This window comes from Chryseobacterium sp. JM1 (assembly GCF_000737715.1).
In the GTDB taxonomy this organism is placed as follows: domain Bacteria; phylum Bacteroidota; class Bacteroidia; order Flavobacteriales; family Weeksellaceae; genus Chryseobacterium.
This window is the reverse complement of the sequence record NZ_JPRN01000002.1, coordinates 288357-519042: the sequence shown is the minus strand read 5'-3', so window position 1 is coordinate 519042 and position 230686 is coordinate 288357. Positions and strand designations below refer to the sequence as shown.

212 protein-coding genes, 2 tRNA genes and 2 pseudogenes (2 of these 216 only partly in view) are annotated in these 230686 nt (G+C 38.2%); 113 read left to right on the top strand and 103 right to left on the bottom strand.

Translation table 11 applies throughout. From position 1 onward, the window contains the following. The 5 genes from mnmG to IW22_RS04555 form a co-directional block, all read right to left on the bottom strand. On the bottom strand, positions 1-8 hold the beginning of the coding sequence (gene mnmG, locus IW22_RS04575; protein WP_034724454.1) for a tRNA uridine-5-carboxymethylaminomethyl(34) synthesis enzyme MnmG. Its footprint begins 1855 nt before the window's first position; only the first 8 of its 1863 coding nucleotides appear in the window; the start codon lies at positions 6-8; its stop codon lies beyond the left edge, outside the window. 147 nt (positions 9-155) lie between these two features. After that, positions 156-578 (bottom strand): rRNA maturation RNase YbeY, encoded by a 423-nt coding sequence (ybeY, locus tag IW22_RS04570; RefSeq protein ID WP_034724453.1) that lies wholly within the window; start codon positions 576-578, stop codon positions 156-158. 4 nt (positions 579-582) lie between these two features. Further along, the gene (locus tag IW22_RS04565) at positions 583-2739 is read right to left on the bottom strand and encodes a patatin-like phospholipase family protein (RefSeq protein WP_034724451.1); all 2157 of its coding nucleotides are present in this window, start codon (positions 2737-2739) and stop codon (positions 583-585) included. A 2-nt stretch (positions 2740-2741) separates the two neighbouring features. Continuing rightward, the gene (locus tag IW22_RS04560) at positions 2742-5189 is read right to left on the bottom strand and encodes a bifunctional UDP-N-acetylmuramoyl-tripeptide:D-alanyl-D-alanine ligase/alanine racemase (protein ID WP_034724450.1); all 2448 of its coding nucleotides are present in this window, start codon (positions 5187-5189) and stop codon (positions 2742-2744) included. A gap of 192 nt (positions 5190-5381) precedes the next feature. Next, positions 5382-5972, bottom strand: coding sequence for a thymidine kinase (locus IW22_RS04555; RefSeq protein ID WP_034724448.1), 591 nt, complete (start codon positions 5970-5972; stop codon positions 5382-5384). Between the two features lie 61 nt (positions 5973-6033). Between IW22_RS04555 and IW22_RS04550 the strand changes: the two genes are divergently transcribed. From IW22_RS04550 to fabG, 4 genes are all read left to right on the top strand, one after another. After that, positions 6034-7536 (top strand): hypothetical protein, encoded by a 1503-nt coding sequence (locus IW22_RS04550; RefSeq protein ID WP_034724447.1) that lies wholly within the window; start codon positions 6034-6036, stop codon positions 7534-7536. Between the two features lie 2 nt (positions 7537-7538). Continuing rightward, positions 7539-8213, top strand: a complete 675-nt coding sequence (gene rsmI, locus IW22_RS04545) for a 16S rRNA (cytidine(1402)-2'-O)-methyltransferase (protein WP_034724446.1) — start codon at positions 7539-7541, stop codon at positions 8211-8213. 5 nt (positions 8214-8218) lie between these two features. Continuing rightward, positions 8219-9727 carry a WG repeat-containing protein gene (locus IW22_RS04540; RefSeq protein WP_131401684.1) on the top strand — a complete coding sequence of 503 codons (1509 nt, stop codon included), beginning with the start codon at positions 8219-8221 and terminating at the stop codon, positions 9725-9727. A 173-nt stretch (positions 9728-9900) separates the two neighbouring features. Further along, complete coding sequence (gene fabG / locus IW22_RS04535) at positions 9901-10644, top strand: 3-oxoacyl-[acyl-carrier-protein] reductase (protein ID WP_034724743.1); 744 nt, start codon at positions 9901-9903, stop codon at positions 10642-10644. A 100-nt stretch (positions 10645-10744) separates the two neighbouring features. Here the strand turns inward: fabG and IW22_RS04530 are convergent, their stop codons facing one another. The 3 genes from IW22_RS04530 to surE all read right to left on the bottom strand — a co-directional run bounded on the left by IW22_RS04530 (position 10745) and on the right by surE (position 13659). Beyond that, a complete protein-coding gene (locus IW22_RS04530; protein WP_034724444.1) occupies positions 10745-11785 on the bottom strand; it encodes a GMP reductase in 1041 nt (346 codons plus the stop codon). 438 nt (positions 11786-12223) lie between these two features. Beyond that, positions 12224-12889, bottom strand: a complete 666-nt coding sequence (locus IW22_RS04525) for a GNAT family N-acetyltransferase (protein ID WP_034724443.1) — start codon at positions 12887-12889, stop codon at positions 12224-12226. Next, positions 12889-13659: a 5'/3'-nucleotidase SurE gene (surE, locus tag IW22_RS04520; RefSeq protein WP_034724441.1), complete on the bottom strand. Its 771-nt coding sequence runs from the start codon at positions 13657-13659 to the stop codon at positions 12889-12891. Before surE ends, IW22_RS04525 begins: the two co-directional genes overlap by 1 nt. 409 nt (positions 13660-14068) lie before the next feature. Between surE and IW22_RS04515 the strand changes: the two genes are divergently transcribed. Together IW22_RS04515 and IW22_RS04510 are read left to right on the top strand one after the other, a co-directional pair. After that, positions 14069-15199 carry an MBL fold metallo-hydrolase gene (locus IW22_RS04515; RefSeq protein ID WP_081873890.1) on the top strand — a complete coding sequence of 377 codons (1131 nt, stop codon included), beginning with the start codon at positions 14069-14071 and terminating at the stop codon, positions 15197-15199. 244 nt (positions 15200-15443) lie between these two features. Then, the gene (locus IW22_RS04510) at positions 15444-17573 is read left to right on the top strand and encodes a carboxy terminal-processing peptidase (protein WP_034724437.1); all 2130 of its coding nucleotides are present in this window, start codon (positions 15444-15446) and stop codon (positions 17571-17573) included. A gap of 54 nt (positions 17574-17627) precedes the next feature. On the opposite strand, the gene IW22_RS04505 is transcribed toward IW22_RS04510, so the two are convergent. Continuing rightward, positions 17628-18131 carry a superoxide dismutase family protein gene (locus IW22_RS04505; RefSeq protein ID WP_034724435.1) on the bottom strand — a complete coding sequence of 168 codons (504 nt, stop codon included), beginning with the start codon at positions 18129-18131 and terminating at the stop codon, positions 17628-17630. A gap of 150 nt (positions 18132-18281) precedes the next feature. On the opposite strand from IW22_RS04505, the gene IW22_RS04500 reads away from it, so the two are divergent. The 9 genes from IW22_RS04500 to IW22_RS04460 all read left to right on the top strand — a co-directional run bounded on the left by IW22_RS04500 (position 18282) and on the right by IW22_RS04460 (position 26753). Next, complete coding sequence (locus IW22_RS04500) at positions 18282-19184, top strand: GyrI-like domain-containing protein (RefSeq protein ID WP_034724433.1); 903 nt, start codon at positions 18282-18284, stop codon at positions 19182-19184. Between the two features lie 92 nt (positions 19185-19276). Then, positions 19277-21520, top strand: coding sequence for a TonB-dependent receptor (locus tag IW22_RS04495; RefSeq protein WP_081873889.1), 2244 nt, complete (start codon positions 19277-19279; stop codon positions 21518-21520). A gap of 83 nt (positions 21521-21603) precedes the next feature. Next, positions 21604-22254, top strand: coding sequence for a hypothetical protein (locus IW22_RS04490; protein ID WP_034724431.1), 651 nt, complete (start codon positions 21604-21606; stop codon positions 22252-22254). Positions 22255-22383: 129 nt separating this feature from the next. Further along, on the top strand, positions 22384-23715 hold the full coding sequence (locus IW22_RS04485) for a 2TM domain-containing protein (RefSeq protein ID WP_034724429.1): 1332 nt from the start codon (positions 22384-22386) through the stop codon (positions 23713-23715). Then, entirely contained in the window at positions 23702-24004 is a 303-nt protein-coding gene (locus IW22_RS04480; protein ID WP_034724428.1) for a 2TM domain-containing protein, read from the top strand. The genes IW22_RS04485 and IW22_RS04480 overlap by 14 nt, the downstream gene beginning before the upstream one ends. Before the next feature lie 481 nt (positions 24005-24485). Next, positions 24486-25055: a methyltransferase family protein gene (locus IW22_RS04475; protein WP_034724426.1), complete on the top strand. Its 570-nt coding sequence runs from the start codon at positions 24486-24488 to the stop codon at positions 25053-25055. Positions 25056-25357: 302 nt separating this feature from the next. Continuing rightward, positions 25358-25654 carry a 2TM domain-containing protein gene (locus tag IW22_RS04470; RefSeq protein WP_034724425.1) on the top strand — a complete coding sequence of 99 codons (297 nt, stop codon included), beginning with the start codon at positions 25358-25360 and terminating at the stop codon, positions 25652-25654. A gap of 24 nt (positions 25655-25678) precedes the next feature. Further along, complete coding sequence (locus tag IW22_RS04465) at positions 25679-25954, top strand: 2TM domain-containing protein (protein ID WP_034724424.1); 276 nt, start codon at positions 25679-25681, stop codon at positions 25952-25954. 55 nt (positions 25955-26009) lie between these two features. Further along, a complete protein-coding gene (locus tag IW22_RS04460; RefSeq protein WP_081873888.1) occupies positions 26010-26753 on the top strand; it encodes a LytR/AlgR family response regulator transcription factor in 744 nt (247 codons plus the stop codon). A gap of 122 nt (positions 26754-26875) precedes the next feature. On the opposite strand, the gene IW22_RS04455 is transcribed toward IW22_RS04460, so the two are convergent. After that, on the bottom strand, positions 26876-27772 hold the full coding sequence (locus IW22_RS04455) for a hypothetical protein (protein ID WP_034724423.1): 897 nt from the start codon (positions 27770-27772) through the stop codon (positions 26876-26878). A 117-nt stretch (positions 27773-27889) separates the two neighbouring features. On the opposite strand from IW22_RS04455, the gene IW22_RS04450 reads away from it, so the two are divergent. Further along, on the top strand, positions 27890-28651 hold the full coding sequence (locus IW22_RS04450; protein ID WP_034724421.1) for a glycine-rich domain-containing protein: 762 nt from the start codon (positions 27890-27892) through the stop codon (positions 28649-28651). Positions 28652-28666: 15 nt separating this feature from the next. Continuing rightward, a complete protein-coding gene (locus tag IW22_RS04445) occupies positions 28667-29020 on the top strand; it encodes a hypothetical protein (RefSeq protein WP_034724419.1) in 354 nt (117 codons plus the stop codon). 322 nt (positions 29021-29342) lie between these two features. Here IW22_RS04445 and IW22_RS04440 read toward each other — a convergent pair whose 3' ends face one another. Beyond that, positions 29343-29549: a hypothetical protein gene (locus IW22_RS04440; protein ID WP_034724418.1), complete on the bottom strand. Its 207-nt coding sequence runs from the start codon at positions 29547-29549 to the stop codon at positions 29343-29345. Positions 29550-29629: 80 nt separating this feature from the next. After that, complete coding sequence (gene mnmA, locus IW22_RS04435) at positions 29630-30817, bottom strand: tRNA 2-thiouridine(34) synthase MnmA (protein ID WP_034724416.1); 1188 nt, start codon at positions 30815-30817, stop codon at positions 29630-29632. Between the two features lie 116 nt (positions 30818-30933). On the opposite strand from mnmA, the gene IW22_RS04430 reads away from it, so the two are divergent. Further along, positions 30934-31461 carry a hypothetical protein gene (locus IW22_RS04430; RefSeq protein WP_034724415.1) on the top strand — a complete coding sequence of 176 codons (528 nt, stop codon included), beginning with the start codon at positions 30934-30936 and terminating at the stop codon, positions 31459-31461. Between the two features lie 334 nt (positions 31462-31795). On the opposite strand, the gene IW22_RS04425 is transcribed toward IW22_RS04430, so the two are convergent. Further along, positions 31796-34330 carry an ATP-dependent Clp protease ATP-binding subunit gene (locus tag IW22_RS04425; protein WP_034724414.1) on the bottom strand — a complete coding sequence of 845 codons (2535 nt, stop codon included), beginning with the start codon at positions 34328-34330 and terminating at the stop codon, positions 31796-31798. A gap of 152 nt (positions 34331-34482) precedes the next feature. On the opposite strand from IW22_RS04425, the gene IW22_RS04420 reads away from it, so the two are divergent. Genes IW22_RS04420 through IW22_RS04405 form a run of 4 tightly spaced genes read left to right on the top strand, consistent with a single transcriptional unit; the run spans position 34483 to position 37243 of the window. Continuing rightward, positions 34483-34707 (top strand): hypothetical protein, encoded by a 225-nt coding sequence (locus tag IW22_RS04420; protein WP_034724413.1) that lies wholly within the window; start codon positions 34483-34485, stop codon positions 34705-34707. Beyond that, on the top strand, positions 34707-35801 hold the full coding sequence (locus IW22_RS04415; RefSeq protein ID WP_034724412.1) for a glycosyltransferase: 1095 nt from the start codon (positions 34707-34709) through the stop codon (positions 35799-35801). The genes IW22_RS04420 and IW22_RS04415 overlap by 1 nt, the downstream gene beginning before the upstream one ends. A gap of 48 nt (positions 35802-35849) precedes the next feature. After that, positions 35850-36269 carry a SufE family protein gene (locus IW22_RS04410; protein ID WP_034724410.1) on the top strand — a complete coding sequence of 140 codons (420 nt, stop codon included), beginning with the start codon at positions 35850-35852 and terminating at the stop codon, positions 36267-36269. A gap of 2 nt (positions 36270-36271) precedes the next feature. Beyond that, complete coding sequence (locus tag IW22_RS04405) at positions 36272-37243, top strand: glycosyltransferase family 9 protein (protein ID WP_034724408.1); 972 nt, start codon at positions 36272-36274, stop codon at positions 37241-37243. Here IW22_RS04405 and IW22_RS04400 read toward each other — a convergent pair. The 4 genes from IW22_RS04400 to IW22_RS04385 all read right to left on the bottom strand — a co-directional run bounded on the left by IW22_RS04400 (position 37233) and on the right by IW22_RS04385 (position 39924). Next, on the bottom strand, positions 37233-38354 hold the full coding sequence (locus IW22_RS04400; protein ID WP_034724407.1) for a hypothetical protein: 1122 nt from the start codon (positions 38352-38354) through the stop codon (positions 37233-37235). The two genes, IW22_RS04405 and IW22_RS04400, sit on opposite strands and share 11 nt — an antisense overlap. 99 nt (positions 38355-38453) lie before the next feature. Next, positions 38454-38528: transfer RNA gene (locus tag IW22_RS04395), tRNA-Val, on the bottom strand. A 35-nt stretch (positions 38529-38563) separates the two neighbouring features. After that, positions 38564-38638, bottom strand: a tRNA-Val gene (locus IW22_RS04390). 41 nt (positions 38639-38679) lie between these two features. Next, the gene (locus IW22_RS04385) at positions 38680-39924 is read right to left on the bottom strand and encodes a bifunctional folylpolyglutamate synthase/dihydrofolate synthase (protein ID WP_034724405.1); all 1245 of its coding nucleotides are present in this window, start codon (positions 39922-39924) and stop codon (positions 38680-38682) included. Positions 39925-40021: 97 nt separating this feature from the next. Here IW22_RS04385 and IW22_RS04380 point away from each other — a divergent pair, with 97 nt between their 5' ends. The 5 genes from IW22_RS04380 to IW22_RS04360 are packed head-to-tail and all read left to right on the top strand — an operon-like array spanning position 40022 to position 44238. Continuing rightward, the gene (locus IW22_RS04380; RefSeq protein WP_034724403.1) at positions 40022-41362 is read left to right on the top strand and encodes a TolC family protein; all 1341 of its coding nucleotides are present in this window, start codon (positions 40022-40024) and stop codon (positions 41360-41362) included. A 1-nt stretch (position 41363) separates the two neighbouring features. After that, positions 41364-41963, top strand: a complete 600-nt coding sequence (locus tag IW22_RS04375) for a SprT-like domain-containing protein (RefSeq protein ID WP_034724401.1) — start codon at positions 41364-41366, stop codon at positions 41961-41963. Next, the gene (locus IW22_RS04370; protein WP_034724400.1) at positions 41957-43039 is read left to right on the top strand and encodes a mannose-1-phosphate guanylyltransferase; all 1083 of its coding nucleotides are present in this window, start codon (positions 41957-41959) and stop codon (positions 43037-43039) included. Before IW22_RS04375 ends, IW22_RS04370 begins: the two co-directional genes overlap by 7 nt. A gap of 34 nt (positions 43040-43073) precedes the next feature. Continuing rightward, positions 43074-43736: a hypothetical protein gene (locus tag IW22_RS04365; RefSeq protein WP_034724398.1), complete on the top strand. Its 663-nt coding sequence runs from the start codon at positions 43074-43076 to the stop codon at positions 43734-43736. Continuing rightward, positions 43705-44238 carry a GNAT family N-acetyltransferase gene (locus IW22_RS04360; RefSeq protein WP_051891043.1) on the top strand — a complete coding sequence of 178 codons (534 nt, stop codon included), beginning with the start codon at positions 43705-43707 and terminating at the stop codon, positions 44236-44238. Before IW22_RS04365 ends, IW22_RS04360 begins: the two co-directional genes overlap by 32 nt. 165 nt (positions 44239-44403) lie before the next feature. Here the strand turns inward: IW22_RS04360 and bcp are convergent, their stop codons facing one another. Then, positions 44404-44853: a thioredoxin-dependent thiol peroxidase gene (gene bcp / locus IW22_RS04355; protein ID WP_034724397.1), complete on the bottom strand. Its 450-nt coding sequence runs from the start codon at positions 44851-44853 to the stop codon at positions 44404-44406. A gap of 33 nt (positions 44854-44886) precedes the next feature. On the opposite strand from bcp, the gene nth reads away from it, so the two are divergent. After that, on the top strand, positions 44887-45507 hold the full coding sequence (gene nth, locus IW22_RS04350) for an endonuclease III (protein ID WP_034724395.1): 621 nt from the start codon (positions 44887-44889) through the stop codon (positions 45505-45507). Between the two features lie 13 nt (positions 45508-45520). On the opposite strand, the gene IW22_RS04345 is transcribed toward nth, so the two are convergent. The 4 genes from IW22_RS04345 to IW22_RS04330 form a co-directional block, all read right to left on the bottom strand. Then, on the bottom strand, positions 45521-45871 hold the full coding sequence (locus tag IW22_RS04345; protein WP_034724393.1) for a hypothetical protein: 351 nt from the start codon (positions 45869-45871) through the stop codon (positions 45521-45523). Positions 45872-45874: 3 nt separating this feature from the next. Beyond that, positions 45875-46321, bottom strand: coding sequence for a DinB family protein (locus IW22_RS04340; protein ID WP_034724392.1), 447 nt, complete (start codon positions 46319-46321; stop codon positions 45875-45877). Positions 46322-46325: 4 nt separating this feature from the next. Continuing rightward, a complete protein-coding gene (locus tag IW22_RS04335; RefSeq protein WP_034724391.1) occupies positions 46326-46889 on the bottom strand; it encodes a hypothetical protein in 564 nt (187 codons plus the stop codon). A gap of 109 nt (positions 46890-46998) precedes the next feature. Next, a complete protein-coding gene (locus IW22_RS04330; RefSeq protein ID WP_034724390.1) occupies positions 46999-48795 on the bottom strand; it encodes a DUF885 domain-containing protein in 1797 nt (598 codons plus the stop codon). Positions 48796-48963: 168 nt separating this feature from the next. On the opposite strand from IW22_RS04330, the gene IW22_RS04325 reads away from it, so the two are divergent. The 4 genes from IW22_RS04325 to IW22_RS04310 all read left to right on the top strand — a co-directional run bounded on the left by IW22_RS04325 (position 48964) and on the right by IW22_RS04310 (position 51702). After that, positions 48964-49425 (top strand): hypothetical protein, encoded by a 462-nt coding sequence (locus tag IW22_RS04325; protein WP_034724389.1) that lies wholly within the window; start codon positions 48964-48966, stop codon positions 49423-49425. 170 nt (positions 49426-49595) lie between these two features. Next, positions 49596-50300, top strand: coding sequence for a MotA/TolQ/ExbB proton channel family protein (locus IW22_RS04320; protein ID WP_034724388.1), 705 nt, complete (start codon positions 49596-49598; stop codon positions 50298-50300). An 82-nt stretch (positions 50301-50382) separates the two neighbouring features. After that, positions 50383-50781, top strand: coding sequence for an ExbD/TolR family protein (locus IW22_RS04315; RefSeq protein ID WP_034724387.1), 399 nt, complete (start codon positions 50383-50385; stop codon positions 50779-50781). Between the two features lie 33 nt (positions 50782-50814). Then, positions 50815-51702 carry a ferric siderophore ABC transporter substrate-binding protein gene (locus IW22_RS04310; protein ID WP_034724386.1) on the top strand — a complete coding sequence of 296 codons (888 nt, stop codon included), beginning with the start codon at positions 50815-50817 and terminating at the stop codon, positions 51700-51702. Positions 51703-51717: 15 nt separating this feature from the next. Here the strand turns inward: IW22_RS04310 and IW22_RS04305 are convergent, their stop codons facing one another. The 11 genes from IW22_RS04305 to IW22_RS04255 all read right to left on the bottom strand — a co-directional run bounded on the left by IW22_RS04305 (position 51718) and on the right by IW22_RS04255 (position 60572). Then, complete coding sequence (locus tag IW22_RS04305; RefSeq protein ID WP_034724385.1) at positions 51718-52110, bottom strand: hypothetical protein; 393 nt, start codon at positions 52108-52110, stop codon at positions 51718-51720. Positions 52111-52154: 44 nt separating this feature from the next. Next, a complete protein-coding gene (locus IW22_RS04300; protein WP_034724384.1) occupies positions 52155-52520 on the bottom strand; it encodes a four helix bundle protein in 366 nt (121 codons plus the stop codon). A gap of 74 nt (positions 52521-52594) precedes the next feature. Next, the gene (locus IW22_RS04295) at positions 52595-53998 is read right to left on the bottom strand and encodes a nucleoside recognition domain-containing protein (protein WP_034724382.1); all 1404 of its coding nucleotides are present in this window, start codon (positions 53996-53998) and stop codon (positions 52595-52597) included. Positions 53999-54129: 131 nt separating this feature from the next. Then, a complete protein-coding gene (locus IW22_RS04290; RefSeq protein ID WP_034724380.1) occupies positions 54130-54954 on the bottom strand; it encodes a DUF4886 domain-containing protein in 825 nt (274 codons plus the stop codon). A gap of 94 nt (positions 54955-55048) precedes the next feature. Next, the gene (locus IW22_RS04285; RefSeq protein WP_034724379.1) at positions 55049-55561 is read right to left on the bottom strand and encodes a DUF6973 domain-containing protein; all 513 of its coding nucleotides are present in this window, start codon (positions 55559-55561) and stop codon (positions 55049-55051) included. A 54-nt stretch (positions 55562-55615) separates the two neighbouring features. Then, a complete protein-coding gene (gene accD / locus IW22_RS04280) occupies positions 55616-56470 on the bottom strand; it encodes an acetyl-CoA carboxylase, carboxyltransferase subunit beta (RefSeq protein WP_034724377.1) in 855 nt (284 codons plus the stop codon). 97 nt (positions 56471-56567) lie between these two features. Further along, positions 56568-57638, bottom strand: a complete 1071-nt coding sequence (gene fbaA, locus IW22_RS04275) for a class II fructose-bisphosphate aldolase (protein ID WP_034724375.1) — start codon at positions 57636-57638, stop codon at positions 56568-56570. Between the two features lie 71 nt (positions 57639-57709). Further along, positions 57710-58576: an NAD kinase gene (locus IW22_RS04270; RefSeq protein WP_034724372.1), complete on the bottom strand. Its 867-nt coding sequence runs from the start codon at positions 58574-58576 to the stop codon at positions 57710-57712. A 1-nt stretch (position 58577) separates the two neighbouring features. Further along, positions 58578-59228 carry a CBS domain-containing protein gene (locus tag IW22_RS04265; RefSeq protein ID WP_034724370.1) on the bottom strand — a complete coding sequence of 217 codons (651 nt, stop codon included), beginning with the start codon at positions 59226-59228 and terminating at the stop codon, positions 58578-58580. Between the two features lie 187 nt (positions 59229-59415). Continuing rightward, the gene (locus tag IW22_RS04260; protein WP_034724368.1) at positions 59416-59946 is read right to left on the bottom strand and encodes an RNA methyltransferase; all 531 of its coding nucleotides are present in this window, start codon (positions 59944-59946) and stop codon (positions 59416-59418) included. Positions 59947-59951: 5 nt separating this feature from the next. Further along, positions 59952-60572 carry a toxin-antitoxin system YwqK family antitoxin gene (locus tag IW22_RS04255; RefSeq protein WP_051891039.1) on the bottom strand — a complete coding sequence of 207 codons (621 nt, stop codon included), beginning with the start codon at positions 60570-60572 and terminating at the stop codon, positions 59952-59954. A gap of 55 nt (positions 60573-60627) precedes the next feature. Here IW22_RS04255 and IW22_RS04250 point away from each other — a divergent pair, with 55 nt between their 5' ends. Next, positions 60628-61227: a hypothetical protein gene (locus tag IW22_RS04250; protein ID WP_034724365.1), complete on the top strand. Its 600-nt coding sequence runs from the start codon at positions 60628-60630 to the stop codon at positions 61225-61227. A 10-nt stretch (positions 61228-61237) separates the two neighbouring features. Here IW22_RS04250 and IW22_RS04245 read toward each other — a convergent pair whose 3' ends face one another. Next, positions 61238-62119, bottom strand: coding sequence for a bestrophin family protein (locus tag IW22_RS04245; RefSeq protein ID WP_034724364.1), 882 nt, complete (start codon positions 62117-62119; stop codon positions 61238-61240). A gap of 698 nt (positions 62120-62817) precedes the next feature. Here IW22_RS04245 and IW22_RS04240 point away from each other — a divergent pair. Further along, complete coding sequence (locus IW22_RS04240; protein ID WP_034724362.1) at positions 62818-63699, top strand: cupin-like domain-containing protein; 882 nt, start codon at positions 62818-62820, stop codon at positions 63697-63699. A 180-nt stretch (positions 63700-63879) separates the two neighbouring features. Here the strand turns inward: IW22_RS04240 and IW22_RS04235 are convergent, their stop codons facing one another. Then, positions 63880-64410, bottom strand: a complete 531-nt coding sequence (locus tag IW22_RS04235) for a GNAT family N-acetyltransferase (protein ID WP_034724360.1) — start codon at positions 64408-64410, stop codon at positions 63880-63882. Between the two features lie 372 nt (positions 64411-64782). Between IW22_RS04235 and mutS the strand changes: the two genes are divergently transcribed. Further along, positions 64783-67371 (top strand): DNA mismatch repair protein MutS, encoded by a 2589-nt coding sequence (gene mutS, locus IW22_RS04230; protein ID WP_034724358.1) that lies wholly within the window; start codon positions 64783-64785, stop codon positions 67369-67371. Between the two features lie 421 nt (positions 67372-67792). On the opposite strand, the gene IW22_RS04225 is transcribed toward mutS, so the two are convergent. The 3 genes from IW22_RS04225 to IW22_RS24130 form a co-directional block, all read right to left on the bottom strand. After that, complete coding sequence (locus tag IW22_RS04225; protein ID WP_034724357.1) at positions 67793-68296, bottom strand: hypothetical protein; 504 nt, start codon at positions 68294-68296, stop codon at positions 67793-67795. A gap of 323 nt (positions 68297-68619) precedes the next feature. After that, on the bottom strand, positions 68620-68778 hold the full coding sequence (locus IW22_RS24135) for a bacteriocin (RefSeq protein ID WP_117616560.1): 159 nt from the start codon (positions 68776-68778) through the stop codon (positions 68620-68622). A 27-nt stretch (positions 68779-68805) separates the two neighbouring features. Next, positions 68806-68970 carry a bacteriocin gene (locus IW22_RS24130; protein WP_117616559.1) on the bottom strand — a complete coding sequence of 55 codons (165 nt, stop codon included), beginning with the start codon at positions 68968-68970 and terminating at the stop codon, positions 68806-68808. A 263-nt stretch (positions 68971-69233) separates the two neighbouring features. Between IW22_RS24130 and IW22_RS04220 the strand changes: the two genes are divergently transcribed. The 3 genes from IW22_RS04220 to IW22_RS04210 all read left to right on the top strand — a co-directional run bounded on the left by IW22_RS04220 (position 69234) and on the right by IW22_RS04210 (position 70949). Then, positions 69234-69722 (top strand): TlpA family protein disulfide reductase, encoded by a 489-nt coding sequence (locus IW22_RS04220; RefSeq protein ID WP_034724356.1) that lies wholly within the window; start codon positions 69234-69236, stop codon positions 69720-69722. Positions 69723-69729: 7 nt separating this feature from the next. Beyond that, on the top strand, positions 69730-70389 hold the full coding sequence (locus IW22_RS04215; protein ID WP_034724354.1) for a thioredoxin family protein: 660 nt from the start codon (positions 69730-69732) through the stop codon (positions 70387-70389). A gap of 164 nt (positions 70390-70553) precedes the next feature. After that, a complete protein-coding gene (locus tag IW22_RS04210; RefSeq protein WP_034724353.1) occupies positions 70554-70949 on the top strand; it encodes a DUF2809 domain-containing protein in 396 nt (131 codons plus the stop codon). Positions 70950-71202: 253 nt separating this feature from the next. On the opposite strand, the gene IW22_RS04205 is transcribed toward IW22_RS04210, so the two are convergent. The 5 genes from IW22_RS04205 to IW22_RS04185 are packed head-to-tail and all read right to left on the bottom strand — an operon-like array spanning position 71203 to position 74793. Then, positions 71203-72120: a YARHG domain-containing protein gene (locus tag IW22_RS04205; RefSeq protein WP_034724352.1), complete on the bottom strand. Its 918-nt coding sequence runs from the start codon at positions 72118-72120 to the stop codon at positions 71203-71205. Continuing rightward, a complete protein-coding gene (locus IW22_RS04200) occupies positions 72117-72755 on the bottom strand; it encodes a DUF2306 domain-containing protein (protein WP_034724351.1) in 639 nt (212 codons plus the stop codon). The genes IW22_RS04205 and IW22_RS04200 overlap by 4 nt, the downstream gene beginning before the upstream one ends. Before the next feature lies 1 nt (position 72756). Next, a complete protein-coding gene (locus IW22_RS04195) occupies positions 72757-73167 on the bottom strand; it encodes an energy transducer TonB (protein ID WP_034724350.1) in 411 nt (136 codons plus the stop codon). 31 nt (positions 73168-73198) lie between these two features. Continuing rightward, entirely contained in the window at positions 73199-73588 is a 390-nt protein-coding gene (locus IW22_RS04190) for an energy transducer TonB (protein WP_034724349.1), read from the bottom strand. Next, entirely contained in the window at positions 73585-74793 is a 1209-nt protein-coding gene (locus IW22_RS04185; RefSeq protein ID WP_034724347.1) for an NAD(P)/FAD-dependent oxidoreductase, read from the bottom strand. Before IW22_RS04185 ends, IW22_RS04190 begins: the two co-directional genes overlap by 4 nt. A gap of 345 nt (positions 74794-75138) precedes the next feature. On the opposite strand from IW22_RS04185, the gene IW22_RS04180 reads away from it, so the two are divergent. The 5 genes from IW22_RS04180 (at position 75139) to IW22_RS04160 (ending at position 80371) form a co-directional block, all read left to right on the top strand. Next, positions 75139-75633 (top strand): acyl-CoA thioesterase, encoded by a 495-nt coding sequence (locus tag IW22_RS04180; protein ID WP_034724345.1) that lies wholly within the window; start codon positions 75139-75141, stop codon positions 75631-75633. 68 nt (positions 75634-75701) lie between these two features. After that, the gene (gene thiL / locus IW22_RS04175; RefSeq protein ID WP_034724344.1) at positions 75702-76766 is read left to right on the top strand and encodes a thiamine-phosphate kinase; all 1065 of its coding nucleotides are present in this window, start codon (positions 75702-75704) and stop codon (positions 76764-76766) included. Between the two features lie 91 nt (positions 76767-76857). Then, on the top strand, positions 76858-77676 hold the full coding sequence (locus IW22_RS23515) for a helix-turn-helix domain-containing protein (protein ID WP_051891036.1): 819 nt from the start codon (positions 76858-76860) through the stop codon (positions 77674-77676). A gap of 421 nt (positions 77677-78097) precedes the next feature. Next, positions 78098-79315, top strand: coding sequence for a multidrug effflux MFS transporter (locus tag IW22_RS04165; protein ID WP_051891033.1), 1218 nt, complete (start codon positions 78098-78100; stop codon positions 79313-79315). Positions 79316-79468: 153 nt separating this feature from the next. After that, positions 79469-80371: a DUF6268 family outer membrane beta-barrel protein gene (locus tag IW22_RS04160; RefSeq protein ID WP_034724342.1), complete on the top strand. Its 903-nt coding sequence runs from the start codon at positions 79469-79471 to the stop codon at positions 80369-80371. 254 nt (positions 80372-80625) lie between these two features. Here IW22_RS04160 and IW22_RS04150 read toward each other — a convergent pair whose 3' ends face one another. From IW22_RS04150 to pepT, 6 genes are all read right to left on the bottom strand, one after another. Further along, complete coding sequence (locus tag IW22_RS04150; RefSeq protein ID WP_034724339.1) at positions 80626-81360, bottom strand: LytR/AlgR family response regulator transcription factor; 735 nt, start codon at positions 81358-81360, stop codon at positions 80626-80628. After that, positions 81350-82411: a sensor histidine kinase gene (locus IW22_RS04145; protein ID WP_034724338.1), complete on the bottom strand. Its 1062-nt coding sequence runs from the start codon at positions 82409-82411 to the stop codon at positions 81350-81352. Before IW22_RS04145 ends, IW22_RS04150 begins: the two co-directional genes overlap by 11 nt. A 78-nt stretch (positions 82412-82489) precedes the next feature. Beyond that, complete coding sequence (locus tag IW22_RS04140) at positions 82490-83086, bottom strand: porin family protein (protein ID WP_034724337.1); 597 nt, start codon at positions 83084-83086, stop codon at positions 82490-82492. Positions 83087-83238: 152 nt separating this feature from the next. Beyond that, positions 83239-83490 (bottom strand): hypothetical protein, encoded by a 252-nt coding sequence (locus IW22_RS04135; protein WP_034724335.1) that lies wholly within the window; start codon positions 83488-83490, stop codon positions 83239-83241. Positions 83491-83639: 149 nt separating this feature from the next. Then, positions 83640-84209, bottom strand: a complete 570-nt coding sequence (locus IW22_RS04130; RefSeq protein WP_034724332.1) for a hypothetical protein — start codon at positions 84207-84209, stop codon at positions 83640-83642. A 5-nt stretch (positions 84210-84214) separates the two neighbouring features. Next, positions 84215-85462, bottom strand: coding sequence for a peptidase T (pepT, locus tag IW22_RS04125; protein ID WP_034724331.1), 1248 nt, complete (start codon positions 85460-85462; stop codon positions 84215-84217). Between the two features lie 146 nt (positions 85463-85608). On the opposite strand from pepT, the gene IW22_RS04120 reads away from it, so the two are divergent. From IW22_RS04120 to IW22_RS04060, 13 genes are all read left to right on the top strand, one after another. Further along, positions 85609-86025 carry an RrF2 family transcriptional regulator gene (locus IW22_RS04120; RefSeq protein ID WP_081873887.1) on the top strand — a complete coding sequence of 139 codons (417 nt, stop codon included), beginning with the start codon at positions 85609-85611 and terminating at the stop codon, positions 86023-86025. Positions 86026-86110: 85 nt separating this feature from the next. Then, positions 86111-86824 carry a phosphoadenylyl-sulfate reductase gene (locus IW22_RS04115; RefSeq protein ID WP_034724330.1) on the top strand — a complete coding sequence of 238 codons (714 nt, stop codon included), beginning with the start codon at positions 86111-86113 and terminating at the stop codon, positions 86822-86824. Positions 86825-86835: 11 nt separating this feature from the next. Further along, complete coding sequence (cysD, locus tag IW22_RS04110; RefSeq protein ID WP_034724329.1) at positions 86836-87744, top strand: sulfate adenylyltransferase subunit CysD; 909 nt, start codon at positions 86836-86838, stop codon at positions 87742-87744. 130 nt (positions 87745-87874) lie between these two features. Next, positions 87875-89113: a sulfate adenylyltransferase subunit 1 gene (locus IW22_RS04105; protein WP_034724328.1), complete on the top strand. Its 1239-nt coding sequence runs from the start codon at positions 87875-87877 to the stop codon at positions 89111-89113. Positions 89114-89116: 3 nt separating this feature from the next. Next, on the top strand, positions 89117-89947 hold the full coding sequence (epsC, locus tag IW22_RS04100) for a serine O-acetyltransferase EpsC (RefSeq protein WP_034724327.1): 831 nt from the start codon (positions 89117-89119) through the stop codon (positions 89945-89947). 233 nt (positions 89948-90180) lie between these two features. Next, entirely contained in the window at positions 90181-91092 is a 912-nt protein-coding gene (cysK, locus tag IW22_RS04095) for a cysteine synthase A (RefSeq protein WP_034724325.1), read from the top strand. A gap of 24 nt (positions 91093-91116) precedes the next feature. Continuing rightward, complete coding sequence (gene cobA / locus IW22_RS04090) at positions 91117-91962, top strand: uroporphyrinogen-III C-methyltransferase (RefSeq protein WP_034724323.1); 846 nt, start codon at positions 91117-91119, stop codon at positions 91960-91962. After that, positions 91952-93655, top strand: coding sequence for a sulfite reductase flavoprotein subunit alpha (locus IW22_RS04085; protein WP_034724322.1), 1704 nt, complete (start codon positions 91952-91954; stop codon positions 93653-93655). Before cobA ends, IW22_RS04085 begins: the two co-directional genes overlap by 11 nt. A gap of 18 nt (positions 93656-93673) precedes the next feature. Further along, complete coding sequence (locus IW22_RS04080) at positions 93674-95347, top strand: NADPH-dependent assimilatory sulfite reductase hemoprotein subunit (protein WP_034724321.1); 1674 nt, start codon at positions 93674-93676, stop codon at positions 95345-95347. 135 nt (positions 95348-95482) lie between these two features. Next, entirely contained in the window at positions 95483-98359 is a 2877-nt protein-coding gene (locus tag IW22_RS04075) for a TonB-dependent receptor (protein ID WP_034724320.1), read from the top strand. 2 nt (positions 98360-98361) lie between these two features. Further along, positions 98362-99891 (top strand): TSUP family transporter, encoded by a 1530-nt coding sequence (locus IW22_RS04070; RefSeq protein WP_228383993.1) that lies wholly within the window; start codon positions 98362-98364, stop codon positions 99889-99891. 191 nt (positions 99892-100082) lie between these two features. Continuing rightward, on the top strand, positions 100083-100931 hold the full coding sequence (locus IW22_RS04065) for a hydroxymethylglutaryl-CoA lyase (RefSeq protein ID WP_034724318.1): 849 nt from the start codon (positions 100083-100085) through the stop codon (positions 100929-100931). 193 nt (positions 100932-101124) lie between these two features. Then, positions 101125-101961 (top strand): sulfurtransferase, encoded by an 837-nt coding sequence (locus IW22_RS04060; RefSeq protein ID WP_034724316.1) that lies wholly within the window; start codon positions 101125-101127, stop codon positions 101959-101961. A gap of 633 nt (positions 101962-102594) precedes the next feature. Here the strand turns inward: IW22_RS04060 and IW22_RS04055 are convergent. From IW22_RS04055 to IW22_RS04040, 4 genes are read right to left on the bottom strand one after another with little or no spacing between them, the layout of a single operon-like run. Next, complete coding sequence (locus IW22_RS04055) at positions 102595-102921, bottom strand: SUF system Fe-S cluster assembly protein (protein ID WP_034724315.1); 327 nt, start codon at positions 102919-102921, stop codon at positions 102595-102597. Positions 102922-102924: 3 nt separating this feature from the next. Next, the gene (locus tag IW22_RS04050) at positions 102925-103626 is read right to left on the bottom strand and encodes a 3'-5' exonuclease (protein ID WP_034724312.1); all 702 of its coding nucleotides are present in this window, start codon (positions 103624-103626) and stop codon (positions 102925-102927) included. Between the two features lie 14 nt (positions 103627-103640). After that, complete coding sequence (locus tag IW22_RS04045) at positions 103641-103988, bottom strand: tRNA-binding protein (RefSeq protein ID WP_034724311.1); 348 nt, start codon at positions 103986-103988, stop codon at positions 103641-103643. Next, positions 103985-104494 (bottom strand): hypothetical protein, encoded by a 510-nt coding sequence (locus IW22_RS04040; RefSeq protein WP_034724310.1) that lies wholly within the window; start codon positions 104492-104494, stop codon positions 103985-103987. Before IW22_RS04040 ends, IW22_RS04045 begins: the two co-directional genes overlap by 4 nt. Positions 104495-105148: 654 nt before the next feature. Between IW22_RS04040 and IW22_RS04030 the strand changes: the two genes are divergently transcribed. After that, the gene (locus IW22_RS04030) at positions 105149-105640 is read left to right on the top strand and encodes a hypothetical protein (RefSeq protein WP_034724308.1); all 492 of its coding nucleotides are present in this window, start codon (positions 105149-105151) and stop codon (positions 105638-105640) included. Between the two features lie 98 nt (positions 105641-105738). Here the strand turns inward: IW22_RS04030 and IW22_RS04025 are convergent, their stop codons facing one another. The 6 genes from IW22_RS04025 to IW22_RS04000 form a co-directional block, all read right to left on the bottom strand. After that, the gene (locus IW22_RS04025; RefSeq protein ID WP_051891030.1) at positions 105739-106749 is read right to left on the bottom strand and encodes a trypsin-like serine peptidase; all 1011 of its coding nucleotides are present in this window, start codon (positions 106747-106749) and stop codon (positions 105739-105741) included. 65 nt (positions 106750-106814) lie between these two features. Next, entirely contained in the window at positions 106815-107660 is an 846-nt protein-coding gene (locus IW22_RS04020) for a caspase domain-containing protein (RefSeq protein WP_034724306.1), read from the bottom strand. A gap of 1199 nt (positions 107661-108859) precedes the next feature. Further along, positions 108860-109504, bottom strand: coding sequence for a response regulator transcription factor (locus tag IW22_RS04015; protein WP_034724305.1), 645 nt, complete (start codon positions 109502-109504; stop codon positions 108860-108862). After that, positions 109501-110271: a sensor histidine kinase gene (locus tag IW22_RS04010; RefSeq protein ID WP_034724302.1), complete on the bottom strand. Its 771-nt coding sequence runs from the start codon at positions 110269-110271 to the stop codon at positions 109501-109503. The genes IW22_RS04015 and IW22_RS04010 overlap by 4 nt, the downstream gene beginning before the upstream one ends. Before the next feature lie 183 nt (positions 110272-110454). Further along, positions 110455-110931 (bottom strand): hypothetical protein, encoded by a 477-nt coding sequence (locus IW22_RS04005; RefSeq protein WP_034724300.1) that lies wholly within the window; start codon positions 110929-110931, stop codon positions 110455-110457. 12 nt (positions 110932-110943) lie between these two features. Continuing rightward, positions 110944-111507, bottom strand: a complete 564-nt coding sequence (locus IW22_RS04000) for a hypothetical protein (RefSeq protein WP_034724299.1) — start codon at positions 111505-111507, stop codon at positions 110944-110946. Positions 111508-112242: 735 nt separating this feature from the next. Between IW22_RS04000 and IW22_RS03995 the strand changes: the two genes are divergently transcribed. From IW22_RS03995 to IW22_RS03930, 13 genes are all read left to right on the top strand, one after another. Then, complete coding sequence (locus tag IW22_RS03995; protein ID WP_034724298.1) at positions 112243-115197, top strand: SusC/RagA family TonB-linked outer membrane protein; 2955 nt, start codon at positions 112243-112245, stop codon at positions 115195-115197. A gap of 7 nt (positions 115198-115204) precedes the next feature. Then, entirely contained in the window at positions 115205-116665 is a 1461-nt protein-coding gene (locus IW22_RS03990; protein ID WP_034724297.1) for a RagB/SusD family nutrient uptake outer membrane protein, read from the top strand. 654 nt (positions 116666-117319) lie between these two features. Next, complete coding sequence (locus IW22_RS03980) at positions 117320-117997, top strand: response regulator transcription factor (protein WP_034724293.1); 678 nt, start codon at positions 117320-117322, stop codon at positions 117995-117997. Positions 117998-118008: 11 nt separating this feature from the next. Continuing rightward, the gene (locus IW22_RS03975; RefSeq protein ID WP_034724291.1) at positions 118009-119295 is read left to right on the top strand and encodes a sensor histidine kinase; all 1287 of its coding nucleotides are present in this window, start codon (positions 118009-118011) and stop codon (positions 119293-119295) included. A gap of 746 nt (positions 119296-120041) precedes the next feature. After that, positions 120042-120794: a membrane protein gene (locus tag IW22_RS03970; RefSeq protein ID WP_034724728.1), complete on the top strand. Its 753-nt coding sequence runs from the start codon at positions 120042-120044 to the stop codon at positions 120792-120794. A 245-nt stretch (positions 120795-121039) separates the two neighbouring features. Then, positions 121040-121465 (top strand): PepSY-like domain-containing protein, encoded by a 426-nt coding sequence (locus IW22_RS03965; RefSeq protein ID WP_081873886.1) that lies wholly within the window; start codon positions 121040-121042, stop codon positions 121463-121465. Between the two features lie 35 nt (positions 121466-121500). Continuing rightward, on the top strand, positions 121501-123891 hold the full coding sequence (locus IW22_RS03960; protein ID WP_228383992.1) for a TonB-dependent receptor domain-containing protein: 2391 nt from the start codon (positions 121501-121503) through the stop codon (positions 123889-123891). Between the two features lie 24 nt (positions 123892-123915). After that, positions 123916-124707 (top strand): phosphatase PAP2 family protein, encoded by a 792-nt coding sequence (locus tag IW22_RS03955; protein ID WP_034724289.1) that lies wholly within the window; start codon positions 123916-123918, stop codon positions 124705-124707. Positions 124708-125116: 409 nt separating this feature from the next. Continuing rightward, a complete protein-coding gene (locus tag IW22_RS03950) occupies positions 125117-126235 on the top strand; it encodes a sensor histidine kinase (RefSeq protein ID WP_034724288.1) in 1119 nt (372 codons plus the stop codon). Continuing rightward, the gene (locus tag IW22_RS03945) at positions 126232-126999 is read left to right on the top strand and encodes a LytR/AlgR family response regulator transcription factor (RefSeq protein WP_034724287.1); all 768 of its coding nucleotides are present in this window, start codon (positions 126232-126234) and stop codon (positions 126997-126999) included. Before IW22_RS03950 ends, IW22_RS03945 begins: the two co-directional genes overlap by 4 nt. 446 nt (positions 127000-127445) lie before the next feature. Beyond that, on the top strand, positions 127446-128555 hold the full coding sequence (locus tag IW22_RS03940) for an efflux RND transporter periplasmic adaptor subunit (RefSeq protein WP_034724285.1): 1110 nt from the start codon (positions 127446-127448) through the stop codon (positions 128553-128555). Between the two features lie 31 nt (positions 128556-128586). Next, positions 128587-131745, top strand: coding sequence for an efflux RND transporter permease subunit (locus tag IW22_RS03935; protein ID WP_034724284.1), 3159 nt, complete (start codon positions 128587-128589; stop codon positions 131743-131745). Beyond that, complete coding sequence (locus tag IW22_RS03930; RefSeq protein WP_051891083.1) at positions 131732-133147, top strand: TolC family protein; 1416 nt, start codon at positions 131732-131734, stop codon at positions 133145-133147. Before IW22_RS03935 ends, IW22_RS03930 begins: the two co-directional genes overlap by 14 nt. A gap of 79 nt (positions 133148-133226) precedes the next feature. Here IW22_RS03930 and IW22_RS03925 read toward each other — a convergent pair whose 3' ends face one another. Together IW22_RS03925 and IW22_RS03920 are read right to left on the bottom strand one after the other, a co-directional pair. Then, entirely contained in the window at positions 133227-133862 is a 636-nt protein-coding gene (locus tag IW22_RS03925; RefSeq protein ID WP_051891024.1) for a DUF417 family protein, read from the bottom strand. A gap of 64 nt (positions 133863-133926) precedes the next feature. Then, positions 133927-134586, bottom strand: coding sequence for a helix-turn-helix domain-containing protein (locus tag IW22_RS03920; protein ID WP_228383991.1), 660 nt, complete (start codon positions 134584-134586; stop codon positions 133927-133929). Between the two features lie 594 nt (positions 134587-135180). On the opposite strand from IW22_RS03920, the gene IW22_RS24125 reads away from it, so the two are divergent. The 17 genes and pseudogenes from IW22_RS24125 to IW22_RS23505 all read left to right on the top strand — a co-directional run bounded on the left by IW22_RS24125 (position 135181) and on the right by IW22_RS23505 (position 154370). Further along, positions 135181-138807 (top strand): hypothetical protein, encoded by a 3627-nt coding sequence (locus IW22_RS24125; RefSeq protein ID WP_117616557.1) that lies wholly within the window; start codon positions 135181-135183, stop codon positions 138805-138807. Between the two features lie 36 nt (positions 138808-138843). Continuing rightward, complete coding sequence (locus IW22_RS03910; protein WP_034724280.1) at positions 138844-140424, top strand: hypothetical protein; 1581 nt, start codon at positions 138844-138846, stop codon at positions 140422-140424. Between the two features lie 10 nt (positions 140425-140434). Next, positions 140435-140914 (top strand): hypothetical protein, encoded by a 480-nt coding sequence (locus tag IW22_RS03905; protein ID WP_034724278.1) that lies wholly within the window; start codon positions 140435-140437, stop codon positions 140912-140914. 61 nt (positions 140915-140975) lie between these two features. Further along, positions 140976-143189, top strand: a complete 2214-nt coding sequence (locus tag IW22_RS03900; RefSeq protein ID WP_034724276.1) for a hypothetical protein — start codon at positions 140976-140978, stop codon at positions 143187-143189. A gap of 11 nt (positions 143190-143200) precedes the next feature. Continuing rightward, positions 143201-143593: a hypothetical protein gene (locus tag IW22_RS03895; protein WP_034724274.1), complete on the top strand. Its 393-nt coding sequence runs from the start codon at positions 143201-143203 to the stop codon at positions 143591-143593. An 88-nt stretch (positions 143594-143681) separates the two neighbouring features. Then, positions 143682-144278, top strand: coding sequence for a zincin-like metallopeptidase toxin domain-containing protein (locus IW22_RS03890; protein ID WP_034724273.1), 597 nt, complete (start codon positions 143682-143684; stop codon positions 144276-144278). A gap of 6 nt (positions 144279-144284) precedes the next feature. Then, positions 144285-144593, top strand: a complete 309-nt coding sequence (locus tag IW22_RS03885) for a hypothetical protein (RefSeq protein WP_034724272.1) — start codon at positions 144285-144287, stop codon at positions 144591-144593. Positions 144594-144904: 311 nt separating this feature from the next. After that, on the top strand, positions 144905-145489 hold the full coding sequence (locus IW22_RS03880) for a DUF4840 domain-containing protein (RefSeq protein ID WP_034724720.1): 585 nt from the start codon (positions 144905-144907) through the stop codon (positions 145487-145489). 97 nt (positions 145490-145586) lie between these two features. Continuing rightward, positions 145587-146153 carry an RNA polymerase sigma factor gene (locus IW22_RS03875; RefSeq protein ID WP_034724271.1) on the top strand — a complete coding sequence of 189 codons (567 nt, stop codon included), beginning with the start codon at positions 145587-145589 and terminating at the stop codon, positions 146151-146153. Then, positions 146146-147540, top strand: coding sequence for an outer membrane beta-barrel protein (locus IW22_RS03870; RefSeq protein WP_034724270.1), 1395 nt, complete (start codon positions 146146-146148; stop codon positions 147538-147540). The genes IW22_RS03875 and IW22_RS03870 overlap by 8 nt, the downstream gene beginning before the upstream one ends. 42 nt (positions 147541-147582) lie before the next feature. After that, entirely contained in the window at positions 147583-148545 is a 963-nt protein-coding gene (locus IW22_RS03865; protein ID WP_034724267.1) for a T9SS type A sorting domain-containing protein, read from the top strand. A 178-nt stretch (positions 148546-148723) separates the two neighbouring features. Beyond that, a pseudogene (locus tag IW22_RS03860) lies at positions 148724-149416 on the top strand (magnesium chelatase domain-containing protein); the annotation flags it as partial. A gap of 125 nt (positions 149417-149541) precedes the next feature. Continuing rightward, a complete protein-coding gene (locus tag IW22_RS23510; RefSeq protein WP_165571863.1) occupies positions 149542-150183 on the top strand; it encodes a plasmid pRiA4b ORF-3 family protein in 642 nt (213 codons plus the stop codon). Between the two features lie 63 nt (positions 150184-150246). Next, entirely contained in the window at positions 150247-150870 is a 624-nt protein-coding gene (locus IW22_RS03850; RefSeq protein WP_034724266.1) for a recombinase family protein, read from the top strand. Between the two features lie 11 nt (positions 150871-150881). After that, positions 150882-152270, top strand: a complete 1389-nt coding sequence (locus IW22_RS03845; protein WP_034724264.1) for an ISKra4 family transposase — start codon at positions 150882-150884, stop codon at positions 152268-152270. 318 nt (positions 152271-152588) lie between these two features. Beyond that, complete coding sequence (locus IW22_RS03840) at positions 152589-153242, top strand: hypothetical protein (RefSeq protein WP_034724262.1); 654 nt, start codon at positions 152589-152591, stop codon at positions 153240-153242. A 57-nt stretch (positions 153243-153299) separates the two neighbouring features. After that, positions 153300-154370: an ImmA/IrrE family metallo-endopeptidase gene (locus IW22_RS23505; RefSeq protein ID WP_051891019.1), complete on the top strand. Its 1071-nt coding sequence runs from the start codon at positions 153300-153302 to the stop codon at positions 154368-154370. Between the two features lie 52 nt (positions 154371-154422). Here IW22_RS23505 and IW22_RS03830 read toward each other — a convergent pair whose 3' ends face one another. Further along, positions 154423-156450, bottom strand: coding sequence for a hypothetical protein (locus IW22_RS03830; protein ID WP_034724261.1), 2028 nt, complete (start codon positions 156448-156450; stop codon positions 154423-154425). A gap of 136 nt (positions 156451-156586) precedes the next feature. After that, positions 156587-157150, bottom strand: coding sequence for a recombinase family protein (locus IW22_RS03825; RefSeq protein ID WP_034724260.1), 564 nt, complete (start codon positions 157148-157150; stop codon positions 156587-156589). A gap of 127 nt (positions 157151-157277) precedes the next feature. Between IW22_RS03825 and IW22_RS03820 the strand changes: the two genes are divergently transcribed. Beyond that, entirely contained in the window at positions 157278-159071 is a 1794-nt protein-coding gene (locus IW22_RS03820) for a hypothetical protein (RefSeq protein ID WP_034724259.1), read from the top strand. Here the strand turns inward: IW22_RS03820 and IW22_RS24800 are convergent. From IW22_RS24800 to IW22_RS03800, 4 genes are read right to left on the bottom strand one after another with little or no spacing between them, the layout of a single operon-like run. Further along, complete coding sequence (locus IW22_RS24800; protein ID WP_034724258.1) at positions 159049-160032, bottom strand: TniQ family protein; 984 nt, start codon at positions 160030-160032, stop codon at positions 159049-159051. The two genes, IW22_RS03820 and IW22_RS24800, sit on opposite strands and share 23 nt — an antisense overlap. Then, a complete protein-coding gene (locus tag IW22_RS03810) occupies positions 160032-160916 on the bottom strand; it encodes a TniB family NTP-binding protein (RefSeq protein ID WP_034724257.1) in 885 nt (294 codons plus the stop codon). Before IW22_RS03810 ends, IW22_RS24800 begins: the two co-directional genes overlap by 1 nt. Continuing rightward, positions 160891-162720 carry a Mu transposase C-terminal domain-containing protein gene (locus IW22_RS03805; protein WP_034724256.1) on the bottom strand — a complete coding sequence of 610 codons (1830 nt, stop codon included), beginning with the start codon at positions 162718-162720 and terminating at the stop codon, positions 160891-160893. Before IW22_RS03805 ends, IW22_RS03810 begins: the two co-directional genes overlap by 26 nt. Continuing rightward, positions 162713-163354: a TnsA endonuclease N-terminal domain-containing protein gene (locus IW22_RS03800; protein ID WP_131401683.1), complete on the bottom strand. Its 642-nt coding sequence runs from the start codon at positions 163352-163354 to the stop codon at positions 162713-162715. The genes IW22_RS03805 and IW22_RS03800 overlap by 8 nt, the downstream gene beginning before the upstream one ends. Before the next feature lie 112 nt (positions 163355-163466). Here IW22_RS03800 and IW22_RS03795 point away from each other — a divergent pair. After that, positions 163467-164144: pseudogene (locus IW22_RS03795) on the top strand (ATP-binding protein); the annotation flags it as partial. A 135-nt stretch (positions 164145-164279) separates the two neighbouring features. Here the strand turns inward: IW22_RS03795 and IW22_RS03790 are convergent. The 3 genes from IW22_RS03790 to IW22_RS03780 form a co-directional block, all read right to left on the bottom strand. Continuing rightward, complete coding sequence (locus IW22_RS03790) at positions 164280-165503, bottom strand: spondin domain-containing protein (protein ID WP_034724252.1); 1224 nt, start codon at positions 165501-165503, stop codon at positions 164280-164282. Positions 165504-165709: 206 nt separating this feature from the next. Further along, positions 165710-166180 (bottom strand): YdeI/OmpD-associated family protein, encoded by a 471-nt coding sequence (locus IW22_RS03785; protein ID WP_034724713.1) that lies wholly within the window; start codon positions 166178-166180, stop codon positions 165710-165712. Between the two features lie 75 nt (positions 166181-166255). Further along, complete coding sequence (locus tag IW22_RS03780) at positions 166256-168466, bottom strand: S46 family peptidase (RefSeq protein WP_051891016.1); 2211 nt, start codon at positions 168464-168466, stop codon at positions 166256-166258. A gap of 86 nt (positions 168467-168552) precedes the next feature. Here IW22_RS03780 and IW22_RS03775 point away from each other — a divergent pair, with 86 nt between their 5' ends. After that, the gene (locus IW22_RS03775; RefSeq protein WP_034724250.1) at positions 168553-168987 is read left to right on the top strand and encodes an META domain-containing protein; all 435 of its coding nucleotides are present in this window, start codon (positions 168553-168555) and stop codon (positions 168985-168987) included. A gap of 83 nt (positions 168988-169070) precedes the next feature. Here the strand turns inward: IW22_RS03775 and IW22_RS03770 are convergent, their stop codons facing one another. The 4 genes from IW22_RS03770 to IW22_RS03755 all read right to left on the bottom strand — a co-directional run bounded on the left by IW22_RS03770 (position 169071) and on the right by IW22_RS03755 (position 173392). Next, positions 169071-169484, bottom strand: coding sequence for a hypothetical protein (locus IW22_RS03770; RefSeq protein ID WP_034724248.1), 414 nt, complete (start codon positions 169482-169484; stop codon positions 169071-169073). Positions 169485-169490: 6 nt separating this feature from the next. Next, positions 169491-172037 carry a beta strand repeat-containing protein gene (locus IW22_RS03765; protein ID WP_034724246.1) on the bottom strand — a complete coding sequence of 849 codons (2547 nt, stop codon included), beginning with the start codon at positions 172035-172037 and terminating at the stop codon, positions 169491-169493. 4 nt (positions 172038-172041) lie between these two features. Continuing rightward, positions 172042-172524 carry a T9SS type A sorting domain-containing protein gene (locus IW22_RS03760; protein ID WP_034724245.1) on the bottom strand — a complete coding sequence of 161 codons (483 nt, stop codon included), beginning with the start codon at positions 172522-172524 and terminating at the stop codon, positions 172042-172044. Positions 172525-172684: 160 nt separating this feature from the next. Further along, on the bottom strand, positions 172685-173392 hold the full coding sequence (locus tag IW22_RS03755; RefSeq protein ID WP_034724243.1) for a LytR/AlgR family response regulator transcription factor: 708 nt from the start codon (positions 173390-173392) through the stop codon (positions 172685-172687). A gap of 204 nt (positions 173393-173596) precedes the next feature. On the opposite strand from IW22_RS03755, the gene hflX reads away from it, so the two are divergent. The 9 genes from hflX to IW22_RS03710 all read left to right on the top strand — a co-directional run bounded on the left by hflX (position 173597) and on the right by IW22_RS03710 (position 183260). Further along, a complete protein-coding gene (gene hflX, locus IW22_RS03750; RefSeq protein WP_034724709.1) occupies positions 173597-174823 on the top strand; it encodes a GTPase HflX in 1227 nt (408 codons plus the stop codon). Further along, positions 174823-175452, top strand: coding sequence for a DUF4919 domain-containing protein (locus IW22_RS03745; protein WP_034724240.1), 630 nt, complete (start codon positions 174823-174825; stop codon positions 175450-175452). Before hflX ends, IW22_RS03745 begins: the two co-directional genes overlap by 1 nt. Positions 175453-175473: 21 nt before the next feature. Then, a complete protein-coding gene (locus IW22_RS03740) occupies positions 175474-176760 on the top strand; it encodes a cation:proton antiporter (protein ID WP_034724238.1) in 1287 nt (428 codons plus the stop codon). Between the two features lie 56 nt (positions 176761-176816). Continuing rightward, the gene (locus IW22_RS03735; RefSeq protein WP_034724236.1) at positions 176817-177536 is read left to right on the top strand and encodes a DNA alkylation repair protein; all 720 of its coding nucleotides are present in this window, start codon (positions 176817-176819) and stop codon (positions 177534-177536) included. A gap of 85 nt (positions 177537-177621) precedes the next feature. Further along, the gene (locus IW22_RS03730; RefSeq protein WP_034724234.1) at positions 177622-178290 is read left to right on the top strand and encodes a hypothetical protein; all 669 of its coding nucleotides are present in this window, start codon (positions 177622-177624) and stop codon (positions 178288-178290) included. A 16-nt stretch (positions 178291-178306) separates the two neighbouring features. Next, entirely contained in the window at positions 178307-180337 is a 2031-nt protein-coding gene (locus tag IW22_RS03725; RefSeq protein ID WP_034724233.1) for a hypothetical protein, read from the top strand. Beyond that, positions 180338-181576, top strand: a complete 1239-nt coding sequence (locus IW22_RS03720) for a hypothetical protein (RefSeq protein WP_034724231.1) — start codon at positions 180338-180340, stop codon at positions 181574-181576. It begins immediately after the preceding gene. Positions 181577-181608: 32 nt separating this feature from the next. Then, positions 181609-181947: a DUF6122 family protein gene (locus IW22_RS03715; RefSeq protein WP_034724230.1), complete on the top strand. Its 339-nt coding sequence runs from the start codon at positions 181609-181611 to the stop codon at positions 181945-181947. Positions 181948-182189: 242 nt separating this feature from the next. Next, on the top strand, positions 182190-183260 hold the full coding sequence (locus tag IW22_RS03710; RefSeq protein WP_034724228.1) for a calcium:proton antiporter: 1071 nt from the start codon (positions 182190-182192) through the stop codon (positions 183258-183260). A gap of 125 nt (positions 183261-183385) precedes the next feature. Here IW22_RS03710 and IW22_RS03705 read toward each other — a convergent pair whose 3' ends face one another. Then, complete coding sequence (locus IW22_RS03705) at positions 183386-183766, bottom strand: group III truncated hemoglobin (protein WP_034724227.1); 381 nt, start codon at positions 183764-183766, stop codon at positions 183386-183388. Between the two features lie 153 nt (positions 183767-183919). Between IW22_RS03705 and IW22_RS03700 the strand changes: the two genes are divergently transcribed. The 5 genes from IW22_RS03700 to IW22_RS03680 all read left to right on the top strand — a co-directional run bounded on the left by IW22_RS03700 (position 183920) and on the right by IW22_RS03680 (position 188347). Next, positions 183920-184891: an ion channel gene (locus IW22_RS03700; protein ID WP_034724225.1), complete on the top strand. Its 972-nt coding sequence runs from the start codon at positions 183920-183922 to the stop codon at positions 184889-184891. Further along, positions 184892-185380, top strand: coding sequence for a YkgJ family cysteine cluster protein (locus IW22_RS03695; RefSeq protein WP_034724223.1), 489 nt, complete (start codon positions 184892-184894; stop codon positions 185378-185380). It abuts the gene before it with no gap. Between the two features lie 115 nt (positions 185381-185495). Beyond that, positions 185496-185831, top strand: coding sequence for a hypothetical protein (locus IW22_RS03690; RefSeq protein WP_034724221.1), 336 nt, complete (start codon positions 185496-185498; stop codon positions 185829-185831). Between the two features lie 151 nt (positions 185832-185982). After that, the gene (locus IW22_RS03685; protein WP_034724220.1) at positions 185983-186723 is read left to right on the top strand and encodes a LytTR family DNA-binding domain-containing protein; all 741 of its coding nucleotides are present in this window, start codon (positions 185983-185985) and stop codon (positions 186721-186723) included. A 103-nt stretch (positions 186724-186826) separates the two neighbouring features. Continuing rightward, positions 186827-188347, top strand: coding sequence for an amidohydrolase family protein (locus IW22_RS03680; protein ID WP_131401682.1), 1521 nt, complete (start codon positions 186827-186829; stop codon positions 188345-188347). 420 nt (positions 188348-188767) lie between these two features. Here the strand turns inward: IW22_RS03680 and gdhA are convergent, their stop codons facing one another. The 3 genes from gdhA to IW22_RS03660 form a co-directional block, all read right to left on the bottom strand. Next, on the bottom strand, positions 188768-190126 hold the full coding sequence (gdhA, locus tag IW22_RS03670; protein WP_034724216.1) for an NADP-specific glutamate dehydrogenase: 1359 nt from the start codon (positions 190124-190126) through the stop codon (positions 188768-188770). Between the two features lie 190 nt (positions 190127-190316). Then, on the bottom strand, positions 190317-191426 hold the full coding sequence (gene dprA / locus IW22_RS03665) for a DNA-processing protein DprA (protein ID WP_034724215.1): 1110 nt from the start codon (positions 191424-191426) through the stop codon (positions 190317-190319). A gap of 131 nt (positions 191427-191557) precedes the next feature. Beyond that, positions 191558-192325 carry a rhomboid family intramembrane serine protease gene (locus IW22_RS03660; RefSeq protein ID WP_034724213.1) on the bottom strand — a complete coding sequence of 256 codons (768 nt, stop codon included), beginning with the start codon at positions 192323-192325 and terminating at the stop codon, positions 191558-191560. A gap of 256 nt (positions 192326-192581) precedes the next feature. Between IW22_RS03660 and IW22_RS03655 the strand changes: the two genes are divergently transcribed. Next, positions 192582-193508, top strand: coding sequence for a DUF3078 domain-containing protein (locus tag IW22_RS03655; protein WP_034724211.1), 927 nt, complete (start codon positions 192582-192584; stop codon positions 193506-193508). A 237-nt stretch (positions 193509-193745) separates the two neighbouring features. Beyond that, the gene (locus tag IW22_RS03650; RefSeq protein WP_034724210.1) at positions 193746-194666 is read left to right on the top strand and encodes a DUF3078 domain-containing protein; all 921 of its coding nucleotides are present in this window, start codon (positions 193746-193748) and stop codon (positions 194664-194666) included. 174 nt (positions 194667-194840) lie between these two features. Here the strand turns inward: IW22_RS03650 and sufD are convergent, their stop codons facing one another. The 5 genes from sufD to IW22_RS03625 form a co-directional block, all read right to left on the bottom strand. Further along, positions 194841-196148 carry a Fe-S cluster assembly protein SufD gene (sufD, locus tag IW22_RS03645; RefSeq protein WP_185113573.1) on the bottom strand — a complete coding sequence of 436 codons (1308 nt, stop codon included), beginning with the start codon at positions 196146-196148 and terminating at the stop codon, positions 194841-194843. A 116-nt stretch (positions 196149-196264) separates the two neighbouring features. Further along, on the bottom strand, positions 196265-197008 hold the full coding sequence (sufC, locus tag IW22_RS03640) for a Fe-S cluster assembly ATPase SufC (RefSeq protein WP_034724209.1): 744 nt from the start codon (positions 197006-197008) through the stop codon (positions 196265-196267). A 229-nt stretch (positions 197009-197237) separates the two neighbouring features. After that, positions 197238-197642 (bottom strand): GxxExxY protein, encoded by a 405-nt coding sequence (locus IW22_RS03635; RefSeq protein ID WP_034724207.1) that lies wholly within the window; start codon positions 197640-197642, stop codon positions 197238-197240. A gap of 97 nt (positions 197643-197739) precedes the next feature. After that, positions 197740-199188: a Fe-S cluster assembly protein SufB gene (gene sufB, locus IW22_RS03630; RefSeq protein WP_034724205.1), complete on the bottom strand. Its 1449-nt coding sequence runs from the start codon at positions 199186-199188 to the stop codon at positions 197740-197742. A gap of 72 nt (positions 199189-199260) precedes the next feature. Beyond that, entirely contained in the window at positions 199261-199590 is a 330-nt protein-coding gene (locus IW22_RS03625) for a HesB/IscA family protein (protein ID WP_034724203.1), read from the bottom strand. A gap of 214 nt (positions 199591-199804) precedes the next feature. Here IW22_RS03625 and IW22_RS23500 point away from each other — a divergent pair, with 214 nt between their 5' ends. Together IW22_RS23500 and IW22_RS03615 are read left to right on the top strand one after the other, a co-directional pair. Next, the gene (locus tag IW22_RS23500; RefSeq protein WP_081873883.1) at positions 199805-200719 is read left to right on the top strand and encodes a GLPGLI family protein; all 915 of its coding nucleotides are present in this window, start codon (positions 199805-199807) and stop codon (positions 200717-200719) included. Positions 200720-200728: 9 nt separating this feature from the next. Further along, positions 200729-201565, top strand: coding sequence for a GLPGLI family protein (locus IW22_RS03615; protein ID WP_034724202.1), 837 nt, complete (start codon positions 200729-200731; stop codon positions 201563-201565). Positions 201566-201617: 52 nt separating this feature from the next. Here IW22_RS03615 and IW22_RS03610 read toward each other — a convergent pair whose 3' ends face one another. Further along, positions 201618-202475, bottom strand: coding sequence for a neutral zinc metallopeptidase (locus IW22_RS03610; RefSeq protein ID WP_034724201.1), 858 nt, complete (start codon positions 202473-202475; stop codon positions 201618-201620). A 76-nt stretch (positions 202476-202551) separates the two neighbouring features. On the opposite strand from IW22_RS03610, the gene IW22_RS03605 reads away from it, so the two are divergent. The 3 genes from IW22_RS03605 to IW22_RS03595 are packed head-to-tail and all read left to right on the top strand — an operon-like array spanning position 202552 to position 204329. Further along, complete coding sequence (locus IW22_RS03605; RefSeq protein WP_131401681.1) at positions 202552-202872, top strand: hypothetical protein; 321 nt, start codon at positions 202552-202554, stop codon at positions 202870-202872. After that, a complete protein-coding gene (locus tag IW22_RS03600; RefSeq protein WP_034724199.1) occupies positions 202872-203198 on the top strand; it encodes a hypothetical protein in 327 nt (108 codons plus the stop codon). The genes IW22_RS03605 and IW22_RS03600 overlap by 1 nt, the downstream gene beginning before the upstream one ends. 3 nt (positions 203199-203201) lie before the next feature. After that, positions 203202-204329 (top strand): glutathionylspermidine synthase family protein, encoded by a 1128-nt coding sequence (locus IW22_RS03595; RefSeq protein WP_185113572.1) that lies wholly within the window; start codon positions 203202-203204, stop codon positions 204327-204329. On the opposite strand, the gene IW22_RS03590 is transcribed toward IW22_RS03595, so the two are convergent. The 12 genes from IW22_RS03590 to IW22_RS03535 all read right to left on the bottom strand — a co-directional run bounded on the left by IW22_RS03590 (position 204319) and on the right by IW22_RS03535 (position 219616). Beyond that, positions 204319-206397 (bottom strand): LTA synthase family protein, encoded by a 2079-nt coding sequence (locus tag IW22_RS03590; RefSeq protein ID WP_034724198.1) that lies wholly within the window; start codon positions 206395-206397, stop codon positions 204319-204321. The two genes, IW22_RS03595 and IW22_RS03590, sit on opposite strands and share 11 nt — an antisense overlap. Before the next feature lie 224 nt (positions 206398-206621). Then, on the bottom strand, positions 206622-207140 hold the full coding sequence (gene ribH, locus IW22_RS03585) for a 6,7-dimethyl-8-ribityllumazine synthase (RefSeq protein ID WP_034724197.1): 519 nt from the start codon (positions 207138-207140) through the stop codon (positions 206622-206624). Between the two features lie 3 nt (positions 207141-207143). Then, positions 207144-207851: a hypothetical protein gene (locus IW22_RS03580; RefSeq protein WP_034724196.1), complete on the bottom strand. Its 708-nt coding sequence runs from the start codon at positions 207849-207851 to the stop codon at positions 207144-207146. A gap of 171 nt (positions 207852-208022) precedes the next feature. Beyond that, a complete protein-coding gene (locus tag IW22_RS03575; protein ID WP_034724195.1) occupies positions 208023-208559 on the bottom strand; it encodes an adenine phosphoribosyltransferase in 537 nt (178 codons plus the stop codon). Beyond that, positions 208559-209758, bottom strand: a complete 1200-nt coding sequence (locus IW22_RS03570; RefSeq protein ID WP_034724193.1) for an NTF2-like transpeptidase — start codon at positions 209756-209758, stop codon at positions 208559-208561. The genes IW22_RS03575 and IW22_RS03570 overlap by 1 nt, the downstream gene beginning before the upstream one ends. 252 nt (positions 209759-210010) lie before the next feature. Beyond that, positions 210011-211027, bottom strand: a complete 1017-nt coding sequence (locus IW22_RS03565; protein ID WP_034724704.1) for a hypothetical protein — start codon at positions 211025-211027, stop codon at positions 210011-210013. A gap of 167 nt (positions 211028-211194) precedes the next feature. Continuing rightward, complete coding sequence (locus tag IW22_RS03560; RefSeq protein ID WP_034724192.1) at positions 211195-212526, bottom strand: hypothetical protein; 1332 nt, start codon at positions 212524-212526, stop codon at positions 211195-211197. 8 nt (positions 212527-212534) lie between these two features. Next, positions 212535-213236: a c-type cytochrome gene (locus IW22_RS03555; protein ID WP_034724190.1), complete on the bottom strand. Its 702-nt coding sequence runs from the start codon at positions 213234-213236 to the stop codon at positions 212535-212537. Position 213237: 1 nt separating this feature from the next. Further along, positions 213238-213759 carry a DUF3341 domain-containing protein gene (locus IW22_RS03550; protein WP_034724188.1) on the bottom strand — a complete coding sequence of 174 codons (522 nt, stop codon included), beginning with the start codon at positions 213757-213759 and terminating at the stop codon, positions 213238-213240. Then, positions 213746-215143 (bottom strand): NrfD/PsrC family molybdoenzyme membrane anchor subunit, encoded by a 1398-nt coding sequence (gene nrfD, locus IW22_RS03545; protein ID WP_034724187.1) that lies wholly within the window; start codon positions 215141-215143, stop codon positions 213746-213748. The genes IW22_RS03550 and nrfD overlap by 14 nt, the downstream gene beginning before the upstream one ends. Before the next feature lie 25 nt (positions 215144-215168). Continuing rightward, on the bottom strand, positions 215169-218234 hold the full coding sequence (locus IW22_RS03540; RefSeq protein WP_034724186.1) for a TAT-variant-translocated molybdopterin oxidoreductase: 3066 nt from the start codon (positions 218232-218234) through the stop codon (positions 215169-215171). Between the two features lie 23 nt (positions 218235-218257). Next, the gene (locus IW22_RS03535; RefSeq protein ID WP_034724184.1) at positions 218258-219616 is read right to left on the bottom strand and encodes a c-type cytochrome; all 1359 of its coding nucleotides are present in this window, start codon (positions 219614-219616) and stop codon (positions 218258-218260) included. A gap of 182 nt (positions 219617-219798) precedes the next feature. On the opposite strand from IW22_RS03535, the gene IW22_RS03530 reads away from it, so the two are divergent. After that, positions 219799-220356, top strand: coding sequence for an SPOR domain-containing protein (locus tag IW22_RS03530; RefSeq protein WP_034724183.1), 558 nt, complete (start codon positions 219799-219801; stop codon positions 220354-220356). 46 nt (positions 220357-220402) lie between these two features. On the opposite strand, the gene IW22_RS03525 is transcribed toward IW22_RS03530, so the two are convergent. The 7 genes from IW22_RS03525 to IW22_RS03495 form a co-directional block, all read right to left on the bottom strand. Beyond that, positions 220403-221680 carry a DUF6080 domain-containing protein gene (locus tag IW22_RS03525; RefSeq protein ID WP_228383990.1) on the bottom strand — a complete coding sequence of 426 codons (1278 nt, stop codon included), beginning with the start codon at positions 221678-221680 and terminating at the stop codon, positions 220403-220405. Between the two features lie 75 nt (positions 221681-221755). Next, entirely contained in the window at positions 221756-222598 is an 843-nt protein-coding gene (locus IW22_RS03520) for a T9SS type A sorting domain-containing protein (RefSeq protein WP_034724182.1), read from the bottom strand. A gap of 264 nt (positions 222599-222862) precedes the next feature. After that, on the bottom strand, positions 222863-224194 hold the full coding sequence (locus IW22_RS03515; protein ID WP_034724180.1) for a T9SS type A sorting domain-containing protein: 1332 nt from the start codon (positions 224192-224194) through the stop codon (positions 222863-222865). Positions 224195-224281: 87 nt separating this feature from the next. Then, positions 224282-225823, bottom strand: coding sequence for a protein adenylyltransferase SelO (locus IW22_RS03510; RefSeq protein ID WP_034724179.1), 1542 nt, complete (start codon positions 225821-225823; stop codon positions 224282-224284). Between the two features lie 75 nt (positions 225824-225898). Continuing rightward, positions 225899-228277, bottom strand: coding sequence for a penicillin-binding protein 1A (locus tag IW22_RS03505; protein ID WP_034724178.1), 2379 nt, complete (start codon positions 228275-228277; stop codon positions 225899-225901). Positions 228278-228283: 6 nt separating this feature from the next. Further along, positions 228284-228748, bottom strand: coding sequence for a gliding motility lipoprotein GldH (locus IW22_RS03500; protein ID WP_034724176.1), 465 nt, complete (start codon positions 228746-228748; stop codon positions 228284-228286). Beyond that, a complete protein-coding gene (locus tag IW22_RS03495; protein WP_034724175.1) occupies positions 228741-230171 on the bottom strand; it encodes a stage 0 sporulation family protein in 1431 nt (476 codons plus the stop codon). The genes IW22_RS03500 and IW22_RS03495 overlap by 8 nt, the downstream gene beginning before the upstream one ends. A 278-nt stretch (positions 230172-230449) precedes the next feature. On the opposite strand from IW22_RS03495, the gene IW22_RS03490 reads away from it, so the two are divergent. Continuing rightward, positions 230450-230686, top strand: the beginning of a protein-coding gene (locus IW22_RS03490) for an OmpP1/FadL family transporter (protein WP_034724174.1). 1002 nt of this gene lie beyond the right edge of the window; the window shows 237 of its 1239 coding nt (coding positions 1-237); it begins with the start codon at positions 230450-230452; its stop codon lies beyond the right edge, outside the window.

Here is a 230686-nt window from a genome sequence, read left to right as displayed (position 1 = left end):
GAAATCATTTTTATATTGCTTTTTTAAAGCCTTTAATTTTAATATTTTCTATGAATGTTTCACGTGAAACATTTTTAGAGAATGCACTACAAGTGAGTTGTAATTCTATCTAGCTTTAAGCACTTTACGAATTGCTTCTTAAGTGATTCTTCAATTTATTCAGGATTTAAATCTCTGAATTTAGCCAGATAAAGATCTTCCATTCTGCGCATCTCTTTCTCCTCTTCTTCTGTCTTATCCTTGTATCCTGCGAGGTGAAGAATGCCATGAGCCAAGACCCTTTTTAATTCTTCTTCGTAATCTCTGGATAGAGTAGAAGCGTTGTCTGAAATTCGCTGCAAAGATACGAAAATCTCTCCGCTTATTGTTTTGCCTTTTACATAATCGAAAGTGATGATATCGGTATAATAATCATGCTGCAGATAATCCTGATTGATCTTAAGCAGATATTCGTCATCGCAGAAAATATAATTGATTTCGCCTGTTTTTTTTCCTTCTGAAAGAATGATATCTTCCAGCCATTTTTGATAATCTGTACTGACAGATTCCTGTAAGTTTTCGTAAAAAAATTGTATCATTGTATTAAAACCAGTGCCCTAAAATAACACTGAATATGCCTTTTTGATTGTTTTTAAGTGAATGGCTGAAGTTGACTTTAATCTGCCCGAAAGGAGATTTGTATCCAGCCGTAAGTCCCACTGAGCTATAATTTACTTTAACAGCATCTTCAAATTTGATGTCATCTGAAAGATTGGCAAAGCTGAAGTTTCCACTGATAAAATAGCTTTTATTAAATTTAAACTGGACATCGTTTGAGATCAATACAACATTGTTAGTGTTCAATTGAGCAAAATAAAAGCCTCCAAAGCTTTTGAAGTTAATAAGGTTCTGTTCAAAAATTCCACCCAGTCTGTATTGGTAGAACTCCGGAAGATTGTCCCCAATGGTAATTCCTCCGTAAAGATTCAGACGATACGTGAATTGCTTTGAAAGCGGAACATTAAGTCTTATATCAGCTTTAACCTGGATGATCCTTTTATCAACTTCAGACTTTAAAAGATCAATTACTTTACCTTCAGCATTGATATAAATCCCTCTGGAAGGGAAGTCTTTGTCGTCTTGGGTATCACTTTTTAAGAATACATACGGATTTAAGAAACGCATGTATCTCTCGTGTACACCGTTTATTTCGGCACCAAAGTAATCGTGGCTTATTCCACCTCCAATGGCGAATTTATCTCTCCATACAGACTGTATATAGGCTTCATTTCTGAACCATTCCCACTTATCTACGATATTATTGTCTACATTTTTAAGATCGAAGCTCATTCCGGAAGAGTAAATACCGAAACCTGGAATGTATCCGTTATCAATAAAATAGTTCAGATAATATCTTGGTTTATCTCCGACAACTACATCCAGGGAAAGATTTGAATTCTTAAATAAAAGACGTTTTCCTGAATAATTTAAAAGAAGTCCTGTTTTGAAAACTTCATCATAATGCAGTCCGACTTTTAAAAAGTGGCGGGCATCATCTTCCGTAACATAGAGTTTAAGGTAATTCGCATCATTTTCCGGAATGATATCATAATTGATAAAACGGTAGTTATTGGTAGCTACAAGCTTATCAATTTTCTTATTGATACTGCCATAAGTCTGCAGAGAGGGGAGACGCAGTCCCATTTTCCCCAGAACGTAGTTTTTACCGTAAATACGGCCTCCATCCAAAGAAATGCTGTCTATCTTATATACATTGGAATATATTGGATTTACGCGCTCTCTAAGGCGGTCAAACGAACGTTTTGGCAGCTGATCCAATACAGCGGTATATTTCATGCCTTCTGCATAGCCGCTGTCGAGAATTTTCTTTTTATCGTCGTAGCTGGTAGCCGTCATTCCTTTCAGATTCGGCTTAATGTTAATATCCGTGTATTTGTACTGTTTTCTGGTGTCTCTTTTAATTCCAAAATCAATAACTTGATTAAGGATGGATATAATATTGCTTAAATCCTCTCTCGTCGATAAATCCTGATTAAGGTCCACACCGATCACGATATCGATTCCTTTATCCTTTAATGGCTTTGAAGGATAATTAACCGTCATCGCCCCGTCAATATAAATGCTATCCCCGATTTTTACTGGATCCATAAGAGAAGGGAAGGCCGAGCTGGCCATTATGGACTGCACGAGATCTCCCTTTTCAAAAATCTGCATATTGCCACTTTCAAGATTGGTAGCAACGCACATAAAAGGAATAGGAAGTTTGGAGAAATCATCAATATTGGAAACGTTTTTGAAAAGTTCCTTGAGAAGATAAACATTTCTCTGTCCTGAACTTATAGAGGAGGGAAGTGATATTTTCCCGTTTTTTAGTGGAATGGATAAAAGATATTTATCGACAGATTTATTAAAGAAAGAAGATTCCTGTCTGGATTTCGGATCCATGATCAGAGAATAGAAATCGGTATCCATCACGATCTTCTCGATTTCTTTCCCGGAATATCCTGAAGCGTACAGACCACCCACAATGGCACCCATGCTGGTTCCGGAAATATAATCTACTTTTACTCCCAATGAGTCTAACACTTTCAGTACTCCTACATGTGAAAAACCTTTGGCACCGCCACCGGCAAGGGAAAGTCCTATTCTGGGATTTTTTGGTATGACCAGATCCTTTTTCACTTGTGAATGGATCATCAGGAGTTGGAATACGAAGAGAAGGATTAGGAGTTTTCTCATAACTAGTCTTTTATATATATCCGTTTCACCCGGGGCGAAATGGATGTTAGCACTTCATAAGTGATTGTTTTGCAGTAGCCTGCGAATTCTTTTAAACTTGGTTTTGCATTAAAAACGGTCACCGTATCACCTTCTTTAACATTGGGAATCTGGTCTACATTGATCATCATCATATCCATACAGATATTGCCGACAATCGGGGCCAGAATCTTATTAACGCCTACATTACCTACCTGGTTTCCGATCAGTCTCGGAATTCCGTCTGCATAGCCTACAGGAATGGTAGCGATCTTTGCCGCATGATCAGGTTTGTATTTTCTGCTGTAACCTACAGATTCTCCGGTATCTACTGTTGATATCTGCGAAATTACGGTTTTAAAGCTTACCACTGACTGAAGCTGTTTCTGTATTTCACTACATGGTGATTCACCGATCATTCCGATCCCGATTCTTACCATGTCATACTGCTGTTCTGTATAACTTGTTATTCCTGAGGAATTTAAAATATGTCGGATAGGAGCATAGCCCAGCTTTTCAATCAGATAGCTGGAATTCTTTTCAAAAACTTCAAACTGTCTGAATGTAAATTCTTTTTCCTCAGGCATGTCAGATGAAGACAAGTGACTAAATAAGCTCTGAACTTTTACATTTTTACTGCTTAAAGTTTCGCTGAGCTGATCCAATTCAAAATCTTTAAAACCAAGACGGTGCATACCGGTTTCCAGCTTGATGTGAATCGGATATTTTTTATCATAACCGGACTTCTGAACCGCTTCATAGAATAATTCCAAAACTCTGAAACTGTAAATTTCTGGTTCTAAATTATATTCAATAATTGCTTCGTAACTGTGCTGCTCAGGATTCATGACCACTATAGGAGTGGTGATTCCTTTTTTACGGAGCTCTACACCTTCGTCAGCATAGGCAACGCCTAGATAGTCAATGTGGTGATGCTGTAGAAATTCAGAAATTTCATAACTGCCCAATCCGTAAGCATTTGCTTTTACCATAGCCATCATTTTGGTTTCTGGCTTCAGGAGGGACTTATGATAATTAATATTATGAAGAATTGCATTCAGATTGATCTCCAGAACGGTGTCATGCTTTCTGAGTTCAAGAATATCTTTAAGCTTCTCGATTTCAAATTTTCTGGCTCCTTTCAGAAGAATGATCTGGTTTTCAATTTCTGTAAGTCGTTTACTGTCAATTAATTCTTTAGTATTGACGAAAGTAGACGTTTTAGCTTTAAATAATTCACTAAACTTTGATATTTCATCACCAATTAAGAATACAGAATCGAAATTCTGATCATTCACCAGTTCGGAAACTTCTTCATAAAGTTCCTCTGAATTGGAATTAACCCCTACAATGTCCGTTAAAACCAGCGATTTTTTAGATTTCTTATACTCATTCAGAAACTGAAGCGCGGTTTTCAGAGAATCAAGATCCAGATTAAAAGAATCATTGATGACAATATTGTTTTTAATGCCTTCAATGGCTTCCAGACGCATTTCCACAGCCTTTAAAGAATTGATCTTTTCGATGATCTTTTGATTATCGATATTCAGTTCTTTTAAAACGGTGATTAAAGCCAGAGCATTCGTCAAAGTAGCTTCATCTCTCTGATGAACAGGGAAGGAGATTTCTTCGTCAAAATAAACAACTGTAATTTTTTCATCCTTAGAAATGTTTTCTTTGATAAAAACCTGGTTGTTGTTTTTAAATCCGTAAGAAATTAATTTTTTATCAGAATATAATGTCTTTATTTTTTGGTCAACCAATGCATTGTCGCCATTGTAAATAATGACTTCAGAACCTTTAAAAAGCATGATCTTTTCATCGATCAGCTCTTCTTCAGATTGAAAATTGGCTGCGTGGGCATTTCCGATATGCGTAAGCAGTCCGATCTGCGGATGGAATATATGTTCCAGTTTTTCCATCTCATGCGGCTTTGAAATTCCTACTTCAAAAATTCCAAGTTCATACGAACTGTTGATTTGAAGCAGGGAAAGCGGAAGACCGATTTGAGAATTAAAACTTTTCGGACTTTTTACGGTTGGAAACTCATTCCAGAGGCATTGATAAAGCCATTCTTTTAAAATAGTTTTCCCGTTGCTTCCTGTAATTCCGATAGATTTAAGGTGAGCATTTTCGAAATGGTACTTCGCGAGTTGCTGAAGAAAGTCCACCGAATTTTCAACAATGATCCATGTAATATTTTCAAACTGCGGATACTGATGCTCAGAAATAATCACAGCAATACCGCGGTCTATGGCAGATTCAATGAATTTTTCACCGGAATTTTTGTGCGTATTGATCGCTACAAATGCCGTATTTTTCGTTGAATAAATAATTCTGCTGTCAAACGCTATATTTCTGATCACTAAATCCTTATCTCCAATGATCTGTGCATTGGTGATGTCTGCAATTTGTTTTACTGTATAGTTCATTGGTACCCCTTCTGCTTTATTTTGAGCTCACTGATGGTAAATTTGGGGGAAGCTGAAACTTTGCCCATTTACCTTTACAAGTTAATTTATTTTTTCTGGACCACTGCAAAGGCGCAAAATAATTAATACAGATACTTTTGTACATGCAGAAATAACTTTGCGCCTTCGAGATCATCCATCCGCTGTGCGGTATTATTTTTTATTTCTTAAAAGCATTTCGTCAATAAAAACGCGTCGGCTTACTGCTTCATAGCTTTCTGTTTCGCCAAGTTCCACCAGATCATTTCCCTGGGAAATTCTCATAGAGTAGTTGGCCAGATTCCCTGTTCTCTTGCAAATAGCATGCACTTTTGTAACGTATTCTGCAGTCGCCATTAAATTAGGCATTGGTCCGAACGGACGACCCAGGAAATCCATATCTAGGCCTGCCACAACCACTCTTACGCCACTGTTGGCAAGCTGATTGGCAATATCTACAATGCTTTCATCAAAAAACTGTGCTTCATCTATTCCCACCACATCGCAGTTTGAGGCCAGCAGAAGAATTTCATTGGGATTATCTACTGCTGTACTACGGATTTTATTCTGATTGTGAGAAACAACGTCCTCTTCAGAATATCGTGTATCCAGTCTCGGTTTAAAAATTTCCACGTTCTGACCCGCCATTTCTGCTCTTCGCAATCTTCGGATCAGCTCTTCGGTTTTTCCCGAAAACATAGAGCCACAAATAACTTCCATCCAACCACTTTGTTTGGAATGATTAATTGTATTTTCTAAAAACATTTGTTAAATTAGCCGTATATTTTTAAGATCAAAAGTAAGCAATTTTAATAAGATTCTTATTATGCAGAACATCCAAGATTTAAAGGAAAAAATTTTTTTTGAATCCAAGAATATCATCGATATTTTGGAGAAAATAAACAACGTAGATGAATTACTTTCCAAGCAGGATCTTGTAGATGAGCTTGCGAACAGGATCTCTTTTTTAAGGTTGCTGGAGAAAAATATCGAGTACTTTATTACCGATCATTCTCAGCAGAACACAGAGAGCCAGTACATTTCATCCCTTTCTGATGACGGACATGAGTCTAATCATGAAGTGACGGAAGAAGAGGCGATCTTCAATAATGAGTTCAATGAAATTGATGAAAACGAAGGTGAAAATTATTCAACTGCATCAGTGGATGAAGAGGAAAAATTTAATCATCAGCTCGATGAGATCGTAGAAAATGAATTCCATGAGAATATCGTCAGTTTTGCAGAGGAAAACTACGGACAGGCTCCTGCTGAAGAGGCTCAGGAAAAAGTTTCTCAGCATGATCTTACGGAAGAGGAAGCCGTTTTCAATAATCAGTTGAACGAAATTGATGAAAATGAATCTTTCAATACCAATGAAAAAGTTTTAAGCTTTGTGGATGAAGAAAGAATCCTTGCCGATGCGAAACCGGATAATGATGAAGATCTCAATGAAGATTTATTCATCACCGAAACTACGGAAGAGGAGGTAGTTTTCAATCATCAGCTGAATGAACTGGACGAAGATGAAGATAACGTTTCACATGAAACAAATGCTTCAAACAACCCTGAAACAGAAGAACCAGAGCTGGATACTCCTGAAAAAACCAAAGAACAGACTGAAAGAATTCCAAGTATTTTCGACACTGAAATGCTGGAAGACGAAATTCTGATCGAGGAAAACGAAGAGCAGTTCATTGCATCCAATGTAACCATCGAGCAGGGAGAAATGCTTACGGAAACGTCTAATGTGGAAGGTATCTTAAGTGAGATAAAAAATGATTTTCCTTTGGAAGAAAGGGAAGAAACCATTCTTGCGGAAGTCTATGACAGAAGAAAAATTGTCGATATAGATAAACCGTTCCCGGAAACAGAAAACCAAAAACTAGCCTCTGATGAGAGCTTCGAAGACCTCGATGCCTATCAGCAGGAGAAAAAAATAAAACTGGCCAATATCAAAGGACTGAAAGCTGTACAGACACTTTTTGACGACGATCCTCTGGAAAGGGAAGTGCCGCACGAAAAGCCTGCCCCTGAAGTAAAAGAAGAGCAGGGAGGCATTCTGAAAACCAACATTCCTACCCAATTTATGGAGGCTGATAAGGTAAAACCTGAATTCAGACTGGATCTGAATGACAGAATTGCCTTTTCAAAAACGCTGTTCGGCGGAAGCCAGACGGATCTGAACGAAACGGTAGCCCGGTTAAACAGTTTCAGAAACCTGGAAGAAGCAAAGGAATATCTCAGCGACCTTTATTACGACAGAAAGTGGAGTAAAGTAGATGAATATGCCCAGAGACTCTGGATATTGGTAGAAAATAAATTCTTATAATTTTGAGCGGAATCCTATATTTTGTTCCCACGCCCGTCGGGAACCTTGAAGATATGACCTTCAGGGCTGTAAAAGTCCTCAAGGAAGTTGACTATATTTTATGTGAAGACACAAGGACATCTGGAATACTTTTAAAGCATTACGAGATCTCCAAACCTTTAAAATCCTATCATCTTCACAACGAGCATCAGGCTACTGAAAAAGTAGTTGCTGATCTTAAAAGCGGTCAGAATATCGCGATCATTACCGATGCCGGAACACCCGGAATATCAGATCCTGGTTACTTATTGGCAAAAGCAGGAGCAGACAACAATATCGAAATGATTTGTCTTCCCGGAGCAACAGCTCTGATTCCGGCACTTGTGGTGTCCGGACTTCCGAACAACGAATTCCTGTTTGCAGGATTTCTCCCTCAGAAAAAAGGAAGACAAACTAAGCTGAAGCAGCTTGCAGAAGAGAAAAAGACAATTGTTTTGTACGAAAGCCCGCATAAGATCAATACCACCCTGGAGCAGATCAAAGAATTCTTCGGTGAAGAAACAAAAGCCAGTCTGAGCAGGGAAATTTCCAAAAAATTTGAAGAAACCAAACGCGGAACAATCAATGAATTAATTGAATTTTCCAAAAGCAAAACTTTAAAAGGAGAGATCGTTCTTATTGTCAACAATTCTATTTAAATTCATTGAAAAACTTAGTTTTCGCACTGTGTTCGTCAGTGTGTATGGCCCAGACCAATCAGTATACCAAGATCCTTTTGTCCAAAAAGATAGGGATGGAGGTTCATTCCTACTCAGAAGGCTACGGAACGGTTTACGATTCGAAAAATAAAAAAGAGAGCATTGTCGATTCATTGGGAAATGTTACGTTTGAATCTGCTCACAGTATTTCACATATTTTTAAAAACCGTTTCATTCTTACATCAGGAGAATCCGGTTATAAAACTAAATCTGCCATCATTGATGAAAAAGGAACCGAATTGCTTCCTTTAGACGATCAGAGCTTCAATACACCCTGGCTGAGTAAAAAGCGTATCATCTCTTCAAAAGAGGGAAAAGAAGCGGTTTATGACTATCAGGGAAAAGAAATTATCCCTTATTCTGAGAGAATCCTGTTTGTGGCGGAAGACCGTTTTTTCGTGAAAAAAGATAAAGTCTGGTTTTTATATGATCTGGAAGGAAAGCAGGTCAGTCCCCGTGAATTCAAAGAGGATTATCATTTTGAAAATGGTAAAGCATTGATCATTAATGAAGATAATCAAAGCGAAATCATCGGAAAAAACGGGCAGACTCTTCATAAGTTCTCGGCGCAGATTTACAGTTTAGCTTCTTATCCGTATCTGATCACAAAGAGCAGAACAACAGGGAAATATGGTTTAGTAGATGCCGAAGAAAACATTCTTGCTGAAGAAATCTATGATGATGCTTCACCAGAGTATTTTGGAGCGAAAGAGTATGTTTATCTCAGAAAAAAAGGAAAAGCAACCGTTTTCAATAAAAAAGACAGGAAACTTTATCCAAACAATTTCAAGTATTTAACGCCACTGTTCAATGATCTGTTCAGTGTTTACAGTGATAAATCAAAGAAAACGGGAGTGGTGAAACTTAATGGAGAGATCGTTGTTCCTCAGGAATATGATTTTATACAAAGCTTCAGCATTTCAGGAAAAGATTTTATTTATCTTAAAAAAGGTCAGGAAGAACAGTTTCTGAATCAGGATCTGAAAAATATTCTGGATGAAAATACCCAGGTCATTGCTTTCTTTCCCGATCAACTGATCATTAAAAAACAAGATGGTTACTATCAATTTTCTGTCCTTAACAGATCAACTTCAGTGCTTAAGAATATTATTGCCATCAAAGAACAGGAACCGGATTTTTTCAATATTTTTAACCTGTATTCGAAACCGGTAGTTTGCAGAAATGCCAGTAATTTATACGGAATCATTGATGAAAAAGGGAAGGAGATCGTTCCTTTTATCTACGATGACATTATTGCATTTGAAAATTCTGAGAATGAGATTGTGGTGAAGAAGCAGGATAAATATGGAGTTGTGAACTTTCAAAACGAGCCATTGAAAGATATTATTTATGATAAATATTATTGGCAGAAGGAAGTTTTGAGGCTGGATAAAGATAAGAAAACGGATATTCTTTATTTTACAAGGTTTAAAAACAGCGGCAGCCGTCTTTAGAATATGATAAAAAACAGCGAAAAATTTTAAGTAATTTGATGATTTGGAATGCATTGAATAACAATTTATAATATCTTTGCGGACTGTTTAATTCGTATAAAATTAAATATACTATATTGCCGTTTTATCAAAAACGGAAGTATTTACTAAGAATATAATTATCAAGAGATATGATGAAACTATTAGAAGGAAAAGTAGCACTAATCACCGGAGCTACAAGAGGAATCGGAAAGAAAATTGCTGAAATGTATGCTGAACAGGGCGCACAGGTGGCATTTACCTATGCCGGCTCTGTAGATAAAGCTCAAGCATTAGAGGCAGCTTTAAGTTCTGTAACGAAGATCAAAGGATATCAGTCTGACGCATCAGATTATGATGCAGCTCAAAAGTTAATCGATGATGTAATGGAAGAGTTCGGAAAGATCGATATTCTGATCAACAATGCCGGAATCACAAGAGATAACCTGTTGTTGAGAATGTCTAAAGATGACTGGGATCAGGTAATGAGAATCAATTTGGATTCAGTATTTAACCTTACAAAAGCGGTAATCAAGCCGATGATGAAGGCTAAATCAGGATCTATTATCAATATGACTTCTGTAGTTGGGATCAGCGGAAATCCGGGACAGTCCAACTATGCAGCTTCTAAAGCCGGAGTAATCGGATTTACTAAATCTATTGCACTGGAATTAGGATCAAGAAGTATCAGATGTAACGCTGTGGCTCCAGGATTCACTGAAACTGAAATGACTGCAGATCTGGATGAGAAAACCCTTCAGGCCTGGAGAGACAGAATTCCGATGAAGAGAGCAGGACAGACAAAAGATGTTGCCAATGCTTGTATCTTCCTGGGAAGCGAAATGTCTTCTTATATTACAGGACAAACCCTGAACGTAGACGGCGGAATGCTGACTTAATCATAAAAAAATAACAGGCTGTACAAATCATGTACAGCCTATTTTATTATGTAATTGAATTAAAAATCTGTTGAATCTGCTAAATCTGCGTGAGATTTTTTTAATCCTTAAAAACCTGGTTTTCCTGCTCCTGAACCCTTATAAAAGTAGTTCTCTTAGACAATTCTTTAAGTTGGGAAGCTCCCACATAGGTACAGGTAGAACGTACACCGCCCAAAATATCTTTTACGGTCTCCGAAACAGGACCTTTATAAACCGCTTTTACTGTTTTTCCTTCCGAGGCACGGTATTCTGCTACGCCTCCTGAATGTTTATCCATAGCCGTTTTGGAACTCATTCCATAAAATAAACGGTATTTTTTTCCGTTCTCTTCAATGATTTCACCGCCGCTTTCATCATGACCGGCAAACATGCCACCTAACATTACGAAATCTGCGCCTCCACCAAAAGCTTTAGCCACATCTCCCGGCACCTTGCAGCCTCCGTCAGCAATAATGTGTCCTCCAAGGCCGTGGGCAGCATCAGAACACTCAATAATGGCAGAAAGCTGAGGATAACCTACGCCAGTCTTGACTCTCGTTGTACACACCGAACCAGGCCCGATACCTACTTTGATGATATCTGCTCCTACAAGAAGAAGTTCTTCCACCATTTCCCCGGTCACTACATTTCCTGCGATGATGATTTTATCAGGGAAATTAGCCCTTGCCTTCTTCACAAATCCAACGAAATGCTCAGAATAGCCATTGGCTACATCAATGCACAGAAACTCGATTTTTGGGTGCTTTTCGAGAATCAGTCTGAGTTTTTCCTCATCCGCTTTTCCGGTTCCGGTACTTAAGGCAATATATTGATGAATGCTTTCCGGCTGGCTGTCCAGAAACAGGCTCCATTCTTCGGGAGTATAATGCTTATGAACGGCCGTAATAATCTTGTCTTTGGCCAGTTCTACTGCCATTTCAAAAGTTCCTACCGTATCCATATTGGCTGCGATCAGAGGAACACCTCTCCATTTCTTTTTAGTATGCTTGAATGTAAATTCTCTTTCAAGATTCACTTCTGAACGGGATTTTAATGTAGAACGTTTGGGACGGAACATTACATCCTTGAATCCAAGCTTTATATCATATTCTATTCTCATAATCTGGAAAAAATTAATAAGAATAAATGTAGGGAAAACTTTTAAGGGAAAATTGAAAAGAGACGGTTTTATGGATTTTTTAACCTGTGAAACGGGTTTGAGAGTCAGAGCGTTTTTGAATTTGTGCGTTATGGGCTACCTATGAAAAAGGGTAATTCTTCTTTTTTTACGCAAAGGTTTAATTTTAATGCTTTCCAGTAAAAGGAAAACTAGGAAGGAATCAATGAAATTGATTCGATTAAACAGACACTATATCCGGTAGCTTCATCAGCGACGAAGTCGAACTCTTTGCCTCCTACAACTCAAAAGCATTTTTCACAGAACTTGGCGTGAAATTAAATAAAATTATCAACGCAATCATCTGTGCAAATCCGTGTAATCCGTGGTTAATAATGAAGAATCAGTGGTTAAAAAAACAAAATAAAAAAGGGCGGAAAATCATCTTTTCACTCCCCATAAGTTTATAGTTCCCCGATGCATAAAACCGAGCTTTTCATACAGTCTTTTCGCGCCTGTATTTCTTTCCGCGACATGCAGGAAAGGTGTTTTTCCGTCTTCAAATATTTTTCCGGAAACAAAAGTCACCAATTGTTTAGCCAAACCTTTTCCCAGATAATCCGTATCTGTGATCACTGCGCTTACCTCTGTCATATCATTCATCTGCATTCTTTCCCCTGTAACGGCAACAAGTTTATGATCCTTAAAAATGCCGAAATAGCGACCGAGTTCAGGCGTCCTTGCTTTAAAATAATAAGGATAGAACTTCATCACAAATGCCAGAAGCTCTTCATGGTTTTCTTCTTTCAGCTCAATAATTTCTTCAGTCAGATCACGCTGAATAGGGTTTTCCAGAACATACTGATCACAGACAAGTCTTGACAGCTCTGTTTTAAAATTTCCCAGGTCAGGTTTCGCTCCGAAAATCAGAAAATCATCACAGATTTTTGCATATTCTGTGATGTCTTTTTCTCTTGAAAGCTCTGCTGCACCACCAAAGGAGGCTACTTCGGGATTATAAAATTTCGTGTCCCCAAAATTAAAGCAGAACTTTTCATGATATTCATTAAGTGAATGGTAAACAGGATTGTCTAACTTTGAGTACATCAGTCAAAATTCATTACTTCCTCCAGCGTCTTCATGTATTCATAAGCTGTAAGATCGAACTTCACAGGAACGATTGAAATATACCCGTTCGCCAATGCCGTTTCATCAGCATCTTCCGACTCGTCCATATTGTTGAAATAGCCGGTTAGCCAGTAATATTTCTTTCCGTGAGGATTCACCCTTTCGTCAAAGCTTTCTTCCCATTTTGCATTAGCCTGCTTGCAAACTTTTACCCCTTTGATTTCTCCGGCGGTCAGTTTTGGAATATTCACATTCAGTACAATTCCTTTAGGCATTGGGTTTTCCAAGGTTCTTTTTACGATATTCTGGATATATTCTTTGGCTTGGGTAAAATCAGCTTCCCAACTGAAATCCATCAGTGAAAATCCAATCGCAGGAATTCCTTCCACACCCGCTTCTACAGCTGCAGACATCGTTCCGGAATAGATCACATTGATTGAAGAATTGGCGCCATGATTGATTCCTGAAACCACGATATCCGGTCTTCTTGTCAGAATTTTGTCAAGAGCCATTTTTACGCAGTCTACGGGTGTTCCGCTGCATGAAAAATCAGTCTGCGGTCCGTCAAGTGTTACTTCTTCGAAGCTTAAGGTAGAATTAATGGTAATGGCGTGGCCTTTTCCACTTTGGGGAGAGTTGGGTGCTACCACAATAACATCTCCGATTTCGTTCATAAATTGTATAAGGTTTCTGATACCAGGTGCGGTGATTCCATCATCATTAGTAACCAGAATAAGCGGTCTTTCCATAAAATCAGTTTAATTTAAGAAGGTATAAGGCATTAATTGCCTGTTTGAAAACTGCTCTTTTGTCATTTTAGACATCAGAAAAAAGTTCTCACTCTTCAAATTTAGCTAAAAACTTTTGAAGATAAAGGCAATTCAAAAAATATAAGTTTGGGTTTAAGAGATAGGATTAAAATATTAAAATGCTATGATTCGGATGATTGTGTAGCTTTCAACGGAATTTAATAGGATATCAAAGCTTTAGCAGGAAAGGGTCTTGAAATTGACCAAAATTATTCTCAATATTGAGCCTTTCAACAAACAAAATCGAACTTTTCAGCAAAGTATGATTATATTACATTACCGAAATTTGCTTTATCAAATTTTAGAACATGAACATATTGGACATAAAAAACAGTGAAACTTTTACCCAATGAAGAGATTTTTAAGAATGCTTAGACGTACACTGATCTTTCTTTTGTGCGTGATTGTTGTTTTGGGCATTGCAACCTATTTTTATATGAAACAGCCACAATTCGGAGCTCTTCCGGAAGGAAAAAGGCTGGAACTGATGAAGAAATCTCCTCATTATAAAGACGGTAAATTCAGAAACCTGATAGAAAAACCCACTCTGTCGGAAGGGTATAGCTTTACCGGGGAAATCTGGAAAGCACTCACTAAAAAGTATCCGCATACTGAACCCATCGACGTATTACCTTCTATAAAAACAAATCTTAAAACACTTCCCGCAGACCGCAATGTCATCGTTTGGTTTGGGCATTCGTCCTTCTTTTTGCAGGTAGATGACGTTAAAATTTTGGTGGATCCTGTCTTCAGTGGAAAAATGACACCACTTCCCGGAAAGCCTGATGCCTATGAAGGAAGCGATATTTATTCCGTTAATGATATGCCTGAGATTGATTATATGCTTCTTTCTCACGACCATTATGACCATTTGGACTATGAAACGGTCAAAGCATTGCAGCCAAAAGTAAAGCATGTAATTTGTGGTTTAGGAGCTGGGGCACATTATGAAAGATGGGGCTACACAGCACAGCAGATTGTAGAAAAGGACTGGGGAGATCGTGTAGAGGTGAAGCCCGGATTTACCATTTTTGCAGAGAATACCCATCACGATGGAGGTAGAGGATTTAAAAGTTCTCAGGCTTTGTGGCTTTCGTTTTTTATAGAGTCACCTGCTATGAATATTTATTACAGTGGTGATGGTGGATATAGCAGTCGTTTTAAAGATATTGCTAAAAAACATCCTCAGATTGATTGGGCCGTTATGGAATGTGGTCAGTATAATAAAGCCTGGCAGTCGGTTCATGAGCTGCCGCAGGAAGTAGCACAGGCAACTTCCGAATTGAATGCGAAAAACATGATTCCGGTTCATCATTCGAAATTCACACTGGCAAAACATCCCTGGAATGAGCCATTGAATGAGATCACAAAATATTCACAAAATAAGAATTACAGGCTGGCGACACCAATGATTGGTGAATTGGTAGATCTGAACGACAGCAAACAGATCTTTAAACAGTGGTGGAAAAATGTAAGATAGAAACCATTTTATCTGCACAGAATAAATATCTTAAAAATTCATTTTAATATTCTGATTATTAATGGTTTAATTTAATGTAAGAGAATAGGTAAGAAATAGGCTATAATGCTTTTAGTAAAAAACATTTAAAACTATCTGATAATTGTAAATAAGGTATTAAATTTGATAGTTTGTAACAGCGAATTAATTGCTGCTACTAATTGTAGTATATATTTTAAAAAAAATCAATAAATAAAGACAGTTTATGTGGAAAAATTTCAAACTGAATAAATTTTTACTCCTAATTCCATTGACAAGTCTAATGTTTTGTTTCAACTCGCCAAAGAACGACGACGAAAAGATGCAGACGATCATGGTGAGCGTAAAGAATACACTTTCTTATTTACATTACAGCCCGAAACCCATCAATGATGCCTATTCCAAGGACGTTTATAAACATTATTTCGAACTGGTAGATCCTGCAAAAAGATATTTCCTGCAGTCGGACATGGATGAATTCAACAAGCATGAAACAAAGCTTGATGACTATATCAGCCAGGGTGATCTGACGTTCTACAAACTTACGATCGACAGATTGTACCAGAGAGTAGACGAGATCGATAAGATCACTCAGGATATCTTCAGCAAGCCTATTAATCTTCAGGAAGATGAATCACTGACGCTGGAGCCGAAGCTTAAAAAAGTACCGGCTAACAAGCAGGAACAGTATAATGAGTGGAGAAAGTATATCAAATACAATATTCTTCAGGAGATTGAGTCTATGAACAGCAAAGAGGAAGCTCAGAAAGAGAAGAAAGATTCTGTTCAGAAATATAATTTGAAAGATACGATCAAATATCAGCCGTTAAACCAGGACCAGAAGATCAAAAAAGCAACGGATGAAGTGAAAGACCTTGTAAAGGATACATTTACAAGATTCAAAAAGAGAAAGAAAATGGATTGGTTTACCGTGTATATGAATGCATATACCGAAGTATTCGATCCGCACACCAACTATTATTCTCCAAAAGATAAGGAAGATTTTGATACTCAGTTCACCGGAAAAGTGATTGGTATCGGAGCGCTTATTCAGGAGAAAAAAGGAAATCTGTTCTTAGGAGCTTTAACGATTGGTGCGCCGGCGTGGAAGTCTAAACAGCTTTCAGAAGGAGATAAGATCTTAAAAGTGAAATCTAAGCCGAAAGAAGATGCTGTAAATGTGGTAGGAATGCTTTCTGATGAAGCTGTAAGACTGATCAGAGGAGAGAAAGGAACACCGGTAACACTGACGGTTCAGAAAAAAGACGGAACCATTAAAGATGTAACGATGATCCGTGAGGAAGTAGCTATTGAAGACACTTTTGCAAGAAGTATCGTGGTGAATTCTCCAAACGGAAAGAAATACGGATTTATCAACCTTCCAAGCTTTAATGCTGATTTTGAGGATGCTAAAGGAAGAAATGCTTCTGATGACATCAAAAATGAGATCATTAAACTTAAAGAACAAAACATTGAAGGAATTGTTCTTGACCTTAGAAATAATGGTGGAGGATCATTAACTGAAGTAGGGGATATCATGGGACTTTTCATGGAAGCAGGCCCTTATGTTCAGGTGAAAGACGGAAACGGAAAGATCCAGACCTTAAAAAACAAAAATGAAACTCCGATTTGGACCGGACCACTAGTGATCATGCAGAACGAGCTTTCAGCTTCAGCTTCGGAGATCCTTGCCGGTGTAATGCAGGATTACGGAAGAGCAATGATCATTGGTTCTCCGCAGTCTTTCGGAAAAGGAACGGTTCAGACTTTTGTAGACCTGAACAGATTCTTAAATACGGAAGATGATTTCGGATCTTTAAAACTGACGATCCAGAAGTTCTACAGAATTACGGGAGAATCTACGCAGAGAAAAGGAATCGTTTCTGATATTCAGATGAAAGACTTCTTTACCTATGCAGAAGTAGGAGAGCGTTATGATGATTATGCTTTGGCTTGGGATAAGATTCCTGGAACGAAATTCCAGAAACTGAATTATTTCAATATTCAGGCTCTTGAAAAAGCAAGTGCAGACAGAATGGCTAAAAACAACAATTATCAGCTATTGCTTGAATCTGCTCAGTGGAGAGAAAAATTGGATAAAGAAGAAAACATCACCCTTAATATCAATAAGTTCAATGAACTGATGAAGCAGAGAAAAGCTCAGATCGAGAAATTCAAAGCTTTAAGCAAGTTTGAGAACGGTCTTAAGTTCATGATGTATCCAAACGAAATTGAAAGAGAGAAAAAAGACGAAGCTTTCAAAAAGAAATCTGAAATGTGGATCAAGAATCTTAAGAAAGATCCATATCTGCAGGAAGCTATGAATATCGTTTCCGATATGGGAACTAAATCATAAAACAAAAATGGCGCTGATCGAAGATCAGCGCCATTTTTATATTGCAATAGAGAATTACTTAATTTCTACACATCCCACTCTTCCGCCTGCATTTCCTGTAGGCTGAGTATGGAAATCATCCGCAGCAGCATGTACGATAAGCCCTTTTCCCATGATGTTTTTAGATTCATCTGTACAACTCAGACACCATTTAGTCGTTTTGAAAGTCAGAACGGCTTTTCCGGTTTGGTCAGCGGTTAGATTTCCGATATCTCCCATGTGGAAATGTTCGGCGCCCCATTTTCCGTGATCGTCTTTAGCCGGGTTCCAGTGGCCTCCTGTAGAAGTCCCATCGGCTGCAGAACAGTCGCCTTTTTCGTGGATATGTACTGCATGAATACCAGGAGTAAGATTTGTTACTTCAAGCTTCATAACAACCTCGTCTCCTTTCTGGGTGAACTTTGCCGTTCCGCCAGTTTGTGTTCCGCTCTTAGCGTTAACGGCGTACGTTTTTGTTGTGCAGCATGAAGCCGCTAAAAATGCACACCCTGCCAGTAATGCTATTGTTTGTACTTTCATTTTTAAATGATTTAAAGTGATTATACCGTTAAATTTATAAAACATTTTCCGAAAGGCTTTATGATTTCAATCCTTTTTTCGAAAACAGCAATATATGACAACTGAAATACAGCGTATCTTGATACCTTTACCGATCCACATTCATTAACCATGGAAGAACATAAAAAAAGAATCATAAAAGCCATCAGATACATTGATAATCATCTGGATGCTGATCTTTCTCTGGAAAATATTGCAGAAGTAGCAATGTATTCTCCCTTCCATTTTCACAGGATATTTAAGCTCATTACCGGTGAAACCCTCCAGAACTATATCATCAGGAAGAAAATTGAAAAAAGCGCCTTTTACCTGGCTGTAAAGAAAGAAATGGAGATCAAAGAAATTTATCTGGATCTTGGATTCTCCAATCACTCCGTTTTCAGCAAAACATTTAAGAAATATTATGGAATAGCACCTTCAGTCTTCAGAAATTCTGCTCCGGAAACTTTTCACAAGATTTTACAAATACAGAGCAAGAACGGACAAACCGATGCCGTTTTCAGCCTGTACATTTGCCATGTAGAAAACCTGTTAAACTGGACAAAAATGAATTTAAAAATTGAAGTAAAAGAAATGCCGGAAATGAATCTGGCTGCAGTAATGAGCTTAGGGATTGCCAATGTGGAACCTTCCTATAATGTTCTCATTGAATGGGCAAAAAAGAAACAGTTGTTCCCCCGCGAAAATGTCAAAATGATCTCCGTTTATCATGACAGTTTCAAAGTGACTCCGCCGGATAAGGTCCGAATTCATGCATGTATGCTTCTGGATGAAAAGCTGGATGGACAAGATGGATTAGTTTTTTCAGAAACGATTGATGCGGGCAAATTTATCGTAGGAAGCGGGGAAGTGACCCTTCAGGACTTTGAACAGTGCTGGGTATCCCTGTTTTTATGGATGAATGAACACCATTATTCCATGAGAAAAGCGTTTCCGTTCGAGATCTACCATTCGAACTTTAAAGAACATCCGGAGGGTAAGATGATCGTGGATTTCTGTATCCCGATTCACTAATTTCCCATTCAGTAGTCAAAGTATGCCTTTCAGTAAAATTAATTTTAAAGGAAGGCATATTCCGTATTATTTTTGAGCCGAAAATAAAAACCATGAAAACACAGGGAACAAAACTTTTATTACTGATCGCCTTTCTGTCTTTTGTCGCAGGATATGCACAGGTCAGGATCTCAGGAAAAGTTACTTTTAAAAATAAAGGAGTCAATGAAATTAATGTCACCTTAAAAGACACCTATGATGGTGCGACCACGGATGCACAAGGTAATTTCTCCTTTGAAACCTCGGAAAAGGGAAATCATATCCTGACATTTACCCATCCGAAGTATCAGAATATAGAAAAAGCGATTGTTATTGAGAATCAGGATGTTTCTGTCAATGCAGAGCTTAAGGAGGAGATCAGCGAGATCGATGCAGTGGTAGTTTCCGCGGGTTCTATCGAAGCCAGTGATAAAAAGAGAGCAACGGCACTTTTGACACCTATTGACATCTATACTACAGCAGGTGCAGATGGGCAGATTTCTTCGGCTTTAAACTATCTTCCCGGTGTTCAGAAAGTGGGCGAGTCGGAAGGCCTTTTCATCAGAGGTGGTACGGGAACAGAATCCAAGATCTTTATGGATGGAAGTTTGATCAATAATTATTTCTCAAACTCAGTTCCGGGAATTGCAGGAAGAGACCGTTTCAATACTTCTCTGTTTAAAGGAAATATCTTTTCAAGCGGCGGTTATTCTGCTTTATACGGACAGGCCCTTTCCGGGGCACTGATGCTGGAAAGTGTGGATCTTCCGGATCAGAGTTCTTTAGATTTTGGAATTTCACCCATATTTTTGAGTGCAGGATTTCAGAAACTGGGGGAAAATAAAACCCATTCTTTTGGAGCTACTTTGGGATACTCACTCCTGAGTCTTATGCAGAACGTTTTTAATTTTAATACAGATTTTATTGATGCTCCCCAGGGTTTAAATGGTGATTTTAATTTCAGAATCAAAACAAAATCAGGCGGTTTTCTGAAGTACTACGGAATGTACGATTCCAATAAAATGGGAGTGAAAACAGAGAGTTTAGAACCTGGATATGATTTTGCCCTCGTAAGACTGAAGGGAAATAATACCTATCACAATCTATCTTTTAAACAGAAATTCGGAAAATACCTCCTGAATGCTGCCACTTCTTACTCCTACAACAGATCTGATCTTAATTTTTCTACAGAAACCAATAATTTGGAATCAGATCCATCAAAGCTTTTAACCAATGGAAATTACCTTAATTTTAAAGCGGTTGTTGAAAGAAAAATCAATAAAATAAGTGCGGTAAGAGCGGGTTTTGAATTAAATAATACAGATGAAAAACTCAATTTTGGTTATGTGCAGAAACATTATACAGACCTGATCTCTGCCGTTTTCGCGGAAACGGATCTTGGGTTCAGTAATGCATTATCAGCGAAAATAGGAGTAAGGGCAGAAAACTCTTCCTTTTTAGGAAAAACCAATTTTGCACCCCGTTTTGCACTGGCTTACCGTCTGGCCAAAGACTGGACAACTTCCTTTGCCTACGGATTGTTTTATCAGAATCCTGAAAGCAGATACATCAACGGACCTTCAGATCTGGATTTTCAGAAATCACAGCATTATATTTTCCAGGTTCAGAGAGCATCAGAGGGAAGAAGCCTGCGTTTTGAAGCGTTTTATAAGAAGTATGACCAGTTGATCAAAACATTCAATATTACCCCAAACAATGAGCAGAATCAACAGGTACAGACTGCTTTGAATAATAATGGTTACGGCTATGCAAAAGGGCTGGAGCTTTTCTGGAGAGATAAAAAGACTTTCAAGAACATCGATTACTGGCTGAGCTACTCTTTCCTCGATTCTCAGAGAGATTTCATCAATTATCCGATGAGTTTAAAGCCAAATTTTGCCTCCGCACATACGCTTTCTGCGGTAGCTAAAAGATTTATCCCGGAATGGAAACTAGGCGTGAATTTATCCTATACCTATGCGAAAGGGCGACCTTATTATGATATTGCAACGAAAACAGAAAACAGTAATGTAGTTAATTACATCAGAAATGAAGGAAAACTGAAAGACTACAACGCCTTAAATATCAGCTTCAATTACCTTCCGAATTTAGGGAAGAAAGACGCCAAGGCATTTACCGTATTTGTATTGAGTGTTTCGAATGTTTTAGGATCTAAAAACGTTTATGGATATAATTTCTCCCTTGACGGATCCAGAAGCTCATCGGTAGTTCCACCGGTCAATACCTTTGTGTTTATAGGCGCTTTCATCAGTTTTGGAGTAGACAGAACCCAAGATGCCATTAACAATAATTTATAAAAATAACCGCGACAGATATCACAATCGTTGCAAAATACATAACTTCGGATAGACAATTAACTCACTTAAAAAAAATTGATAAAATGAAAAAATACCTATTAAGCTTTGCTTTAGCTTTTATGAGTTTAACAGCTTTTGCACAGGCAGATTACGAAAAAATAATGACTGAAAAGATCGCGAAAACAGAGACCTGTAAAACGCCGGAAGAGTTCCAGACATTGGCCAATGATTTCCAGAGGATCGGAAGCAAGGAAAGCTCGAAATGGCTTCCTCCTTATTACGCAGCATTTTCCCAGATTCAAAAAGGAAGACTGATGATGAGAAACGGGAATATGCAAAGTCTGGATGAAACAGCCGGAGAGGCAGACAAGTATCTGGCGATGGCACAAAACCTTGCAGGAGCAGACAATGCAGAGATCCATTTGCTGAGAAAAATGGCTGCATCTTTAAGAATGATGGTTAATCCGGCACAGCGTTATATGACAGACGGAGCGAAGGCCACTGAGGAAATGGGGATCGCAGAAAAACTGGATCCTTCAAACCCGAGAGTTGCGCTTATCAAAGCAGAAGACGTGTATTTTACGCCTGAGCAGTATGGAGGAAGCAAAACCAAAGGTCTGGAAATGTTCAAAGAGGCACTGGCAAAATTTAATGCCTACAAACCAAAAACAAGCTTAGATCCGAACTGGGGCAAAACAGAAGCGGAATATTTTCTGAGTATGCCGGCGAAATAACAACGAATTCAAGCCTTCCTGACACGGAAGGCTTTTTTTATTCCATTCGGATAGGAAAATCTGCCCTTCGGTAAATAATAATTTTTGATACCTTTATTAAAGACTAATTTTGAACCAGGAAAACTGCTCATGAAACGTAAAGGAATTATCATATTATTTTGGGTCTCGCTGGGAACAGCGCTATTTTTCTTCTTGTTTTTTACGAAGGAGAAGAACATTCACAATTTTTTGATCACCCTGTTGATCTCTACGATGTATTCCTTTATTCTTGGATTTGGAAATGCTTTTATCAACGACTTTCTCAATAAGAAATTTCCGTGGTCTGAAACTACTGGGATAAGAACCGTATTAAGTGTTGTTTCCATCATCATCGGGAATTTTATTCTGGTCTATTTCTGTAATTATATCAACTACGTACAGATCCAGAAAGTAGCCACCACAGAAGCTTTTTTCTCCAAAGAATATGCAACGACCAATTGGTTCATGATCAATATCGCGCTTCTGATTTCAGCTTTTCTCCATGCCAAAAGTTTTATGGAAGAAATGAAGAAGACCTCCAGAAAAGAAGTGGTGGAACAGAAGCTGATTGCCAAGTCGGCCAACGCACAGTTTGAAAGTCTGAAAAACCAGCTGGATCCGCATTTTCTCTTTAATTCTTTAAATGTATTGAGCGCTCTGATCGATGAAAACCCGAATCAGGCGCAGAAGTTTACCGCTTCAATGTCAAAGATTTACCGGTATGTACTTGAACAGAAAGATAAAGAGCTGGTGACGGTGGAAGATGAGATTGAATTTGCGAAAACCTACTGTGAACTTTTAAAAACCAGATTTGAAGACAGCGTGGATTTTATTTTCGATATTAAAAAAGAGGAATACCGGAGATATGTAGTCCCGCTTTCACTTCAGCTTTTGCTGGAAAACTGTATCAAACATAATTTTGCAACATCTTCAAAACCTTTAGTCATTAAAATATTCTCGGAAAATGATACGCTCTGCATTGAAAATAATCTTCAGGCCAGAGAACAGATGAAAGAAAGTGCCGGAATAGGACTTGCTAATATTGTTCAGCGTTATGCCCTGCTTACGAAGAAGAATGTTTTTATTGAAAAATCGACGGATTATTTTAAAGTAAAAGTTCCGATACTTTCCAATAAGCCCAACACAATCAGCGTAAAACCTGAAGATGATAACGGATCTTACGAGAAAGCAAAGAAGCGGGTAAAGGAATTAAAAGGCTTCTACGGTAACCTGATTTCCTACTGTACCATCATCCCTTTTCTGATGATCATCAACCTTATTACTTCTCCTAATAGTCTTTGGTTTTACTTTCCCATGTTAGGTTGGGGAGTGGGGGTCGTTTCTCATGCATTCCAGGTTTTTGGAGTCGGAGAATCCTGGAAAGAGAAGAAGATCCGCGAAATCATGAACAAACAAAAAAATAGAAATAATGGAAACCTATGATGAAGAAAACGTCCGCTATGAGCAAGCCAGAAGGCAGGTTGAGCGATTAAGAGGATTTTACGGGCACTTATTCGCCTATATTGCGGTGAATGCCATGATTGTGGTGTATAATATTAAGCATTTAGAGCCTGGAGAGAGCTATTTTCAGTTCAAAAACTTCTTTACGGCGACCTTCTGGGGAATTGGTCTGGTAGCTCATGCTATAGCGGTTTATCTGCCCAATATTGGCTTTATAAGAGACTGGGAGGAAAAGCAGATCAGGAAACTGATGGAGAAAAAGAAAAAGTAAATCGTGATGAATGATTGAGCTAAAATCAAACTGAATTTTAACCTTGTTGGTTATGAGTTTTAAGTTATGAGTTACTCGTTTCAGGGTAAGAGATCCAAAACAGGATAAGAGATCAAGTTTTTCAACGCAAAGATTGATTTAGGAAGCGCATGATTTTGAGGAAGGCAAAGAGTTCGACTGTGTCGATGATGAAGCTGACGGATATAATAACGCCCGCTTATTCGAATCAATTTTTGATTGATTCTATGCTTTGCAACCCTCAAAACTATACGGTCTTAGAATAAAACTTTGCGTATAAAAAGCTCTCCAGTTTTGAAGTTAATCCAGTATATCCGTGTAAAACGCTGTTCCTGATTAGAACCCCGAACCCCGCATCCCGCAACATCCTTAAGTGCTGCGATTGATACTTGAGATATTCTGAAATCATTATAAAAACAAATGCATTAGCCTAAACCTTAACCTAAACCTTAACAATACAGATATGCATCCTCTACAAATCTTATTTTCCATTTCGATGGCCGCCTGGTTTATCACGGAGTTCCTCTATAAAAACATGCTGAAATCAGGGAAAGAGGACAAGAAAGACAAAGATAAATCTACACTGAACATCTTGTGGATGGCGATTCCGTTTTCGATAGCCACTTCAGTAGCCGCTTCGTATATGACAAGGTTTCCAATCACGGAAGGAGTCTGGATTTTGTATGTGGGTGAAGCATTGATCCTGATCGGAATTATATTCAGATTTGTCATTATCAGATCTTTAGGGAAATACTTTACGGTAGATGTAACGATAAGAGAAGATCATCAGATTAAAAAAGAAGGGTTTTATAAATACCTGAGACATCCTTCGTATGCATTTTCACTGTTAACTTCCTTAGGATTAGGATTGTATCTGAATAACTGGCTTTCAATAGTTTTGGCTTTTCTGCCACCATTTATCGCATTCGCTTACCGGATCAAAATCGAAGAACAGGCTCTTGTAGAACAGTTCGGAGAAGAATATATACAATATCGTAAGAAGACTAAAAAACTGATTCCTTTTATCTACTGATCTATATTTACTCGAAATAAGTATCTGCTCAATTAGCAAAATCTGCGAGAGATTATAAAAACAAAATTCCAACTTATTGATATCAATAACTAGCTGAAAATCTTTGATTTTCTAGCGCCTTACATATTCTCAATTTAGGAAAACCGTGCACCTTAGCGCTTATCCAAAAACAAGTAAAACGATCTTTTTACGATTCAGAAAGCATAATCTACCACTCAGTCATATAAAGTTGATTGAAGCCCCATTTCTGACCTACCTTTGATTCAACAAAAAAACAAACTCACCTTTTAACAATAAAAATTATGGAAACATTAGGATACACAAAAGAAACGCAGGCTTACAAAAAAGCAGCAAGAAGAGTAAAAGAACTGAAAGGATTCTACGGAAACTTGACTTCCTACTGTCTTGTTATTCCATTCTTACTGGCACTGAATCTTCTTACCTCTCCCGGTCATTTATGGTTTTACTGGCCGATGCTTGGATGGGGAGTCGGAATCGTAGCACACGCTGTGAGTGTCTTCGGGATAGGAAAAGAATGGGAGGAAAAAAAGATCAAGGAACTGATGGATCAGGACTCGAGAAACATAAAAACATTATAATTAACCATAAAAACTTTAACGATCATGGATTACGATAGCGCATACGAAAGAGTGACTCAACTGAAGAAATTTTACAAAAGCCTTCTCTGGTTTGGAATAGTAGCCGGAATTATCTTCTTTGATGATATTTTTGAAAACGGGAAATTCGATTTTTCTTTATTTGATGGATCTGTTATTCTGGTCATCTGGGGAATTTTCTTAACCATAAAAGCAGTAAAATTATTCCTTCTGGATTCAGAATGGGAAAAAGGGATTATAGAAAAAGAGATGAAGAAAAACAAAAAGAGCATAGATTTTTAAACTGTTTATTTTTTATCTAATTTTATTCCCGATTTAAACTAAAAACTGGAACTCAATGATCAAGACTGTCATTATCGAAGACGAAAAACCTGCTTCAAGGAAACTGGAAAGAATGCTGAGTAATTTTCCTGAAATAGAAATAGTTGGTAAAATAGAATCAGTAGAGGAAGGAGTTGCCTGGTTTGCTGAAAACGAGCATCCGCAGCTGATCTTTTCAGACATTGTTCTTGGAGACGGCCTGTCTTTCGATATTTTTGAAAAAGTACCCACGAAAGGGTTTATCATTTATACGACAGCTTTTGATCAATATACTTTGAAAGCATTTAAGCTGAACAGCATCGATTATCTTTTAAAACCTATTCTGGAAGAAGATCTTTCCGGAGCGGTGGAAAAGTTCAAATCTTTTATTCCGGCCAATAATACGACAGGCTCTGAGGACATCAAACAGCTGATCCGAAAGGAAAAGTCTACACTGTCCAGAGTTTTGGTGAAAATCGGATACAATCTGAAAATTGTTCAGACTCAGGAAATAAGCTGCTTTTTCAGTGAAAATAAGATTGTTTATCTTCAAACGGAAGAACGTGTTTATCCATCAGATTTTACCCTTGATGAACTGGAAGATATTCTGGAAGAAAAGAAATTTTTCCGGGTCAACAGACAGGTTATCATCAATTCAGATTATATAAAAAACATCCACACTTCCCCATACTATAAAGTGGATATGGAATTTCAGCCACAGGAAGAAATCACTGTAAGCCGCGATAGGGTGAAGGATTTTAAGGAATGGCTGGTGGGGTAGAGGAAGACGTCAATGGTGAATTTTGCTTCGCAAGTGAATCGTGAATTTTTGGAGGAGACATCAGATATCAGACAACCCAAACCCTCTCACACTAAAACCCTCAAACCCTCAAACTCAAAGCCCTACCTGTAATCTATCCTGTTAGACTCAGTGTCTTCAAGCTGTTTTAGAATAGAAGCAGGAATTTCATCACTGTCAATTGGGAAGCTGATAGAGTCTGAAATAAAGGTTTTCCGGTCTGCTTTCTGAAATATTTCAAACAGAGCAATTGGCTCCTGATTAAAACTGATGCATGTACTTATAAAATGAACCTCATGGAGCTTGTATTCTGGATTTTTAAGCTTTTCCTTGATATCTTTTATCCTTGAGATAAAATGTCGCTGACGGATAAACGTATTACTGTTCATGATGATGAATACGTAATCGGAATAGGCCGTCACTTTTCCGAAATATTTATGATGATCGCCGCCGCTTCGCTCGATGAAATATTCACCGGTGGTTTCGGATTTATAGACCTCCATGGCAGAACGCCATATACGCTCATCTCTTGCCTGTAAAGGATTCTCGGGAAGATTTCTGTTATACGAATACCAGCATCCCACCAAACGGTCTAAAAGGGCCGTATTCTGCTTCACATTATTCATATCGATCCTGAGATCACTGAAATTAAATGCTTCCGTGTTTGAATTAACAAAATCAATATAATTTGAATACCCCAGAACTTTGACCATCTGGCTTAATTTAGCAAGATTCGGTCTGCTTAAAACAGCATTTTCATTCTGTTGATATTTCTTTAATTTGTTGATGATCAAATGTTCATAAAGATAATTAGAGCCCAGAAGATCAGGTTCTTTCTTAATTTCTCTTTCTGAGTGATCATTCGTAATCAGTTCGTTCAGTTCTGCACTGATGTAGGACCATTCTGTCTTAGTGACATCTTCCCATCTGTTTTTCTTCAAAAAATGCTGACTCAGGAAATTCATTAACTTCTCAAGATGTTGAATATCTTCCTTTTTCATCTGATTTTAATTTTATAAGACTAATATAAGATTTTTATACATCCGAATAAGATTTGTGAAAGACTTTTATATTGTTTAATCCATTGATATTTGAGTAGAAAAATAAATGGTAACACAATGGAAACTAAAATCTTATTAAAAGACGAAACCCTTTGGAGCAGGATACAGAGTTTTTCACTCGATGCTTCAGATGCGGATTTTCCTTTTTCGAAAAAACTGGCCAAAGAAGAGCACTGGACCTTAGATTTTGCTCAAAAGGCGATTCAGGAGTATAAAAAATTTGTCTATCTCTGCTGCATCCTTCCCAATGGAGCTTCTCCAAGCGAAACGGTAGATAAAGTGTGGCATATGCACCTGATTTACACACAGAACTATTGGGAAGAATTCTGCCCGAATATCTTACAAAGAAAGCTCCATCATCATCCTTCAAAAGGAGGCTTTAAAGAAAACGCCAAACACCGGAACTGGTTTTCAGAGACCATGAAAAGCTATAAGAACATCTTTCAGCAGGAAGCTCCGAGGGATATCTGGTATGAGAAAGAAAAGACTAGCAGCAGGACAATCTGGCTGAAAAGATTACGAATCATCCCGTTATTGAGTGCCCTTTTCATGTTGTCCTCGTGCCTGGGAGAAGTGTTAGGATCATTAACGGTCGTGGCAATACCGATTATAGCTGTTTTTCTCTTCTTTCGTGCAGCTGCTTCGTTCCAGAGCAACATTGAAAATGTCGACGGTAAAAAGAAAGATGATGGCAGCATTGGAGGAAGTAGTGATGGAGGAGGTTCCAGCTGTAGTAGCGGTGGCGATGGAGGAGGAAGTGGTTGTAGTGGAGGCTGTGGAGGCGGCTGTGGCGGTTGCGGAGGCGGATGTGGCGGTTAAATAAAATATAAAGCTATGAAAAAGATAATCATTCATTCACTACCAATATGGGTGAGTTTTGTGGGATTGGCAGTATTCTGTCATACACTGAATCCCATTATGGTAAGAGGACCGGAATTTTTAAAATTCTATTTCACCCTGACGATAGGATTTTATCTCTCAGTTTTATCCTTAAGATCCTTCGGAGAGCGTCTTTCAAAAGTTTCTTTTTACTTGATGATCTTTATTTTCCTTCTGGGTGTTGTCAAATTATTCAGAGGACTGAGCCTAGACCGGCCGGTGGGGATTTTATTCAGTATCCTGGTAGCGGAAATCATGATCAGTATAATTTTTATATCCATTGAATTCAAGCATAAGATTAAGAAGTAACAGACTCTGTGAAGGTCTTTTTATCAAGCAAAAATGTCTGACAATGAGATTCACGTATTTGGTGGGAATTTTAACCACAAAAGTTTCAAAAGCTTTTAACACTTAAGTATCATTTAAGTTGAAATACTTTGTGAAAAAAGATCACATAAGTTTAAAAAAAATCAAGAATTTTTATTCTGGATGATGTACGCAAACATCTGTGAAAATCCGTGGTTAAAAAAAACAACTACAAAACTCGTGATACATTAATAAATTCAATACATCCATCAAAAAGAAACCCGAAACAATAATGCTTCGGGGTTTATAAGTATCATCAGATAATTTAATTATCTTGTTTTTCCTTGGTAGGTTTGTAACCGTATTTGCGTACCATCACAGAAGTGATCACTGCCAGAATAAGGGTGGCTGCAATATTTGAAGCTTCCGTATGTACAATCATCTGATAAAGATTATACCCAAAAACGGCACTTACAATAGGGATTAAAAGCAGGTTGACAAAAGCATACTGGTTTTTTGAAGTCGTTTTCATAGTGATATTTTTTATTGTTATTTACCGAGTAAGTCTAACAACTTAAAATTCGTTACAGAAAATTTTCAAAAACTTTTTCATTAGGCAATAACACCGCTTCCAATAAGCTCTTCACCGATGTACCATGCTGCGAACTGTCCTTCCGCAATTGCTGACTGTGGCTCTTCAAATTCAACATACAATGCATTTTCAAACTGATAAAGTACCGCTTTCTGCAATGCCTGTCTGTATCTGAATCTTGCCATGACTTCCATTGATGCTCCATTCTCCAGTTTCATGTCTTCACGAACCCAATGGACTTCTGCATTATCAATTTTCAATGCCTTTTTGTGCAGTCCCGGAGAACTATGACCTTCACCCACAAAAATAATATTGTTTTCCATGTCTCTGGAGATGATAAAACAGCTTTCTTTATGGCCGCCGATTCCTAGTCCTTTACTTTGTCCGATCGTAAAAAACTGAGCGCCCTGGTGCTTTCCGATTACTTTACCGTCAGCTTTTTTATAATTAATTTTCTGGGTTAAAAATTCCAGCTCTTCCTCTTTTGAAGAAAATTCAGGTTTTTCTACAGAAAATAATGGTGAATCTTTGAAAATCTCTACAATTTCTCCTTCTTTAGGAACCAATTGCTGTTGTAAAAATTGAGGAAGACTTACTTTTCCGATAAAACATAATCCCTGAGAATCTTTTTTATCTGCAGTAACAAGCCCGATTTCTTTAGCGATTTCTCTTACTTCCGGTTTTGTCAGCTCACCGATTGGGAACAATGCTTTTGATAACTGATCCTGGCTTAGCTGACACAGAAAATAAGACTGATCTTTATTGTTATCCTTTCCGGCTAGAAGATGGAAGATTTCTTTTCCGTTTTCATCAAAAGTGGAATTCACCTGAGCATAATGCCCAGTCGCCACTTTATCAGCACCTAAAGACATTGCTGTCTTCATAAAAACATCAAATTTTACTTCTCTGTTACACAAAACATCCGGATTCGGAGTTCTTCCTTTCTGGTATTCATCGAACATATAATCTACGATGCGCTCTTTGTAAAGCTCACTCATATCAATCACCTGAAAAGGGATTCCTAATTTCTGAGCCACCATCAGGGCATCGTTACTGTCTTCAATCCATGGACATTCATCCTCCAGCGTTACTGAAGCATCATTCCAGTTTCTCATAAACAAAGCCACTACTTCATGACCTTGCTGTTGTAATAAATACGCTGTGACACTGGAATCTACTCCTCCAGATAATCCTACTACTACTTTCATTGTATTTCAATTTTACGAAACTCTTAACGGGAGTTCTTAGTTTGACCCGGCAAAAATACAACTAAATAAAGTCGGAAAAAAAGTATAATTTTAAACATCGATAAAAACAATTTAATATGAAAAAGTTTATTATTCCTCTACTCTTAATGATTTCAGGAGCAATGTTTTCGCAGGTTGCAGCTGGAGCTTCTCCTGAAAATAACAACCGTTGGACTTTCGGAGGCGGAATTGGAGTTGGTTTCGGAAGCAATAGTTATTTTAATCTTTCAGCCGCTCCAAGAGTAGGATACAGGCTTACTGATGATCTTGAAGGCGGACTTTTGGGAAGTGTTTCGTGGCAGAAATCCAATTCATATAGTTCTACAATGTTCGGAGTCGGTCCTTTTCTGAATTATTATATCGCAAGAACTTTTTATGTAAGCGCCAATTACCAGCATTATTTCATCAATTATAAAGATAAATTTTACGATTTTAAGGCAAATGCGGATGAAGATGCTTTGTATCTTGGAGGCGGTTATATGCAACGAATCGGGAACAATTCTTATTTGCAGCTTGGTTTGATGTACAACGTTCTATGGAAAGAAAATTCAAGTATATTCTCAAGCGGCCTTGTCCCGAACATAGGCTTTGTGGTAGGTCTTTAATTTTTATTTCCCACGGATTCGTACAGATAATTGCGCATATTTTTTCTTTTTGATAGAAATTAAAACATAAACATCTTTAATTTTTCTAACCACAGATCTCACAGATGGGCACAGATGTTTGCGTGTTATTGATGTGAACATTTGTTTTAATTATTTTACATTAAAAATCTCTATGAGAAATATAGCTCGTTAGCCATAATCATCTGTGTTAATCTGTGAAATCCGTGGTTAAAATAAAAAAAAATAAACATGGGAACGGGTTTTTGCCAAAACCTAAGAAAACAAAAAAGCACCGGAACATTCCGGTGCTTTTCATTATGATGATATTATTTGTTTACGGTTGAGAAGACTTTTCAGTGGTCTTTTTCGGTTTTGAAGTTTTTCCGGTCAGGCCGTCTTTAGCTTCATTCACGTCTAGAACTACAGTTTCTCCTTCGTTTAATTGCTTGTTCACCAGCATTTCTGCCAATAAGTCTTCAATATATTTCTGGATAGCTCGTTTCAACGGTCTTGCTCCGAAATCTTTATCCCATCCTTTTTCAGAAATAAAGTTTTTCGCATCCTCCGTTAACTCTACTTTATAACCTAATTTTTCAAGTCTGCCATAAAGCTTGTTCAGTTCGATATCGATAATTTTCTTGATATCATCCTGTACCAGAGAGTTGAAGATCACAATGTCATCAATTCTGTTTAAGAATTCAGGGGCAAATGCTTTTTTAAGCGCATTTTCAATCGTGCTTCTCGCTCTTGTATCTGAACCTGTTTTCTTAGCTGAAGTTCCGAATCCTACACCGTCTCCGAAATCCTTAAGATCTCTTGTTCCAATGTTTGAAGTAAGGATAATGATTGTATTTCTAAAATCAATTTTTCTACCTAAACTGTCCGTAACGTGACCTTCATCTAAAATTTGCAGAAGAATGTTGAATACATCAGGGTGAGCTTTTTCAATCTCATCCAGAAGAATCACAGCATAAGGTTTTCTTCTTACCGCTTCAGTCAATTGTCCACCTTCTTCGTATCCTACGTATCCCGGAGGCGCACCAACCAATCTTGAAACCGCAAATTTTTCCATGTATTCACTCATGTCAATTCGGATCAGAGATTCATCAGATTCGAAAAGCTCTCTTGCCATTACTTTAGCAAGCTCAGTTTTACCAACACCTGTTGTTCCAAGGAAGATAAACGTACCGATAGGTCGGTTCGGATCTTTAAGACCAGCTCTGTTTCTTTGAATGGCCTTAACAACTTTTTTCACAGCTTCTTCCTGACCAATCACTTTTCCGTTCAGTTTGTCATCCATCTGAGCTAACTTGTCAAGCTCGTTCTTACCCACTTTCGTTACCGGAACTCCACTCATCATAGAAACCACTTCCGCTACATTTTCTTCTGTTACGGTTTCTTTTTTCTCTTTTACATCTTTGTCCCACTTATCCTGAGCTGAATTCAGTTCCATCTGCAGACGTTCCTCCTCATCTTTAAGCTTTCTTGCTTCAAGATAATCCTGAGCTTTAACCGCTTTTTGCTTCATTTCTTTGATATCCTCGATTTTCTTTTCAAAATCAATGATTTCAGTCGGAACTTTCATGTTTTTAATATAAACACGTGAACCAGCTTCATCCAATGCGTCAATAGCTTTATCCGGTAAGAAACGGTCTGTAATATATCTCGCTGTCAAATTGACACACGCCAGAATGGCTTCCGGAGTATACACTACATTATGATGTTCTTCGTACTTGTCTTTAATCTGATTCAGAATCTGAATGGTTTCCTCAATATTGGTAGGTTCCACCATCACTTTCTGGAATCTTCTCTCCAAAGCACCATCTTTCTCAATATACTGACGGTACTCATCCAGCGTGGTTGCCCCGATGCATTGAATTTCGCCTCTTGCCAAAGCCGGTTTGAACATATTGGATGCATCCAGACTTCCCGTAGAACTTCCTGCACCTACAATAGTGTGAAGCTCATCGATAAATAGGATCACGTCTCTGTTCTTTTCCAGCTCTGTCATAATCGCTTTCATTCTTTCTTCAAACTGACCACGGTATTTGGTTCCGGCTACTAAACTCGCCAGATCCAAAGTAATAACGCGTTTTCCGTAAAGAACTCTCGATACTTTCTTCTGCTGAATTCTTAAAGCCAGTCCTTCTGCGATTGCAGATTTACCAACTCCCGGTTCACCAATAAGAAGAGGGTTGTTCTTCTTTCTTCTCGATAAGATCTGAGAAACACGCTCAATTTCTTTTTCACGACCAATTACAGGATCCAATTTTCCGTCTCTTGCCAAAGAAGTAAGGTCTCTACCAAAGTTATCCAGTGTAGGGGTTTTACTTTTTGCAGAGCCTAAATTTCCTGAAGGCTTCCTCATCTGCTCAAATTCCTCGCGGTCATCGTCATCGTCATACGCACTCATCTGTGGTGCCTGTCCGGAATTTTTAAGCATCGTCTGGTATTCCTTTGAAACTCCTTCATAGTCGATGTCATAAGCTCCTAAAATGTTTGAAGTAGGGTCCTCATATTTGTAAAGAATGCCTAAAAGCAGATGAACGGTATTAATTTCATTGCTTTTATACTGTCTGCATTCTAACTCTGCACGTTTGATCGCATGATCTGCCATCTTGGTGAAAGAAATATTAGTAACCTCCTCAGAAATAGGATTAAGACTTGCTGTATTTAAAGTTTCAATTTTTCTTCTGATTTGTGTTAAATCCGCATTAAGGTTTTGAAGGATTTCTTTTGCAGAGTTTTCCGTTTTTATAATACCTAAAAGTAGATGTTCTGTATTAAGAAATTCACTTTTCAGCCGTTTAGCTTCGCTTTTGCTTTGTTTGAACACTTGGCTCAAACCTTGTGAAAACTTATAATCCATAATATATCTCATTAGAATAATAGCAACAGTGCCAATTATTCATTATCTAAATTACAAATATTTTACCAAAAATCAATTAATGACTTTATGGCAGAAAAAATTTTATTATCTTATTGAAAATGATTAAGTTTGTTATCCTTTAAAATTTCCTCATGAATCCCGAAATTACTACTTATATCGGATATTCTGCATCAGTTTTCATTGTATTGAGTTTCATACTGAAAGATGTAAGAAAAATTAGAATTGTCAATATGATAGGCTGTATCTGTTTTGTCATTTATGGTATTTTTAATGGTTTACTTTGGCCGGTTATCATCCCGAACGGGCTGATTTGCCTTATTCAGATCTATTATTTAATATTTGGCGGAAAAAAATAATGAAGAAGAAAATATTGGTTTCTGCCTTTAGCAGCCTCTATACAGATCAGAGAATAGAAAAAGTCTGTAAAACCCTTTTTGACAATGGATATCCTGTGGAACTTATAGGAAATGACTGGGGTGGGAATGAAAAGATGGAACGTCCTTATCCTTTTTCCCGGATACAATTAAAATCAACAAGTTTAAAAACGGCTTATTTTGAATTCAACTGGAAATTGTATAAGCAGCTAAAGAAAAAGGCAGATCAGAATACGATTCTTCTCGCCAACGATATTGATGCCCTTCTTCCCAATTACCTGATCGCAAAAAAACTGAATATTCCTCTGGTTTTTGACAGCCATGAGATTTTCACGGAAATGCCGGCGGTACAAAATAGATTTTCACAGAAATTCTGGAGACTGCTGGAAGGGAATATGGTTCCTAAAATACAATTCATGATGACGGAAAGTCAGAGTTATGCCGAATGGTTCCATGAAAAGTATAAGGTAGACGCTGTGGTGGTAAGAAATATTCCAAGAAAAATCCTTTCTATACCCGAAATTCCAAATAATGATCCTAAGATAATACTGTATCAGGGTGCCGTAAACCAATCCAGAGGGATTGATAAAGTGATTCTGGCGATGCATTCTATTCAGAATGCTGTTTTAAAAATCGCAGGAGACGGTCCTTTAAAGAAAACGTATGAGGATCTTGTCATTCAGGAGAAACTGCAGGATAAAGTGTTTTTTCTGGGTAAGCTGAAGCCGGAAAACCTTAGAGAAGTCACCAAAACAGCAGATGTAGGATTCAGTCTTGAAGAAAATAATGGAGTAAGTTATTTTTTCTCTCTTCCCAATAAAGTCTGTGACTATATTCAGTCCAGGGTGCCGCTAGTCATGATCAACTTTCCTGAAATGATGCGTATTAAAAACCAGTTTGACATAGGAGAAATTGTTACTGATCATCAGCCTGAAACGATCGAGAAAGCAATTAACAGGGTGTTGAAGAGAGGAAGGAGAGATTACGGCAACGAACTTGATAAAGCTGCGGACGTTTTTTGCTGGGAAAATGAAGAAATGAAGATTTTACAGCTTTTCGAAAAAGCATCTTCATAAATTATCTTTATAAAATTGGTTATCTTTGCAAAAGATAATTGTTAAAAAATGACCATTAAAGAAAAACAGCAGGAAATAATTGACGAATTCGCGTTTCTTGATGACTGGGAACAGAAGTATGAATATATTATTGATCTTGGAAAAGAATTAAAAGGACTGCCTGAAGACAGAAAAACAGATGATAATCTCATCAAAGGCTGTCAGAGTAAGGTTTGGATCGATGCTGAATTCAAAGATGGTAAGCTTTTTTTCGATGCTGATTCAGACGGTATTCTTCCAAAGGGAATTGTTTCTCTTTTGGTAAGTATTTACAGCGGTCATTCTACCCAGGAAATCTTAGATTCTGATTTTGAATTCATTGCAGAAATCGGACTTCAGGAGTTTCTTTCGCCTTCCAGAGCCAACGGATTAATGGCGATGACCAAGCAGATTAAATTTTACGCAGTTGCTTATCAGTTAAAATCTTAGACTTGACCAGAATTCTAGCATATCGTTTTTCCGCTTTCGGTGATGTCGCTATGACAGCGCCTGTCTTCAGGGAGTTTCTGGAGCAGAATCCGGATGTGGAAATTATCATGGTTTCCAGAAAAAATTTCGAAAGCTTATTTGCTGATATTCCGAACGTTATATTCAAAGGAATTAACCTTGATGAGTATAAAGGATTCTTTGGACTGAGGAGGCTTGCCAATGAACTGATCAAAGAATTTAATCCTGATTTTATAGCGAATCTTCATGATGTGATCCGAACCAAGATTCTGGATAAGATCTACAGACGAAAAGGACTTAAAGTCTTTAAAATCAATAAAGGAAAAGAAGAAAAGGAAGAACTCACTGATGTCTGGAACCTGAATAAAGTACAGTTAAAAAAGACGGTTGAGCGCTATGCAGATGTTTTCCGTGCGATTGGTTTTAAAGTGGAACTTTCTCATCAGTTGAGACCTGCACCGGGACAAAAATCAGGGATAGGTTTTGCGCCTTTTGCACAGCACAGGGGAAAGATGCTTCCTTTGGAAAAATCATATGAGCTGGTGAAGATTCTGGCTCAAAAACACACCATCTATTTCTTTGGCGGTGGTAAAAAAGAAACGGAAACCCTTGAGAAATGGGAAAGCGAAATTCCTAATACAAAAAGTCTTTCCGGAAAATTAAATCTCTCACAGGAGCTTCACAAAATCTCCGAACTTGAATTAATGATCTCCATGGATTCTGCCAATATGCACCTTGCCAGTCTTATGGGAACCAGATGTGTTTCTATCTGGGGCTCTACGCATCCGTATGCAGGGTTTTTAGGCTTTGGACAGAGTGAAAATGATGTAGTTCAGGTGACTGATCTTACCTGCAGACCTTGCTCTGTTTTTGGGGATAAAGAATGTTATCGTGGGGATTGGGCCTGTCTTGAAGAACTGAGTGTCCAGAAAATAGTAAAGGCGGTCAGTCTTTAAAGATAATTTTAACCATTTCTTCGGCTTTAGCATCGTCAGAATAGTTCTTTTCCAGAACTTTTCTTCTTTCATCATTTTCGTCATAGTCTTTTGCGGCTATTTCAATAATGTGCTGGCGGATTCCGTCCGAACCGGAGCCGAAATGGCATAAATCCATCAAGGCGCTGTCATCAGTTATGTTTTCGTTAATAATAACAAATCTACTGTTGTACAATGCGTTAAACAGTTTTACTTTTGTGCCGGAATTCTGGTAGGAGAGGAGAATATTGGCATGTGCATTTTCAAAAAGGTGGTGTAAATTTTCAGTCGTTTCAATGGGTACAAGACTGATGTTTCCGATATCGCTGATTTTCTTTTTTAAATCCTCACCGGCGCGGTCAGATGCAACAACAAGTTGGTGCTGAGGAAGGTTTTTAAACATACTGATAGTTTCCTCTAATGCTTTTCTGTTATCCGATATGCTGAGGTCACCATGAAAAAGAAAATAATCTCCTTTTTTGTCCAGATATTTTACGGATCCGTTGCCATGAAAGATATGGATGAGGTGTGCATTTTTCGAGTAGGCATCCACTTCATTAAATTCCTTCTCAGAAAGGCAGAAAACCCCTTTAAATTCTTTTAAAGTTCTTTTTTGATAGTCTGCGTACTTTAAAGATTCAATCTTATAAATAAGCTTCTTGAAAACATTTTTTTCTGAAGAAGAAAGCCCTTTGTAATACTCCGTTTCATTATTGTGTAACCGAAGATAAAGATTATAGTCTTTGTCTTTTAGTTTGCGGATAATATGTGTGGTTTGTAGGCCTTCAAATAGGATAGGAGCTTGTACGCTCATGAGATTTTTAAAAAGCGCATCAGAAGTTCTTATAGAAGCCGCAAAAGGAACTGCAGAAAAATATTGAAGCGGGTTTTTCTTTTTCCTGTAAAAGAAGACGTTTTCTGTAATACTTTTAATTTCCTGATCAATGGTCCCCGGGATCTTATCTACAAAACAGTGCAGATGGATCTTAATGCCTGTGTCCGACAATGCTTTGATCTTATAGTAAACATCGATAATGCCTCCGTAAGAGGGAGGATAGGGGTAATTGAACGATATAAGATGAAGTTCCTTCAAAAAATAGTATACTTGTGACTAAGACCGCAAAGGTAAAGAATATAATATCTATCAATGGTGATAAACAAAAAAAATCTCCCAGAAAACTGAGAGATTTTGTGGGCCCTGAGGGATTCGAACCCCCGACCCTCTGGGTGTAAACCAGATGCTCTGAACCAACTGAGCTAAGAGCCCTGAATTTTTTTTGAAAGGCTTCAGTTACCTTTGTGTGGGCCCTGAGGGATTCGAACCCCCGACCCTCTGGGTGTAAACCAGATGCTCTGAACCAACTGAGCTAAGAGCCCCTATACTTGTTTCCTCGTTTAGAGTGGTGCAAATATACGACTTATTCGGAAATCTCCAAATTTTTTTCTAAAAATTCTCCAACTACAAAGTTACTTCCGCCGATGAAAATCATTTCTTCTTTTGTACATCGCTCTTTTGCAGAAAGATACGCTTCCTGTACAGAATCGAAAATTTTATAAAAAATTTTTGCCTCCTGCAGAAGATTTTCATAGTCTTCGGGGTGTCTTCCCCTGTTGATGGATGGTTTTGCAAAATAAAACTCAGAATTTTCAGGAAGGAGAGCCATCACTTCATCTATCTTTTTGTCATTGACAAAGCCCAAAATGACGTGCTTGTGACGGTCTATAGAGTTGAGCTGAGAAAAAACATACTCCAATCCGGCCTGATTGTGTCCCGTATCACAAATGGTAAGAGGGTCCTGAGAAAACTCGAACCAGCGACCGATAAATCCAGTATTTTGATGCACATGAAGCAGTCCGTTCTCTATATTTTCATCAGAAATACTGATAGTCAGCTTTTTTAATTCCTCAACCAATGCAAGAACAACGCGGATGTTTTTCTTCTGGTAATTTCCTTTAAGATCAGAAACAAGTTCTGTATGAATCGTTGTAGCGTCAATAAACGGAGCATTTTCAAGTTCAGCCTTCTGTCTGATGATATTTTTAACCTTATCCGTTTCGTCTCCTGAAATAATAGGGATATGAGGCTTGATGATTCCTGCTTTTTCTGCTGCAATCTCCTCAATAGTGTCTCCTAAAATATTCTGGTGATCCAATTGTACATTGGTAATGGCAGCAACAAGAGGTTGAATAATATTCGTAGAATCCAGTCTTCCGCCAAGCCCAACTTCAATAATAGCAAAATCTACACCCTGCTGATAAAAATATTCAAAAGCCATGATGGTGGTAAATTCAAAAAAAGAGGGAAGGATATCTTCAGGAAGCGTTTTTAGTTTTTGAATAAAATCAAAGACAAATTCTTTATCACAGTTTTTCCCGTTGACCTTGATGCGTTCCGTAAAGTCGATAAGGTGAGGAGAATTGTATAAACCTACTTTATAACCGGCATCCTGTAGCACAGAAGCCAGCATATTGCTCGAAGATCCTTTACCATTGGTCCCTCCGATATGGATGCATTTTATCTTTTCCTGAGGGTTGCCGAAAAAATCACACAACTTTGTAATATTGTCTAACCCAGGTTTATAGGCCTTCAGCCCGTCGATCTGATAGTTGGGAGCCTGTACGAAAAGCCAGTCTACAGCTTCCTGATATTGTCCGTTTGTCATGATGCAAAATTCACAAAAGTTTTTTTAAAATAAAATATTAATTATTAAAACTGTAACTTTTTTATATTTGGCTCGTCTAATATTGAAAATTATTAATATGAAAAAAGTTTGGATTATCGTTTTTGGATTAAGCTATCTGGGACTAAGTGCTCAGAAGAAATGGTCCTTAAGAGAATGCGTAGACTATGCCGTAGAGCATAATCTACAGGTTATCCAAAATCAATATTCTAAACAGATTCAGGATTCTAACCTTAAAATGGCCAGAAATCAGTATCTGCCTTCAGTGTCAGGAAGTATGTCGAATAGCGTAAGTTTCGGGCAGACTTCATTCGGAACAGGAAGTTTAAGGAATGACAGGTTCAGCAACAGTGCTAATCTGGGCGCAGATATTTTACTGTACAACAATGGGAGACTTGAGAAAACGATCAGAAAAACAGAGTTTGATGTAGAAGCCAGCCAATATGATGTGGAAACCATTAAAAATGATATTTTTCTTCAGATTGCCCAACAATATCTTACCACTCTTCTTAACCGAGAAATTGTAAAAATCTCGGAGAGTGCTGTTGAAAATGCTCAAAAGCAATACGACAGAGCCAAAATAACAACGCAGGTAGGAACTACGGCCCAAACTATCCTTGCAGAAGCAGAAGCAGCATTGGCGAGAGAAAAACAAAACCGTAAAACAGCTGAAATTAACGTGGGCAGAAGTCTTTTTGCTATGGCACAGCTCTTACAGCTTCCGGATTATAAAGATTTTGATATTGAATATGTGGAGGTTCCTGACCAACTGGAACAACCCTTAAGATCTGTGGATGAAGTTCTTACCACAGCTTTTGAAAACCAGCCTCAGGTAAAAGCCGCAGAAAGCAGGATCAAATCTGCCATGGCGCAGACAGAAGTAAGTAAAACGTCTTTCTGGCCAACGCTTACAGCTAGTGTGGGGATAGGAAGTTTTTACAATAATCTTTTGAATACGGATAATATTGGAAGTGACTTTCTTTATGTGAAAGAGAAAAAGTTTTTCCAACAGTATAAAGATAACTTTGGTCAGCAGGGAGGTATTTCACTGAATGTTCCGATTTTCAATAAAGGAAATACTAAACTGCAGGTAGAGCAGGCTAGAATTAATGAAAGTGTGGCTAAGATCACTCTGGAGCAGCAGAAGCAGACGGTAAGACAGAATGTACAGAAGGCGCAGTTTGATGTAGATGCGAACTATGAAACCTTCCTTTCGGCGGTGGAAACAGAGAAGAGTACAAAGCTTGCTTTAGAATTTGCTGATAAAAGTTATACGGCAGGAAGAACAACGATTTACGATGTGAATGTAGCCAGAAACAACTATGCAAACGCACAGGGATCTGTGGCTCAGGCGAAATACAATTATCTTTTCAGTCTTAAATTGCTGAATTTCTATGCAGGAATTCCATTAACTTTGTAAAATGTCTATCCAGTCATTAGAAAAATATTTACCTCAAAATACACTAAAATACTTAAGGATTTGGTTTGCAAATTACTTTATTCACATAAAAGTTACACGCAGCCGGAATTCCAAACTGGGAGATTACAGAAAACTTCCTGATAACTCCCATGAAATAACGGTGAATTCAACATTGACTCCACCGCTTTTTTTCTTTGTACTTACCCATGAACTGGCCCATCTCATCGCTTTTGAGAAATATGGGCGCAGAATTTCGCCACACGGCATTGAATGGAAAGAGACCTTCAGAAACATGCTTCTTGAAAGTCTTGAAGTCTATGATGAGGATCTGAAGCCGATTATCATTAGATTTTCAAAATCTCCAAAGGCTAATTTTATGGCCAGCCCGGATCTTGTAAGATATTTTCATACTGAAAAACAAGATGATAGACTGCACTTTATAGAAGAGCTTCAAAAAGGAGAATTTTTTATCTACCGGAACGAGAAGTATTTATTAGAAGGTCTGATTAAAAAAAACTATCTTTGTAAGAACCTGGCTACGGGAAGGAAGTATTCTTTCAAGCCTCTGGCAAGGGTTGAAAAATGTAGGCAAGAATGTTAAAATCAGATAGATACTGTGTCATCATGGCGGGAGGAATCGGCAGCCGGTTCTGGCCTATGAGTACACAGAAATTTCCAAAACAGTTTCAGGATATTTTAGGAATCGGGCGTACTATGATTCAGCAGACGTATGACAGAATCAGCCGGATCATTCCTAAAGAACAGATATTCGTGATCACGAATAAAGAATACGTTGCGCTTTCCCATCAGCAGCTTCCGGAAATTCCTGAAGAAAACATTGTGGGTGAACCTCTGATGAAAAATACAGCGGCATGTAATCTGTACATGGCGAACAAGATTGCTGAAATTAATCCGGATGCAACGATGATCGTACTTCCGGCGGATCATTTGATCTTAAAAGAAGAAGTATTCCTGGAGAAAGTAGAACTTGCTTTTGACCTTGCTGCCAAGCATGACTATCTGGTAACTTTGGGTATTACGCCTACCAGACCGGATACCGGATACGGATATATTCAGTTTGTAGAAAAGAAAAGTTCAGATTATTTCAAAGTAAAAACGTTCACGGAAAAACCTATTCTTGAAATTGCCCAAAGCTTCCTTGAAAGCGGAGATTTTCTTTGGAATGCGGGGATATTTATCTGGAATGTGAAAAGCATTCACCATGCATTTGAACTCTATCTTCCTGAAATGATGCAGCACTTTATGGCCTGCGAATACAATTCTGAAAAGGAAGACAGCTGCATTGAAACCATTTACCCGAAAGTACAGAAAATTTCGATTGATAACGGAATTCTGGAAAAGGCGAAAAATGTATATGTAATTCCATCGGATCTGGGTTGGAGTGACCTTGGAACCTGGACTTCAGTATACGAAAATACTGAAAAAGATAGAGATGGAAACGCGGTAAAACTGAAGCATTTCCTCAATTATAATTCTAAGGGGAATATCATCAGACTGAAGAACAATAACAAAGCTGTCATCATCGACGGCCTTGAGGATTTTATTATCGTAGACACAGATAAAGCATTGCTGATCTGCCCGAGAGACAATGATCAACTGATTAAAGACTACGTTCTTGATCTGAAAAGTTTCAAGAAAGGAGATAAGTTCATGTAAAAATAATGGCTAACTTTCTGCTGATTTTTGAATTATGATAAAAACCGCAACACGATCAACCATTTTTTTGTTTCTGCTTTTTGGATTTCTGGGATTTTCTCAGAACAAGAAAAATTTCTCCAGTATCCCGAATATTTTACAGCAAATTATTCCCAATGACAGGATAGATTCCTGGGTTTTGGTCTACAATAGCTATGGTAAAAATCAGGAGATCAGGACTTCAGGTGGAAAGAAAGACTATACACCACAATTTTCCGGCTTTAATTTATTCCCTACAGAAGACAGCTTTTACTATATCGCTTATGCTGCAGGCGGAAAGATGAATTACATCACAGACCTTGAAGGTTTGAGAAAATTCGTCGGGAAAATTGATAACGCAGAAGAAGCGGCTATCGTTCTGACGGCTGAAGGATATATGGTAGACGAGGAATTTAAAGACGTTGCCGGCAATTATTATGAAGATGCTGCCAATTACTACCTGGATCTCGGAAAACTTACCTCAAAGGAATGTCCTTACCAGAAAACGCATTATACACTGACTGTCAGTAAATCCTCAGGAGCTGTTTCCAAAGTGAAAGACAACGGAACCTACATTGAACTTTACAATAAAAAGTGCGCGAATAATCCAAGGCTTTTAAAAATTCAGAAAAAAGAAGAACCCAAAGATGAACCAAAGAAATCTACTAGACGAAAATAGCGTTTACGAAACAGAAAGACTGATCATCCAGCCTGTATCGGTGGATGACAGAGAATTTATTTTTGAACTTTACAACAGACCGAAGTTTATTCAATACATCGGAAATCGTGGGGTAAACAGCATTGCTGATGCTGAAAACTATATTATAAACAGGTTTCTTCCCCAGTTTGAAAAATCCGGTTTCGGAAATTATGTGGTGGTAACAAAAGATAAAGGCGAAAAAATAGGCGCAGTAGGAATCTTTGAAAGAGAAGGCCTTGATGTCGTGGATATAGGTTTTTCCCTGCTGGAAGAATTTGAAGGGAAAGGATATGCCTATGAAGCGGCCGAGAAGGTAAAATCTATCGGGATGGATATCTATGGCTTACTGAAAATCTCCGCCATCACCTCAAAAGATAATTTTTCATCACAAAGCCTCATTAAAAAACTAGGACTGGAATTCAAAAACTATGTGACCCTTCCCAATGACGATGAAGAGTTGATGTACTTCGAAACCAATTAAATTTTAATGTCAGGAAGCACGAAGCTGGAAAAGGGAAGCTGTTGAGCTCCGGCAAAATTTTTATTCGTTTTTTAAGACGACATCATCAAGTTTTATGATGATTGTTTAAAATAATGCCTAACAGTACTTCCATCATCCCTCTTCCAGCTTCCAGCCCTGTAATTTCTATCCTTCCAGAATCTGGTCAGCCGCCGTTTTAGACGTTACTTTCTCTATGACTCTCGTACAGATTCCGTTTTCATCAAAAATAAAAGTGGTTCTTACGATCCCCATATACGTTTTTCCGAATGTTTTCTTCTCCTGCCAAACTCCGAATTTTTCGATGGCATCGTGATTCTCATCGGCAAGAAGATCGTATGGAAAAGCAAATTTACTGTGGAAGTTTTTCTGCTTCTTTACACTGTCTCCGCTTATTCCCAACAGTTTAAATCCTGCTTTTTTAAGCTTTGAGTAATTGTCACTCAGGTTGCAGGCTTCCACAGTACACGTTGGCGTGCTGGCCTGAGGATAAAAGAAAACGACTAATTTCTTTCCGATCAGTTTTGATGAGGTTATGGGTTCGCCATCCTGATTTGTTCCTTCAAATTCAGGTAATTTATCTCCAACTTTCAGCATAATGAATTAATTTTGTTCAAATTTAATGGTTAAATGACAAAAAAGCAAAGAGCTCAGCTCGTTCAGAACGAACTGGAGAAATTATATCCCACCACACCTGTTCCCTTAGATCATACCGATCCTTATACTTTAATGGTTGCTGTAGCACTTTCAGCACAGACCACCGACAAAAAAGTGAACCAGGTGACTCCCCATCTTTTCGAGGTGGCCGGAACTCCGCAAAGGATGGCCAGACTGGAAGAATTTGAAATTAAAGAACTGATCAAAGAAATAGGACTGTCCAATACAAAAGCAAAGAACCTGAAAAGAATGGCTGAACTTTTACTGGAAAGACATGATGGTGTCGTTCCCCAGACCTACGAAGAACTGGAAGCACTTCCCGGAGTTGGGCATAAAACCGCTTCTGTAGTGATGAGCCAGGCCTTTGGATTTCCTGCCTTTCCGGTGGATACACACATTCACAGGCTGATGACACAATGGAAGCTTACTTCAGGAAAAAATGTCGTAGAAACGGAAAAAGACGCCAAGGCCATATTTCCGGAAGAAACGTGGAACAAGCTTCACCTGCAGATTATTTTCTACGGAAGAGAGTATTCACCAGCCAGAGGAAAAGGGGAGAAGGACTTTCTTACGAAAATGCTGTTTGAAAAGTAGAGGTGTATGGGTTCTATAAGCTTTTTTGTATAAAATCCTGGTTTTTGATTTGTATGGAGAGTTCTCTGTAGAGTATAGAAGCCAGATCCGTGCTGATATCTGTAAGCGGGTCTTCATAGACCATAGAGAGAGATCCGGAGCCGTTTATTATAACAACATGGCAGAAATCGTCCTGCATAAAATTTTGAACTTCAACATTGAATTCCCGGCAAAGATTAATGAAACCGGAATAAATATCAGTATTCGTAATTTTCTCATTAATGGTGTTGATAACCAGAGTGCTGTTTCCTTCGTTTCCTTGCTTTTCTAAAATCAATTCTTCAAAGCTGGAGGTATTAATGACAGGGGTAAATGCCTTTTTCATATTTTATAGATCCAGCAGCCTTCTGTGATAATTGATCTGACCAAGATGATAGTCCAGATGCGTGATCAAATGAATCAGAAAGTAACCCGTAGTCATTTTATCTTCAAAAACAACAAGAGGATATTCCTTTTCAAGGTCTTCCGGAGTCAACTGGCTGAGGACTTGATCAACAATGGAAGTAGTGGCTTCTGTCATAGCTAAAAGCTCTTTCTGAGGAATATCTTTAAGTGAAAACTCCAGTTCCCGGTTTCTGACATAGCCAGTTTTTCCCAGTTCTGCACCAATGAAGAGGTTTAGGTTTCCAACCAGATGCAGACATAAATTTCCTGCAGAATTGGCGATGTTTTGATCTGTTTTCCACATCGAATTTTCATTCCGGTATGCTTCAATTTCAGTTTTTAGTTTATTCAAATCTCTGCTGTAGAGAGATCTCAGGCTTTCTATGATCATATTTTTATCGTATTAGAGTTTTGAAATATCCTCTGAAGTTCTTTTCAACCAGACGGTCAATTTTACAGGTATAATTTATGAAGCCGTAAATGCTGTCATTTTTGTTGAAGCTATTTGTATTAAGAATCAGCTTTTGGGACAAAGGTTTAGTTTTTATAAATTTAAGTTCGTTACGCAATGCATTTGGGTTAATATCATAGACTTTGAAATGATTTTTAAAGATCCTTACGATCACTCCATTTCCGAAATATCCATTATAATTATTCAGCCATAATTCCAAAGTATCACCTTTATAAAAGGCTTTGGCTTTGTAATCATTAAAACGGACTATTTTTTTGTTTGGATCAAAAAAAATGGCATTCTGTACAATATAGGCTGTTCTGGTATTACTCTCAACCTTTTCACTGTTGAACAGTTTTAGTTCCGGATATTTTGACAGAGTGGTTATGCTGGTATCGTGAACTATATTTTTATCAACGGTTATTTCTCCAAAATTTTCGGTTTGGTTTTGAGCTTTTTTACAGCTAACAATTAATATCAAGTAAAATAATACTGTTATTTTTTTCATCAGCAAAACCTTTGCGCTACTTTGTATAAATGTCACACTCAAAAATAAATAAAAAGATGGAATAAAATTAATTATCCCATCTTCAATATTTTGATCTGTTGAAGCAAAACTATTTCTGCTTCTTAGCCCAAAGATCCATCTTCCTATTTAAAACATCCAATGGAAGACATCCCTGGCTTAAAATCTCATCATGGAAGCTGGCTAAATTAAACTTCTTGCCAAGCTCTTTCTGATACCTTTCTCTTAGCTCACGGATTCTCAATGATCCTATTTTGTAGCCTAAAGCCTGTCCCGGCATCGCCATATATCTTTCCACCTCTGCAGTTGCGCTGGCTTCATCATAAGAGATATTGCTCAGGAAATATTTAATGGCTTCCTCTCTCGTCATAGTTCCGGTATGAAGTCCGGTATCTACAACCAGTCTTACCGCTCTCAGCATCTGATCGCTTAGGTAACCCATTTTCTGGTAAGGATCTGTGTAAAGACCGAATTCAGGTCCCAGAGTCTCGCAATAGTGCGCCCAGCCTTCTCCATACGCTCCAAACCATCCGAATCTCATGAATTTGGGAAGCTTGGTATTTTCCTGCTGAAGAGAAACCTGATAGTGGTGTCCCGGTATTGCTTCGTGAAGGAAAAGAGATTCCATTCCTGAAGTCACATTGAATTTGGTAGGATCAGGAATCGGCATATAAAATATTCCCGGTCTTTTTCCATCCGGAGTTCCCTGGATATACTCTGCGCTGGCACTTGCTTCCCTGAATTTTTCCGTCTGTCTGATCTCAAACTTCGTTTTCGGTGTTACGCTGAACATTGTTTTCAGTTTAGGAGTGATCTTCGCTAGAATACTGTTAAATCCATTTAAAACCTCTTTAGAAGTCTTATACGGCATTGCTTTAGGATCTGTTTTTACAAAATTGATAAATTCTTCCAGTGTTCCTGAAAAACCAACCTGCTGTTTCACCTTTTCCATTTCAGCACGAAGCATAGCGACCTGTTGAATTCCGATTTTATTGATTTCCTCAGGAGATTTCTTCGTCGTTGTCCAGCTTTTAGCATAATATCTGTAAATCTCGTTTCCGTTCGGAAGGCTGTTGTAGCCATCTGTATCTCTTCCTTTCGGCAGATATTCCTTCTCCAGGAATGTACCCATTTTGGTATAAGCCGGAATGATCTTTTTCGTGATCGCTTCTGCATAAAGAGCGGAAAATTTATCTTTCTGAGCCTGGGTAAAGCTTTTCGGGAAGTTTTTTATCGGTCCGTAGAAAATATTTTTATCCATATCAGCCGTTGTGATCTCTTCTGCTCTCATCTGAGGGATCATTTTAACGACCAGTTTTTTAGGAAGAACTACTTTATTGGTGATTCCTTCACGGAAATTGTCGGTGGCCGCATTCATCCATTCCGGGAATTTCTCCATTCTTTTCAGCCAGTCGCTGTAGTCTTTTTCTGTTTTAAAAGGCTGGCTTCCTTCGCCGCTTCCATACAGCGGAAAGTTCAGGGGAAGTCCTCCGAACTGTGTAAAAGGAATATATTCCGGGTGATAGGCATAGGCCTCGATTTTATCTTTTAAAGTATAATCCAATACATCGTAAACTACCTTTTCTTCATCGGAAAGACCTTTGTAATCAACGCTTTCCAGCTGCTTCTGTACGGAATTGTAGAAGGCAACCTCTCCGGAGATAAAGTCTTTGTCAATATTGATCGGAAGCTGGTCATTGTATCTCGTATCTCCCTGGGAAGTAGCCTCTAAAGGATATAATTTCAGATACTGCTCATAATAACTGGATGCAATAGAATCCATGTTCGTAGGGGTCACCTTCGTCAGCGGAGAATCAGATTTTTTGCAGGAAGCAAGGCTGATCACCAGTCCGAGCCCTAAAATACCTTTTGATAAAATGTTTTTCATTTTCAGAATCTTTATGCAGCAAAAGTAAGTATTATTGGCCTATACGGAATAATCAATCATAATGATTTAAAAAAATAATTTTCAAAATATTTTCAACTTTGAATCAATTTTTTATCTTTGTCTAAAACGTTTAACAATCATATTATTACAGCTCTTTTTTAAGAAATAATGAAAGGGATTTTAAAAATTTACCATCCGGAGGAGACCCTAAAATACAATATTAGAAACACTTATTGTAAAGCGGTCTACAGCAACCAACAACATTTATTAGAGGTTGAAATTATAACGGATGACAGTTTGGATCATGTAGATGATGATTCATTACAGTACAACTTTCCGCAGCTTTCACTTGAAATTTTCGATTTTCCTATCGAATCGAAGGAAATTGAAGGAAAAGTGATCAGGATTAATGATTCTGAAGAAGAAACCTATACCGAAGTTGATTTATTCGACGACGACGATGCCTTTATCTACGATAATGAGCTCCAGTTTGAGAAAAATGAAGAAGGTGAACTTCAGGTCATATGGAAGGGTACTATCGACGATTTCTATACGGGATCAGATACGCCGATCCCATTCCGATTAAAATGCGAATTTACGCAGGATGACATAGATGTAGGCGAAGAATAGCCGCTTTTTCATCCTTTTTATATCAAATTTCTTTTCAAAGTTTCTTTTGGAAAGGAATTTGCTGTATCCAAATCATAACAAATTTTAAGTTGTTTTTAAGCAATTTTTAAGAGAGCAATTCATAATATTCCACTACATTTGTCGTTAAAATTTTATAAAAATTCACATTAATGCTGTTAACGGAACTTACTCAGATTTTATTTGCACAGATTACTGCTCCTGCAGTTGCAACAGACGATTTAGAATTTTCATTTTGGAAGATCATGTTCCACGGAGGGGCTTTCGCTAAGATAGTGATGTTTGTCGTTCTGGCTTTAGGTGTGTTTTCGCTATACCTGTTTTTTGAACGTTTCTTCTTTATTAAAAGGCTGACTTCAAAAACAGATGCCAATTTCATGGAGAATATTGAAGATTTTATCAAGGAAGGAAAGATAGAATCGGCTGCAGATTATGCAAAAAAACAGAACTCTCCCGAAGGAAGAATACTGGAAAAAGGAATTTCAAGACTGGGACGTCCTGTTTCTGACATTGTAAGTGCCATGGAATCCCAGGCGCAGATAGAGGTAGCCAATATGGAAAAGAATCTGAACCTTCTGGCTGTGGTACCAAGTATCGCGCCGATGTTAGGACTTTTGGGAACGGTTATCGGGATGATTATCGCATTCTTCAACCTTTCTCATGCAACGGGATCTTTCTCACCAAAAACATTGTCTGAAGGTATTTATACGGCATTGGGGCAAACAGCGGTAGGTTTGGCGGTAGCTATTCCTGCTAACTTTTTCTACAATATTCTTTTAACGAGAATTGACAGATTTGTATTGAAAGCTCAGAATATGTCCGGAGAATTTTTAGACCTTATCAACAAACCTTTATAAATCTTTCTTATGAAATCGCTAGTCAGGACGTTTTCAAATAATAGCGATTCCATCTGACCATTAAAAAAGTAAAAGTAAACAGATGAAAATTCAGAGAAGAAATAAAGCGAATCCCGAATTCAGTTTGGCAGCGATGACCGATGTTATCTTGCTGATGCTGATATTCTTTATGATCACTTCATCAGCCGCCAATCAAAGTGCGATTGATGTAAAGTTGCCAAAAGCGGGAGCTGTTGAAGATAATATTCCTAATCCTTTGACGGTAAGTATTAAACCGGACGGAACGTATTTTGTAGATGATAATCCAGTAACGAGAGATCAGCTGGAAGCTGTCATTGTCAGTAAATTAACAGGTCAGGCGAATAAATCTTTCACCATCCGTGCAGATGAAAATACCATGCATAAAGACGTGGTTTTCGTCATGGAAATCGCTGAAAAGAATAAATTTAACATTGCAATTGCAACCGTTAAAGATAAATAATGACTCCGGAACATTCGGAAAGAATCATTTAAAATGAAAAGTTACACAGTAAACAAAAACGAGCAAAACAGAGACCGGATAAAAAGTGCAGTACTTTCTATCCTGATCTGGTCTGGGATCCTGCTTTTTGTTTTTCTTTATAAACTGAAGCCGGAGCTGGATAAACAGTCTGATGAAGTGGTTACAACAATGCTCGTTAATTTCGGTGACAACAGAAATGGAAAAGGCATTGAAGAACCCGCAGATCAGCCGGGTAGCCTTGCTGCAGCCACTGAAGAAGTAACTCCTGAACCTGTTGAAACGGCAGTACCTGAAACGAAAACAGTAATAAAACCTGAACCTGCGCCGGAACCTAAGAAAACGGAAGTGAAGGAAAAGGTGATTACAGGAAATAATTCGAAGGTAAGCGTTCCGAAGAAAGAAGAATCCAAAAAAGAAGATAAGAAGACCGCCACCAGCGCAAGTGCTTCAAAAAATACAAAGAAATCCGGAGCTACAACCGCCAATTCCAAAACCGGAAACGGAGACGGAAAAGGAACCGCAGCCATTGGAAACCTGATCAGAGGAAGAGGAACAAAAGCCGGGAGCCAGGGAACTGGTGAAGGTATCGGTAACGCAGGAGATCCTTTAGGAGGAGACGGAAACGGAGACAGCAAAGTAGGAATTGACAGAAAACTAATCGGCTATATCCCCGGAACGATGGGAAGAGGAGGCGCACAACCAAGTAACAGTTGTACGGCAAGCGGAACCATTACCATTGCCTATACAGTAGATAAAGCCGGAAATGTAGTTTCTGCAAGAAGGTCGGGAGGAACATCAGATCCCTGTATATCTTCTACAGGAGTTTCCTGGGTTAAGAAGTATGTAAAAGCAGAAAAAGCGAGTACATCCTCAACCGGATCTTATAAAATCACATTCTAAAAATACAAAAGCACTTTATTCAAGTGCTTTTTTTATTTCATTAATTCTGTTGATCACGGGTAATGCGAAAATCCCGCTGGTCTGAAGATACAATTCATAGAACGTTTTTGCCTTGTCTAAAAACTCATTATTTTTTTCTCCTCTGCCTTTAAAGTAGAACAGGTTGCCCAGCATTTCATAATAATCCTTGTGGTCTCTTTCCTGCCTTTCGTTTACGATTTCTATAATTTCTTCTTTTGTTTTTGAGGATAGGGCCGTAAAATCAAATTTGAAAATATCTTTCATCAAAGACTCAAAGTCTAATTCTTTCTGCATTAAACTTTCTTCAGGCTTGTCTAAAATCAGTTTTTCCAGTGCTTGAGTTAACTGACGTATTAATCTTAATGTGAATTCTTTATCTGTGATCATAATTGAGTTTATTTAGTTGCTTTGCTAGTTGCTAGTTGTGTGGTTTATGTTCGCCAGCTTAACTGGACGTATTTTATAAAATTATTTATTTTTCCTCCTAAGAGTTGATATTGTTCTGTTTTATCCTTTAAATCTGGGATCAGGTCTGGATAAAGTCTTATTATTTTGGATAAATGGCTTACTGTTTCGTCACAACTTGCCTGTGAATAAATAAGAAATCTGATAAAATCTCCTTTATAACTTTTCCTACCATAACCTTCAGCGATATTGGTCACTACAGAATCTGCAGATCTCCTTAGTTGGCTTCCCAACTCATATAATTCGTATTTTGGTAATTTTAATGAAAGCTGATGAGTCTCAATAAACAGGTCAAAAGCAATAGTATAAATATCAAGTTTTAGATAGCTCATAAGTGTTTTTTTAATAATTCATAGATGCAGTTAGTTGGCAACTAGAAAACCAGTAACCAGCAACTGACAACAAATTAAGCAAAAAACAAATACGCCAGCACAATCGAAGTAATAATACCCACCAGATCCGCCAGAAGCATAGCAATTACCGTGTATCTCGTATTCTTTACGGCTACGGCTCCAAAATATACCGCAATCACGTAAAACGTCGTATCTGAGCTTCCCTGAAGAACTGCTGCTAATTTACCCTGGAAACTGTCTGCTCCGAAAGTCGCCATCGTATCCACCATCATACCTCGCGCTCCTGAACCTGATAATGGCTTGATTAAAGCAGTCGGAAGTCCATCTACAAATCTTGCATCCAGATGGGCGTTATAAGCGACCCATTTCATTCCGTCAATAATAACGTCAAAAACGCCGGAAGTTCTTAGCAGGGAAATAGCAATCAACATTCCAACCAAATAAGGAATAATCTTGACACAGGTGGTAAAACCTTCTTTTGCGCCTTCAATAAAAGCATCAAAGACATTAATTTTCTTATAGACCGCACCCAGAACAATGGCTAAAAAGATAAAGAGTATCAGTCCGTTACTTAAAACTTTACTGAAGTCATCCAGTTCATCCTTACTCAATTGAACCAGATATAAAACCAATAAGGCTATAAGGGCTGAAATTCCTCCTACATAAGCAAGAACTATAGGTTTTAGCAGATTTATTTTTTGATATAATGAAACAACAATCATGGCGGCTAAAGTGGCGGCAAATGTTGCGATCATACAGGGAAGAAAAATATCGGTCGGTGTTTTTGAACCCATCGAAGCCCGGATGGCAATAATAGAAACCGGAATCAAGGTCATTCCGCCGGCATGAAGACACAGAAACATGATTTGTGAATTGCTGGCAGTGTCTTTATTGGGGTTTAACGTCTGCAGACTTTCCATCGCTTTTAAACCGAATGGAGTAGCGGCATTGTCCAGTCCCAGAAGGTTCGCACTGAAATTCATCAGCATATGTCCGAAAGCCGGATGGTTTTTAGGAATATCGGGAAACAATTTTGAGAAAAAAGGTTGAATTAAGCGGCTTAGGAGATTAATTCCTCCTGCTTTTTCAGCAATACTCATGAATCCCATGAACAGGGTCATGATTCCGATCAGGCCAATACAGATCTTAACTGCCGTTTCGGAGGTTCCGATCACGCCGTCTGCTTCCTGAACTCTGTAAACCTTTACATTCTGTTTAAGAGAATCTGTTTTATAATGGATCCTGCTGTCCGCAAAATCATTCTTTTTCATCAGGCTGTCTCTGACAACCGGGGTAAGCGTATTCATCGGCTGCGAAGCGATTTGAACTGTATCACCGCCTTTTCCCACCACCATATCATTAAAGATGGTTTTGTAGTGGCCAGACGAAATGTATTTTATACTGGCAATGCCAATGGCAATGATAATGAAAGCCGACCAAATTCTGCTGAGGACCATTTAATTTTATTTTGGATTTTAAATGTAGTGAAAATTACTAAAAAGAGAAATTGAAAAAGCAGGATTGTCGAAAAGACAAGATTTTTAATTAAAATTTCCTCACCAATTTTGTTATCCAATAGCTATGCATTTTACTTTGCCATTTCCTTTAATCTATTGGCTGTTTCCGGTTTAATTTCCCCTAAATATTTTAGCTGTGATGCATCTTTATTGGTGAGAAGACTATAGAAAATGCATGCATTGAAAAATGAACCCGTTTTATTGGGATGAATATCATCCTCTAACAGCTCAATATCTGGATATCTTGTCATGACTTCATAAAACTTTTCACCGTTTTTAGATTGAATTAAATCATTTTTGGAAGCCAGTAAACTGTGTCCCTCTGAAAGTAATTTCTGATGTTGCTCAAAATCTTTAATCAGTGGCGAGCAGGATGCCGGGGCAAGGGTTATTTTGGATGGATAGCAGTATTTTTGTGGGTAATTTTCCTTTCCTGCCCATGTTGTGAATAATATGAATTTACAGTCCGGATTAGAAACCAGTTTCTTTATTGCCTTTATGGAATAATCAATATCCAGATCTCTATCCTCAGGAATTAAAATACTTACTTGTCCGGTCTGCAAAATAATGACATCCCAATTTCTTTCGGCAATCATTTTCTCTGTCTCCGTAGTTTCGGATCCGGTCTTTTTTCGTGTATTTACCATGTTTTCAGTCCGGGCTACAATAATTTCATCAAGATGATCAGACAAAGACATACCAGGAAAAGTACTTTGATAGATTTTAAAATGTTGATCGGTTTCGTTCAACATGGTTTGAAGCATTTTCGGCATATCATGAAAATAGGTTAAACTATTTCCAATAAAAAGAACATTTACTTCTTTGTCATGTCTTATATTTTGAGATTTACAAAATGAAACACAAAATATAATGATTAATAGTAGCGTATTTTTCATGGAATTGTGAATTAGTGCTAAATGTAAATGTTTTTTTGATATAAACATCATAAAGGCAGAAATTCACTTTAGTAACCAATGAAAAGGTTATTTATTATTTTTCATCAAGATAAACCAGATATCCCTCAAAGTCATCGTCCAGGCTTTTCAAAACCTTGGCGTCATCCATTTTCCTGGCAAGGCTGTCGATGAAAAAATTCTTTTCAAAAAACTGGCGGTGAATTCCCGGCAGCAGTTCCATGAAATAATCCATGCCGATTTTGTTGTTGTGAAGATCCATTTTCGTTTCCAAAGGCTGATTAGGAAAGAGTTCTTCATGCATATCGGTTATTCTTTTGCAGAAACTCAGTGCTTTTTCCGGTGAAGACACCTTGCAGCAGTACATCATGATGAAACAGCACCAAAGCGCATGTCTGAAAGCATTTCCTATTCCGTTGTTAGATGCCGTTTTAGGAAACTTTTTCTGGGCAATGGCAAAAGCCTGTACCGTTGCATGAAAACTTAATAATGCAAAAAGAGGATGGGGAAGGAGAAGCGATAAAAGACGCATGATCTTTTTCAGGCTCATGCTTCGGATGGTATTAAAAAAAATCTTAAAAGTCCTCATAAATAAAAATCTCTCCCTAATTAGAGAGAGATTGTATAGTGTTTGTTACAGATCTTATGCTTTTGCAGCTAATAAATTAACTGTTTTAGCGACCGTATCTTTAATTTCAGTTCTTTTTACGATGAAATCTACAAATCCTTTTTCCTGTAGGAATTCAGAGGTCTGGAAACCTTCCGGAAGGTCTCTTCCGATCGTCTCACGGATTACTCTCGGACCTGCAAACCCGATCAGTGCTCCCGGCTCAGCCATGATAATATCTGCTGTCATAGCGAAAGAAGCCGTGATTCCTCCAAAAGTAGGGTCACAAAGGTAAGCGATGTATAAAAGTCCTGCTTCAGAAAGCTGAGCAAGCTTAGCCTGTACTTTGGCAAGCTGCATCAGAGAGTAAGTGGCTTCCTGCATTCTCGCTCCTCCGGACTGACAGATGATCATGTACGGAAGTTTGTTGGCGATACAGTAATCTACTGCTCTTCTGATTTTTTCACCCATTACAGAACCCAAAGATCCACCGATAAAGGCGAAATCCATACATGAAACCACCATTTCAGTTCCTTTTACGGTTCCTACTGCATTTCTGATAGAGTCTGTAAGTTTTGTTTTTGCTCTTACTTCTTTCAGACGGTCTTTATAAGGTTTTGTATCCTTGAAGTTTAAGATGTCAATACTTTCAACATTGGCATCCAGTTCAGTGAACTTACCTTCGTCAAAAAGGATCTCAAAAAATTCTGCACTTCCTATTCTTACGTGAAATCCGTCTTCAGGAGAAACGTAGCTGTTTCTTCTCAATTCATCATGCTCCACTATTTTTCCTGATGGAGTCTGATGCCAAAGGCCTTTGGGAACATCCTTTTTTTCATCAGTAGAGGTGGTAATGTTTTTTGCTTTTCTTTTAAACCAGTCGAATGCCATTTTGTTTGTATTAAAGTATCATGTAAAAAGTAAAATGTATAAAGACAAAAGCATTAAATCTACTTTGTACTTTATACATTCTGCTTTTTACAAAAAATTATTTTAAAGTATTTACGTTATTTAAGTCTTCAAACGCCTGAACCAGTCTTGTAGAGAAAGTTTCCTCACCTTTTCTTACCCAGACTCTTGGGTCGTAGAATTTCTTGTTAGGTTTTTCTTCTCCTTCCGGGTTTCCGATCTGAGCTCTTAAATAATCAATATTGTTAACCATATAATCTCTAACCCCTTCCGTGTAAGCGAACTGAAGGTCAGTGTCAATATTCATTTTGATTACTCCATAGTCGATAGCTTCTCTGATCTCTTCTAAAGTAGATCCTGAACCTCCGTGGAATACAAAGTTAATCGGCTTGTCCGCTGTTCCGAATTTCTCCTGAACATATTTCTGAGAGTTGTCAAGGATTTTTGGGGTAAGAACCACGTTTCCTGGCTTGTAAACTCCGTGTACGTTACCGAAAGCAGCAGCAATGGTAAAGTTGTCAGAAATCGCTTTTAATTTTTCGTAAGTATACGCGATATCTTCCGGTTGAGTATATAGTTTAGAGTTGTCTACATCAGAATTGTCTACACCGTCTTCTTCTCCACCTGTAACACCGATCTCAACTTCTAAAGTCATCTGCATTTTAGCCATTCTTTCGAAATATTGAGCTGAAATTTCAAGATTTTCTTCCAGAGATTCTTCAGAAAGATCCAGCATGTGAGAAGAATAAAGAGATTTTCCTGTCTGCTTGTAATGCTCTTCACTTGCATCTAATAATCCGTCGATCCAAGGTAATAATTTCTTAGCACAGTGGTCTGTATGTAAAATCACAGTTGCTCCGTAAGCTTCTGCAAGAGTATGAATATGTTTTGCTCCGGCGATAGATCCTAAAATAGCTGCTTTCTGACCATCGTTGTTGAGTCCTTTTCCTGCGTTGAAAGCTGCTCCACCGTTTGAAAACTGGATAATTACAGGAGAGTTTAATTTCGCTGCGGTTTCCATAACAGCGTTTACATTGCTTGAACCAATTACGTTTACTGCAGGCAGTGCAAATTTGTTTTCTTTAGCGTACTGAAAAATATCAGTAACTAATTGACCTGTGGCAACTCCTGCCGGAAAAATTCTGCTCATGTTTTACTTTTTATTTTAAATTATTAGGCGTTTTTAAAATTCCTGTAAAGGTAATCATTTTTGAGGAATTACTAATTTCTTTTGTCCCTGCCCCAAAGCAGCTTCTGACGGATTGTTTCGTAGAAACTCAAATGGTTGGGCTGCACCAGAAGGATCTGGAAATCTGCCTTTTTGATGATAATTTCTTTATCGGTTTCTATATGTATCAGTCTTGAGTCCAGCGAAAGAGAATACTGCGGCACTCTGCTTTCCACTCTAAACTTAATTTCCACCCTGTCATTCACCACCAAAGGTCTTACATTCAGATTGTGGGGAGCGATGGGAGTAATGACAAAATTTTCGTTGTTCGGAGAAATGATCGGTCCGCCACAGCTTAATGAATAAGCCGTAGATCCTGTAGGCGTGGAAACGATAACCCCGTCACCCCAGAAAACATTCAAAAATTCATCGTTAATATAAGAATCTACCGTAATCATAGAGGTGGTTTCCTTTCTGGAAACGGTAACATCATTCAATGCATACGGGAAAAAATCGTCAGATCTTGGAGAAACCACTTCAATTACAGCACGGCGGCTGGTTTTCACATCACCTTTTAAGATGGCATCAAGTTCTTTGAATGCTTCTTCTTTGGTAAAACTCGCCAGAAAACCTAATCTACCGGTATTGACACCCACGATCGGGATCTCCAGGTCTTCAATAAAAGTCAGGGAATTCACGATGGTTCCGTCTCCTCCGAAAGTAAAGAAAAGGTCTACCTCCTTATCCAGAAGGTCCTGTTTGTTGTTGAATGTTTCAAATATCTTTGAGAACTGAAGTGCTTCAGCCATTTCATCGTACAGAACAGATTTTACGCCTCTGGTTTCAAGTTCTGAAATAAACTTGCTTAAATATAAAAAAGTATCGAGGTCTTTTTTCTGAGAATATATGGCTGCCTTCATGTTATATTTCTATGAATTTTTGGAAAAATCCGAACCGGTCTTTAAACAGATCAGATTTTTCGTCAGAATAATATTTTTCAACAATTCTGTAATCGTACCTGTCAAAAGTAGCGTCTATAGAGGAGAGATTTTCATTGCTGATCTTTATCGTCACATGAATCACTTCATCGGACATAAAGGTGATAAATCCACCATAAAACTTCGAGTTATTGCTTTCCACAATGTTGGCGATCTCTGTCATCGAATATTTTCTGGCCGGCGTTTCTATCGTAAGGATAGCTCCAGTCTCTGAAAACAGGGGATAGCGGGAAAGATTCTGAAAAATATCTTCGCAGGTGATGTACCCGAGATACTTTTCATTCTTATTAATCACCGGGATCACGTTGGCACTGAAAGTATAGAACAGACGGATGCTGTCCATAATATTATTGTCCTCCAGAATGGCAAAACGCTCAATCTGGTGTTCAAGATCTTTCAGGGTTCCTTCACCTTCATATAGAAAGTCTTCTGCGATAGCTCCGTAGAAGTGATGAGATTTTTTGATGAAAATGTGGGAATATCCGAAATCCTCTAATGTGTTCCTCGCTGATTCTATTGAGTCAGTCAGGCTAAAACACGGAAAGTCTTTTGAGATATAATCCTTGATAAACATTGTGCTAATTTATAAAAAATTAAATGAAACTTTTTCTCAAAATACCACTTTTTTTCAGGAAAAAAGAAAAAAGTGATGTCAAAATTTGTTTGTAAAGAAAAAAAAGGTACCTTTGTCGCCTTTCATTTTTACTTTTTATTAGATTTATTTCAAACTGCACTGTCTTTTAAGGACATATGCAGTTTTTTTATTTTAGGGCTTTTGCAAATTCCCACATCACAATTCCACCGCATACACTTACATTCAGAGAGTGTTTGGTTCCCAGCTGAGGAATTTCCAGAAATGTGTCAATATTCGGGAGCGCTTCATCGCTTATTCCTTCCACTTCATTTCCTAAAATCAAAGCATATTTCTTTGATTTGTCTATGCTGAAATTCGTAATCATCACGCTATCTGTCGTTTGCTCGATTCCAATAATCTCATAGCCACGGCTTTTATAATCACTAATGGCTGTATTAATATCACTTTCATGACCCCAGTCTACACTTTCTGTAGCTCCGAGTGCAGCCTTATGGATCTCACGGTGAGGCGGTTGTGGCGTAATACCGCAAAGAATAATTTTTTCGATCAGAAAAGCATCCGCCGTTCTGAATGATGCCCCTACATTGTGCATGCTTCTGAGATTGTCTAAAATAATGACCAATGGAATCTTCTCGACCTTCTTAAATGTTTCTACATCTATTCTGTTCAGTTCTTCCAGTTTTAGTTTCTGTACCAATTGTTTTATTTTGTTGAGATTAATTTTCCGTCTCTGTAGACCTCCGTCTTTTCAACGCTTCCGTCTTCACGGTAGTGAACCCTGTTGCCATTCCATTTATCGTTGGCGAATTCTGTTTCGCGCTGCACCTTTCCTGATGGATAGAGTGCTTTCCACTTTCCGACAGCCAGTCCGTTGTCATATTGCCCGATCTGTTTTACAGATTTTCCGTCTTCATGAAACAGTTTGGTTTCCCCATGCAGTTTGCCCATTCTGTAGTTGGAAATTTCGGTTATTTTTCCTGCAGGAGAGTAAAAAGTAGCCAGTGAGCTGTCGTCATATACATTTTTCTCTCCATTTCTGAAGATTTCTTTGGAGGTCAGCACTCCATTTTTGTCATAATAAGACCATTCTTTTGCTTTATGACCTTTTTTATTTTCCCCTTTGGCCTGTATCTTTCCGTTATCATAATAATAGACTGCTTCTCCTTCTATTTTCCCCTTTTTCCATTCAACGACCTGTTTTACCTGTCCGTTTTCGTAGAAATCTTTGCAGGATCCTTCCTGAAGTCCGTCTTTAAATCCGCATGGCTTTTGTGCTATTGCCCACGATGTTGCAGTCATTAATAGCAGAAAAAAGTATTTCATAGATTTTTTTATTTCAAAAATAGCAAAATACTTATATTTGATTTAAAATATTAACATGAAAAAAATATCCGCTTTACTGCTGTTGGTATTCGCTTTTCTATCGGTACAGGCACAGAATACCTATTATCCGCAGGCTTTTTTCGATAAAAAGATGGCCAGAGAGATGCTAAGCTTCGGAAATTCAACCATTGAAGGAGTGGCTTCCACAAAACAGAAAAATAACTGGGGGATCAAACCTCTGCTCGGTGGAAAACATTATGCACCCAAAGGGACTGTGGTGATGCTTTTTCCTGTAACACCTTACTTCGATGAGTTTTACAGCATGAGAAGAAAGTATGAAAACAAAAAGACCACCGTATATATGTCCGAAGATGCTTTTAAATATAAACTGGAAGCTCTGACAGATGATTACGGAAGATTTAAGTTTGAAAAATTAAAACCCGGAAAATACTATCTGGAAACCATCGTGAACTTTACGGCTACAGGCAGCTATCAGCAGCAGACCGGAAGAACAGATTCTTACAACGCATACGGAGGATATCTGTATTCTTCACCGATATACCAAACATTTTTCTACGGCTATTCTGCAGCCAACAGAGAAAGCAAATTTGTTGAAATAAAAGAAGACGGAGAACTCAAAGAAATCAACCTTTAAGGTTGATTTTTTACTTTTTCAGCCCCATGATCTGGTGAACGCTCTTCTCGATATTCTGGGCCAATGCCTCCATCGGAATATCATTTTCATCATTATTGAAAGGATCCTCAATTTCTTCTGCGATCAGTTCCAGACTCATTAAAACATAATATACAAAAACCGTCAGTGGAATCATCAGCAGTCCAATTGTGATGACATAGGCCACTGGCAGAGCTAATACATATAAGATGATGAATTTCTTGACAAATGAAGAATATGAGTAGGGAATTGGGGTGTTTTTAATTCTTTCACAGCCACCGCAAACATCCAGGAATCCTGAAAGCTGGGTGTCGAGATACAGCATTTCAATATCCGAGATTTTCCCTTCTTTTTTCAGCAGGTTCAGTTTATGGGTCAAAAGAATGATAATTTCGCTGGGACCGTGATGCTTCAGGGATTTTTCAATTTCGGAATAATCTTCATCCAAAGCCAGCCTTGTAGACTCCTTAGACAAATGTTTGGCGAGGAAATGCGGAAAATATTTTAAATATCTTGAGATCTGCTCTGCATCCTGACGGTCATTCTCTAAAATAGCATTGATCTTCACTGCAAAATTTCTTGTGTCATTTACCAGTTTTCCCCAAAGCTTTCTGCCTTCCCACCATCGGTCGTAAGCGGTATTTGTTCTGAAAACCAATAACAAAGAGAGCACAAAGCCCAATAAAGAATGAATCATTCCTACATTGCTCACCCCTGATTTTGTGGTCAGATGCAGATATTCCACTTCCAGATACTGAATGCCCCACGAATACAGTCCCACAAGGATCATCGTTGGAAAAAGGATCTTCATGGTATCGCTTTTATGCATGCTGAAAAGGATTTTCAGGAAATGCTTGGTGTTGTAGGCTCTCATAAATTCACTTAGTCTTACAAATATAATTTTTTCATTTCAGCTCTGCTTTATCGGAACCCTTAAAATAAGTTTAAAAAAGTCAAAGATGTGAGTGGGCTTATGGCAAGATAGAAAGCGATTAAACAGTTAAGCTTCTTAAAAATCATGGATTTTTTAATCTTACGTGTACTTCTTATCCTCAATATTTTAAACTTAAAAATAACTCAAGTGTTTAAAATCTTTTGTCACTTTTGTGGTTTATGATTTTTTAACCACGGATTGCACAGATTTTCACAGATGATAACGTATATTTTTTTTGAAACATTAAGATCAGTGAAGGAAGTAAGAAGAGTTAAGAGAAAATCTAAAGATTTTTAAGCTGCAATCGCTTAAAGCGAAGGTCTCTTAATAATCTTAAAAACTTAATTCCACTTAATGGTTCAACAATAAAAATCTCCGATTTTTTAAAACTTATGTGTTCTTTTTATGCTGAATATGTTAAACTTAAAATTAACTCAAGTGTTTAAAACTTTTGTCACTTTTGTGGTTAATGTTTTTTTTACCACTGATTTCACAGATTATACCGTATATTTTTAATGTTTCAAAGCATTTCCCCTTTGTGGTTTAAATAAGGTTTCCAAAGTGCCCATTACCATTTTTTAATTTTCACAGATTTCAAAAAAACACTATTTTTATTTCGCATTAAATAACAAAATAAGATGATCCTCGAAAACGTAGATGTAGTCCACGATATCAGTAAAGAAGATTTTCAGAAGAATTATTTCAAAAAGCATAAGCCGCTTTTGATTAAAAATTTTGCGGCCAGATGGGATGCCTTTGACCAATGGAATCTTGCTTATATCCGTGAAAAAGCAGGTGACCAGGACGTTCCGTTGTACGACAATAAACCGGCTGATGCTTCCAAAAGCTCAGATGCGCCGGTAACGAATATGAAGATGAAAGATTATATCAACAAAATTAAAAGCGGACCTTCAGATCTGCGGATCTTTTTCTATATCATCACAGACCGGCTTCCGGAATTACTGAAAAACTTCACCTATCCTGATCTGGGAATCAAATTTTTTAAACGACTGCCTACGCTTTTCTTCGGTGGAAGTGAAGCGCATGTTTTAATGCATTACGATGTGGATCTAGGGGATTTCCTGCATATTCATTTCGAAGGAAAAAAGAGAATCCTGTTATTTGACCAGAAACAATCTGCTTTCTTATATAAAGTACCACTTTCGGTTCATACTGTGTATGATATTGATTATGAAAACCCTGATTATGAAAAATTTCCGGCCTTGCAGTACGCCAAAGGGTATGAGATTTTCATGGAGCATGGCGATGCCCTCTTCATTCCGGGTGCATTCTGGCATTTCAACAGGTATCTAGAACCGGGGTTTTCAATGTCACTCAGAGCGCTCCCCAATAAACCGGGTGTTTTCGCTAATATGATGTATCATGTTTTTATAATGAGGTATACCGATAAGCTTTTGCGTAAGCTATTTAAGGCTAAATGGGTGAATTACAAGCAGAAGTGGGCGTATGAGAAAGGGACAGAGGCGTTTGAAAAGAAGAGTAAGTCCGGAAAGAGTTAAAAGGATGGAAGCTTGAAGAGGGAGGCTGGAAGTTACTGTTTCTCCTGATACTTCTTGTTGTGGTTGTAATTCAAGAGGATCAATATCGAAAAGATAAATGAACAAAAAATTAATTAAAAAATTCTTCAGTAGTTCTGTAGAACTTCAGAAACTTCCATCTTCTGACACCCATCTCCCATCTTATTCATTAATAAGTCCGAAAATCTTAGCATCCACAAATTTCCCTTTTTCAAAAAAGTAATCACGCAGAATTCCTTCATCTTTAAAATTTAAAGAATGTAAAAGTTTCTCGGAAGCAATATTCGCAGGGTCTGTAAAGGCATCGATACGATGAAGCCTCATGCTTTCGAATCCGTAGATAAGGATAGGAAGGATGGCTTCTTTCATATAAGACTTTTTCCAGTATTTAGGATTCAGCTCATAGCCGATCTCAGCACGGGAATGCTCGGGATACCAGTTGTGATAGCCGCATGTTCCAATCACTTTCTTTTCTGATTTCAATTCCAGGGCCCATCGGAAACCTTTCCCTTTCTCGAATTCATTATTAAAATAGGTGATGATATTTTGGGCATCCTCCAGGGTTTTGAAAGGGGCCAGATCATAATATTCCATCACTTCATCCAGGGAAAAATATTCGAAGAGGTCTTCTGCATCATGGGGAGCGAGCTGTCTTAAAAGGAGTCTTTCAGTTTCTAAAACCGGATAGATCATATCACTTATTTTATTTGAAAAATACGACAAATATTTTGTTCTGAAATACATAAGTAACTTGAGTTCGGGATAAAACATCGGATTTTTAGGTTCAGACTAAGGTTTAGAAATGTCAATGGTCAATTTTGCTTCGCAAGTCAATGGTGAAAAGCGTCCAACTCAAAGACCCGCGGGACAAAACTCATCACTCATCATTTATAACTCATCACTTTCCAAAACCCTCTCACTCTAAAACCCTCCGACTCTCCAACCTCTCGAAATCCGCATCCCGAAACCCAAAAACCCGCATCCCATAATCTCGAACCCCTCAATCTCAATTTTCTTAACCCGAACTCAGGTAATTTTAATTAAATTTGGGGCTCATTTTTTATTATGGCAAAAACGAAGAAGGAAACTCCGCTCATGACGCAGTACAATACCATTAAGGCAAAATACCCTGATGCACTGCTGCTGTTCAGAGTAGGAGACTTTTATGAAACTTTCGGGCAGGATGCTGTGAGAACCTCTCAGATCCTCGGAATTGTACTTACCAAAAGAGCGAATGGAGACGGTCATATAGAGCTGGCAGGATTTCCGCATCACTCGGTGGATTCCTATCTTCCGAAGCTGGTAAGAGCCGGAATGAGAGTCGCGATCTGCGATCAGCTGGAAGATCCGAAAACCGTCAAAGGAATTGTGAAAAGAGGCGTTACAGAACTTGTGACACCCGGAGTGACGTTCAATGATCAGGTTTTAAATTCAAAAAAGAACAACTTCCTGCTTTCCCTTCACAAAGAAAAAGAAAAGTACGGAATTGCCATGGTAGACGTTTCTACCGGGGAGTTTTTGGTGAGTGAAGGAAATTTAGAAAAGATTCTTCATATCGTCAATACTTTTGATCCGAGCGAGATTGTTTATCAGAGAAGTGTTCAATTGCCGGAACAGCTTAAAAATAAAAGTGCCTTTAAACTCGAAGACTGGGCTTTCCAGTACAATTTTGCCTACGAAAAACTGACTTCCCACTTTAAAACGAAGTCTTTAAAAGGGTTTGGGATTGAAAATCTTCCACTGGCCATTACGGCTGCAGGAGCTATTTTCGCGTACCTGGTTGAAGATACCCACCACAACCTGCTTGCCCATATTACCAAGCTTCAGATCATTCCACAGGAAGATTATCTGATGATGGACAATTTTACCTTAAGAAACCTTGAAATAGTATATCCGAGTAATCCACAGGGAAAATCACTGCTGGATATTATAGATAAAACATCTACTCCGATGGGAGGAAGATTGCTGAGAAGAAGGATTATTCTTCCGTTAAAATCGGTAGATGAGATCATGAGAAGGCTTTCTCTGATTGATTTCCTGAACGAAAAAGATCATCTGAAATACGAGATTTGTCAGCTGTTGAAATCCATTTCGGATCTTGACCGACTGATGGGAAAACTGGCTGCTGAAAAAATTTCCCCGAAAGAATTGGGTTACCTGCGTCAAAGCTTGATCAATATTCATCAGATAAAGGCTTTACTTCATCCGCATGCAGACGTTCTGGCCTGGCTGGAACCGCTGTTTGATATGGAAGAGCTGATCAAGTTTTTACAAAATCATCTGAATGAAGAGCTTCCTGTGAATATTTCAAAAGGAAATGTCATCAAAGGAAATGTATCTGAAGAATTGGACAGGTTGCGAAACCTTCAGAATAAAGGCCGCGGTTTCCTGGATGAAATGTGCCAGAGAGAAATTGAAAGAACAGGAATTTCAAGCCTTAAAATAGATTTTAATAATGTTTTCGGGTATTATATAGAAGTAAGAAATGCCCATAAAGATAAAGTTCCGGGAGATTGGCTGAGAAAGCAGACCCTTGTTAACGCAGAACGCTATATCACAGAAGAACTCAAAGAATATGAAAGCCAGATCTTGGGTGCCGAAGAAAAAATAGGCGTACTGGAAAATCAGCTTTATAGAAATGTATGCGCTGAAACCATGGTCTATATGGATCAGATTCAGGGAAATTCCAATAGTATTGCGCAGCTTGACGTCGCGGCAGGATTGTCGGAACTGGCTGTTTCTGAAAGTTATACGAAGCCTGTTCTTAATCAGGGTTATGCTATAGATTTAAAAGAAGCAAGGCACCCGATTATTGAAAACGCACTTCCTTTAGGAGAAAAATATATTCCGAATGACATCTTTTTAGATAAAGATTCCCAGCAGATCATTATGGTTACAGGTCCAAACATGGCCGGTAAATCAGCGATTCTGCGCCAGACTGCCATTGTGTGTCTTTTGGCACAAATTGGAAGTTTTGTTCCGGCAAAGCATGCTGAAATTGGTGTTTTAGATAAGATTTTCACAAGGGTAGGAGCTACCGATAATATTTCAGCGGGAGAATCTACTTTCATGGTGGAGATGAACGAAGCCGCAAATATTCTGAATAATATTTCAGAGCGAAGTCTGATTCTTTTAGATGAGATCGGACGAGGAACTTCTACCTATGACGGGGTTTCCATTGCATGGGCTATTGCAGAATACCTTCACCAGCATCCTACGCAGGCTAAAACGTTATTTGCAACGCATTATCATGAGCTGAATGAAATGACGGTGAATTTTGAAAGAGTGAAAAATTTCCACGTTTCCATTCAGGAAAACAAGGGGAATATCATCTTCCTAAGAAAGCTGGTTCCGGGAGGCAGTGAGCACAGTTTCGGTATTCATGTGGCTAAACTGGCGGGAATGCCGGCAAAGGTGGTCAACAGAGCCAATGAGATCCTGAAAACCCTTGAAGCAAGCCGTACGCAAACCACCAGCACTTCTGAAAGCATTAAAAGAGTCACAGAAGAAAATATGCAGCTTTCGTTCTTCCAGCTGGATGATCCGGTTCTGGAAAATATCCGCGAAGAACTGACAAAAATAGATATCAATACCCTGACACCTATAGAAGCTTTAATGAAGCTGAATTCGATAAAAAAAATGATTGGAGGATAGCTTTTAGCGAGGTTGGAGAGTCGTAGCGTTTTAAGGGTTGGAGAGTTTCGGGAAGTGATGAGTGATGAGTTTTAAGATGTGGGTTTCGCGTTTGAGAGTCGGAGAGTTTTAGAGTGAGAGGGTTTTGGAAAGTTATAAGTTATTAATTATGAGTGATGAGTTTTGGGATGCGGTTTTTGGGTTGTCTGAAATCTGATGTCTGATATCTCCTCCAAAAATTTATTATTGACTTGCAAAGCAAAATTGAGCATTGACGTTTCTCAATCTCAGCCTTAACTTAAATGTCTGAAATCTGATACTTTGTGTCTGATATCTCTCCCAAAATTCGCCTTTCACTTGCAAAGCAAAATTGACCATTGACATTTCTAAACCTTAGTCTCATCCTCAACCTAAAAATCAAATGTCTTAAACCGAGTTCACATTATTCTACATTGAAGTTGAAGGAAACAGGAAATGAAACTAAAGAATTCACCCGCATTCCTTTTCTTTGTGCAGGTTTCCAGCGGGTTTTTATTTTTCCCAGTGCGGTTTTCATCTCTGCTTTAAGATTATTGCTTGCCGTCTGAACAAAAATATCTGCTATCTTTCCTGTATCGTTAATGATGATATAAACGGTTCCCCAATGAATAAAATCTGTTAGATTATAAGGGTCCACTGTTTCATAAATCTTTTGTTTTAGGGCTTTTATACCACCCGGAAATTCTGCCGTCTGATCGGGTTGAAAAACGACTTTTTCTAAATTCATTTTCCCGACAAGATCCTTTGGCGCATCATCTATGGATACTCCTTCATAGGGATCCGGAAGTTTCCTGTCTATAGGATAGCTGGGAGCGGGAGGAAGATCTGAAATACTGTCCGTACTTGTCTTCTGGCTTTTTATAAAAATATGAAAGCAGGCAAAAAGTAAAATAAAAGGTTTATTCATTTTTTAATTTGATGTAAAATAAAGAAAAAATGTTATTAAAAAGGATACGGGTTTCGAGAGGTTGGAGAGTTTTGGGAGTGATGAGTTTTAAGATGAGGGTTTCGCGTTTGAGAGTCGGAGGGTTTTAGGGTTTGAGAGTTTCGGGAAGTGATGAGTTATAAATGATGAGTTATGAGTTATGTAACGCGGGTTTGTAAGTTGAAAGCTTTTCACCATTCACTTGCGAAGCAAAATTCACCATTGACCATTCCCAAACTCAGCTTAAAATAATGCATAAAAAAATGACTGAAATCGATTCCAGTCATTGATTGTTAGTATGATGATTAACAGCAGTATCCGTCTTTGCCTCTCGGGCCGATAATCATGAAATGGCTGGGTACCCCTCTTAGTTTACACGGGCCATCAGCACATGAAGCGCCTCCGTTGATTTCCTTCAGCTCCTTTTTCGTGAGCCTTCTGCTTTGAATGTTTGAGCTTTTCATACATTTTGGTTTAATGGTGATCACTATTTAGCAGCACGGTCCGTCCTGGATTCCGTATACTCCGTATTGTTCTTCACCCGTTGCAGGATCAAAGCAGCTAACGACCAGTGGACAAATCGGTCTTGCTCCGCCGCTAATTTTCTTAAGCTCTTTTTTGGTCAGCTTTTTAGGCTGAAAACTTGATTTTTTCATAATAATTTTGTTTTGATTGTACGCTAATTTACATTTAATTTCTTTTAATTCAATGGATTGTGATTAAAAAAATTTGTTAAAATTATCATTGGAAAACCAATAAATGGGGTCTTTACAGTATTCTCAGCTCTATTTAAATACTGAATTTTAATTGCAGATAATATGTAAAAAAGTATTTAACTATTTCTCCAGCTTTTTATCCAACCACTAAGCATTTAAAGATCATCCCGGATTTAAATGATAATTAATGACTATTTTTGAATATGAAGAATTTATTAGCGCTATTAACTGTACTTCTGTGTGTTACGGCTTTTAATGCCCAGCAGACAGAAGTTTCGTCCATGAAATATGAAGACCTTGAAAAACGCATTCAGAAGGAGAATGATAAGCTTTTGGTGGTCAATTTCTGGGCCACGACCTGTGCTCCCTGCGTGAAAGAACTGCCTGATTTTATGGAAATCAACCATAAACTGAAGGATAATCCGAAGTTTAAAATGATCCTGGTTTCACTGGACAGATTGGTGGATAAGGAAAGAGTGATTAAGTTTATCAAAAATAAAAACCTTACGGCCGAAGTGATCCTGCTGGACGATATCAAAAGAATGAATACCTGGATTCCAAGGTTTGAAAAGAACTGGGATGGGAATATTCCCGTAACCATTTTTTATAAAAACGGTCAAAAAGTACACTTCAACGATGGAGAAATGAGTAAGGAAGATCTCGAAAAAACAATTAACGATAACTTACAATAAAATAAATATGAAAAACCTGAAAATTTTAATGGCGGCATTCATTGCCGGGCTTGGATTGCTAAGCTTTACAGATGCAGATCATGAAAAAGAAGGCGCTCAAAAAGTAAATGCTTCTGTATCTGCAAAAGGGTATGAAGTAGGAGATGCAGCGGCCGATTTTAAGTTGAAAAACATCGACGGGAAAATGGTTTCTTTAAGCGATTTTAAAAGTGCAAAAGGATTTATAGTTGTTTTCACCTGCAACCACTGTCCGTATGCTAAAAAATATGAGGACAGAATTGTAGAGCTGGATAAGAAATTCAAAAATCAGGGGTATCCGGTTGTAGCCGTTAATCCCAATGATCCGAATGTACAGCCCGAAGACGGCTACAAACAGATGATTGACAGAGCCAAGGAAAAGGGCTTTACATTCCCTTATTTAGTGGATGAAGGGCAAAAGGTGTATCCGTTGTACGGAGCCACAAAAACACCCCACGTATTCGTACTGAAGAAAGAGAACGGAAAGAATATCGTGAAATATATCGGTGCTATCGACAACAACTACGAAAACCCTAATGATGTATCGGAATATTATGTGCAGGATGCTGTCAATGCCCTGATCAAGGGAGAGCCTGTAAAAATGGATAAAACAGTAGCCATCGGATGTACAATCAAAGTAAAGAAATAATATATTTGCTTTAGCAGTTTACAAGAAGATCGGTGTTCTCTTGAATACCGATTTTTTATGGCTTAAAAACCTAATTTTGCTGTTCAATTCAGTAGGAGCGGGCTTTAACCCGCTTAAACAAAAATTAATCATATAAAGGCTTTAGCCAAAACTTAAAACAAAGTATGGAATTTAAATTCAGTCTGAAATATTTTCTTCTTACCATTTTCATCTTCCTTACAGAAGTCCTGATCGCCACAAAACTGGCAGATATCTTCTTTGTTAGAGCCTATCTCGGAGATGTTATTGTCGTGATGCTTCTCTACACTTTCGTAAAGAGTTTCGTTAAAATAAACAATGAAAAACTGATTCTCGGGATTTTTGTTTTTTCATGTCTTGTAGAGTTCGCCCAATACTTCACGGTGGCAGAAAAGCTGGGCTTCCGTCCTGGAGACCTGATGTATACCGTTATTGGAAATTCTTTCTCATGGATTGATATTCTGTGTTATGCTGCCGGATGTGTTTTGCTGTATCTTTTTGTAAAATTAAATCCAAAAAAGGAAGAAGAACTGAGCCTATAAACACTGTTTTTTTCCGCTATTAAAGAAGGAAAATTAAAGACTGTCGCATTCTGGCCCTTACTTTTGTACCGTTTTCCTCAGCAGGAATCCATTTCTCACCATCTTAAGCACTTTAATAGACTCATTTCTTATCATTCATGTTCGTTGGAAGCTTTTGGGTTGTCTGAAATCTGACATCTCCCCAAAAAGCTCACCATTCACTTGCGAAGCAAAATTGACCATTGACACTTCTGAACCTCAACCTAGAAATCTCCTATCTTCCAAAACTGTCATATTTATCTTCCGCATACTTGATGAAACGGTTAAGTAACGCTACGTTGTCCTTTTCCATTGGAGAAAGTTCTTTATCTACATTATTGGAAACAGGAATGTACCAATCTGTCTGTTCAAAGAAATACCTGTAGGTCTCCTTTTTGAAAGAATAGCCGTGTCTCGCAAAAACAGAGTTTTTAATGATCTCAAGATCGAGTTTTCTTAAGTTTTTAAGTTCCTTCTCCGTCAGTTTCTGTTTGGAAGCATTCAGTTTAAAAATAGCTTCAGAAGCCATTCTGTTTTTGGAAGTCTTATAACTTTCTGTTTTTCCGGTTTCTTCATCGGTATATTTTTCTACAAAATCCTTAGGATTGGACCAGTCTACCAGATCAGAATCCTGATCCAGCATAAAGTTCGGATTGTAGACAAATTCTTTTTTGGAAAGTTTAATGGTTTTTAAAGGCGATTTTACAGCTGTTTTATTGAAAGCATTCCATTTTCCGGTGATGCTGTCGCCGCTCAATTTTATTTCAAATCTGCCATCGGTTTTATCGTTTCCGGGTTCGTCCAGGACAAAAGATTTCATACTTTCATTAAAAATACCTCTGAAAGGACGTTGGTTTCCATTGACAATACTTTGTCCGTACACACTGTCTTTAGTGATCCTATTGATCTTAAGAGAAATTTTCTTATTCACAAAATCTTCATACTGTTCGCCGTCTTCAGAAGAAATCATTTCTTTTCCGGCAAAATCTCCGGTATAAATTCCGTAGTATTCTTTATAGATTTCAGGAACCACAGCGGAATCCTTTTTAGCGATCACAGAATCTTTTCCTGTTTCGGTTGTTTTTCCGTCTTTCTTACAGCTCAGCAGAGAAACTGCCAGCAAAGAAACAAGGGTGTAATTTAAGATTTTCATATATGTTTTTTTGTTATTAGGTATTCAATTAAAAGGATATTGGGAATCCAGCCCAGCCATGCGATAATCTGATAAACATCCATCGGATTTGGGTGGAATAAATATACAATAATTACTTTCCAGATCCGTAACGTAAGAGCAGATAAACTGAGGGCAAAACTTCGCCACATCCACTGCTTGTGTTCTTTAAACTTTTTTTGTCTGGCGGACTGATAGGCTTTGTACGTAGAAAACCACCAAAGGCTTCCTAAAATAACGAAAGAGATTTTGGAAAGGTAGCCTCCGTTGGCAAAAAATCCCATGTAGATTCCAGAAGGTGCAGCCAGAATCAGGATTAAAAAAATGTAGACTTTTCCAATATTCCTGTGAAAATTTTTGATCCCGAAATCCTTTCTGAGAATAGCCAAGAATCCGGAAAACAGCACAAAAATACTGGTATACACGTGGGTATAGAAAAATGAAAGATATTCCGGTCTGTCCTGAACTTCCGTCTGTTTGATCATCAGAAAGCTTACATTCGGATTGAAGGGAATGTATTCCAGCGTAATTTTAAGCATCAGCCAAAAGAAATATCCAAACCCTACAATCAAAAGGGTTTTTAAGATAGAAGGGATATATTTTTTGACTATAAGCATTTTAATTATTCATTGTTAAGGTAAAAGGAACCTTATAATAAGAACGGACCAGAACCCCTTTATGTTCTGCCGGTTTCCATCTGGTTCTCAAAGATTTTATAGCTCTCTCTACTTCTGTATTAAAATCGACATCGTCTCCGATTACCACAATGCCTTCTATTCTTCCCTTGATATTAATTATAAATTTTGCTTGCGAAAATAAGATTCCCTTTTTTCCTTCTATTCCTTTTATTTTGTTTATTTTTAGTTTCTTGGCGATATCTTTTCGAAGTTCCATCATCCCTCCGGGATATTCAGCACCTTTAGATTTCTCTGAAACATCTTGTAAAGGAGGAGTTTTCAAAGTGTCCAGTGTTTGCGTATAGGCGGTTATTGAACTTAAAAATAAGATAAACAATACTATTTTTTTCATTCCTATAGATTTCGGATTCTAAGCATTTTTATTATTCAAAAGTAACAGCAAAGGGAATAGTATACTTTGCCACCACAGGAGTTCCTTGCTGTGTTGAAGGTTTCCATTTTGGTTTTATAGATCGTATGGCTCTTTCCACTTCTTTGTTAAAATCTTCGTTTTCTCCGTTTACGACAAGGTTTTCTATTTCACCCTTAAGGTTGATTGAAAATGCTGCTTTAGACTCTATTCTTCCCTTTGCCCCTTTTATTCGGTCTATTCTTATTTTTTGACCAACTGTTTTTCTAAATTCTCCGAACCCTCCAGGGTATTCTGCAGGTTTACCTGTCTGTTCTGTCTGAGAGGATTTCACGGTTTCCTGTGTCTGTGAAAATGCAGTCACTGATAAGAAAATCAGAGCTAATACTGTTATTTTTTTCATATCTCTAAATGATTTAAATGTTGTGAAATAAGCCATCCTTCACTCCAGCACGCCTGGAAATTAAAACCTCCCGTCACCGCATCGATGTTCAGAACTTCACCGGCAATATGAAAATTGTGAAGAAGTTTTGAAGTCATGTTTTTGAAGTTAATTTCTTTTAAATCAACACCTCCGGCGGTCACGAACTCATCTTTAAAAGTAGATTTCCCTGTAACTTTCAGCTTTTTTCTGCAAAGGTTTTCAAGAATCTGCTGCATTTCTTTTGCTGAGATATTGGAGACCTGTTTATTTAGATCAACTTTTGAAACGTCCAGTACTTTTTGCCAGAACCTGTTGGTGACCTCAAAGATCTTCGCCTGTCCAATGGTCTTTTTCGGATTGGACTGTTTAAAATTCAGGAAACTTTCTTCCGCTTCATCCATCGATTTTGAAATAAAATTCACTTCGATCTCAAAATGATACTTTGCTTTCGCAAGACTTATGGCTTCCCACGCTGAAATTTTCAGGACAGCAGGTCCGGAAAGCCCCCAATGGGTAATCAATAATGGTCCGCTTTCTTCTGTTTTTAATGCTGGAATCGAAATCTCCGCATTTTCAAAACTCGTTCCCGGAATATCCTGTAGCAATTCATCTTTAATATTGAATGTAAAAAGGGAAGGAACAAGATCCACGATCTTATGACCCAGATTTTCAATGATCTTCAATGATTTTGGAGAACTTCCGGTGGTATAAACGACATAATCCGCCTGAAAATCTCCCAAACTGGTCTTGACAAGATATTGTTCGCCCTGTTTTTCAATTTCCTTAACGGAACATTTTGTTTTAACCTCAACCTTTTTATTCTGAATTTCAGTCAGGAAAGTATTGATAATGGTCTGCGAAGAATTGCTTTCCGGAAACACGCGGTTGTCATTCTCTATTTTCAAAGGAACGCTGCGCTGGTCAAACCAATCCATGGTGTCCCCCGGCTGAAACTTAGTGAAAACACTTAACAATTCTTTATTACCCCGCGGATAAAACTGAACCAGTTCCCGGGGATCAAAACAGGCATGGGTGACGTTGCAACGCCCGCCGCCTGATATTTTTACCTTCTGAAGTACATCCGAGTTCTGTTCCAGGATGGTAATGCTGTATTTTTTTTCGTCAAGATTCGATGCACAGAAAAAGCCTGCTGCACCGCCTCCGATAATGATGATCTGTTTCATGTATAGGTGTAATCTTATGCTGAAGATTATATTTTTCAAAAGTACAATTTTTATAAACCATCTTATTTGAGTAATTTTGAAGAATATAATTTTTGAACTTTAAAGTTTAGATTATTAACCACAAAAGCAATAAAAGTTTTTACACTTTAGCTATTTTTAAGTGAAATAGATCGCGCATAGGAAGAGCACTTAAGTTTGTTGAAAATCGTAGATTTTCTTTTTATGTGAACTTATATGTAGTCTGATTGTGAACTTAATGTATTTTAAAATGTCAATCTCTTTTGTGACTTTTGTGGTTGAAAAATAAACGGAAACTTTATAAGAGCATATTTAAAACGTATTTACATGATTTTTTACCATAAATTCGAAGTACGCTGGAGTGATCTTGATGCCAACAAGCACTTAGCCAATTCATCATATGTACAGTACTGTGCGCAGTCCAGAATGGCCTTTATGACCAAAGAAAAAATGGGAGTTACCCAGTTAAGCCGATGGGGAATCGGGCCGGTGATCATGCATGAAAGGTATTCTTTCTTCAAAGAAATCTATGCAGACCAGACGGTTATTGTAAGCCTGGAAATCGATGGATGCTCAGAAGATTCATCCATCTACAGATTTGTCCATAAATTCTATACGCCGGACGGAGTACATTGTGCTACTGCGGAAGCTACTGGAGTATGGATCGATATGATGCTGAGAAAAATGACAACACCACCGGATGATGTGGTAGAAGCAATGAACAAATATAAAAGCCCTGAGACCATCGTGATGACCAGAGAAGATTTCAAAAAACTTCCTTTCCGTCCGGATAATGTGGATCCGGCAGAATTCACGAAATAAAATTCAAGGTTAATGTTCAAAGTCATGAATACATTTTACACTGGACATTTTACAAAATAGAAAAAATTATGTTTGAAGATAAATCACAGGAACTGACCCCCATCTCCAAATTAGGAGAATTCGGTCTTATAAAGCACTTGACAGAACATTTTCCACTGTCCAACGAGTCTTCAGAACTTGGAGTAGGAGATGATGGCGCTGTTATCAATCCTGGAAATAAAAAAGTTGTTCTGACAACGGATGTCCTTGCAGAAGGCGTTCACTTTAATTTAGGCTATGTTCCTTTAAAGCATTTAGGATACAAAGCGGTTGTCGTGAACCTTAGTGATATTGCAGCCATGAATGCTGTTCCTACACAAATTTTGGTTTCTCTTGCCGTTTCCAGCCGTTTTCCGGTGGAGGCTTTGGAAGAGATTTATTCCGGAATCCAGGCAGCATGTGCAAGATATAAAGTAGACCTTATCGGTGGAGACACAACAAGCTCCAATTCCGGGTTGGTGATGAGCATCACCGCTGTAGGAATTGAAAACGATGAGAATATCGTAAAAAGAAGCGGTGCAAAACCGAATGACCTTCTGGTAGTAAGCGGAGATCTTGGCGGTGCCTATATGGGGCTTCAGATCCTTGAAAGAGAACATGCCGTTTTCCTTGCAGACCCGAATATGCAGCCTGAAATGGAAGGGTATGATTATATCCTGGAAAGACAGCTTAAACCTGAAGCGAGAACCGATGTGAAAACCATCCTGGAAGAACTGGGTATCAAACCGACTTCAATGATTGATATTTCTGATGGTCTGGCTTCTGAAATCCTTCATCTTTCTGATCAGTCCAAAACAGGATTCAGACTCTACGAAGAGAAGATCCCGATGGACAGCTTAACAATCTCTACGGCGGATGAAATGAACCTTAATCCTGTCATGACGGCATTAAGCGGTGGTGAAGATTATGAATTGCTGTTCACCATTTCTCCGAATGATTTTGATAAAATTAAAAACCATCCTGATTTTACAATCATTGGTCATGCAGTAGAGAATGAAGAGGGGAACCATATGGTTGCAAGAGGCTCCAATCAGCTTGTACCACTTACGGCACAAGGCTGGGACGCTTTCCTGGGTAACCAGCAGAATGGATAAAATTATATTTAATTTTGAATATTGTAGAAAACCGCAGCACTTTTTTTGCTGTGGTTTTTGTTTAGCCAAATAACATTAAAGAAGTGCATAGATGAATCCATCAGAAAAAAATATCCCCGTGCATCATCTGACCTCCGAACAGTTTCAGCTGATGACTCTGGATAGCGGACATCCGGAGAACTTTAATGATGTTCACCGGCATAATTTCTTTGAAATCATATGGTTCAGACAGGTGAAGGAAAACAGCAGTTTAGAACTGGATTTTGAACATCATTCCCTCAAAAATAACCAGATCTGTATCATTGCACCGGGACAGGTTTTCAATATGAAGCTGAAAGGTGAAAAAGGCTATGTGCTGGCCATAAGCCGGGAGATATTTAAAGAAGTCTGCGACATAGAAACAATCCTCACAGGTGGAACGTGCCCCTTTTCTTTGGATCCTCAAAGTGCAGAAACTTGCAGTACTATTATCTCGCTTATGGAAGAGGAATATAATGGAATATCAAGGATAGATTTATTAAAAACCTACCTAAGAGCATTCTGTATCATTATAACCGAACAGATCAATTTGCAGGATCCCTCAATTAATGACAGACAACGCATCCAGAAGCTGGTAAGCCTGATCGAGGAACATTATACGGTCGAGAAGGACACCGGATTCTATGCAGATCAGATCAAGGTAAGTGCCCATCATCTGAATGATATTGTCCGCCTTTCAAGAGGAACGACCGTGAAAAAGATGATCGCCCAGCGATTGGTGCTCGAAGCCAAAAGAGAACTCAGTTTTGGCGCTTTAACCGTTAAAGAAATTGCTTTTAAACTGGGGTTCAGCGATGCCTCTTACTTCTCACGATTTTTCAAAAAGCATACAGGTCAGAACCCAGATGGGTTTAAGGCCGGAAAAGAGTAGGTAGATTTTTAGGTTGAGGCTAAGGCTGAGATTGAGAAGTGTCAATGGTCAATTTTGCTGCGCAAGTGAATGGTGAATTTGTGGGGGAGATGTCAGACACAAGACATCAGATTTCAGACAATCCAAACCTGCACCTTAAAACTCATCATTTATAACTTTCCAAAACCCTCTCACTCTAAAACCCTCCAACTCTCCATCCTCTCTAACCCCGCATCATAAAATTCATCACTCATAATTAATAACTTATAACTATCCAAAACTCTCAAACCCTAAAACTCTCCGACTCTCAAACTCGCCCCCGTATCCTCACTTTGTGCTGGTCTTCCTTCAGTTCCTGTATGGTAAAGCTATATTTTTTAGAGGAATTTTGCAGGACGAAAAAACCGCCTTTGCGGAACCTTTAATGATTGACTGACCTTTTATGAGAAATTTAAGTATCGTAGTGTTTATTCTGGCACTCCTCAACACCCTTGAATCACTGAGTATAGACCTCTATCTGCCGGCTTTCCCAAGTATGGCTCAGATTTTCCAGACCGATATCGGGCATATTCAGATTTCTATCTCTGTGTTTTTTGCAGGATTTGCCTTCGGACAGCTGCTTTGGGGTCCTTTATCAGATAAAACAGGTCGTAAACCAATGTTGTATTGCGGGCTTTTACTTTTTATTATCGGAGCGACTGCGATATTTTTCACAGAAAATATTTATGTATTGTGGGCGATGCGTTTCTTACAGGCTTTCGGGGGAAGTGCCGGAATCGTCATTGGCCGCGCCATAGTCATTGATCTTTATGACAGGCAGAAATCCGTATCCATCTTTTCACAGCAATCCCAGATCAGTGGAATTGCTCCTATTGTAGCTCCGTTATTGGGAAGTGTTTTTCTTAAATTCTGGGGATGGAACAGTTCGTTTGCTTTTTTAACGATTCTTGGTCTGATAACCCTGTTCATGGTATACAAATACGTTCCTGAAACCAATTCGAAAATGACACTTTCCGAAAATGCAGAAGACGAAAAAGGATTAAAAGATCACCTGAAAACCATACTTTCCAATAAAGAATTTATCAGCAGTACAATGATCGGGAGTATCGCTTTTGCCTCTCTGATCATTTACATTTCCAATGCCCCGTTTTTATTTATGGAGCTTCACGGATTCTCCAGTGGTGTTTTCAGCTTTATATTTGGTTTTAATTCATTAGCCTTAATAACAGCGGCATACCTTACTCCTAAATTGATTAAGAGAATAAGAGATACAAAACTTTTATTGGCAGCAACGCTTTTACTGCTTATTGTATGTAGCCTTCACATCCTTATTGCAGCGGGAAACCTTTCAGTAGCACTGGAAATTATGATGCTGTATCTGTCATTGCTGGCAATAGGCGTTCTTTTTCCTATTACTTCTGCTCATGCTTTATCTCCCTTTAAAGAAGGACGTGGAACAGCCGCAGCCGTGATGGGATTTATGCAGCTGATGGTTACTTTTTTACTCTCAGGACTGGCCGGATTTTTAGAAGCAGATTCCATCATGCCGATGGTTTTCATGCGTGCCTCGATCGCATTAATCGCCGTTTGGTTTGCCTACCGCTCATTTAAGAGCAAGAAAGTTTCTCTAGAATTGGAGAGCCCCAAAGGGGCGATTTAGCCAAAGAATTGGATAAAATCCTATTCTTTTATCATTTTTTATCGTTTTTATATCATCCTGTCATTTTTCCTTTTGGTCATACCATTCTGGCACTTAATCAAGTAATTTTTGAAAGCGACCTCCAAAAGTATCTCTTTGCATAAAATTTAAATTATGAAGAGAAATCTTTTGGCCGCCGCCAGTTGTCTGTTGGGCTATTGGGCCAGTGCTCAGTCCGGAATATCTGGTGAACTTAAAACGGAATATATTCCGTTTTCCAACTACATTCGTCCTGAAGACAGTGCGAAAACCAATTCCAAAAGTGATTTTAAAAGAGCAGACCTTAACCTCAGCATTCCATTGTCTATGAAAAAAGACAGCAGTGGAAGGGTAAAAGCATGGTCACTTCTGTTGAGTGGATCTTATGCAAAAATGAAGCATAAAGACTACGAAAAGCAGCTGTTTCCTGATCAGATGCTGAATGCACAGGTCGGAATCCAGCACATGAGACCTTTAGGAAAGAAATGGAGCATGATGATGACTGCCGCAGTAGGTGTGTATACAGATCTTGAGCAGGTAAGCTCCGACGATATTCTCGGACAGGGCGGTATTCTGTTTATCAGACATTTCAATCCTAATCTGGCACTTGGAGCAGGACCTGTACTTACGACGGCTTTCGGGGTTCCGATGATCTTACCCTGGATCTATTTCGACTGGAAAACAAACGGTAAAATTAAATTCAACATCAATTTCCCGGAAGGAATGGAAGCGGGTTATCTGTTTTCAGACAAATTTGCTTTGAAAGCGGTTGTTAACCTCAGCGGAATGACTGTGGAAAGAAATAAAGACGGAAAATCAATGTTACTGGGCTACCAACAAATTACAGCGGGAATCAGGCCGGAACTGAAGCTGAATGACCATCTTAGTCTCCGGTTGACAGGTGGAACAGCTTTGTTAAGAAGTTTCAGTGAAAACGACAGAAAGATCAAGAATATTTTCAAAGACAAAAAAATGATGGATCCGAAGTTTGCCAGCTCATTGTATGTAGCGGTATCGCTGAGGTGGAATTTGCCGTAAAGGCAAAGATGGAAGATGGAAGCGGGGAGATGGAAGTTACTAGTAGACAATTATTAGCTTGTAGACAATTGATTATAAGTATCTTTGTAAATTTAAATAAAAAAGACATAAAGTTGTTATTAGCAGCTTCAATAACCTCCCTCTTCCAGCTCCCATCCTTATTCAAAAAATCTAAAGCAATAAATTGAAACAAAAAGACAGTCATTTAATTATCGACAACAATAACTTCCCTCTCCCAGTTTCTCTCTTCCTTTCTATTTACTAATAAGCTTCTTATACACCACCTGATTCAGCAGCTCCTCTTTCCTTGTACGCGAAATGGGAAGTTCTGTTTTATTGATGAACAAACGTCCGCCAGAGATCATATCGATATGGGTAATATTGATCAGAAATGATTTATGTATTCTGAAAAAATGCTCAGAAGGCAGTGATTCTTCAATAGCCTTCATCGTTTGGTGAATCACCAGGGATTTGTCTTTAAAATGCAACTTGGTATAATTCTGCATACTTTCGATATACAGAATATCCACCCAGGATACCTTGATAAAGCTGTCCGATTGCCTTACATAGAGAAAAGGATCATCAAAAGGAGAGTTTTTCTTCATCTTTTCAGAGACGATAAACTGCTGCTGTGCTTTGTTCACAGCCTGATAAAAACGGTTGAATGCAATGGGTTTCAGAAGATAATCCACCACCTGCAGACGGTAACCTTCCAACGCATATTCAGAATAAGCAGTCGTGAGAATAGATAAAGGTGGGTTTTCCAGCTGCTCCAGAAATTCCAGACCGGTTAAATAAGGCATATTGATATCCAGAAAAAGAAGATCAATTTCCTTTTCCTTTACCATAGCATCGGCTTCCAGTGCGGTGGCGCAGGTACCTTCCACAGATAAAAAGTCAATTTGATCTGCAAGTTCTTTAAGGTGGAATCTAGCCAGAGGCTCATCGTCGATGATAAGGCATTTCATTTTAGGAATATTACTGCTCATTGTTGTCGGATAATTGTAAAGTTAAAGTTACTTTGTATACATTATCCGCTGCCACAATGGTAAGCTCGTGGGTATTCGGATATTGTAATTTTAAACGTTTTTGTACATTTTGAAGCCCGATTCCGCCGGAACCTTCCTTCTTTTTGTGGGCTGCCAGCTCTGAGTAACAGTTTTCAACATAAAACAAAAGAAAACCGTCTTTCTCCATACAGGAAATCTTTACATAGCCTCTATGTCCGGGAAGCCTGCAGACATATTTAAATGCATTTTCAATGAATGGAACCAGCAGGAGAGGTGCAATGAATGATTTTTTATTTCCGATACTCCAGTCCGCAGTCACTTCCAGCTCATTGCCCCATCTCAGTTTTTCCACTTCCACCAGATTTTGAAGATGCTCAATATCCTGGCCTAAAGGAACCAGATTCTGGCTGCAGTGGTAAAGCTGATAGCGTAAAATGTCAGAAAACTTAAGCAGCAGATAATCTGCAAGTTTTGTATCCGTTTTCATCAGAATATGAATATGGTTCAGAATATTGAAAACCACATGAGGATTGATCTGATCCTGCAATAATTTCAGTTGATTTTCCAAATGGGCCTGTTGCAACAGGATATGATCCCGTTCTATTCTTCCATGTTCCTGATAAAATTTAATTCCGCAGGCAGATCCGTTAATCAAAAAAGAAGCAGGCAGAGCCAGATAGAATCCTTTCCATAAAAAAGGAAGATGATCGATGAAATTCGGAGGAAGTTCATTCTTTGAATTGACTTCAATATACGTGAAAATCAGAGAATAAATAAAGCTTAATAAAACAATAACTGCAGTTGCCTGAACCAGAAATAATTTCATCTTTTTCGCTCGTAAAGCATTCGGAAGAAGCCTTGTGGTGAGAAAGTGAGTGAAAAAAAATGATGCGATAACAAGGACAATGGTCTGGAACAGTGCGGAAGGTTTGTCAGAATTAGCCTGAAAGTTGATGTACACAGCTGCCGCAAAGACAAGCCAGAACATCGTAACAAAAATATACTCTCTTAAAATAAAAGGTTTTGTCATGGAAGGAGATCAAGTAGATTTATAAAAAATTAGAAACTGCAGGGCGCAGTTTCTAATACGTAAAGATAATTTAAGTTTTTAGAACAGGAAGTATCCAATTCCTAGTGTAAAGCTGTGTGGCTTAGATTTAAACTCTTTGCTGATGCTCGAAAGCCCGGTTTCATATCTCAGATCTGCTGTGAAATTTTTATAATCCACACCAATACCTCCCGTAATTCCAATATTCGATTTGTCAAAGCTTTTAAAACCATCCTGTAATGCTTTGGACGTTGACAAATTGTTTTTAAAAGCATAACTGTAAACCCCGCCGGCAAATGCTCTTACATTAAAATCTTTCGTATTGATGAATTTATACCCGACTACTACCGGAATATCAACAGAATTCCAGCTTAATTTCGCTGAGGTTCCGTCTTTAGTGTCGAAAGAGGTTTTTCTTTTGTTGAATAAGGCTTCTCCTTGTACATAAAGGCTTCCGATATCCATTCTGGTCATGATGCCTCCCTGATAGCCGAACCCGTATTTCCCTTCCAAGGTGGAGGACTCCGAAGAGGTTTTTGTAAAATTTGCCCCGCCTTTAATCCCGATGTGGAAAGCGGGTGTTTGTTGCGCTTTGGTTTCTATAAAACCAATGATGCATAATAAAAATGTGCTTAGTGCTAAAAACTGATGTTTCATAAATTGCTTTTAATAATTTGATGCAAAGCAACAGCTATGAAAAGCGGGATAAAACTTTATTTGATGAACTGCAGGGATGCTTTGACAAGGATCTGTTTTTAGCGGGAAAAGCAAAAAAAAAACCGGAAGAGAATGCTTCCGATAGATATCTGTTAAAATGGTTCTAAATCTTCACAATTAGATGGTGGAATGCATCCTCCGGTACCGCCTCCTCCGGGTGTTCCTCCGCCTACGGAAACACATCTCCCGGGATTTCCGTCATCATCCATTTCACAGGCTCTCCCAAAATTACATTCACAGTCTGTCCAGCAGTAAGCAGATTCACCGTTCATATGACACCCGTTTCCACCTCCGCCAAGGATCGCTGACAGATCTTTTCTTGAAAATTTTTTGATTTTTTTCATAATAAATTGATTTTTAAAGTTAATAGTCTGATGTTTAAGTAAATATAATCAAAAAAACTAAATACTTTTCATCAACGAGAGAAATAAGGTGAAAAATTGAACGTAGTGAAAAAGAAAAACCCACTGCTTCTGCAATGGGTTGATCTGTATTATTTACTGAAGTTTAACTGTAAAGGAAGACTTACCACAGAAAGGACCGGCCGTCCGTTGGATTCTGCCGGTTTCCATTTACCTTTATCCTTGATACGGTAAAAACCGGCTTCTATAAAGGAGTTTACGTCTTCATTGTTCCCTTTTACTTTTGCATTGTAGACATTCCCTTTTGAATCTAAAGTAAATTTTAGGGTTACTTTGTAGGGATTGACGGCAAAATTCAGGAAAGTGAGATCTACAGCTTCATTTAAAAGCTTTTGAATAGCGGCCTTTCCGGTTTCGTATTCCGCTTCTTTGGTAATTTTAGGTGCCATGGGAGGCGGAGCATCCGTTATCATTTTCTTTTCCTCCTCAGAAATCTTCTCTAAGGCATTTTGATAAGACGCTATTTTTGCTTCCGTAAGGAGCCACTCCTGCTTGGTTCTTTCATCATTAGGCTTCGGATATTTCTTGTACAGAGACTTTAATTTTCTGTCGTACTTTGAATCAGCCTTCTCAAATTCAGAGACCTGCGCACTGCTGAATGCAAAAATGAACAGAAAGGCTAATGCTGAAAGTTTCTTCATCAGTATTAAGCTTTTACGATATTAATAATCACTTCAACTGCTTTTTCCATGCTTTCCAGCGCCACATATTCGTAAGGGCCGTGGAAGTTCATTCCTCCAGCAAAAATATTTGGACAAGGCAGACCCATATAGGATAGCTGAGCGCCGTCTGTTCCTCCTCTGATAGCTTTGATTTTAGGCTCGATATCAGCTTCTTTCATCGCTTTGGCAGCAAGGTCAATGATGTGCATTTTCCCTTCAAACTGCTGCTTCATATTACGGTACTGTTCTTTGATTTCAACTTCAGCCGTTCCTTCACCATGTTTTTGGTTAAATTCAGCGACTTTCTCCTCCATGAATTTCTTTCTGGCCTCATATTTTTCTTCATCATGATCACGAATGATGTATTGAAGTTTAGCCTCAGAAATATCAGCTGTGATATCCATTAAGTGGTAGAAACCGTCAAATCCTTTAGTTGTAGCCGGAGTTTCATTGGCAGGAAGCATTTGTATAAATTCAGCAGCCAAAAGACCTGCATTGATCATTTTTCCGTAAGCATAACCCGGGTGAACACTCAGTCCGTGGATTTTTACCACAGCTCCTGCAGCATTAAAGTTTTCGTATTCCAATTCTCCAACTTCGCTTCCATCCATCGTATAGGCCCATTCTGCACCGAATTTAGCAACATCAAATTTGTGAGCTCCTCTTCCGATTTCTTCATCCGGTGTAAATCCTACCGCAATTCTTCCGTGTTTGATTTCCGGGTGAGCGATAAGGTATTCAGCAGCGGTTACAATTTCTGCACAACCCGCTTTATCATCAGCTCCAAGAAGGGTATTTCCGTCTGTTGTAATAAGCGTTTGCCCTATATATTTTTTTAAGCTCTCGAATTTTGAAGAAGACAGGGTGAATCCTGTAGTTTCATTTAAAAGAAGATCACCTCCGTCATAGTTTTCCCAAATCTGAGGTTTTACATTTTCCCCGCTGAAATCCGGAGACGTATCATAATGCGAAATAAATCCTATGGTAGGCGTGTTGTCATTGTCAAGGTTAGAAGGAACATATCCCATAATATACCCATTGTCATCAATGGAAACATCCGCCAGGCCGATCGTTTTCAGTTCCTCTGCAATATACTTTGCAATGTCCCACTGTCGCGGGGTAGAAGGGGTTGCTTCGCTTTCCGCATCACTGGTTGAATATATTTTTACATAGGCGAGAAAACGGTTCAGTAATTTCTCTTTCCACAATGGATTGAATTCTATTATACTCATCGATCATAAATTTCCAACAAATATACAATGTAAATTTTTCAAAACTGAACTTTGAGGGATATTTTCAAAGGGTTATCCGGATTGATTTTTTTAATCTAAAGCTGCGATTTCGTTAATCAAATAAATTGTTATAACTTGCATCAATTATGATGTCCAAACGTTGCAAATATGCTTTGAAAGCGATGGTTAGATTGGCAAGAAACTACAACCAGGGATTTTTGTCAACAGCTATTATTGCACAGGATGAGAATATTTCCAAAAAATTTTTAGAGCAGATTCTTCTCGAACTGAAAAGAGCCAAATTAGTCAACAGTAAACAAGGGAACGCAGGAGGATATTATCTCCTGAAGTCTCCTGACGATGTTTCGCTGGCAGATATCTACCGTATTTTCGAAGGCCCGATTGCCTTAACTCCCTGTATTTCATTGAATTTCTACGAACCTTGCGACGACTGTGTCGATGAGGCAACCTGTTATCTCAGAAATGAATTAATCATTGTAAGAGAAAAAACAAGAAAAAGCATGATGGAAGCGACTCTTACTTCCTTTATAAAAAACAGCTGAAATTTTTTTTTAATTTTTATATCCTACTAATTTGGTAGGATAAATAGGATTTATATATATTTGCAGGAGTTAATTTCAATTCAACATGGAAAATACCCTGAAAATAGAATTCAATCAATTACTGGAAAAGGCCTCTGCAGGTGCTTTTAGCGCTGATTTTTTAGAAGTTCTTACCAACAGGTTTCCTGGTGAAGTCATTTTTTCTACCAGCTTCAGTTACGAAGATCAGGTAGTGACTCATCTGATAAAAAACCTGAATATTGATATTTTCACACTGGATACGGGACGACTTTTTGAGCAGACTTACGAAACCTGGACATCCTCCAGAGCTTTCTTCAAAAAAAATATTAAAGCCTATTATCCGGATCCGGAATCACTGCAGCAATTTGTTTCAGAAAACGGGCCGGATTCTTTTTATCAATCCGTAGAAAAGAGAAAAGCCTGCTGCAATATCCGAAAGGTTATTCCTCTAAAAAGAGCACTTCAGGGATACAAGGTCTGGATCACAGGTTTAAGATCAGAACATTCCGCAGGCAGAAAAGAAATGCCACAGCTGGAATGGGACCCGGATCACCAGATCATCAAGTTTCATCCCATCCTTCACTGGACCACAGAACAGGTGACAGACTATGTAAAAACGCATCACCTTCCTTATAATCACCTTCACAAAAAAGGATTTGTAAGCATAGGATGTGAGCCCTGCACCAGAGCTATCAAAGAAGGGGAAGATTTCAGAGCCGGCCGGTGGTGGTGGGAAGATGCCGATAAAAAAGAATGCGGCTTACATGTTCATCAATAAAAAAATAAAATATGTCATTATATCATTTGAATTATTTAGATCAGTTAGAAGCTGAGTCCATCTATATTTTACGGGAAGTGGCGGGACAGTTTGAGCGTCCGGCTTTACTGTTCAGCGGTGGAAAAGACAGCATTGTGCTGGCTCATTTAGCTGCCAAAGCATTTCCTCATGGAAAAATCCCTTTCACTTTTGTTCATGTGGATACAGGACACAATTTTCAGGAAGTTTTAGACTTCAGGGATCAGCTGACCACAGCAATAAATGTAGATCTGGTTGTACGAAAAGTGGAAGACACCATTCATAAAAGAAAACTGACGGAACCCAAAGGAAAATTCCCCAGCAGAAACTGGCTGCAGACCTTCACCCTTTTGGATACGATTGAAGAATTCGAATTTGATGCATGCATTGGGGGAGCCAGAAGAGATGAAGAAAAAGCCAGAGCCAAGGAAAGGATATTCTCTGTCCGGGATGAGTTTGGACAATGGGATCCTAAACTTCAGCGACCGGAATTGTGGAATATTTTCAATGGAAAAATTCAGAAAGGTGAAAATGTAAGAGTTTTTCCAATCAGCAACTGGACAGAACTTGATGTCTGGAATTATATACGGAGAGAAAATATTGGTCTGCCGTCTATTTACTTTTCGCATGAAAGAGAAGTAGTAGACCTTAACGGACAGTGGATTGCGAATTCCGAGTTTGCAGTTCTGGAAGAAAGTGATACCGTAACGACCAAAAGAATACGCTACCGTACCGTAGGAGATATGACCTGTACCGCGGCAGTAGAATCTGAAGCCGCTACAGTAGACACCGTGATTGAAGAAATTGTAGCCACCAGAATCTCAGAAAGGGGAGAAACGAGAATTGATGACCGGGTAACGGAGGCGGCAATGGAAGACCGGAAAAAAGGAGGCTACTTCTGATCGGTAATGAGCAATGAGTAATAAGCAATCATACAGCGTGGAAAATATCAGTAATAAATAAATTGCTCATTACCCATTACTTATTGCTGATCATTAATCAATCATCATTAATCATTTATAACAAAAACTCGTGGATATATTAAGATTTATAACAGCAGGAAGCGTAGATGATGGGAAAAGCACCCTCATCGGAAGACTGCTTTACGATAGCAAAAGTATTTTGCAGGATCAGCTGGAAGTCCTTGAAAAACATTCTAAAAATAAAAATGAAGACGGCGTAGATCTGGCGCTTTTAACGGATGGACTTCGGGCAGAAAGGGAACAGGGAATCACCATTGATGTGGCTTACCGATACTTTTCGACGTCAAAAAGAAAATTTATCATCGCGGATGCTCCGGGACACGTTCAGTATACCAGAAATATGATCACAGGAGCTTCCAATTCAGATCTGATGGTGATTCTGATCGATGCCAGAAAAGGAGTTATTGAGCAGACCAGAAGACATTCCATTATTGCTTCATTACTTAAACTGAAAAAAGTAGCGGTTGCAATCAATAAAATGGATATGGTGGACTATTCGGAAGAAGTTTTTGAAACCATTAAAGCAGATTATTCTAAGATTGCGGAAGGTCTGGGCTTAAATGATGTCACCTATTTCCCTATTTCCGCACTGAAAGGAGATAATATTGTTTCCCTGTCATCTGCTACAGACTGGTATCAGGGAAGTTCTCTGCTCGATTATCTGGAGGAGGTAGAACTTGATGATGTACACAACAGCGGAAGTCGGTTCCAGGTGCAGTACGTCATCCGTCCTCAGACAGAAAAACTTCACGATTACCGTGGATATGCGGGACAGATCATCAGTGGAAGTTTTAAGAAAGGAGATAAAATAGCCATACTTCCGGCAGGCATTATTACTGAAATAGAAACCCTGGAAGTGAATGGTGCTGAAGTACAGGAAGCATTTGAAGGGCAGCCAGCCGTCATACAAATTACAGAAGACATTGATGTGAGCCGTGGAGATTTCTTTGCCTCCGCAGAAGAACTGCCCAATGTTGAAAAAGAAGTGGAAGTATTATTGTGCTGGCTCGATCATAAAAGCCTGCAGCCAGGGAATAAATACCTGATACAGCATCACAGCAGACAGTTGAAAGCGGTGGTAAAACACGTAGACTACAAAATTAATGTCAATACGCTGGAGCAGGAAGCCTCAGAAGGAGAAATCAAGCTTAATGAGATCGCGAAAGTGACCATAAAGACCGCACAGCCTTTGGTTTTTGATGATTTTATAAGCAATAAAAAAACGGGATCGGCTATTTTGGTGGATGAAACCTCCAATGCTACCGTTGCGGCATGTATAATTCAGTAAGACATGAAAGTTTCAGAGCATTTTATTAAGAAAATCCTTGAAAAAAAGCAGAGCAGTTCTCAGGGATTCTTTGACAAAAGTAAGATGGAGAGTTTTGTTACGGACCTGTATAATATCCTGTTTCTTCCGGAAAAAATCAATACGGAAGATCAGCTTCATGATAAGTTTGAGGATTTGCAGAAAATTCTTTTTGATCTGATAAAGAATGCTTCGGAAGATGAGGTTTTTGCTAAAGAACAGACTGACAGCTTCTTTCTTACATTGCCTGATATCTACAGCACCCTGATTCTGGATGCCGAATCTATTTTAGAATTTGATCCCGCTACAGAATCTCTGGAAGAAATCCTCCTCTCATATCCCGGCTTTTTTGCCACGTATGTGTACAGGATCTCCCATCAGCTTTGGATTCAAAAGGTAAAAATCCTGCCCCGCGTGATATCAGAATATGCCCACAGCAAAACAGGAATAGACATCCATCCGGGTGCGGTGATTGGAAAATATTTCTTTATCGACCACGGAACCGGAATTGTAATTGGAGAAACAACGGAGATCGGAAACCATGTGAAACTGTATCAGGGCGTAACGCTCGGAGCCTTAAATGTTTCAAAGGATAAAGCGAATGAAAAAAGACATCCCAATATCGAAGACCATGTCATTATCTATTCAGGAGCGACCATTTTGGGCGGGAATACAACCATAGGCAGAGACAGCGTCATCGGAGGAAATGTATGGATCACACAAGACGTACCTTCCGGCTCTCTGGTCTATCATAAAAGTGAAATAAAAATAAAAGATAACGGAACCCTTCCCGAATCTTTAACATTTGTGATATAATATTTTAGAAACATAAAAAACGAATTTAAACCATTAAGAAGAATGAAGGTTTTTAGAAAATTAAGTTTCTGATTACTATTTTAATCCAGCTTAATAAATATCCCTGGATATTTGCTTAATGCTCTTAACAACTTAATCCAACTTAATGGTTCAAAAATAATAGGATCAATGTTTTAAAACTAATTAGATCATCACATAAGTAACAACAAAAAACAATATAAAATTGAATCGGTATGAAGTTCCAAAACACACTAGAAACCATCGGAAATACCCCGGTCGTAAAAATTAATAAGCTTTTCGATACCGGACATGAAGTCTGGATCAAACTGGAAAAAGCCAATCCCGGAGGAAGCATCAAAGACAGAATTGCTTTATCCATGATCGAAGATGCTGAAGCGAAAGGCTTGCTGAACGAAAACAGCGTCATTATAGAACCTACCAGCGGAAATACAGGCATCGGACTTGCCCTTGTTGCTGCTGTAAAAAACTATAAGCTTATTCTGGTGATGCCCGAAAGTATGAGTTTGGAACGCCGGAAAATTATGGAATCTTACGGAGCAGAATTCGTTCTGACTCCAAGAGAAAAAGGAATGAAAGGAGCCATTGAAAAAGCGGAAGAACTGGCAAAAGAGACTCCAAATTCATGGATCCCAAGACAGTTTGACAATCCAGCTAACGTTAAAGTTCATGTTGAAACCACAGCTCAGGAAATCCTGAAAGACTTTCCGGAAGGACTGGACTACCTGATAACAGGGGTAGGAACCGGCGGCCACATCACAGGACTTGCACAGGTATTGAAACAGAAATTCCCTAACCTCAAAGTGATTGCTGTAGAGCCTGAATTATCCCCGGTTCTTAGTGGAGGAGCTCCGGCACCGCATCCGCTTCAGGGCTTGGGAGCGGGATTTATTCCGTCAATCCTTGATACCGGACTGCTGGACGAAATTGTACAGATCAATAAAGACGAAGCTTTTGAATTCACTAAAGAAGCCGCCAAAAGAGAAGGATTATTTGTGGGAATTTCTACAGGAGCCGCTTTAGCTGCGGTTGCTAAAAAACTTCCTCAGATCCCTGCAGGAGCCACTGTACTTACCGTGAATTACGACACGGGCGAAAGATACCTGTCCATCGAAGGACTTTTCTAGATAACATCCATAAGAAGATTTAAAATGAAAAAACTGAATACGACACCAAAGGTTTACCTTGTGGGTGCAGGACCCGGCGACCCTGATCTGATCACTGTAAAGGCCGTAAAAGCCATTGCCTCAGCCGATATCATCCTGTGTGATCGTCTTGTAAGTCCTGAAATAGTAGACCGTTACGCGAATAAGAATGCAGAAATCATTTATGTAGGAAAAGAATGCAGTAAAAACGCTTCTACTCCTCAGACCCATATCAATACCCTGATTGTAGACTATGCTTTACAGGGGAAAACCGTTGTAAGACTCAAAGGTGGAGACATTTCCTTTTTTTCCAATGTTTTGGACGAACTGAAAGCGTTGAAAGAGCATCATATAGCCTTTGAAATTATCCCAGGAATCACTGCGGCATCCGGAGCAGCGGCCTATGCAGGAATACCGTTAACAGCCAGAGGATATGCGACATCGGTCCGTTTTCTGACCTACTATAAAAAAGAAATTCTAAGCGATGCTTATTGGAAAGAGCTTGGAACATCCGATGACACACTGGTTTTTTATATGTCTAAAGGAAACCTGAACAGTTTGGTAGAAAAATTTCTGACTTTGGGCAAAACGGAGGATAAGAAAATAGCCATCATAGAACAGGCAACCACACCTTATCAGAAAGTTTACACCTCTTCACTGGAAAATTTTCAGCAAAACTTGGGTGATAAAGACTTTGTATCTCCATCATTGGTGGTGATAGGCAAAGTGGTGAATCTGCATGATGAATTTTCTTGGCTGGAATCACCTACACAGGAAGGGATTTACTTTAAATCTGTAACGAACGGAACCTTAGTCTCAAACCATCAAAATATACTGGAATATGCTGTCTGAAACTAAATTAAAAGCCCTTAAAGAAATATCAGGAGATTTTTCAAGAGATGAAGCGGTCTGGGCAAGCGGTTTTCTCGCTGGAATTGCCGGAATATCTGCTGCTGTACAGCATCAGTCGGACATTGATGCCGATACCGTTTCTCCGAAGAAAATTACCCTTGCGTATGGCACTGAAACCGGAAACAGTAAGAAACTGGCAGTAGAACTTGCGGGAGTGATCAAGAAAAAAGGCGTACAGGTAAAACTGGCAGACCTTTCCCAGTACAAACCGAAAGATCTTGCCAAAGAAGATTTGTTTTTCATCATTATCAGCACCCAGGGAGAAGGTGATCCACCTGTTCTGGCGAAGAAATTTTATGACTACATTCATGAAAATGATTTGAACATCAGTCATTTGAAGTTTGGGGTTCTAGCCTTGGGAGACACCAGCTACCCTTTGTTCTGCAAAACAGGCGAGGACATCGATTCCCGTTTTGAGATACTGGGTGCACAGCGTATTCTTCCTTTAAAAAAATGTGACATCGATTATGAACAGGAAGCTCATGCATGGGCAGAACATATTCTGGATGTTGCCCATAAAACGAAAGAAAGCAGCCAGAAAACTACGGCTGCTACCAAGACATCGACTGGAAGAAAAAAATATCAGGGAAAGATTTCAACCATCATCAACCTTAATGATATAGGTTCTGACAAGGAAACCTACCATATAGAAATAGAAACCGAAGAACCTCTGGTGTACAGTCCCGGTGATGCATTGGGTGTGATTGCTTTCAATTCAAAAGAGGAGGTTGAGGAAATGATTAGCTCAACCGGAATTGATCCTGAAAAGCAGATTAAAACGGCAAAAATTACAGCCAGCGCAAAAGAATTGCTCCACAAACATCTTAATATCAGTTATCTGCTTAAAACAACAGTTGCTCAATATGCGCAGATCACAGGACATTCTATTCCGGAAGTACGATTAAGTCTTCTCGATTTGCTGAGAATTTATCCTGTAAAAAATGCTGAAGAATTTGAACAGTTGATCCCTGTTTTAACCGGCCAGTCGCCGCGGTTATATTCTATTTCTTCCTCACTGGAAGCCCACGGAGATACCGAAATTCATATCACAGTCGCCAAGTCTGAGTTTTTCATCAATGATAAAAAGCAAAACGGATTGTGCAGTGGTTTTCTGGCAGAATTTAAAGAAGGAGAAGACATCGAATTTTATATCCAGGAAGCCAAACATTTCAGACTTCCCAAGCCGGAGAAAGATATCATTATGATTGGTCCGGGAACGGGTATCGCGCCTTTCAGATCATTTCTTTACGAAAGAGATGCTGTAGGAGCAGAAGGAAGAAACTGGCTGTTCTTCGGAGACCGGACTTTTGTTTCGGATTTCCTTTACCAAGCTGAGCTTCAGGATTTTCTGAAAACGGGAACGCTGGCGCATCTGGATCTTGCTTTTTCAAGAGACACCGCCGAAAAAATATACGTTCAGCATAAACTGGAACAAAAAGCACAGGAAGTCTATCATTGGCTGGAAGGCGGAGCTTCACTTTACGTTTGCGGAGCCAAAGAACCCATGAGTAAAGACGTTGAGAAAACCATTCTGAACATTATTCAGGATAAGGGAAAACACAGCCCGGAAGAAGCACAGAATTATCTTGAAGAGCTGGAACTCAGCGGCAGATATGTTAAAGATGTGTATTAAATCATTAAAGGATAAGATATGACAGATAAGAATAACCTTTCGCCGGTAGAAAGGATAAAAACCGGCAGCAACGGGCTCAGGGGAACCTTAAAGGAAAGCCTTTTGGACGATTTTACCGGAGCCATCAGAGAAGATGACCAAACCCTCATCAAATTCCATGGAATGTACCAGCAGGATGACCGGGACAGGCGCGAAGAAAGAGTCGCGAAGAAACTGGAGTGGCTGTATTCCTATATGATCAGGTTAAGACTTCCGGGAGGATTTTTAACTTCTGAGCAGTGGGCCAGTCTTCATGAAATTGCAGAAAACCATTCCACAGGCGTGATTAAAATTACGACGCGCCAGACCATTCAGCTGCATGGGATTTTAAAATCTCATGTAAGACCTACCATCCAGAATTTCAATTTACAACACTTGGATTCGATTGCGGCTTGTGGTGATGTGAACAGAAATGTAACCTGTACTTCAAATCCATCTGAATCACCATTGCATCAGGTGGTGTATGAACTGGCAGGGAAAATCAGTGAAATGTGTCTTCCGAAAACAAAATCCTATTATGATCTGTGGATCGATGATGAGTTGTTAATCGACAGAAAAACAGAGGAAGATCCTTTGTATCAGGACAGATACCTGCCGAGAAAACTGAAAATCGGAATTGCCATTCCTCCCAACAATGATGTGGATGTGTTCATTAATGATATTGCACTAATTGCCATCGTTGAAGATGACAGAATTGTAGGTTACAATATCGCGGCCGGAGGCGGATTGGGTGCTACTCACGGAAATGAGGCTACCTATGCACGTCTGGCTTCTCTTTTAGGTTTTGTAGACACAGAAGAAAAACTCCTGAAAGCAGTCTATGAAATTATCACCGTACAGCGTGATTTCGGGAACAGAAGTGACAGAAAATTATCGAGATTAAAATATACAATCGATCAACTGGGCATTGAAGGCTATAGAAATGAAGTTGAAAAAAGATGTGGCTTTGCTTTAGAGCCTGCCCGTGAATTTAAGTTTGAACAGAGAAAAGACCGCTACGGATGGACCCGAAATCATGAAGGAAAATGGTTTTACACTTTATTTGTAGAGCACGGAAGAGTTCTGGATATAGAGGAATATCCTTTAAAATCTGGGTTGTTGAAAATAGCGGAGACAGGAAACGTGAATTTCCGGTTCACCTGTAATCAGAATCTGATTCTTTCGGATATTCGCGAAGAGGACAAGGCAGAAGTTGAAAATCTCCTTAAAGAACATGGGATTTCAGGCTATACAGAAAAAGCCAGCGCGTTGCGTAAAAACTCCGTGGCCTGTGTGGCATTGAATACCTGTTCATTGGCTTTGGCGGAAGGTCAGCGCTACCTGCCTGTTTTAGTCACGAAAATAGAACCTATCCTTGAAAAATACGGACTTCAGGACGAAAATATCACCATCAGAATGACGGGCTGTCCAAACGGTTGCGGAAGATCGCCCAATGCCGAAATAGGATTTGTAGGAACAGCTTACGAAAAATACAATCTTCATATCGGTGGTGACAGGCTTGGAATGCGTCTCAATACAAAATTTAAAGAAAACATCGGCGAAGAAGAAATCCTTGAAACCCTGGATAAACTTTTCGGAATCTATTTGCAAAGAAGATATTCGGAGGAAACCTTCGGTGACTTCTCTTACCGCTATTTACAAACTCAAAAATAAAAATATGATCAACCTTCTTTACCGGCAGGAAAGTGCCAGAAAACACTACCATCATCTTTTAGGGATCCGAATGTGTATGTGCTGTTCATTAATTGACGACGCATAAATCATTTTTAACTCTAAAATTTTAAACAAGTGAAATCCATATCCCAACAATATCTTAAGCAGAGAATAAGTCTGATCTTATTCCTGACCCTTTCTTTTACTGCCGTTTTACAGGCACAGCAGCTTATCGAAGTAAGCGGAATCATTAAACATACGGACACTCATAAAGGCATTGCTGGAGTACAGGTCCAGGTAGAACATACCCAGGATACGGCAGTAACCGATCAGGAAGGGAATTTTAACCTGAGAACAAGGGTGAAAATACCTTTCAGAATCGTAGTGACCAAAGAAGGTTTCGCAGCTCATACTGCCGAAATACTTTCGTTATCCAGTAAAATTGCCATCGAATTAAATCCTCAGAACACCATCATCAATGAAGTCGTTATTTCAGCTTCCCGTGTTCCGGAAAAAATTCTGAGATCACCGATTGCTATTGAAAAAATTGATATTAAAACCATCCGGGAAAGTCCCGCAGCTTCATTCTATGAAACGTTGGAGAATGTGAAGGGATTACAGCTTTTAACCTCAAGTCTTACTTTAAAAGTTCCCAACTCGAGAGGATTCAACTCTCCGAATAACTTCCGCTTTATGCAGCTGGTGGATGGAGTAGATGTACAGTCCGCCACGCTAGGTGTTCCGCTGGGAAATGCCATAGGTCCCACAGAACTGGATATCCAGTCCATGGAGATTACGCCCGGAGCGGCTTCTGCGCTGTATGGAATGAATGCTGTCAACGGATTGGCGAGTCTTCAGACCAAAGATCCGTTTACTTCTGAAGGCGTGAGTCTGTATTTCAGAGGTGGAGTAAATCATGTCGATAATGTGAATCACAAAACGGCTGCTTTGGGCGAAAGTGCAGTGAGAATTGCAAAAGTCATCAATAAAAACTTTGCCGTAAAGGTTAATGCTTCTTATTTCAGCGGTGTAGACTGGATCTCGGATAACCGCACAGATCAGAACCCCAATTCATTCATTACCGCCAATCCCAATTTTTCTTTATCCGATAATCCTGCAGAAGATCTCTGGAATAAATATGGTGACGAAAGAAATAACCGCACATCGGTAAAAGTGAATTACAATGGAAAACCAACCACTTTCAATGTATCAAGAACGGGGTATTACGAAAAGGATCTGATAAGTCCTGAAGTGAAGAATATAAAGTTTGATGCAGGATTGTACTACCGTTTCGGAGATGAATGGAGAACATCGTATGTTTACCGTTACGGATTGCTGGATGGCACTTTTCAGAGGGGAAACAAGATCCGTCTACAGAATGCAACGGTTCAGAACCATAAAGTGGAACTGGCGGGTAAAGAATTGACATTCAGAGCCTATGTGTCCATAGAAAATACCGGAGATTCTTATAATCTGAAGCCTTTGGCTGATAATCTGGATCTTACGAATCTTTCCAATACCAACTGGAGAAATGTTTTTCAGACGACTTTGCAGGACAGGCTTAATTCAGGGATCAATCTGAATGATGCTTTTATTCTGGCGAGACAGGAAGCAGATAAAAACCGTGTAGTTCCGGGAACAGCAGCATTTGAGCAGTTAAAAAACACCATTATCGGGATTAATAACTGGGATTCAGCGAATTCCGGAATTGCAGGAGCACCAGCTACCGGAGGCGCAAAGCTTGAACAGAAGTCCCGTTTTTATCAGGGCGAAATTACTTACGATTTCACCCGATTTGTAAAGATTTTCAATCTTTTAGCAGGAGCAGATTACCGTCTTTACAGCATCACACCCGACGGAAATAACTTCGTTGATTTTAACAGACCGGTCAGTGAAAGAAATATTCCTCTGTCCGACGGAACCTTCGGGAACAATGTTATTTATCAGAAATACGGTGCATTTGTGCAGCTTACCAAACTTTTTTTCCAGGATAAATTAAAAGTGAATCTGGCCCTTCGCGCAGACAGAAATCCTGAGTTTGAGACAAAATTAAACCCAAGACTGAGTGTGGTTTATTCTCCGGTTAATGAGCATAATTTCAGAGCTTCTTTCCAAAATGGCTACCGTTTTCCTTCTTTATTTGAAGCATTGTCATTCGTTAATAACGGGAATGTAAGAAGAGTAGGCGGGCTTACCAAAGCTAATGATGGACTGGGTTATCTTGAAAACTCCTATACACTGGCTTCTATCGATCAGTTTATTTCTGCCGTAAATAAAGACGTAGACGGAGGAACAAACCAAAATCAGTCTGCATTGAAAAACAGAAATATTTTAACGGCGGCCAATCTGCCCAAATTACAGCCGGAAAAGGTGACGTCTTTTGAAATAGGGTATAAATCAGCCTTATTCAACAGCAGACTGGTCATCGACTGGGATTTTTACTACAACATCTATGAAGGTTTTCTGGGACAGGTAGAAGTGGCGGTGCCTAAAAATGAAAATATCGGAAGTGATAATGCTGTTTTAGCGATGCTGGACAGAAGCAAGCAGGACCGTTACAGGGTTTATACCAACAGTACCAGTAAGTACAAAAGTTTTGGGACTTCTTTGGGCATCCGCTATAATCTCGTGAAAAATTATAATGTCAATGTAAACGTATCTTATAACGACCTTATTTCAACCAATACTTCAGATCTTTTTATTACGGCTTTCAATACCCCTAAATGGGCGGTCAATCTAAGCATTGGAAACCGGGAAATTATCAAAAACATCGGATTTACAGTGGCTGCAAGATGGCAGGACAGTTTCTTATGGGAAAGTCCGCTGGCATCCGGAAATATTCCTTCCTATTATACCATTGATGCTCAGGCAACATGGAGAATCCCTGAAATAAAAGCCAGCGTTAAAATCGGAGCAACGAATCTTCTTAACCGCCGATACCTTCAATATGCCGCAGGACCTGAAATCGGAGGGTTGTATTATGTGGCATTCACCTATGATCTAAAACTTTAAATATGATGAGTAACTCTTTATATCCCATATTCTTAAAGCTCGAGGAATTATCACTGCTTATCATTGGCGGAGGAAACGTTGCTCTGGAAAAGCTGGAATCCGTTCTGGCCAATTCTCCCAAGGCACGTATTAAACTGGTCGCAAAAGAAATCAATGATCAGGTTAGAAATCTGAAGCAGAATTATCCCAATCTTACCCTGCATGAAAGATCGTATACGGATAATGATTTTAACAGCGCTGATATTGCTATTGTAGCCGTTAATGATATTATTCTGGCTGAGCAGATCCGCAGCAGGGCCCATCAGAATAATACCTTGGTGAATATTGCTGATAAACCGGGCTTGTGTGACTTCTATCTGGGTTCCATTGTCAGAAAGGGAGACCTTAAAATTGCCGTTTCAACCAATGGCAAATCTCCGACTGTGGCCAAACGGTTACGGGAAATCTTAACGGAAACCATTCCTGATGAAGATATGGAGGGGCTACTGGACAATATGCAAAACATCCGGAATCAGTTAAAAGGTGATTTTACTTACAAAGTCAAAGAACTGAACCGGCTGACCACGGATTATTTGGGTGAAAAAAATAGTCAGCCTGAAGAAACAAAGCTGGAGATGGAAAAACTGATGAACATCACCAAAACAGTTCAGAGAAGAGCGAATATCTATCTCGGAATTATAGGTGTTTTCGTTCTTGTTGCGGTGTTGGCTCTTATTATTTATCAGTTCAATCTGTCTGGAGATATTCAGAATTTCCTGAGTCAGGACGGACATATTTTTTACTGGATGCTGCTGGCCGGTTTTCTGGCTGAAGTGGTTGCTGGATCTATGGGAATGGGCTATGGTGTGATTTGTACCACGATTCTCTTACTGCTGAATGTTCCGCCTCCGGTGGTCAGTGCAAGTATTCATTCAGCGGAGTCGTTTACGTCAGCTGCCGGAAGCATCAGCCATTACAAATTGGGAAATGTCAACAAAAAAATGGTTTGGATTTTATTTCCTGTAGCGGCTGTGGGAGCTTTTATCGGAGCATTTGCGCTGTCTCATTTCGGAGAAAAGTATGCTCACATTGTAAAGCCGATCATCGCCTGCTATACCCTGTATTTAGGGGTCAATATTCTTAGAAACGCTTTTAAAGGAAAGGATAAAAAATCAGGAAAAAACATACGGAAAAAGAGGACCAATCTCAGAGTATTGGGATTGGTTGGTGGATTTATTGATTCTTTTGCAGGAGGCGGTTGGGGTCCATTGGTTACCGGAACCTTGATTAAAGAGGGAAGAACACCGCGGTATGTAGTGGGAAGTTCGACGCTGGCTAAGTTTTTACTGACGGTTGTAAGTGCTTTAACCTTTATTTTCACCATCGGAATTCATCACTGGAACATTGTGCTGGGTCTTCTGCTTGGAGGGGTTTTTACGGCTCCTTTCTCAGCGATGTTTACGTCGCGGCTTCCGGCTAAGAAAATGTTTGCTATAGTGGGTGTCGTGGTAATTGTGATGAGCTTGATCACCATTGTAAAATCATTAATCTAAGTTTTTTGGGAGAAGAAGATGATGGATAAAGCAAAGTTTTCCATGTCTTGAATAGCTTATCTGGAATTGAATATCAGTTATCGAAATTTTAAATTATATATAAAAGCTTGAAAATCAAAAATATGTTAGCTTTGTAATAGGCTAACATAAACTTGTTAACTTTTATTATATTTGAGAAAATCAAAGTACCAATGTTTCTAACTGAATGTCCGAGAGATGCAATGCAGGGTTGGGGAGAATTTATCCCCACAAACAAAAAAATAGATTACATCAACTCTTTAATGGAAGTTGGGTATGACATATTGGATTGTCTTAGCTTCGTATCTCCAAAGGCAATTCCTCAGCTTGCTGATTCTGATGAAGTTGCCGAAAATATAGATAAAACTTTATCTAATACAAAAGTTTCTGCAATCATCGGAAATTACAGAGGTGCCGAAAAAGCATTAAAACATCAGTCTGTGGATATTCTGGGGTTTCCATTTTCTATTTCAGAAACTTTTCAGCACAGAAATACGAATAAAAGCCAGGAAGAAGCTTTTAATGAGATTATTAAAATGCTTGAACTGGTTAAAAGTGAGGGAAAACAGTTGAATATCTATTTCTCCATGGCCTTCGGAAATCCGTATGGTGAAATGTGGAAATGGGAAGACGTAGATTTCTGGGCCAAAAGATTTTCAGAAATCGGAATCAAAGATGTTCTGCTTTCTGATACTACAGGTGTTGCAACTCTTGAAACAATTGCTCTTTTATTCGAAAAAATTCCAGGAAAATACCCTGAGATCAATTTCGGAGGGCATTTTCACAACCGTTATGAAGATTCTTATTCAAAGCTGAAAGCTGCTTATGACAAAGGCTGCAGAAGATTCGACAGTGCTATTAAAGGTATCGGCGGTTGTCCTATGGCTAAAGATGATCTGGTAGGAAATATGCCTACGGAACAGGTGATCAATTTTATGAGCGTAGAAAAAGCAGAACACAAACTGAATCTGCTGAATTTTGAAAGCTCTTACAATAAGGCGAAGGATATTTTTCATTTTTAAATAAAAAATAAAGCTCGTGCAGATCAGGGCGATAAAGCGGATAGAATTGTTTTTAAAGCATAAAATCTGCATAATTTGTGCAATCTGCGAGACAAAATAAATCAATAGGAGCGGGTTTTAACCCGCTTTCCTGTATTAAAAATTTAATTGGCTTTAGCCCAAACCTATCATTTTAACCCCAAAATCACCAACAATGTCACCCATCATTTCATCATCCGAATTAAAGAGCCTCTCAGCAGAAAACCTCATCATCCTTGATGCCAGAGTAGGAAAAGACGTCCATCAAACTTATGTTGAAAAGCACATTAGAGGAGCCCGTTTTATAGATCTGGATAAAGATCTGGCTGACATTGGAGAAGATGCCGCTTTTGGAGGAAGACACCCGCTTCCTGATATCACAAAATTTGCTCAAACGCTTTCAAATCTTGGCGTTTCAGAAGACTCCCATGTCGTGATATATGATGATAAAAACGGAGCTAATGCAGCAGCAAGAGCCTGGTGGATGTTGAAGTCTTTCGGATTACAAAATATACAGGTTTTGGATGGAGGATTTCAGGCTGCTGAGAAAAACGGAGTAGAATTTTCATCTGGCGAAGAATCTTTTGAAAAATCTTCTGTCGTTAAAAGAGAAAGTTGGCTTCTTCCGGTTAAAGCTTTGGAAAGTGTTGAAAATGAATTGTTAAGCCATTCTTCAACAGTTGTCGACGTAAGAGATGCTTACCGTTATAATGGTGAATCTGAACCGATTGATCTCGTAGCAGGACACATTCCGGGAGCCATCAATATTCCTTTTTCTGAAAATCTGGATGAGAACGGAAACTTCCTGAAACCTGAAGTTTTAAAACAAAAATATACAGAACTTTTAAAAGACAAACCTCAGCATCTTATTATCCATTGCGGGTCCGGTGTGACGGCGTGTCATACTATTTTAGCCCTGAATTATGCTGGTTTTCCTATTCCGGATCTTTATGTAGGCTCGTGGAGCGAATGGAGCAGGAGGGAAGGAAAGGAGATTGCGAGAGAAGTTTAAAGACAGAAAGATGGAAGCGGGAGGCTGGAAGTTACTAGTTGTCTTATTATTTCTGGTAGTTTGCTCTTAAATTTTATCATGATTTCTTTTTTGCTCTCGCAGATCAGACGGATTGAGCAGATTAAAAGATTGTTTTTTAGTCCCTCTGATTGAGCTGATGGAACAGATTCATATTCTCGCTTAAACATTAAGGTAATTGAATAGAACAAGAATAGTTAAGAAATCATAAGTTAAAACTGCTGAGAAACACCAGCCACAAGGTGGCGATTTAACCCAAGATAGGATGCAGTCCTATCAGAATCTCCAGTGACTCATACTTCGCTCATCTCATTAATGGTTTGAATTTTTTCTCTTGCAAATGATCTGGATTAAGCAGATTAAAGAAGTAAAAATCTGCCTCATCTGATTCATCTGCGTGAAATTTTAAAATACCTGATGTGTAGGCCATTCTCTTCATCAGAATCAATGAAATTGCTTCCCTTTATAAAACATTACAAAAGAAAAACGTATTGATATAAAACAGAAAAACCCGGAAAATTTACGGGTTTTGTATTGTATTTGAAGTAGGAAAAAGAGTGATTGTATGAGATACCAAAACCTCCATCCTCCCGCTTCCATCTTCCTTACCTCAATTTAAAGCATTCCTAATTCGAATTTTGCTTCTTCACTCATCATATCCTTATTCCAGCTAGGCTCGAAAGTAAGCTCCAAATCTACGCTTTTCACGCCTTCCACTTCTCCTGTCTTGTCTTTTACTTCCTGTGGCAGAGATTCTGCAACCGGGCAGTTCGGGGTAGTAAGGGTCATGATAATCTTTACATCGCCCTCCTCGGAGATCTGTACATCATATATGAGGCCTAATTCGTAAATATCTACCGGAATTTCTGGGTCGTATACGGATTTTAAGACCCTGATGATTTCCTCACCAATGTCAGCAATTTGATCGTCTGTAAATTTCATTTTTTAATCTAGATTGATATTCCTTTTCAACAAATCTTCCTGACGCATCCGCCGGAAAACATTTGCCAAAGTTAAGACATCTTTTTCACAATAGTTCACAATTCGTTCCAAGTCTTTTTCTATGTAGTAGATTGATGAAACCATTGAACCGTCTATATCATCTTTGGGCGTAGGAATTCCGAAGACATGAGCCAGCAATTCCAGGGAAACAAAACTTTTATAGTCCCCGAATTTCCAGAGCTCCATGGTGTCGATATGCGGGATTTCCCAGGGCTTTTTCCCAAACATCTGAAACGGAACCGGAGGCTGCATTCCATTGATGAGGAAACGTCTTGCAATCCATGGAAAATCAAATTCTTTTCCATTGTGGGCACAGAGAATAATGTTGTTCAGCCTTGGACTATTGAAGAGTTCCCCGAATTCCTGAAGCATTTTTTTCTCATCATGACCCGAAAAGCTTTTAATTTTTAACGTATCATTCTTTTCTACCATTCCGATCGTAATGCAGATAATCTTTCCGAACTCGGCCATAATTCCTGCCCGGTCATAAAATTCTGCAGCGGTCACCTCATCTTTTCTCTGAAATCTGGTTTTCTTGTCCCAAAGTTTCTGTTCGGTTTCAGGAAGTTCTTCCCACGAACCGGATCCCGGAACGGTCTCAATATCAAGGAATAAAACTTTTTCTAATGGAATGTGCTGTATCATATGTGTTTGTGTTTTTATCCTACCTGCATTCCGTTTTTTACCGGAAGGGATGGAGCTAAAAGGGTAACGTCTTTTTTATCTTCTCCATAAACGCCCAGTACCAGACATTCGCTGAAGAAATTAGCGATCTGTTTTCTTGGAAAATTCACGACAGCCATCACCTGTTTTCCTACAAGGTCTTCTTTCTGATAAAGAGAAGTGATCTGTGCTGAAGACTGTTTAATGCCAAGGTCTCCGAAATCGATTTCCAATTGATAAGAAGGGTTTCTTGCTTTCTCAAAATCATTGGCGGAAACTATGGTTCCGCATCTTATATCTATTTTCTCAAAGTCTGTCCAGTATATTTCCGGTTTTATCGTCATGATAATGAATTGATTAAGTATTCTACTTCTATTTTCCCTTCTGCATATTTTTGTTGCAGTTCTGATCCTTCGCCCATCCTTCTGTAATATTCCAGTGCTTTGTTTCCAAAGAATTTTTTGTGAAAATCGGATACTTCCGGAACCTGCGGAAAGACTTTATGGAAAAGCATTTCATAATACGCCTGGAATTCCCGCTCATTTTTATCTTCAATGACCTGTCCGGGAGCTTTTTGCCGTACATGAAGCATTTCGTGGGCCACCATATTCAGGACGAGATTCAGATCAAAATCAAATAAATTCTTAGGGATCATTACTTTTTGAGGCCCTCCCAATTCTCCTTCAGCTGTTAAAAGCATAGAGGTAGGCGAGAGTTCTTCCCTAAAACCAAAACCGGCAAAATTTTCATGTTCCAGTTCAAAAGAATGGATCAAAAATTTCGCGGCATCTAGGATCTGGCCGTGTTCTTTGTAAGCCTCAAGATGTAAATTGATCTGCTCGAAATTCATTCAGAATATGTTTTAAACAAATGTATTAAAATATTGAAAATTTTGGTAGTGTTTTGAAGTGAAAAAAGAAGAGCGATTCTTATTGACAAAATTGATTGCAAGATATCAAAATTCAGTTGCTTGTTCTTAATTTTTTGAAGAATTCAATTTTAATAGAATGTAGTTTTATTCTTTTTCGAATATGTTTCTTTTTTTATATTTTTAAATATTATTTTCTTACATATGAATGCAGCCTTACAGGTAGTATTGCTAATAATTATATTTTCAAATTCAATTTATGTAATGTTGGGAAAAAACATATTCCCTTCCAAAATTTTTAAATTAAGCTGGATCATTGCATTAGTAGATATTTTAGTAATCTTCTTCTTTTTTAAGTTAAATGAATCTATAATTTCTTACATCGTATTTACAGTAATTATTGTTATATCTGGTTTAGGGTTTAAGACTTTTGTTAAAGGTGATAATAGACAACGATTGATAAACTTTTTCGTTTATTTTTTACTCTTGCTTTTAACTATACTTACAGTTGGTGTTATAAAAAATCTTTTATTTGATTCACCCACAGCTCATTTACATGGTAAAAGTTTTAATATTGAAAATAAATACATTTCTCTACAATGAAAGGGAAAGATGTTTTACAAAAACTGAGTAAATATGAATTTAAGTAATATAGATGATATAGTGGATTATACATCATGGAGTCTTAGAGGGATTTCTTTTTTTAAAGAAGAAATTTTTTCAGAAGATGAGAATGTTGATAATGAATATCCATCAATAAAAGACTTTCAGCAAAACGGATTCTATACACCAGAAATTAGAGAAAAGTTGTGTGATTATCTGGAGAATTGCCCGGTGATTGTTTCAACTTCTTACAGCCGGTTGAATGCTTATACTTTTGAGCCTACTTTTTCTTTAACCTATTTCGCAGATGGAGATTTTATTTTCACAAACTTATTACAGGAATATATACAGTATGATAATTTTGTTTTGCCTCAAAGATGGTATGAATTAATTAAAAACCGGGATTATTTTCATGAAGGGTTTGAATTAGATATTGAAAAAATGGAATCAGGTGAAATTGATGTTTTCAAAAATTTTGATAGAAGTTTTGATGAGGAAAGTTGGATTAGAAAAGTAATTTTATAATCGGGGAATGTAAAATGTATTTGTTTTGAATACATGAGAGAGAATAAAAAAGAGCCTGGACTTGGGATCAGGCTCTTCGTATAAAGAGAAAAAATTGGTTAAGGATGTTCGTTTCGGGCTTTGATCACGAGATTCACGAGATCTGAACCACCACTCGCAAAGTTTTCACTCGGGTTGTGGGCACTTTGGGTAGCTACAGCGTAAGGAATACCATCCCAGTATCCCCAGAACGGGCCGCCGCTTTGTCCCGGCCAGATATCCGCTTTGTGGCTCATGCTTTCATTGTCATCAGCACTCCAGAAATCACCATCTAAAGCAATGTCTGTCTGATAGGTCGGTCTCTGTCCACCGGTTAAATCTCCCGGATAACCTGCATGAGTCCAATAGGGCTTTCCATCCCATGCATCAGTGTAGGATTTTGCACCCATCCAGCCTATATTGTCTCCCATACGTCGGTCCAGAACAATTACTACGTAGTCATATTGAATTTCCGTAGAATCGATGGTAGGTCCAGCTACTTTGTATTTGTAATAAGTCAATGTTCCCCACGCGCTTCCGTATGGAGCACTTCCGTTATAGTACATTGGAGTGAATTTTAACCAGCCAGTGCTGTTGTTAGCCTTCCAGTCTACGATATGGGCGCAGGTAAGAAGATGTCTCGGACCGATCATCACTCCGCTTCCTGAGCCTAATGCGCTTTCTACTTTTCCTACGCATCGCCAAGGATAAGCCGTAGAATTATATACTTTTCTCTGATCGGGACCGAATATAGTTTTTACCCCCTCTGTGGTTAGGAAAGATTCTCTTTCAATGAATTTTGGTTTGCGGTCTTTTTTCGCTTCCAGTTTTGGCTGATATTCAAAATCTGAATGGGTCGGATAGAAGTGATCGGTTTCAAGGCCTTTTCCTTCTGCTGCCTTTTCATTGGCAGATATTCCGACTGTTTTCATTCCTTTTGGGTAAGACCGTCCGTCAATGGTTTCCATGGCAGGTCCTTGGTTGGTCGTTTTTTCGGCATTCGCCAGTTTTTCGGTTGATTTTGCTTTAACGGTTTTAAGTCTTGACACTTCTTCCGCCGTCATTGGTTGTGTATTTTCAGTTTTAGACATGATTATTGAGTTTTTAATCAGTTTTTCCTACTCTTTGGATGGCTTTTCGGATTCCGCCAGTGGTTTTATGAGAATATTTTTTGAGAAAATTCTGCGGTGATGCTTTCTGTCTGGTTGACCTGGGCGGCTCCCATAGCTGCTAAAGCCATCGCAACCTGTTTGTCGAGTGTTTTTCTTACGATATTTCCGTTGGTAGCGCGAAGTACTTTACAGAAATGATAAGTGAAATAGCCTCTTATCTGTCCGCTCATATTTCCTTCCAAAGACACCTGATTGTCTTTACAGGCAGCCCATAACGTATGATTGAGGCCGGCTACAGGAACCAGAGCTTTGGTCATGGTCATTATTTTTTTAGAATTTTTGGAAGACTGCAATTCGCTGGCGTAAGTCATATAAAATTCATCTTCCAGCATTGGCGGAATGAAACGGGGCGCTTCATAAGAGAGTTCCAGATCCAGTCCGAGATCCAGTTTTCTGGTTCCGGTTCCTGAGTGGCAGCAGTCGAAAATAACTTCCAGATTCACGCCTGCTTTAAGTTTGCTGAGTACGGCTTTAAAGTCATCATCACGGATAACTCCTGCGCTTGCATAATCGTGTGGACAAATCGCTTCATCCAGTCCGTCTATTTCCAGATCTGCCCCGATATTGGCCACCCTTGTTCCGTGTCCGGAATAATAGAAGACCAGTGAATCTCCTTTTACGCTACTGCTTACCAGTGTTTTAAGGTAGTCTAGTATGTTGGTTCTTTTGGCGTTCTGATTGGTGAGGATTTTAATATTGGCTGGAGCAAATCCACAGATTACCAAAGTGTTGGCCATATCTCTGGCATCATTTACACAACCGTTTAAGTCCGGTCCTCCTGATCCTATAGGTGCATAGTCATTGATTCCTACGACGAGTGCTTTTTTCATTTCGATTAGTTTTTTAAATTGTCCCTACTCTGTTTCGGCTTTTCGGGTTCGGCCTTCATGGATTAGTTTTACAGGACAAAATTCCATAATTAAAAAGAGGAAAAACAGAGGGAAAGGACTGATTGTGTGGTAGGTAAAACACCTTTTCTGATGTGTTGATTCTTTTAACCACGGATTTCACGGATTTACACAGATGATTGTGGATATTTGGAAAAAAAATCATTTTAACGCAAAGGATCATTTACTTAGTGCTTAGTTTTGAGGAAGGCAAAGGTTTCGACTGCGTCGTTGATGAAGCTTGTGGATAAAACGCCTGCTTAGTCGAATCAATGAAATTGATTCCTTCTTTGCTCAACTAATAGTATACGCCATTTTAATCGAACTTTGCGAGAGAAAAAGAGATGTGTTTTTTTATAATTGAATTTTAAAAATTAACCACAGATTTCACGGATTTGCACAGATGATTGTGTTGATGTTTTTAGGTTTTTGTTTTAAGAATAAAATTCATTTTAACGCAAAGGTTTATTTAGGGAGTGCTTAGTTTTGAGGAAGGCAAAGAGTTCGACTGTGTCGCCGATGAAATGAATGGATAAAACGTCTGCTTAGTCGAATCAATGAAATTGATTCCTTCTTTGCTCAACTAATATTATACAGCATTATAATCGAACTTTGCGTGAAAAAAGATCTATGTTTTTTACAATTGAATTTTAAAAATTAACCACTGATTGCCCGGATTTACACGAATGATTACAGGTATTTGGTGGATAGAAATACTTCTTTTTTCAAGCAAAAATTAATTTAGGGAGTGCTTAGTTTTGAGGAAGGCAAAGAGTTCGACTACGTCGCTGATGAAGCGAATGGGTAAAACGTCTGATTAGTCGAATCAAAGAAATTGATTCCTCCTTTGCTCAACTAATAGTATACGCCATTATAATCGAACTTTGCGTGAAAAAAGATCTATGTTTTTTACAATTGAATTTTAAAAATTAACCACTGATTTCACAGATTTACACAGATGATTGCGGGTATTTGGAAGGAAAAATAAGTAAGCTTTTTTCTTCAGCTTGGTAGCCACTTTCTTTTAGGAATAAGACGAATGGAAGGGAACGAAAAAATCCGGCAAATTGTAAAAATCTACCGGATGCGTGATTGAGTTATAATGGTTTTTGGACTATGTTAGTTTAAAAGGAAAGATAAAATCAGCACAAGTCATGTTTTAAAGCAAAAAGAACGAGGCCGACCCTGTTTTTTATTTCCAGTTTGGTGAAAACGGAATCTCTGTAGCCATCAATGGTTTTGGGGCTTAGGAACATTTTATCCGCTATTTCTTTATAGGTAAGCTCGCTGCAGGCCCATTTGATAAATTCCTTTTCCCGGTCTTTTAATTCGGATAGGAGAGAGGCTGTTTTGAAGTCTTCTGTTCTTACTTTCAATAATTTTTGGGCGACAAAATCAGTATAAAAGCTTCCTTTATCAAATACCGTATCTATGGCTTGGAATAATATAGATGGCTGCATATCTTTCAGCAGGTAGCCTTTTGCTCCGGCCTTCAGCATTTTGATGAGTATTTTTTCGTCATCTTCCATGGTGAGGGCAATCACTTTGATGTTCGGGTGATGTTCGGTTAGCCATTCTGTGGTTTCTATACCGTTTTTATAAGGCATATTGATGTCCATCAGGACTACAGCGGGTAATTCTGAAGCTTTTTCTATGGCGGCAATAAAATCTTCTCCGTTGGGATGATTCATGATCACACTGTACTGAGGGTTTTCCATGATCATATTTTCCAATGCCTTGGACATTAAAGTATGGTCATCTACAATCGCTATGGGAATGGTTTTCATATGATGTGTTTGTAATAGGTTATAGAGGTCTGTGTTCCTTTATCAAGCTCCGACTGTATGGAAAATTCGGCGTGAATAAGTTTCGCTCTCAGTTCCATATTTTTCAGTCCCGACCCGTCCTGTATTTTGGAGGTGTTAAATCCTTTTCCGTTATCAGAAATGTTGATTCGTAATGTGTTATGGTCATCTTCCAATTGTATGGACACATTTTTTGCTCTGGAATGTTTTAAAATATTATTAATGCTTTCCTGAATGATCCGGAAGAGAATCAGGCCATGCTTGGGAGAGATATCAATATCCTGTTTCTGGGTGATGAAATCTATTTTTAATAATCTTAATTTCTGTATTCTTTTGACCTCTCTTTCAATGGATTCTGTCAGTCCGAAATGAATGATTTGTTCGGTAATCAGTGTTTTGGATAAATTTCTGATGTCCTGGATGCATTCTCCCAACAATTCACTCAACTCGTTCAGTTCTTCTTTTTCAGCATTTTTCAGTTTGGAAATCAGTTGATTTTGCCGCAATCGAACCACAGAAAGTTTTTGTCCCACATCATCATGCAGCTCCTGGCCGATATAGTTGAGCGTCTGCTCTTTTATTTCAACCTGTGAAGTCGCCAGTTCTTTTTCAAACCGCATATCCTTTTCTTTCTGCTCGATCAGAAGGGTCGTTTTCTTTTTGATAAAGACCACATAGATGAAGATCATCGTCAAAACAACGATCAGTAAAGTAATGGTAAAGGTGATAACCAAATTATTTTCTTCCATGCTTCAAAAGGATGTTTATCTGAGTTTCTCCTGTTTGTTCCAAATTAGTCCTAGGACAAGTATTCCGTTACTGATAAGGTTTAGCATAAATAAGATAAAGAAATAAATATGCTGGGATACGGTGGTTCTGAAATATAAAATAGGAATACTTCCAATAAATAAAATCAGTAAAGAGACTGAAATCTAGAAAGGCAGATAATTATTAAGATCCAGTATTTTATCTGAATTAAAAGTCTGATATAAAAATAAAATAATGGAAAACATCAGTAAAAGAATATCCGTATACAGCATATTAAATGAAAAATGATGCAGGAGATCGTCCTCTATATAAAACATTACGATAATATTGATTACAAAAAGGATCAACAGGATTAACTGAATTTTTTTCAGAACCGGCCAATAGAGCAATTGAAAATAATACAGCAAATAGAGGAAAAATACAATCATTAAGAAGCCAATCACGAAAAATATTTCGGTAGAAAGGTTGGTGGATTTAAAATAGAAATAACAAAAAATATCAATTACTGTAAATAATATGTACCCAACAATAAAAAATAAATTCTCTTTCCCTATTTTTCTGTATTTGATGACCATAAAAACCATCACGCAGATAGATATAATCATGGTGATTTGCTTCCCGATTTCTATATTCCAGTTCATGGCTTTATTTTTTTATGGCATATCTGCTGTGGACACTTTTGGTGGAGGAGCAAGATTGGTCATATTCAGAACTTCCATTTCCTGTACATTTAAATTTTCATCGGTGCTTCTCATGGTTCTGGACATATTTCCTGCAGAATCTCTTTTCAGATTCTTAGCAGTAGGAACTAAAAAGATGGTTTGATAGCCGGCATACTCTGGCTTGGCCATTTTATTTTTAGGATGATTTATAGGATATTTTCCCATGTAAATTCGGATTCCCGGGTTTTTCAGATTCTGTTTTTTGGCAGTTTCCTTTACATATTTAAGATAGCCTTCCAGATCTTCTACAGAAAACCAATACCAGCGGGAATCGGGATCTCCATTTCGGTATTTGGTAAGAACGGCATTGTTGGTTACGGTATATTCATCATAAAGGATCTTGCCTTCCTTGTAGCTGATCAGCTTCTTTTTGTAGCTGTCGCTTACAGGTTCTGTAGGCGGGTTGGAGCAGCGGGTGCAGCTTAACGTGCAAAAACTTAAAATAAGAACAGCCAGAAGCGGTCTTAGATTTTTGACTAGAAAAGGAGTTTTCATTTTTTATGGTTTTTAATTTTATAAAACAAAATTAGGGAACTGCTTAACTCTACAAAAGGGGGAAAACACTGTTTTTACGCTTAATAAATTTACAACATTTTGTTTTGATTTTCAGTAACATAAATCATTTTAGAACAATGCTGATCCAGTGCGGTTTTCAGAAGATTATATCTGAAACCGGAAAAGTGATACCGCTGTTTCAAAAAATATATTGAGGGGTTTCTACATAAAGAGGCAAACAATTAATTCACAAATCGTTTAAGTATTTTTAATAGTCTACTAATTTAGTGGACTTATATGATTTATCTCATACGTTCACTTGATTGAGTTCGTGAATAATTAAATACTTTTGACACAGTTAAAAAAAGTTAAAATTTATTCTCATGAATAAAAATTCAGTTAATTCTTACTTATACATCAATAAAGCTGGGATAATCACTCAGAATTGTTGTGGAAGTGTATGCCTTTCACAGCGCCATCTTATCATTCACGATATGTGTTTTGATGGTATGATGTGCGGAATGATGACCAAGGTCTAAAATTCAAAAACACAGACATTGCTGTAGGAATTAAGGAGAAGTAATTTCAAAATTTCTTAAGACAGGTAATCTCCTGTCAGTTTCAACATTTTCTATCTGACAATCTCCCTGAAAAAGGGAGAAGGGGATTCTTGTTCCCTGACCGGAGGGAAAAACAGCAATGCATTCATTCAACTTTAAATCTAAAATTCATATAATGAGGAGAACACAGTGTAAAATCGGTGCATTGGCCCTGATTCTGGTTGCAGAATTTGCCTTTGCACAGGAAAAAGACAGTATTTCGAAAGAACAGGCCATCAAGGAAGTGGTCGTAGTCGCATTCGGAAAGCAGAAAAAAGAGGAAATAACAGGATCGGTACAGTCACTGAAAACCAAAGATCTGGCTAATCTTCAAAATGGAAATATCCTTCAGGGACTTGGGGGAAAAGTAGCCGGGGTACAGGTGATATCATCCGGTCAGCCGGGATCACAGCCTGTCATCAGAATGAGAGGAATAGGTTCCATTAATGCATCGAGTGACCCACTCATTGTTCTTGATGGAATCCCTTACAACGGAAACCTGAACAGCATTCCGGGTTCGGATATCGAGAGCATTTCTTTTCTTGAGGATGCTTCATCCAATGCTCTGTATGGCTCCAGAGGGGCAAACGGGGTGATCATCGTGAATACGAAAAGAGGTAAGTCCAAAGGCCTCCACATCGAAGCAGATGTGAAAACCGGGGTGAATTTCAGGTCGATTGAAGACTATTCGGTGTATACATCGCCACAGGATTATTATACTGCGTATTATAACCGCGCAAGAGTGGGTGAAGTGGCAAGATTAACGCAGCCTGGAGCAGTTTCTTCCGGAACAAGTCCTCATGATGTAGGCCTTGCAGCTTTGAATAAATTAGGGTATAATGCTTACAACGTACCTTTTAGCCAACTCATCGGAAAGGATGGGGTATTTAATCCTGATGCTAAATTATTATACCAGGACAACTGGAAAAAACTGATTTTTAAACAGGGATTAAGGAGAGAAGCCAGCATAGGAATTACAGCAAACAGCGACCAGGTAAAATCGTATACTTCATTAAATTACCTAGATGATAAGGGATATCTTATCGGATCAGGATTTGAAAGATTTGGGATAAGGTCCAATCTGGATTATACTATTACTTCCAAATTAAAATTGACCAGCAGTCTTTCCTATACGTACAGCAAACAGGATTTTGGAGAAACAGGTGGATTTTCCAATCCGTTTCAGTTTGCGAGAAATATAGCACCTTTTTATCCCGTTTTTCTAAGGGATAACAATTACAATATTCTTTATGACAACAGCGGGCAGGTATTATATGATTACGGAGATGGGCAGGGACCTAATGGGGCTACAAGATCTTACGCCGTTTTTGAAAATCCTGTAGGGAATCTTCAGTATGATAAATCGCAGACAACCAACAATATAACGAATATTAATTTAGGATTGAACTATGAAATTATCAAAGGATTAGACTTCACCTACAATTTCGGAGGTTATCTGGAAAATACAAAAAACCTTCAGTTCGGAAACACGTTGGGAGGAACTTCTTCATCGGTAGGAGGGAACATCAATATGGGATCTGCTTTTAAATATACCTTAAACCACCAGCAATTGTTGACGTATCAGAAGAAATTTGATAAACACAGCTTCAATATTCTGGCGGGACATGAGTTGAATAAAATAAAAAATGACGGTTTTTCAGGAACTAAGCAACAGCTTTTATTACCCAATTCGTTGTCTTTTGATAATGCCGTAAGAATCACAGATTTATCCGGAAATGGTTATGAGTATGCTGTGGAAGGCTATTTTACGAGATTGCTCTATAATTATGACAGTAAATATTTCTTCAATGCCAATATCAGAAGAGACGGTTCTTCCGTGTTTTCTCCGGAGAGCAGATGGGGTAATTTTTACGGTTTGGGCGTAGCCTGGAATGTGGCTAAAGAAGATTTCCTTAAAGACAACACCGTTATCAATTCATTAAGATTAAAAGCATCTTACGGGCAGCAGGGAAATGATAACATCCTGCTGGACGGTTCTGCAAGAGATTATTATGCCTATCAGGATATCTACGGAATCAACAATTTTGGAGATGACAAACCAGTTCTCTCCCTTAAAAAACAGGGAAATAAAGATCTGAAATGGGAAACTTCTAAAAATCGGAATGCCGGATTTGAAATCTCCCTTTTAAAAAACAGAATTAATCTGAATGCCGATTATTTTGAGAGAAAAGTCTCAGATATGATCTATGCGCTTCCTTTGCCTCCATCCAACGCAGGTTCGTTTATCAAATACGGAAACATCGGAGATATGATCAACAAAGGAGTTCAGGCCAATCTGAATCTGGAAATTCTCCGTTCAGAGCAGCTTCAGTGGAATGTATACGGAAATGCGACCCATTACAAAAACAAAATCACGAAACTACCTGCTGAGCAGCGAAATACAGGGCTTGTAAGCGGTCTGTTTATTCTGTCGGAAGGCGGCGACAGATATACCTACTATCTGAAAGAATTTGCAGGCGTAAATCCTGGAAACGGGGATGCACAATGGTATAAAACAGTATTTAACCCAGCGACACAAAGAGAGGAAAGAACGATTACCAATAATTATAAAGAGGCGACAGACTATAACACCGGAAAATCAGCGATTCCTAAAGTATATGGTGGTTTCGGGACAGATTTTACGTATAAAGGGATCAGTCTGGCGGTTAATTTTGCCTACCAGTTCGGAGGCTATGGCTATGATGACATCTACAGATCTTTATTCCATTCAGATACGTATGCTTCCAATTATTCAACGGATCTGAGCAAAACCTGGACACCGGAAAACCCGAATGCAGCCCTGCCAAGAGTAGATCTGACCTCAACCAATCAGAACGGGAATTCTACGCTGTATCTGATTAAATCGGATTACATCAGCCTTCAGGATGTCACTTTATCGTATCAGCTGCCGGAGAGTTTTGCACAACAGGCTGGTCTTTCAGGGCTGAAAATATATGTCACAGGAAATAATCTTTACCTATGGTCTAAAAGAAAAGGGTATGATCCGAGAGCGTCCTTAACCGGAGTATCAGATGCATACCGATATTCATTGCTGTCAAGCGTTTCTTTAGGCTTCAAATTAAACTTTTAAAAAACAGATGAAAACAATAAAATATTTTATAGCAGCTTTATCCATCAGTATGATCACAAACAGCTGTGCCAATGATCTAAATACACTTCCGGAAGGCGATATTTCCGGTGAACAGTTAAGTAACGACCAGTCCAAACCCGAAAAAATACTGGGTGGAATCTATCTGGATCTCCGCAGTAATGGAGCAGGAGGCTCTACAGCACATTCTGATTTCGGAATTATGGCGATAAAAGGAGGATCTGATCTGATGTCGAATGATGTGATACAAGCCACCAATCAGCATCTGGGAATGTTTTACAATTATGAAGCGACCAATGCGAGTAATTCTGCATCAGAATTTGTGTGGACTACTTTTTATGCAAGGATATTTGTGATCAATAAGCTTCTTGATGATTTAAAAAGCGACACTAAAAACAATAATGCAGCCATCAAAGGACAGTTGCTTGCCCTGAGAGCGTACTCCTATTTTTATCTGGTTCGTTTCTATGCTAAAAGCTACAAAGACAATCAGTCAGCTCCGGGACTTCCGTTGGTACTGACGAGCAGTAACCAAAGTATCGGCCTTGCAAGATCATCGGTTTCAGATGTTTATCTGCAGATTAAAAGAGATATTGAAGAATCTATCGTTCTTCTGGATACGTATGCACGTCCGTCCAGAGCTCAGATTGATCAGAGAACAGCGAAAGCCATTGCCTCTGAAATATATCTGGAAACGGGAGATTATATCAGAGCCGGAAAATACGCCAATGAAAGCAAGCAAGGAATTGCATTGATGACGGAAAATGATTATACCACTACAGGATTCTCAAATATTAATAATCCTGAGGTTTTATGGGGTTTCCATAACACGGTATCTACCATGAGTATCGGGAACTATTATGCTTCTTTCTTCTCTATGTTTGATAATACCAACGAAGGCTATGCGGGTGCAGCAAAAATTTACAAGCTGATCGATAAACGTCTTTATGATGCGATACCCAACACCGATTACCGTAAAAAGGTATTCAATGGAAGCCAGAGCGCTGCCTATACTTTCAACGCGAAGACGAAAAACTATCCTGCTTATGTGAACTGGAAATTTAAAGATCCTACGCTTTTTGAGGGAGATTATATCTACATCAGAGCGTCCTCACTTTATTATATAGAAGCTGAAGCATTGGCCAGACAGGGAAAAGAAACAGAAGCCAGACAGGTTTTATATGAAATCACGTCCAAAAGAAACAGTGCCTACACTTTATCCATCAAGACAGGAAACGACCTCATCAATGAGATCATTCTTCAAAAAAGAATTGAACTTTGGGGCGAAGGTTATGCCTGGTTTGATATGAAAAGACTGGGAATTCCTTTGGAAAGAATATATACGGGAACTAACCATACGTTCGGAAGACTGAATCTTTCACCGGATAAATTCATATTCCAGATTCCAAACAAAGAGATCAATAACAATCCGCAGATTATACAGAATTGATAAAGCGGATCACAGATTTGTTTTAGAATGGATGATGATTAAAAATAGGATAACCGGAGCTTTTAGGGCTCCGGTTTTTTGTGGCTGTTTTATCTGTAAAGTCTTCTTAGAGATATGAAATCGATTTGTTTCTCTGACGAGAAGAAAAAAAAGGTTAAATTTTAATGTGTTTATTGACTTGTTTTTCAGTTCATTGCCTGTTTTTTTTAAATAAAGGATGTAATTTTTTAATTAATGTCAAAATAGAGGGCAATGAATACCTTTCGGATAATTAGATTTGTACCAGTCACTTACAAAATGACATTACAGAAGTTTTTTAACAGTTTACATTTTAAAATAAAACAATATGATTTTAAATTTTTTGGCAACACTTATTGGGGGAAGTATTGTAATGCTTTTTTCTTCGATTCAATCAAAAAAAAGATTCAGTTTATCTTTAAAACTGGCGAGGGTAAAACTCAAGGTTATGTACAAGAGATAAGAAAGTTTATTTTTCAAAGCAACTATTCCTCAAAAGCATCATTACTGAAATTCAAAGATATGTAAGTAAAGCCCGGAAATTTCCGGGCCTTTTCAATAATATCTTTATAGAATAAAATATTCTTTCTATATTAATTCAAAATTTCTTCAGAATTGAGTATTTAGATTTGCACTATGAAGTTACTGATCATAGAAGACGAAACCGAGCTGGCGAAAAGCATCTCCGAATACCTTTCGGAGGAAAACTATTTGTGTGAATTTGCAGCCACATTTAGTGAGGCGATGCGTAAAATTGAAGCCTTTCATTATGACTGTATTCTGCTGGATATCACGCTGCCGGATGGCAACGGGCTTACTATTTTAGAAGAACTTAAAAAGCAAAACAAGCAAGACGGAGTGATCATTATCTCCGCTAAAAATGCTTTGGACGACAAAATAAAAGGGCTGCAGCTGGGAGCCGATGATTATCTCACCAAACCTTTTCACCTCTCAGAACTGATGGCCAGAATTTATTCTATCATCCGCAGAAAGCAGTTCAGCAACTCCAATATTATCAAACAGAATGAATTACAGATCGATCTGCTTGCAAAAACAGTTTCCGTGAATGATCAGACCATCATCCTCACCAAAAAAGAATTTGACTTACTTATCTATTTTATTGGAAACAAAAACAGAGTGATTTCTAAAAGTACTTTAGCAGAGCATCTTTCGGGAGATTTTGCAGATATGCTGGACAATCATGATTTTGTATACGCCCATGTGAAAAATCTGAAGAAGAAATTATATGACGCCGGCTGCGATCATTATCTGAAAACAGTGTACGGAACGGGATATAAATGGGAAAGTAATTAAATAACGGACACATGAAACCATTATTAAGCAAAATCACCAAACCATTCCTGATCTATGTACTTTGTGTACTGGCCATCAGTATTCCTGTGTATTATCTGGTGGTGGATACCATTTGGAAAGCTGAACTGGATGAGCACAATAAAATTATCGCTGAGAAAACGACTTACGAACTGAACCGTTTGCAGCTGACAGATCAGAAACTGGCCGAAAGTATAAAACTCTGGAACAGCATCCAACCTGGAACGGATATTCAGGATATAAAAAAAGGAGACTTGTTAAAAGACAGTATTTATACTTTTGAAAAACAGAAATCCTATACCAAAGAACCGAATATTGATCGTTTCAGAACACTTTCAACCATTATTTACGTTAATAACAAACCATTCCGTTTTACCGTTGAAACCAATATCGAAGAATCTCAGGAAACCATTGTGGTTATTGCCATAACTACCGTTTTCTTCTTTATCATGATTGTTTTAGGACTTTTGTTCATCAACAGGAAGCTTTCGGATTCGGTATGGAAGCCGTTCAGGGATACTTTGGAGAAATTGAAGAAATTTAATCTGAACAGTCAGACTAAAATTGAATTTGACCCAACCGATACTGCTGAGTTTGAAGAATTAAATCAGTCGTTGAGCAAATTGATCGAGCACAATATTTCGGTGTACAAAACCCAGAAAGAATTTACAGAAAATGCGTCCCACGAATTACAGACGCCGTTAGCCATCCTGAAAAATAAATTAGATATTTTACTGCAAAGTGAAGATCTCACGGAAAAACAATACCGGATTGCTGAGGAAATGAACAAAGCTTTAACGAGAAGTTCCCGGATCAACAAAAATCTTTTACTCCTTGCCAAGATAGAAAACAACCAGTTTGATAATTCGGAGGAGATTCGGTTTGATGCCATCTTAGAACAAAGTATGGAGGCAGTACAGGAACACTTTGAACAAAAAAATATTTCAGTAGAGCAAGACAACTCATCACAGGTACAGGTTAATGGAAACAACAGCCTGATTGAAATCCTGGTCAATAATTTACTGTTAAATGCCATTCGTCATACGCCGGCTTATGGTTCAATTTCAGTGAAACTGACCCATTCAGTTTTTGAAGTGGCCAATTCCGGGACAGAACCACTGAATGCCGGTCTTTTGTTTAAAAGATTTTCCAAATTATCATCAGAAAGTGGCGGAAGCGGCCTAGGTTTGGCCATTATCAAAGAGATTTCCACATTCCACGGATGGAAAGTATCCTACATATTTGAAAATAATCACCATATTTTTTCTATAAACCTTTAAAATGATTCTTGTCCGGCAGGTATTTTTTGCAGTATAGGACTACGGATCGCATGATTTTAAAATTTCACGCAGATCGAGATGATACAGATTTTTACTTTTTCTCATCTGCTTATCCGTATTATGTACGAAGCAAAAATTCAAACCATTAAGATTTTCTGTTAAGCTTTTAAGAATATTAAGTTTTAGCTTCGATTTAAGGCGTACAGCTTAAAAAATCACTTGATTTTTCTTAACTAATCTTACATCCTTCATTGATCTTAATGTTTCAAAAAAAAACATGCCTTATCATCTATGAAGATCAGTGGTTAAAAAATATCAACCACAAAAGTTTTTAAACACTTTAGTTGTTTTAAGTAAAATGTATTGCGGATATAAGAGCACATAAGTTTAGAAAAAGTCAAAGACTTTTATTAAAGAACATGCTTAAAATCTGCCTCATCTGAGAAATCTGCGAGAGATAAGAAAATATAAACGACAGAAGTTCATTGAACACTTTAGTTAGTTCTAAGATGAAAATATTCCACATATAAAGTACACTTAAGTTCAATGAAAATCTTGGATTTTCGGCTTATATGGTCTTACTGTTTTCAGGATATAAAAACTTTTGAAACTAAAGTATTCTAAAATATTTAAGGAATTTAAAACTTTTGTGGTTAAAAAAAATCTTTAAAAAATCACATTTCTCTCTTTACTATACCGATATTCTAAATTTCTACAAAATTGGATCTGAAATTTGCAAGAAAAAAATGAATGCTCTAAATAAAGTAGCAGCCGTAACCCTTCTTTTCTGGCTGATGAAAATAACAGCAACCACGCTGGGCGAAACACTGGGCGATTTTATTTCTATGACACTCGGGCTGGGCTATACTGCCGGAATAGGAATCACCCTCTTATTTTTTATCATCATTATTTCCATACAGCTGAATGCGAAAAAATATATTCCGGTGATTTACTGGCTGGTCATTGTAGGGACTACAACACTCGGGACAGAAATTTCAGATTTTATAGACAGAACCCTTAAAACAGGTTATTTAATGGGCAGTTTAATTCTGATAACAGGCCTTCTGACAACACTTTTTTTATGGTACAGAAAATACGGCAACCTGGAAATATTTCCTGTTTTTGAAAGAAATAAAGAAATCTATTACTGGATTGCCATTCTCTTTTCCAACAGCCTGGGAACAGCATTTGGGGATTTTCTGAGCGATAATCTGGGTTACAGTTATCTGGCCGGAGCCATAATCACAGGCGTTATTATCCTTATTGTGGTCGTTCTGCATTATTTCACCAGGATTAATCATGTCTTACTATTCTGGATTGCTTTTGTTTTTACAAGACCATTTGGGGCAACTTTCGGGGATTTTCTGACCAAACCCATTGCAAAAGGCGGGCTGAATCTGAGCACACTCTACGCATCATTGGTTTCTTTAGCCTTATTGTTTCTGATGATCATTATTTCGCATCGAAAACAGAAGAGAGAATTAAGTAATGTAGACTAAGGCTGAGACTGAGGAATGTCAATGGTGAATTTTGCTATGCAAGTGAAAGGTGAATTTCTGAGCAGATACAAGATTTCAGACAATCCCAATCCCAAACCTGCAACTTAAAACTCATCATTCATCATTTATCACTCATCACCTCCCGATGTACACGTATCCCGAAACTCGAAACTCGAATAACTGAAAATTCAAAATTTATTCTAAATCATCATCCAATATTGTACAACCAATTAAAATTTAAAAAAATGAAAAAGTTAATATTTTTATTGACAATAGCTGCGGCAGCATCCATGAATGCTCAGAAAATTAAAAAAGAAAATGTTCCTGCATCAGTTCAACAGGGGTTTCAAAAACAGTTTCCATCTGTCCAGCAGATAGAATGGCAAAAAGAAAACGACAATTATGAAGCAGGATTTAAAATCAAAGGAACTGAAACATCCGTCGTGATCAACCCATCCGGTCAAATTCTTGAAACCGAAACGGAGATTGGCATTAATGCCCTTTCTGTACCTATAAAAAGCTATCTGGCTAAACATTATCCTAATCAAAAAATAAAGGAGGCTGCCAAAATAAAGGATGCAAAAGGAACTGTTACCTACGAAGCGGAAATTAAAGGGAAAGACCTGATTTTCGACCGTAATGGGAAATTTATAAAGGAAATTAAAGATTAAATACAATGAAGAGAACAGGGCTGTTAATTTTTTTAATGTTATTTTCTGTTATGTCTTTTGCTCAGGTAGCAGGCGTAACCATTTCAGGTATCGTTAAAGATAAAACAAACAAATCGGCTTTGACCTATGTAAATATATTGGCAAAAACTGAAAAAGACACCGCATTTGTGGCAGGAACGATCACTAATGAAGAGGGCAGATTTTCACTGGCCAATATAAAACCGGGAAATTACAAACTGGAAATTTCTCTTTCCGGATATCACACACAGACTCAGCCTCTTTTTATCGGAAGTCTTTCTGAATTTTTGGAAATTCCGCCCATTGAACTGGATCAGAATCAGGGAGGAACGGAAACGAAAATTGAAGAAGTGGTGGTATCGGCTTCGAAAAAGAACGAAATAAGCAATCAGCTTGATAAAAAGACCTATTCCGTTGCGGATAATATCAGTCAGAGCGGAGGATCTGTTTTGCAAAGTATGCAGAATTTACCGGGAATTACCGTTCAGGACGGGAAAGTACAGCTGCGCGGAAATGATAAGGTCACGGTTTTAATAGATGGTAAACAAACGGCACTGACGGGTTTCGGAAGTCAGACAGGACTGGATAATATTCCATCTTCGGCCATTGATAAAATAGAAATCATCAACAATCCGTCTTCAAAGTATGATGCGAACGGTAATGCCGGAATCATCAATATTATCATGAAGAAAAACAAGCAGAACGGCTGGAACGGAAAAGTAGGATTTACCACAGGACTGGGCTCGCTTTGGGAAAGAAAGCAGAATCTGCCGACTATAAGACCGCAATATACTTTAACGCCGAAAATCAATCCATCGGTTTCCCTTAACTACAGAAAAGATAAGGTAAATATCTTTTTGCAGGCAGATAATTTATATACGCAGACTCTTAATAAAAATGAATTTGTAACCAGAACTTATGATGATGGAACGGTCATTAATTCACAATTAAAAAGAAACCGGAACACCAATTATTTAACTACCAAAGCCGGAATAGACTGGAATATTGACACTCAAAATACATTGACGGTTTCCGGACTTTACGGAAGCGAAAAGATTATAGACCGTGGTGATCAGCCTTTTTTCAATAGAGATTATTCCCAACGTCTACGCTTTTGGCAGTTTCTGGAAGATGAATTGAAAACGACGGTGATGGCTACGGCGGCCTATCAGCATAAATTTAAAGAAGCAGGACATTTGTTAAACGTAGGATTCAATTATACGTTCCACAGGGAAGATGAAAAATATTTTTATGACAATTACCTGCCGGCTTCTACAGGAACGGATGCTTTTAAACTGTTATCCGATGAACAGGTCTATGACTTCAATGTAGATTATGTAAAACCTTTGAAATACGGGCGTATCGAGGCAGGAGTCAAACTTAGAAACAGAAGCATTCCTACCGATATGAATTTTATGCCGGGAACCAACTCCGTTCTGGATGTCAATGCAGGAGGAAAAGCGGCTTATAAAGAATTAATTCCTGCGGTCTACGGAAATTATATTTTCGAAAATGAAAAATGGGAAGCAGAGCTTGGGGTGCGACTTGAATATGTAAAAGTTCAGTATGATGTCAATCCCAACCATCCTACTTACAAAAGCGACAGTTATAATTATACACAGCCGTTTCCCAATTTGAGATTAGCCTATAAGCTTAATGATCATAATAAACTGTCCATATTTTATAACAGAAGAGTAGACCGCCCTAACGAAGTAGATATCAGGATTTTTCCGAAATATGATGACGCCGAAATTATTAAAGTAGGAAACCCGGGACTTAGGCCTCAGTTTACCAACTCAATAGAAATGGGGCACAAGTACAATTGGGATAATGGGTATCTGTACTCAGCTTTATACCATCGTTTTGCAGATGGAACGATTACCAGGATTTCCAGTACGGCACCACAAAGTAATTTAATCTATGCTGTATTTCAGAATGCAGGAAAAAGCTACAATTCAGGTTTGGAAATGATCTGGAATCAGAAAGTATCGAAGGTGTATTCATTCAATGTCAATGGAAATCTGTACCGTAACCAGATCAATGCTTTTTCGGTGGAGAATCTCTATCCGCAGCCTGTTGTTTTCTCAGCGGACATACAGACGGCGGTTTCCGGGAACTTGAAATTCAACAATACATTCAAATTTTCTAAAGGATTTGATGCTCAGCTTACTGCTGTTTATTTAGCTCCGGATATTATTCCGCAGGGGAAAATAAAGTCAAGATTTTCAATAGATATGGGCGTAAAAAAATCTATTCAGAATGGGAAAGGAGAACTATTCCTGAACGCATCAGACCTCTTGAATACGATGGTGATTAAGAAACAGATTCAGGGCTCAGGATTTAAGTACACAAGCGATGATTATTATGAGACACAGGTCGTAAGACTTGGGTACAGCTATAAATTTTAATAACCAACTAATACTACGATCAAAATGTCAATTGTTCATCAGAAAATAACGGTCTGCTGTATTGTTTTATTGTCAGCATATGGCAGACTCGCCGCCCAAAATGATTCGGTTCAGGTGCAGAAACCTCAGCAGGATAGTGCGGTTACACTGAATAATCAAAAGCCTGCTTTAAATTACAAAAGCTTAATTATTCCTGCCGCTTTTATCAGTTATGGAGTGGCCAGCCTAACGGTAAAAGATCTGAAGCAGCTCAACTTTTCCACCAGGGACGAAATCAATGAGCACAAACCGGATCATATCAGGTTGGATAATTATACACAATATGCACCTGCAGTTCTGGTCTATGGCTTAAATGCAGCAGGAATTAAAGGGAAACATAATTTCAGGGACCGGACCATTATATACGCTACATCCCAGATCATATCAGCAGCCATTACGCTTCCTTTGAAGCATATTGTGAAAGAAGAAAGACCCGATCAGTCTAATAACCTTTCTTTTCCATCAGGGCACACCGCAGCCGCTTTTTCTTCCGCTCAGTTTATGTTCCGGGAGTATAAAGACACCAATTTCTGGCTGAGTTTATCCGGATATCCTATTGCTGTTTTTACAGGAGCCTACCGGATGCTGAATGATAAACACTGGGTAGGAGACGTAGTTGCAGGAGCAGGTTTCGGAATTCTGTCCACCGAATTGGCCTACTGGCTTTTCCCTAAAATCAATACTCTTTTAAAAGGTAAAAACAAAAATACGGCGACCATGATCATGCCTTTCTATCAGGATAAAAGCATAGGAATAGGACTCTTCAAAACTTTTTAAGATCAAACCAAATAAAGGCCCGGCAATTGCCGGGCCTTACTAACAAGATTAAGTGTAAAATTTAGCCGGTTAAGGCAAAAGGATAATTCAAATATTTTCAGATTTCTATTGAACTTAATCTATGTTTGGGGATTGATAGTATGAGGCATTTATTATTTGATGAGGTGAAAATTGTTCTTCTTTCCCAATTCAATACGGCAAAATTAGGATGACAAAGCGCTCTTCTTTATAAAAAAGAGGGTGACGTGACTGAATAAGGTGATGAAATGTATTTTTTTGATGATGAAACGTTGAGGTACATTCTAAACGGCTTATTGTACGTTTCACCTGCTCTTTTCGCGGGCTCGTTCAAAATAGAAAGATTTCCTATCAAATCAATTTTTATATTTACACTTACAAAGTCCCGAATATGAACAGGATTGGCAAAATCAGAAAAAAGATAACCCGAAACAGGAAAATTATTTCCACCGCAAAAAGAAGGCTGGTGATCTGGCTGGTGGCCATTATTACCTTTTATATTTTTTCCTACCTGATTGACCCGTTTGATCCTGCGTGGATGGATTATCTCAATGGGCCGTGGCAGCTTATGGTAGAAGATTTCTTGTGGGTAATTCTTTTCTCCGTCCTTCTGTCAGAGGTGAGTATATTCATCGACAGGACCCTTAATAAACTTCTTCCCTGGAGCAACAGAACGGTGAAAAGACTTCTCATCCAGTGCGGTCTTCAGATTGTAGGAAGTGTACTCATCATCATCATCGTCAACTTTATCATAGAAAGTACGACAGAAAACCTGACCAAACTTGATTACCGCAAGGAATTCACGCTTTTAGGGCAATGGGTCGCGACGAATATCATGATATCATTGATTATCAGCGCTTTTAATACCGTAGATTATTTGCTGGAAAACTGGAAAAAAACCGCAGAAGAAGCTGCCCAGCATAAACTCAGAGCTTCAAAACATAAACAGGCCGCAATGGCTGCAGAGCTTCAGGCCCTTAAACTACAGATAGATCCCCATTTTATTTTCAATAATCTGAGTGTGCTTTCCGAACTTATTCTGGAAGATCAGCAGCTGGGCTATGAATATTCAGAGAAATTTGCCAGAGTCTACCGCTATCTTCTCGTCAATTCAGGGAAAGATGTCATTGCTGTAGAAGAAGAATTGAAGTTTCTGGAATCCTATATTTTTCTGATTGAAAAAAGAATAGGAGACGGCGTTATATTTAAGATTGATGTCCGCGAAGAACACCGGAAAATGTACACCGTTCCGTTATCTCTTCAACTTTTGGTTGAAAATGCCATTAAACATAATCAAACCTCAAAAACAAATCCGCTGGAAATAGAAGTCTATACGCTTCCAACTGAAGAACTGGTGGTTGCGAATACATTTCTGCCACTGATCAATAAGCCGGATTCTTCGGGTGTCGGACTCAGAAATATCAAAGCCAGGTATGAGATTTTAGGCTATGGAAAGCCGGAAATAGAAAAGACAGAAAACAAATTCATTGTAAAACTTCCCCTGATATGAAGATTAATAAGATTTTAATCATCGAAGATGAAAAATTGAATGCAGACCGATTGAAAAGGCTTCTTTTAAAACTGAGGCCTCACGTGGAAATCATGTCGGTAGAAGAATCCATTACCTCAGCAGTGGAGTGGTTGAATCATCATCCTGCTCCTGATATGATCATGATGGATGTCCGCCTGGCAGACGGTCTTAGCTTTGAGATCTTTAATAAATTTGACATTCGCAGCCCCGTAATTTTTACAACAGCCTATGACGAATACGCCGTACAGGCTTTTAAATACAACAGTATCGATTATCTTCTGAAACCGATAGAAGAAGATGAGCTGGAAACCGCACTGAGGCGCTACGAAACCTTTATAGAAACCGTTCCGTTCGTAGGAACAGCGATTGAGGGGTTATTGAATTATATCCAGCCTAAAGACTACAGAAAACGCTTCCTTCTTGCCCATCGCGATGGATACAAAACCGTTTTGGCTGAAGATATCCTCTATTTTTACACAGAACTCGGAATCAGCAAAGCAGTATTGAATACCGGTGCGGTAGAAAATGTTCCCCAAACTCTCGAAGAACTGGAAAGACAGCTGGATCCGAAATTCTTTTTCCGGGCAAACAGGCAGTTCATTATTCACATAGACTCTGTAAAGCAGGTATTGAACCACTTCAACGGAAAACTAAAACTGGAACTCCGAAAACAACAGCCTGACATGGAAATCATCGTCAGCAGAGAAAAAGCCTCTGTCTTCAAGTCCTGGATGGATTATTAAAAGCAGGTACGGGATACGAGGTGCGGGTTTGAGCGTCGGAGCGTTTTAGAGTTTTAGAGTTTCGGAAAGTGATGAGGTATAAATAATGAGTTATGAATCATGTAACGTGGGTTTTGGATTTGTCTGAAATCTTGTATCTGCTCAGAAATTCACCATTCACTTGCGAAGCAAAATTGACCATTGACGGTCATCAATCTCAGCCTTAACTTAAATGTCTGAAATCTGATGTCTCGTGTCTGATATCTCCCTTAAAAATTGACCATTCACTTTCCTCAATCTCAGCTTCAACCTAAAAATCTTATACCTGAAATCTTCTCGTGAGAGATTTTTTCATTTTCCTCAGCCTACGTTTCATCTGCGATTAATTACGTTTCACCGGATTTCTTCATCCGTATCCTTATTCTGTGCGCTTATTTTGCAAGTGTAAAATTTAAAAACAGATCATTATGAATTATAAAAAAGGATATTGGGTGCTGTCGTTAGCCGCTGTTGTGGGGCTTAGCTCCTGCGGTTCGGGAAACGGTCAGGAAACAGCTAAGCAGATGAGTGCGGTACCTACAGATTTTATTCAGTTGAAATCCGGTGATGCAGATGTTTCCGCGGGATATCCGGGAAGTATTGAAGGACAGGACAATGTAGATATTAAAGCTCAGGTTACAGGATATTTGGAAGCCGTTTATGTAAAAGAAGGTCAGTATGTGAATAAAGGTCAAACCTTGTTCAGAATCAACCCTTCTGTTTATAACGAGCAGGTGAATAGTAATGAAGCTGGTTTGAAAGCCGCTATAGCCGCTCAGGAAACGGCAAGATTGGAAGTGGAAAAGCTAAAGCCTTTGGTGGAAGGAAAAGTTGTTTCCGATATGCAGCTCAAAACGGCTCAGGCCAATTATAATGCAGCAGCGGCACAGGCAGCACAGGCGAGATCTTCATTAGGTTCATCACGAATCAATGCCAATTTCACCTACATCAAAGCACCGGTAAACGGTTATATCGGAAGAATCCCGAACAGGGTAGGAAACCTCATCAGTCCTTCAGACACTGCACCATTGACATCACTTTCGAACATCAATACGGTCAATGTCTACTTCTCAATGAATGAAGCAGATTTTATAACCTACAGCCGAAAAGCAGCATCAGGAGAACAGACAGAAAATGTAGAACTCATCCTTGCTGATGGTTCAAAATATTCCTACAAAGGAAAAGTAGAAAATGCCAGCGGGAATTTTGATAAAAATACAGGAAGCATTCAGATGAAAGCCGTTTTCCAGAATCCGGATAAATTATTGAGAGCAGGAGGAACAGCAAGAGTTTTATTACATCAGTCTCTGGACGGAATTGTAAAGCTTCCCAAAACGGCAGTCAAAGATATTCAGGATAAATTCTTCGTATACAAACTGGAAGGGAAGGATAAAGTAAAAATGTCCCCGATTGAAATTTCAGGAAGCACATCTCAGGATTATTTTGTGAAAAACGGAGTCAAAGCCGGTGATAAAATCGCAGTGAACAGGATTGACGTGCTTACAGACGGAGCGCTGGTGTCAGCGGATGTGAAATAATAGATAATCATTCATTCTTAGAAAATTTAACATGTTAAAAAAGATAATAGACCGTCCGGTACTGGCAACGGTAATATCTCTGATCATTGTCATATTGGGGATTATAGGACTGAACCAGCTGGCGGTAACCAGATTCCCGGACATTTCGCCACCCACCATTACCGTTATGGGTTCTTATCCGGGCGGAAACAGTGAAACTGTAATACGTTCTGTGGTAACGCCTCTGGAAGAGCAGATCAACGGAGTGGAAGATATGGAATACATGAAATCTACCGCCAGTAACGACGGAAGCTTCTCCATTTCTATCATATTCAAACAGGGCGTTAATGCGGATCAGGCCGCGGTTAATGTACAAAACAGGGTTCAGCAGGCCACTCCGATACTTCCTCAGGAAGTGGTAAGAATGGGACTGACGACTTCCAAACAGCAGAACAGCATGGTGATGCTTTTCAATATTTATACCGATGATAACAGTAAATATGACGAAACATTTCTGCAGAATTATGCCAATATCAACCTGATTCCGCAGGTCAAAAGAGTAAAAGGAGTAGGACAGGCACAGGTATTCGGAATTAAAGATTACTCCATGAGAATCTGGCTGAATCCTCAAAAAATGGCTTCGTATGGCCTTGAACCGGCTGATGTTTCCAATGCTATTGCAGATCACAGTTTAGAATCTGCCCCGGGAAAGCTGGGCGAGGAGTCTGATGCAGCGCTGGAATACGTAATCCGTTATAAAGGAAAAAAGAACAAACCGGAACAGTATGAAAATGTTATCGTTAAAAACGACGGAACCAAGTTGATACGCCTGAAAGATGTCGCCCGTGTAGAATTCGGGTCGCTTTCTTACAGCGGAGATAACCTTTCCAATGGGAAAAATGCGGTGACTGTAGCGATTATGCAGACGACAGGTTCTAATGCCAATGCCATTGAAGTAGGGATCGACAAATCCATAGAACAGCTTTCAAAATCATTTCCTCCCGGAATAAAATATTCCAAGGTGATGAGTACAAAAGAAAGACTGGATGAAGCTACCGGACAGGTAAAATCTACTTTGATCGAAGCATTTATTCTCGTGTTTATTGTCGTATTTCTCTTTCTGCAGGACTTCAGATCTACTATTATTCCGGCAATAGCCGTTCCCGTTGCCATTATAGGAACCTTCTTTTTCCTTCTGGTATTGGGATTCACCATCAATGTACTGACGCTTTTCGCTTTGGTACTGGCCATCGGTATCGTGGTGGATGATGCCATTGTCGTCGTAGAAGCCGTTCACTCCAATATGGAAGGGACAGATCTTTCAGGGAAAGAAGCGACTCACAAAGCCATGAGTGAAATTACAGGAGCGGTTATTTCCATTACCCTGGTGATGTCTGCCGTATTTATTCCGATTGGGTTTATGTCCGGATCAGCAGGGATGTTTTATAAGCAGTTTGCCTATACATTGGCCATTGCCATCATTATTTCAGCAGTGAATGCCTTGACTTTAACGCCTGCTTTGTGTGCTGTATTCCTTAAAAACAATCATTCAGAAGGCGGAGAACATCCGAAAGGCTTTGGGAAAAGATTTGCAGTAGCCTTCAATGCCGGTTTTAATAATATGACGAACCGATATGTAAACGGTGTAAGATTCCTGATCGGACGCAAATGGATAGCTGGAGGTTTGGTGGTAGGCGTAATCGGTGTGGCAGCATGGCTGATGACCAGTACTCCAAAAAGTTTCGTTCCGATGGAAGATGACGGGCTTTTTATGTACACCTTAAGCATGCCGCCGGGAACAGGTTTGACCAAAACGACTGAAACAGCAGCCAAGATCAATGCTATCCTGAAAAATGTAGAGGGAATTTATGAAAATACATCCATCACAGGATACAATTTATTAAGTAACAGTGCTGGTCCGGCTTATGCGATGGGATTTGTGAAACTTAAACCTAAAAAAGAAAGAGGAAAAGTCCAGGATATTGATGAAATTTTAAACGGAGTCAATGAAAAGCTGGCTTCCATTAAAGAAGGAAGTGTAATGACTTTCCGAATGCCACCCGTAGAAGGATACGGGATGACCAATGATGCAGAGATTGTGCTTCAGGACCGAATGGGAAGAGATCCGCAGGCACTGAAAGCAAAAGCGGATGAGGTTATCGGACAACTGATGAAAGTGCCGGAAGTAGGGTTTGCGTATACCATGTTCAGGGCAGATTATCCGCAGATGGAACTTGAGGTGGATGAAGATAAAGCCAAACAGTTGGGAGTAAGCATTTCTAATCTTTTGGGAACTGTTCAGACGTACTTTTCAGGAGATCAGTCTCAGAATTTTTCAAGATTTGGGAAGTTTTACAGAGTTAATATCAAGGCGGATGGGATGTTCAGAATGGATGAACAGGCTTTCAACGATATTTTCGTGAAAAATAATCAGGGGCAAATGGTTCCGGCCAATACCATGATCACCTTACATAAAGTCTACGGACCTGAATCCACTCAGCGATATAATCTTTATAATTCATTGAACATCAACGTATCCCCAAAACCGGGTGTGAGTAACGGAGAATTGATGGGAAAACTGGAAAAAACACTGGATAAACTTCCTTCCGATTACAGCTACGAATGGACCGGATTAAGTCTGGAAGAAAAATCAGCCGGAAACCAAACCATTGCCATATTTGGACTGTGTCTGCTGTTTGTGTATCTGCTGCTTGCCGCACAGTATGAGAGCTACATCCTTCCTCTGGCGGTAATGCTTTCCATTCCTACAGGAGTGGTAGGAGCGTTTCTGGGAATAAAAGCGATCGGGCTGGACAATAACATTTACGTACAAGTCGGATTGATCATGCTAATCGGACTTCTGGCTAAAAATGCCATTCTTATCGTAGAATTTGCGGTGCAGAGAAGAAAATCCGGGCTGTCTATTCTGGAGTCTGCATTAGACGGAGCAAAAGCAAGATTGAGGCCCATCATCATGACTTCCCTGGCATTTATTGCAGGAATGATCCCGCTGACGATCTCTTCAGGAGGAATGGCTTCAGGAAACAGATCCATCAGTACAAGTGCGGCGATGGGAATGCTGAGCGGTGTAGTACTGGGCGTTTTTGTCATTCCAGTATTGTATATGTTTTTTCAATATCTGGATGAGAAGTTTTCATCAAAGAAATATAATGAGAAACCGGAAAATCAACCATCAAATGAAACTATTTAACATCAATAAAATACTTTTTTACGGTGCAACGATATTTGTATTGGCATCCTGCGCTGTAAGAAAACCATATGCAGGAACGGACGTCAATATCCCGTCAGCATACAGAGATCCGGTAAAGGTAACCGGAGATACCATCGTACTTCCCTGGAAAACGTTCTTCAAAGATCAGAAACTTCAGGGATTAATAGAAAAAGCATTGGCTAAAAATAATGAAGTTTCCATAGCGCTTAAGAATATGGAACAACTGGATCTTGCTTATAAACAGGCAAAAAATGCATTGCTGCCAACGCTTGATTTCAGTGCTGGAGCCAACAGAAGCTGGGCCTCGAAAAACAGTCTTAACGGATCACTTAACGAGCAGTTTACCGGAAATAAGTACATCGATGATTTCAGTGCTTCCCTGAGACTTTCCTGGGAAGTGGATATCTGGGGGAAATCAAAAATGCAGAAAGAATCAGCTGCTGCCGGATATTTTGCTCAGAAAGAAAACCTGAATGCCTTAAAAAGCAGAATTATTGTTCAGGTGGCGCAGGCTTACTATAATTTAATAAGTCTGGATGAACAGCTGAAAATAGCGGAGAGAAATATTGATTTAAGCAATAACACGCTTCAGATGATGAATCTTCAGTTCAAAGCCGGGCAGATCAATTCACTGGCGGTACAGCAGTCGGAAGCACAGAAAAAAACGGCGGAGCTGTTGATCCCACTGGCCAAACAGAATATTTCCGTTCAGGAAAATGCATTGAGCATTCTTTGCGGAGAATATCCCGGAAGCATTGAAAGAGAAGGTCATCTGGCTGAAATGATTCCTCAAAATAACCTGTCAGAAGGTATTCCTGCCCAGTTATTGAGCCGCCGTCCGGATCTGAAAGCAGCAGAATTCAATGTAGTCAGCCTGAATTCAAAAACAGGGCTGGCAAAAGTAGCGATGTACCCAAGCATCAGTCTTTCGCCACAGATTGGGGTGAATTCGAACAAATTTAATACCTGGTTTGACTTGCCGGGATCAATAACCAAAACACTGGCAGCCAACCTCGCAGCTCCTATTTTTCAAAAGAAAGAGCTGAAAACAGCCTACGAAACGGCAGTGATAGAACAGGAAAAAGCGGTGATCAGTTTTAAACAGTCTGTCATGACAGCTGTGGGAGAGGTTTCTGATGCGATGGCTAAATCCAAAGGTTCTTCCGAAAGGCTGGAATTGTTGGAGCAGAGAACGGCTATTTTAGATAAAGGAATCAACGATGCGTTGAAACTGTATAAAAGTGGAATGGCAACCTATCTGGAAGTCATCACAGCACAGAATAACAAACTTCAGAACGATCTGGAAGCCGTGAATGTTACTCTGGAAAAGCTCAATGCCGAAGTTGATTTGTACAGAGCATTAGGAGGCGGAACTCATTAATCTTATCTTTAAATAAATACAAAAAGAAGCTGCAAAATGTAGCTTCTTTTTGTTGTTTTGTACTTTAAATCTTTAAAAACTAAGTGTTTAGTTTTGAGAGGCTGCCTGAATCTTTGAGAACTTTCTTTAAACTGTCTGAAAACAGCACCAGCCCGGCAGCCATCATGATAATATCTTTTAAAACCAATCTTCCGGCTCCCGACAGATAAGGAAATCCGAATTGTGGCGTAGGAAAATCTCCGCCCAGATTAGGGACATACACTTCAGGAGTTGTTACAAGAAATGATAATGTCATAAAAGACATGATGAAGGTTAAAGCCGCACCCAAAGCTCCAATCTTTGGGAACCATATGCCGAGCAATACCAAAATAGCGATAATGATGATCATGGTCCCCAATCCGTAAGAAAATGCATAAGTTCCGTTATCTGTGTGCCAGTGGATATTTTTCTTTACTGTTTTCCCTTCCGGATTTTTGTAAAGTGTATACTCTGAGACCGGTTTTTGGTCCTCGTTAAGTACTTTGTTACGAGCATTCTTATAAAAAAAACTCATAAAAGGACTGTTGGCTACGAAAGGAACAATTCCGTCAGCTTCATACTGATAAGCTTTAAGTCCTCCGATCCAGGCCATAACGATGAATATGGAGATTCTTAAAAAATTAAGAAAATAAGAATCCAATCTAAGAAGGCGGGTGTAAAGTGTATTTGTTTGCATCTGATTTACTTTTTTGACAAAGGTATACCGCTGCAGGATGCATAAAAATAGAGATATCAGGACATTACATGGACATTTTAGCCACAATGGAAATGCCTACTTTTTCCCGGTACTTTTTGGGTGAACAGCCCACGGATTTCTTAAAATAACGGCTGAAATAAAATTCATCACTAAATCCCAGCTCTGAAGCGATCTCTTTCACAGAGCGGTACGTCAAATGAAGAAGTCTTTTGGCTTCCAGTGTAATTCTTTCGTTGATGAGCTGGCTGGGGCTTTTATCAAATTCTTTCTTAACAGCTTTGCTCAGGGTGTTGTTGGTAATATTGAGTTTTGTGCTGTAGAATGAAAGCTCTTTTTCATCTTTAAAATGAAGTTCCAGCAGTTTTTGAAATTCGGCTGCGTTTTTATTGGGAAGCCGTCCTGTGGATATTTGTTCCTCCAGACTGCCGCTTTTCTGTTTGCTGCAGATCGCCAGAATCAGCTGTATGTATGTTTTAATGATGGATTCTGAGAAAAGATGTTTTTCAGAAAGTTCATGTTGAATATGATTAAAGATCCCGAGAATATATTCGTAGTTCTCTGACGCCAGCTTAATACTTGGATTAAGGTAAATATTGTTAAACAAAAGCCCATTACAGGCCACTTCCTCTTTGTGATACTCTATACAGTAATAATCGCCGTGAAAGAACAGAATAAAAATTGGATCATCTGTTTCTGAAATCAATTTTAATTTTTGATAAGGGGTCAGGAAAAGAACAGTACAGCCTTCATAAGAATAATTAATCTGATCAACCGAAAAGACACCAGAACTCTTCAATAAAACCACACCATAATTCTCAGTGTTAAAATCTGAGGGAAAACCGGATGCGGGATAGGATTGTATTTGCACTGACATGGAATAAATATAGGAAATATTTGGGAATTATGAGTTTCGGGATACGTGGTGCTGGTTTGAGAGGTTATGAGTTTTAAATGATGAGTGATGAGTTTTAGGATGCGGGTTTCGGGTCGTCTGAAATCTGCTCAGAAATTCACCATTCACTTGCAAAGCAAAATTGACCATTGACGTTTCTCAACTTTAACCTTAGATTCAACCTAAAAATCTGATTCTTAATTTGATTTTTTTTCAACACGTCAAGTTCTGTCGCTTCCGGCTCTGATATTTGCTTTACAAAAACACACAAATGAAAACAGACTTTAAAACAAAGGGTGGATATCTTGCCGGATACCACCTTAAAAAATAAGGCTCATTTCTGAAGTCATAATTCCAAAATGACATTCCATCTTATCAGTATTATAACACAAAAAATCACAAAAAATGAACAAGATTGAAAACAATGCTGCCGGATCACCGGTGGAAAACATTCCCACACAGACACTTTTCAGATTCGTAAGCTTAAGAAGCCCGCAGCTGTCTGATGAAAAAGAGCAGGATAAAAGATTTGTGCTTGCTCCTGAGGAATTAAAAAACAGTCACTTTTATAAACATGTTTTAGATCACCCGGGACAGCCTAAGCAAAGATTATTAAGAGAATATGCCGGTATTTTTCAGCAAAGCCCGGATTATATTTCTGACAAAAATTTTTTAAAAGAAAACCATACAAATCTGTATGAATTAGCTTCATGGATTGCCAGAAACAAAGAGACCTGTACAAATGATGAATTATTAGAAAAAATTAATGTTCACTTAGCTTTTACGGCCGATAATATTCAACTGTGGAATAACCTTATTTATCAAGTGGTTGCCCAGAAAGATTTTTATATCAAAGAAACAGTGATGCAGATGCTCCTGGCAATGCATATCATTGATAACAGCGGAACGGAAGAACGCAATAAAATTCTTCTTAATGCAAGAGTCGTTCTTCCCAAAGAATTGATGCTGGATGAAAATAAAACGTCAGGAACTCAGATGCTTTCAAAAATGGCAGCCAATGAGTTTAAGGAAACTTCGCCTACTGAAGAAATGAAGAAGCAGCAACTCGTCTCCGAAGGAAAGCTAAAACTTGACAGATATGAAAAACTGGCAAAGAACTTTATTCTCCTGGAGAAACAGTATCGGGATGAGTATAAGAAAGAATATGAAATTCAGTACGCAGAATATCAGGAAGGGATAGCGGAAGCCATTGCCGAATATAATGCTAAAGTGGCAGCAAACAGAGAAAAATACTGCCCGACAAGAACCCCGGGTATGCCCTATGATCCAAAAGATCCTTGTCAGCAAATCCCCGGTGTTCCTGAACCTGCGATTAAAAAATTTCATTTTAAGTTCCGCTCTGAAATTGAAGCAGAATATCTTACACGGGCATTGAAACCTGAAAGTCTGGATACCTTACTGGATATTTTAGGCTACGATTTTCAACAGGTATCTACAGATAAGGAACGTGCGGCCGCAAGTGGCGCACCTGATCTGAATCAGTTACTGGAAGGAAGAAATACGTTTTCAGAAATCGCCGTTTTGATCGCAGGGTCTGGAGAAAAGAGCAACAAAATAATTGCTGAAAATACAGAAGCTAATACGGAAGTCTATACGAGTATCGGAGGTGTTATTGTTCCCATGGCAAAAGCAGCGGCAGTACCATTTACTTTCCAGCTGTGTCCAAAAGGAATCTATAAGTTGTTCGGACTTACCATGGCATTAAATGTTCCTGATGCTTCCTGGGATGTGTCAAGCATTTATTACGAATTAGTCAGTGGTAGCTTACCGACTCAGACAGGATCTAATTTTGTGAAATCCAGAAACGGCAATACTATTTTCTTGAATGATCTTTTGGGACAGGGAGTAGAATTCGCCATGTTTGAGGGCGCTTCTTTTGATCTTAGAATATCTTTTACCAATGGACGTGTTGCTCACTTTAAAACACCGGGAATTACAATAAGAGGCTGTATCTCTTCTCAATTTGAACTTATTGCTGAAGACACAGGAAATCCGGTTGTACCAGTTGATGAGGAGCAGAATTTTATTCCTTCAGGATTCGGATTCAAACAGATCGGAATTGCAGATTATCTGAAAGTTGAGCAGAGCACCCATGCTTATGTAGAGGGAGAAGTAGCGCACATTGAGAATATCATGGGAAGAGAATATCGTGAGAAATCTACCCGGAAATTAAGAAGAAGCGAAAATACCACCACTTCATCTTCAGATACGGAAAGAGAGCAGCTTTCTGATACTACGACAGCCAATCGTTTTGAAATGCAGTCTGAAGTTTCTAAAATTTTGCAGGAATCTAATGATTTTGCGGGATTTGCCAATGCAAACTTTAAAATAGGACCTTCATACTCAATGAACGTAGGGGCAAATTATGCCAACCACCGCTCAAAAGACGAAAGCACGAGACAGGCTGTGACGCAGGCTCAGGATATTACGGCAAGAGCGATGGACAGAATCGTGACAAAAATCCACGAAGAAAGAATTGAAAAGATCATTGATGAATTCGAGGAAAACAATTCCCACGGATTTGATAACCGTAAAGGCGATAAAAATGTAGTGGGCGTGTACCGATGGGTAGATAAACTGCTGAAAAACCAGATCTACAACTATGGCAAACGAATGATGTTTGAATTCATGGTTCCGGAACCTGCTAAATTACATCTATTGGGGATGACTTCTCAGAAAACCCCTGATCAGATCGACCTGGTCAAGCCGGAAGATCCAAGAACATCAACGGTGATGCCCATGAAAAATTATGACGCCCTTACAACAGATGCTGTTTTAAAATACTGGGTATCAAAATACAACGTGGAAATCCCTGAAAAACCTGTTGAGAATTACAGCATCGGAAAATCTTTAAGCGGTCAGTTTACGGGTGAAAACAGCGCGATTCAGCATGGTGCTTTTAAAGACGAAATTCAGGTTCCGGACGGATATGTAGCCGTAAGCTGTTTGGCCGGGTACAGTGCAGCCGGAGACAGCAGCCAGTCTGCGATGTGCATTATGGTAGGAGATCAGGATTTCTTCCATCATGGCTTTTGGTCACAGTTAAAATTTTATCCAAGAAAATCTTTTGCTAAGCCTTATTCTAAAGCAGTTCCTATTTCAGCTACTTTTTATGAGATTTTCTCAGGAACAGCAAATTGTGTAGTTGATCTTCAACTGACACAGGAAGCTAAAGACGCATGGTATCAAAAAGTATTTAAAGCCATTATGAACGCCTATGAAGATGCATTGGTAGAATACAACAATAAACTGACTGAAGAAAAAAATAAAGCAGTAGAGATCAAAGGTGCAAATCCTGCATTTTACCGCCAGATTGAAAATACCATTTTACGCAAAAACTGTATTTCTTATATGTCAGACAGAACTTCAGGATCTACTCATGGATATGGTCTGGAGGGATTGACCAGCGGATCTGCTTTCAGCAACTATGAAACGGTTTTGAACAGCAGTCTGGACAAATACACCGCTTTTGTGAAATTCATGGAGCAGGCTTTTGAGTGGGAAAACCTTTCATACAACCTTTATCCATACTACTGGGGCAATAAGCAAAACTGGCTGAACCTTTATCAGTCTGAGGATACGGATCCTTTATTCAGAGCCTTCATGCAGAGCGGAATGGCAAGAGTAGTGGCGACAGTACGTCCGGGATTTGAAGAAGCGGTACAGTTCTATCTGGCAACAGGAAAAATCTGGAATGGTGGTGAAGTTCCTGTCATTGGAGACGAGCTTTACCTGTCAATTGCTGATGAAATGAAAGAACCAAAAGGTATGAAACAAGGGAAATCATGGATCACAAGACTTCCTACGGCCCTGAATATTCTTCAGGCGGAAAGTATCGGGCTGAAAGTAAGACATGCGCTGCCTTTCAGTACAGAGAATCCGGAAGAGTTCGAAGTGCCGTCTGAAGTAATGACGGAGGAGAAATTTAATTTTGAGCACAATGCCAATCTTCTGGGTGTACAGGAACCTGTAACGGCTTCTGCGAAAATGATTTCCGGAGACTGGAAATAAAAACAATCAATCATAATTAATTAAAACAACACAAAGATGTCCACAATAGGAAAAATTATTAGGGTAAATGTATTACCTCCCGAAGGAGAAAGAGAAACAAATGTCATTTACCAAGTAGCTGCACCCGGTGCAGCTACTTATACAGACTATGCCATTGATGAAAATGGGGATATGAAAACAGCTGCTACAGATCCTTCTGCTCAGGATTTTAATGACGGTCTGGTTAAAATTTCTGATCCAAATCTGGTGTCGGAGGGATTTTTGAATCAGGCTCAGTTCAATAAAAATGTGAATGAAGATATGGATAAGAAACTCAATGTTCCATTAACTGACGGAAACACTCAGAACTTTACAAAAGTAGTAGGACTGGATGCTAACGGGAATACGGCAAAACTGCCTGCCGGGGATTTGGGAAAAAATATTGCAAATTCATCTCTGACAACGGTGTCCGGCGCAGGATTGACATTAGGAGCCAACTGGACACTGAATACTTCCGGGCTGTATTACTCAATAACCGGATTGAGTGATGGTTCCAATGATTCAACAGTGAATATGGTCCTTGCACAAAACTCTGTTGGCAGAATTTTTAAAACGAACACTAAAGAAATGTTCAAAAAACTACCAGGCATTTTAACACAAACAGAAAAAGAACAGTTCGGTATCTCTTGGAATAATCAATACAGTAACGGAGCTTTAAATGTCTATTCTATTGCGCCTAATATCTTTAAAAACGATAACACTGTAAAGTATTTGGTATTACAGGGGTTAAATTTGAATGTCAATTCTGCATTTACTTCTGTCAAATTTATTCCTGTGGGAAATGTTATTGGTATCGGCGAGATAGATTGCTTAGGCTTTCAAACTTCAGCCGATGGTAAATCTATGATTGTGACTATTAAAGGGAACGCTTTACAGGGAGGATCACAGTATAATATCATAATAAGAACTACTTCGCCAACGATTCAGACCCATAGATCAGTGTCATCCGTCAATGTTGTAGGGAACATCAATAATATTGATATCAGTGCAATTACGTGGGAAACAAAAGCCTATAATCCCGGTCAGGAGAATACTGTTTTCAGCACGAATGGAGGCTTAATGTCATACAGTTCAAATACAAATAACAAGCAGTATGCCTATGAACCCAACGTAATCGTGGGGGCAGCCAAAAGCAGTGTATTATTTCCGGCGGGCTCGAATTTCTATATAGAAATGAACATAACTCTTTCTACCACAGGTAATGGAGCCGGAGATATAATCGATTTTTATGCTTATTTAGGCTTACTTCAGAGTACGCTCCCCAATACGTTGGGTGATAATTCATTCATTAGAACTGTGCTGGGATCTTTCCGGAGTGGTGGCTATTATTCTTGTATTCTATGGAATAATATTATCACAAATCCAAATAAGACAGAGATGGCAGGAACTATATTGAACGGAAGTGTAATCATTACAAGAATGGGGAACATATGCACTCAAACAATTACAGTTGCCGGTGTTTCAATCATACAATCTGTATCTACACCGACGGAAGCGGTGGCCTTGTCCCTTGCCGTTTCCAATGGCACAACTTCAAAAAATATTAATACATCAATAGTCCAGGCATTTACATTTTAAACATAAAATTATGAACAAACATTTAATCATACCCGAAAACATTAAGCAAATGCTTAACAGCATTGAAAACACATCACTACACCTGGCTGAACTGCCACTGGAGGCTCACCCAAAGCTTCCGCAATTTGAAAGAAATATCCGGGTACTGGATATGGATGCCAAATCTAAACAGCAGTTTATCAGCTTCAGCTATGAGCAGGTGTTGAAAGACCATGAAACCGGTGAAGAGATCAATATTTCCCTTCCTGCTCCGGAGTGGGTAATCTATAAGGAAACATGGAGCTGTCTCCGTGATCATAACAACAAACCGGTAGAATTACCCCTGGCTGAACCTACAGATGCAATGGCCACGGATACGGTAAAAGTCTCAAGTTATCAGTATATGCTTTGGCTGCTGAAGAACAATAAAGTAGGATTCACAGAGCTTCTGGCTTCTTACCTGAATGAATTTGTGAAAACCCACAAAGAACAGCTGGATAAGCTTTCGTAGGAAATATGAATGAACGGCAGGGCGTAATGCTCTGCCTTTTTAAACACTTAAAAATCACAAAATGAGTTTAGAAATATTAAATAATCCTTTAGCTGGAAATTCTTTGAATTCCTTTTTAAAGGGTGACCCTGTGAAATTTCCCAACCCTTCTTTTCCTGTTTTAACCTCTCCTCCTGAACTTAAACAACTCACGGCAAAACAGATTGCCAATACCTATTATAATGGCAAACCGGTCATGGAGGGCAACGGCTTTCAGATTTATTCAGATGAACCGGTGTTCGGAGGAAATATAGAGGAAGTAGTTGTGTATAAAAGCAGGTTTAGTCAAATGATCGGAGGAATTGATGTTGTTCTATTTGCAAGTAAAAACGGAGCATTCCTTCTTCAGCGCTATATGGAAGCCTTACCAGGCAGTAAACAGCTGATTCTTTTCCTGGAAATCAATGACGAATATAATTACAGTACAGTAATGCGCGTTGTGGCCGGGGCGGATCTTACAAAAAATAAAGAGTTACCGTTCAATGACATCCTTACTTTTACAAGGAAGCATGAAGTCACCGTTTCTCCAAAAGCACTTGAAGACCTGATTAAAAATGGTATTTATAGAAATAAAGTAGGTTTTGTCAGTTGGCTTTTGGGTTTAAAAGATGCCAGTGTAGGGCAAATCTTCAGCTTTTTTAAACAGGAAATCCTAGAGGGAGCTGCTCATTTTTTTATTGAGGGTATCGCAGATAACGTCGCTAAGTTAAGAATTTCAGAAAACGGCTGGAATCCGGATGCTAAAGAAGGGGAATATGATCCTGCATTTATCCCTGATGCACTTTATGAAGAGCTTAAAAAATTCTACGAACATACAACTCCCGGCAATCCATATGAAAATCTGGAAGGGCAGAAAAAAATAAATTCCAGGATCGTCAAATCCTTATTTGAAAGGATAAACGGAGTTAAAGACGATTTTAATAATCTCCTGAGCAATGGGGAAAATTTCTTTCCTGCCTTTATCTTCAGGAAAATAAAACAGTCTTTGAATTTATTTTTCAAGCAGATCGATAAAATAGAAGAATTTCTGATTGATCCGCTAACGGGAATGCAACACATCATCTATAGGAGTTATCAGTCGGCCAATGCTTTTCTTTGCGGAATTTACAACAGTCTTGTTGATATTATTGCCGGAATTTTTTCAATTATAGGTTTTATCTTCAAAGCAGTGGCTGCCATGGATAAAGTGAATGACCGCAAAGTTGAATATGGTGAAATGTTTCTTGAACTGATGGAAGATCTGATGGAAGGAATCATGAAATTTGATTATGTAGACTTTTTTAAGCAGTGCATTACTTTTCAGATAAAAACAGTCTTCCGCCTGATAAAATGGCTGGAGGAAAAAGTACCACAATTTACCATAGAAAAAGCGGCTTATTATTACGGCTATATCATAGGCATTATTATAGATCTCATTGTGGAAACGCTTCTTACGGGTGGTGTAGCGGCGGTGGCAAAGTTGGCTAAAACTGTAGAAAGTTTTATCTTAAACCCATTGGAAAAGATCTCCAAAGCGATTACACAGGCTGGAAATTTTCTGACAAGGATGATGGAATTCATCAGCATGCTCCTTCGCGAATTTAAAAAAGGAACAAAAGAAATTTTCTCTAAATTAGGAAAAGTTTTAGATGAGGTTTTTGGTTTTGGAGATGAAGTGGCAGATCATGCTTTGACACCTGCGGAGAGAAGGGTGAAGGAGAAGAATGGGAGAAGACAGGAGAAACTTGATAGAAATAATAATGTTGAGAGAAAGAAACAGATAAAGCAAAACAAAAGACGTTTTGAAAACTTTAAAGAAAAATGGGAAGGCAGGTCAATTCTGGAATTAAGCAAAACAGAGATTGCAAATGCTCTGAAGGGCTATACAGAACAGGCCAATAAAGTGGCAAAGCTAATTGAAGAAGGAAAGATGAAATTCCAAATTTTAGATGATGTGAAATTTGAGAAAATGTTGATGAATTCGGGTGATACATTAGAGGAAGCAAGAGGAACAGCTGCTTTTTGTATTGATGATAAAACTTTTTACCGTGGTTCTACATCTGCTGAAAACTTACTAAGCGAGTTTGTACATGAAGGGACGCATGCATTGGATCATTTTGATGGTTTTGTTGGAGATACATATCAATGGGAAAAGCGAGCTTTTTTCCACGAAAGAGCATTTCAAGAAGCAGTTGGTCTGGAGAAAGATTTTGATACAATCAGAGAAATGTTAGATTTTATTTATGTTAATTATTAAAAAAGTATAAAATGAATACGGTCATTAAAGAATTATTAGATGAGTTAATTCAATATAGGAAAAATAGGAAACCTATTAAATATTTACAAAAGGCTTTTGATGAAATGGGAGATTCAGAAATTTATTTTCCGATAGGTTACTTATTATCTTGGCATAAAGGTTACTTTTTTGGAACTGAAAAAGCAGATAATTTTGAAATAGATAGTGGAGTTGAATATCAAAAAAACATAGAGTTATTTGAAAATTGTCCGGAATTAAAAAAAGTATTTTCAGTGCATAAAGATCATATCGGATGGTCCTCTGACCTTTCAGAAGAGGAGCAAGACGAGATTAGAAACTATATTCACGAAAATTATATTGTACAAATTCGCATAAGAAGAGATGCAAGCTTAAAGAAAAAGTAAATCATGTCCATTAACCGCTTTCTAACAGGCGGTTTTTTCTTTCTAAATTAAAAAAGTTTTAGATGAGGTTTTTGGTTTTGGAGATGAAGTGGCAGATCATGCTTTGACACCTGCGGAGAGAAGGGTGAAGGAGAAGAATGGGAGAAGACAGGAAAAGTTAGTAAGGAAAAAAAATGGAGGTTATCTTCCTGGTGATGATGAAGAAGTTTTCAGGAAGGCTCAAAAAGGTTCTGGTGGAGGGCAAAGGTATCGAAGAAGCACTTTAAGGCAAATAGCAAAAGAAATCGAAAAAAGATATTCTGATATTGGATTAAAAGTTGAAGTTGTCACTAAAAACAGTCATCCAGAAAGGTATAGAAGATGGACCAACTATCCAAACGATATTTTAGCAAGTTGTAGAACACATGAAATTCCACCTATAATGTTTCTCAGAGCTGATGCAACAGAACTTACAATACAGCATGAAATGTGGCATATCGATGATTTTAAAAAATTTGGTTTTGAAGGATATCATAATATACCTAATTGGAAATTGGAAGAATTGGTTTGGGAAAGAGTTTGGAAACAAAAGCACCGTTGGACAAAACAGGAACTAATTGACTCATATAAGTATTACAGAGATGAATGCTTAAGACAAGGAGCAGAGCCAAAAATAATAGATGAATTAGAAAAATTATTAAAATAGAAAACTATGAATTTAACAGAAGAAGACGCATTAGCTATAGGGTTAAAAGTAATGTCTGATATAAATTTTAATTATGACAACAATGCTAAGATTGATGTTAAGTATTTAGAAAGAGGAAAATATCATGATTTTAATTGTTGGTTGTTAAGTTTTCCATATGGTTTTGAAGACTTTGATCGACATATTTATGGAAATTTAATGATTGATGCTGATACTGGAATAGTGAAAAATGATATATCCATACGTAATGGTTCTATTGTAATAGAGTATAATGAAGATAAAGATAAATATTTTATTATAGAAAAAAGACCATAGGCAGCAATAATTTTTATTGATAGATAAGCTAAAAAGCGATACATATATTATGGGATTTAAAGAAAGATATATTTACGAAATATCTATTCTCTAGTAATTAAAAATGATATTTACTTCCAAAACCAGCGTGCAACCCACGCTGGTTTCTCATTTTTAAAAAGTAAAAAAATAAAAATTTATCGCCTTAAAATCAGTGGGTTACCGTGTTGTTTCATTCTTTTTTCAAAACCTCACGCAAGATTTTCCCAAAAACGGATTTTATAGATGAGTACTCAATACAACTAATGTTTAATGTTAAAAAAAATAATGAAATGAAGAATTTAATAGTACTTAAGGTGATTACTGCCGTTTTGGTGATCTCAATTATCTTCTCCCTGTTCTCATGCATGAATGAGGACAGGATAGAAGTACCACCGGTAAAGCTGGAAAATGTCTATGGGGATTATAAAGGAAGACTGATTACCGTGCAGGGAGAGAGTAGAGGTGAGAAAGTAGTAGATTTTAAAATAAAGAAAGATACGCTTACATTTCCGGAGTTTCCCATCAAAGAAATTGTGAAAGCAGTGGTGAAAGACCCAATAAAAACGGAAACGGCATTAACTGCCATGGGAAAAGTGAAATACAAACTGAATTATACCTCTGTCTTAAATGCTGAAAAAAACTGGGTGGAACTCACTTTTGTTCCAAAGGAGCTGGAGCTTCAGATTCCGGTAGACGGAGTCAATAAAAAGGCAGTCGTTACCCTGGTGACCAAGCAGAAAGGATATTTCATAGGACTGGATTATACGCTGAGATTCGTTTTGGCAGCAGAAAAGATTACGGTAGACGGAACAACGGTGGTAAGCCCTTTTGAAGCGATTTATTACAATTTTCCATACTGTATTAGGATTAATTAATAGACAGATCATATGAAAAATAGATTGTGTTTTGCCGGATGCAGTCTATTTTTGCTTAAAATTTTTAACCGGCCGCTAAACCGGACCTCACCCATACATGGAAGAAAACAAAGAGCAGATTTTGATAAGACGCCTTCTCACGAAGGAAGAAGCTGCCTGGAAAGAACTTTTCGGAACCTATTCCGGAAACCTTGCCGGGGTCTGCGCTCGTTATGTTCCGGGGAAAGATGATGTTCATGACGTTCTTCAGAACAGTTTTATCAAAATGTTCCGGTCCATTGAAACATTCGAATACAGAGGAAGCGGTTCCCTGAAAGCATGGATGATGCGGATTACGGTCAATGAAGCTTTAAAACATATAAAGCAACATTCCGGCATGACAACAGATACGGATCTGGCTGAATTTCCTGATATCCCCAATGAGGAAGAGCCCGATCTGGAGGAAATTCCGCAGGCTGCCATTATGAAGATGATACAGTCGCTTCCTGATGGCTACAGAACGGTTTTCAACCTATTTGTATTTGAGAAGAAAAGCCACAGGGAGATTGCAGGACTTTTAGGTATAGCAGAAAACTCCTCCGCCTCGCAGTTTCACCGGGCTAAAGGACTGCTTGTCCAGAAAATTAAAGAGTATAAAATGTCAAAAAAAGCACAATATGAATAATCAGTGGCTAAATGACCTTCACAGGAAAATGGAAGACCACAAAGAGGATATTCCGGATGGGCTGTGGGAAGATATAAAAGATGAGCTTTTTTCTGAAGAGGAAGAAAACGGAATAGCCGGAGCCATGATGTTTGGAGCCGATGATGAAAAAGAAAATATAAATCCGTCTGTTGAAAATAAAAGATCCCTCTGGTACCGTGTCGGAGGAGTTGCTGCTGCTATTGCTATGTTGTTCTTTACTGGAAAATTATTACTGGATATGAATGCAGAGAAGACTGGTCCTAAGATCACAAAAAAAGCTGAAAATGTTGATGAAAGTCCTCAAATAGAAAAAAGAATCATGGATCCTGTACTGGCCGATACCAATGATAAGGCAAAAACCAATGAAGTTGAAAAATACAGTCACGCAGAAAATATATTGAACGGTAAAACAAGCACTGAGCAAATTTTAAAAAATATATTGGGACATGGAACAAATTATAATAAAGTGATCTCAGGATCTCAGGAAAAGGAAAAAGGAGTTGAACTTTTTAAGAAAGAAACCCAACCCGCGAATATTTCTCCTTTAGCCAATGAGAATCCGGTAGTAAAAGAGAAAAAAGAAGTTGAAGAAATTTTTAATACACCTGAAAATGAACTTCATGAAAAGATGGCTGCTACAGATAAATCTAAAATCCGGGGTCGCCAGTCCAAAAAGTGGATGCTGAACATGCTTACAGGAAGTGTTTCCTCCAATTCCTCCGACCAGAAGTTTCCGGGCTACGCTTCCATCAGCGGAAGTCCGATGGCTTTTAGTGATATATTTATGTCAGGTACAGAAGCCGATCCGCTTACGGAAGTTCTGCTCGCCAACCAGAGTAAAGAAGTGGAAGCGAGAATCAGACATAAAATTCCTGTGACATTTGGATTGTCAATGTATTATAATATTGGGAAAAGATGGGGAATAGGAACCGGGGTCAATTATACGAAACTTACCTCAGAATTGCATTCCGGAAGCAATTCCAATTATATAAAAGGTGAGCAGAGCATCCATTATATCGGGATTCCGGTTCAGGTCAATTATAATGTGATTCAGAAAGGACGTTTTACAGGATACGTAACCGGCGGAGTACTTGCAGAAAAAGCAGTGGCAGGAAAGCTTAGGACAAAATATATAGTCAATGATGAGGTGACGGATTCTCAGGACGAACGCCTGGATGTAAAACCGGTACAGTTTTCAGTAAATTCTGCGGTAGGCCTTCAGGTGAAAATTATTGATAAAATCGGAATCTATGCTGAACCTGGAATAGGGTATCATTTCAAAAACGACAGCCAGCTTAATACCATTTACAAAGAAAAACCTTTAAACTTTAATATGAAGTTCGGAATCAGACTGTTACTGGACTGATTTCGCTAAAAAAGCTAAACCAAACCATTAAAATATTTAAATATGAAAACCAAACTGATTTTTTTGGCTGTACTATTCATGGCCCTAATGAATATGAAAGCACAGTGTAATCCTACCATTACCAGTCCCAGACTGGGCGTAAAATTTCCGGATAAGATCGTGTTCTGTAATACCGAAACAGAGACACTTTCTACCCAAACATTTGGAAGTTATCAATGGTACAAACAGCAGTGGACATGGCAGACGCCCAACAACAATCCCTGGACGGCAATTCCGGGAGCCACTTCACAAACATTGACCATCAATGGAAATGATGATCAGCTGTATTATTTTAAGGTACAGGTTACAGAAGGCGACTGTTCCGCAGAAAGTCCGGCGGTGATGGCAGATGGATTTGCTTATGCCCTTCCCGCGATGCTCAGCACCTTTACACCCGGAACTTATCAGGATTTGGGAGATGGAGAATATAATATTTGTGCCGGAGCATCAGTAAGATTTGATGATGTATTTCCAGATCTTTACGGAAACCATGTATGGTATAGATGTATTCCAAACAGTCCGCCGCCTTCACCGGGAGATCCCTGTGTGATCAGTGGGGTTATAGGAGATTCATATACAGCAACAGATTCCGGAGTATTCGGATTCTATGCCTGTACGGAGTATTGTCCGGATCAGTGTGAATTTTTAGGCACAGGAAATTTTATAAAGCTGAATTTCGGAAACTTTGAACAGTGCACGCTGGCAACAGGCGAAACAAAACGTAAAGAAAAAACGCTTAAAATATATCCGAATCCTACGGCGCAGTTTCTGTACATCGGAAAAGATTCCGATAAGAAATATAAAGAGGTCATCATCATGGATATGTCCGGAAAGGTAGCACTGCAGAAAAACAGTCATCACTTTAGCGAACCGATAGATGTAAGCCGTCTGGTTCCCGGAAATTATATCATTCTTTCTAAAGATACAGAAGGAAATACCTACAAGAATAAGTTCATCAAAAAGTAATAGAACACATCCTGAGTTAGTTTTTTTTAATCGCTGATGAGCCGGTACAGAGACAGTCTGTATCGGTTTGTCTTTTTATTGAAATTTTTTATAAAATGGATGAAGAAGCTTAAATCTGTTAATTTTAAAGACCAAATTTTGAAAAATTATATTCTCTAATTTTACCAAAAACACAATCATGCTGGTAAAAATTTATGGAAGTGCCATCCATGGAGTTGCGGCACAAACCATTACTATTGAGGTGAATGTAGACACCGGAGGAGTAGGCTATCATCTGGTCGGGCTCCCCGATAATGCCATTAAAGAAAGCAGCTACAGGATCTCTGCTGCATTAAGGAACGTAGGCCACAAAATTCCCGGCAAGAAAATTACCATCAATATGGCTCCCGCAGACCTGCGAAAAGAAGGCTCTGCTTATGACCTCAGCATCGCTATTGGAATATTGGCCGCTTCAGATCAGATTCTCGCTGAAAATATCCAGGATTACATCATCATGGGCGAATTGTCATTAGACGGAAGCCTGCAGCCCATCAAAGGAGTGCTTCCTATCGCTATACAGGCCAGAGAAGAAGGTTTCAAAGGGATTATTCTTCCCATGCAGAATACCCGGGAAGCCGCTATTGTAGACAGTCTCGAAGTATACGGCGCTGAAAACATCAAAGAAGTAATCGATTTTTTTAATGAAGGAAAGCCGATTAAAAGAATCATATTAGACACCAGAAAAGAATTTCAGGAAAAAATCAATGATTTCCCGTTCGATTTTTCTGAAGTTAAAGGACAGGAAACCGCAAAAAGAGCCATGGAAGTGTCTGCGGCAGGAGGGCATAACATTATCCTCATTGGTCCGCCGGGCAGCGGAAAAACCATTGTCAATTACAAAAGAAGATGATAATTTACAATTCGGAATGATAAAATAACAAATCAATAATAGGAGTGCATCAAAAAGTGTGGGGCAAATAAAAAATTCTTACCTTTTCTTCAGACAAAAAAATTCTGTTGGCAGAGAGAAATCTTATTCAATTCAAGATCCACATTTTAGGGATATCACCGCAGATCTTACGGAGATTTGTAGTTTGTGATAGTACGAGCATTGCGCAGCTTCATCATTTGATACAAATGGTTATGGGTTGGGACGGCTATTTTCTTCATAAATTCCATATCTGGGGACGATTTTATGGCAGTTCTTTCAGTAATGATTGTGAAGTTCCCCTCTCTCATTTTGGCTTTAAAGAAAAAGACAAATTCACTTATACCTATAACTTTTACGAGTTCTGGGAACATGAATTACGCATTGAAAAGATTTCCCCTTTAGATTCTCCCTTTCATTACCCCAAAGTATTAGCAGGAAAAAGGGCCTGTCCTATTGAGGGAATAGGCGGTGCAAAATACTATGAAGAAGCTATTACCCATCAAATACTATGGTGCTATGATATGCTTCAGGAATTGGCGGAAAGTATAGAAGATAAAAAATTTCCAGATATCGATTTTGACGAAGTGCCTTCCTGGTATTTAACTCATGATTCTGAAAAGTTTGAGAAGAGCAGGATTAATAAAGCCCTTAAGAAACTGTATCAAAAAAATGGTGATCCTGATTTTTGGTATACCCTTGGAGATTATTCCGAGTTTTTTGAAGAGTAAAAGTGTATTAATAAAACCTAGTGATTATTTTGATTTTATAATCATCTTGCGTATCTTAACGTGATGGAAAAGGGTGTCATCTTTGTAAGAGTTTCTAAAAAAGAGCAAAATTATCAAAGGCAAATAGAAGATTTGCGAGAGGTGGCTTATTCTCAAAAAGTAGAGATCATCACAGAAATTTCGGAGAAAATATCCGGAGCAAAGGATAATATCGAAAGGAGCGGGTTACAGGAACTGCTTACCTTAGCAAAGAGTGGAGAGATTGATAAAGTCTTGGTTCAGGAAGTTTCTCGCTTGGGGAGATCCACTGTTGAAGTGTTAAAAGTATTGGAAGAGCTTTCTAATCTTGGAGTCAGTGTGTATGTACAAAACTTTGGAATTGAAACCCTAAAGAAAGGGAAAAGAAATCCTATTGCTCAGTTTATGTTTACACTACTGGCAGAGTTTGCCCGTTTGGAACGAGAAACCTTACGAGAGCGTATACTATCAGGAATCGAAGAAGCTCGCAGAAAAGGGAAAAAGCTGGGGCGCCCCAATGGAACAAAAGAAGAGAAAGCAGCTTTCTTAAAAAAATATCCTTTGATTACCCGGAATCTTCGTTTGGGAATAAGTATTCGCAAAACTTCCAAAATATGTGATGTTTCCATTAATACAGTAAGGAAAGTCAATGATTATTTAACACCATAAATTATTTTGCTATGAAATTCAAACTTCAATTATGCCTAGAGGATGGAAGCTCAACCTCGATAATAGAAGAATTTTATTCTTTGGATCGGGAAAGCCATTCTTTTGAAACCATTGGAATGAGTCTTTCGGAATCGAAGGAACTTCTCAAGAATCTGCAGACCATCATAATTGAAAAACAAATCATAGCCTATCTAAAAAGTCTGAATCTACAAGACTATAGAAGGAAAGGGAGCTATACCATTCAGCTAAAAACTTTATTCGGGGATATTGCTCTCAAAAGTCCAAGGTTTTATACCAATAATGAGGAAATAAAGGCTACTTTCAGCCCTTTGAAGGAGCTACTCCCAATGCACATTACCCCAGAACTCTTATACCTTGAAACCAAATGGGCATCTTTGATCCCTTTTGAAAAGACTGCCAATTTACTCAAGGAAGTTTTGCCGGTCTCAGAACCCCTCAATGCATCGACCATTCAGAATCATTTGAAGAAAATCATTTCCGAGCAAGAAAATCAGCTTCCTGATGAACAATTTATGTATGACTCTGGGAGTATTTTGTATCGCAGAAGCCTTCCAACACCAGAAAGAACGATGATTGTGGGTATGGATGGAGGTTATTTGAGGGATTGGAATCAGAAAAAAACTATTTTCGAGGTAATTGTTGGAAAAACTGTACCGGCAGAAAGAAATGCAAAGTGTTTCGGATTCGTAGGTTCCTACGACCAAAAGCCCAAGCGTAGAATCTATGAACATCTCCGATCTCAGGGTATGCTTCCTAACCAAAAATTAGAATTTTTCTCTGACGGATCACCTAATTTACGTTCTATGCAAAACTATCTCAATGCCGAATCTGTACAGATTTTGGATTGGTTTCATATAACCATGAGAATAACGGTGCTCAAGCAATTCGCATTAGGTTTTTCAAAAATCGATAAGCAAAGAGGGGCTGACTTTATTAAGGATTTAAAGAGCGTCAAATGGAACCTGTGGCATGGAAAAGTGCAACAGGCATTAGATCTTATTGAAGATTTTGAATACACCGTTTTTGAACATCAAGAAGATGAAAAAATCAAGAAAAAGTATGAAAAATTAAAGATATTGAAGCAACAGATTCTAGATTTTCAAACCTACATAACAGGCAATGAAAACTTTATTCCCAATTATTCCGAGCGACATCGATACGGAGAGGTTATAACTACCAGCTTCGTGGAATCCACGGTAAATTACGTTATTGCTAAGCGGTTTGGAAAAAAGCAATCCATGCAATGGACGAGAAAAGGAGCCCATTTGCTACTGCAAGCACGAACACAGGTTTTAAACAATGACTGGGAAAAGGTTTTCAGAGAAAAATACCCTAAATTCAGAACAGTAGATATCAATAAAAACCTAAACGCTGCCTAATTTGCCCCACACTTTTTGATGCACTCCTAATAAATATCTTTAAAATTAACAATCAGACTTTGATAATATTAAAAATAGCAAAAAGACTTACTTTGTTTTGATTGTATTGTGTTGGAAATCATGTTTTTGGTATTTATTTTTAATAGTATATAATTAAAATATAAATAAAACTTTAATAGAATTTAATGTTTTTTGGTGGTTTTGTTTTTTTTTGTATATTTGTATTGTCGAATAGATAGCAAAAAAAATCTTCTTGTTGACGCAAGAAGATGGAAGATGGTCATTGAAGGGTGAGATACTAAATATAATAATATTATCATGGGACAAAACATGAACAGTATCTCCCCAAATGGGAGAACAAATATACACAATAAAAGTGTATTTGACAAGGAAATTACTAATAAAAAGTATAGTGATTTCGTGAAATATGCCTATAAAGGCATTGTAGAAGGCTATGCAAAGAGTCAGAAATATGTAATTGAAAATCCTTTTGAATTTTTTAATAAAAGACATCAGGCATCAACAACTAATTCGATGATATTTGCAAATTTTTATTCTAAGCTTGCTACAGATTTCAAAGCTTTTGATATGACTTTAAAGATAAGTACTTATGGCATGACTTATTTTTTATTAGACAATAAAGCTTTATTCTGTTTTAAAGCTATGGATAAGAATGGGAAAATTAAGAATATCTCAACTGAGAGATTTGAAAATACAACAGCAGGAAATGATGTTTCATTAAAGCAATCCGTCAGAAAAGAGTTGCAAAGAAGAGGGATTGAGCATCAGCCTCCAATTTTTTATTTTGTTTATATGCCTAATGAAAATGGAGGAATTACTGTAAAGGTAGTTAGATTTGAAAATGATGAACTAGCTTATGAGTTAAATTTATCTGAGTATTTTATATCTGAAGAAAATTTAAGTATAAAATTAAAAAATCAAGCCCAAGAGAGAGATTCTAAAGTTGGGTAAATATTAATCTTCTCACCCTTCAATTATCATCTATTTATTAACAATGAGAAATACATTATGAATGCAACAATCTTTAATAATACAACTTTAAGATTGGCAAGAGATTATTTTGGACTAAGTCAGACTGCTTTCGGCAAAAAGATTAACACAAAACAATCTATTATTAGCAACATTGAAAATGGAGAAAGGCCTTTAGAATTAGAGCAGATTCAGAACCTTGGTGATCAGTTTACTGCTAAGTTTTTTAAAAGTGAGATAAACTTGCCATCTCAAAAATTGTTTTACAGAAAATTAGCATCAACAAGTAAAAGCCTTGTTAGTGCATTTGAAGCTAGACTTACTTTAATATCTATGACAGTGGCTAACCTTTTAGATATTATTGATATTCCAGAGAGCAAAATCCCCACAATAGATCTTGAAGACCATAATTTCAACTATGAATACTTAGCGAGTGAGATCCGGTTGAAATTTGGAGTTTTACGAGGTCCAATTGAAGATATTGTAACCCTATTGGAAAAGAACGGTATAATTATACATTTTTTTGATTTTGATTTTATCAGTAGTGATAATAGAAATTTTGATGGAGTTAGTACTTATGTTAATGGTATCCCATTAATTTTAATTAATAATAAAATTCCAAACTCGAGAAAAGTATTTACGATAGCTCATGAGCTTGCTCATTTAATTTTTCATTTTGACTTTATAATTTCTGAAAGTAGGAATAAAGAAAAAGAAGCGGATGCTTTTGCCTCTGCATTTTTGGCACCAAAGGCAGAAGTACAATCAGTTTTTAAAAGGTTAAATAAGGAAAAGCTTTTCAGTTTAAAAAAAGTCTGGAAAATGTCAGCTGCAGCTATTTTATACAGAACTAAGGATATAGGAAATATAACACAAGATTGGTACAACAAATGTATATTTTGGTTATCGCCATATAGAAAATTAGAACCATTCGAATTTGAAATTAGCCAACCTTCACTTTTGAGAAAAGTTATAAAATTAGCTCAAGATGAAACTGATTTTTCTTTCTTAAAAGAAATGGGTTTTAAAGAAAATGTCGTTGAGGAATTATTTTCCACAATTATACCAAAAAAAACTAATACCTTACGAAAACTAACTATTGAATTATAGCATGAATAAAAATATAAACCGCTCAACAGAGCGGTTTATTCTTATATAAATTTTAACTATTAAAAAGCTTATCAAAAAATGGGTTATGTCTATTCTTAGATGAGTCAACAAGTTGGCGGAAAGTCATAACTTCTAAATGTAGATTTAAATTTGCGATAATTTTGAAATATGTTCCAAAGGGAGTTAGGCTCCATCCTTTATTCTTGTTGTATCTTGCTAACATGTCAGGAATCATATCTAAGATTATGTATCCAAACTTGGGTGTTGTTTCTCTAAGTACGACTTGGTTCCCTTTATAGTTTTTTTTAATAGGATTATATAAAAATTCGTCAAAATAAGGTTCTACAAGTTCTGAAAATTCCCATCTATAATCATTTTTATTTTTTTGGTGAGCCACATCACCAGGTCTTTTGAATTCGAAAATAACCATAGAGTTAACTTCGCCACTATTTCTATCACCGAAGCTTATAGGATTGTCAAACATCGGAGGATTATCTACCAAAATTAAATCAGTTTCCTTTCTACTTTTTATTTGTGAAAATGAGGTTATGGATTTATCGGAGGCAATAAATCTATAAGATACAAATCTTTCGTCCAATAACCATAAATTATGGTTTTCATATGATAAATCATTATTTGTAAAACCTAATGGGAAAATCAAATTGTGTACGTCTTCTTCTAGTTTATATTTACCTTTTTCATCTGCATCTAAAAATTTATCAAACAACTTAATTATTGCCTTTCTCCTCATCATATAATCAGCAAGATTATCTATATCATAAGCTGTTTTAGCTTTAATGTCATCTATAATTTGATTAATAGCATCTTCGCTAACTTCTTTTGATTTTATAAATTTATCAATGTTATTTTCAACATTTTTTCGTGCATTAAAAGATACTTTGTAAAGATATTCTTCGAGTTTGTCTTCTGAAAGATGAGGAGGAACTGCGTTTAAAATGCTTTCGTTCTTTAGAAAACTATTAAATCTTGGAGCCTTTTCTCTTATATATTTTTGAGTATTTTCAATGCTTTTTTGTTTTGCCTTCTTAACAAAATCTTCATATTCTTTTTCTATTATACCAGATAGTTTTTCTTCTATATCCTGAAAAGATATTATTCCATTATCATTATATAGTTGGTTTTCTCTTTCTTTTGGTATGTTAAAACCATTACGTGTTTTGAAGACTTTTTTATTTAGGAATTCAGAAACCATATAAATATCAAAAAAGTAATATGAATTTCCAATTAGTATTGGGTAAGAAAAAAGAGAATTTACATTTTTTAGATTTCTTGCATTGCTTACAGTTCTATTGTTAGCACAATAATATAAATAGTTATTTTTCCTGTTCCCCTCTTTAGGCGTTTTTGTAATGTAAAATTTAAATTTTTCTCCTTTTAGATCAAACTCCCTTTCTTTTTCTTTTGAAACATTTTGGAATAATTCATTTATAACCTCTATTTCTTCAGTTTCAAAGTCAATTAGCTCAATCCTTGGAAGAGCATTATTTAGATAAAATATAAAGCAATGTTGCATTATACTTTCAGCTATAGATCTAATACTGAGAGCAGAATTTTCGAGTATAAATTCATTATAACAATTGCTAATTGAAATATTTGTGTTCCATACTGTTTCATCAGAGTTTCTTTCCTCTAAAATTTCAATCTCTTTTTCAGCCGAAAATTTAAATATCCTCTTTAACCAATCTCCATCTTCGAAATAATTACTACTAACAGTATAATCTTGAAAGGCAGCTAAGACAGTGAAACGTCCTATTCCCTTGCAGCCATATTCACTATTTATTTGTGAAAAAGGAGTATTGAATGATTCATAATTAGATTTGTTAAACCCAACTCCGTTATCTATAATTTTGTAACCTTGTATAGTTCGGATATTTTCAATATTTAAAAGTCTAGGATATTCTCCTCTACTAATCTGAATTTGAATTTTTTTTTCTTCTTCTGGTATGTCTGATTTCTGTAAACTTATTATTGAGTTCACGATACATTCTAGCATAGGAAGTAAAATATCATCACGAGTTAAGTCGACCGTATCTACAAGATTTTTTACAGGAACTTCCATTAGAGCATTAGATTTTAATTTGAGAGTAATATGTAAATATCTAAAATATTATTAATCTGAGCAATAATTTTTTTCTCTAAAACTATCCTATGATGTGAAGAATGCTAAAAAAAATAATGCTACAGTGTTTGTTAAATTATTTTTTATTATCAATTCTATAAAAAGTTGCTTTACTGATACCGGCTTGCTTACAAGCCTTATCAATGGAAGTATTTTTGTTATCATATAAATGTTTGGCAAATTGATATTTTTCAATACTCGCCTGGCTAGATCCTTTAGGTCTGCCTAATAATTTTTTTCTTTTTCTGGCGCCTTCTAATCCTGATTTAGTTCTTTCACTGATTAAGTTTCTTTCAAATTCAGCTACAGCCCCAAAAATCTGTATAATAAATTTTCCGTTTGCTGTCGTTGTATCAAAGACTGGCTCGGTAATACTTTTAAACAGAATACCTTTCTTATTGAACTTTTCAATAAGCTCAATCATATTTTTAAGTGATCGGAAAATTCTGTCTGTTTTGTAGGCTATTATTATATCTCCCTTTCGCAAAAAAGACATCATTTCATTTAACCCAGTTCTGTCTTCTCGAACCCCACTAGCAATATCGGTGAAAATTTTTTCACATCCATTATCTTTTAATAATTCGACTTGTGTTGTAATATTTTGATCCAAAGTTGAGACTCTAGCGTATCCTACTGTCATAATATTGTTTCAATAAACGTTTATTTACAAAACTACTAAATAAAACGATAAATGAGACTACTTAGAACCTGTAATCAGAAAGAAGTGATTAGTATTATAAAACGATCGTTTTTTTAAACTACATTTTATGGGTAAAAAAGTAGATGCACTCAATATTTTTAATATTTTTATCACCACCTATTGTAAAAATCACAAAATGTTACCAAAAGTTGCAAAAAATCTACCCATAAAACTCCGGCTTCGTGCGTGGGTTTACGAAGAAGCTGACAAAATAGATTTCAAAAATAAGTTTTGGTTTATTTCATGGCTTGGTAGAAGCTATTATATCAATGATGTAATTTATAGAGAGGTTTATATTACTCTTTGTAATAATACTTTTTTTAAGTTCCAAAGAAATTTAAAAACATTCTGTATTCCATTTCGAGAAGAATATACAATTAGATATAGACAGGGTAATTACTATGACTATTTAGGGAACTTTCTACAATCTGCTCATAATCATGAAAAAATTAATATTTTGCATGATGTCCTTATTAGTAGAATAAATAATGGAACCATTCTAAATATTGAAAATAACTTAGGAAATGGGAAAACATTTTATCCGTTACTTGAATCCGGTATCTATGGAGATGTACCATGTTATCATGTTGATATTGATAATGCAAAATTTATAATACCCTTTAATGTAATACAGTCTTATTTCTATTCATTATCATCTCTAACACTTTATTACTTAATATATGGAGTTTTTATTCCAGGTATAGTAAAACCATATAAATTTGATGATTATGCAGTTGTTGCTTATCGGTCTTCTCTTATAAATAAAGAGGAGGCAAGAATATTAAGTAAATTTCATTTCTTGAAGAAAGGAGATATTAAAAGATTGTATAATATAAGACGAAGTTTCCTAAAGGAATTATTTGATAAACAAAAGAATAATGAAGATTTAAAGTCTTATATACTTTATTCATTGCCCTTTCAAAAAGAAGCAATAATAAAAATGGATCTTCATTATCATCCTATTGATAAAGATGGGGTAATTAATATGGTTTATGCTATTGATAATATATCATTACCCTCGGATAAAGCATTGTTTGAACTTGAGAATTTTATTTTGGATGATCAAGATGCTGCGTTGATTGTTGAAGATGAAAATACCAATGAAATAGTTCAGGGAACAAGTGTGGGATATAACCATAATAATGATGGAGATATTGTAGCAGATACACTTTACACTAATAATGAAGCTATTCTGGATGTTATTATTAGTGATGAAGGACCTAAGTTTTTGGAATCCCCAAACGTTGCAGATGCTGTACCAACAGTTATTAAAAATAATATAAATTTTGAAAATAATTTTGTTAGACATATTAAAGATTACGATGAATCAATCTCAAATCATAGTAATGATAGTGAAACAGGTCTCGTAAATTTTATCTCTGGTATTTCTAAGAATACTGACTATATGCGTATAATCTTATCTGCCTTTGACCTTTTAAAAGAAGATAATGAGTTTGCTTGTGATTATATTTATTTAAAAAGACAAGGTACAAGCGTCTTTTCTTATGATCCTCTAAATTTTACAGAGAATGGATCTATTGTATTATTAAGAATTGAATACAAAGATCAAGAATATTGTATTATTGCGAGTAATAATGAATCAAAGAGAATAGGAATTATAAAGCACATCGGAGAGGGAGGTTTTGATTCAGAACATGACGAGGGTTTAAAAAATGGTATAATAAAAGTAAGAAGAGATTATAAATCTAATTGGTCATTATTAAAGATATCAAAATTAAAGATTTATAATTTTGTAGTTGTAGATGCACTTAATAAAATTAAAAGAGATACTTTCGAAGATAGTGTGGAAAGTCTTTATAATCGAATAGCTAGAGGAATCAAAGATCTAACAGGGAAATAAGCCAGTAATCTAGATCCTGTTTGTAGATAGTAAGATATGATCTTGTCAAGTTAAGGTGCTGGGGTATACCTTTATCTACAGCAAAGTCTTTAATAAATTTATAAATGAAGGGTAGGGTTTCTTTTCTTTCTTGTAAAGACCAGAAGCCAGTTTCCTCTTTTATGGGCGAAAGATGTAGATTGTATTCATTCGCTAAAATAGTAGTAAAGTTCTTATTAAACTTATTTTTTCTAGTTCCCCTAGCGGTTCTACATAATAGAATAAGTCCATTGATAAAAGAAAATGAATAATTTGTATAATGGTTAAATCCATTATTTAAAGTACGATTTATAAAATTTTGATATTCAATTTCTAAGGATGTAGGTTGGGTTAATTCAAAAGTAGACAAATCCATTTTGCAATACCAGCATAATGAAAATCTAAAAGAAAGATCGGGAATGGACTGATTACCGCTATTATAAATAAGATGATACGAAATTGGCTTTTGACAATTAGGGCATCTGTCAATTAAAGAGGATTTACATTTCATACATATGATTGTAGAAAATAATCTCCATTCTTTTTTATAGTAGGGGTTTGATGATAGGCATTTAGGACAACACATAGTGCCAAATCTTTTTCTATTCCTATTGTTTAGTCCTAAACTTAAGATATGTCCTTTTCTATTAGAATAATTATTAAAATAAATGTCATTATAGGACGTTAGGAATAATTTATCGATTCTTTTTTTAGATAATGGAGTGTGATTCAATAAGAATTTTACTAAATAATCAGGCTTAAGGTAGTCAATATCTCTTCCAAAAATTGGCGCATTGTGTCCAAAATTATTTTTTATAAATGTTAGTGGTTTTACATAATGACTAATTGCTAGTCTACAATACCATGAACTAAAAAGTTCATTCCTTTCCGGATTAATATATGCCGGGAATATATTTTTTTTGAATTCTTTAATATAAACCATCAAGCAAAATATCTTTTTTTTCTGTCTTGAGGTGAAATATAGTCAATATTCAATATAATCTCTTTGGTTATTTTTTCTTCTCCGCTTTTGATTGCTTCAATACTGCATAGCTCAAGTATTCTAGCCACTTCGCCAATAAGACCATCACTCATTACCAAAAGTTTCATTGTTATGGAATTTTCTGTGAGCATAGATTCTTTTTTTAGAGGGATTAGGGCCTCAAAGCTTGCTAAAAGGCGTTTAAATTCCATATCATTTGACCATTTAGGGACAACCCTTGGCTCAAAGCGATTTGCTAACTGATGATCACTTTGTATAACATTGAAAGCAAGCATTGTTCCTGCACATATGATAGGTATCTGTAAGTCATTTGACAAATGCTTGATAACATTTAAGAACTTTCTTTGCTTTGTTGGAGTACCAGCCAATACGTGATGAATTTCATCTATTATTAATGCCTTAGTTTGTAATTCTGTTAGCATCTTTTTGACGCGTAAGTATCTTAAATCCAGTTTTTCAGAGGTTTTATATGGAGCAAATATATTTTCTAAAATAGCATTATAGAACCTCCTTTCGTCAGGTTCAGGTGGGGCTTGTACCATAATTACTGGGTTTATTACATTTCCTGTCTTTTCGTCATAAGATGCTTCATATTTTTGATTGAATTTATTAAGAATAGCTGTTTTTCCATTATTAGATTCTCCTACAAGTAAAATATTGGTCATTCTAGTACTTTTAGGATAGATCAATAACTCATCCATTCTATTAATAATTTTAGTTGCTTGGCTATATCCAATCCATTTTGGAAATCTACAAGATGTAATTCTTTCATGTTCAGTTGATCTCTCAACAAAATCTCTAGTATTTTTTGTTAAATGCTTCATCGTCTAAATCTTCAAAAGGTTTAATTATCTCATTGTTTTTAGGTATAAAGTCATTCTCGTCTATATTTGAAGTATTCATTTCCTTTCTATAGTCAAGGGGTTGAGACTCTCTTCTTTGTCTTTTTGTCGTCAAAATAGACTTCTTTTCAATAGTTGTTAACTCTTTGAATGCTTCAAAAATATTTTCTTCATTGATTTCTTTATTCCTTTCCTTAACTCTCTTAAGAGAATCTCTATACTCCCATAAAGAAATTGGAGGATAGGTGGCATTTCTGAATGGTATGTCATAGTATTCTTCTGTTGCCGGATCGAGAAAATAAATTAAGCTGATATCTCTTGGATCTCTCTTAAAAATATAGCCTTTATTGTTATCTTTTTTATGAATATAAGGTCTCAAAATATCTGCGTAATAATATAAATGATCGATAACCACCCCATATTCTTGAATAGAGCGTACAACATAAGGCATAAAGTCTAATCTCGTTCTTCGGATATCATTTATTCTGGGAAGTATACCTCGACCTGGGATGTTTTCATTCCCCATTATTCCATCCTCATATTTTTTTAGTGGTGATACCCCAAGTGAGGAATGAGTTCTTGTGTGATAGATCTTAGTAATATAAGTTATTAACCAGCGTTCAAGCTCTGTTAAGGTTAATGATGAATTCTCTTCACTTTTATAGTTTTTTCTCTCTTGTTCATTTGAAAAAGTAGTTCCTGGAAGGTTATGTATTTCTGCCGCAAATGTGCCGAGCAATCGTTCTATGTGTCCTCCATAATGTGGTGTTGCTACTGGTCTGTATTTTAAAGATATTCCATAATTATCACATGCATCTCTTAACATTTTGCCATGAAACTCTTTAGCATTATCTAAGTGTAAACAATCCATAATACCCCAACACGGCCAATGCGCTGAAACTCCGATTCTTTCTAGCCAAAGTTCTTTAGGGAGAATTGAATTTGAAATACACATTCCAGTTCCTATTGCTCCTGGTGGATCGTAAGATAAATAAAGCCCAATAACCATTCTGCTATATATATCTATAGCAACAGTAATCCAAGGTCTCTTATAGGCTTTCCTCTCTAATTCATCAACCAATATTATATCTAGTAAAGTATGGTCTATTTGTACTATTGATAAGGGAAAGCTTGCTTCATTATAGTTTGATTTTATAGGTTCATATTTATAACGAGCTTCTTTTATTCCTAATCTTTTTTTTATTTTTTCTTCATCAGATATCCCTTTAATCCTACTTCTAATAGTATTGTCGTGAGGAGAGGGAATGTCTAAATCATAGCATGCTATTTTAACTTCCGTAATAACTCTTGTTATTGATTTCCTATTTTGATTCAAATAAACTGAATTTATTTTGTCAGAAATAATTTCCTCTTGTTTATTTGTAAGTCTACTTTTACCTCTGCCTCCAGTTTTTCTCTTTCCGGCCAAAGATGAAACGGTTTGGCCATTATCATAAAACTTCAACCATCTATATATTGTAGGTATACTAACATTATTTTCAAAAGAAATGCGATTTATCAAGGAAAGATCTCCTCGATTTGAAAGGATTGGCTTTATAATATTAAACCTAGTTTTAGCTTTTTCCCAATCTTTATCAGTTAGTACCTCCATTGGAGTACTACTTAAATCTGTGAATGGGGTTATGTCTTTTATGGATACGGTATGAATTATATTAGAATTAACCTCAGTAACGGATACTTTAGATGTACTTATTATCTTAACAATAATACATTCTTTGTTATCATAAATGACCTTTTCCCCTTTAGAAATATATGTTCTATTCATGTTTATCCCAAATTATAGTATTAAGCGATAGTTTTTCCTCTTTATTAAAATTAAGTAAATTACTATTAATTAGGTACCATGTAACGTAAAGAATTTCTGCTTTTCTTTCAAAAGTTTTTCCTACCTCTTCTAATAATTGATTAATAGTCAGCTTTTTAAATTTGTCAACTATTGTAAATACAGTGTGAATATCCATATCATTAATAAACCTACCTTTGTTATAGTAATTACTTAAAAATTTATAATTAAAAAGAAGATTAGAATCTATGTCTTGATGCTGTAGGATTGAAAAATTGACGCTGTTTTCTTTAAGTACTTTTTTAATTTCTGATAGTTCTGAAGCATCTTTATTTCCAATATTTAATATGATTAATTCTTCTTCTTCATTTTTATATTTTACATAAAAGTCAGGAATGAATTCTTTAATCAAATCCTTAAAAAAATAGTTAATCTTGAAAGGCTGTTCACAATATTTTACTACATCATCATCTTTTTCTAAAACGTGCATGTAATCTTTTGCTAGCTGTTGAGCTATTTTCTTTTCAGAGTTTTTCTGAATAATGATCGAATCTGTATTTATGAGATATCTTGTTAAATCAATCTCATAAGTCTTTTTTGAACTTATTATCACCATGTTTTGTAATTTTAGCGGTGTAGATTGATTAATTAAGATCAGATTTATCACTTTCTTTTGTAAAGAAAGACGATTTTTGTTCAAATTTTATCATCTACTTTACAAATTTACAGGCGGAAGTTATCCTCAACCGGGAGAAATTTCTCTGGCGCACAACGGAGTTTTATTTCTGGATGAAATGCCGGAGTTTAAAAGAACGGTTTTAGAAGTTATGAGACAGCCGCTTGAAGACCGGGAAGTAACCATTTCAAGAGCCAGATTTACCGTCAACTACCCTGCAAGTTTTATGCTTATTGCATCCATGAATCCTAGTCCCAGTGGCTTTTTTCCCGATGATCCGGGGAATACTTCGTCCGTTTACGAAATGCAGCGGTATATGAATAAACTGTCAGGTCCTTTATTAGACAGGATTGATATCCATATTGAAGTACAGAAGGTTGAATTTGAACAGCTCGCTGAAAAAAGAAAAGGAGAGAAGAGTTCAGACATCCGTGACCGGGTTCTAAAAGCGCGCAGTATTCAGAATGAGCGGTATAAAGATCTTAACATCAGCTATAATGCTCAGATAGGTCCAAAGGAAATTGAGGCCTTCTGCAGTCTGGACGAAACATCACTGAATCTCATCAAGATGGCGATGGAAAAGCTGAACCTTTCCGCCAGAGCTTACGACCGGATCCTGAAAGTGGCAAGAACTGCCGCCGATCTGGAAGGATCTGAACAAATACTTTCCCATCATATTTCAGAAGCGATTCAATACAGAAGTCTGGATCGCGAGTTTTGGAATGTATGATTCTGAATTTTAAGTGGGTAGTTTTGGGTTTAAATATTTAGAAGGTCAAATCTCGTACAATGATATAGCCCAAAATACCAGACAGTAAGACCGTCTGGTATTTTTATGAATTGAATTTAAAAGACTCTTAAATTGTTAATTGATCATTATTTTAATCACATTCTGCACTGCGGGAACCGGGAAAACACTTCCGACTTTATCAATAGGCTTGCTTTCGCTCTGCGGTGTTCCTCCGAATAAAGTCTGTCTGTTTCCTGCACCGGGATACTGATCTACGCCCGTTCCGGAATCAAATAAAGTAGTTTTTGAAGTAAAATCACCTTTTGCATTAGCATCTATGCTTTGTTCATTAGCATAAAACCAGTCATTGGAGAAACCAAACATAGTAACATAGGCAATTTTATCTCCGGGAGCGGCCGTAAATTGAGTCATCACCTTACTTCCGGGAGCTACAGGTGCACTTCCTGCCACATAAACGCCTTTTACGTTTGGTAAAGTTTTTAGGCTGGTCTGAAGTTTTGAAACATTTCCAGACTGTGAAATTTCCTTTAATCCTTTTCCTGCATCCGTCTGTCCCAATTCATACACAGGATTTTTATCACCGGTGTAAACAACGACTAAAGCAGGGGATAACCCTGTCATAATTCCCGTGTTTGCATTAAGTTTCATCATCATTTTACTGATATTTCCCATCTGGGCTATATCCGTAATTTCAGGATTTGATAAATCATTTGCAGTGAAAAAAGGAGTGCTGTTAAGAAGTTGAGATCCATTGTAATTTGAAACCGCCCATACGCCGGGTGAAAATGGAGTCTCGTTGGCCGTTCCTCCGGAATTGTTGCTGATAGTCAGGGTAAATTCAGAAGAAACAGCGTTGTACGTAAGATTAAGTTTCATCAGTTGAGAGGCGTTCACATTCGGAACCTGCGCAATAGGTTTGCTTTCCACCTGTCCTGAAATATCATTTTTACTTCCGTTGTCCCACAGGAGAACCTGTGAAGAAACATCTCCGGTGACTGCATTTCCATTGTCATCAAATAGCTTAATTCCAGGCTGCTTTGAGGCAAAAAACCAATCTTTGGAAGCTCCGTACATTGTTGCCAACATCAAGGCTTGTGTTTTTCCCGCACTGAATGTAAAAGAAGCTGACTGCCCGGGCAAAATCACCGGGCTGCCTGTCCCCTGAAAACTTCCGCTTTCCACAAAATCTTTTGGGGTGACCACATTTTCAAAAGTGATGGTTCTTTGAATGGAAGTATTTTCCATCATCATATTGTCATTGTCATCACAAGAGGTAAGAATAAACGCTGTCAGTATTCCCGCTGCTAATGACGCTGTTTTGAATAGGTTTTTTTTCATAAATAAAATTTTTGTTGTTATTATTTGTTACACAACTACTGTCGGGAGGGTTGAGAAATCCTGACATAAATTTTATTTATTTGTTTTTAATGAGTTGATAATCAGTTGGTTTATTTTTAATACAACTCATTGAGTTTTTATGACTGTGAGTGGTAATGTTTGCATAAGGATGAAAGTGAGTTAAGGGCCTATAATATTTCTCCTTTTTATATTCCCTTTTTCCCCTCCAGAATCATTTCTATCATCCTGACCTTTCTCTTCTCTCTCGTTTCCGGTTTCTTAGCTTCCTCAATCCAGCGGATATATTCTTTCCGGTGCGTGTAGTTCATCTTATCAAACAGGGCTTTCGCATCATGATTTTCATTAAAAACAGAAGCAATATCATCAGCGATTTCTACTGTTCTTTCCTCCTTATCTTCAATCAAGGAAACAGAAACCTCATCGCCAAAACTTTTCCCAAGCTGCTTTCGTACTTCCTGTGTAAGTCCTAAAATATGACAGTCGGAATTCATTTTAACAATACTTCCGCGATACTCAACTTTATGATCAAATGTGGCTTTAATCCTAATTTGTCCTTTTTTGCTGAACAGTTCCTCTGTAGAAAACGGAAACTCCGCAAAAGCGGCGTTCATTTCACCGTTTTGCTGTATGACTGCTTTAAATTCAATTGGTTTCATAGGGAAAGATTTATCATTCAAAAATAAAAAAACCGTGAACATACATTCACGGTTTTATATTTAAATCAAAAAAGATTATTTTTTGGTTTTTGTTTTCTTAGGCATTTGAGTAGTCCCGGAATTTTTAGTCTTGGTATCAGCAGGAGTGTTTTCTCCTCTTACAAGCTTTAATTCATCAACTAATCTTCTTGCTCCGGCATATTTGTCGATAGTCCAAAGAACGAAACGTACATCTACGTTGATCGTTTTCTGCCACTCCTGTTCAAATACGATATCACCGCTTAACGCTTCGCTGTTTCCATCGAATGCGATACCGATAAGGTTTCCGTCTCCATCAATTACCGGAGAACCAGAGTTACCTCCAGTAATGTCATTGTTAGAAAGGAAATTCACAGGCATATATCCTGCAGCATCCGCATACTGTCCGAAATCTTTAAGGTTATAAAGATCGATCACTCTTTGTGGAAGGTCGAATTCTTCATCCCCTTTCTTGTATTTTCCAACAAGACCAGTCATATCAGTATAATAGTTATCAGTAACACCGAAGTAGTTTCTGTCTTGTCTTACCGGAAGTTTATCTACCGTTCCGTACGTTAATCTCATTGTAGAGTTAGCATCCGGGTAGAATTTCTTTTCAGGCATAGCTTTCATTAGTCCAGCTAAGAAAAGACGGTTGTTTTTGTTGAAATTGTCATCCACTTTAGAATACTTCTCAGTGCTCATTTTTTGGTCAGCAACGATTCCGTTGGCAATTTTCCAAAGCGGATCAGCATCAAGTTTCAATGCATCAGGGTTCAGTAAGAAGTTCGTAGCAGAAGTCTTGTTCGCGAAGATTGAAGAATACGCTACATTAGAAAGCGTTTTAGCATCTAATCCTAAAATAGTAGCAGAGGCCACTTCCTGGTTCTTTACTCTGGTTTGGTAAAGGTTGGCCATAGAAGCAAGCATTTCTCCTTCCAGAGATGGATTGAAGTTTTCGTAAGCTCCTTTAATAGCTGCTTCAGTCTTAGCTTTCATGGCAAGTCTTCCCTGCATATCCTGAGCTGAGTAAGCTTTAAGTACAGATCCTACCTGCAAAGCAAGCGTGATATATTTTGCATTTCTTGAGAACTGTGAAGCATAGTTTCTTTCAACATTTCTTTCAGAAACCTGCTTGTAATAGGCTTCAATATCTTCTAAGATACCGTCATAAGCCGTATTTCCTGGCATTACAGACCATTTTCTGTAAGTATCCTCGATTTTTTGTTTGTCAGAGATCGTTCCGTTTTTATCTACGGCATCGATAGTTCCCTGTCTGTTTTTCCAGTAGTTAGCTACAGAAGCATATTGAGACGCATAGTTAAGCTGAGTCGCTTTATCTTTGTCCATATACTTTTTCATAACGTCCATAGCAAGTTTGGAAGCTTCTACCCAGGCCGGATAGTCTTTGTTAACCATCTGCTGAATTCCGTAAGAAGTCAGGTAACGGTTGGTTCTTCCAGGGTATCCAAGGATCATAGAGAAATCTCCAGGCTTGATTCCTTTAAGAGAAACCGGAAGGAAGTGCTTAGGCTTCAATGGGACGTTGCTTGGAGCAAATTCTGCAGGATTTCCTGCTGCATCTCCATATACTCTGAAGACTGTAAAGTCAGCCGTATGTCTTGGCCATTCCCAGTTATCTGTATCACCTCCGAATTTTCCTAATGAAGATGGTGGTGCACCTACCAGTCTGATATCTTTGTAATCCTGGTAAACAAAATAGTAGAATTCATTTCCGTTGAAGAAATCTCTTACCACTACTGTGTATTTTCCGTTTTCAGAGTTTTCAGTCTGGATTGCCTTTGTTTCAGCATCAATAACTGCTTTTCTCTCTGCCCCGGTCATATTGTTATTTAGCTTAGAATTGATTCTCTGCGTAGCATCATCCATTCTTACTAAAAATCTTACATAAAGATCTTTTGCATTAAATTCATCCTTCTGCTTCATGGCCCAGAATCCGTTTTTCAGGTAATCTTTTTCAGGAGTAGAAGCAGCAGCTACAGCACCGTAACCACAGTGGTGGTTGGTGAAAATAAGTCCTTTATCAGAAACAATTTCCCCGGTACAGAACCCTCCGAAGCTCACGATAGCATCTTTTAAGCTTGAATTGTTTACCGAATAAATTTCTTCAGGTGTCAAATGCAGTCCTTCTTTTTGCATATCGACCCCGTTAAGTCTTTTGATGAGCATTAACAGCCACATCCCCTCATCCGCCCTCATCTGAGCAAAGCCCAATAAGAAAGTGAACAGTAGAAATAGTCTTTTCATTTTATAAAATAATTTTTGTGTCGCTAATTTACTAATTTTTACGATATTCTGTCCCGGAATGGTATGAAAATGGAAGGATAATGCGCATGAAAAAAATACTCTTGTCATTTTTTGCCGTTTTACTTCTCGGAGCCATTGTCGGCTGCTCTGCTGTCCCTGAAAAAAATCCGAGCCTTCAAAGGCAGTGGATGCTCATTTCTTTCGGTCAATTTTCCAAAGATGAATTGATCAGAAACAAGGCAGAAATAAATCTGACAGGGACAATGGAGAAAGGAAAAATAAAAGGAAGCGCCCATATGGGATGCAACGGTATGTTCTTTACTTCCGAATTTAAAAGCGGAGGAAAAGTGAAGATTTCAGGAGTAGGAAGTACAATGAAAGCCTGCCAGAATATGGATCTGGAAACAGCGTTTATCCAAAAGTTTGATAAGATGACCCGATATTCCGTAGAAGGCCATTTTCTTACCTTATCGGATGACAGTGGAAATACAATGAAATTTGTAGCAGCTGATTGGGACTAAAAGTAAAGTCTTAGCCCAGTTAGGTTTAAAAATATAAAAAGTCCGCACTACGCGGACTTTCTTTTTGAAATCGATTTTGGTTATCAGTTTTTTGGGATTGTTTTTTTTATTTCTTCCAAAGTTGCGGTATTGGGTAAGCCCTGTACGCTTTTATTTGTGTTATTAGAAATCGGATGAGATGCCTGTCTGTTGGGAATTGAAGCTTTAAGTTCAGCGAGACTTGCCGTATTGGGTAGCAACTTTCCTGAATTATTTGATGGAGCAGCCTGAGCTTTTGTCTCCTGCTTTTTCACTTCCAGTCCCTGTTCCGAGGCCAGAGTGGTTACAGCCTGCTTCTTGGGAGCATTTTCCTGAGCCGCTTTGGCTACTTGAGCTTCCTGATCCCTGAGTTGTTTGACGACTTGGGCCTGATCTTCAGGTTCGGCGGCCTTCTTATTTTCCTGAGCATAAACACTTACGCTTAATGCTACAAATGCAATGATATATAGTGATTTCATGATACTTTATTTAATGTTTACCAGTACTTTAATTTTTCCAACCGAATTTTGATCATAATCCTGAAGTGCTTTTCCGATCACCTGTCCGATTTTAACCTTTTTAGGATTCGCTTTCATGGCAGTTCCGGATAGGGAAGAGGTTACCAAAAGATCTCCTCTCTTAATTTTTCCGCCTTCCAGACAGACTTTCGTAGGAATAACCCCAATGACTCCCATCGGAACTTTTCCAATTAATTCAGAATCGATATTTTCTTCCGTTAAAAGAACACCCGGTTTCGTTGCATAAACTCCGGCAACAAGTGTAGAGTAGGCTTTTGATGATTTTTCCACCGTACGGTCAGAATCTGTTGAGATGATTAAAATATCTCCCGGTTCATAGTCTGAAGTATGCCCTTCAACATCAAATGCTTCTGCAACGTCGGCTCCACTGTTTTGAGTTCCTCCGTTGAAGAATCCCATTCCTGACTTATTGATTCTGGCTACATTAGTTCCTACATTTCTCATGACTAGAATATTTCCGGAAGCACCTCTGTGATCTATTACAGCAGCGGATCCTGTTCCGTCATTACGAACATCCAGAACAGTTTGTGTATTCGCCGTATTGAAGTTCGTGAAACGTCCCGCTCTACCAGTCCCAAAATTGGGAACCCATCCATAAATTGCAGATCCTGTTCCATCTACCGTAGCTTCTACACCATCACCTGTATTGGCGGCATTGGCTGTGATTCCGTTCCCGTTACCTTCTGCTATAGCGATTAATGCTGGTCCGTTTCCGGAAGGGTTGCTGGCGTGGAATAATCCGGCAAAACCACCGGTTCCTGAAGAAATTCCGTAAATCCCGGCAGTTCCGAAATTGGCAAATTGTGAATTTACTTCTCCTTTTACAGCGGGAGAGGTACCTGTTACACGGTCAACCTTAAAGTTTCCGGCGGTACCATTACCTACAGTGGTTACTGTAATTACATCGCTTGTATTAGCGTCATTGAATATATTAAACCTTCCTGCCCTGCCCGTTGCAAAAGTGGGGACCCATGCATATAAGGCATTTCCTGCACCGTCTATATTGGTTTCAACACCGTTTCCGTTTTTACTTGCATTGGCAGTGATGGCATTGCCGTTTCCATCAGTGATCGCGACTAAAGCGGCTCCGTTTCCTGATGGATTGGAAGCGTGAAACAAACCGGCAAAACCACCGGTTCCTGAAGAAATACCAAAAATACCTGCTGCTCCGAAGTTTCCAAAAATGGTTTTGACCTCACCTCTTACTGCTGCTGCAACACTGTTGGTATTATTAACTAGAAATGATGATGCATTACCTTCCGTATTATCCGGAATATTCCCATTACCGTTGGTTTCTACTTCAAAAGCATTAAAATCATTGGAAGCATTCACATTTTCAAATCTTCCGGCACGTCCTTTCCCTGTACTGAGTCCAACCTGCCCGAAAACACCTACTGAAGTTCCCGTAGTATTGGTCGCGACAAAACCTCTTACCCCATAACCTCCGCCATCATTTCTTCCCACTACAGCTCCGGCAATATCACTGGTTGTTCTTCCTACTACCGCTTCACCGGCTCCGTTATTGTCCCCGATAATCCCCGCTGAAGTCTGTGCGCTCGTAATACCATGTACCGCGAATCCGCTTCCTGTTGAACTGAAAACCCCTGCACCGCTTCCTGATGAGGAAACATTGATAACAGTTCCGTTTCCAAGCGTATTGGCATTAAGTACATTATTACTGTTGGCATTGTTGAAAATAGACATACTTGCTGCAATTCCATTGTTACTGGTCGCAGTAAGACCTGTTCCGGTATTACTGTTGGCGTAAACCCCGGTGCCTGAAGCAGATGAATTTCCATAAATTCCAAGACCACTTGCGGTAACACCATAAACGCCCCATCCGCTTCCGGCTTGACTTCCCCAAACTCCTATACCGAGTCCGCCGGTTCCGTTATTGATACCCCGTACTGCACTGGAGAATCCTCCCGGTGTGGTACTGTTTACAATTCCGCGTACCGGGGCAATACTGGAAGTGGTTGTATTATTAATCCCTTCTACAGAAGTTCCGTCGCCGTCATTGGTGAGCGAGAATAGAGTGGAGACATTGTTTACGGTATTGGTGTAAGGAATGGCGAAGGTTCCGCCGGTTCCGCCTGCAGATTTGGCATATAGGGCATAGGGAACGCTTAATAACTGGCTTGTTCCTGCTATGGTGTAGTTCGTACCACCGGCCGGATCGGTTTCAGTTTTCAGATAATAGCTGCCTGAAGGCCAGTTGATGGTAGAAAATGTGCCGGAAAGCACCGTTCCTGTTCCTATTTCCATACTGATAAGTCCATTCGCGTTGGTAAGTCCGGTTAATCGTTCAGAATAGACCAGTGTTCCGGCGGGAGAGCCCTGTAGCACACTTACTTTAACAGCGATATTTTGATTGACCAGAAGCTGGCCGGTTCCGTTTCTCATAATGGCCTGGTAGCTCATTTTTTCCGGAGCCTGCGCATGCCCCATAAAGAGGCCCAGCATGATCCCCAGCGATAGTAATATTTTTTTCATGGCGTTATTTTTTGATGACTTTAAATGTTTTTAGGTTTCCCCCGCTCTGATTGATTCGGATAATGTATACAGCGGAAGGAAGAGAGGAAAAATCGAGTTCGGATTTTGACTGTGAGATCATGTCCTTTTTGACCAGCTTGCCCTGAGCATCGAACACCTGATATTCGGATCCTTTGTAGGGAGCTGAATTAAAATCGATGTACAGATAATCTCTGACAGGATTTGGATAGAGTAAAATGCCTTCTTGCTTTGATACGGTTTCACTGGCAGAAAGTGTCGTGATTTCGTAGGCCTGCTGTACCCCTTCCGTTACCTGGGAACTGGCTCCCTTGTACAGATAAGTGGTTTGGCCGACACTGTAAGAAACCGAGCCGTTGCTTCCCGATGCATTTGTTCCCGTAGCCAGCACCACAGATTGGGCGTGGAAAATACTGACGGAAAATGAGAACAGGATGAGAAAGAAGCAGTGAATAGATGTTCTTTTCATGTAAATGGTTTTGTGGTTATTAATTGGTTTTCCAAGTTTTCAAATGAAAATTTGTAGACACTAAATTACCACATATCACAACCGGATAAGAGGAAAATAGACTAACGGTAAAAAAAATCGACCAACGGCACTTTGTTGCAAAAATGTTGGTATTCAGGGGTTAAGGGTCAAGAAAAGAGAGGCTGTCTTTGTAGGTTCTGCCTATAGGAAGCTTGATCTGGTGAATCAGTTCAATTTCATGGCTGTTTTTTCCACGGATGAAATGACGGGGAACGGCATAGCTGCGGTGTATCCTTACAAAGGAATCGAAAAAGCTTTTATGGAGCAGATTCCCCAGAGAATCAAGGATGCAGTGTTTTTTATCGTGAGTGATGAGCCGGGTATAATCTTTTAAGGCTTCAAGGTAAAGGATGTCGGTCAGTTTAACCTGAGAAATATGGCCGCCTTCTTTTATTTTGATACAGTTTTCACCCAGAAGGGCATCGAAGCAGTCGCATTTTTCCTTCATTTCAAAAAAATGGAAGACTTTTTCCATGGCAGCATGGAAGCGTTCGGGTTTAAGAGGTTTGGTGACGAAGTCCAGAACATCGAGTTCAAAAGCTTCTGCAGCCAGTTCTGTGTGTGAACTTACAAAGATACAGGCTGGGATTTTAGAGGCCAGTTTCCTGAAATCCAGACCGCTCATGCCGGAGAGCCGGGTTTCACAGATGAGTAGATCTATTGGGAATTCCAGATAAGGAACAGCCTTTTCCGCCGAATTAAAAGACGCAATAACTTCTATATTGTCATATTGTCTGATGTGATGCTGAAGAACCAGCCTGTCCAGTTCATCGTCATCAATGATCATACAGTTAATACGCGTAATCATGATTTTGGTGTTAGTTTTTATAAGATTTATAATTTTTTATGTTTATTAATTATAAATCAGCTTTATAAAGTTATTAATTTTTCGCAAAAGAAAGGTATTGTAAACTTAAATTAACATTAAAATATAGGGAATATTCAAAAATGATTTTGTTTTTTTTCCTGAAAATTGGTATCTTGTGAAAATCACAAACATAGACAGAAATTAATGCTAGATAAGAAAGAACATCATTACGAGAAGGCTATTTTGGTAGGGGTTGTCACCCAACACCAGGATGAAGATAAGCTGACGGAATATATGGATGAATTGGAGTTTTTGGCGTTCACAGCAGGTGCAACGGTACAAAAACGATTTACACAGAAATTAACCCAGCCGGATTCCAAAACCTTTATCGGAAGCGGAAAGGCGCAGGAAATAAAAGAATACGTTAAGGAAAACGAGATTGGAACAGTCATTTTTGATGACGAATTATCGCCTTCCCAGCTGAAAAACCTTGAAAGGGAAATAGAAGTAAAGATTCTGGACAGAACCAACCTGATCCTCGATATTTTCGCACAGAGAGCACAGACTTCCTATGCGAGAACTCAGGTAGAACTGGCCCAATACCAATATCTTTTACCACGTCTGACAAGGATGTGGACTCACCTTGAGCGTCAGAAAGGGGGAATCGGGATGAGAGGTCCCGGAGAAACGGAGATTGAAACTGACCGTCGTATCATTCGTGACAGAATTTCCCTGTTAAAAGAAAAACTGAAAACCATCGACAGACAGATGGCTACCCAGCGTAACAACCGCGGAAAAGTAGTGCGTGCTGCTTTGGTAGGGTATACCAACGTAGGAAAATCTACTTTAATGAATGCACTTTCCAAGTCCGATGTTTTTGCAGAGAACAAATTATTTGCAACGCTGGATACTACGGTAAGAAAAGTGGTGATCGGAAATTTACCATTTCTGCTTACGGATACGGTAGGATTTATCAGAAAACTTCCGACTCAGCTTGTAGAATCTTTCAAATCCACTTTGGATGAGGTTCGCGAGGCGGATCTGCTTATTCACGTGGTGGATATTTCCCATGAAAGCTTTGAAGACCAGGTAGAATCTGTGAATAATATTTTAATGGAGATCAATGCCCATCAGAAACCGATGATCATGGTGTTCAATAAAATCGATGATTTCAGTTACGATAAAAAAGACGATGATGACCTTACGCCGTCTACCAAAAAGAATATTTCTTTAGAGGAATGGACCAAAACGTGGATGGGTAAATCTAAATATCCTACGGTTTTCATCTCGGCTCTGACGAAAGAAAATTTCCCGGAAATGAAGAAAATGATCTACGATGAAGTGATGAAGATTCATATCTCCAGATTCCCGTACAATGATTTCCTTTTCGAATATTTCGACAACGACGAGGTAGAAGAAAACAACGATTAATGAAATATCACTTTTTCCTGTTGTTCGTTTTATTTTCGGTTTTTGGGTTCAGCCAGAAATCAAAAATTGATTTGAAAGACATTGAAAAAAGCCTTAAAAAGAAAGATTCTCCATACAATTATGAGAAACTGATTTTTAAATACAAAGGATATCCAAAATCCCTGGACAGCATTGAAGCCCAGTACCTGTACTATGGCAGAAACTTCAGGGATGATAAAATTTCGACATCTGATGACCGGTTCAAGAGCCTTGCGGATGCTTTTAAAGAAAGCAATTTTGACGAATGCATCAAGCAGGGAAAGATTCTCTATAATCAAGATCCTACGAACCTGGATATCCTTCTTGTCCTTCTGAGAGCATATGATTCAAAGAAAGACGGGAGTAATTTCATCCATCACCTGGACCAGTTCCGTTCACTCACGGAAGGCATCAAGAATTCCGGAGACGGAACCTCTGAAAAAACAGCCTATCTGGTGAATTCCGTAGGAGACGAATACATCCTTCTGAATATCCTGAATATCGGAAAAGATTATGTGAGGGGCTCAAAGGCAGGCAAAGACGGGATGTTTGATGTCTGGGAGAAAGACGGACATCAGTTATTTATTAAAATACTTTATTTAGACCTATAAATTAATTAAAAAAAACACTTAGTGGAGTTATATTATTCATTTTCAGCCTTAATAGTATTAGCATCAATTTTCGCCTATCTTAATTACAGATTTCTGAAACTTCCGAGTACCATCGGGATAATGGTGATTGCCATTGTCGTTTCCATTTTTCTGGTGATGTTTGGAGAAGCTGTCCTTCCGCGTACTTTCGGGCACCTTAATAATTTAATGAATAGTATTGACTTCACAGAAGTTCTGATGGGCGCCATGCTTAATTTCCTGCTCTTTGCGGGAGGGATTCATATCAATATCAACGATCTTAAGGAACAGTTCCGGCCGGTCCTTATATTTTCTACAGCGGGCGTGGTTATTTCCACCTTTGTGGTAGGATTCGGGATGTTTTATCTATTGCCGTTTTTAGGAATTCAGCTGCCGTTTATTTACTGTCTGGTTTTTGGAGCGCTTATCTCACCTACCGATCCGGTTGCGGTTTTAAGTATCCTGAAGCAGGCGAATGTGTCCAAATCACTGGAGACAAAAGTAGCCGGAGAATCTCTATTCAACGACGGTATGGCCGTAGTGGTATTTACCGTAGTATTGCAACTGGCCATTGGAAAAGAAGTGGATCTTGGGGTTGAAAGCATCGGTTTACTCCTGATGAAAGAAGCCGGTGGAGGTATTCTTCTTGGTGTCGTATTGGGATGGATTACTTCCAGACTGATGCGTGAAGTGGATGATTATATAATTTCCGTTCTGGTAACGCTTTCTGTGGTAATGGGAGGTTATCTTATCGCTAGACAGATGCATATTTCAGGACCGTTGACGATGGTTGCCGCAGGTTTATTTATGGGTAATTTTAATGTCAGATTTAAAATGAAGTCTGTCACCCAGGATTATCTCATCAAATTCTGGGAACTGATTGATGAAATTCTGAATGCCGTTTTATTCCTGTTTATCGGATTCGAATTATTGATGATCAAAGACTTAAAGCACTTCATGGTGCCGGGTCTTTTGGCTATCGCGGTCGTTTTGATTGCCCGCCTGATTTCGATCTGGGTGCCTACAAGATTCATGTCTTTAAGAACAAGATTTAGTCCGCAGACCATTAAAGTTCTGGTTTGGGGAGGAATCCGCGGTGGAGTTTCTATTGCTCTGGCGATGTCAATTCCAAAAAGTGAATACAGCGAAATTATCTTGAGTATCACGTACTGTGTTGTGGTGTTCTCCATTATTGTTCAGGGACTTACCATTGCTAAAGTGGCCAATCCGAAAGCTATTGCAAAAGAAGAGGAAGCACAGGAAACGGTTGCTTTGGATGACCATGCGTGATAGAAGATTATTTATATTTGTTTAAAATTTAATTAATTTTCACCCAACTGCATCGTATGGGCAATATTATCAAAGAAATACAGGAAGCTCTGGCTGTCCTTTCCATTCCTGAAAAAGCTGAATTTTTTCCAAGGTTCTTCAAAACAGGAAAAGGAGAATATGGCGAGGGAGATTTGTTTCTGGGCGTTACAGTTCCGGACCAAAGATCGGTAGCCAAAGAATATTATTCCAAAATAGGCCTAGAAGAATTAAGTGTTATACTATCTTCAAAATACCACGAACACAGACTTACCGCGCTTTTTATGCTGATCTCTAAGTTTGAGAAAACAAAGGATAAAGCTGTAAAAGAAGACATCATTCAGTTTTATCTGGATCATCTTCCGTATGTCAATAACTGGGATCTGGTAGATTCAAGCTGTTATAAAATCCTGGGAAGATATGCCTTTGAAAACGGAAAGGAAGACCTGTTGAGAACCCTTTCGGATTCTGAGGAAATGTGGCATAAAAGAATCGCTGTGGTCGGTACGATGCATTACGTGAAAAAAGGATCTTTTGAACTGACGAAAGAATTCGTGATCAAAAATATGAAACATCCGCATGATCTGATGCATAAAGCCAACGGATGGCTGCTTCGTGAAATGGGGAATAAAAATGAATCCGAACTGATCTCTTTTTTAAATAAACACTATCAGAAAATGCCCAGAACCTGCCTGAGGTATGCTATCGAAAAACTTGATGAAGAAGTAAGACAGGATTTTTTGAAAGGCCGGATTTAAAAAAATAGCTGTTTTCAGTGAAATACCAGAGTCTATAAAGCATTTTCAAACGGAATTAAGTAGTTTTGTGTTTTAAAACTCAATTATGAAAAATTTTCTGAAGCTGTTGGTGCTGTTTCTGCCTTTATTATTGCTGAGCAGCTGTTTTGATATTTTAGATAAAGTGAATGTCAAAGCCGATGGAACCGGAGAATACACCATCATTCTGAATGCCAGTAAAAGCAAAACAAGGTTGGCTTCCATCTCTAAAATGGAAACGATTAACGGGAAAAAAGTTCCGAAAAAGTCTGAAATTGAGAATAAAATCAATGAAGCGGCTAAAATTTTTAAAGGAACACCGGGAATCAGCAATGTAAAAACTTCCATGGATTTCGATAATTACGTGATCAAATTAAGCTGTAATTTCAAAAAAATTGAAAATATCAATGCCGGACTGGAGCAGCTGAAAGCTAAAAAGATCCTCGGTAAAATGATTCCTACCCAAATTTACAGCCAGAGCCTTGAGAAAAAATCACTAACCAGAAACAAAGTAAACACCTTCAAAGCAGATTACGATAAGATGGGAAAGGCAGACAGAGAAGTCTTTAATGATGCCAGATATACTTCCATCATGCAGTTTGAAAACACAGTGAAATCTCAAACCAATTCTTCTTACGTACTGGCTCCGAACAAAAAAGCGGTGAAGCTGGAAGCGGATATTCTGGACCTTATTTTTCAAAAGAAACAACTACAAAACACCATATTATTTCAATAAATTCTAACACTCGACCATGAAATCTATAGTATTAAAAACACAGATAATTACTTTCGCTCTTTTTGGTTTTATGCTTGTTTTCGCACAGAAAAGCATGAAACTTCCTATTGATGCCGTATTTTATATGGAAATCAACGGCAAGCAGCTTAATCAGAAAATCAATTGGCAGAAACTTAATCCTCTGTTACATGAACTGAGCAAGAAAGATAAGGATAAGGACAAAGAAAAAACCTCGTGGAATGACTATTCCAAAACAGGAATTAAATATGATGCTACGCAATATCATTACGCCAGTTTTAATGACTCTATACAAACCTACACGACTCATTTTATTGTAGACAACAAAGAGAAGTTTCAGGAATTCATCAATTCAACCAAGAAAAAAGGATTGGAGATTTCTAAGAAAAAGAATTATTCCTACGTAGACATAGATGACAATATTTTTGTAGCCTGGAGCAATGACCGTGCTGTTTTAAGTATGGTGAACTATACCAAACCTTATAAAGATATCTGGTCAGATGCTGTGGTAGACAGTGCTGCAACTGCTGCTGCAGATGCTGCTGTCGCTGTAGACAGTGTGTATGTAGGAGAGCCGGAAAAACCTTTCGATTATAAGGAAGAAATCATCAATCTGAAAGATGAGATCAAGTATTTAAAAGATAACATCAAAGAAAATAATAAGGAGATCACCAGAATTCAGAAAGACATCAAGTACCTGGAAAAGAATCATAAGTATCCGAAGGAAAACGTAGATACCCAGCATTCTGAAGTGGAACCGGATGTTTATCCGAAAGAAGAGGAGTATGAGGCGCCTGCAGTAGATTCTGCATATCAGAAAGAGCTGGATTCCATGAATATTGAAAATTTCAAAATAGTCAAGAAAATTGCCGAAGACCGTTTCGATCTGTATTTCAGTTCCAATTTAGAGCTTGAAGTACCGAAAGCGATGCTAAGCTTCAGAGACCCCAATTCGGATGCGTACGTCTACACAGACTACGGAAGAATGGTGAATGACGGAATTTATGGGAAAATGATGAAAAGATTTGAATTCGGGCAGTTTTTCAGAAATGCATACGATTCCAATTCGTACTACAACTTATATTTTGATAAAGACAAAGTAAAGCTGGTGAACAACTATCAGCATAAAAATCCGGGGATCCAGAAAACCATTTCATCCGTTTATAAAGGGAAGAAAAATAAAAAGCTGGCAGAACTTATCAATGACAAAAGCATCGGGTATTACGTGATGAATGTGAATGGTGCGAAATCTTTTGATATGATGTACGACCTGCTTCAGGACACCGGAGATGGTGAATATAAAAAGGAAATGGAGCTGATGATGGAAACCATGAAAATTATTCTGGATGAAGAAGCCATCACCAAAATAGCTCCAGGAAACGGAATCTTTGTTTTGAATGAATTGAAATCCAAAAAAGTAGACTACACAGACTACGAATATGATGAAGATTACAATGAAAAGGAAGTGAAGAAAACCAAAGATGTAGCTGTTCCTAATTTCACATTTGCTTTTGCCACAGAGAATGAAGGCTACTGGAACCGTGTTTTCAATGTAATGGCTACCAATAAACATCTGTCTAAGAAATTCTCAAAAATCGGAAACTTTTATGCTTTCAAGGATGAAAAAGGAGACGGATATATGGATCAGCTGTTTATGACCGTAAAAGACGGTATCGTTTATCTGACGAGTGCTACAGAGAATGTCAATCCTCAAAGTCAGTCTGATATTTCTAAGCAGTGGGCCAAAGATTCTTCAAAATATCCATTATCAGGAAGACTGGATATCCAGAGACTGGTAACCGGTTTGGAGAAAGAATTTAAAACCCCTTCCGAAAGAAAAACATTGGATCTGTTCAGAAAAAATGTAGGTGAAATGTACTTTAAAACTGAAGTAAAAGGAGAAAGCATAGAAACGGAAATGGATTATAAGATTAAAAATTCTTCAGAAAACAGCCTGATGTATTTCTTTGATCTGTTTGATGAGATTTATAAAATTAAAGAAGCAGACAAAAAGCCTCAAATATTATAGATGAATAAAAAGAAACTTATTGTCCCGTTAATTCTTGTACTCGCAGTTGCGCTCTATTTTGTGTTTTTTTATAAAGACAAAACATTAAAATTTGTCCCTAAGAATGCAGATGCAGTCGTTTTAATCGATCTGAAAAAATTAACGGGACAGTATATTTCAAGCTTTATCGTCCATCCTTCAAAATGGTCAGGAAGCAAAACAAAAGATAAAAAGGAGATTTCATTAAAAGATTCAGGGATCAGAATTCCGGATTTTTTACAGATTTTCCACCTCAAAGACACTAAATTTTCAGAATGGTACAGCGTGGTTGAACTCAAAGACCCGCAACAATTCTCAGCTTTTTTAAAGAGCCGTCAGTTTATCAGCAAAGGAAAAGATCTCTTTCGTAAAGATCAGATTTTCATTAAAATAAAAGGTGACAACGCATTGATAGGAACTTCTGATCAGGCTTTTGACCCTATTGATAAACTTCTTTTTCAGTCTCCCGAAAAAAATATGCTGACAGCAGATCAGTTGATTGATCATGGGGTAGGAAGTATCTCATTCATTTCAGGACAGAAAATTCAAAACTTTTCTATTGAATTACATGCAGATGAAATTGAGATCAAAAATACATCAGATACAGGAACTCTGGCTTCTATTATAGCTGGAATTCAGAAGAATAATCACTTTGTAGATATTGAACTGGATGCTCAAAATGTAAAGCATTACGCCCGGTTTTTCGATAAAAACCTCGCAGATTCCGCCCAGATCAGTTATTTTAAAGCAACCGCCGATCTTGAACAGGTGAATGATACCATCATCAGCTATGAGTATGACGATAATTTTAATGAAGTGGAGAAAAAGACCTTTCAGAAAATTATTCAGCCTAATTATGTGATAGATCTTCAAAGTCCGGCTCCTGAAAAGACCTGGAACTATTTTCAGCATAAAAAATGGATCAATGCTCAGGATCAGTTCACGGCCATTCCATTTCAGCCCAATCATATCGGAAGAAATGATGGCGGATTGATCATAAAGTCTACCAGGAAACCAATACCATTATCTCCAAAGCTTAAACAAAACTATATCTTCATCAGAAACAGTCCATTGCTGCTCTCTTCACTAAGGACTTTAACGCCTAAGGAAAAGGAAGTGCTTTCTGACCTGGAGTATATATTCTACGGGAATAAAGCACAGAATTATTGGGTGAAGATCAAAGCGAAGAAAGGAAAACTGCCATTAATTTTAAGATGGTAGAAAATCTTCAGTTTTAAACATAAAAAGTATTCATGAATCCATCTGACATTGCACTGCTGAAAACTTGTACCCATTATTTTTTACATCTGGTCTTTCCGGTTTTCATTGCGCTGGTCTTTTTTCGTAAAAACTGGAAAAAGGCGTACTGCATTATGCTGGCGACGATGCTGGTGGATCTGGACCATCTTTTTGCCAATCCTGTTTTTGACCCGTCAAGAAATAGCATAGGTTTTCATATTTTACATTCCTATTATGCCATTGCGGTGTATTTTTTGCTGCTGTTTTTCAAAGGAAATATCAGAATTATTGCCATTGGTCTTCTGTTTCATATGCTGACGGATTTTCTGGATTTTAACCTGTGGATGCATTAGGAGAAAGGGAGATGGGAGAGGGAAGCTGGAAGTTAATAGTCGGTTTTCAGGATCAATTACGGTGATAATAGATTAGTAAAGTAGGATTTAAAAGAGAAAAGAATGGTAGTCTTCGTCGTTTATGACTTCGATAACTTCCCTCTTCGAGCTTCTGACTTCCATCCTTACCACATTAAAATATCATTAATATTTTCTTTTAGTATTTCAAATTTGATAGATTTTTTGTATTTTGTAGACACTTTATGAGATTAAAAGAACTTTTACATTATACGTATATTTTCCCTGTTCTGGCGGTGGGGTATTATTTTTCCGGCCTGATGGGCGGTGGAGTTGTCAATGACATTATTGCAGGACTTCTGCTCACCGGAAGTGTTTTATCTGCAGTGCATCACGCAGAAGTGGTGGCTCATAAAGTAGGAGAGCCGTTCGGAACCATTATCCTAGCCCTTTGTATCACCATTATTGAAGTCGCGCTTATCATCTCGCTCATGGTGGCCGGCGGAGATCAGGCGATCACGCTGGCCAGAGATACCGTTTTTGCTGCCGTCATGATTATTCTTAACGGAATTCTGGGGATCTGTATCCTCGTAGGTGGTGTGAAATACCACGAACAGTTCTTTGCAAGAACTTCTGCAACCACTTATCTGGTAAGTATTGTTTCCATTCTGGTGCTTACCCTTGTCCTTCCTAATTTTACTTCAAGTGTCAACGGACCTTTCTATAACGAAGCCCAATTAATATTTATTTCTATTGCCTGTCTTGTGATCTACGGAGTCTTCCTGATGGTACAGACGGTGCGTCACAGAAGCTACTTTATCGTTCCTGATGAACATCCGGAAGAGCATTATATTCCTTCCCTGAACAAAACGCTGATCAGCTTCGGTTTTCTGGTGGTGTGTCTTGTGATTGTTGTACTGATGGCGAAAGGACTTTCCGGAACGATTGAAGGGATGGTACAGAGCATAGGGGCTCCGAAATCGTTGGTTGGGGTGATTATTGCGGGAGTGGTACTTCTTCCTGAAGGAGTGGCGGCTATCCGTGCGGCGAGAAGCAATCAGATACAATCCAGTTTAAATCTGGCCTTAGGATCTGCATTGGCGAGTATCGGACTGACGATTCCGGCGGTATCTACCGTTTGTATCATGTATGATATTCCTTTGGTATTGGGGCTTGATAAAAAAGATATTATCCTGCTTTCTCTGTCCGTATTTATTGTGATGCTTTCTTTAAGTCGCGGAAAAACGAATATCCTGTATGGTACAGTTTTATTAGTGAATCTTGCCGCTTACATCTTTACGGTCATCGTTCCGTAATTAGAGGTTAGAAATTAGAGATTAGAAGTTAGAAAAGGCAGGTTTCCTGGAGTTTCCGCTTTTTAAATCCAAAAATCTCGCATCCCGAAACTCTCAAACCCAAAACGCTCCGACTCTCAAACTTATTAGAGCCTCCTCGCCAGTTCCATTTTAAAAGCCATGAGCTTAGCAATATTTTCAGACTTATAAATAGCCATGTCGGCATTTTCTCCGACGAAATTTTCTTCAATGGTGGTGCTCCAGAGCTTTAGCCAGCGGTCAAAGTGTTGCTGCTCCATCGCCTGAATTTCATTGATCGGAAAATGAACGCCCATAGGATTTCCCTTATAGCTCATCTGCCCAAACAGAATCGATTCCCAGAATGAATACATTTTAGGAAGGTGTTTGTCCCAGTCTACTTTCGCTACATCATTAAAGAAAAACCCAATGGTCTCATCTTTAACTACTTTTGCGTAAAATGAATTCACAAGATGTTCAATATCCTCTCTGGATTCCAATTTTTTCATACTTCAAATGTACTGCAAAATCAAATGAGAAACTGAATTGGCTGCTTGATAAATTTCATGAAAACAATATTTTATCTTTGCATTGGGAATGATGAAATAAGAGATTGGAAAATCATTTTATTCGCTTACTTTTAAAAGATAAACAGTATAAAAATGGCAAGAGGCTTCGGACAGAAGATCCGTCAGAAAAACACCGAAAACAGTGGTTTTGGAAGCAATGCATCCGGAAGGTTCATCAACAAAGACGGACTTCCGAATGTAAAGCGGAGAGGCGTGAATGTATTCAACAGGCTAAGCTGGTACCACACCATGCTGAACCTTTCGACTTTCCGGTTCCTTTCGTATCTGGTGGTTGCCTATATTCTGATCAACCTCGTATTCGCAATGATTTATTATCTGATAGGCGTAGAGCACCTTACCGGGATTGATAAAAGCGATCCGCTGAACGAGTTCATCGATGTGTTTTTCTTCAGTTCGCAGACCTTTACTACTGTGGGTTACGGGAGAATTGCGCCTGTAGGATTTATGGCAAGTCTTGTAGCTACTTTTGAGGCTTTTCTGGGATTGCTTACCTTTGCCATCGCAACCGGACTTTTTTACGGAAGATTTTCAAGACCGAGAGCTTATCTGAGATTTTCGGATATCGCTGTGATTGCTCCGTTTAAACATTCACGGGCTTTGATGTTCAGACTGGCACCTTTTAAAAATAATGCTTTAACGGATGCGGATGTGATTGTTTCTACAGCGATTGAAGTGATTGAGAATGGAGTTCCGAAAAGTAATTTTTACTCTTTAAAGACCCATTTAAGCAAGATTAATACATTGGCACTGAACTGGACGGTTGTTCACGAAATCAAGGAAGATTCGCCTTTCTATGGCTTTTCTGAGGATGATTTTAAGAATACGGATATTGAGATTATTGTTCAGGTGCGTGCATTTGACGAAGTCTTTTCCAATACGGTGGTTCAGAGGTCTTCCTATGTCTCGGCAGAAATTGTGTACGGAGCTAAATTTACTCCGATGTATTATCCCGACCAGCATGACCTGACCACAATACTGGATCTGGATAAAATTAACGACTATCAAAAAACAGATCTTCCGGCTACGGCTGGAAATAACGAATAAATGAATTTAGACCTCTATAAAAAGCAGGCTTTACAGAAGCAGAAGGAACACAAAAAGTTTCTGGACGGATTGAAAAAGAAGCCGCCCAAAAACCTCGATTATATCGTTCAGGAAACCCATGATGAAGTTTTTGATGAAGTAGACTGCCTTCAGTGCGCCAACTGCTGCAAAACCACCGGACCTTTATATACCGAAAAAGACATCGAGCGTATTTCAAAACATCTGCGGATGAAGCAGGCCGATTTTGAAGCTAAATTTTTAAGGGTAGATGAAGATAATGACAAGGTCCTTCAGAATCTTCCATGTTATTTCCTGAATAATGACAATACCTGTTCTATTTATGAAGTAAGACCGAAAGCCTGCCGCGAATATCCGCATACGGACCGTAAAAAGATCTACCAGATCAATGATCTGATGCTTAAAAACACCGTTATCTGCCCAGCTGCATTTGAATTCGTGGAAAAGATGATGAAGAATATTTCGAAATAAATCAGAGTTTGTAAAATCTCTTAAATAATGATAAAGTACGTTAAATAAGACTATTACGCATAATTTAATATCATATGAGTCGTTTAATTTAAACAACCATTTAAAATATTGTATTATGAAAAAGTTAGTTTTAACAGCAGCGTTTACTTTAGTCGGCGTAATCGCAGTATCGGCTCAGACCCAGACACAACAGCAGAAGCCAGCCGAGACGCCTAATAATCAGACCACTCAAACTAAACAACAGACTACACCGGCAACTTCTACCCAAAAACAAAATACTCCGGCAACGACGACCACCTCAACTGCTACAGTAGATGCAGCAGCCACTCCGGCTACAACAGTTGATGCTGCGGCGACCGTAAATGCGGAGGCAGCTACAGATGCTACGAAACCATCAGAGGTAACAAAAGCAGAGAAAAAAGCTAAGAAAAAAGCAAAGTCATCTAAGTAAATACTGAGCAAAGTAGAAAGGTAATCCTGAGACATCATGTTTCAGGATTTTTTTTGTTACCCATTCTTTGAATAATCAACCCGTTCATTATTTACGTATATTTCGGGCGTAAATATAGATCCGGATCACCCGGGCCAAGCTGATTTATTCAATGAAAAGATTAAACCCTTCCGTTAAGCATCATGTACTGATAGGAGTTCTCCTTAGTATATGGCTTTTCATTTTTGCTTTTTTTATAAGACCGTTTGACGACGGAACCATTAGTTTTAAAGTATGGATCATTATCAGTATTGGATTTAGCTTCATTGCATTTCTGTGTTATGGAGTTATTGCTTTCCTGCAGAAATGGGTGTACAGGAAACTGGCAAGATGGAACATCGGGTTTGAATTACTAAGCATCATTTTTTTTCAGTTTCTTTTTTGGATAGGCACCTATTGTTTTTATAAGAGCCCTGTTTTGAATGGAGGATATGGTTTTTTTAAGTTTTTAGAGACCATCATTCTTAAATCAGCCTTGATTTCAACACCCATCATCGTTTTGGCAAGGATCTATGTTGTTTCATTAATACCTGCACCGGATGACATCATCATTATCAGGGGAGACAATAAGCTGGATATTTTAAAAATTAAAAAAGATGAGCTGATTTGTGTTTCCAATGCTCAAAATTATGTTGAGATTTTCTTTGTAGAGGGAAATGAATTAAAGGTAAAACTCATTCGCAGTACGCTTAAAAAGATTCAGAATGATTTTGATTTTTTGATTCAGATTCATCGTTCACATCTCATTAATCCTTCTCATTTTAAAGCCTGGAAAAATTCGGATACCATTTCGCTTACCCAAATTGAACTTCCCGTTTCTAAAAATTACAGAGAACAGTTGTTGTCCTTATAATTTCCGTACCTAAAACCGCGTATTTCATCCCTAATCCCTCATATCACCTTGTTGAAGAGTGTTTTTGTTTTTATTTTGCCTTCAGAATAAGAATAGATATTATATGAAAAAGCTTTGGATTAGGAGAGTTTTATGGTCATCTGCAATAGGATTGTGTATGATGGGCTGTGTTTTTTTATGGGCAGATCATGAACTCAATAAAGTACTGGGGAAATCTACCCGGGTTGTTGATTTTTCTTCATTTACTAAATCAGCACCATTAGTTCAGATAAGAAATGTTAATGTCCTTTCAGAAGATTGCACTCATTTTATTGCAAATCAAAACGTCCTTGTGAAAGACGGACTCATTCTTCAGATTGACACCAATCAGCAGGTAAATAAAGACGCTACTATCATTGACGGTACAGGAAAGTATCTTATTCCGGGTCTTACAGACAGCCATGTTCATGTGAAAGAAAGTAAGAATGATTTGTTTTTATATCTGGCAAATGGGGTTACCTACATCAGGGAAATGGGTGGGCGGTCGGATATTTTAGAATGGAGGAAATCAATACGGAAAAGCGGTTTGGGACCGAGGATGTTTGTTGCTTCGCCACCTGTATATAGTGAGGCTGGTCTGGCGGGTTATTATTATGGATGGACAAGACAGTCCGTCAATTATTCCAATAAAAAGGATGCGGACAAAGCCATAAAGAAAATAAAAGAGCAGGGCTACGATGCTATCAAAATGTACGGTTTTGTCAATCCGGAAATGTTTAAAACAACACTACAGATTGCTAAAGAAAATAAAATACCGGTTATTGGGCACATCCCGTTGGTGAATTTAGAAACCTTTTATCCCTCAGGACAGAAGGAAATTGCTCATATTGAGGAAATAACCGTTAAAACTATTGATGAATTCGGAAAATCAATTTCTAAAAATCCCGAGGAATATCTCCGTTTCCTGAAAATACGGTCAGATCAGATCGCGAAAAAACTAAAAGAAAATAAAGTAAGTGTTACTTCAACCGTATGGTTATGCGAAAGCTTTTTAGCCCAGCGGTTTGACTTAAAATCTAAGCTTAAAGCAATAGAATTAAAATATGCTAATCCCAAAATTATTGAAGGCACACCGTTGTACAAAATGGGCTGGTTACCCGGTAAAAATGGCTATGAATATGATGGAAAAGATACACCTGAAGCCAAAAAATTATCGCTGACATTTTGGAAGACCTACGCGGAAGCGATTCATATCATGACCAAAGCATTGGTAGATCATCATGTCCCTGTTATGGCTGGAACAGATGCTAATGTTGCTGCGGTTGTTCCTGGGTTTGCTCTTCACGATGAATTGGAATCTTTATCTCAATCCGGAATGACCAATTCACAGGCTATTTATTCTGCCACAGTGGAGCCGGGTCTATGGATGAAAAGCAAGACAGGGAAGATCAAAACTGGATATCATTCAGATATGGTGCTGCTTGCTAAAAATCCATTGGAAGATATCAGGAATACAAAGACTATTGAGTATGTTTTTTTTAACAGTCATATCATAAGCAAAACTCAAATTAAAATGCTCTTGAAAAGCATTGAGAATGCCAATAATGAAAACAGGAATATAGAAATTGGTGAATACCTGAAGTGAAAATACGGATCAGTCTCAAAAATTGGGGCGTACAATAAATACACTCAAACTTATAATGATCTGTTTAAAATTGATCTTAATTTTCTTAACCTCAATAAACTTTAGTTTATTTCTTAATTTAAACATTAAGGATTTAAGCTGTATGCTTATTGTTATGAATGAAGAATCAATAAATTGATTTTTTAAGTTCTTTAAGTATTCCATCTTTTAAGATCTTAATGTCTTAATGTTTAAAAAAAGCTTGCTTCCCAAGTTTTGAGATTAAGTTGAAGATACCGGTTAATTTTTTTCAGTTGATACAATAAAAAAAGCGCTGTAACATGTACAGCGCTTTCTTCTTTCACTTTTTACTTTTTTCCCATTATCCCGGGAACAGGCTGTATCAAAAAAGGCTGGGAATTTACCCAACCTTTATTTATTTTATACCACTCCCTGAGCCAGCATTGCTTCCGCAACTTTCACGAAGCCGGCAATGTTTGCCCCTTTCACGTAGTTTACGTAGCCATCTTCATCTTTTCCGTAGTCTCTACAAGCCTTGTGGATTCCGATCATGATTTCTTTCAGTCTTGCGTCAACTTCCTCAGAAGTCCAGTTAAGACGGATAGAGTTCTGCGTCATCTCAAGACCTGAAGTAGCAACACCTCCAGCATTGGAAGCTTTACCAGGCGAGAATAAGATTTTATTGTCTAAGAAATAGTTAATTGCATCTAAAGTAGAAGGCATGTTAGCCGCCTCAGTAACGCAAAGACATCCGTTTCCTACCAAAACTTTAGCATCTTCAAGATCCAGTTCGTTTTGAGTTGCAGATGGGAATGCTACGTCACATTTCACTTCCCAAGGACGTTTTCCAGCGTGGAATTCAGCAGAAGGATATTTTTTAGCATAGTCTTCAGCTCTGTTGTTTCCTGAAGATCTCAATTCTAATAAATAATCAATTTTGTCTCCGCTGATACCGTCTTTATCGTAGATATAACCATCCGGTCCTGAGATGGTCACTACTTTAGCACCAAGCTCTGTCGCCTTTTTGATTACTCCCCAGGCTACGTTTCCGAAACCTGATACACTTACGATTTTATCCTTGAATGTTTCGTTGATCGTCTTAAGCATTTGCTCTGCGAAGTATACCACACCGTATCCTGTAGCTTCAGGACGGATAAGTGAACCACCATAAGCAAGACCTTTTCCGGTAAGTACTCCTGTAAATTCGTTTCTTACTTTTTTGTATTGTCCGAAAAGATATCCGATCTCTCTTGCTCCTACACCGATGTCTCCTGCAGGTACGTCTGTTTCAGGACCGATATGCTTGCATAATTCAGTCATGAATGCCTGGCAGAAACGCATTACTTCCATATCAGATTTTCCTTGCGGATCAAAATCTGAACCTCCTTTACCTCCGCCCATCGGAAGAGTAGTCAATGAGTTTTTAAAAACCTGCTCGAAAGCTAAGAATTTAAGAACTGAAAGGTTTACAGTAGGGTGGAAACGAATTCCTCCTTTGTATGGTCCGATCGCAGAGTTCATCTGGATTCTGAATCCTCTGTTTACCTGGATCTCTCCTTTATCATCAACCCATGGAACTCTGAAAATGATAACTCTTTCAGGTTCAGCCATTCTCTCTAGAAGCTTCATTCCCGTATATTCCTTCTTGGTCATAATAAACGGAATTACAGTCACAGCTACTTCTTTTACGGCTTGTAAAAATTCTGGTTCATTAGGATTTTTTGCTTCAATCTTGGCAATAAACTCCTGGATTTTCTGGTCAATATTATATTGTTCCATATATTAGGGTTGAATATTATTGTCAACAAATTTAATTTTTTTTTCAAGATTCACAATACTCTATTTCAACATTGTTAAAAATTAAATAATAATGTCCCGAAATATTATTAAATTGATAATTAATGAGCAAATTTTGTTGAAAATTAAAAGTTACGTCTCAAATAATGCAATATTAAGAAATCGTTAATTCTCAAATTGCGGTAAATTGCCTCCCGGAAAATGATTTTACTTTCCCCAAAAGCTCCAATTCTAAAATTATAGGAAGAATTTTGTAAGAAGCCATAGAAATCATCTGCGCGAGATCGTCCAGAGATACCTGCGGATGGGCTTTGATCGACTGATAAACGGTTTCCTGACTTTCAGTAAGTTGTAGGTTTAATTCACTATACGGGAACAGTTCTGCTGTTTTCTCTTTGGTAGGGTTAAACCCAAGCGAATTCATAAGATCTTTTATCGTAGAAATGGCGGATGCTTTATTCTGGAAAATCAGCTGATTGCATCCCTGACTATGTGGATCTGTGATTTTTCCCGGCAGGGCAAAAACTTCCCGGTTGTAGTCGTTGGCAAATGAAGCGGTGCTTACAGATCCGCCTCCAAATCCGGTTTCCACGACAATGGTTGAAGGAGAAAGTCCGGCAATAATTCTGTTTCGCTGGATGAAATTTTCACGGTCAGGTTTTCTGGAGGAATTGAATTCTGTGATCAATGCTCCGTTTTCTTCTAAAATTTTTTCAGACAGTTTCTTATTTTTGGAAGGATAAAGCGTGTGAAATCCATGAGCCAGAACAGCTATGGTAGGAATTTGATGTTGAATGGACTGTTCGTGAACTTCTTTATCCACTCCAAGCGCTAATCCGCTGACCGATATGTATTTGTAAGGTTTCGTTGCTTCAAAGAAATCGTTAATGAATTGCTTACCATAAGAAGTCATATTCCGCGTTCCGACAAGACTTATTTTTGGTAAAGACTCCTCAAAATTTCCTTTCTGATAAAGAATAGCGGGTGCATCATCACATTCGTTGAGCAAATAGGGAAGTTCATTAAGGTGTCTCAGCCTGATGGTAATCCTGTTCTTTTCACAGAATTTTATTTCCTTTTCCGCAAATTTCAGATACTCTTCGTTTCCGATATCCGCGACTGTTTTCCGTCCTATGCCATCGGCTTTGCTGTAGTCTTTTCTTGCTTTTTTCCAGGCTTCTTCTGCACTTCCGAAGGTTCTTACAAGTTTGTGAAAATTAATGTCGCCAATCAGGCTGCATTCGCGCAGAGCGATGGCATAGAGGTATTCTTCAGAGATCATTGTGTGTGTTTTCTCCAAATGTAATAAAATAACCCGAGTTGGAGTTGCGTGGTATGAGTTTGAGTGTTTGAGTGTTTGAGTGTTTGAGTGTTTGGTTGCCGGTTCTTTTCATGAAACCTCATCCCGGAACTTTACTTCCTTCTCAACTCCTCCAAATGGTCCCAGATATCATCTCTCTTTTTATAAGGGAGTTCCAGGAAGTCATCAGGATGGTTTTCTTTGTATTCCTGCCACAGTTTATCGTCTTTTTCGCTGTAATAATTTGGAAATTCCCAGATATACTTTTTCTTTCTTTCGCCTACATTTTTAAATGCAAAAGCAATAATACTTCCCACGACAGCTCCGGAAAGGTGAGCCTGCCATGAGATTTTACTCGGTTCCTGAAGATTGTAGAACAGTTCTTCCGGAAACATTCCCCAAATCAAACTGCCATAATACAGAACAACAAGGAGTGAAATGGTGAGCAATTTCATGTTCCATTTGAAAACACCACTGAAGAAGAGGAAGAAGGCAAGAACATACACCACGCCACTGGCCCCAATGGTACAGGTGTACATATAATCTCCGGTGAGAATATCTATAGGAGGCAGCATCCAGACCAAAAGACCTGTTGCAAGCCAGCCGATGATAAACACTTTATTGGCAACCAAAGGATAGAATTGATACAAAAGAAAGAGAAGGATCGCTACCGGAATAGAGTTCCCCATAATATGATCAATATTTCCATGCAGAAGAGGAGCTGTGATGATTCCCAGCAAGCCTTCCGGCAATAGAGGTATAATGGCCCCAAAACAGCTTTGGAAAAAGCCCTGCATCTGCAGAAAGTAGCCGAACCACATAGCAGAAAGCATCAGCAGTGGGGTGATAACAGCCCTTTTGGAAATTATATTTTTAAACATGTGGAGGGTACGTCAAATCAAAAGCCAATGATAAATTTCGGAAAATTTGGCGATGTATGGTGTGGAGATCTGTTATTTTCAGACAAAAGGTTTCAATTTTAACATGCGATGTTTAATATTTTGACATTGAACGTATTAAACTGGCCTGTTTTTGGTTGCATGAAGAGAATTTAGCGTGTTTAAGGCATTTTATGACCTAAGATTTGCTTTAAAAAAAATTATATTAATATTTTTGTAATGAAAATCATGTAAAATAATGAAGAAGTTTTTATTGATTCTTTCCTTTTCTATAGGGATTTATGCAAGTGCACAAGAAGAATTGAAAAAAGATTCAGTAGTCGTAGATACGGTAAAATACTGGTCGGTATTGGGAAAACACACTTTAATGATCAATCAGGCGGCCTTTTCAAACTGGGTCGGTGGGGGAGCCAACAATGTAGGGTGGCTTGCCGGGGTGAATTACAACCTTACCTATGAAAAAGACAATGACCTCTGGGAGAACATTATTGTCCTGGATTACGGGCAGAATGACACCAAAGGTCTTGGTATAAGGAAAACACAGGATGTTATCAATGTTTCCACCAATTACGGGCGTAAATTTTCCAAAAGCTGGTATTTCTCACTGGGAGCAGGTTTGCAGTCGCAGTTTGCACCCGGATATGAGGACGGAAATAATCCTGCAGCCAAAAAGATCTCTAATTTCATGGCTCCTGGTTACCTCAACCTCGGTATGGGTATCACGTACAGGCCGAATGATAATCTGACAGTAACACTGCGTCCTACCAACGGCAGATGGACTTTTGTCTTGGATAAAGAACTTCAGTTTGCAGGAAGTTACGGTCTGAAAAATGATGGTGACACTTCGCTGTTACAGTTCGGTTTCCTTGGGACGGCCCAATACAAAGTAAAATTGATGGATAATGTTCACATCACCAATACCGCTTCTGTATTTTCCAATTATCTGGATCACCCGGAAAGACTGGTGCTGGCTTATGGAGCATTGATCAACTTTAAAGTAAATAAATTCATTTCATCCAATATTACGGTAGATCTTCTGTATGATCATAATCAGATCCAGAAGACCCAGCTAAAACAGACGCTTGGGATCGGATTTGCCTATACACTGAATAATGGGGTGAAGCGCTCTGACCGTAAAGACAGCCAGTGGTGGATTAAAAAATAAAGATTCAATTTTAATAACAATATACAATCACTTCAGTCTGGAGTGATTTTTTTATTAGACCTAATTCAAATAAATATTTTAAGCAGAATTGTTTTATTTAACGATTTTTATTCTATGATTTTAGTGAATTAAGCTACTGTTTAATACATTAAATAATAATTAATATATATCATAAATGAGTGATTAGTTTTTTACCAAAAAATATATGTATATTTTTGTAACGAAAAATCCTTACTTATGAAAAAACTTTTATTTGCCCTTTCCATCTCTATGGGAGTAAGCACAATGGCTCAGGAGGCCAAATCCGATGCTGCCACAACTGATACTGTAAAAGCCTGGTCTATTCAGGGACAGAATACATTAATGCTCAATCAGGCTGCGTTCTCGAACTGGGTTGGTGGTGGAGCTAACAATGTGGGGTGGCTTGCCGGAGTGAATTACAATCTTACCTATGAAAAAGGGAAGGACCTTTGGGAAAACATTATTATTTTAGGTTACGGACAGAATAATACCAAAGGCATCGGAACCAGAAAAACTCAGGATGTGATCAACATTTCTACCAACTACGGGCGTGAATTTGCCAAGAACTGGTATCTATCAGGAGGTATAGGTCTTATAAGCCAGTTTGCAGGAGGTTATGAGGATGGCAATAATCCTGATGCCAAGAAGATTTCCAATTTTATGGCTCCGGGATATCTTAATGTAGGGGTGGGGGTTACGTATCGTCCTAATGACAATTTTACAGCGACACTCCGTCCGGCCAATGCCAGAGTAACTTTTGTTCTGGATGAAGCTCTTCAGACGGCAGGAACTTATGGCCTGAAAAATAATGGTGATTCCTCTCTGTTCCAGTTCGGTTTCCTGGGAACGGCTATATACAAAGTCAAGATCATGGATAACATCAACCTGACGAATACGGCTTCCGTATTTTCAAACTATCTTGATAAACCGGACCACCTGGTGCTTGGATACAGCGGAATTCTTAATATGAAGATCAATAAGTTTATCTCAACAAATATTACACTGGATCTGATGTATGATCACAACCAGATTCAGAAAACACAGCTTAAACAGACTCTTGGAGTAGGCTTCGCTTATAATATCGATAACGGTAAGAAGCGTTCAGATAAGAAAGAGAATCAGTCCTGGTTGAAATAGTTATAAGGCAGGAAGCTGGAAGAGGGAGGCTTGAAGTTACTATTAGGCTTTAATAAAGGAATTACATCTTTAAAAGAATAAAAAGCTCAGATTCGACTAATAATTTCCATCTTACTTAAAATAAAAAAGCACTTCAGGAAGAAGTGCTTTTTTTGGTATCAATTTATATTAGTCTTAAAATTCTAAATCCACCTGTAGCTTTTCAGCTAAAAGTTTCGAAATTTTTTCTTTAAGCGGTTCAATATCGATGTTCTGCATCGCATCATTAGCAAAAGCATATAAAAGCAAAGCCTGAGCTTTTTTCTTAGAAATACCTCTTGCTCTTAAATAAAACAGCGCATCTTCATTCAGCTGACCTACGGTACAGCCGTGAGAACATTTTACGTCATCAGCGAAGATCTCCAACTGAGGTTTAGTGTCAATGCTGGCACCCTCACTTAGTAATACGTTGTTGTTCTGCTGGTAAGCATTGGTTTTCTGAGCAATTTTATCCACGAAAACCTTCCCGTTGAAAACACCGTGGGCATTTCCATCGAAAATACCTTTATAGTTCTGGTAGCTTTCACAATGCGGGAAATTGTGGTGAACAGCCGTGTGGTGGTCTACCAGCTGATCTTTTCCAATAATTGTGATCCCGTTCATAAACGAATTGATATTGCTTCCGTTATGAATGAAGTCCAGGTTGTTTCTTACCAGTTTTCCTCCGAAAGAGAAGGTGTTTACAGTCGTTAAGCTGTCTTTTTCCTGTCTTGCGAATGTACTGTCGATAAGATACGAAGTATTGTTGTCGTTCTGAAGTTTATGCCAGTCTGCTTTTGCATTCGGATACGTAAAGATCTCCGTTACAGAATTCGTCAGCACATACGTACTGTCGAAATTGTGGTGACTTTCTATAACCTCTACTTTTGCTCCTTCTTCTACAATCAGTAAATTTCTTGTATTGTAGAATGTGTTTTCTTCCTGATTCTGAGAGATATAAAAAACGTGAATCGGTTTTTCGATTACTACATTTTTAGGAACTTTCAGAAAGAAACCGTATTTGCAGTAAGCAAGGTTTAAGTTCGTGAAAGCCGTATCTTTAGAAGCAATGGTATTAAAATACTTATCAAATACTTCTTTGTGTTTCTCATCATTCAATGCATAGTTGAATGAAAGAAATTCTACATTTTCAATAGAAACTTTTGAAAGCTCTTTATGAAGCTTACCATTCACAAAAACGATCCAGTCAAAATTTTCTTCCCCTAAGTGCAACTGATCCAGCTGTTCTTTGGTGATATTATGACTTTCTTTCGGGAAAAAATTATAGTTTTTTTCCGTGATTTCTTTGATGCTGGTATATTTATATTCTTCGTCTTTTTTTGTCGGAAAACCTAAGTTTTCGAAATTTTGAAGAGCAGTTCTTCTTTCTTCATCCAGAAATCTGTGACGAAGACTCTCCAAAAATTCACCGTGATTGTCAATAATCTGATCGTATAAAGCCATTACTGATATTTCGGCCATCACACCTTATTTTATATATTTAAAAATAATAATATTTACTGCGGGTTTTCCGCATCTTCAGAAAGGATTGATAACATCCCGTCTGAAATAGTTTCTTCTTAGTTAAGAAGCCAGTCGTACCCTTTTTCTTCCAGTTCTAAGGCAAGAGATTTATCACCGGTTTTGATGATTTTTCCGTTAGCAAGAACGTGAACAAAGTCAGGCTGGATATAGTTAAGCAATCTCTGATAGTGAGTAATCAGAAGTACTGCATTCCCTTCGTTTTTAAAGTGATTCACACCGTCTGCAACAATTCTTAAAGCATCGATATCAAGACCTGAATCTGTTTCATCAAGAATAGCCAGTTTCGGATTAAGCATCATCATCTGGAAGATCTCGTTTCTTTTCTTTTCACCTCCGGAGAATCCTTCGTTCAGTGATCTTGAAAGGAAGTCTTTTTTTATACCTAATTGCTCAGACTTTTCACGGATAAGGGCAAGCATTTCTTTTGCCGGCATTTCCTCAAGTCCGTTTGCTTTTCTCGTTTCGTTTAAAGCAGCTTTAATAAAGTTGGTTACAGAAACTCCCGGAATTTCTATCGGATACTGGAAAGAAAGGAAAATTCCTTTGTGTGCTCTTTCTTCAGGAGCATCTTCACTGATGTTTTCTCCCTGGAAAAGAATTTCTCCGTCCGTTACTTCATAATCTTCTTTTCCTGCAATAACAGAAGAAAGAGTAGATTTTCCAGCTCCGTTCGGTCCCATGATAGCATGAACTTCGCCCGGCTTTATTTCAAGATTAATACCTTTTAAAATTTCTGCGCCGTCTTCAATTTTGGCGTGCAAGTTTTTTATCTCTAACATATATTTTAGTTTATCGCAAGATCAGACTGACATTTTGTCTTTTGTAATCCTAAACCACTAATCACAAATGTTCCGGGGCCCGCGAATGAAATACTATTTTTAATTTATTTTAAACATTAAGAAGTTAAGTTTTTCTTAATGTATTATTTTTTTAAGCAAACCAATACAATTGATTTGAATGAAGGAATTTAAGGTTTGCAAATCTACTTAATTCCACAATGCTTTATTCTTATTCTGCAAGTTTTGTAAAATATTCATTTATTAAAGGAATCATAGATTTGGTAATATTATCCGTATAAAAATTAATTAGAAGACCTTGAGGCTTTTTCAAAATTTTCATATAAGTCATCAATTGAGCCTGATGAACCGGTAATAAACTTTCAACCGTTTTGATTTCTATAATAATTGTGTTATTCACAAGTAGATCAACTTTCAATGGAGTTTCAATCTCAAATTTTCCATAATTGATTTTGGTACTAATTTGCTGATCAACAAAGAATCCCCTTTCTTTTAATTCATATGCCAAACACAGTTCATAAACACTTTCGAGCAGACCTGGTCCCAATTCTTTGTGGACTTTGATTGCACATCCTATGATGTCATAAGAAAGCTGTGTTACTTCTGCTTTGGTCATCTTAATTTTCTTCAAAAAATTGATTTATCAATTCCTTAATTCTTTAACATTAAGATTTTAAGAAAGCAAAATACTTAACTTCTTAATGTTTAAATTATTATCCTACAGAACCCTCAAGAGAGATCTCCAATAATTTTTGAGCTTCAATGGCAAATTCCATCGGAAGTTTATTCAATACTTCTTTACTGAAACCATTCACAATAAGAGCAATTGCTTTTTCTGTATTGATTCCTCTCTGGTTACAGTAGAAGATCTGATCTTCCCCGATTTTTGAAGTCGTTGCTTCATGTTCCAGCTGTGCAGTAGGATCTTTGATTTCAATGTATGGGAATGTATGTGCACCACATTCATTACCCATCAGCAGAGAGTCGCACTGTGAAAAGTTTCTTGCTCCTTTTGCAGAAGGCATTACTTTCACCTGACCTCTATATGAATTCTGAGATTTTCCTGCAGAAATACCTTTTGAAATGATCGTTGATCTTGTATTCTTTCCGATGTGGATCATTTTTGTACCTGTATCAGCATACTGGTGATTGTTGGTCACTGCGATAGAGTAGAACTCTCCGATAGATCCGTCACCTTTTAAGATACAAGAAGGATATTTCCAGGTTACCGCAGAACCTGTTTCCACCTGTGTCCATGAGATTTTTGCTTTCTTTTCACATAATCCTCTTTTGGTTACGAAATTGAAAACGCCTCCTTTTCCTTCTTCATTTCCCGGATACCAGTTTTGAACAGTTGAGTATTTAATCTCAGCGTTGTCCATGGCAATCAGTTCCACAACGGCAGCGTGAAGCTGGTTTTCATCTCTTGAAGGGGCTGTACATCCCTCAAGATAAGACACATAACTTCCTTCATCTGCGATCACAAGCGTTCTTTCAAACTGTCCTGTTCCTGCCTGGTTGATACGGAAATAAGTGGAAAGTTCCATCGGGCATCTTACGCCTTTTGGAATATAGCAGAAACTTCCGTCAGAGAATACTGCGGAATTCAATGCTGAATAAAAATTATCTCCTCTCGGAACTACTTTTCCAAGATATTTTCTTACCAAATCAGGATGGTTTTTAATCGCTTCTGAAATAGAACAGAAAATAATTCCTTTTTCCATTAAGGTATCCTGAAAAGTTGTTTTCACAGAAACAGAATCTATAACGATGTCTACAGCAACTCCTGAAAGTCTTTTCTGTTCTTCGATATTGATACCCAGTTTCGCGAAAGTCTTCAATAATTCAGGGTCTACTTCATCAAGGCTTTCCAGTTCCGGCTTCGATTTTGGCGCAGCATAGTAACGGATAGCTTGAAAATCAGGCTTTTCATATTTAATGTTAGCCCATGTAGGTTCTGTCATTTTCAGCCAGATCCTGAAAGATTCCAAACGCCATTCTGTCATCCATTCAGGCTCTTCTTTTTTAGCAGAGATCGCACGAACGATGTCTTCATTTAAACCGATTGGAAACTCTTCATAATCCAGTTTCGTTTCCCACCCGAATTCATATTTTTTATTTTCTAGATCGACTCTTAAATCGTCTTCAGTATATTTACTCATTGTTTTTTTTGATTTCAGATATCAGACTTCAGATCTCAGAAACAGATCTGACATCTTTATCTAATGTCTTTTCTATAAAGAAAAACTCTCTCCACAACCACACGTTCTGGATGCATTAGGATTGTTGAAAACAAACCCCTTTCCGTTTAATCCTCCTGAATATTCAAGGATTGTTCCTGCTAAATAAAGGATAGACTTTTTCTCAACAATAATTTTCACATCATTGTCTTCGAAAATTTGATCTGTGTCTGTTTTTTGATTGTCAAATCCCAAAACATACTCTAAACCAGAACATCCTCCACTTTTTACCCCTACTCTTATATAATCTTCAGCAGGGTTGAAGCCATCTTCCGACATAAGTTGGATGGCTTTTGCCTTTGCTTGGTCCGATACTTTTATCATTGTATTTATTTAGAATGATTTAATGATGCAAAAATACGAACTAATTTCCGCAATCTCAAATTGAAGATATCTATTTTAATGATTCCGATGTTATTAACGTCATTATCGATATGATTGTGAATGTTAAATTTAGATAAATTCGACCCTGTAAATTCTAAAATTCTGTTTTTGGTTTAACTTTGAGCAGGTTTTAATATCTATAAAAGAAATAATAATGAGAAACAAATTTCTTATTTTTTGTGGATTGTTTTTATTAACAATGTACCATGGGCAGACGATAAGATACATTTATCAGACTTCAGTAAATCCGGATTCTATTAATCTGGTAAGCATGAAAAGTGAAAAAACTTTTTTGGATGTCAGAGGAAATCAGTCTTTATTCATCAGTGAAAATAAATTAATTAAAGATTCTTTATGGAGTGCGAATAAAGGAGAAGAAATAAAAAAAGAAAAAAAAGATATTTCAAAGTCAGGCATAAGAAAACATCCCGAACCTACTTTTTTTGACTATTACATCACTAAAAATATTACTGAGCAGAAAGTTTATTTTTATGACAGAGTACTTGGAAAACAGATTTACTATCAGGAAGACAGGCCTGTGAAGTGGGAAATAACAGATGTTACTGAGCTGCAAAATGGATATAAGGCTCAAAAGGCTCTCACAAATTTTGGCGGTAGAGTTTGGACCGCATGGTTTACAAGAGATATTAATGTTTCAGATGGACCGTATAAATTCTCAGGATTACCCGGGTTGATTGTAAAGCTGGAAGATGATAAAGGAGATTATAAATTTGATCTTGTAAAACAAATGATGATTAAAAATTCTTTTGAAGAATCGGTAGCCTCCGATGCAAGGCAAAGCACAAGAATTAATTTTAATGGAGATAAAGCGGCGGTGGAGCTGGAGTTTTCAAAAAACAGGAGGATGGGAGGTGATGGAATGCAGAATTTTGGTGCCGGCGGAAAACATGGCGGTGGAATGGGCGGAATGAGAGGTGGAAATCGTTCGGGCAGCGGTATGTCACCCGGAGGAATGGATGGGATGGATATGTCCGGACCAGGTTCAGGAATGAGCAGCAATTCTTCTTTTAAAAATGAAGTCAGTCAAAACCCAATTGAATTAAAATAAAATTTAAAAATGAAAAAATTAGGCATTCTTGCTTTAGCGCTGTTGATGCAGCATATTTCCGCACAAAACAACAGGTTTGTGTACCAGGTAACTATGAAACCTGATGCGGAAAATAAAACGGATATTAAAACTGAAAATGCATATTTAGATATTTCCGGTGAAAAGTCTCTTTTTTATTCCGAAAACAGATACAAAAGAGATTCTATCTTACAGAAAGCCTTTCAGGGCGGCGTTGGAAGAGCTTCTATCAATAGAGAACAGATGGAAGGATTGAGAAGCAATATCAATTATTCAGTAGAAAAAGATAAATCCAGCCAGACCATATCGTTTAAAGACAGGATTGGAAGAGATATTTACGTGTACGAGGAAGACCGTCCTCTGAACTGGAAAATGTCTTCTGAAACTACGAAAATAGGAGAGTACAAGGTGCAAAAAGCGACAACGGATTTTGCAGGAAGAAAATGGACCGCATGGTTTACAACAGATCTTCCTTATCAGGATGGACCTTATAAATTTGGCGGACTTCCAGGACTGATCGTCAAAGTAGAAGATGATAAGGGAGAATATTCTTTTGACCTGATGAAGAACTACAAAATTGCAGAACTCGTTACTTTAAACCAGTTTGGGAATACCATAAAAGTAAAAAGAGCTGACTACCTCAAACAGCAGGAGAAATTTAAAAAAGATCCGATGTCATTTATGCAAAGTGGCGGTGGCGGTTTTCCAGCACCTCCAAGAGCAGGTGGTGGTGGCGGAAATCAAAACCCGGCAGATATGAGAAAGAGAATGGAAGAGAGAGCAAAAGAGGAAGCTAAAAGAAACAGCAATCCAATCGAATTACAATAAAAAAATAAACCCTGAAGAACTTCTTCAGGGTTTTTATTTGTTTAGATTACATTTATTTCAAAAGCTGGTTGAATGTATCTCCCTGCTTAATGTCTCCTGTATTATAGCCTTTCAGAAACCATTCCTTACGCTGGGCAGAAGAGCCATGAGTAAAGCTTTCCTGATTAACGTATCCTTGAGATCTTTTCTGGATATTGTCATCACCTACCGCCTGTGCAGCATCTATCGCTGATTCTATATCGCCTGGCTCCAGAATACCTTTTGTATCATTCGTTCGTTTTGCCCAAACGCCGGCATAAAAATCTGCCTGAAGTTCTGTGGCTACAGAAACCCTGTTCATATCTGCTTCTGAATATCTTCCGCTTCTTCTTAAGGCGTCTACTTTCTGTGTAGTTCCCAGAAGGGTCTGTACATGATGCCCTACTTCATGAGCGAGAACATAAGCAACCGTAAATTCTGTTACTTGAGCTCCGAATCTCTGCTGAAGTTCATTGAAAAAGGTCATATCCATGTAGACTTTCTGGTCTGCCGGGCAATAAAATGGTCCCATGGCTGACTGAGCGGTTCCACATCCGGATTGTGTAGTGTCTTCAAAAAGAACAATCTCCGGTTTGGTATAAGTCATTCCATTTTCTTTAAAGATCTGATCCCAGGTAATAATGTTCCATTGACCTATCATACCAACCATTTCTCCAATTTTTTGTTCCTGGGCACTGAGTTCCCGCTTCTGTCCACTTCCGGAAGACTGGACACTACCGGAGTTCAGAATACCTGATGGATCACCTCCTAAAAAGAAAATAATCGCAGCTATAATCAAAGTTCCGAGCCCTCCACCTACAACCATACCTCCGCTGCCACCAGAACCACGGCGGTCATCTACGTTCCCGCCTCTATCGTCTGTCCATTTCATAATAAAAATTTTTGCCTTGTAAATTTAAAATAATATCATTACTAAATTACTACTTTTGTGAAAAATTACTGCCCGCGTGAAAAAAATTAAACTTTGCCTGTTATCAGTTGGGATATTGGCATTTACAGCATGTAAAAAAGAAAAAGAAGACGAAGTAAACAGCGTAGACAAGACGGGTTCTATTGAAACAGAACTTTCCGTTGAACATATTAATAATGCTGATATTCTTATTACCAAACACAGGATATGGAAGGATAAACAGTTATTTAAAGAAATTATAAAAAAAGACACGATTCCAAGTCTTGGAGATACTCTTGTAGGAGGCGAAGACAATGATGGCAACGATCATATTGCCAAAACGAAAAAAGACTATCAATTTTTTATAACGGTTCAATAATGAAAAAGTCCAGTTCTATCAAATTACTTTTCGTTACAAGTATATTGGCTGCCTGTTCTCAGGAAAAACCTAAAGATAAAGGAGAAAAGAAAGTCTACATGAGATCTGATACTACAGCTTCTTATTCCAGATCACATGGTTTTATGACCGGGATTCTTCTGTATCATGCCTTCAGACCGTATGGAGCCTACAGTTACGGATCTTATCAGAAGGCTGGCTATTACAGTGATGCGATAAGCACCAAGTCCAATGTCGGAAGAAATAATTACAAAGGAAATGTAGTAAGAGGCCAGTTGGGAAGAAGCGGTTTCAGTGCATCATCATAAACTATGGAAAGAATTCAATCACAGTTCAGGAAGGACTGGCAGCATAAGCTTGAAAATCTAGGCTTCGGATATCATTCTCTGGATGGGCTTTATTGGGACGAAAGCCATTATTACCAATTGACTCCCGAAGAAATCAATACCATAGAAACAGCCACTGCCGAGCTTTGGCAGATGTGTCTGGAAGCGGTAGATTATATTATTGCAAAAAATCTGTGGGACAAATTCAATATTCCTGAATGGTTCCGGAATTACATCATCATGAGCTGGGAAGAAGATCATCCTTCTATTTATGGGAGATTTGATTTCGGTTTTGATGGTAAAAATTTGAAATTACTTGAATTTAATGCGGATACACCAACCTCATTGTACGAAGGTTCTGTTATTCAATGGTATTGGCTTCAGGAATTGTACCCGTATAAAGATCAGTTCAACTCGATTCATGAGAAACTGGTGGGATACTGGAAGCATCTGAAAAATTATATGAATCCGCACCATATTTATTTTGCATCCCTTACCAATATTGAGGATGTAACCAATGTGGAATACATGCGTGACTGTGCCTCACAGGCGGGTTTTGATACGGAATTTATACCTGTTCAGGACATCGGATGGGCGGAGGATATCTCAGAATTCGTAGCCGGAGACCGCTCGGTGATGGAATATATTTTCAAGCTGTATCCTTACGAATGGATTCTTGCAGACGGTTTTGGCCAAAAGCTTGTGAAAAACGGCTTCAGATCTCAATGGATCGAACCGGCCTGGAAAATTTTACTTTCCTCCAAAGCGCTTTTACCGATTCTCTGGGAGATGTATCCGAATCATCCTTATCTGCTGGAATCTTATTTTGAACCGAGACATCTGAAAGATTTTGCTAAAAAACCAATTTATTCAAGAGAGGGAGCAAATGTCATCCTTCACAAAAATAATATTCCGGTTGAGCAGAACGATGGGATATACGGGAAAGAAGGTTTTATTTATCAGCAGTTATTTGACCTTCCCAATTTTAATGGCAATTATCCGGTCATAGGCAGCTGGGTTATCGGACAGGAGCCTGCCGGCATCGGGATCAGGGAAAGTGTTCACCTGATCACCAATAACCAGAGCCGTTTTGTTCCTCACCTTATCGGTTAAGTTTCTTTTCTTTTAACCAGAATGAAGTGGACTGATAGGCAGAAACAGCGTCATTGACCAGTTTCTGATCAGGATCCTTCATCAGTTTTTCATCATAATACAGTTTGAATTCAGGAGCCAGGCTGCTGGATTCGAGCTGTAAAGAATACTGTTTTACTTTTTTAACAGGTGAAATGATCGTCAGACGTCCGTCTTTTACAAAACCAAGATCCTGATACGTTGCGATATAAGCTTTTGGCTGGAATTCTTTTTTGAAGACATCCTGGCCAAGGAATTTAGATTGATAATTGAAATTCAACAGTCCGAACAGGGTAGGCATGATATCGATCTGAGACATCAGCTTATCAAATTTCTGAGGTTCAATGAATCCTTCTGAGAAGATCATCGCTGGAATTCTGTATTTGTCCATTGGAAGTTCTGTTTTCCCTGCACTGGATGCGCAGTGATCAGCAATGATGACAAAGACTGTATTTTTGTACCAATCCTGTTTTTTAGCCATTTCAAAGAACAGTTTCAGTGAATAATCAGTGTATTTTACACCTCCATCACGGGATTTTGCGGTTCCCGGAATGTCAATTCTTCCATCAGGATAGGTAAAAGGTCTGTGGTTGGAAACAGTCATCCAGTGGTTGAAAAAAGGTTTCCCGGATTTAGCTTCAGCATTCATCGTCTGAATTGCCTTTCTAGCCATATCTTCATCAGCAACGCCCCAAACATTGGCGAAAGTGATTTCTTCAGGCTTGAAATTATTTCTGTCCACAATTCCGTAGCCGTTTCCAGCGAAAAAGTCCTGCATATTATCGAAATAGCTGTAGCCTCCATACAGGAATTTTACATCGTAACCTTTGGATTTGAATACGCTTCCGGTTGTGAATTTATTTTTATTGTCATCTCTTTTGATCACACTTTCTCCTGCAGTAGGAGGAATACAAAGCGTTAATGCCTCAAGTCCTCTTACGGTTCTGTTTCCGGTCGCATAAAGATTGGTGAACATCATAGAACGCTCAGCAAGACTGTCCAGGAAAGGAGTGATATTTAAAGTTCCCCCATAATGTGCCATGAAGTCTGCGGATAAACTTTCAATAGAGATCAGAACTACATTTTTCTTCAGTTCAGGCTGTTCTGAAACGATATTTCTTGATAATGAAGGTTCAGAATACTGGCTTAAAAAGTTTTTTTCAGCCTCCTGCTGACCAATTTGCGGGTAAAACTGGAAATAATCCAGCTCGTTGTGGGTAAAGGCCCAGTAGAATTTTGGAAGTCCGTTGTTTTCAATCTCGTCAGCAAAGACATTGTCCGATCTGAGCTGCATTAATGAAGATATACCAAAAAGACTGATGCCGGCAAGAACTACGAAAGATCCCACAAGAATCATTTTCTGTTTGAAATTCGGAAGCTCTAAAAGCTCGTCTTTTGTTTTTTTATAGATAAACCATGTCACGGCTAAAGTAACGATAAGAATCGCTGAAAATAAAGGAACAACAGGGTAACTTTCCATAATGTTTCCGATAACCTCATTGGTATAGATCAGATAATCTACAGCGATGAAGTTGTAGCGTACCCCAAATTCGTTATAGAAGAAATACTCACTTACCGCATTGAAAATGATCAGAAGGACATATAATAATAACGTAATGAAATAGAGTACATTCCTGATTTTGATCCTTTTTGAAGGGAGGAAAAGCATTAACCCAAAGAAAATAGTCTTAATTCCTACGAACGCAAGTGCCACTTCTGAAATAGATCCTCCGTACTGATTGAAAATATTATTCGGAACGAGCAAAATGTACAGGAAAAACAGCACCAATGCTCCAAAAATAATATATCCGTATGGCTTTTTGTATTTTGAATTTGATAGGAATAAAAAGTAGATGGCCAAAAGAGTACTGGCTAGCGTAAAAGCAAAAATATCATTCAAAAGACCGATAGACAGAACTTTGATGACTTCAAAAAATCCAAAGCTGGCCGTAGTGATCGGATGGAAAAAGAATACAATCCGTATGATCAGTGAGATAATCAGATAAAAAATCCCTAGATACAAGAATGGTTTTATTTTACTTGGAAACATGCACGTAATGTATAAGTTAATTTCCGCAAAGATAGTTTTTGTATATAACTTTTAGTAAAAAAAAACAGAAACATGACATTTCTTATCATTTTTTTGAATTATTAATGAAGGATTAATTCATTATATAGTTAACCGAATGGATAAAAAAGAATAGTAGGAAAAGGATGTCCATAAAAAAAGGACTATTAAAAAATAGCCCTGTATACTTTTAAGTTGTATTAAAATTAAGAGTGTCCGAAACCGATGTTCCCTTTTTTGTCAGAAAGATTCTTTTTAAAATCGACCATTCTCAAAGCGGTTACGGCTGCTTCTACACCTTTGTTTCCTAAATCTCCACCGCTTCTGGCGATAGACTGTTCCTTGGTGTCATCTGTCAGAACGCAAAAGATTGTAGGCGTATCCGTTAAGATATTACAGTCTTTGATTCCCTGTGCAACTGCTGAGCATACAAAGTCAAAGTGAGGCGTTTCACCACGGATGACACATCCGATAGCAATCACTGCATCATATTTTCTTTCTTTGCAAAGCTGCATGCTTGCGTAGTTCAGCTCAAAGGCACCCGGAACCGGGAATAGTCTGATGTTTTCTGCTTTTACCCCTTCTTTTTCAAGAATCTCAAGGGCTGCATCACGAAGATTGTAAGTTACAAAATCATTCCACTCAGAAAAAACAATGCCGATAGAAAAATCTTCGGCATTTGTTATATGAAGTGGCTTGTAATCGGAAAGATTAACTGTTGCCATTTTTTAAAAATATTTAGTCATTTCAATATAAGAATCAGACATTCCGTTATCGTAGTCCTGATATTTCTCGTCAATTGCGGAGAAGTATTTCTTAGCTTCTGCATTTTTCTTTAATCCTAATGCTACGATACCTGCTTTTCTTGTGAAATAGTAAGTGGTGTAAGCATCGTTGGATGCAGTTGACGCTTTGTCTAATAGAGATAGCGCTTCGTCGTTTTTGTTAAGACCTGATTTTGCATCTGCCATAGCACCGAATTTCAATGCCATTAATGTTTTGTTGTCAGATGAAAATTTATCTAAAAGATCGTAAGCTTCCTGGAATTTTCCTGCTTTGAATTTCAGTAAACCAGCATTGTAAGCCGCCAATTCACCAATCTTCGTACCTGAATATTCGTTAGATGTTCCTACAAAACCTGGGTTAGCTGCAGAATTTCCACCTAGGGCTTCTTTATCTTTCCCAGAAGTTTGGTTTTTCTGAGCAGCAAGGAAACCTTTTACAGCTTCAACGTTCTTAGGAGCCACTACAAACTGTTTGTAAGCAAAGAATCCTAAAACACCCAAAACCAATACCCCGAATACAATACCCAATTGCTTTGAATATTTCTCAAGGAATCTCTCTGTGTTTAGAGCCTCTCTGTCAAGGTCTTTAAAGAACTCAACTGTTTCTTTACCTTCTTGCTCGTTCTGAGCATTCTTTCCCAATTTTGCCATAAATTCTTAAAAATTGAACTGCAAATTTAATTGTTTCTGAATGATTTACAAAATACTTTGAAGTATTATTGTGAAAATGTTGTGAATTGTCAGATGTTAATGGTAAAAACGCTTCGACTCCGCTCAGCGTGATATCTTTACAACCCATATTTTTGTTTTTATATGAAAAGCTTAATATTCCAGAATGCTGTAGACTTCAGCCCCGAATTTACTAAGTTTTTCAGTCCCATTAAGATCTTTTAATCCGATCAGGAAGCTGAACTGTGAAACGGTGGCACCTTGTTTTTCCACCAATTTAGCGGCTGCTTCTGTAGTTCCTCCGGTTGCCAGAAGATCGTCATGGATCAGAATTCTCTGCCCTTTTTTGATCTGTCCGTCACGGGTTTCTATGACAGCGCTTCCATATTCAAGATCGTATTTTTCTGAAATGACCGGTGGAGGAAGCTTTCCTGCTTTTCTGATTAAAATAAACGGAACTTCCAAAGCAACAGCGATGGCAATACCGAAGAGATAACCACGGCTTTCTATTCCGCATACGGCGTCTATTTTTCCTTTGCTGAAAGCAGCCAGTTCTGTGATGACGTCTTCATAAAGCTTCGGGTCCAGGAAAATAGGTGAAATATCCTTGAATTGGATTCCCGGAATGGGAAAGTCAGGAATGTTTTCTATGGTTTGTTCCAGTCTTTTGATCAGTTCTTGTGAAGCCATTATGGGTTTATTTTATAGCTGGAAATTTTCCAGTCTCCATTTACATTTTTAAGTCCGAAAGTTACTTTTAAAGAAGTTGTTTTTCCGTTCTTATCCGTTACATCATACGTTGCGTTTACGCTGGCACCGCTGGCGTTGGTCGCATTGGTTGTGATATTTTTTACACTTACATTTTTCACCGATCCAAAACCTGAAGTAGGATTGGAGAATGATTCATAGCTTCCCCAGCTTGGGTTGCTTGAATTATCGTATGCCGCTTTAAGATTTTGAGAGCTTACACTGCTTAAAAATTTACTTACTGTATTTTTTGGATCTGCAGTTGGTTGTTTAGGTCCAGCCGGTGTCGTAGTTGTTGCATTTGGATCTGTAGGTGTAGCAGGTGTTGCTGTAGGATTGTTTGGATCTATCCCGGCATTTGGATCTTGAGTTACAGCCGTTGAATCAGTTTTTGGCGGAGCTGGAACTTTCAGAGCTGATGGGTTTACATCAAGTCCGATTTTAGACATTTTGAATGTCTTTGCTGTCGTTTTTACTGAAACGGTAATATCGATTTTGTTGTCTACCACTTTTGCTGCAGGAATGGAGGAGAATTTTAAATTAAATCCTTTAAAGTTATTATCCTGCATAAGGTTTTTCGCTGTTGAAAGCTTTACGCCGTTGCTGAAAACTTCTAAAGTAGCTTCTAAACCTGCTCCGGTAAATGAAACAGGATTTCCCGCAGCATCTACAAGTCTTGGAACAATCTGGATGGCAGTAGCAGCACCGTTTCCGTCATCTCCAGTAGGTTTGGTGACAATGCTTAGTGAGTTTGCTTTTACATCATTGTTATCGGTTTCCTTGGCTTTATCATCCCCGAAGATGTTCATTTCTCCAAGAGAAGGAGGAGATGTGCTGGCCCATTCGATTCCGTTTTTCTGCGCCACTTCATCAGCCATTGTAAGAATTTCCGGTACTTTTTTTCCATTGATAAGCTTTCCAAGTGCTTTCAGTTCTTCTACATCACCTTCTGCTTCTACGCCGAAGGTCTTTAGGATATAAAGAGCTTCACTGAATTTGATCTGTTTAATGGTTGAAAGGCTGGCAGTCATGTCATTGATACTGGACTGCAGCGTTTTAGTATTCGTAGCATCTACGTGATCTTTCCTGCATGCCGTAAAAAGCAACAGACTGAGAACAAGTAGAAAAGAAAACTTTTTCATTTTATTTTGTTTACTGCAAATTTAGTAAAACCTTTAATAATAGCTGGTTTTTATTTTTGTTTTGTGTTTTTAGCTGGTGATAACATTTATTATTAATGATTTACTGGTATACCCGAATGATTTATGGATAGCTTTATAAACTATATGGCTTAGTATGATAGAGTTAATTTTCTTCATAAAAAAAAGACTGTTCAATAAGGTCAGTCTTTTTCTAGTGCAAATTATAGTGTACTTCTGTAAAATATCAGAGGCTTATTTCTTATTTTCCTGTTCCTTCAGATCATCTTTAAAGAATGAGCTGAAAATGGTCTGCATATTGGGAAATGAGGAATCCTGCCAATATTTTGTGGTATAGTTGCTGTTGTCTTTGTTGAATCTCACTTTCTCAAGATCATTGTCGTTGGTGAACCCAAGCTCTGTAGTGTAGAAATTACTGTAGGCCATGAGCTGGTTATAATCTTTTTCAGTTTTATGCTTTAATTTTAAAAAATCAATTTCATTATACTCCAAAATATCTTTTAATGTTTTATTTGAATCTTTTTCAAATGCAATATTGATGATTCCTTTCAGATCAAAAAATCTGAATCCAAATAGGGCAAATTCTTTTTTCTGGAGGTATTCGCCGGTAATTTCCACGTCATCCTTACGTTCCCCTTTTAACTCTTTCAGTTTTGTGTTTTTCTTTTTGTATTCATCAATATTTCCTACATTTTTCATTTCAGGAACCGATAAGGAAGAGCCGTAATCCCACGAAGCAGTCTGCTTTTTTTCAACTTTAGGATCTTCAAGCCGGTATATCCTGTATTGTTCAACATTTGTGCTTTTTAGCTTTTTGGTTTTATTGTCGAAAATATAGGTAACGATTCCATCGGCATAACCATTCAGTCTATTATTTACGGTTACATAGGCATTAAAGTTTCCTTTAATGAAAATATATTTTGCCGGCTTTGAGTTTTTAATGACGACCGTTTCTATTTCCTTCACCTGATCATTTATTTTGATCACGTCCTGATTTAAATCTGAATAGGAGAGGGTAGCTACAGAAAAGTTATTGTAAACCAATTGAAATTTTTCCTGTGAAGGATTGAGTGCCTGTTTATCTATTTTGCCATCAATATCAGAAAAGGCAAGGATGCTTCCATCTTTCCCGAAAACGGAAACTTTAGGAAGAGGTTTATTGGTTCGTTCAGAAATAAACGTTACAGTTTGTGCCTGAATAAAACTGAACAGAAAGACGAAGAGTGCGAAGAGCAGATAATTTCGTTTCATAATGATATTTTGTTTTATTGGTTTATTGAAATCATACATCAATCTCATTATAAAGACACACAAAATTCAAAATGGTTGCCTGAACAGGTTAAAAAGTTCAGTTGTCTGCATAAAAAAAGACTGATCATTACAATCAGTCTTTTTTATTTTATTTCTGTTACAAGTCCTTAGAAAGGATACTCATAAATTTCAGATTCGTGAAGGTAAGGGTTACCTGTAGGGATCAGTTTCAGTTTAGACAATGCTGTCAGTACTGTGAACATGAATAACCCAACTACAAAAAGAAGCGCACCTAATATCAAGATGAATACTTCAGGAGTTTTCCAGTATGGACCTACCGTTCCCGGCATTACCATGTTGAAGTAATCTAAGATGTGTCCTAAAATAACCACTACAGCCATAACGGTTACTACTTTGTAATTTCTCTTGATGCTGCTGCTCACTAATACCAATAATGGTAATAAGAAGTTTACAATCAGCATTGGTAAGAAAGTAATTCCGTAGTGCTGGAATCTTCCGAAGAAGTAGTTCACCTCTTCCGGAACGTTCGCATACCAGTAAAGCATAAACTGAGCAAACCATGTATATGTCCAAAGCATACTTGTAGCGAAAAGGAATACTCCTAAATCGTGTAAGTGGTTGTCATTGAACTGAGGTAAGAATCCGTTTTTCTTCAGGTAAACACTTAGAAGGATAATCACAGCGATTCCACTTGAAAGGCAGCTTACCATTGAATACCAGATATACATTGTAGAATACCAGTGAGGGTCAATAGACATCAACCAGTCCCAAGCCCAAGCTGCAGAAGCAAACCCGAAGAATGCGATATATCCTACTGCCCATCTGTAAAGGAACTGATACTCAACCAAAGATTTTGTATCGTCCACTTTTTTAGACTGTGCTTTCAGTTTCCATGCGAAGAATGATGCTCCGATTACGTAGATCAATGTTCTGATCGCATAGAAAGGGATGTTTAAGAATCTTTTCTTTTCGAATAGGATCACGTCGAAATGTGCAGAATTAGGATCTGTCAAATCCGGATCCATCCAGTGGAAAATATGACCCTGGTGGAAGATATTCAGTAACATTAAGATTACTAAAATAGCACCTCCATAAGGAATATAAGAAGCAATAGCTTCCATTACTCTTGTAATAATGATTGGCCATCCTGCATGAGCTGCATGCTGAATACAGTAGAAAAATAATACTGCACAACTTACTCCGAAGAAAAATACAGCTACGAAATGTATGGATGCTAAAGGCGAATTATGAATCTGCATTGTCGCATGCTCTAAATGAGAAGCTTCATCCTGAGGTCCTACCATTTCACTGGAGTGAGTAGGTGCTGTGTGACCTGCAGAGTGAACTGCCTCCATCATTTCTTTAATTCTCTCTGTACTGATTCCATGATTCATGAAATAACCAATACCAAACAGAACTAAACCTACAACAAGAAGTATTAGAGAAGTTGATTTTAATTTTGGTGAAAAACTATACATTTCTTTTCTTATTTTTTAGTTTCGGTAGTAGTCTCTGTTGCAGCTGCAGCTGGTGTAGCTGTAGCCGTTGTAGCTGCTGCGGGTGCTGCTGCTCCTTTTTTGAAGGCGCTCATCACATACATGGCCACTCTCCATCTGTCTCCAGCGTTAAGCTGACCAGCATAAGATCCCATTGCATTTCTACCGTTAGTTAATACATAATGAACAGATCCTACAGTAAGCTCTCTGTCAGCATAGTTTGGTACACCAGAGAAAGCACCGCTTTGTACAATTGGTCCCTGTCCATCACCACCAGTTCCGTGACATGCAGCACAAGTATGATCGAACAGCATTTTTCCTCTTTCAATATCCTTAGCTGCATTAGCCGGATTAAGAGGAGATCCTGTCATCTTTTTGGATGCATCGTAACCAGCGTTATATTCATCTACATTTTTAGGAAGAAGACTTTCTTCGAAAATTCCGTCTTTATTCTGAGCAACTGAACCTTCTACAGGAGCAAGACCTGTTGCAAAGCTATTTTTAACGAAAGCAGGGATTTCATTTTCATGATCTGAATAAGCATCCTGAGCTTTCATCAATGGATCGTAAGCTACCGGAAAATACATATCCGGGAAATATACCAATGGTGTATTTTCTTTTGGTCCGCAAGAATTAAGTAAAACCGTTGCTAAACCTAAAATAGCTGTAATTTTTAATACATTCTTTTTCATTTTAAGCGTCTTTAACAGTTATTTCTTCAACTCCAGTTTCAATAAGTAACTGCTTTACAGACTCTACGTCTTCAGTTACAAACTCCATAAGGAATTTATCATCAGTAGTTCTTGGATCTGGGTTCTGAGCCGGAGCTCCCGGATACATTTTGTTTCTAACCAAGAAAGTTAAAGACATCATGTGAGCGGCACAGAATACCATTAATTCGAACATAGGTACCACGAATGCAGGCATGTTGTGTGCCCAGTCAAAAGCTGGTTTACCACCAATATTCTGAGGCCAGTCATGATTCATCACATACCACGTTACCGTAGCACCGATGGTCACTCCATAAAGAGCATAGAAGAATGCAGCATCCGAAATTCTGGTTTTCTTTAAACCTAGAGCTTTGTCAAGTCCGTGAACCGGAAACGGAGTATACACTTCGTTGATCGCAATTCCTTTATCGTTGAATGCCTTAACGCCGTTCATTAAATCGTCGTCATCGGCATAAAGTCCGTATACAATTTTAGTGGTGCTCATCTCCTTCTTTTGCTTTATAAGTTTCACCTGAAATTTTCAGAATCGATTTTAATTCAGCCTGTGCAATTACAGGGAACGTTCTTGCGTATAGTAAGAATAATACAGAGAAGAATCCGATTGTTCCTAAATATACACCCACATCAATGATCGTTGGCTTAAACATAGTCCAAGATCCTGGTAAGTAATCTCTCGAAAGGTTGATAACGATAATATCAAAACGCTCAAACCACATACCGATGTTAATAATTAACGCGATAATAAATGTAGCGATAATGTTTGTTCTTACTCTCTTGAACCAGAATAATGCAGGAACAATCAAGTTACAAGTAATCAGCGCCCAGAATGCCCACCAGTAAGGTCCTACTGCAGCACCCGGTGAAAGGTAAGTAAAGTCTTCAAATCTTGATCCGGAATACCATCCGATAAAATATTCAGTAGCATAAGCCACCGTTACCATACCACCTGTAAGAACGATTACGATGTTCATAATTTCAATATGATACATTGTGATGTATTCTTCTAAGTGACATACTTTTCTGGCAATCAACAATAGCGTCTGTACCATCGCGAATCCTGAGAAGATCGCACCGGCTACGAAGTAAGGAGGGTAGATTGTAGAGTGCCATCCTTTAATAACCGACGTTGCGAAGTCAAATGATACCGTGGTGTGTACCGAGAATACAAGTGGAGTTGCTAAACCTGCAAGAACCAAAGAAAGTTCTTCGAATCTCTGCCAGTGTTTTGCTTTACCACCCCATCCAAATGCTAGGAATGTATAAATTTTCTTAGTCCAAGGAGTTTTAGCTCTATCTCTGATCATTGCAAAGTCAGGGATTAGTCCCATGAACCAGAATACAGTTGATACTGAGAAATACGTTGAGATAGCAAATACGTCCCAAAGTAGAGGAGAGTTAAAGTTCCCCCAAAGAGAACCGAACTGGTTAGGTAATGGGAATACCCAGTATCCTACCCAAACTCTACCCATGTGGATAACAGGGAAGATCGCTGCCTGTACAACCGCAAAGATCGTCATTGCCTCTGCAGATCTGTTTACAGACATTCTCCAACGCTGTCTAAATAATAATAATACTGCGGAGATAAGTGTTCCGGCGTGACCGATACCTACCCACCATACGAAGTTGGTAATATCCCAACCCCAGTTAATAGTTCTGTTAAGCCCCCATGCTCCAATACCTGTCCCGATAGTGTACGCGATACAGCCGAATCCGTATAGAAATAGAACTAAGGCTGCGTATAGTGAAATCCACCATAATTTACCTGCTCTTTCTTCGATAGGTCGTGCGATATCTTCCGTAATATCGTGATAAGTTTTGTGACCAATAATTAGAGGTTCCCTTATCGGAGCTTCGTAATGTCCTGACATTTTTTACCTATTTATTATTTAAACTTTATTTTTCTACTCTGTTTCTTACTTTAGTGTGATAGAACACGTTTGGTTTTGTGCCGATCTCCTCTAGTAAATAATATCTTCTGTTGCTAGAATACAATTCTCTCACTTCAGATTCTTTGTCATTCATGTCTCCGAACGTCATTGCTCCGGTAGAACAAGCAGCAGCACAAGCACAAGAATTCTTGAATTCGTGGTCTGTTACTTTTCTATTCTCTCTCTTAGCTGCTAAAATAGTAGCCTGAGTTTCCTGGATACACATTGAACATTTCTCCATAACCCCTCTGGTTCTTACAACTACGTCAGGGTTTAGTACCATTCTTCCAAGGTCGTTGTTCATGTTGAAGTCGAACTTGTCGTTTAGGTTATATGTGAACCAGTTGAAACGTCTTACTTTGTACGGACAGTTGTTTGCACAATATCTGGTACCGATACATCTGTTGTAAGCCATATGGTTCTGACCTTGCTTACCGTGTGAAGTAGCCGCTACCGGACATACCGTTTCACAAGGAGCGTGGTTACAGTGCTGACACATAACCGGCTGGAAGATCACATCTGGATTGTCTGCAGGGTGGTTTAATGCACCTCCGTCTCCGAATGCTGTACCGTACAATTCAGGTACTGCCATTCCTTCTTTCAATCCTTCGTATACTTCTACTTTTTGTCTTGAAGAATAGTAACGGTCAATTCTTAACCAATACATATCTCTAGACATTCTGATCTCTTCTTTACCTACTACAGGAACGTTGTTTTCTGCCTGACAAGCAATGATACATGCTCCACAACCAGTACAAGAGTTCAAGTCGATTGATAAGTTGAAGTGAGGTCCGTCCGTATCATCGAAAGCATCCCAAAGGTCAATCTTTCTTGCTGGAAGAGCTCCACTGATCGTGTGATATTCCAAAGGCTTGTTCCATCCTTTATGTTCGTCATCGAAAGCTACGTTGATGAATTCAGCTAAAGGAACTTCCTTAGCGATTTCGTAACGTCCCATTAATGTATTCTGAAGCTGGATACCTGCGAATTCGTGATCTTCTCCTGTTTTTTCGATCTTAACTCCTGAAACAGTCAGGTTAGTACCGTCAAATAATGGATAAGCGTTTACACCCGTATCAGCAGTCGTTCCGGAATCTTTTTTACCGTATCCAAGCGCAAGACCTACTGATCCTTCTGCCTGTCCCGGTTGAACGAATACAGGAACGTCTTTTATTGTTACTCCGTTTACAGTAAGGTTTACGATAGAACCATCCAGCTGCATTCTTGCATTAAGATCGTTGTCAATCGCAAATTTTTCTGCGTCTTTCGGAGAAATAGTCAGATAGTTATCCCAAGACATTCTTGTGATAGGATCCGGTAATTCCTGAAGCCAAGGGTTGTTGGCCTGAGTACCGTCACCCATTGAAGGCTTGGTGTATAATACTAATTCTAATTCAGAAGCTTTGAAGTTTCCTAATTCAGCAATAGCCTGAGCAGCATTTCCTCCTGAATAAGATAATGCAGTTGCATTATTGGAAGTAGTGATACCGTTATATAAAGCTTTGTTGAATGAAGTAGCGCCTAAGATAGATGCTGCACTTCCTTTCAGATAGTCGTAGTAATTGTTTGCAGCGTTGTTTTTACCGTTTTTCCAAACCAATAGAGATTCTTCAATCTGTCTTGATTTGTAGATCTTTTGGATCGTAGGCTGCATTAATGAATATACGCCGGTCTGAGGTTCAATATCACCCCAAGACTCCAGCCAGTTAGCTACCGGGATTACAGCTTTCGCTGCTTTGTACATTTCATTTTTCTTATCTGCTACGGCTACTACACAAGCAACTTTAGCTAAAGATTTTTTGAAATCTTCTCCTTTTGGATGAGAGTAGATAGGATCTACGTTGTTAGCGATCAATACGCCAACCTGACCTGCATTTACCCATCCTAAGAATTCCTGGTATCTTGCTTTATCAAATTCTTTCAGGAAGTTTGCTTTACCTGTGAAAGCTACTGAACCTAATTTTTGGTTGATTAAGTGTGCTAAAACCTGTGCTCCTTTAGAACCGTCAGCTAAAACAACAGCTTTGCTGCCTTTCGCTTTAAGTTCAGTAGCAATTTCAGTAGCGGTCTTATCTGAAGTACCACCACCTACGATTGCATTGTAAACTTCAACTAAAGTTTTGTTTACTGCACTTGGCTTTAATCTGTATCTTGAGTCAGCGTTAGCACCAGTCAATGACATGTTTGATTCCACCTGAATGTGTCTCAACATGTTTGGTCCTGGCTTTCTTGCTGCTGCGAAAGATGTTTCTAAACTTGCTCCGTTGTAATCTCCTAAGAAATCAGCCTGGAAAGAAACTACCAATTCTGAACCTTTAAGGTCATAAACAGGTAATGCTCTCTGTCCGAATACTTCCTGAGCTGCATCTAAAGCTGCAGAGTGAGGATACGCATCATACGTTACCAGTTCCGCAGTTGGATATTTAGCTTTGAATTCTGCAAATAGCTTTTTGAAAGTAGGAGAAGGGAAAGAGTGTGACAAAAGCACGATCTTTTTACCTGCTGCACTTGCATCTGCCAGACCTTTAAGGATAAAACTGTCTACTTTATCGAAAGTTTCATCTTTACCGTCCAGTTTAGGCTGCTTTACTTTATCGTTATCATAAAGAGAAAGTACACTTGCCTGAGCTCTTGCATTAGTTGTTCCTAAATCACCTGCTGCCGGGTTTGGATCTATTTTGATAGGTCTTCCTTCACGGGTCTTTACTAAAACACTGGCGAAGTCGAATCCGTCAAAATAGGTTGAAGCGTAATAATTCGGAACCCCTGGAATAATGTCATGTGGCTTTACCACATAAGGAATCGTTTTGATCACCGGTGCTTCACAGGCAGCCAATGTTACGGCTGCTGTAGAGAATCCTAATATTTTTAAGAAATCTCTTCTTGAAGTACTGGATCCGTTCTGTTCAGCATCTCCAAGGAAATCTTCTACCGGAATTTCTTCCTGAAACTCTTTCTGAGCCAGCTTATTATTCAAAGCTGGGTCTTTAAGTTCATGAATACTTCTAAATTGTATTTTGTTTGAAGCCATTTATACTTCTAATTTTTTAGTTATTAATAATGACATTTACCACACTCAAGACCTCCAATTGCATCTACAGTGATCTTACCGCCATCCTGAGGATATTGTTTTTTCAACTTGTCATGTAGATTCTTGAAGTACTCTTTATTATAACCGTTGTTCATATCAACCTCAGTCGTTCTGTGGCACTCGATACACCATCCCATAGTGAAGTCGTTAGCCATTTGAACAACATTCATTGTATCAATTTTTCCGTGACAAGCTTTACATACAACATCAATTTTGTTGTTAGGATTCTTTTTGTTGAAAGAATTAATGATCGCCTGTTCACCTGCTACTACGTGTTGAGAGTGGTTGAAGTACACGAAGTCTGGCATGTTGTGGATTCTGGTCCATTCAACCGGCTGTGTTTTTCCAGTGTATACCTGTTTTGCAGGATCCCAGCCTGTAGCGGCATAGATCTTCTGGATTTCACCGTCGTAGAATGCTTTATCTTTTCCTGGCTCCATGTAGTGGTCTGCGTTGTACTCAGAGATTGTTCTGTGACAGTTCATACAAACGTTCATAGATGGAATCTCAGATACTTTACCATACTTGGCACTGGAGTGACATAACTGACAGTCGATTTTTTGCTCTCCCGCGTGAATTTTGTGAGAGAAGTAGATAGGTTGCTCAGGCTTGTACCCTTTGTAAACGCCAATCCACATGATCCAGTTCCAAACTCCGTAAGCGGCAAGAAGGGCAAGGATACCCAATACTGCTTTCCCTACGTAGTGGTACTTCTCATAAATTTCGCTGAAAGATTTAACTCTTGTTGCGTTAAGTCCTGCTAAGTCTTCGGATTGACCTAATTTAACCAATTGTCTCAGTTTAATTAAGATCCAAACCAATAAAGCTGCAATGGCAAGAAGCGAGATAATAACAACACTTGAAGTGGTCTTATCTGCTGGTGCAGCTGCTGCTCCGTCTGTAGCGGTAGCCTTATCTGCTTTTGGCGGTTCTGGCGCCGGCGGATTAGTTGTGTACGCTAAAATGTCATCAATGTCCTTCTCTGTAAGATTAGGAAACTGCAACATTTCAGTCTTATTAAATTTTTCGAAAATCTCATTGGCGTATTTATCCCCAGAAGCTCTCAGAGCTTTGTTGTCTTTGATCCACTTGTGAAGCCAATCTTTGTCTACACCACCCTCTGTCTTTACACGTTCTACGACACCCTTTAGAGGTGGCCCTATTACCTGTTTGTCCAGTGCGTGACATGCAGTACAATTTGCTTTGAAAAGTTTCTCTCCGTTTTTAGGATCGCCGTCTTGCCCGTAAATTGAAGCACTTGTCGATAGCAATAAGCCTATTGCGATCAACGTTTGTTTATAATGCTTTCTCCAACTAATCATTTAAATTATCTTATGTTAGTAAAATATTGAACCAATCAATTCCGCAAAAATAATATTTTTAACAGGAATTTAACGGTATATGGAAAAGGGAAAATATCATTTACGTTTAATTTGTATTGATTCTAAATAGTGTTGTTTGGTATAATTTTTTAATTTTAATAGATTTGCAGAAACAAGTTTAAATGAGAAATTTAATCAAAATATTTTCAATAATATCTTTATTTGGGTTTTATAGCATTGAAGCCCAACAGGTTGTTCAAAAAGACACACTGTCCGGAACAGAGCTAATTATGACCATGGATTCCAAAGTAAGTGCTGCTTTGGGAGGAATTGAAGATAAATGTTCCAGGACTACCGGAGGTCCTTCGGGTTCTTCCGTAAAAGAAAATAATACCGATAGTGGAATGGTGAATACCACAAAACCGCCCAAAATCTATATTCCGAGCAGAGAATTGAGCAATGCGGAGATCTGTAGAAAAAATCCGAGGATTTTAGGATTCAAAATTCAGATCACTACGGTTAAGAGTAATGAAGAAGCGAACGAGGTGAAATCGTATTTCAGAAAAAGATTCCCGAACCTGAAGGTGGAGACAGATGCTTCCTTAAGACCTAACTATAAAATTTTAGCAGGAAGTTATTTCACAAAACAGAGTGCGTCATCTGACCTTTCAAAAATAAGAGAATACTTTAAGTCTGCAATTGCAGTACAGTACAGAATTTTCTGTTCAGAAGCGAGATAAGTCGTCAAAAAATATAAAAGTAAAGCCGGGAATTTTTCCGGCTTTTTTATTGATAGTAAGTTTCTAAAAAGAGGAAAAAGTCTGACATTCTGTACAGGTTGTTGACCAGTAGGAAAACGAACAGAATGACTGTGGTTATCATTAAAAACGATAAGATTTTCGGGTTTGATTTGTAAGCGTAAAACAGCCAGCCTAAAAGCAAGGGATACACAAAAACAAAGTGTCCTCCGTAGATATAAGACGTGTGAAGTCCGAACCGCATGATGCAGTGAATGACAATGTCAGCCAAGAAAGAAATGACAATAATCTGGACCAGTTTATTTTTGAAATTTTTAATATAACTCCACAAAATAAGCCCTAATAATATGATGATAAAGGCATAGCAAAACGAAGACGAATAAGGCTCCATTAAAAGACCTTTAAAATCGAAACCTTTCATATTATGTTTGTCTGTCGTCATGAAACTCGGGAACAGAATACTGCCGCCAAAAAAGTAGGAAAGCATCATATCCCAATCCGGAATAGATTCTACATTGGAGAATTTTTCATACTGCTGATTAGTTTTTGAGAAGATGTTTTCATATTTGAAATCAATTCTCAGTAAATAGAGGAATACGAAACATACTGTGGTAAGTGCCACACGAAAAGCTGCATTTCCAAATTTTTTCCAACTCCGGAAGAGGTCTTTCTCAAATAGTATTGGAATAAAAACCTTAACAAGATTGGTAATGGTAAGTCCACCTATAGTAATTCCGGCAAGCGTAAGTGCTGATCCGGGTATTTTTTCCTCTTTTCTGAGTTTTACAGCTGCATAATAATTGTAAATGCTTAGCAACAGTAGAGTATAGGTGAAATTCTCAGGCGTAAAAGATAGAATGATGCTGGTAGAGAATAAGCCGAAGAACAGAATGATAAGCAGGCTGATCATTAATGGAAGTCTGATGATATTCTTCAGGTATTTGAAAATCTGTACCATGCACAGGCTGATGGTCGTATTGCTCAACCATGCAAGGGTGAGTCTGAAGGTTGCATCCATTTTTCCACCTGAAATCAATAGTGAAAATTCTCTGACCCAATTGAAAAAGTAATAGGCTAACGGATGTCTTTCAAAGCTTCCACCGGTCATCACGATCGCTTTATTATCAAAACTGAAGTAAGCATCCCAGGGAATTCTGCTGTCAAAAATAATCCGGTAATGAAGTGCGATATAAGTGCCCAGCGTTCCATAACAGATCAGGAAGAATATAAATACTGCCAATTCTGTATAGGAAGAAGGGAAGACCTGTTTTAAAAGGTGGATGAGTTTTGTTTTAATAAAAGACACGCGTCAGTTTTTTGCAAAAATAAAATAAAAAAACTCACCATGGTTGGTGAGTTTTAATCTTTATGATGATGTTGATTAGTGCTTGATCACTTTTCTTGTTGAAGTGCTTCCGTCAGCAAAACTGATTTTCACTAAATAAGTTCCTTTTGGAAGTGAAGAAATGTCCGCTTTTTCAGTATCGTTCTGAAGCAGGGATTTACCTGTCATGTCAAAAACTGTTGTGGATTTAATCTTTTGAGCAGTTTTGATATTGATTTCTCCTTTCGTAGGGTTAGGATAAAGAGCTACCGCGTCTTTAGCTTTAGAAGAAGCTTCCTGTGTGCCTAAAGTCGCACTTGCCAAAACCTGGATGTCATCTACAGAAATGGCATCTGCATCATTAGCGATGTACTGAAATCTGATTTTAACGTTAGTTTGTCCAGCATATGCGGTAAGCGCTTTCTGTACGGATACGGTGTTGTAAAGGTCTGTTGCCTGATTACCGTCGCCGTCATCTGTAAATCCAGCTTCTGTATCTTCATCCCAAAGAGTAGTCCAGGCTGTGCCCCCATCTGTTGAAATTTGAGCCACAAGATTTCCAAGATTTTGGCCGATCATGTAATTCCAGCCTACTTTTACCTTGAATTTTAAGACAGGTGTTGTTGTACCTGCAAGTGAAAACGCAGGGCTGATGAGCGCAGCGTTGTTAGTCTGGTTGATATAATCTACCCCAGCAGATTTTGTCCCTGAAATAAGGAATCCGGAGGTACTTGTAGGAAATGCGCTAGTAAGCTGCCAAGGTCTGCTGGTTACTGTTTGTGTTCTTGTCCATCCTGCAGAAGGAAACGTTGCGCCTTCAAAGTTTTCCGATAGAATTGCCTGTGCATTAGAGGTTGTTATTGCAAGCAATAAACCTAGAGAAAAGAGAGTTTTCTTCATGATAATATTTTTTTCTAAAATTAGTGAAAAATAATAATATAATATATAAAATTTAATAAAAACGATTAATTGTTGCAATTTATAAGGTAATAATTGTAGGTGGGTGTAGAACATACAGTCTGTATTGTAAAGTGAAGATATCTTTGTAGAATAGGAGTGTTCGGAATGTTTATAAATTAGCCAAGTGTCTCTTAATTTCTATTTTTAAAATAAAAAAAACTCACCGAAGGAGGTGAGTTTTAAATATGCTTTAAAATAGGATCGTTATTGTTTGATCACTTTTTCAGTTACAGATGTACCGTTGTTAAGTTCTGCCTTAACCATATAGGTTCCTTTTGGGAGTGAAGATAGATCGGCTTTTCCTGAATCTGTTGTAATCACTGTTTTTCCGGACATATCTATGACAGATGTCATTTTTATTTTTTGATCTGTTTTGATATTGATTTCCCCTTTTGTAGGATTAGGATAAACTGCTATCTGTTTTGCTGTTTTTGTAGCCTCAGACGTTGCAAGGACCTGTGTAGACTTAAACATTCCTCCTACAGTGGCAGAGGTGTTGAATCCTCCCGAATAACAGGTGCTGGTGTTGAAACATTTTACGCTTAAATGCTGTACGCCGTCTATAGCAGTCCATGTGGTTCCGTTGTTGCTTTTCCAGGATCCTCCACTTGTGTTTGATGAGCTTGTTGCTACCAAAATACTGGTGCCCGGGACATAAGTGATGTCGCTGATATTATTGGCCGCAGTAATTCCGGTGAAGGTAACTTGTGACCATGTAGCTCCTCCGTCTGTTGTTCTGTGTAACTGTAGACTAGTAGGTGTTGTACCTGTGAACGTTTTTCTAACGATTATTCCCGTGTTTGCATCACTCCATGCCATATCTCCGCTTACGGCAGTACCTCCAAAGTCACTTATGATAGAGTTGGTGGCTAATACGGTCCATGTTAAACCTTTATCTGTTGACTTATAAATTCTTCCTTTTCCTGTATAGAAGAATATATTGTTACCTACAGAATAATATCCGCCATTGTATCCATATTCATCTGTCAAAGGATCGGGAATGTTGGCTCCCGGAACTCTGGTCCATGTCGTTCCTCCGTTGGCGGTTGTGTAAATTTCAAACTCACCACTCTCCGGGTCACCTCCGATAATACCATTGTTGGCATCAAAAAAATGCACGTAGTTGGTCCAGGACTGTCCTGCGGTGGTTAGCATATGTTGGTTAGTCCATGTAGCCCCTCCATCTGAAGTTTTCCATACACCTCCTAATCCGTTTGTATTGTCAAAAGCTCCCACCCATGCCGTTGTGGCACTTACACCTGAGATGTTGGTGATTTTTAAAGCGGAATTGCCGACATTAATACTTCCTGCTGTCCAGGTTGTTCCTCCGTTAGATGTTTTTGTAAACTCCTGAACGTTGGCCGTAGTCGTTACTCCATTGTAAGCAAAAGCCCAAACAGTATTGGCATCATAGACTTCCATACCACTGATTCCTCTTGAAGCGGTTGCAAATGCTGAGTTTTGAGTACTCCAATATTGGGAGAAAGCAGCTCCGCTGATGAATAATGCTGTAATTGAAAATAGAATTCTTTTCATAAGGATATTTTTTCTAAAAATAATAAAAAAAACGTCAATACAATGAAAATAATTTATCTAAATAACACAAATACTGAGTTTTATGTATTATGAACTGCATGAAAGCGTAGAACATCCGGTAGTGTCATCGTAGGCAGATGGCCTTTTTGCAGAATATTCCGGATACAATTCTTCGTAAGGATTTTCTAAAGCCTTCGTCAGTTTTTCAAGCATTTCCGTGCTTCCGTTATTGATTTCCTCAATGCATTCGTAAAGAAGATAATTTCTAAGGGTGAATTTTGGATTTGAATGTTTCATCAGAGATAATGATTCTTCCCTTGAAATGGTATTTGATGAAAGTCTTGCTTCATATTTTTTAGCGAAATCTTCCAGTTTTCTGACTCTCTGATCAGATAAAACAACATAGGATACTTTTTCAAAAAGAGATTTCATATCACTTTCAGGACTTAGTTTTTCAAGCTTATTGAAGAATAACGTGTAGTCCAGCTGAAGCTCCTGCATTAGCCCCTGCCAGTTAGTGAAAAATTCCTCATCGCTCTCTCTGAGTTCGTCGAAACCGAATTTTTTGCAAAGCATCTGATCGTGAGCTTTCCAGAAATAAGTTCCGTAATGATTTAAAGTATCCTCCAGAAACTTTTCATCTTTAATTAACGGATGAAGGGAGTTGGCCAGTTGCCAAAGATTCCACTGTGAAATCTGACCCTGTTTTCCAAAAGCATACCTTCTTCCCGGAAGATCCGTCGTATTTGGAGTGAAATTAAGATCATATTCATCCATCATTGAGTAAGGACCATAATCTATCGTCAAGCCTAAAACAGACATATTATCTGTATTCATTACCCCATGAACAAATCCTACGCGGAACCATTCCGTCATAAGGTCTGCGGTTCTGGTGCATATATTTTCAAAAAACTCTTTGTATTTCTGAATACCCTCTGCTTTGATTTCCGGATAATAATGATCAATGGTAAAATCAACGAGATCCTGCAGGGTATCATATTCTCTTTGTGCAGACATCAGTTCAAAATGTCCGAAACGCAGAAAACTTTCAGCAGTTCTTACGACTACAGCTCCTTTTTCCAGTTGTGGATTTCCATTGTACATCATATCTCTTACCACATCTTCTCCGGTAAAGGCCAGACTTAATGCTCTTGTTGTCGGAACTCCAAGATGATACATCGCCTCACTCATCAGGTATTCGCGTACGGAAGATCTCAGTACGGCTCTTCCGTCTGCATGTCTTGAATATGGAGTGGCACCGGCTCCTTTCCATTGAATTTCTGTCTTTTTTCCTTCTTTATTGATGATTTCTCCCGCAAGGATTGCTCTTCCGTCTCCAAGCTGTCCCGCCCAGTTTCCAAACTGGTGCCCTGCATAAGCGGTGGCGTAGGTTTTTATATTTTCGGGAAGATTGTTTCCAACGAGAAAATCCAGATCTTTTTCTTCGTATAATCCAAGGCCTATTTCTTCCGATAGGGCTTGATTAAAAGCAATAAGTTTCGGTCCGTCAAAACCTGCTGGTTTTACAGCGGCAAATAAAACTTTTGGAGTGTTTCTCTGCATTGTGTTGTCAGAAAGATCCCCTGGAAATATATCGGTGAAAGGTTGTTTGATCTGTTCAATATTCATAGATCAAAGGTATTAATTATAAAAGAAAAGACCTTCCAAATAATTGAAAGGTCTTGTGTATTTCTAAAAGAGAATTTATTTATTGAAATCTACCTCATCAGTGGAGTGAAGATTGTCATTGATGTTTTCCTCTTTCTTGTCTGTGTTGTTTTTTGGAGTTGGATCTGCAGGTCTTGGATTTTTGATCTCATCAATAGTCTGAAGTCCTCCGTCGTCTCCATATCCTTCACCGAGGCCTTTCAGGTTTGAACATCCGTCTTTCCAGTCTGATGGTCTGATAAACTTATCATCAGGGGTAATTCCCAGTGACTTGTCTGCCCAGACTTTCTTCATAAAGATCGCCCAGATCGGCAATGCCATTTTCGCACCCTGACCTTCACCGGTTCCAAAGAAGTGAGTTGCTCTGTCTTCCCATCCTACCCAGGCTCCTGTTGCCAGTTTTGGAGTGATTCCCATAAACCAACCGTCAGAGTTGTTCTGTGTCGTACCTGTTTTAGCAGCAATCTCAACACCTTTTGAAATTCCTCTTCTTCCCAGTTCTCCGGAAGCCGTACCGTATTGGGCAACACCTTTCATCAGTTCGATCATGGTGTATGCATACATTGGGTTCATGACTTCTTTCGGCTCTACATTCACTTCCTTAATTACCCTTCCGTTGGCATCTTCAATTCTCCAGATCATCTCCGGTTTGTTGTAGTTTCCGTAGTTGGCGAAAGTACTGTAGGCACCCAGCATTTCATAGATGGTGATATCTGATGAGCCTAAGGCAATGGTATTGTTTCTTGGAATATCTTCTGTTACTCCCAGATCTCTTGCCGTCTGGATAACAGCATCTACACCTGTCATTTCAATAAGACGTGCCGCTACGGGGTTTTGAGAGTGAGCCAATGCATCTTTTAACGTCAGCATTCCGCCTCTTCCCGGAACATGCCATCCTTTGTGGTCGTAAGTCCCGTTAGAAACCGTTGAACATGGAGTCATACCCAGTTTCATAATCGCAGTAGCATAAACGAAAGGTTTGAAGGTAGATCCTACCTGTCTTTTCCCCTGTTTGATGTGGTCATACTGGAAATGCTGCCAGTCTATACCACCTACCCACGCTTTGATCTCTCCACTTCCAGGAACCATAGACATTAAGCCTGCCTGTGCAATCTGTTTGTGGTATCTGATAGAATCCCAAGGTGACATTTCCACCTCTTCCTCTCCACTCCACGTAAAACGGGAAGTTTTGATGGGTTTATGGAATTCCATTAAAATAGAATCTTCAGGAACTCCTGCGGCTTTCAGTTGCTTGTAACGGCCGGTTCTCTTCATGGCCTGACTCATCACACTCGTTACCTGCTTATCTGTAAGGTAGTAGAAAGGTCTGTTTTTTCTGCCTCTCTGTTCTGCGTCAAATCTTTTTTGAAGGTCTGTTAAGTGCTCCTTGATCGCCTCTTCTGCATACTTCTGCATTTTTGAATCAAGAGTCACATATATTTTTAAACCGTCTTTGTAAAGATTAAGTTTCTTGCCGGTTTCTTTTTCATAACCTTCAAGATATTTGTCGATTTCTTTTCTTAAATAAAACTTATAATAAGCAGAGTAGTCATCACTAATGTTTTTAATTGGGTGATAATCTGTCTCAACGGGTGTACCTACTGCTTTGTCATAAGTCGCCTGATCGATATACCCAGTTTCAAACATTTGCTGTAAAACAACATCCCTTCTGCGCTTCGCACGTTCAGGATTTCTCATAGGGTTATTGGCAATCGGAGCTTCTAACATTGCTACAAAAACTGCTGTTTCCGGAAGCGTAAGTTCTGAAGTGGTTTTATTAAAATAAATCTTGGAAGCCATTTCAATACCATTCGCATTATAGGTAAAGTCGAACTTATTGAAATAAAGCGTAATGATTTCTTCTTTGGTATATCGTTTCTCTAAACTTACCGCAACAGACCATTCCTTTAATTTTTGGATCACCCTTTTGATCGGGTTTTTAGAAGGCTCTTTGGTAAATAATAACTTAGCTAACTGCTGTGTGATGGTAGAACCTCCACCTCTGTCACCTCCGTATCGTACAGCTCTCAGAATAGACTTTAAATCAATTCCTGAGTGCTCTTTGAAACGCTCATCTTCCTTTGCCTGCAAAGCATAGATAAGATAAGGCGGAAGCTGTTTATAAGTGATGGGCTGCGTTTTTTCTTTCTCAAATTTTCCAAGCAAAACTCCGTCTGATGAAATGATTTCAGAAGCCACATAGATATCAGGGTTTTCCAGTTCTTTTACATCCGGCATTTCTCCAAGAAAGCCCTGGGAAACGGCAAAGAAAAGTCCTGAAATACCTAAAACGACCGCAATGAGTCCAATCCAAATAAATTTAACCCATCTTTTCCAAGAGGTATTTTTGTTCTTTTTGGGAGGAAGAGGGAAGGTTTTTCCCTTATTTCCTGCGTTTTTTCTGTTGTCTTCCATTGATGGTTACGGTTTAGCCGTTTCTAGTTTTACTCCAACATCTTCAATTCCCGGAAGGTTGTCATTCCTCATCGCCTGTGTCAGGCTGATTTCATACTTGCCCTTTCCCGGAAATTTATAGTTCAATTTATACTGAAATAATGCTTCCTTCGTATCACCAAAACCTGTACCAAGCCATTCGCCGTTTGGTTTTGCCAGAACGTAATTCAGGGTGTCTGTTTCCTTCTTTTTGTTCTGCAGATTGGTGAAGTTTACAATAAATCTTATATTGCTGTAAGGATACGTATTGTTATTTCTTACGACAAATATAATATTTTTAGGATTCTGCGGATCTGAAACTTCAAGATTAAATTTTTGCTCACTTTTCTTATTCCATTTGTTGTTAACGGAATTCATGATGACGTTTTCTTCCGAGGAAGATTGGCAGCTAAAGAAAAGGATAAGAGGTAATAATCCTAAAATTTTACGCATTTTTATCTTTTTTTGGAGGATATTTCTTTTTAAAATTTTTCTTGTTCGGGTTCTGCTGTTTTTTCTCAGGATCAGAAGGAGCATCTGTCTTTTCTACCTGTGCTTTTGGCTGTTGCGGTTTGGGCTGCGGTTTCTGTTGTGGCCTTGGCTGATTTCCGGAGTTGGCATTAGCATTAGGATTTTCAGCTCTTTCCGGTCTGTCAGGTCTCTCTGTTCTTTCAGTCCTTTCCGGTCTGTTTTTCTTAGGTCCCTGGCTTTGTCCCTGCTGTGCTCCCTGGTTTTGTCCGTTATTGTTCGGCCTGTTTTGGTTTCTGTTCCTATTGTTTCCTCTGTTTTTCTTTTCGAATCTGTCCACGTTGTTTTCCTGGATCAGGTCAATGCTTTGAACCGGAATATCAGGTTGTTTCAGATCTTCCAGAGGAGGGGTTCTTTCGCCTTTCTTATTTTTTGCGATTAATTTCTTAACAAGATCAATGTCAAAGTCATACCAGGCCATTGAGCTGTCTACATAAGCAAACCACATTTTCTTTTTGAAAACGTCAATTTTGATACAGAATGCTCTTCCTTTTTCCGTGTCCAGCGTGGTGGATGAAGAAGGGAAGTGGCTTAATGCATCAAGGTAGCTGTCCAGTTCGTAATTAAGACAACATTTCAATTTACCACACTGTCCTGCAAGTTTTTGCGGGTTAATGCTCAGTTGCTGATATCTGGCGACATTGGTATTCACAGATCTGAAATCGGTCAGCCATGTTGAACAGCAAAGTTCTCTTCCACATGATCCGATACCTCCAACTTTTGCGGCTTCCTGTCTGAAACCGATCTGCTTCATATCGATTTTTGTTCTGAAAGCACCAGCGTATTCTTTGATCAACTGTCTGAAATCCACCCGGTTATCAGCCGTATAATAAAATGTGATCTTTGAAGAGTCTCCCTGATATTCTACATCAGTAACTTTCATTTCAAGACCTATTCTATGGGCGATCTTTCTGGCTTCCAGTTTTACGCCGTCTTCTTTTTTTCTGGCTTCCTGCCAGACCTCAAGGTCCTTCTGGTTGGCCTGTCTGTATATTTTGAGTATCGATTCTTCAGGAAATTTTTTCTTTTTCATCTGAATCTTTACTAATTCTCCGGTGAGGCTTACAACGCCTACATCGTGTCCGGGACTCGATTCTACTGTTACTACGCTACCTATATGTAAAGGAATATTATTTACATTTCTATAAAACGATTTTCTGTCATTTTTAAATCTAACTTCCACAAGGTCGCACCTGTTCGATGCGGGGTTGTTGATGTTAGAAAGCCAATCGAAAACACTTAATTTATAACTATTACCACAGGTATTTACACTTTCACAACCATTCGCGGTTTTCTTGGGTCCGCAAGAATGGGCAGAATCGCCGGATGTTTTGCATCCACAACTCATATAACTATTTTTTATAATCTTGCAAATTTATGTAAATTTATCTTTATGCAATTCTAAAATACTTAAATATTCAATATCGCTATTGTTTAACATTAAACGTGAAAAATATGCGATCCATAAAAACTTGATAAGTTACTATGCAGTATGTGTTTAAGTGAATGTATTTCTAAAGTGCTATTTTAAACATAATTTTCTTTTAAGATATTGTTTAAAATATTAAGAAATATTAACAGGCGTATTCAAAATAATTTTATATTTGGGTTATATAATAACAGTCTATGAAAAAAATATTAGTATCAACTGCTTTATTGGCGGGTGTTTTATCTTACGCAGGAGGCTTCAGGGTATCTCTGCAGGGAGTGAAACAATTGGCAATGGCGCATACTAGTGCTCATGCCGAAGATGCAAGTGTGGCATTCTTTAACCCAGCGGGTATGTCATTCATTCCTTCTAAACTGAGTATAGTGGCAGGAGGGTTTGGTGCAAGTAATAAAGTTACTTTTCAAAACTTGAAT

Excerpts from the sequence above, each read along its gene's own strand:
- ybeY (WP_034724453.1), bottom strand. The coding sequence starts at position 578 with ATGATACAATTTTTTTACGAAAACTTACAGGAATCTGTCAGTACAGAT.
- IW22_RS04565 (WP_034724451.1), bottom strand. The coding sequence starts at position 2,739 with ATGAGAAAACTCCTAATCCTTCTCTTCGTATTCCAACTCCTGATGATC.
- IW22_RS04560 (WP_034724450.1), bottom strand. The coding sequence starts at position 5,189 with ATGAACTATACAGTAAAACAAATTGCAGACATCACCAATGCACAGATC.
- IW22_RS04555 (WP_034724448.1), bottom strand. The coding sequence starts at position 5,972 with ATGTTTTTAGAAAATACAATTAATCATTCCAAACAAAGTGGTTGGATG.
- IW22_RS04550 (WP_034724447.1), top strand. The coding sequence starts at position 6,034 with ATGCAGAACATCCAAGATTTAAAGGAAAAAATTTTTTTTGAATCCAAG.
- fabG (WP_034724743.1), top strand. The coding sequence starts at position 9,901 with ATGAAACTATTAGAAGGAAAAGTAGCACTAATCACCGGAGCTACAAGA.
- IW22_RS04530 (WP_034724444.1), bottom strand. The coding sequence starts at position 11,785 with ATGAGAATAGAATATGATATAAAGCTTGGATTCAAGGATGTAATGTTC.
- IW22_RS04525 (WP_034724443.1), bottom strand. The coding sequence starts at position 12,889 with ATGTACTCAAAGTTAGACAATCCTGTTTACCATTCACTTAATGAATAT.
- surE (WP_034724441.1), bottom strand. The coding sequence starts at position 13,659 with ATGGAAAGACCGCTTATTCTGGTTACTAATGATGATGGAATCACCGCA.
- IW22_RS04515 (WP_081873890.1), top strand. The coding sequence starts at position 14,069 with ATGAAGAGATTTTTAAGAATGCTTAGACGTACACTGATCTTTCTTTTG.
- IW22_RS04510 (WP_034724437.1), top strand. The coding sequence starts at position 15,444 with ATGTGGAAAAATTTCAAACTGAATAAATTTTTACTCCTAATTCCATTG.
- IW22_RS04505 (WP_034724435.1), bottom strand. The coding sequence starts at position 18,131 with ATGAAAGTACAAACAATAGCATTACTGGCAGGGTGTGCATTTTTAGCG.
- IW22_RS04500 (WP_034724433.1), top strand. The coding sequence starts at position 18,282 with ATGGAAGAACATAAAAAAAGAATCATAAAAGCCATCAGATACATTGAT.
- IW22_RS04495 (WP_081873889.1), top strand. The coding sequence starts at position 19,277 with ATGAAAACACAGGGAACAAAACTTTTATTACTGATCGCCTTTCTGTCT.
- IW22_RS04490 (WP_034724431.1), top strand. The coding sequence starts at position 21,604 with ATGAAAAAATACCTATTAAGCTTTGCTTTAGCTTTTATGAGTTTAACA.
- IW22_RS04485 (WP_034724429.1), top strand. The coding sequence starts at position 22,384 with ATGAAACGTAAAGGAATTATCATATTATTTTGGGTCTCGCTGGGAACA.
- IW22_RS04480 (WP_034724428.1), top strand. The coding sequence starts at position 23,702 with ATGGAAACCTATGATGAAGAAAACGTCCGCTATGAGCAAGCCAGAAGG.
- IW22_RS04475 (WP_034724426.1), top strand. The coding sequence starts at position 24,486 with ATGCATCCTCTACAAATCTTATTTTCCATTTCGATGGCCGCCTGGTTT.
- IW22_RS04470 (WP_034724425.1), top strand. The coding sequence starts at position 25,358 with ATGGAAACATTAGGATACACAAAAGAAACGCAGGCTTACAAAAAAGCA.
- IW22_RS04465 (WP_034724424.1), top strand. The coding sequence starts at position 25,679 with ATGGATTACGATAGCGCATACGAAAGAGTGACTCAACTGAAGAAATTT.
- IW22_RS04460 (WP_081873888.1), top strand. The coding sequence starts at position 26,010 with ATGATCAAGACTGTCATTATCGAAGACGAAAAACCTGCTTCAAGGAAA.
- IW22_RS04455 (WP_034724423.1), bottom strand. The coding sequence starts at position 27,772 with ATGAAAAAGGAAGATATTCAACATCTTGAGAAGTTAATGAATTTCCTG.
- IW22_RS04450 (WP_034724421.1), top strand. The coding sequence starts at position 27,890 with ATGGAAACTAAAATCTTATTAAAAGACGAAACCCTTTGGAGCAGGATA.
- IW22_RS04445 (WP_034724419.1), top strand. The coding sequence starts at position 28,667 with ATGAAAAAGATAATCATTCATTCACTACCAATATGGGTGAGTTTTGTG.
- IW22_RS04440 (WP_034724418.1), bottom strand. The coding sequence starts at position 29,549 with ATGAAAACGACTTCAAAAAACCAGTATGCTTTTGTCAACCTGCTTTTA.
- mnmA (WP_034724416.1), bottom strand. The coding sequence starts at position 30,817 with ATGAAAGTAGTAGTAGGATTATCTGGAGGAGTAGATTCCAGTGTCACA.
- IW22_RS04430 (WP_034724415.1), top strand. The coding sequence starts at position 30,934 with ATGAAAAAGTTTATTATTCCTCTACTCTTAATGATTTCAGGAGCAATG.
- IW22_RS04425 (WP_034724414.1), bottom strand. The coding sequence starts at position 34,330 with ATGGATTATAAGTTTTCACAAGGTTTGAGCCAAGTGTTCAAACAAAGC.
- IW22_RS04420 (WP_034724413.1), top strand. The coding sequence starts at position 34,483 with ATGAATCCCGAAATTACTACTTATATCGGATATTCTGCATCAGTTTTC.
- IW22_RS04415 (WP_034724412.1), top strand. The coding sequence starts at position 34,707 with ATGAAGAAGAAAATATTGGTTTCTGCCTTTAGCAGCCTCTATACAGAT.
- IW22_RS04410 (WP_034724410.1), top strand. The coding sequence starts at position 35,850 with ATGACCATTAAAGAAAAACAGCAGGAAATAATTGACGAATTCGCGTTT.
- IW22_RS04385 (WP_034724405.1), bottom strand. The coding sequence starts at position 39,924 with ATGACAAACGGACAATATCAGGAAGCTGTAGACTGGCTTTTCGTACAG.
- IW22_RS04380 (WP_034724403.1), top strand. The coding sequence starts at position 40,022 with ATGAAAAAAGTTTGGATTATCGTTTTTGGATTAAGCTATCTGGGACTA.
- IW22_RS04375 (WP_034724401.1), top strand. The coding sequence starts at position 41,364 with ATGTCTATCCAGTCATTAGAAAAATATTTACCTCAAAATACACTAAAA.
- IW22_RS04370 (WP_034724400.1), top strand. The coding sequence starts at position 41,957 with ATGTTAAAATCAGATAGATACTGTGTCATCATGGCGGGAGGAATCGGC.
- IW22_RS04365 (WP_034724398.1), top strand. The coding sequence starts at position 43,074 with ATGATAAAAACCGCAACACGATCAACCATTTTTTTGTTTCTGCTTTTT.
- IW22_RS04360 (WP_051891043.1), top strand. The coding sequence starts at position 43,705 with ATGAACCAAAGAAATCTACTAGACGAAAATAGCGTTTACGAAACAGAA.
- bcp (WP_034724397.1), bottom strand. The coding sequence starts at position 44,853 with ATGCTGAAAGTTGGAGATAAATTACCTGAATTTGAAGGAACAAATCAG.
- nth (WP_034724395.1), top strand. The coding sequence starts at position 44,887 with ATGACAAAAAAGCAAAGAGCTCAGCTCGTTCAGAACGAACTGGAGAAA.
- IW22_RS04345 (WP_034724393.1), bottom strand. The coding sequence starts at position 45,871 with ATGAAAAAGGCATTTACCCCTGTCATTAATACCTCCAGCTTTGAAGAA.
- IW22_RS04340 (WP_034724392.1), bottom strand. The coding sequence starts at position 46,321 with ATGATCATAGAAAGCCTGAGATCTCTCTACAGCAGAGATTTGAATAAA.
- IW22_RS04335 (WP_034724391.1), bottom strand. The coding sequence starts at position 46,889 with ATGAAAAAAATAACAGTATTATTTTACTTGATATTAATTGTTAGCTGT.
- IW22_RS04330 (WP_034724390.1), bottom strand. The coding sequence starts at position 48,795 with ATGAAAAACATTTTATCAAAAGGTATTTTAGGGCTCGGACTGGTGATC.
- IW22_RS04325 (WP_034724389.1), top strand. The coding sequence starts at position 48,964 with ATGAAAGGGATTTTAAAAATTTACCATCCGGAGGAGACCCTAAAATAC.
- IW22_RS04320 (WP_034724388.1), top strand. The coding sequence starts at position 49,596 with ATGCTGTTAACGGAACTTACTCAGATTTTATTTGCACAGATTACTGCT.
- IW22_RS04315 (WP_034724387.1), top strand. The coding sequence starts at position 50,383 with ATGAAAATTCAGAGAAGAAATAAAGCGAATCCCGAATTCAGTTTGGCA.
- IW22_RS04310 (WP_034724386.1), top strand. The coding sequence starts at position 50,815 with ATGAAAAGTTACACAGTAAACAAAAACGAGCAAAACAGAGACCGGATA.
- IW22_RS04305 (WP_034724385.1), bottom strand. The coding sequence starts at position 52,110 with ATGATCACAGATAAAGAATTCACATTAAGATTAATACGTCAGTTAACT.
- IW22_RS04300 (WP_034724384.1), bottom strand. The coding sequence starts at position 52,520 with ATGAGCTATCTAAAACTTGATATTTATACTATTGCTTTTGACCTGTTT.
- IW22_RS04295 (WP_034724382.1), bottom strand. The coding sequence starts at position 53,998 with ATGGTCCTCAGCAGAATTTGGTCGGCTTTCATTATCATTGCCATTGGC.
- IW22_RS04290 (WP_034724380.1), bottom strand. The coding sequence starts at position 54,954 with ATGAAAAATACGCTACTATTAATCATTATATTTTGTGTTTCATTTTGT.
- IW22_RS04285 (WP_034724379.1), bottom strand. The coding sequence starts at position 55,561 with ATGAGGACTTTTAAGATTTTTTTTAATACCATCCGAAGCATGAGCCTG.
- accD (WP_034724377.1), bottom strand. The coding sequence starts at position 56,470 with ATGGCATTCGACTGGTTTAAAAGAAAAGCAAAAAACATTACCACCTCT.
- fbaA (WP_034724375.1), bottom strand. The coding sequence starts at position 57,638 with ATGAGCAGAATTTTTCCGGCAGGAGTTGCCACAGGTCAATTAGTTACT.
- IW22_RS04270 (WP_034724372.1), bottom strand. The coding sequence starts at position 58,576 with ATGAAGGCAGCCATATATTCTCAGAAAAAAGACCTCGATACTTTTTTA.
- IW22_RS04265 (WP_034724370.1), bottom strand. The coding sequence starts at position 59,228 with ATGTTTATCAAGGATTATATCTCAAAAGACTTTCCGTGTTTTAGCCTG.
- IW22_RS04255 (WP_051891039.1), bottom strand. The coding sequence starts at position 60,572 with ATGAAATACTTTTTTCTGCTATTAATGACTGCAACATCGTGGGCAATA.
- IW22_RS04250 (WP_034724365.1), top strand. The coding sequence starts at position 60,628 with ATGAAAAAAATATCCGCTTTACTGCTGTTGGTATTCGCTTTTCTATCG.
- IW22_RS04245 (WP_034724364.1), bottom strand. The coding sequence starts at position 62,119 with ATGAGAGCCTACAACACCAAGCATTTCCTGAAAATCCTTTTCAGCATG.
- IW22_RS04240 (WP_034724362.1), top strand. The coding sequence starts at position 62,818 with ATGATCCTCGAAAACGTAGATGTAGTCCACGATATCAGTAAAGAAGAT.
- IW22_RS04235 (WP_034724360.1), bottom strand. The coding sequence starts at position 64,410 with ATGATCTATCCGGTTTTAGAAACTGAAAGACTCCTTTTAAGACAGCTC.
- mutS (WP_034724358.1), top strand. The coding sequence starts at position 64,783 with ATGGCAAAAACGAAGAAGGAAACTCCGCTCATGACGCAGTACAATACC.
- IW22_RS04225 (WP_034724357.1), bottom strand. The coding sequence starts at position 68,296 with ATGAATAAACCTTTTATTTTACTTTTTGCCTGCTTTCATATTTTTATA.
- IW22_RS24135 (WP_117616560.1), bottom strand. The coding sequence starts at position 68,778 with ATGAAAAGCTCAAACATTCAAAGCAGAAGGCTCACGAAAAAGGAGCTG.
- IW22_RS24130 (WP_117616559.1), bottom strand. The coding sequence starts at position 68,970 with ATGAAAAAATCAAGTTTTCAGCCTAAAAAGCTGACCAAAAAAGAGCTT.
- IW22_RS04220 (WP_034724356.1), top strand. The coding sequence starts at position 69,234 with ATGAAGAATTTATTAGCGCTATTAACTGTACTTCTGTGTGTTACGGCT.
- IW22_RS04215 (WP_034724354.1), top strand. The coding sequence starts at position 69,730 with ATGAAAAACCTGAAAATTTTAATGGCGGCATTCATTGCCGGGCTTGGA.
- IW22_RS04210 (WP_034724353.1), top strand. The coding sequence starts at position 70,554 with ATGGAATTTAAATTCAGTCTGAAATATTTTCTTCTTACCATTTTCATC.
- IW22_RS04205 (WP_034724352.1), bottom strand. The coding sequence starts at position 72,120 with ATGAAAATCTTAAATTACACCCTTGTTTCTTTGCTGGCAGTTTCTCTG.
- IW22_RS04200 (WP_034724351.1), bottom strand. The coding sequence starts at position 72,755 with ATGCTTATAGTCAAAAAATATATCCCTTCTATCTTAAAAACCCTTTTG.
- IW22_RS04195 (WP_034724350.1), bottom strand. The coding sequence starts at position 73,167 with ATGAAAAAAATAGTATTGTTTATCTTATTTTTAAGTTCAATAACCGCC.
- IW22_RS04190 (WP_034724349.1), bottom strand. The coding sequence starts at position 73,588 with ATGAAAAAAATAACAGTATTAGCTCTGATTTTCTTATCAGTGACTGCA.
- IW22_RS04185 (WP_034724347.1), bottom strand. The coding sequence starts at position 74,793 with ATGAAACAGATCATCATTATCGGAGGCGGTGCAGCAGGCTTTTTCTGT.
- IW22_RS04180 (WP_034724345.1), top strand. The coding sequence starts at position 75,139 with ATGATTTTTTACCATAAATTCGAAGTACGCTGGAGTGATCTTGATGCC.
- thiL (WP_034724344.1), top strand. The coding sequence starts at position 75,702 with ATGTTTGAAGATAAATCACAGGAACTGACCCCCATCTCCAAATTAGGA.
- IW22_RS23515 (WP_051891036.1), top strand. The coding sequence starts at position 76,858 with ATGAATCCATCAGAAAAAAATATCCCCGTGCATCATCTGACCTCCGAA.
- IW22_RS04165 (WP_051891033.1), top strand. The coding sequence starts at position 78,098 with ATGAGAAATTTAAGTATCGTAGTGTTTATTCTGGCACTCCTCAACACC.
- IW22_RS04160 (WP_034724342.1), top strand. The coding sequence starts at position 79,469 with ATGAAGAGAAATCTTTTGGCCGCCGCCAGTTGTCTGTTGGGCTATTGG.
- IW22_RS04150 (WP_034724339.1), bottom strand. The coding sequence starts at position 81,360 with ATGAGCAGTAATATTCCTAAAATGAAATGCCTTATCATCGACGATGAG.
- IW22_RS04145 (WP_034724338.1), bottom strand. The coding sequence starts at position 82,411 with ATGACAAAACCTTTTATTTTAAGAGAGTATATTTTTGTTACGATGTTC.
- IW22_RS04140 (WP_034724337.1), bottom strand. The coding sequence starts at position 83,086 with ATGAAACATCAGTTTTTAGCACTAAGCACATTTTTATTATGCATCATT.
- IW22_RS04135 (WP_034724335.1), bottom strand. The coding sequence starts at position 83,490 with ATGAAAAAAATCAAAAAATTTTCAAGAAAAGATCTGTCAGCGATCCTT.
- IW22_RS04130 (WP_034724332.1), bottom strand. The coding sequence starts at position 84,209 with ATGAAGAAACTTTCAGCATTAGCCTTTCTGTTCATTTTTGCATTCAGC.
- pepT (WP_034724331.1), bottom strand. The coding sequence starts at position 85,462 with ATGAGTATAATAGAATTCAATCCATTGTGGAAAGAGAAATTACTGAAC.
- IW22_RS04120 (WP_081873887.1), top strand. The coding sequence starts at position 85,609 with ATGATGTCCAAACGTTGCAAATATGCTTTGAAAGCGATGGTTAGATTG.
- IW22_RS04115 (WP_034724330.1), top strand. The coding sequence starts at position 86,111 with ATGGAAAATACCCTGAAAATAGAATTCAATCAATTACTGGAAAAGGCC.
- cysD (WP_034724329.1), top strand. The coding sequence starts at position 86,836 with ATGTCATTATATCATTTGAATTATTTAGATCAGTTAGAAGCTGAGTCC.
- epsC (WP_034724327.1), top strand. The coding sequence starts at position 89,117 with ATGAAAGTTTCAGAGCATTTTATTAAGAAAATCCTTGAAAAAAAGCAG.
- cysK (WP_034724325.1), top strand. The coding sequence starts at position 90,181 with ATGAAGTTCCAAAACACACTAGAAACCATCGGAAATACCCCGGTCGTA.
- cobA (WP_034724323.1), top strand. The coding sequence starts at position 91,117 with ATGAAAAAACTGAATACGACACCAAAGGTTTACCTTGTGGGTGCAGGA.
- IW22_RS04085 (WP_034724322.1), top strand. The coding sequence starts at position 91,952 with ATGCTGTCTGAAACTAAATTAAAAGCCCTTAAAGAAATATCAGGAGAT.
- IW22_RS04080 (WP_034724321.1), top strand. The coding sequence starts at position 93,674 with ATGACAGATAAGAATAACCTTTCGCCGGTAGAAAGGATAAAAACCGGC.
- IW22_RS04070 (WP_228383993.1), top strand. The coding sequence starts at position 98,362 with ATGATGAGTAACTCTTTATATCCCATATTCTTAAAGCTCGAGGAATTA.
- IW22_RS04065 (WP_034724318.1), top strand. The coding sequence starts at position 100,083 with ATGTTTCTAACTGAATGTCCGAGAGATGCAATGCAGGGTTGGGGAGAA.
- IW22_RS04060 (WP_034724316.1), top strand. The coding sequence starts at position 101,125 with ATGTCACCCATCATTTCATCATCCGAATTAAAGAGCCTCTCAGCAGAA.
- IW22_RS04055 (WP_034724315.1), bottom strand. The coding sequence starts at position 102,921 with ATGAAATTTACAGACGATCAAATTGCTGACATTGGTGAGGAAATCATC.
- IW22_RS04050 (WP_034724312.1), bottom strand. The coding sequence starts at position 103,626 with ATGATACAGCACATTCCATTAGAAAAAGTTTTATTCCTTGATATTGAG.
- IW22_RS04045 (WP_034724311.1), bottom strand. The coding sequence starts at position 103,988 with ATGACGATAAAACCGGAAATATACTGGACAGACTTTGAGAAAATAGAT.
- IW22_RS04040 (WP_034724310.1), bottom strand. The coding sequence starts at position 104,494 with ATGAATTTCGAGCAGATCAATTTACATCTTGAGGCTTACAAAGAACAC.
- IW22_RS04030 (WP_034724308.1), top strand. The coding sequence starts at position 105,149 with ATGAATTTAAGTAATATAGATGATATAGTGGATTATACATCATGGAGT.
- IW22_RS04025 (WP_051891030.1), bottom strand. The coding sequence starts at position 106,749 with ATGTCTAAAACTGAAAATACACAACCAATGACGGCGGAAGAAGTGTCA.
- IW22_RS04020 (WP_034724306.1), bottom strand. The coding sequence starts at position 107,660 with ATGAAAAAAGCACTCGTCGTAGGAATCAATGACTATGCACCTATAGGA.
- IW22_RS04015 (WP_034724305.1), bottom strand. The coding sequence starts at position 109,504 with ATGAAAACCATTCCCATAGCGATTGTAGATGACCATACTTTAATGTCC.
- IW22_RS04010 (WP_034724302.1), bottom strand. The coding sequence starts at position 110,271 with ATGGAAGAAAATAATTTGGTTATCACCTTTACCATTACTTTACTGATC.
- IW22_RS04005 (WP_034724300.1), bottom strand. The coding sequence starts at position 110,931 with ATGAACTGGAATATAGAAATCGGGAAGCAAATCACCATGATTATATCT.
- IW22_RS04000 (WP_034724299.1), bottom strand. The coding sequence starts at position 111,507 with ATGAAAACTCCTTTTCTAGTCAAAAATCTAAGACCGCTTCTGGCTGTT.
- IW22_RS03995 (WP_034724298.1), top strand. The coding sequence starts at position 112,243 with ATGAGGAGAACACAGTGTAAAATCGGTGCATTGGCCCTGATTCTGGTT.
- IW22_RS03990 (WP_034724297.1), top strand. The coding sequence starts at position 115,205 with ATGAAAACAATAAAATATTTTATAGCAGCTTTATCCATCAGTATGATC.
- IW22_RS03980 (WP_034724293.1), top strand. The coding sequence starts at position 117,320 with ATGAAGTTACTGATCATAGAAGACGAAACCGAGCTGGCGAAAAGCATC.
- IW22_RS03975 (WP_034724291.1), top strand. The coding sequence starts at position 118,009 with ATGAAACCATTATTAAGCAAAATCACCAAACCATTCCTGATCTATGTA.
- IW22_RS03970 (WP_034724728.1), top strand. The coding sequence starts at position 120,042 with ATGAATGCTCTAAATAAAGTAGCAGCCGTAACCCTTCTTTTCTGGCTG.
- IW22_RS03965 (WP_081873886.1), top strand. The coding sequence starts at position 121,040 with ATGAAAAAGTTAATATTTTTATTGACAATAGCTGCGGCAGCATCCATG.
- IW22_RS03960 (WP_228383992.1), top strand. The coding sequence starts at position 121,501 with ATGTTATTTTCTGTTATGTCTTTTGCTCAGGTAGCAGGCGTAACCATT.
- IW22_RS03955 (WP_034724289.1), top strand. The coding sequence starts at position 123,916 with ATGTCAATTGTTCATCAGAAAATAACGGTCTGCTGTATTGTTTTATTG.
- IW22_RS03950 (WP_034724288.1), top strand. The coding sequence starts at position 125,117 with ATGAACAGGATTGGCAAAATCAGAAAAAAGATAACCCGAAACAGGAAA.
- IW22_RS03945 (WP_034724287.1), top strand. The coding sequence starts at position 126,232 with ATGAAGATTAATAAGATTTTAATCATCGAAGATGAAAAATTGAATGCA.
- IW22_RS03940 (WP_034724285.1), top strand. The coding sequence starts at position 127,446 with ATGAATTATAAAAAAGGATATTGGGTGCTGTCGTTAGCCGCTGTTGTG.
- IW22_RS03935 (WP_034724284.1), top strand. The coding sequence starts at position 128,587 with ATGTTAAAAAAGATAATAGACCGTCCGGTACTGGCAACGGTAATATCT.
- IW22_RS03930 (WP_051891083.1), top strand. The coding sequence starts at position 131,732 with ATGAAACTATTTAACATCAATAAAATACTTTTTTACGGTGCAACGATA.
- IW22_RS03925 (WP_051891024.1), bottom strand. The coding sequence starts at position 133,862 with ATGCAAACAAATACACTTTACACCCGCCTTCTTAGATTGGATTCTTAT.
- IW22_RS24125 (WP_117616557.1), top strand. The coding sequence starts at position 135,181 with ATGAACAAGATTGAAAACAATGCTGCCGGATCACCGGTGGAAAACATT.
- IW22_RS03910 (WP_034724280.1), top strand. The coding sequence starts at position 138,844 with ATGTCCACAATAGGAAAAATTATTAGGGTAAATGTATTACCTCCCGAA.
- IW22_RS03905 (WP_034724278.1), top strand. The coding sequence starts at position 140,435 with ATGAACAAACATTTAATCATACCCGAAAACATTAAGCAAATGCTTAAC.
- IW22_RS03900 (WP_034724276.1), top strand. The coding sequence starts at position 140,976 with ATGAGTTTAGAAATATTAAATAATCCTTTAGCTGGAAATTCTTTGAAT.
- IW22_RS03895 (WP_034724274.1), top strand. The coding sequence starts at position 143,201 with ATGAATACGGTCATTAAAGAATTATTAGATGAGTTAATTCAATATAGG.
- IW22_RS03885 (WP_034724272.1), top strand. The coding sequence starts at position 144,285 with ATGAATTTAACAGAAGAAGACGCATTAGCTATAGGGTTAAAAGTAATG.
- IW22_RS03880 (WP_034724720.1), top strand. The coding sequence starts at position 144,905 with ATGAAGAATTTAATAGTACTTAAGGTGATTACTGCCGTTTTGGTGATC.
- IW22_RS03875 (WP_034724271.1), top strand. The coding sequence starts at position 145,587 with ATGGAAGAAAACAAAGAGCAGATTTTGATAAGACGCCTTCTCACGAAG.
- IW22_RS03870 (WP_034724270.1), top strand. The coding sequence starts at position 146,146 with ATGAATAATCAGTGGCTAAATGACCTTCACAGGAAAATGGAAGACCAC.
- IW22_RS03865 (WP_034724267.1), top strand. The coding sequence starts at position 147,583 with ATGAAAACCAAACTGATTTTTTTGGCTGTACTATTCATGGCCCTAATG.
- IW22_RS03850 (WP_034724266.1), top strand. The coding sequence starts at position 150,247 with ATGGAAAAGGGTGTCATCTTTGTAAGAGTTTCTAAAAAAGAGCAAAAT.
- IW22_RS03845 (WP_034724264.1), top strand. The coding sequence starts at position 150,882 with ATGAAATTCAAACTTCAATTATGCCTAGAGGATGGAAGCTCAACCTCG.
- IW22_RS03840 (WP_034724262.1), top strand. The coding sequence starts at position 152,589 with ATGGGACAAAACATGAACAGTATCTCCCCAAATGGGAGAACAAATATA.
- IW22_RS23505 (WP_051891019.1), top strand. The coding sequence starts at position 153,300 with ATGAATGCAACAATCTTTAATAATACAACTTTAAGATTGGCAAGAGAT.
- IW22_RS03830 (WP_034724261.1), bottom strand. The coding sequence starts at position 156,450 with ATGGAAGTTCCTGTAAAAAATCTTGTAGATACGGTCGACTTAACTCGT.
- IW22_RS03825 (WP_034724260.1), bottom strand. The coding sequence starts at position 157,150 with ATGACAGTAGGATACGCTAGAGTCTCAACTTTGGATCAAAATATTACA.
- IW22_RS03820 (WP_034724259.1), top strand. The coding sequence starts at position 157,278 with ATGGGTAAAAAAGTAGATGCACTCAATATTTTTAATATTTTTATCACC.
- IW22_RS24800 (WP_034724258.1), bottom strand. The coding sequence starts at position 160,032 with ATGGTTTATATTAAAGAATTCAAAAAAAATATATTCCCGGCATATATT.
- IW22_RS03810 (WP_034724257.1), bottom strand. The coding sequence starts at position 160,916 with ATGAAGCATTTAACAAAAAATACTAGAGATTTTGTTGAGAGATCAACT.
- IW22_RS03805 (WP_034724256.1), bottom strand. The coding sequence starts at position 162,720 with ATGAATAGAACATATATTTCTAAAGGGGAAAAGGTCATTTATGATAAC.
- IW22_RS03800 (WP_131401683.1), bottom strand. The coding sequence starts at position 163,354 with ATGGTGATAATAAGTTCAAAAAAGACTTATGAGATTGATTTAACAAGA.
- IW22_RS03790 (WP_034724252.1), bottom strand. The coding sequence starts at position 165,503 with ATGAAAAAAAACCTATTCAAAACAGCGTCATTAGCAGCGGGAATACTG.
- IW22_RS03785 (WP_034724713.1), bottom strand. The coding sequence starts at position 166,180 with ATGAAACCAATTGAATTTAAAGCAGTCATACAGCAAAACGGTGAAATG.
- IW22_RS03780 (WP_051891016.1), bottom strand. The coding sequence starts at position 168,466 with ATGAAAAGACTATTTCTACTGTTCACTTTCTTATTGGGCTTTGCTCAG.
- IW22_RS03775 (WP_034724250.1), top strand. The coding sequence starts at position 168,553 with ATGAAAAAAATACTCTTGTCATTTTTTGCCGTTTTACTTCTCGGAGCC.
- IW22_RS03770 (WP_034724248.1), bottom strand. The coding sequence starts at position 169,484 with ATGAAATCACTATATATCATTGCATTTGTAGCATTAAGCGTAAGTGTT.
- IW22_RS03765 (WP_034724246.1), bottom strand. The coding sequence starts at position 172,037 with ATGAAAAAAATATTACTATCGCTGGGGATCATGCTGGGCCTCTTTATG.
- IW22_RS03760 (WP_034724245.1), bottom strand. The coding sequence starts at position 172,524 with ATGAAAAGAACATCTATTCACTGCTTCTTTCTCATCCTGTTCTCATTT.
- IW22_RS03755 (WP_034724243.1), bottom strand. The coding sequence starts at position 173,392 with ATGATTACGCGTATTAACTGTATGATCATTGATGACGATGAACTGGAC.
- hflX (WP_034724709.1), top strand. The coding sequence starts at position 173,597 with ATGCTAGATAAGAAAGAACATCATTACGAGAAGGCTATTTTGGTAGGG.
- IW22_RS03745 (WP_034724240.1), top strand. The coding sequence starts at position 174,823 with ATGAAATATCACTTTTTCCTGTTGTTCGTTTTATTTTCGGTTTTTGGG.
- IW22_RS03735 (WP_034724236.1), top strand. The coding sequence starts at position 176,817 with ATGGGCAATATTATCAAAGAAATACAGGAAGCTCTGGCTGTCCTTTCC.
- IW22_RS03730 (WP_034724234.1), top strand. The coding sequence starts at position 177,622 with ATGAAAAATTTTCTGAAGCTGTTGGTGCTGTTTCTGCCTTTATTATTG.
- IW22_RS03725 (WP_034724233.1), top strand. The coding sequence starts at position 178,307 with ATGAAATCTATAGTATTAAAAACACAGATAATTACTTTCGCTCTTTTT.
- IW22_RS03720 (WP_034724231.1), top strand. The coding sequence starts at position 180,338 with ATGAATAAAAAGAAACTTATTGTCCCGTTAATTCTTGTACTCGCAGTT.
- IW22_RS03715 (WP_034724230.1), top strand. The coding sequence starts at position 181,609 with ATGAATCCATCTGACATTGCACTGCTGAAAACTTGTACCCATTATTTT.
- IW22_RS03710 (WP_034724228.1), top strand. The coding sequence starts at position 182,190 with ATGAGATTAAAAGAACTTTTACATTATACGTATATTTTCCCTGTTCTG.
- IW22_RS03705 (WP_034724227.1), bottom strand. The coding sequence starts at position 183,766 with ATGAAAAAATTGGAATCCAGAGAGGATATTGAACATCTTGTGAATTCA.
- IW22_RS03700 (WP_034724225.1), top strand. The coding sequence starts at position 183,920 with ATGGCAAGAGGCTTCGGACAGAAGATCCGTCAGAAAAACACCGAAAAC.
- IW22_RS03695 (WP_034724223.1), top strand. The coding sequence starts at position 184,892 with ATGAATTTAGACCTCTATAAAAAGCAGGCTTTACAGAAGCAGAAGGAA.
- IW22_RS03690 (WP_034724221.1), top strand. The coding sequence starts at position 185,496 with ATGAAAAAGTTAGTTTTAACAGCAGCGTTTACTTTAGTCGGCGTAATC.
- IW22_RS03685 (WP_034724220.1), top strand. The coding sequence starts at position 185,983 with ATGAAAAGATTAAACCCTTCCGTTAAGCATCATGTACTGATAGGAGTT.
- IW22_RS03680 (WP_131401682.1), top strand. The coding sequence starts at position 186,827 with ATGAAAAAGCTTTGGATTAGGAGAGTTTTATGGTCATCTGCAATAGGA.
- gdhA (WP_034724216.1), bottom strand. The coding sequence starts at position 190,126 with ATGGAACAATATAATATTGACCAGAAAATCCAGGAGTTTATTGCCAAG.
- dprA (WP_034724215.1), bottom strand. The coding sequence starts at position 191,426 with ATGATCTCTGAAGAATACCTCTATGCCATCGCTCTGCGCGAATGCAGC.
- IW22_RS03660 (WP_034724213.1), bottom strand. The coding sequence starts at position 192,325 with ATGTTTAAAAATATAATTTCCAAAAGGGCTGTTATCACCCCACTGCTG.
- IW22_RS03655 (WP_034724211.1), top strand. The coding sequence starts at position 192,582 with ATGAAGAAGTTTTTATTGATTCTTTCCTTTTCTATAGGGATTTATGCA.
- IW22_RS03650 (WP_034724210.1), top strand. The coding sequence starts at position 193,746 with ATGAAAAAACTTTTATTTGCCCTTTCCATCTCTATGGGAGTAAGCACA.
- sufD (WP_185113573.1), bottom strand. The coding sequence starts at position 196,148 with ATGGCTTTATACGATCAGATTATTGACAATCACGGTGAATTTTTGGAG.
- sufC (WP_034724209.1), bottom strand. The coding sequence starts at position 197,008 with ATGTTAGAGATAAAAAACTTGCACGCCAAAATTGAAGACGGCGCAGAA.
- IW22_RS03635 (WP_034724207.1), bottom strand. The coding sequence starts at position 197,642 with ATGACCAAAGCAGAAGTAACACAGCTTTCTTATGACATCATAGGATGT.
- sufB (WP_034724205.1), bottom strand. The coding sequence starts at position 199,188 with ATGAGTAAATATACTGAAGACGATTTAAGAGTCGATCTAGAAAATAAA.
- IW22_RS03625 (WP_034724203.1), bottom strand. The coding sequence starts at position 199,590 with ATGATAAAAGTATCGGACCAAGCAAAGGCAAAAGCCATCCAACTTATG.
- IW22_RS23500 (WP_081873883.1), top strand. The coding sequence starts at position 199,805 with ATGAGAAACAAATTTCTTATTTTTTGTGGATTGTTTTTATTAACAATG.
- IW22_RS03615 (WP_034724202.1), top strand. The coding sequence starts at position 200,729 with ATGAAAAAATTAGGCATTCTTGCTTTAGCGCTGTTGATGCAGCATATT.
- IW22_RS03610 (WP_034724201.1), bottom strand. The coding sequence starts at position 202,475 with ATGAAATGGACAGACGATAGAGGCGGGAACGTAGATGACCGCCGTGGT.
- IW22_RS03600 (WP_034724199.1), top strand. The coding sequence starts at position 202,872 with ATGAAAAAGTCCAGTTCTATCAAATTACTTTTCGTTACAAGTATATTG.
- IW22_RS03595 (WP_185113572.1), top strand. The coding sequence starts at position 203,202 with ATGGAAAGAATTCAATCACAGTTCAGGAAGGACTGGCAGCATAAGCTT.
- IW22_RS03590 (WP_034724198.1), bottom strand. The coding sequence starts at position 206,397 with ATGTTTCCAAGTAAAATAAAACCATTCTTGTATCTAGGGATTTTTTAT.
- ribH (WP_034724197.1), bottom strand. The coding sequence starts at position 207,140 with ATGGCAACAGTTAATCTTTCCGATTACAAGCCACTTCATATAACAAAT.
- IW22_RS03580 (WP_034724196.1), bottom strand. The coding sequence starts at position 207,851 with ATGGCAAAATTGGGAAAGAATGCTCAGAACGAGCAAGAAGGTAAAGAA.
- IW22_RS03575 (WP_034724195.1), bottom strand. The coding sequence starts at position 208,559 with ATGGCTTCACAAGAACTGATCAAAAGACTGGAACAAACCATAGAAAAC.
- IW22_RS03570 (WP_034724193.1), bottom strand. The coding sequence starts at position 209,758 with ATGAAAAAGTTTTCTTTTCTACTTGTTCTCAGTCTGTTGCTTTTTACG.
- IW22_RS03565 (WP_034724704.1), bottom strand. The coding sequence starts at position 211,027 with ATGAAACGAAATTATCTGCTCTTCGCACTCTTCGTCTTTCTGTTCAGT.
- IW22_RS03560 (WP_034724192.1), bottom strand. The coding sequence starts at position 212,526 with ATGTATAGTTTTTCACCAAAATTAAAATCAACTTCTCTAATACTTCTT.
- IW22_RS03555 (WP_034724190.1), bottom strand. The coding sequence starts at position 213,236 with ATGAAAAAGAATGTATTAAAAATTACAGCTATTTTAGGTTTAGCAACG.
- IW22_RS03550 (WP_034724188.1), bottom strand. The coding sequence starts at position 213,759 with ATGAGCACCACTAAAATTGTATACGGACTTTATGCCGATGACGACGAT.
- nrfD (WP_034724187.1), bottom strand. The coding sequence starts at position 215,143 with ATGTCAGGACATTACGAAGCTCCGATAAGGGAACCTCTAATTATTGGT.
- IW22_RS03540 (WP_034724186.1), bottom strand. The coding sequence starts at position 218,234 with ATGGCTTCAAACAAAATACAATTTAGAAGTATTCATGAACTTAAAGAC.
- IW22_RS03535 (WP_034724184.1), bottom strand. The coding sequence starts at position 219,616 with ATGATTAGTTGGAGAAAGCATTATAAACAAACGTTGATCGCAATAGGC.
- IW22_RS03530 (WP_034724183.1), top strand. The coding sequence starts at position 219,799 with ATGAGAAATTTAATCAAAATATTTTCAATAATATCTTTATTTGGGTTT.
- IW22_RS03520 (WP_034724182.1), bottom strand. The coding sequence starts at position 222,598 with ATGAAGAAAACTCTCTTTTCTCTAGGTTTATTGCTTGCAATAACAACC.
- IW22_RS03515 (WP_034724180.1), bottom strand. The coding sequence starts at position 224,194 with ATGAAAAGAATTCTATTTTCAATTACAGCATTATTCATCAGCGGAGCT.
- IW22_RS03510 (WP_034724179.1), bottom strand. The coding sequence starts at position 225,823 with ATGAATATTGAACAGATCAAACAACCTTTCACCGATATATTTCCAGGG.
- IW22_RS03505 (WP_034724178.1), bottom strand. The coding sequence starts at position 228,277 with ATGGAAGACAACAGAAAAAACGCAGGAAATAAGGGAAAAACCTTCCCT.
- IW22_RS03500 (WP_034724176.1), bottom strand. The coding sequence starts at position 228,748 with ATGCGTAAAATTTTAGGATTATTACCTCTTATCCTTTTCTTTAGCTGC.
- IW22_RS03495 (WP_034724175.1), bottom strand. The coding sequence starts at position 230,171 with ATGAGTTGTGGATGCAAAACATCCGGCGATTCTGCCCATTCTTGCGGA.